The organism is Lentzea sp. CA-135723 (assembly GCF_050936595.1).
GTDB lineage: Bacteria > Actinomycetota > Actinomycetes > Mycobacteriales > Pseudonocardiaceae > Lentzea.
Genome location: NZ_JBNJMK010000001.1, coordinates 7480304 through 7643483, shown reverse-complemented (window position 1 = coordinate 7643483; position 163180 = coordinate 7480304). Strand labels below are relative to the sequence as shown.

Annotated in this window: 168 protein-coding genes, 2 pseudogenes and 1 riboswitch (1 of these 171 only partly in view); of the genes and pseudogenes, 59 read left to right on the top strand and 111 right to left on the bottom strand. The window is 69.7% G+C overall.

The window, feature by feature from the left end; all coding sequences use genetic code 11:
* A pseudogene (locus tag ACQEU1_RS35915) lies at positions 1 to 301 on the top strand (hypothetical protein); the annotation flags it as partial.
* 4 nt (positions 302 to 305) lie between these two features.
* Here ACQEU1_RS35915 and hisI read toward each other — a convergent pair.
* The 3 genes from hisI to hisF are packed head-to-tail and all read right to left on the bottom strand — an operon-like array spanning position 306 to position 1767.
* Entirely contained in the window at positions 306 to 656 is a 351-nt protein-coding gene (hisI, locus tag ACQEU1_RS35910) for a phosphoribosyl-AMP cyclohydrolase (RefSeq protein ID WP_433211231.1), read from the bottom strand.
* A complete protein-coding gene (locus ACQEU1_RS35905; protein ID WP_382439887.1) occupies positions 653 to 1012 on the bottom strand; it encodes a hypothetical protein in 360 nt (119 codons plus the stop codon). The genes hisI and ACQEU1_RS35905 overlap by 4 nt, the downstream gene beginning before the upstream one ends.
* Positions 1009 to 1767 carry an imidazole glycerol phosphate synthase subunit HisF gene (gene hisF, locus ACQEU1_RS35900; protein WP_189158666.1) on the bottom strand — a complete coding sequence of 253 codons (759 nt, stop codon included), beginning with the start codon at positions 1765 to 1767 and terminating at the stop codon, positions 1009 to 1011. Before hisF ends, ACQEU1_RS35905 begins: the two co-directional genes overlap by 4 nt.
* Before the next feature lie 58 nt (positions 1768 to 1825).
* Here hisF and ACQEU1_RS35895 point away from each other — a divergent pair, with 58 nt between their 5' ends.
* Both ACQEU1_RS35895 and ACQEU1_RS35890 read left to right on the top strand, forming a co-directional pair.
* Positions 1826 to 2215, top strand: a complete 390-nt coding sequence (locus ACQEU1_RS35895) for a PPOX class F420-dependent oxidoreductase (protein ID WP_433211226.1) — start codon at positions 1826 to 1828, stop codon at positions 2213 to 2215.
* Between the two features lie 257 nt (positions 2216 to 2472).
* Positions 2473 to 3174, top strand: coding sequence for a Clp protease N-terminal domain-containing protein (locus ACQEU1_RS35890; protein ID WP_433211223.1), 702 nt, complete (start codon positions 2473 to 2475; stop codon positions 3172 to 3174).
* Here ACQEU1_RS35890 and priA read toward each other — a convergent pair.
* The 5 genes from priA to ACQEU1_RS35865 all read right to left on the bottom strand — a co-directional run bounded on the left by priA (position 3140) and on the right by ACQEU1_RS35865 (position 7261).
* A complete protein-coding gene (gene priA / locus ACQEU1_RS35885; protein ID WP_433211220.1) occupies positions 3140 to 3871 on the bottom strand; it encodes a bifunctional 1-(5-phosphoribosyl)-5-((5-phosphoribosylamino)methylideneamino)imidazole-4-carboxamide isomerase/phosphoribosylanthranilate isomerase PriA in 732 nt (243 codons plus the stop codon). The genes ACQEU1_RS35890 and priA overlap by 35 nt on opposite strands.
* A 33-nt stretch (positions 3872 to 3904) precedes the next feature.
* The gene (gene hisH / locus ACQEU1_RS35880; protein ID WP_433211217.1) at positions 3905 to 4540 is read right to left on the bottom strand and encodes an imidazole glycerol phosphate synthase subunit HisH; all 636 of its coding nucleotides are present in this window, start codon (positions 4538 to 4540) and stop codon (positions 3905 to 3907) included.
* Between the two features lie 10 nt (positions 4541 to 4550).
* Complete coding sequence (locus ACQEU1_RS35875) at positions 4551 to 5363, bottom strand: hypothetical protein (RefSeq protein ID WP_433211214.1); 813 nt, start codon at positions 5361 to 5363, stop codon at positions 4551 to 4553.
* Between the two features lie 342 nt (positions 5364 to 5705).
* The gene (locus ACQEU1_RS35870; protein WP_433211211.1) at positions 5706 to 6599 is read right to left on the bottom strand and encodes a transketolase family protein; all 894 of its coding nucleotides are present in this window, start codon (positions 6597 to 6599) and stop codon (positions 5706 to 5708) included.
* The gene (locus ACQEU1_RS35865) at positions 6599 to 7261 is read right to left on the bottom strand and encodes a thiamine pyrophosphate-dependent enzyme (RefSeq protein WP_433211208.1); all 663 of its coding nucleotides are present in this window, start codon (positions 7259 to 7261) and stop codon (positions 6599 to 6601) included. The genes ACQEU1_RS35870 and ACQEU1_RS35865 overlap by 1 nt, the downstream gene beginning before the upstream one ends.
* A 74-nt stretch (positions 7262 to 7335) precedes the next feature.
* Between ACQEU1_RS35865 and soxR the strand changes: the two genes are divergently transcribed.
* From soxR to ACQEU1_RS35850, 3 genes and pseudogenes are all read left to right on the top strand, one after another.
* Positions 7336 to 7782: a redox-sensitive transcriptional activator SoxR gene (soxR, locus tag ACQEU1_RS35860; protein WP_433212005.1), complete on the top strand. Its 447-nt coding sequence runs from the start codon at positions 7336 to 7338 to the stop codon at positions 7780 to 7782.
* Between the two features lie 35 nt (positions 7783 to 7817).
* Complete coding sequence (locus tag ACQEU1_RS35855; protein ID WP_433211205.1) at positions 7818 to 8342, top strand: RNA 2'-phosphotransferase; 525 nt, start codon at positions 7818 to 7820, stop codon at positions 8340 to 8342.
* 26 nt (positions 8343 to 8368) lie between these two features.
* Positions 8369 to 8574, top strand: a pseudogene (locus tag ACQEU1_RS35850) (hypothetical protein); the annotation flags it as partial.
* Between the two features lie 41 nt (positions 8575 to 8615).
* Here ACQEU1_RS35850 and ACQEU1_RS35845 read toward each other — a convergent pair.
* The 4 genes from ACQEU1_RS35845 to hisD are packed head-to-tail and all read right to left on the bottom strand — an operon-like array spanning position 8616 to position 11786.
* Positions 8616 to 8771, bottom strand: coding sequence for a hypothetical protein (locus tag ACQEU1_RS35845; RefSeq protein WP_433211202.1), 156 nt, complete (start codon positions 8769 to 8771; stop codon positions 8616 to 8618).
* Positions 8771 to 9370 (bottom strand): imidazoleglycerol-phosphate dehydratase HisB, encoded by a 600-nt coding sequence (gene hisB / locus ACQEU1_RS35840; protein ID WP_382439875.1) that lies wholly within the window; start codon positions 9368 to 9370, stop codon positions 8771 to 8773. Before hisB ends, ACQEU1_RS35845 begins: the two co-directional genes overlap by 1 nt.
* A complete protein-coding gene (locus ACQEU1_RS35835) occupies positions 9367 to 10473 on the bottom strand; it encodes a histidinol-phosphate transaminase (RefSeq protein WP_433211198.1) in 1107 nt (368 codons plus the stop codon). Before ACQEU1_RS35835 ends, hisB begins: the two co-directional genes overlap by 4 nt.
* A complete protein-coding gene (gene hisD / locus ACQEU1_RS35830; protein ID WP_433211195.1) occupies positions 10470 to 11786 on the bottom strand; it encodes a histidinol dehydrogenase in 1317 nt (438 codons plus the stop codon). The genes ACQEU1_RS35835 and hisD overlap by 4 nt, the downstream gene beginning before the upstream one ends.
* A gap of 132 nt (positions 11787 to 11918) precedes the next feature.
* On the opposite strand from hisD, the gene ACQEU1_RS35825 reads away from it, so the two are divergent.
* A complete protein-coding gene (locus tag ACQEU1_RS35825) occupies positions 11919 to 13214 on the top strand; it encodes a M14 family metallopeptidase (RefSeq protein ID WP_433211192.1) in 1296 nt (431 codons plus the stop codon).
* Here ACQEU1_RS35825 and ACQEU1_RS35820 read toward each other — a convergent pair.
* Positions 13198 to 14331 carry an aminotransferase class V-fold PLP-dependent enzyme gene (locus tag ACQEU1_RS35820; RefSeq protein WP_433211189.1) on the bottom strand — a complete coding sequence of 378 codons (1134 nt, stop codon included), beginning with the start codon at positions 14329 to 14331 and terminating at the stop codon, positions 13198 to 13200. The two genes, ACQEU1_RS35825 and ACQEU1_RS35820, sit on opposite strands and share 17 nt — an antisense overlap.
* 27 nt (positions 14332 to 14358) lie before the next feature.
* Here ACQEU1_RS35820 and ACQEU1_RS35815 point away from each other — a divergent pair, with 27 nt between their 5' ends.
* Positions 14359 to 14847: a hypothetical protein gene (locus tag ACQEU1_RS35815; RefSeq protein ID WP_433211186.1), complete on the top strand. Its 489-nt coding sequence runs from the start codon at positions 14359 to 14361 to the stop codon at positions 14845 to 14847.
* 10 nt (positions 14848 to 14857) lie between these two features.
* Complete coding sequence (locus ACQEU1_RS35810; RefSeq protein ID WP_433211183.1) at positions 14858 to 15349, top strand: hypothetical protein; 492 nt, start codon at positions 14858 to 14860, stop codon at positions 15347 to 15349.
* Here the strand turns inward: ACQEU1_RS35810 and ACQEU1_RS35805 are convergent.
* Positions 15342 to 16841 carry an ABC transporter substrate-binding protein gene (locus ACQEU1_RS35805; RefSeq protein WP_433211180.1) on the bottom strand — a complete coding sequence of 500 codons (1500 nt, stop codon included), beginning with the start codon at positions 16839 to 16841 and terminating at the stop codon, positions 15342 to 15344. The two genes, ACQEU1_RS35810 and ACQEU1_RS35805, sit on opposite strands and share 8 nt — an antisense overlap.
* A 42-nt stretch (positions 16842 to 16883) precedes the next feature.
* Between ACQEU1_RS35805 and ACQEU1_RS35800 the strand changes: the two genes are divergently transcribed.
* Entirely contained in the window at positions 16884 to 17663 is a 780-nt protein-coding gene (locus tag ACQEU1_RS35800) for a carbon-nitrogen hydrolase family protein (protein WP_433211177.1), read from the top strand.
* 44 nt (positions 17664 to 17707) lie between these two features.
* On the opposite strand, the gene nadC is transcribed toward ACQEU1_RS35800, so the two are convergent.
* Genes nadC through nadA form a run of 3 tightly spaced genes read right to left on the bottom strand, consistent with a single transcriptional unit; the run spans position 17708 to position 21173 of the window.
* Positions 17708 to 18544, bottom strand: a complete 837-nt coding sequence (gene nadC, locus ACQEU1_RS35795; protein ID WP_433211174.1) for a carboxylating nicotinate-nucleotide diphosphorylase — start codon at positions 18542 to 18544, stop codon at positions 17708 to 17710.
* Positions 18541 to 20154 (bottom strand): L-aspartate oxidase, encoded by a 1614-nt coding sequence (locus ACQEU1_RS35790; RefSeq protein WP_433211171.1) that lies wholly within the window; start codon positions 20152 to 20154, stop codon positions 18541 to 18543. The genes nadC and ACQEU1_RS35790 overlap by 4 nt, the downstream gene beginning before the upstream one ends.
* Positions 20154 to 21173 (bottom strand): quinolinate synthase NadA, encoded by a 1020-nt coding sequence (gene nadA / locus ACQEU1_RS35785; protein ID WP_433211168.1) that lies wholly within the window; start codon positions 21171 to 21173, stop codon positions 20154 to 20156. The genes ACQEU1_RS35790 and nadA overlap by 1 nt, the downstream gene beginning before the upstream one ends.
* A 100-nt stretch (positions 21174 to 21273) precedes the next feature.
* Between nadA and ACQEU1_RS35780 the strand changes: the two genes are divergently transcribed.
* The 4 genes from ACQEU1_RS35780 (at position 21274) to ACQEU1_RS35765 (ending at position 24929) form a co-directional block, all read left to right on the top strand.
* On the top strand, positions 21274 to 21942 hold the full coding sequence (locus ACQEU1_RS35780) for an NUDIX hydrolase (RefSeq protein WP_433212002.1): 669 nt from the start codon (positions 21274 to 21276) through the stop codon (positions 21940 to 21942).
* A 10-nt stretch (positions 21943 to 21952) separates the two neighbouring features.
* The gene (locus ACQEU1_RS35775; protein ID WP_433211165.1) at positions 21953 to 22633 is read left to right on the top strand and encodes an LON peptidase substrate-binding domain-containing protein; all 681 of its coding nucleotides are present in this window, start codon (positions 21953 to 21955) and stop codon (positions 22631 to 22633) included.
* Between the two features lie 332 nt (positions 22634 to 22965).
* A complete protein-coding gene (locus ACQEU1_RS35770; RefSeq protein WP_433211162.1) occupies positions 22966 to 24210 on the top strand; it encodes an MFS transporter in 1245 nt (414 codons plus the stop codon).
* Complete coding sequence (locus tag ACQEU1_RS35765) at positions 24207 to 24929, top strand: putative hydro-lyase (RefSeq protein ID WP_433211159.1); 723 nt, start codon at positions 24207 to 24209, stop codon at positions 24927 to 24929. The genes ACQEU1_RS35770 and ACQEU1_RS35765 overlap by 4 nt, the downstream gene beginning before the upstream one ends.
* 20 nt (positions 24930 to 24949) lie before the next feature.
* On the opposite strand, the gene ACQEU1_RS35760 is transcribed toward ACQEU1_RS35765, so the two are convergent.
* The 4 genes from ACQEU1_RS35760 to bioD all read right to left on the bottom strand — a co-directional run bounded on the left by ACQEU1_RS35760 (position 24950) and on the right by bioD (position 27551).
* Complete coding sequence (locus tag ACQEU1_RS35760) at positions 24950 to 25543, bottom strand: DUF2567 domain-containing protein (protein WP_433211156.1); 594 nt, start codon at positions 25541 to 25543, stop codon at positions 24950 to 24952.
* 13 nt (positions 25544 to 25556) lie between these two features.
* A complete protein-coding gene (locus ACQEU1_RS35755) occupies positions 25557 to 25745 on the bottom strand; it encodes a hypothetical protein (protein WP_433211153.1) in 189 nt (62 codons plus the stop codon).
* Entirely contained in the window at positions 25745 to 26761 is a 1017-nt protein-coding gene (bioB, locus tag ACQEU1_RS35750) for a biotin synthase BioB (RefSeq protein ID WP_433211150.1), read from the bottom strand. Before bioB ends, ACQEU1_RS35755 begins: the two co-directional genes overlap by 1 nt.
* Positions 26762 to 26831: 70 nt before the next feature.
* Positions 26832 to 27551: a dethiobiotin synthase gene (gene bioD / locus ACQEU1_RS35745; RefSeq protein WP_433211147.1), complete on the bottom strand. Its 720-nt coding sequence runs from the start codon at positions 27549 to 27551 to the stop codon at positions 26832 to 26834.
* A gap of 36 nt (positions 27552 to 27587) precedes the next feature.
* Here bioD and ACQEU1_RS35740 point away from each other — a divergent pair, with 36 nt between their 5' ends.
* Entirely contained in the window at positions 27588 to 27830 is a 243-nt protein-coding gene (locus ACQEU1_RS35740; protein ID WP_433211144.1) for a glutaredoxin family protein, read from the top strand.
* Here the strand turns inward: ACQEU1_RS35740 and ACQEU1_RS35735 are convergent.
* Together ACQEU1_RS35735 and ACQEU1_RS35730 are read right to left on the bottom strand one after the other, a co-directional pair.
* Complete coding sequence (locus ACQEU1_RS35735) at positions 27803 to 29005, bottom strand: adenosylmethionine--8-amino-7-oxononanoate transaminase (RefSeq protein WP_433211999.1); 1203 nt, start codon at positions 29003 to 29005, stop codon at positions 27803 to 27805. The genes ACQEU1_RS35740 and ACQEU1_RS35735 overlap by 28 nt on opposite strands.
* Before the next feature lie 64 nt (positions 29006 to 29069).
* Positions 29070 to 29636, bottom strand: a complete 567-nt coding sequence (locus ACQEU1_RS35730) for a TetR/AcrR family transcriptional regulator C-terminal domain-containing protein (RefSeq protein ID WP_433211141.1) — start codon at positions 29634 to 29636, stop codon at positions 29070 to 29072.
* Between the two features lie 70 nt (positions 29637 to 29706).
* Here ACQEU1_RS35730 and ACQEU1_RS35725 point away from each other — a divergent pair, with 70 nt between their 5' ends.
* Positions 29707 to 30987, top strand: a complete 1281-nt coding sequence (locus ACQEU1_RS35725; RefSeq protein ID WP_433211138.1) for an FAD-dependent monooxygenase — start codon at positions 29707 to 29709, stop codon at positions 30985 to 30987.
* Here the strand turns inward: ACQEU1_RS35725 and ACQEU1_RS35720 are convergent.
* The 4 genes from ACQEU1_RS35720 to ACQEU1_RS35705 are packed head-to-tail and all read right to left on the bottom strand — an operon-like array spanning position 30984 to position 34127.
* Positions 30984 to 32189 carry a cytochrome P450 family protein gene (locus tag ACQEU1_RS35720; RefSeq protein ID WP_433211135.1) on the bottom strand — a complete coding sequence of 402 codons (1206 nt, stop codon included), beginning with the start codon at positions 32187 to 32189 and terminating at the stop codon, positions 30984 to 30986. The genes ACQEU1_RS35725 and ACQEU1_RS35720 overlap by 4 nt on opposite strands.
* A gap of 36 nt (positions 32190 to 32225) precedes the next feature.
* Positions 32226 to 32630, bottom strand: a complete 405-nt coding sequence (locus ACQEU1_RS35715) for a VOC family protein (protein WP_433211132.1) — start codon at positions 32628 to 32630, stop codon at positions 32226 to 32228.
* A 1-nt stretch (position 32631) separates the two neighbouring features.
* The gene (locus ACQEU1_RS35710) at positions 32632 to 33285 is read right to left on the bottom strand and encodes an SDR family oxidoreductase (protein WP_433211129.1); all 654 of its coding nucleotides are present in this window, start codon (positions 33283 to 33285) and stop codon (positions 32632 to 32634) included.
* Positions 33282 to 34127 carry a DUF427 domain-containing protein gene (locus tag ACQEU1_RS35705; RefSeq protein ID WP_433211126.1) on the bottom strand — a complete coding sequence of 282 codons (846 nt, stop codon included), beginning with the start codon at positions 34125 to 34127 and terminating at the stop codon, positions 33282 to 33284. Before ACQEU1_RS35705 ends, ACQEU1_RS35710 begins: the two co-directional genes overlap by 4 nt.
* A gap of 84 nt (positions 34128 to 34211) precedes the next feature.
* Between ACQEU1_RS35705 and ACQEU1_RS35700 the strand changes: the two genes are divergently transcribed.
* Positions 34212 to 34700: a CGNR zinc finger domain-containing protein gene (locus ACQEU1_RS35700; protein ID WP_433211123.1), complete on the top strand. Its 489-nt coding sequence runs from the start codon at positions 34212 to 34214 to the stop codon at positions 34698 to 34700.
* The gene (locus ACQEU1_RS35695; protein ID WP_433211120.1) at positions 34700 to 36334 is read left to right on the top strand and encodes an MOSC domain-containing protein; all 1635 of its coding nucleotides are present in this window, start codon (positions 34700 to 34702) and stop codon (positions 36332 to 36334) included. The genes ACQEU1_RS35700 and ACQEU1_RS35695 overlap by 1 nt, the downstream gene beginning before the upstream one ends.
* On the opposite strand, the gene dnaE is transcribed toward ACQEU1_RS35695, so the two are convergent.
* Positions 36331 to 39843, bottom strand: coding sequence for a DNA polymerase III subunit alpha (gene dnaE / locus ACQEU1_RS35690; protein WP_433211996.1), 3513 nt, complete (start codon positions 39841 to 39843; stop codon positions 36331 to 36333). The two genes, ACQEU1_RS35695 and dnaE, sit on opposite strands and share 4 nt — an antisense overlap.
* 255 nt (positions 39844 to 40098) lie before the next feature.
* Here dnaE and ACQEU1_RS35685 point away from each other — a divergent pair, with 255 nt between their 5' ends.
* Complete coding sequence (locus ACQEU1_RS35685; RefSeq protein ID WP_433211117.1) at positions 40099 to 40941, top strand: AsnC family protein; 843 nt, start codon at positions 40099 to 40101, stop codon at positions 40939 to 40941.
* On the opposite strand, the gene ACQEU1_RS35680 is transcribed toward ACQEU1_RS35685, so the two are convergent.
* The gene (locus tag ACQEU1_RS35680) at positions 40938 to 41702 is read right to left on the bottom strand and encodes an inositol monophosphatase family protein (RefSeq protein WP_433211114.1); all 765 of its coding nucleotides are present in this window, start codon (positions 41700 to 41702) and stop codon (positions 40938 to 40940) included. The two genes, ACQEU1_RS35685 and ACQEU1_RS35680, sit on opposite strands and share 4 nt — an antisense overlap.
* Positions 41703 to 41723: 21 nt before the next feature.
* Here ACQEU1_RS35680 and ACQEU1_RS35675 point away from each other — a divergent pair, with 21 nt between their 5' ends.
* Positions 41724 to 42620 carry a LysR family transcriptional regulator gene (locus ACQEU1_RS35675; RefSeq protein ID WP_433211111.1) on the top strand — a complete coding sequence of 299 codons (897 nt, stop codon included), beginning with the start codon at positions 41724 to 41726 and terminating at the stop codon, positions 42618 to 42620.
* On the opposite strand, the gene ACQEU1_RS35670 is transcribed toward ACQEU1_RS35675, so the two are convergent.
* From ACQEU1_RS35670 to ACQEU1_RS35650, 5 genes are all read right to left on the bottom strand, one after another.
* Complete coding sequence (locus ACQEU1_RS35670; RefSeq protein WP_433211108.1) at positions 42609 to 43199, bottom strand: NAD(P)-dependent oxidoreductase; 591 nt, start codon at positions 43197 to 43199, stop codon at positions 42609 to 42611. The two genes, ACQEU1_RS35675 and ACQEU1_RS35670, sit on opposite strands and share 12 nt — an antisense overlap.
* A gap of 73 nt (positions 43200 to 43272) precedes the next feature.
* A complete protein-coding gene (locus ACQEU1_RS35665) occupies positions 43273 to 44157 on the bottom strand; it encodes an RluA family pseudouridine synthase (RefSeq protein WP_433211993.1) in 885 nt (294 codons plus the stop codon).
* A 97-nt stretch (positions 44158 to 44254) separates the two neighbouring features.
* On the bottom strand, positions 44255 to 44998 hold the full coding sequence (lspA, locus tag ACQEU1_RS35660) for a signal peptidase II (protein ID WP_433211105.1): 744 nt from the start codon (positions 44996 to 44998) through the stop codon (positions 44255 to 44257).
* 23 nt (positions 44999 to 45021) lie between these two features.
* Entirely contained in the window at positions 45022 to 46353 is a 1332-nt protein-coding gene (locus ACQEU1_RS35655) for an aminotransferase class V-fold PLP-dependent enzyme (protein ID WP_433211102.1), read from the bottom strand.
* 35 nt (positions 46354 to 46388) lie between these two features.
* A riboswitch (SAM riboswitch) is annotated at positions 46389 to 46503 on the bottom strand.
* Positions 46504 to 46576: 73 nt separating this feature from the next.
* The gene (locus tag ACQEU1_RS35650; RefSeq protein ID WP_433211099.1) at positions 46577 to 48064 is read right to left on the bottom strand and encodes a potassium/proton antiporter; all 1488 of its coding nucleotides are present in this window, start codon (positions 48062 to 48064) and stop codon (positions 46577 to 46579) included.
* A 130-nt stretch (positions 48065 to 48194) separates the two neighbouring features.
* Here ACQEU1_RS35650 and ACQEU1_RS35645 point away from each other — a divergent pair, with 130 nt between their 5' ends.
* Positions 48195 to 49127: a M28 family metallopeptidase gene (locus ACQEU1_RS35645; protein ID WP_433211096.1), complete on the top strand. Its 933-nt coding sequence runs from the start codon at positions 48195 to 48197 to the stop codon at positions 49125 to 49127.
* Here the strand turns inward: ACQEU1_RS35645 and ACQEU1_RS35640 are convergent, their stop codons facing one another.
* Positions 49128 to 49664 (bottom strand): TetR/AcrR family transcriptional regulator, encoded by a 537-nt coding sequence (locus tag ACQEU1_RS35640; protein WP_433211093.1) that lies wholly within the window; start codon positions 49662 to 49664, stop codon positions 49128 to 49130.
* Between the two features lie 60 nt (positions 49665 to 49724).
* Between ACQEU1_RS35640 and ACQEU1_RS35635 the strand changes: the two genes are divergently transcribed.
* Positions 49725 to 50204, top strand: coding sequence for an SRPBCC family protein (locus tag ACQEU1_RS35635; RefSeq protein WP_433211090.1), 480 nt, complete (start codon positions 49725 to 49727; stop codon positions 50202 to 50204).
* Here ACQEU1_RS35635 and ACQEU1_RS35630 read toward each other — a convergent pair.
* Both ACQEU1_RS35630 and ileS read right to left on the bottom strand, forming a co-directional pair.
* Entirely contained in the window at positions 50168 to 51073 is a 906-nt protein-coding gene (locus ACQEU1_RS35630) for a hypothetical protein (protein ID WP_433211087.1), read from the bottom strand. The two genes, ACQEU1_RS35635 and ACQEU1_RS35630, sit on opposite strands and share 37 nt — an antisense overlap.
* A 120-nt stretch (positions 51074 to 51193) precedes the next feature.
* On the bottom strand, positions 51194 to 54298 hold the full coding sequence (ileS, locus tag ACQEU1_RS35625) for an isoleucine--tRNA ligase (RefSeq protein ID WP_433211084.1): 3105 nt from the start codon (positions 54296 to 54298) through the stop codon (positions 51194 to 51196).
* Positions 54299 to 54542: 244 nt separating this feature from the next.
* Here ileS and ACQEU1_RS35620 point away from each other — a divergent pair, with 244 nt between their 5' ends.
* From ACQEU1_RS35620 to ACQEU1_RS35605, 4 genes are all read left to right on the top strand, one after another.
* Positions 54543 to 54887 (top strand): DoxX family protein, encoded by a 345-nt coding sequence (locus tag ACQEU1_RS35620; protein WP_433211081.1) that lies wholly within the window; start codon positions 54543 to 54545, stop codon positions 54885 to 54887.
* Positions 54884 to 56020: a BTAD domain-containing putative transcriptional regulator gene (locus tag ACQEU1_RS35615; protein ID WP_433211078.1), complete on the top strand. Its 1137-nt coding sequence runs from the start codon at positions 54884 to 54886 to the stop codon at positions 56018 to 56020. Before ACQEU1_RS35620 ends, ACQEU1_RS35615 begins: the two co-directional genes overlap by 4 nt.
* Before the next feature lie 77 nt (positions 56021 to 56097).
* The gene (locus ACQEU1_RS35610; protein ID WP_433211075.1) at positions 56098 to 56562 is read left to right on the top strand and encodes a hypothetical protein; all 465 of its coding nucleotides are present in this window, start codon (positions 56098 to 56100) and stop codon (positions 56560 to 56562) included.
* Positions 56562 to 57023: a hypothetical protein gene (locus ACQEU1_RS35605; RefSeq protein WP_433211072.1), complete on the top strand. Its 462-nt coding sequence runs from the start codon at positions 56562 to 56564 to the stop codon at positions 57021 to 57023. Before ACQEU1_RS35610 ends, ACQEU1_RS35605 begins: the two co-directional genes overlap by 1 nt.
* 57 nt (positions 57024 to 57080) lie before the next feature.
* Here ACQEU1_RS35605 and ACQEU1_RS35600 read toward each other — a convergent pair whose 3' ends face one another.
* From ACQEU1_RS35600 to ftsZ, 7 genes are all read right to left on the bottom strand, one after another.
* Entirely contained in the window at positions 57081 to 57569 is a 489-nt protein-coding gene (locus tag ACQEU1_RS35600; RefSeq protein WP_433211069.1) for a hypothetical protein, read from the bottom strand.
* Between the two features lie 15 nt (positions 57570 to 57584).
* A complete protein-coding gene (gene wag31 / locus ACQEU1_RS35595; RefSeq protein ID WP_433211066.1) occupies positions 57585 to 58400 on the bottom strand; it encodes a DivIVA-like cell division protein Wag31 in 816 nt (271 codons plus the stop codon).
* Between the two features lie 48 nt (positions 58401 to 58448).
* Complete coding sequence (locus tag ACQEU1_RS35590; RefSeq protein WP_382440120.1) at positions 58449 to 58724, bottom strand: YggT family protein; 276 nt, start codon at positions 58722 to 58724, stop codon at positions 58449 to 58451.
* Between the two features lie 18 nt (positions 58725 to 58742).
* On the bottom strand, positions 58743 to 59396 hold the full coding sequence (locus tag ACQEU1_RS35585) for a cell division protein SepF (RefSeq protein WP_433211063.1): 654 nt from the start codon (positions 59394 to 59396) through the stop codon (positions 58743 to 58745).
* Between the two features lie 67 nt (positions 59397 to 59463).
* Positions 59464 to 60162: a YggS family pyridoxal phosphate-dependent enzyme gene (locus ACQEU1_RS35580; protein WP_433211060.1), complete on the bottom strand. Its 699-nt coding sequence runs from the start codon at positions 60160 to 60162 to the stop codon at positions 59464 to 59466.
* Entirely contained in the window at positions 60159 to 60863 is a 705-nt protein-coding gene (gene pgeF, locus ACQEU1_RS35575) for a peptidoglycan editing factor PgeF (protein ID WP_433211057.1), read from the bottom strand. Before pgeF ends, ACQEU1_RS35580 begins: the two co-directional genes overlap by 4 nt.
* A gap of 797 nt (positions 60864 to 61660) precedes the next feature.
* Positions 61661 to 62977, bottom strand: a complete 1317-nt coding sequence (ftsZ, locus tag ACQEU1_RS35570) for a cell division protein FtsZ (RefSeq protein WP_433211054.1) — start codon at positions 62975 to 62977, stop codon at positions 61661 to 61663.
* A 323-nt stretch (positions 62978 to 63300) separates the two neighbouring features.
* Here ftsZ and ACQEU1_RS35565 point away from each other — a divergent pair, with 323 nt between their 5' ends.
* Entirely contained in the window at positions 63301 to 64191 is an 891-nt protein-coding gene (locus ACQEU1_RS35565; RefSeq protein ID WP_433211051.1) for an RICIN domain-containing protein, read from the top strand.
* Positions 64192 to 64310: 119 nt separating this feature from the next.
* Here ACQEU1_RS35565 and crtI read toward each other — a convergent pair whose 3' ends face one another.
* On the bottom strand, positions 64311 to 65732 hold the full coding sequence (gene crtI / locus ACQEU1_RS35560) for a phytoene desaturase family protein (protein ID WP_433211048.1): 1422 nt from the start codon (positions 65730 to 65732) through the stop codon (positions 64311 to 64313).
* 94 nt (positions 65733 to 65826) lie between these two features.
* On the opposite strand from crtI, the gene ACQEU1_RS35555 reads away from it, so the two are divergent.
* The gene (locus tag ACQEU1_RS35555; RefSeq protein WP_319977335.1) at positions 65827 to 65952 is read left to right on the top strand and encodes a hypothetical protein; all 126 of its coding nucleotides are present in this window, start codon (positions 65827 to 65829) and stop codon (positions 65950 to 65952) included.
* A 269-nt stretch (positions 65953 to 66221) separates the two neighbouring features.
* Here ACQEU1_RS35555 and ACQEU1_RS35550 read toward each other — a convergent pair whose 3' ends face one another.
* The 10 genes from ACQEU1_RS35550 to ACQEU1_RS35505 form a co-directional block, all read right to left on the bottom strand.
* On the bottom strand, positions 66222 to 66971 hold the full coding sequence (locus tag ACQEU1_RS35550; RefSeq protein ID WP_433211045.1) for a cell division protein FtsQ/DivIB: 750 nt from the start codon (positions 66969 to 66971) through the stop codon (positions 66222 to 66224).
* On the bottom strand, positions 66968 to 68290 hold the full coding sequence (murC, locus tag ACQEU1_RS35545) for a UDP-N-acetylmuramate--L-alanine ligase (RefSeq protein WP_433211989.1): 1323 nt from the start codon (positions 68288 to 68290) through the stop codon (positions 66968 to 66970). Before murC ends, ACQEU1_RS35550 begins: the two co-directional genes overlap by 4 nt.
* 41 nt (positions 68291 to 68331) lie before the next feature.
* Positions 68332 to 69435 (bottom strand): undecaprenyldiphospho-muramoylpentapeptide beta-N-acetylglucosaminyltransferase, encoded by a 1104-nt coding sequence (murG, locus tag ACQEU1_RS35540; protein ID WP_433211042.1) that lies wholly within the window; start codon positions 69433 to 69435, stop codon positions 68332 to 68334.
* Positions 69436 to 69462: 27 nt separating this feature from the next.
* Positions 69463 to 70926, bottom strand: coding sequence for a putative lipid II flippase FtsW (ftsW, locus tag ACQEU1_RS35535; RefSeq protein WP_433211039.1), 1464 nt, complete (start codon positions 70924 to 70926; stop codon positions 69463 to 69465).
* Between the two features lie 67 nt (positions 70927 to 70993).
* A complete protein-coding gene (murD, locus tag ACQEU1_RS35530; RefSeq protein ID WP_433211036.1) occupies positions 70994 to 72367 on the bottom strand; it encodes a UDP-N-acetylmuramoyl-L-alanine--D-glutamate ligase in 1374 nt (457 codons plus the stop codon).
* Between the two features lie 4 nt (positions 72368 to 72371).
* Positions 72372 to 73457, bottom strand: coding sequence for a phospho-N-acetylmuramoyl-pentapeptide-transferase (mraY, locus tag ACQEU1_RS35525; protein ID WP_382444667.1), 1086 nt, complete (start codon positions 73455 to 73457; stop codon positions 72372 to 72374).
* Positions 73454 to 74914, bottom strand: coding sequence for a UDP-N-acetylmuramoyl-tripeptide--D-alanyl-D-alanine ligase (locus tag ACQEU1_RS35520; protein ID WP_433211032.1), 1461 nt, complete (start codon positions 74912 to 74914; stop codon positions 73454 to 73456). Before ACQEU1_RS35520 ends, mraY begins: the two co-directional genes overlap by 4 nt.
* On the bottom strand, positions 74911 to 76518 hold the full coding sequence (locus ACQEU1_RS35515) for a UDP-N-acetylmuramoyl-L-alanyl-D-glutamate--2,6-diaminopimelate ligase (RefSeq protein WP_433211030.1): 1608 nt from the start codon (positions 76516 to 76518) through the stop codon (positions 74911 to 74913). Before ACQEU1_RS35515 ends, ACQEU1_RS35520 begins: the two co-directional genes overlap by 4 nt.
* 47 nt (positions 76519 to 76565) lie before the next feature.
* A complete protein-coding gene (locus ACQEU1_RS35510) occupies positions 76566 to 76721 on the bottom strand; it encodes a hypothetical protein (protein WP_433211027.1) in 156 nt (51 codons plus the stop codon).
* Positions 76715 to 77062 carry a transposase gene (locus ACQEU1_RS35505; RefSeq protein WP_433211024.1) on the bottom strand — a complete coding sequence of 116 codons (348 nt, stop codon included), beginning with the start codon at positions 77060 to 77062 and terminating at the stop codon, positions 76715 to 76717. The genes ACQEU1_RS35510 and ACQEU1_RS35505 overlap by 7 nt, the downstream gene beginning before the upstream one ends.
* Positions 77063 to 77579: 517 nt before the next feature.
* Between ACQEU1_RS35505 and ACQEU1_RS35500 the strand changes: the two genes are divergently transcribed.
* The gene (locus tag ACQEU1_RS35500; protein ID WP_433211021.1) at positions 77580 to 78380 is read left to right on the top strand and encodes a universal stress protein; all 801 of its coding nucleotides are present in this window, start codon (positions 77580 to 77582) and stop codon (positions 78378 to 78380) included.
* Here ACQEU1_RS35500 and ACQEU1_RS35495 read toward each other — a convergent pair.
* The 5 genes from ACQEU1_RS35495 to mraZ all read right to left on the bottom strand — a co-directional run bounded on the left by ACQEU1_RS35495 (position 78377) and on the right by mraZ (position 83785).
* Positions 78377 to 79429, bottom strand: a complete 1053-nt coding sequence (locus ACQEU1_RS35495; protein WP_433211018.1) for a putative glycoside hydrolase — start codon at positions 79427 to 79429, stop codon at positions 78377 to 78379. The genes ACQEU1_RS35500 and ACQEU1_RS35495 overlap by 4 nt on opposite strands.
* Positions 79430 to 79706: 277 nt before the next feature.
* The gene (locus ACQEU1_RS35490) at positions 79707 to 81617 is read right to left on the bottom strand and encodes a peptidoglycan D,D-transpeptidase FtsI family protein (RefSeq protein ID WP_433211015.1); all 1911 of its coding nucleotides are present in this window, start codon (positions 81615 to 81617) and stop codon (positions 79707 to 79709) included.
* Position 81618: 1 nt separating this feature from the next.
* Positions 81619 to 82236: a hypothetical protein gene (locus ACQEU1_RS35485; protein ID WP_433211012.1), complete on the bottom strand. Its 618-nt coding sequence runs from the start codon at positions 82234 to 82236 to the stop codon at positions 81619 to 81621.
* Positions 82233 to 83186, bottom strand: a complete 954-nt coding sequence (gene rsmH, locus ACQEU1_RS35480; protein ID WP_433211009.1) for a 16S rRNA (cytosine(1402)-N(4))-methyltransferase RsmH — start codon at positions 83184 to 83186, stop codon at positions 82233 to 82235. The genes ACQEU1_RS35485 and rsmH overlap by 4 nt, the downstream gene beginning before the upstream one ends.
* 167 nt (positions 83187 to 83353) lie before the next feature.
* Positions 83354 to 83785 (bottom strand): division/cell wall cluster transcriptional repressor MraZ, encoded by a 432-nt coding sequence (gene mraZ, locus ACQEU1_RS35475; RefSeq protein WP_394616373.1) that lies wholly within the window; start codon positions 83783 to 83785, stop codon positions 83354 to 83356.
* A 405-nt stretch (positions 83786 to 84190) separates the two neighbouring features.
* Here mraZ and ACQEU1_RS35470 point away from each other — a divergent pair, with 405 nt between their 5' ends.
* The 3 genes from ACQEU1_RS35470 to ACQEU1_RS35460 are packed head-to-tail and all read left to right on the top strand — an operon-like array spanning position 84191 to position 89014.
* Positions 84191 to 85243: an AAA family ATPase gene (locus tag ACQEU1_RS35470; RefSeq protein ID WP_433211006.1), complete on the top strand. Its 1053-nt coding sequence runs from the start codon at positions 84191 to 84193 to the stop codon at positions 85241 to 85243.
* A 2-nt stretch (positions 85244 to 85245) separates the two neighbouring features.
* Positions 85246 to 86511 carry a DUF58 domain-containing protein gene (locus tag ACQEU1_RS35465; protein ID WP_433211003.1) on the top strand — a complete coding sequence of 422 codons (1266 nt, stop codon included), beginning with the start codon at positions 85246 to 85248 and terminating at the stop codon, positions 86509 to 86511.
* 1 nt (position 86512) lies between these two features.
* A complete protein-coding gene (locus ACQEU1_RS35460; protein ID WP_433211001.1) occupies positions 86513 to 89014 on the top strand; it encodes a transglutaminase TgpA family protein in 2502 nt (833 codons plus the stop codon).
* A 67-nt stretch (positions 89015 to 89081) separates the two neighbouring features.
* On the opposite strand, the gene ACQEU1_RS35455 is transcribed toward ACQEU1_RS35460, so the two are convergent.
* Positions 89082 to 89477 (bottom strand): DUF3040 domain-containing protein, encoded by a 396-nt coding sequence (locus ACQEU1_RS35455; protein WP_329789677.1) that lies wholly within the window; start codon positions 89475 to 89477, stop codon positions 89082 to 89084.
* 283 nt (positions 89478 to 89760) lie between these two features.
* Here ACQEU1_RS35455 and ACQEU1_RS35450 point away from each other — a divergent pair, with 283 nt between their 5' ends.
* Complete coding sequence (locus ACQEU1_RS35450) at positions 89761 to 90267, top strand: hypothetical protein (protein WP_433210998.1); 507 nt, start codon at positions 89761 to 89763, stop codon at positions 90265 to 90267.
* Positions 90267 to 91805 (top strand): alkaline phosphatase D family protein, encoded by a 1539-nt coding sequence (locus ACQEU1_RS35445; protein ID WP_433210996.1) that lies wholly within the window; start codon positions 90267 to 90269, stop codon positions 91803 to 91805. The genes ACQEU1_RS35450 and ACQEU1_RS35445 overlap by 1 nt, the downstream gene beginning before the upstream one ends.
* Before the next feature lie 169 nt (positions 91806 to 91974).
* On the opposite strand, the gene ACQEU1_RS35440 is transcribed toward ACQEU1_RS35445, so the two are convergent.
* Positions 91975 to 95130 (bottom strand): S8 family serine peptidase, encoded by a 3156-nt coding sequence (locus tag ACQEU1_RS35440; protein WP_433210994.1) that lies wholly within the window; start codon positions 95128 to 95130, stop codon positions 91975 to 91977.
* Positions 95131 to 95396: 266 nt separating this feature from the next.
* Between ACQEU1_RS35440 and ACQEU1_RS35435 the strand changes: the two genes are divergently transcribed.
* Complete coding sequence (locus ACQEU1_RS35435) at positions 95397 to 96902, top strand: M48 family metalloprotease (RefSeq protein WP_433210992.1); 1506 nt, start codon at positions 95397 to 95399, stop codon at positions 96900 to 96902.
* A 32-nt stretch (positions 96903 to 96934) separates the two neighbouring features.
* Complete coding sequence (locus ACQEU1_RS35430; RefSeq protein WP_433210990.1) at positions 96935 to 98032, top strand: DUF4034 domain-containing protein; 1098 nt, start codon at positions 96935 to 96937, stop codon at positions 98030 to 98032.
* Between the two features lie 547 nt (positions 98033 to 98579).
* Here the strand turns inward: ACQEU1_RS35430 and ACQEU1_RS35425 are convergent.
* The 3 genes from ACQEU1_RS35425 to ACQEU1_RS35415 all read right to left on the bottom strand — a co-directional run bounded on the left by ACQEU1_RS35425 (position 98580) and on the right by ACQEU1_RS35415 (position 101732).
* The gene (locus tag ACQEU1_RS35425) at positions 98580 to 99239 is read right to left on the bottom strand and encodes a hypothetical protein (protein WP_433210988.1); all 660 of its coding nucleotides are present in this window, start codon (positions 99237 to 99239) and stop codon (positions 98580 to 98582) included.
* Between the two features lie 85 nt (positions 99240 to 99324).
* Positions 99325 to 100599, bottom strand: a complete 1275-nt coding sequence (locus ACQEU1_RS35420; RefSeq protein ID WP_433210986.1) for a DNA polymerase IV — start codon at positions 100597 to 100599, stop codon at positions 99325 to 99327.
* Between the two features lie 35 nt (positions 100600 to 100634).
* Positions 100635 to 101732, bottom strand: a complete 1098-nt coding sequence (locus tag ACQEU1_RS35415) for an amidohydrolase family protein (protein ID WP_433210984.1) — start codon at positions 101730 to 101732, stop codon at positions 100635 to 100637.
* 12 nt (positions 101733 to 101744) lie between these two features.
* Between ACQEU1_RS35415 and ACQEU1_RS35410 the strand changes: the two genes are divergently transcribed.
* Positions 101745 to 103055, top strand: coding sequence for a glutamine synthetase (locus tag ACQEU1_RS35410; RefSeq protein ID WP_433210982.1), 1311 nt, complete (start codon positions 101745 to 101747; stop codon positions 103053 to 103055).
* On the opposite strand, the gene ACQEU1_RS35405 is transcribed toward ACQEU1_RS35410, so the two are convergent.
* From ACQEU1_RS35405 to ACQEU1_RS35380, 6 genes are all read right to left on the bottom strand, one after another.
* Positions 103036 to 103653, bottom strand: coding sequence for a sigma-70 family RNA polymerase sigma factor (locus ACQEU1_RS35405; protein WP_433211986.1), 618 nt, complete (start codon positions 103651 to 103653; stop codon positions 103036 to 103038). The two genes, ACQEU1_RS35410 and ACQEU1_RS35405, sit on opposite strands and share 20 nt — an antisense overlap.
* 107 nt (positions 103654 to 103760) lie before the next feature.
* Positions 103761 to 104438: an RNA polymerase sigma factor gene (locus tag ACQEU1_RS35400; protein WP_433210980.1), complete on the bottom strand. Its 678-nt coding sequence runs from the start codon at positions 104436 to 104438 to the stop codon at positions 103761 to 103763.
* 104 nt (positions 104439 to 104542) lie between these two features.
* Positions 104543 to 105109 (bottom strand): sigma-70 family RNA polymerase sigma factor, encoded by a 567-nt coding sequence (locus tag ACQEU1_RS35395; protein ID WP_433210978.1) that lies wholly within the window; start codon positions 105107 to 105109, stop codon positions 104543 to 104545.
* 85 nt (positions 105110 to 105194) lie between these two features.
* Positions 105195 to 105911, bottom strand: a complete 717-nt coding sequence (locus ACQEU1_RS35390) for a methyltransferase domain-containing protein (RefSeq protein WP_433210976.1) — start codon at positions 105909 to 105911, stop codon at positions 105195 to 105197.
* A complete protein-coding gene (locus tag ACQEU1_RS35385) occupies positions 105908 to 106477 on the bottom strand; it encodes a sigma-70 family RNA polymerase sigma factor (RefSeq protein WP_433210974.1) in 570 nt (189 codons plus the stop codon). The genes ACQEU1_RS35390 and ACQEU1_RS35385 overlap by 4 nt, the downstream gene beginning before the upstream one ends.
* A 100-nt stretch (positions 106478 to 106577) precedes the next feature.
* Positions 106578 to 107297 carry a class I SAM-dependent methyltransferase gene (locus tag ACQEU1_RS35380; RefSeq protein WP_433210972.1) on the bottom strand — a complete coding sequence of 240 codons (720 nt, stop codon included), beginning with the start codon at positions 107295 to 107297 and terminating at the stop codon, positions 106578 to 106580.
* 33 nt (positions 107298 to 107330) lie between these two features.
* On the opposite strand from ACQEU1_RS35380, the gene ACQEU1_RS35375 reads away from it, so the two are divergent.
* From ACQEU1_RS35375 to ACQEU1_RS35350, 6 genes are read left to right on the top strand one after another with little or no spacing between them, the layout of a single operon-like run.
* Entirely contained in the window at positions 107331 to 108176 is an 846-nt protein-coding gene (locus ACQEU1_RS35375) for a ParA family protein (RefSeq protein WP_285638866.1), read from the top strand.
* A complete protein-coding gene (locus tag ACQEU1_RS35370) occupies positions 108169 to 108930 on the top strand; it encodes a DNA-formamidopyrimidine glycosylase family protein (protein WP_433210970.1) in 762 nt (253 codons plus the stop codon). The genes ACQEU1_RS35375 and ACQEU1_RS35370 overlap by 8 nt, the downstream gene beginning before the upstream one ends.
* Positions 108931 to 108962: 32 nt before the next feature.
* Complete coding sequence (locus tag ACQEU1_RS35365) at positions 108963 to 110201, top strand: cytochrome P450 family protein (RefSeq protein WP_433210968.1); 1239 nt, start codon at positions 108963 to 108965, stop codon at positions 110199 to 110201.
* Positions 110202 to 110243: 42 nt separating this feature from the next.
* Complete coding sequence (locus tag ACQEU1_RS35360; RefSeq protein ID WP_433210966.1) at positions 110244 to 110795, top strand: RNA polymerase sigma factor; 552 nt, start codon at positions 110244 to 110246, stop codon at positions 110793 to 110795.
* Positions 110795 to 111313: a hypothetical protein gene (locus ACQEU1_RS35355; protein ID WP_433210964.1), complete on the top strand. Its 519-nt coding sequence runs from the start codon at positions 110795 to 110797 to the stop codon at positions 111311 to 111313. The genes ACQEU1_RS35360 and ACQEU1_RS35355 overlap by 1 nt, the downstream gene beginning before the upstream one ends.
* 42 nt (positions 111314 to 111355) lie before the next feature.
* Positions 111356 to 112333: a quinone-dependent dihydroorotate dehydrogenase gene (locus ACQEU1_RS35350; RefSeq protein ID WP_433210962.1), complete on the top strand. Its 978-nt coding sequence runs from the start codon at positions 111356 to 111358 to the stop codon at positions 112331 to 112333.
* Here the strand turns inward: ACQEU1_RS35350 and ACQEU1_RS35345 are convergent.
* The 8 genes from ACQEU1_RS35345 to rimO form a co-directional block, all read right to left on the bottom strand.
* Positions 112314 to 113528, bottom strand: a complete 1215-nt coding sequence (locus ACQEU1_RS35345; protein ID WP_433210960.1) for a glycosyltransferase — start codon at positions 113526 to 113528, stop codon at positions 112314 to 112316. The genes ACQEU1_RS35350 and ACQEU1_RS35345 overlap by 20 nt on opposite strands.
* 172 nt (positions 113529 to 113700) lie before the next feature.
* Entirely contained in the window at positions 113701 to 114885 is a 1185-nt protein-coding gene (locus ACQEU1_RS35340; RefSeq protein ID WP_433210958.1) for a uracil-xanthine permease family protein, read from the bottom strand.
* Positions 114886 to 115121: 236 nt separating this feature from the next.
* Entirely contained in the window at positions 115122 to 115943 is an 822-nt protein-coding gene (gene pspM / locus ACQEU1_RS35335) for a phage shock envelope stress response protein PspM (protein ID WP_433210956.1), read from the bottom strand.
* A 34-nt stretch (positions 115944 to 115977) separates the two neighbouring features.
* Positions 115978 to 116829: a PspA/IM30 family protein gene (locus ACQEU1_RS35330; RefSeq protein WP_285638857.1), complete on the bottom strand. Its 852-nt coding sequence runs from the start codon at positions 116827 to 116829 to the stop codon at positions 115978 to 115980.
* 358 nt (positions 116830 to 117187) lie between these two features.
* Complete coding sequence (locus ACQEU1_RS35325) at positions 117188 to 117598, bottom strand: helix-turn-helix domain-containing protein (RefSeq protein ID WP_433210954.1); 411 nt, start codon at positions 117596 to 117598, stop codon at positions 117188 to 117190.
* A gap of 105 nt (positions 117599 to 117703) precedes the next feature.
* Positions 117704 to 118177: a CinA family protein gene (locus ACQEU1_RS35320; RefSeq protein ID WP_433210952.1), complete on the bottom strand. Its 474-nt coding sequence runs from the start codon at positions 118175 to 118177 to the stop codon at positions 117704 to 117706.
* Positions 118174 to 118752: a CDP-diacylglycerol--glycerol-3-phosphate 3-phosphatidyltransferase gene (gene pgsA / locus ACQEU1_RS35315; RefSeq protein WP_433210950.1), complete on the bottom strand. Its 579-nt coding sequence runs from the start codon at positions 118750 to 118752 to the stop codon at positions 118174 to 118176. Before pgsA ends, ACQEU1_RS35320 begins: the two co-directional genes overlap by 4 nt.
* A complete protein-coding gene (gene rimO / locus ACQEU1_RS35310) occupies positions 118749 to 120152 on the bottom strand; it encodes a 30S ribosomal protein S12 methylthiotransferase RimO (RefSeq protein ID WP_433210948.1) in 1404 nt (467 codons plus the stop codon). Before rimO ends, pgsA begins: the two co-directional genes overlap by 4 nt.
* Before the next feature lie 130 nt (positions 120153 to 120282).
* On the opposite strand from rimO, the gene ACQEU1_RS35305 reads away from it, so the two are divergent.
* From ACQEU1_RS35305 to ACQEU1_RS35270, 8 genes are all read left to right on the top strand, one after another.
* Positions 120283 to 120603: a hypothetical protein gene (locus ACQEU1_RS35305; RefSeq protein WP_433210946.1), complete on the top strand. Its 321-nt coding sequence runs from the start codon at positions 120283 to 120285 to the stop codon at positions 120601 to 120603.
* 5 nt (positions 120604 to 120608) lie between these two features.
* Complete coding sequence (locus ACQEU1_RS35300; protein ID WP_382444625.1) at positions 120609 to 121109, top strand: amino-acid N-acetyltransferase; 501 nt, start codon at positions 120609 to 120611, stop codon at positions 121107 to 121109.
* A gap of 62 nt (positions 121110 to 121171) precedes the next feature.
* On the top strand, positions 121172 to 122023 hold the full coding sequence (locus tag ACQEU1_RS35295) for a MerR family transcriptional regulator (protein WP_394616345.1): 852 nt from the start codon (positions 121172 to 121174) through the stop codon (positions 122021 to 122023).
* Complete coding sequence (locus ACQEU1_RS35290; RefSeq protein ID WP_433210944.1) at positions 122007 to 122798, top strand: hypothetical protein; 792 nt, start codon at positions 122007 to 122009, stop codon at positions 122796 to 122798. Before ACQEU1_RS35295 ends, ACQEU1_RS35290 begins: the two co-directional genes overlap by 17 nt.
* 82 nt (positions 122799 to 122880) lie before the next feature.
* Positions 122881 to 123303, top strand: coding sequence for a hypothetical protein (locus ACQEU1_RS35285; RefSeq protein WP_433210942.1), 423 nt, complete (start codon positions 122881 to 122883; stop codon positions 123301 to 123303).
* The gene (locus ACQEU1_RS35280) at positions 123300 to 124454 is read left to right on the top strand and encodes a YcaO-like family protein (protein ID WP_433210940.1); all 1155 of its coding nucleotides are present in this window, start codon (positions 123300 to 123302) and stop codon (positions 124452 to 124454) included. The genes ACQEU1_RS35285 and ACQEU1_RS35280 overlap by 4 nt, the downstream gene beginning before the upstream one ends.
* 4 nt (positions 124455 to 124458) lie before the next feature.
* Complete coding sequence (locus ACQEU1_RS35275) at positions 124459 to 125112, top strand: nitroreductase family protein (protein WP_433210938.1); 654 nt, start codon at positions 124459 to 124461, stop codon at positions 125110 to 125112.
* An 82-nt stretch (positions 125113 to 125194) separates the two neighbouring features.
* On the top strand, positions 125195 to 125662 hold the full coding sequence (locus tag ACQEU1_RS35270) for a phospholipase (RefSeq protein WP_433210936.1): 468 nt from the start codon (positions 125195 to 125197) through the stop codon (positions 125660 to 125662).
* Positions 125663 to 125683: 21 nt separating this feature from the next.
* Here ACQEU1_RS35270 and ACQEU1_RS35265 read toward each other — a convergent pair whose 3' ends face one another.
* Complete coding sequence (locus ACQEU1_RS35265) at positions 125684 to 128059, bottom strand: DNA translocase FtsK 4TM domain-containing protein (RefSeq protein WP_433210934.1); 2376 nt, start codon at positions 128057 to 128059, stop codon at positions 125684 to 125686.
* 118 nt (positions 128060 to 128177) lie between these two features.
* On the opposite strand from ACQEU1_RS35265, the gene ACQEU1_RS35260 reads away from it, so the two are divergent.
* Positions 128178 to 128951: a lysophospholipid acyltransferase family protein gene (locus tag ACQEU1_RS35260; RefSeq protein WP_433210932.1), complete on the top strand. Its 774-nt coding sequence runs from the start codon at positions 128178 to 128180 to the stop codon at positions 128949 to 128951.
* Here ACQEU1_RS35260 and ACQEU1_RS35255 read toward each other — a convergent pair.
* Positions 128848 to 129528, bottom strand: coding sequence for a hypothetical protein (locus ACQEU1_RS35255; RefSeq protein ID WP_433210930.1), 681 nt, complete (start codon positions 129526 to 129528; stop codon positions 128848 to 128850). The two genes, ACQEU1_RS35260 and ACQEU1_RS35255, sit on opposite strands and share 104 nt — an antisense overlap.
* Before the next feature lie 48 nt (positions 129529 to 129576).
* Entirely contained in the window at positions 129577 to 132348 is a 2772-nt protein-coding gene (locus ACQEU1_RS35250; protein ID WP_433210928.1) for a BTAD domain-containing putative transcriptional regulator, read from the bottom strand.
* 138 nt (positions 132349 to 132486) lie between these two features.
* On the opposite strand from ACQEU1_RS35250, the gene ACQEU1_RS35245 reads away from it, so the two are divergent.
* Positions 132487 to 133101 (top strand): class I SAM-dependent DNA methyltransferase, encoded by a 615-nt coding sequence (locus tag ACQEU1_RS35245; RefSeq protein WP_433210926.1) that lies wholly within the window; start codon positions 132487 to 132489, stop codon positions 133099 to 133101.
* Here the strand turns inward: ACQEU1_RS35245 and ACQEU1_RS35240 are convergent.
* Positions 133098 to 133514, bottom strand: coding sequence for a MarR family winged helix-turn-helix transcriptional regulator (locus tag ACQEU1_RS35240; RefSeq protein ID WP_433210924.1), 417 nt, complete (start codon positions 133512 to 133514; stop codon positions 133098 to 133100). The genes ACQEU1_RS35245 and ACQEU1_RS35240 overlap by 4 nt on opposite strands.
* Before the next feature lie 58 nt (positions 133515 to 133572).
* Here ACQEU1_RS35240 and ACQEU1_RS35235 point away from each other — a divergent pair, with 58 nt between their 5' ends.
* Positions 133573 to 134250 carry an SDR family NAD(P)-dependent oxidoreductase gene (locus ACQEU1_RS35235; RefSeq protein ID WP_433210922.1) on the top strand — a complete coding sequence of 226 codons (678 nt, stop codon included), beginning with the start codon at positions 133573 to 133575 and terminating at the stop codon, positions 134248 to 134250.
* Here the strand turns inward: ACQEU1_RS35235 and ACQEU1_RS35230 are convergent.
* From ACQEU1_RS35230 to thyX, 9 genes are all read right to left on the bottom strand, one after another.
* Positions 134247 to 134492: a hypothetical protein gene (locus ACQEU1_RS35230; protein WP_433210920.1), complete on the bottom strand. Its 246-nt coding sequence runs from the start codon at positions 134490 to 134492 to the stop codon at positions 134247 to 134249. The genes ACQEU1_RS35235 and ACQEU1_RS35230 overlap by 4 nt on opposite strands.
* 30 nt (positions 134493 to 134522) lie before the next feature.
* The gene (gene atpB / locus ACQEU1_RS35225) at positions 134523 to 135326 is read right to left on the bottom strand and encodes a F0F1 ATP synthase subunit A (protein WP_433210918.1); all 804 of its coding nucleotides are present in this window, start codon (positions 135324 to 135326) and stop codon (positions 134523 to 134525) included.
* 100 nt (positions 135327 to 135426) lie between these two features.
* The gene (locus ACQEU1_RS35220) at positions 135427 to 137106 is read right to left on the bottom strand and encodes a ribonuclease J (protein ID WP_433210916.1); all 1680 of its coding nucleotides are present in this window, start codon (positions 137104 to 137106) and stop codon (positions 135427 to 135429) included.
* Complete coding sequence (gene dapA, locus ACQEU1_RS35215) at positions 137103 to 137999, bottom strand: 4-hydroxy-tetrahydrodipicolinate synthase (protein WP_433210914.1); 897 nt, start codon at positions 137997 to 137999, stop codon at positions 137103 to 137105. Before dapA ends, ACQEU1_RS35220 begins: the two co-directional genes overlap by 4 nt.
* A gap of 19 nt (positions 138000 to 138018) precedes the next feature.
* Positions 138019 to 138630 (bottom strand): TIGR03085 family metal-binding protein, encoded by a 612-nt coding sequence (locus tag ACQEU1_RS35210; RefSeq protein ID WP_433210912.1) that lies wholly within the window; start codon positions 138628 to 138630, stop codon positions 138019 to 138021.
* A gap of 28 nt (positions 138631 to 138658) precedes the next feature.
* Positions 138659 to 139063 carry a hypothetical protein gene (locus ACQEU1_RS35205; RefSeq protein WP_433210910.1) on the bottom strand — a complete coding sequence of 135 codons (405 nt, stop codon included), beginning with the start codon at positions 139061 to 139063 and terminating at the stop codon, positions 138659 to 138661.
* 3 nt (positions 139064 to 139066) lie between these two features.
* Positions 139067 to 140512, bottom strand: coding sequence for a protein kinase domain-containing protein (locus ACQEU1_RS35200; protein WP_433210908.1), 1446 nt, complete (start codon positions 140510 to 140512; stop codon positions 139067 to 139069).
* A gap of 70 nt (positions 140513 to 140582) precedes the next feature.
* Positions 140583 to 140984 (bottom strand): ACT domain-containing protein, encoded by a 402-nt coding sequence (locus ACQEU1_RS35195; RefSeq protein ID WP_433210906.1) that lies wholly within the window; start codon positions 140982 to 140984, stop codon positions 140583 to 140585.
* Positions 140985 to 140988: 4 nt separating this feature from the next.
* Entirely contained in the window at positions 140989 to 141693 is a 705-nt protein-coding gene (thyX, locus tag ACQEU1_RS35190) for an FAD-dependent thymidylate synthase (RefSeq protein WP_433210904.1), read from the bottom strand.
* 68 nt (positions 141694 to 141761) lie between these two features.
* Here thyX and ACQEU1_RS35185 point away from each other — a divergent pair, with 68 nt between their 5' ends.
* Both ACQEU1_RS35185 and ACQEU1_RS35180 read left to right on the top strand, forming a co-directional pair.
* Positions 141762 to 142277, top strand: a complete 516-nt coding sequence (locus ACQEU1_RS35185) for a toxin-antitoxin system HicB family antitoxin (RefSeq protein WP_433210902.1) — start codon at positions 141762 to 141764, stop codon at positions 142275 to 142277.
* A 5-nt stretch (positions 142278 to 142282) separates the two neighbouring features.
* Positions 142283 to 143188, top strand: coding sequence for a DUF4097 family beta strand repeat-containing protein (locus tag ACQEU1_RS35180; RefSeq protein WP_433210900.1), 906 nt, complete (start codon positions 142283 to 142285; stop codon positions 143186 to 143188).
* A gap of 28 nt (positions 143189 to 143216) precedes the next feature.
* Here ACQEU1_RS35180 and ACQEU1_RS35175 read toward each other — a convergent pair whose 3' ends face one another.
* The 3 genes from ACQEU1_RS35175 to ACQEU1_RS35165 all read right to left on the bottom strand — a co-directional run bounded on the left by ACQEU1_RS35175 (position 143217) and on the right by ACQEU1_RS35165 (position 145327).
* On the bottom strand, positions 143217 to 143510 hold the full coding sequence (locus ACQEU1_RS35175) for a hypothetical protein (RefSeq protein ID WP_433210898.1): 294 nt from the start codon (positions 143508 to 143510) through the stop codon (positions 143217 to 143219).
* Positions 143511 to 143729: 219 nt separating this feature from the next.
* Complete coding sequence (locus ACQEU1_RS35170; protein ID WP_433210896.1) at positions 143730 to 144338, bottom strand: TetR family transcriptional regulator; 609 nt, start codon at positions 144336 to 144338, stop codon at positions 143730 to 143732.
* Between the two features lie 5 nt (positions 144339 to 144343).
* The gene (locus ACQEU1_RS35165) at positions 144344 to 145327 is read right to left on the bottom strand and encodes an aldo/keto reductase (protein ID WP_433210894.1); all 984 of its coding nucleotides are present in this window, start codon (positions 145325 to 145327) and stop codon (positions 144344 to 144346) included.
* Between the two features lie 128 nt (positions 145328 to 145455).
* On the opposite strand from ACQEU1_RS35165, the gene ACQEU1_RS35160 reads away from it, so the two are divergent.
* The gene (locus tag ACQEU1_RS35160) at positions 145456 to 145998 is read left to right on the top strand and encodes a winged helix-turn-helix domain-containing protein (protein ID WP_285638825.1); all 543 of its coding nucleotides are present in this window, start codon (positions 145456 to 145458) and stop codon (positions 145996 to 145998) included.
* Complete coding sequence (locus tag ACQEU1_RS35155; RefSeq protein WP_433210892.1) at positions 145995 to 146870, top strand: SRPBCC family protein; 876 nt, start codon at positions 145995 to 145997, stop codon at positions 146868 to 146870. The genes ACQEU1_RS35160 and ACQEU1_RS35155 overlap by 4 nt, the downstream gene beginning before the upstream one ends.
* Positions 146871 to 146918: 48 nt before the next feature.
* Here the strand turns inward: ACQEU1_RS35155 and ACQEU1_RS35150 are convergent, their stop codons facing one another.
* Positions 146919 to 147416, bottom strand: a complete 498-nt coding sequence (locus tag ACQEU1_RS35150; protein WP_433211983.1) for a hypothetical protein — start codon at positions 147414 to 147416, stop codon at positions 146919 to 146921.
* 30 nt (positions 147417 to 147446) lie between these two features.
* On the bottom strand, positions 147447 to 147989 hold the full coding sequence (locus tag ACQEU1_RS35145; RefSeq protein ID WP_433210890.1) for an N-acetyltransferase family protein: 543 nt from the start codon (positions 147987 to 147989) through the stop codon (positions 147447 to 147449).
* Between the two features lie 69 nt (positions 147990 to 148058).
* Between ACQEU1_RS35145 and ACQEU1_RS35140 the strand changes: the two genes are divergently transcribed.
* Positions 148059 to 149264: a winged helix-turn-helix domain-containing protein gene (locus ACQEU1_RS35140; RefSeq protein ID WP_433210888.1), complete on the top strand. Its 1206-nt coding sequence runs from the start codon at positions 148059 to 148061 to the stop codon at positions 149262 to 149264.
* 161 nt (positions 149265 to 149425) lie between these two features.
* Here the strand turns inward: ACQEU1_RS35140 and ACQEU1_RS35135 are convergent, their stop codons facing one another.
* From ACQEU1_RS35135 to ACQEU1_RS35070, 14 genes are all read right to left on the bottom strand, one after another.
* Positions 149426 to 149863 carry a tetratricopeptide repeat protein gene (locus ACQEU1_RS35135; RefSeq protein WP_433210886.1) on the bottom strand — a complete coding sequence of 146 codons (438 nt, stop codon included), beginning with the start codon at positions 149861 to 149863 and terminating at the stop codon, positions 149426 to 149428.
* A complete protein-coding gene (dapB, locus tag ACQEU1_RS35130) occupies positions 149860 to 150597 on the bottom strand; it encodes a 4-hydroxy-tetrahydrodipicolinate reductase (RefSeq protein WP_433210884.1) in 738 nt (245 codons plus the stop codon). The genes ACQEU1_RS35135 and dapB overlap by 4 nt, the downstream gene beginning before the upstream one ends.
* Complete coding sequence (locus ACQEU1_RS35125; protein ID WP_433211980.1) at positions 150594 to 151928, bottom strand: M16 family metallopeptidase; 1335 nt, start codon at positions 151926 to 151928, stop codon at positions 150594 to 150596. The genes dapB and ACQEU1_RS35125 overlap by 4 nt, the downstream gene beginning before the upstream one ends.
* A 65-nt stretch (positions 151929 to 151993) precedes the next feature.
* The gene (locus tag ACQEU1_RS35120; RefSeq protein WP_433210882.1) at positions 151994 to 154234 is read right to left on the bottom strand and encodes a polyribonucleotide nucleotidyltransferase; all 2241 of its coding nucleotides are present in this window, start codon (positions 154232 to 154234) and stop codon (positions 151994 to 151996) included.
* A 230-nt stretch (positions 154235 to 154464) separates the two neighbouring features.
* On the bottom strand, positions 154465 to 154734 hold the full coding sequence (gene rpsO, locus ACQEU1_RS35115; protein WP_045318466.1) for a 30S ribosomal protein S15: 270 nt from the start codon (positions 154732 to 154734) through the stop codon (positions 154465 to 154467).
* Positions 154735 to 155024: 290 nt separating this feature from the next.
* A complete protein-coding gene (locus ACQEU1_RS35110) occupies positions 155025 to 155510 on the bottom strand; it encodes a helix-turn-helix domain-containing protein (protein ID WP_433211977.1) in 486 nt (161 codons plus the stop codon).
* Positions 155511 to 155594: 84 nt separating this feature from the next.
* Positions 155595 to 156527, bottom strand: a complete 933-nt coding sequence (locus ACQEU1_RS35105) for a bifunctional riboflavin kinase/FAD synthetase (protein ID WP_433210880.1) — start codon at positions 156525 to 156527, stop codon at positions 155595 to 155597.
* Between the two features lie 107 nt (positions 156528 to 156634).
* Positions 156635 to 157522: a tRNA pseudouridine(55) synthase TruB gene (truB, locus tag ACQEU1_RS35100; protein ID WP_433210878.1), complete on the bottom strand. Its 888-nt coding sequence runs from the start codon at positions 157520 to 157522 to the stop codon at positions 156635 to 156637.
* An 11-nt stretch (positions 157523 to 157533) separates the two neighbouring features.
* On the bottom strand, positions 157534 to 158859 hold the full coding sequence (locus ACQEU1_RS35095; protein WP_433210876.1) for an MFS transporter: 1326 nt from the start codon (positions 158857 to 158859) through the stop codon (positions 157534 to 157536).
* Positions 158860 to 158998: 139 nt separating this feature from the next.
* Entirely contained in the window at positions 158999 to 160300 is a 1302-nt protein-coding gene (locus ACQEU1_RS35090; RefSeq protein WP_433210874.1) for an MATE family efflux transporter, read from the bottom strand.
* Between the two features lie 50 nt (positions 160301 to 160350).
* Positions 160351 to 161484, bottom strand: coding sequence for an ROK family protein (locus tag ACQEU1_RS35085; protein WP_433210872.1), 1134 nt, complete (start codon positions 161482 to 161484; stop codon positions 160351 to 160353).
* The gene (locus ACQEU1_RS35080) at positions 161481 to 162467 is read right to left on the bottom strand and encodes a DHH family phosphoesterase (RefSeq protein WP_433210870.1); all 987 of its coding nucleotides are present in this window, start codon (positions 162465 to 162467) and stop codon (positions 161481 to 161483) included. Before ACQEU1_RS35080 ends, ACQEU1_RS35085 begins: the two co-directional genes overlap by 4 nt.
* Before the next feature lie 204 nt (positions 162468 to 162671).
* Entirely contained in the window at positions 162672 to 163121 is a 450-nt protein-coding gene (rbfA, locus tag ACQEU1_RS35075; protein ID WP_433210868.1) for a 30S ribosome-binding factor RbfA, read from the bottom strand.
* Between the two features lie 13 nt (positions 163122 to 163134).
* Positions 163135 to 163180 carry the 3' end of a DUF503 domain-containing protein gene (locus tag ACQEU1_RS35070; protein WP_433210866.1) on the bottom strand. It continues 251 nt past the right edge of the window, so the window shows 46 of its 297 coding nt (coding positions 252-297); its start codon lies beyond the right edge, outside the window; the stop codon is at positions 163135 to 163137.

The following is a 163180-nucleotide window of genomic DNA, read 5'->3' as shown; positions in this document are numbered from 1 at the left end:
CCGTCTGGGACGCGACCGGCGGCGGCACGCTCGCCGCGCTGATCTCGCAGCGTCACCGCACGAGGAGGTCGCGAACGCGCTGGTCGCCTCGTTCATCACCGCGATCGGCAGGAACCTGCTGACCGAGATCGGCGCCGAGCAGCGCGAACTGCGGGCCACCCTGTGCGCGACGCAGATGGTCGGCCTCGGCATGGTCCGGTACGTCGTGCACTTCGAGCCGCTGGCCTCGACCGACCTGGAGACCGTGGTCAAGGCCATCGCCCCGAACATGCAGCGCTACCTGACGGGCGACCTGGACTAGGCCGTCACGCGTCGGCGAGCAGCACCGTGGCGTCGAAGCAGGTGCGGTCGCCCGTGTGGCAGGCCGCGCCCTGCTGGTCGACGGTCAGCAGCAGCGTGTCGCCGTCGCAGTCGAGCCGCACCTCGTGCACGTACTGGGTGTGGCCGGACGTCTCGCCCTTCACCCACAGCTGCTGGCGGCTGCGCGAGTAGTAGGTGGCGCGGCGGGTGGTGAGGGTGCGGTGCAGTGCCTCGTCGTCCATCCACGCCACCATGAGCACCTCACCGGTGCCGCGCTGCTGGGCCACCGCGCACACGAGGCCGTCCGGGGTGCGCTTGAGGCGTTGCGCGACGGCGGGGTCGAGCGAGCTGCTCAACGGGGACCTCCCAGGTGTTCGCGAGCGGGTCCGGTGTTGAGCAGGACCACTCCGTAGATGTGCACTGCGGACAGCACGCCGGACGCGACGCGGGCCCACGCCGGTCCGTCGGCCAGCACGATGACGAGGTGCAGCAGCGCGACCAGGATGAAGACGATCATCGCCGGGTAGTGCATGAACCTCAGCCGCAGCAGCAGGGCCGCGGCGATCGGGAGTTCGACGATCGCGATGAACGACGGCAGCTTCAGCACGTCGGGGTCGCCGGTCGCGCGCCACAGGATCAGGCCGACCACGAAGAACACCAGCGCGCCGCCGAGCGCGACCGCCGAGGCGACCCGCACCTCGACGGGTCTCATCGCACCACGACGCCCGCCTGGCGCAGGCCGTCCTTGACCTCGCTGATGCGGAGCTGGCCGAAGTGGAAGACGCTGGCGGCGAGCACGGCGTCCGCGCCCGCGGCGACGGCCGGCGGGAAGTGGTCGACCGCGCCCGCGCCACCGCTCGCGATCAGCGGGACGTCCACCTCGCGGCGCACCAGCTCGAGCAGCTCGATGTCGAAGCCCGCCTTGGTGCCGTCGGCGTCCATGGAGTTCAGCAGGATCTCGCCGACGCCCAGCTCCTGGCCCTTCGCGGCCCACGCGATGGCGTCGATGCCGGTGCCGGTGCGACCGCCGTGGGTGGTGACCTCGAAGCCGGTGCCGCCGGGCACGCGCCGCGCGTCGACGGACAGCACGATGCACTGCGCGCCGTACCGCTCCGAGCACTCCTTGAGGAGCTCGGGGCGCGCGATGGCGGCGGTGTTGAGGCTGACCTTGTCCGCGCCCGCGCGGAGCAGCTTGTTCACGTCCTCGGGGCTGCGCACGCCGCCGCCGACCGTGAGGGGGATGAACACCTGCTCGGCGGTGCGGCGGACCACGTCGAACGTCGTCTCGCGGTCGCCGCTGCTGGCCGTCACGTCGAGGAACGTCAGCTCGTCCGCGCCCTCGGCGTCGTAGGCCCTGGCGAGCTCGACCGGGTCGCCCGCGTCGACGAGGTTGGTGAAGTTGACGCCCTTCACCACCCGGCCGCGGTCGACGTCGAGACAGGGGATGACACGGACCGCGACTGACATGCGGGAAAGCCTACCGGGGAGCCCTGAAAGGCCGCGCCGAGGACTACGCTGCGGCGCCATGATCAGCGACTTGGGCGCGGGCAAGTACCTGCTGCTGACGACGTTCCGCAAGGACGGCACCGCGGTGCCGACGCCGGTCTGGGTCGTCGGCGGTGAGAACGACGACGTGATCTACGCCTGGAGCGCGCGGGACACCGGCAAGGTCAAGCGCATCCGGCGCAGCGGCGACGTGGAGATCGGGCCGTGCGACGTCCGCGGCAACCCCCAGGGCCCGTCGGTCCCGGCGCACGCGGTGCTGCTGGACGACGACGCCAGCGACGACGTGCGGTCGCGCATCTCGAAGAAGTACGGGCTGTTTGGCTGGGTCACGGTCTTCGGCAGCAAGGTGCGGCGCGGGCGGACCGGCTCCGTCGGCATCCGCATCACCGCGACCCCCGATCAAGCTTGAGTTGAGTCGTCAACACCGGGTCAACGTTGAGTCGACTGTCCACATTGACTCAACGTTGACTTCGTCAAATCAACGTTGACGCGCGCCGTCAACATGGACACGGCGAACGCTTGCGCGCGGAAGACAACGTTGTCATTTGTCAATGTTGACCAGGGTCGTCAACGTTGATCAGGGGTTGTCCATGTTGACTCAACGTTGATCGCGATGCGTCAACCCGAGGTTGACCGGCGAATCAATGTCAACCTAGAGTTGACGGCGTGATCCAGTTGACCGACCTCATCGTCACCGTCGCCCAGGAGGCCGACGACGCTCTCGTGCGCCTCGCGAAGGCCGTCGAGATGAGCGGTCAGCTCAGCGAGCTGGGCGACCACCTCATCGGCCACTTCGTGGACGAGGCGCGGCGCGGCGGGGCGAGCTGGGCCGAGATCGGGGAGAGCCTCGGCGTCACGAAGCAGGCGGCGCAGAAGCGGTTCGTGCCCAAGGAGTCACCGGACCTGGGCAAGCCGACGATGGAGCGCTACACGCAGCGGTCGCGGCGGGTCGTCGCGCTCGCGCGGCACCACGCCCGGTTCAGCGAGCGGATCGGCACCGAGCACCTGTTGCTCGGGTTGCTCGACGAGTCGGCGGGGCTCGCGGCCAAGACGATCGCGAAGCTGGAGTCAGGCGACGGCAGCACGCGCATCGCGACGCTCAACCGGCTCGACGCCGAGGCCAAGCAACGGCCGGAGAAGCAGCCGTACACGACGCACTGCAAGAAGGCGCTCGAACTGGCCGTGCGCGAGGCGTTGCGGATGGGGCACATGTTCATCGGCACCGAGCACATCCTGCTCGGCGTGCTGCTGGAGGCCGACGGGACCGCGGCCGACGTGCTTCACAACACCGGTGTGACGCACGCGGCCGCGGCCGCTCACATCGAGTCCGTGGTCAACGGACCGCAGCGAGTGCTTCCGGGAGCGTGAACGCGCCGGCGTAGAGGGCCTTGCCGATGATGGAGCCCTCGACGCCGTCGCGGGACAGCGCGGACAGGGCCACCAGGTCGTCCACGGTGGACACGCCGCCGGACGCGATGACCGGGGCGTCGGTGCGGGCGCAGACCTCGCGCAGCAGGTCGAGGTTCGGGCCGGTGAGCGTGCCGTCCTTCGACACGTCGGTGACGACGTAGCGGGTGCAGCCGTCGCGGTCGAGCCGGTCGAGGACCTCCCAGAGGTCGCCGCCGTCCGACGTCCAGCCGCGGCCCTTCACGCGGTGGCCCTGCTCGGTGATGCGGACGTCGAGGCCCACGGCGATCTGCTCGCCGTACGCGGCCAACGCCTTCGCGCACCACTCCGGGTCCTCGAGCGCGGCGGTGCCGAGGTTCACGCGCGCGCAACCGGTGGCGAGGGCGGCTTCGAGCGAGGCGTCGTCGCGGATGCCGCCGGACAGCTCCACCTTCACGTCGAGCTCGCCGACGACGCGCGCGATCAGGTCGCGGTTCGAGCCGCGCCCGAACGCCGCGTCGAGGTCGACGAGATGGATCCACTCCGCCCCGTCGCGCTGCCACTGCAGGGCCGCGTCGAGCGGCTCGCCGTAGTTCGTCTCGGTACCGGCTTCGCCCTGCACGAGCCGGACGGCACGACCGTCGGCCACGTCAACAGCGGGGAGGAGTGTGAACGTCACGCGGTCAGCCTAGCGGCAGCTCGCGGACCGGCATCACGACAAGGTGGTCAGCCAGTTCTCCAGCAGGTGCGCCCCGGCGTCGCCGGACTTCTCCGGGTGGAACTGGGTCGCCCACAGCGGCCCGTTCTCCACGGCCGCCACGAACTCGTCGCCCGAGTGGTCCGCCCACGTCACGAGCGGCGCCTTGAGGTGGTCGGCCGGCTCCAGCTCCCAGCGGCGCACGCCGTAGGAGTGCACGAAGTAGAACCGCGTGTCCTTGTCCAGCCCGGCGAACAGCTGCGACCCCTCGGGCGCGCGCACGGTGTTCCAGCCCATGTGCGGCACGATCGGCGCTTCGAGCCGCTCGACGGTGCCGGGCCACTCGCCGCAGCCCTCAGTGAGCACGCCGTGCTCGATGCCGCGGTCGAACAGGATCTGCATGCCCACGCAGATGCCGAGCACCGGGCGGCCGCCGGCGAGGCGCGCGCCGATGATCCTGGCGCCGTGCACCGAGTTGAGGCCTTCCATGCACGCCGCGTACGCGCCGACGCCGGGGACGACGAGACCGTCCGCCTCACGGGCGGCGCGGGGGTCGGACGTCACCTCGACATGGGCGCCGACCCGCTGGAGCGCGCGCTCGGCCGAGCGCAGGTTGCCGGAGCCATAGTCAAGTACGACGACACGTGCCACGCCGTTCAGGTTAGTCGGTCGGAACCGCGCCCTGGGTCACCGGGATGACCGGCAGCACCGTGTTGATCGGTTTCGTCCGCACGAGCCGCCGCCGGAGCATCACCAGCAACCCGACGAGCAACGCCAGCAGCAACGCGCCGATCAGGTAGTAGACGACGGCCGGGATGTTCAGCACGACCGTCACCAGCGCCGTCAGCACCATCAGCGGGAAGATCAGGGCCAGCGGCCACAGCTGCGCGCGCGGCGGTTCGAGCGTCATCAGCACGGCGTCCGCCCTGCCCTGCTCGGTGAGCTCCGCCACCTGCGCGACCTCCAGCAGCCCGGCGGCGCGGAAGAAGTCGGGGATCGCGGCGCGGCCGTTCTCGAAGTCGCGGATGCGTTCGAGCGTGCCCTTGCGACTCGCGGACGGGTGCAGCGCGGTGAGCTTGTCGATGGCGTCGAGCTGCCACTTCTCCTTCTCGCGCAGGTCGACCATGCCCGCGGTCATGCGGTCGAACGCCCTGCCGACCGGCCCGGACTGCTTGGCCTGCGCCGACAGCCGGAGCACGGCTTCGCGCGATCCCCACATCGAGGCGCGGCCGAGCGACGTCGTGAACATGTAGAGCAACGCGGCGTCGTCGTTCCACACGGCCAGCGCGGCGCCACCGCCGATCTTGCGCACCCGGTTCGTCATGTACGCGGCCTCGTTGAGCTTCGTGGCCGGAGGGGGCAAGAGCACCGTGCCGGACTGCACCGGGACGAGCGCCGCGGGCCCCACGTTGCCGCTGTGCATGGCCTTCTGCAGCTCGGCGGCGTTCAACGGGGTCCAGATCAGCATTCTCACGACCAACATCATTCCTGGTCCGCCTCGCGCGCCCGTGCGGACATGCCCGGAACATCACGCACCGGGAACGCATCCGTGCAATGAACACGACTCCAGCACGCACGAAGCAACCGTGATCCGTACCGGGATCTTCAGCGCCACCAGCGAAGAAGACGAGAAAGCCCGACCCCGCCGGGGAACGGCCGCCGATTCCGTCCACATGAGACCGACCCGGCGGCTCGACGATGCGCAGGAGGTGGATCGGGCACGATCAGGACCTTTCCTGATCGTGCCCCCACCTCACGGCCGGACGGCGCGAGAAGGCGCTCCGGTCCAGTCATCCCCCATGGCGAACACGTTCCTTCACCCCCTGAAGAAACTCCGCACAGCACTCCCCAGCCCCACCACGTCAAGATCATGAGCAGCGTCATGGTCTTCGGCCGTGCCGTAGTTGCGGAGCTCTGCGTGTCGTTTGACGCCTATACAACGCACACGGTGCGGAATTCGTTGCAACGAATCTGAAACCAGATGCGAGGAAGTTCCTTCGAGGTACGGCTCCACCACCATCACGTCGGCGTGGTCGGTCTCCTGCACGGCCTTGAGCAGTCCGTCTGAGTCGAACGGACGGACCGTCGCCGCGTAGAGCACGGTGACATCGGCCTTCTCGCACTCGACGGCCGCGAACACGCGGTCGAGCATCGGGCCCACGGCGAGGACGACGCCGCGCTTGCCGTGCTTCAAGGTTGTGAATCCTTCGCCCACGGGATAGGGCTGCGTGTTCTCCCGCAGCGAAAGCCTCAGGTAGACCCGGTTCTCGTCCTTCAAGGCCTGGCGCAGCAACGGGACCACCTCGTCCGGGTGGCCCGGCACGTGCACGGTCCAGCCCGGCAACGTGTCGAACAACGCGACGTCGGCGGGCGACTGGTGGGTGCGGCCCCACGCCGGGTCGTCATAGGACGCTCCGATGCTCACGAACACCGCGCCGACGTCCTGATGTCCGATGTCGAGCTTGATCTGCTCGTACGGGCGTTCGACCAGGAACGGCGCGTAGCTGTGCACGACCGGCCGCAGTCCCGCCAGGGCCAGTCCGCTCGCCACTCCGACCATGGTCTGCTCGCGGATTCCCACGTCCACGACGCGTTCGTTCTCCTGCGGGAACTCGTTGCTGGAGATCACCGCGGTCACCACGGCGATGCGCGGGTCGGCGGCGATCTCGTCGTTGACCGTCTTCACGAAGGCCTGGCGCATGGTGGCCATCAGTAGCCCCTCTCCACTTTGGCGACGACCGAGTACGGGCGGTCGTGCGGCGCGGTCAGTGCGGCGAAGATCGCCTCGTGGTCGCGGCCGTCGACCTCGGCCGTCTGCCAGCCCTCGACGGCGAACCTGCTGGCGATGCCACCGGGCCACCCGTACATCGCGGACTGGTTGTCGATCACGATCGTGGTGAGGTTCGCGACCCCGCGCCGCGCTGCCACCGCGATGGCCTCGTGGTTGCTGCCCTCGTCCAGCTCACCGTCGCCGACCAGCACGAACGTGCGGCCGCGGCTGCCCGCGACCCGCTGGCCGATGGCCGTGCCGACGGCGATCGGCAGGCCGTGACCGAGCGAGCCGCTGCTGATCTCCGCGCCGCGCACCAGCACCCGGTCGGGGTGCTGGCCGAGCGGGCTGTCCCACGAGGTCCAGTCGTCCAAAATGGACTCGTCGATGAACCCCTTCTCGGCGAGCACGGCGTAGTACGCCATCGGGCCGTGGCCCTTGGAGAGCAGGAACCGGTCGCGGTCGGGGTCGTCCACCGTCGCGGGCGTGACGTTGAGGACCTTGTCGTAGAGGACCCAGAGCACGTCGATGGTGGAGGCCGCGGCCCACTCGTGCTTCTCGTCCCCGGTCATCCTCGCGAAGAGCTCTGGTATCCGTTGCATGGCACCAACTCTTCAACCTCGACCATGCTGGAGGTCAAGACCGTTACCATGATCTGGTGAGCAAGCTGCCGGAAATGCTGACCATCGGCCAGGTCGCCGAACGCAGCGGCGTCCCGCACACCGCGCTGCGCTTCTACGAGGACAGGGGCCTGATCGCCTCGGTGCGCACCGCGGGCAACCAGCGCCGCTACCTGCGCTCGGTGCTGCGCCGGCTCGCGTTCATCCGCACCGCCCAGCGCGTCGGCCTCACGCTGGAGGACGTCCGCGACGCCCTCGCGCAGCTCCCGGACAACCGCACGCCGACGAAGTCCGACTGGGAACGCCTCTCGCGCTCGTGGAAGTCGGAGCTCGACGCGCGCATCGACGCGCTCTACCGGCTGCGCGACCGGCTCAGCGGGTGCATCGGCTGCGGCTGCCTGTCGCTGCGCAGCTGCGCGCTGCAGAACATCGACGACGAGCAGGCGTCGCACGGCCCCGGCGCGCCCAAGCTCAAGCCCGTGCTCGAGGGCGGCACCGACTAAAACCGCTGGACTCGCTGTGGTTTCCTGGTGACCAAATGGAAGACGAACGAATGATCCGCCTCTCCAAGCGGATGTCCAAGGCGCTGCGGCACCAGCCGGAGCGCGTCGGTCTCACCCTCGACGCGGCAGGCTGGGTGTCCGTGGCCGACCTCCTGAGCGCCCTCGGCATCTCCGAGGAGGACATGCTCGAGGTCGTCGAACGCAACGACAAGAAGCGCTTCGTCGTCGACGGCGACCGCATCCGGGCCAACCAGGGCCACAGCGTCGAGGTCGACCTCGGACTGCCCGCGGCGGTCCCGCCCGGCGACCTGTTCCACGGCACGGTCGCGCAGTACCTCGACGACATCATGCGTGACGGGCTGCGGCCGATGTCCCGCCACGACGTGCACCTCTCACCGGACCGCGAGACCGCCCGCCGGGTCGGCGCACGGCGCGGACGGCCGTTGATCCTCGTCGTCGACGCCCAGGCGATGCACGCGGACGGCCACGAGTTCCGGCTCAGCGCCAACGGCGTGTGGCTCACGCAGCACGTCCCGGCCCGCTATCTCCGGACCACGTGAAGCACATCGTCGAAGCCGGCGACGTCAGGCTCGGAGTTCCGGCGTCGGCGGCGCACGCGGTCCCGGTCCGCTGCCGGATCAACCGCCTGTCCCGCATCGACCGGATCCCCGGCGAACCGCCGCGGCCACCGGCACGTCCCGCGCCGGCTGGGCGGGCCGTTGCTCGGCCACGCCCATCTGGTTCGCCGAACGAGGCGTCACCGTCGAGAGAGTGATGTCCGACAACGGGTCCCTGCTACCGCACCCGCCTGACCAACCTCCCGGACATCACACCTAGAGCAGCCAGAGGACGGCGCCGCCTACGGCCACGACGGTCAGCACCAGCAGGACGACCGCCAGGACCTTGGCGGTCTTCCAGGTGGTGTAGACGCCACCGGCCAGGAAGCCCGCGAGGGCCAGCAGGCCGATGACGACGACTTCCTTCGGCATCAGAGCACGCCCTTGGTCGACGGGATGCCGCCGACGCGCGGGTCCGGCTCCACGGCCGCGCGCAGGGCGCGGGCGATGGCCTTGTACTCGGCCTCCGCGATGTGGTGCGGGTCGCGGCCGTACTCGACCCGCACGTGCAGGGCGATCTGGGCGTGGAAGGCGAGCGACTCGAAGACGTGCCGGTTGAGCACGAACGGGTAGTTGCCGCCGATGACGAAGCTGTTGAACTGCTCCGGCTCGCCCTTGTGCACGGTGTACGGGCGGCCCGAGACGTCCACCGCGGCGTGCGCGAGGGTCTCGTCCATCGGGATCCAGCAGTCGCCGAAGCGGCGGATGCCCTTCTTGTCGCCCAGCGCCTCGCGCAGGGCCTGGCCGAGGACGATCGCGATGTCCTCCACCGAGTGGTGGGCGTCGATCTCCACGTCGCCGGTGGCCCTGACGATCAGGTCGAAGCAGCCGTGCACGCCGAACGCCGTGAGCATGTGGTCGTAGAACGGCACGCCCGTGCTGATCTCGACCTTGCCGGTGCCGTCGAGGTCGATCTCGACGTAGACCGACGACTCCTTGGTGGTGCGCTCCACCTTGCCCACACGGCTCACCGGCTGACCTCCTTGCTGGCCGCGAGGAACGCGTCGTTCTCCTCGGGCGTTCCGACGGTCACCCGCAGGTGACCAGTGATTCCGACGTCCCTGATGAGCACGCCGTGGTCCAAATAGGACTTCCAGGTCTCGCGTGCGTTCTCGAACCAGCCGAACAGCACGAAGTTCGCGTCCGACGGCACGACCTGGAAGCCCAGGTCCGTCAGCGCCGCCGACACCCTGTCGCGCTCGGCGGCGAGCTTCGCCACCGAGCCCAGGGTCTCCGCGGCGTGCCGCAGGGAGGCGCGCGCGGCCGCCTGCGTCAGCGCCGAGAGGTGGTACGGCAGGCGCACCAGCTGGAGCGCGTCCACCACGGCCGGGGCCGCCGCCAGGTAGCCGAGACGGCCACCGGCGAACGCGAAGGCCTTCGACATGGTGCGCGAGACGATCAGCCGCGAGCCGAACTCGTCCAGCAGCCTGATCGCGCTCTCCTGCGGGGAGAACTCCGCGTACGCCTCGTCCACCACGATCATCCCGGTCGTGGAGGCGATCAGCAGGCGCAGGTCGTCGAGCGGGATCGACTGGCCCGTCGGGTTGTTCGGCGACGTCACGAAGACGACGTCCGGCTTCGTCTCCGCGATCAGCGCCGCGGCCTTCTCCACGTCCAGCGAGAAGTCGGCCCGGCGCGGGGTCGGCGACCACTCGGTGCGCGTGCCCGCCGCGATGATCGGGTGCATCGAGTACGACGGTTCGAAGCCCAGCGCCACCCGGCCGGGTCCGCCGAACGCCTGCAGGATCTGCTGGAGGATCTCGTTGGACCCGTTGGCCGCCCACACGTTCTCGGACGTGAGCGGCACCGACGTGGCCTCGGTCAGGTACGCGGCCAGGTCGTCGCGCAACGCCACCGCGTCGCGGTCCGGGTACCGGTGCAGCTCGCCCGCGATCTCGGCCACCGCGGCGACGACGTCGGCGGCGAGCGCGTCCGTCGGCGCGTACGGGTTCTCGTTGGTGTTCAGGCGGTACGGGACGTCGAGCTGCGGCGCACCGTAGGGCGTGCGGCCGCGCAGGTCTTCGCGCAGGGGCAGGTCCGACAGCTCCACCCGTGCGCCGATCACTGGCTTCATCGAGAGAACCTCGCTGTGACAGCCTGCCCGTGCGCGGGCAGGTCTTCCGCGTTGGCCAGCGCGACGACCTTGTCCGCGACCTCCCGCAGTGCTTCCTCGGAGTAGTCGATCACGTGGATGCCGCGCAGGAACGTCTGCACGGACAGCCCGGACGAGTGCCGCGCGCAGCCGGCGGTCGGCAGCACGTGGTTCGAGCCGGCGCAGTAGTCGCCGAGCGACACCGGCGAGTGCGCGCCGACGAAGATCGCGCCCGCGGACCGGATCCGCGCCGCCACCTCGCGCGCGTCCCGCGTCTGGATCTCCAGGTGCTCGGCGGCGTACGCGTCGACCACCCGGACACCTTCGTCCACAGTGGACACCAGCACGGTGCCGGACTGCTTGCCGCCCAACGCCGTGCGGACGCGTTCGCTGTGCTTGGTCGCGCCGACCTGCCGCTCCAGCTCGGTGTCCACGGCGTCCGCCAGCTCGACGGAGTCCGTCACCAGCACCGACGCCGCCAGCGGGTCGTGCTCGGCCTGGCTGATCAGGTCGGCGGCCACGTGCACGGGGTCGGCCGACGAGTCGGCCAGGATCGCGATCTCCGTCGGCCCGGCCTCGGAGTCGATGCCGATCAGCCCGCGCAGCAGGCGCTTCGCCGCCGTCACGTAGATGTTGCCGGGACCGGTGACCACGTCGACCGGGGCCAGTTCGGCCCCGTCGGTGTCCACGCCGCCGTGCGCCAGCAGCGCCACGGCCTGGGCGCCGCCCACCGCCCACACCTCGTCGACGCCGAGCAGCGCGGCCGCGGCGAGGATCGTCGGGTGCGGCAGGCCACCGAACTCGGCCTGCGGCGGCGAGCACACCACCAGCGACTCGACGCCGGCGATCTGGGCCGGCACCACGTTCATGACGACCGTCGACGGGTACACGGCCAGGCCGCCGGGCGCGTAGAGGCCGACGCGGGCGACCGGCACCCACCGCTCGGTGACGGTGCCGCCGGGCACCACCTGGGTCGTCGTGTCGACGCGCTTCTGGTCGGCGTGCACCTTGCGGGTGCGCGTGATGACCTCTTCCAGCGCCTCGCGGACCGCCGGGTCCAAGGAGGACAAAGCGGACGAGATCTCCGAAGCGGGCACACGGACAGAAGCAGGACGAACACCGTCGAACTTCTCGGTGTACTCCAACGCCGCCTCGACACCGCGCTCGGCGATGGCGTCCACCAACGGCCGCACGTGATGCAGAACCGCGTCCACGTCCACCTCGGCGCGCGGCACGACGGCGCGCAACTGAGCAGGGGTCGTGGTGCGACCTCGCAGGTCGATGCGGTTCAGCATGGCTCACAGCCTAGTTCCTGCGGAAATCTGTCAACGGTCAGCCCGCTATCGGCGCTACTCAGCCTGTGACGCCCCGGCCACGCTCGGTCGAGCACATCTCCGTCGCAAACCCCTGCTGATGATGGAGGACCCATGTTCACCAAGCGCCGCGGCAAGATCGCCGCGATGCTCGCCATATGCCTGCCCGTGCTGGTCGCGGGCATGGCGACGCCCAGCACGGCCGACTCCGGCCGCTACCTGCTGGAGATCACCGCCAACACGTCCGCCGAGCGCACGCAGATCGCGCAGTCCGGCGTCGACGTGCTCGGTGCGGTGAAGCTCACCACCGTCTCGGTCGTCGCGGACAAGGCGCAGTACCGGGCCCTGCAGGCCACCGGGCTGCCGATCAGGTACGTCGGCGACTTCGAGAAGGAGCTCAAGGCGCTCGGCAAGGTCGACTTCGCCGACCCGCAGCCCGGCCAGATCGGCACGCAGGACTTCCCGTCCGGCTACACGGGCTACCACAACTTCGCGGAGATGACCGCGGAGCTCCAGCAGACCGTGCGCGACCACCCGACGCTCGCGAGCCTGCGCAGCATCGGCAAGAGCGCGCAGAACCGGGACATCTGGGCCCTCAAGGTCAGCGACAACGTCGCGACCGACGAGGCGGAGCCCGAGGTGATCTTCACGTGCAACCAGCACGCGCGTGAGCACATCACCGTCGAGCAGTGCCTGCAGATCATCAAGCGCTACACCGACAACTACTCCACGCCGGCCATCAAGAACCTGGTGGACAGCCGCGAGGTGTGGTTCGTGCCGATGGTCAACCCGGACGGCGTCGAGTACGACATCGCCACGGGCTCCTTCCGCGGCTGGCGCAAGAACCGCCAGGGCAACGGCACCGACCTCAACCGCAACTGGGGCTACAAGTGGGGCTGCTGCGGCGGTTCCAGCGGCAGCACGACGTCGGACACCTACCGCGGCCCGTCGGCGTTCTCCGCGCCGGAGACCACCGCCGTCAAGAACTTCGTGGACTCCCGCGTCGTCGGCGGTGTCCAGCAGATCAAGACGAACATCGACTTCCACTCGTTCTCGGAGCTCGTGCTGTGGCCCTTCGGCTACACCACCGCGAACACCGCGCCCGGCCTGGACGCGACCGAGGAACGCGCGTTCCGCACGCTCGGCCAGCAGATGGCCGCCACCAACGGCTACACACCGGAGCAGGCGAGCGACCTCTACATCACCGACGGCAGCATCGACGACTGGATGTGGGGCCAGCACAAGATCTGGTCCTACACCTTCGAGATGTACCCGAGCAGCGGCGGCCTCAACGGCTTCTACCCGCGCGACACGGTCATCGCGGCGCAGACGAGCCGCAACGACCGCGCCGTCGACATGTTCGTCGGCTACTCGGACTGCGTGAAGCGCGTCATCAACGTGTCCTGCTGACGACCTGCTCGATGATCTCGAGCGCCCGGTCGACCTCGGCGTGACTGACGAAGTAGTGCGGGGAGGCCCGCACTACTTCGGTCAGGCCGCGCCGGGTCATGTCGAGCAACGTCGACCCGGCCGACGACACAGTCACGGCGACGGAGGCCTGCCACAGCCGGTCCTTCACCTCCATCGCCGGCACACGCTCCGACGTGAAGGTGACGATGCCCGACTGCCGCTCACCGAGATCGCGCACGGTGATGCCGGGAATGGCGGCGAGCCCCTCGCGCAAGCGCTTGGCGCGGTCGGCGACCTCGGCCTCGATCACGTCGAGCCCCATCTCCAGGGCATAACGCGCGGCCGCGATCAGGCCGAGCCGGTCGGCGATGCCGCACTCCCACAGTTCGAAAACGCGGGCATCCGAGCGCAGCGCGTACTCCTGAGGACCCGTCCACGAGCCGCTGTGCAGGTCCACCAGGCGTGGGTGGAGCCGCTCCCGCACCTCGTCGCGCACGACGAGGGCGCCGGTACCGCGCGGGCCTCGCAGCCACTTGCGGCCGGTGCAGGCCAGCATGTCGTAGTCGAGCCCGCGCAGGTCCAGTTGACCGGTCGACTGGCAGGCGTCGAGCAACACCAGCGCACCGACCTCACGAGCCGCTGCCGTGATGTCGTTGACCGGGTTGATCAGGCCGCCGTTCGTCGGCACGTGCACGAGCGAGATCAGCTTGACTCGGTTGTCAAGGTCCAGGGCGCCGAGGTCGACCTGCCCGTGAACGTCGGACGGGATGACCTCGACGACCGCCCCGGCCTCCGCCGCACGGCGCAGGATCGGGATCGCGTTGCCAGCGTATTCGGCCTCGGTGACGAGAATTCGGTCTCCGGCCGCCAGGGGCACCGCGTCGAAGGCCGCCAACCATGATCGAGTCGCACTGTCCGTGAACGCGACCTCGGACGGCTGACACCCGAACAGGTCAGCGAGAACGCCGTACCCCGCCTCCAGGTCGTCCCGCCGTTCCGCCGCGGCACGGTAGCCACCGATCTCGGTCTCCCGCCTGAGGTGGCCGATCACCTCGTCCACGACCGGCGCGGGAGGGATCGAGGAACCTGCGCTGTCCAAGAAGATCAGATCGCTCACTCACCCCACTGTGCCACCATCGAGTGCATGGGGGATCGCACGTTCGGGTACAGCGCTCAGACAAGACCTTTCCTGTGGGTCTTCCTCGTGGTGACACCGCTGGAGATCCTGCTCGTGGAGTTCATCGTGCCGTGGTTCTGGCTGCGCGCCGTGCTCCTCGCGTTCGGCGTGCTGAGCGCGTTGCTGCTCGGCTGGCAGCTCTGGATGCTCTACAAGTTCAAGCACGAGGTCGACGACGAACACCTGTGGCTGCGGTACGCGCGCGAGTTCGAGTACCGGATTCCGTTGAGCGCCATCGAAAGCGTCACGCAGGGCACCACGAGCCGGACGCTCGGCAGGACCCGGTCCGTTGTGGACGGCACGCTGGTGCTGGAGATCTCCAACTCCACCAACGTCTCGCTGCGCCTGAACGCCCCGCAGGAGGTCGACCTGGGCCGCCGGGGTGCGCACGACGTCACGAAGATCGAGTTCTGGACCGACGACCCCGACGGCATGGCGCGCGCGCTGCGAAAATAGGCTCACGGCCATGGTGGAGATCCCCTACGGCAAGCGCATGAAGCCGCGGTACGTGCGGTTCCTGATCATCACGGCGGTCGGGATCGCGCTCGTCGCGTTCGGACTCGACATCCCGTGGCTGCTCATCACCCTGAGCATCCTGGGCGTGCTGAACGCCGTCGTGTGTGTGGGCGCTCTCTACGTGCTGACGAAGCAGCCGCACACCGTCTCGGACGACGAGCTGCGGCTGCGCCAGCTGGGGTTCTTCGACTGGCGGCTGCCCACGTCGGACCTCGGCCAGGCCCAGCTCGCCGAGCGCACCCACAAGGGTCAGCGCAGCGTCGAGGTGATCGGCGACGCGCTCGTCATCCAGTCGCTGACCAGGACGAACGTCACCGTGCCGTTCCGCGAGACGCAACTCGTGGACCTCGGCAAGACCGGCGTGCAGCGGGTCGCGCGGGTCGAGTTCTGGGCGGACGACCCGGAACGCGCCGTCCGCGAGATCAACGCCAGGACTACTTAGGGTCCCACTTCTCCAGGTTCCACCACGGGCCCCAGGCGAGCGCGCCGTAGGAGTTCGGGTCGACCACGGGCTGGTAGCCGTTCCACGAGTCGCGCAGCACGTACGCGTGCTCGGGGAACACCAGCACGGCCATCGACGGCGCCGCGACGAACGCCTGCTGGAAGAGCTTGTACGCCACGGCCCGCTGCGCCGGGTCGATCAGCCGGCGGCCGTTCTCCAGCGCGGCGTCGGCGGCCGGGCTGCCCTGGCCGCGCAGGTCGTAGAGCATCAGGTCGGGGTCGAACGGCGAGCCCTCGCCGTACAGCAGCGCGTCCTGGGCCATCCGCGGCCGGATCGCCTCCCACGACAGCCCGGCGAGCTGCACGTCCACGCCCACGGCCCTGGCGTCGGCGGCGAACGCCGTCGCGAGGTCGGCGCGCAGGTCGTCGCCCAGCGGGTACATCAGCGTGAACCGGGCCGCGACGCCCTCGCGCACGCGGATGCCGTCCGCGCCGGGCACCCAGCCGCCGACGTCGAGCTGGCGGGTGGCCTCGGTCTTGTCGAAGGTGAACTTCGCGGTGGGGTCGAACTCCTCCGCCAGCGCGTCCGGCACCGGCGTGTACGCGATGGTGCCCTTGCCCTCGAGCAGGCTGTCGATCATGGCCTGCCGGTTCGCGGCGAAGTTGAGCGCGAGGCGGACGGCGGCGTTGCCGGTCACCGGGTTGCCCGCGGGCAGCCGCACGGCCCGGTAGTCGGCGCTGCGGTGGTACTGGACCTGCAGGCCCGACCTGCCGGTGAACTGCGCGGCGATCTTGGGCGGCAGCACCGTGCCGTCGAACTCGCCGTCCTGCATGCGGCGGGCGCGCTGGTTGTCGTCGGTGACGAACACGACTGTCACCTTCTTGACCTTCGGCGCGCCACCGAAGTAGCCGTCGTTGGACTCCAGCAGCAGCCGGTCGCCCTTCTTCCACTCGCTGACCTTGTACGGCCCGGTGCCGATCGGCTGCCCCTCCGGCGTCGCCTGCTCGCTGGGCAGGATGCCGAGCACGAGCAGGTGCGGGAACGCGGCGTGCACCTGCGTCAGCGTGAAGCGAACAGTCGACGGGTCGACCTGCTCCACGCTCTTCAGGGTGCTGAACCGCTCCTTGACCGTCGTCTGCAACGCCGCGGTGTACGTGGCCACGACGTCCTCGGCGCCGAACGTGCTGCCGTCGGTGAACTTGACGTCGCCGCGCAGCTTGACCGTCCAGCTCAGCCCGTCCGCCGCCGGTTCGGGCAGGTCGGCCGCGAGCTGCGGGGTGAGCGAGCCGTCCTGGCGGTGCTCGACCAGGCCGTCGTAGATCTTGGACACGCCCTGCGCGCCGTACCCGAGCAGCGGGTTCAGCGTGGTGGGCTCGTCGCGGTCGGCCAGCACGATCGACGTGCCGTTCGTCCCACCGTCCGGGCGGGGTGCGGCGGTCTCGGTGCAGCCCGCGACGGCCAGCAACACGACTAGGAGCAGTGGGGAACGCACAGTGTTAGACCTTATCTGGCCAGGACCCTACAGTTGATCCCCATGCGGATCGCCGTGAGTCAGATCAGCTCGACCACCGATCCCCGTTCCAACCTGGAGCTGGTGCGGGACGCGGTGCGGCGGGCCGAGGGCGCACGGGTCGTGGTGCTGCCCGAGGCGACGATGTGCCGGTTCGGCGTGCCTCTCGGGCCGGTCGCCGAGCCGTTGGACGGGCCCTGGGCGTCCGCGGTGCACGAGATCGCCGTTGCCCACGACGTGGTGGTGGTCGCCGGGATGTTCACGCCTTCCGGTGACCGGGTGACGAACACGCTGCTGGTGACCGGGCCGGATCTGCACGTCGGGTACGACAAGATCCACCTGTTCGACGCGTTCGGGTTCCAGGAGTCGCGCACGGTCGCGCCGGGTTCCTCGCCGGTCGTCTTCGAGGTCGACGGGGTCACGCTGGGTGTGGCCACCTGTTACGACGTCCGCTTCCCCGAGCTCTTCCGGGCGTTGGCGGACAAGGGTGCTTCGGCGGTGCTGATGGGTGCGTCGTGGGGTGCCGGGCCCGGTAAGAAGGAGCAGTGGGAGCTGCTGGTGCGAGCGCGCGCGTTGGACTGCACGTCGTTCGTCGTCGCGTGCGGGCAGGCTTATCCGGGGGATCTCGGGTCTTCGGCGCCCACCGGGATCGGGTACTCGACCGTCGCCGATCCGTTCGGGAACGTCGTGGTGCAGCTGTCGGAGCAGGTGTCCGACACGGTGGTGGACCTGGACTTCGACGTGGTGGCTCAGGCTCGTGAGGTGTTGCCGGTGCTCGCGAACCGGCGCTTGACCTCCAGTTAGGTCGAGGCTCACTGGCGGTCAACACATTCGCGAAACGGCCGCCGCTAGCGCAGGTCCATGCCGAGGTCGAGCGACGGGCTGGAGTGCGTGAGGCCGCCCACCGCGAGGTAGTCCACGCCCGTTTCGGCGTACGCGCGGGCCACGTCCAGGGTGAGGCCGCCGGACGCCTCCAGCTTCACGCCGTCCGGGCGACGGGCGACGGCCCGGGCGCACTGCTCTGGCGTGAAGTTGTCCAGCAGCACCAGTTCCGCGCCCTCGGCCAGCGCCTCGTCGAGCTGTTCCAGGCTGTCGACCTCGACCTCCATCAGCAGGTCGGGGGCGTGGGCACGGGCGGCGCGGATCGCGGCGCCGACCGAGCCCGCCGCGGCGACGTGGTTGTCCTTGATGAGGATCGCGTCGCCGAGGCCCATGCGGTGGTTGACGCCGCCGCCCGCGCGCACCGCGTACTTCTGCAGCAGGCGCAGGCCCGGCAACGTCTTGCGGGAGTCGCGGACGGCCGCGCCGGTGCCCTCGATCGCGCTGACCCAGCGGGCGGTCTGGGTGGCGATGCCGGAGAGGTGGCAGATCAGGTTGAGCGCCGTGCGTTCGACGGTGAGCAGGCCTCGGGTCGGGCCCGTCAGCACCAGGGCGGGTTCGCCCGGCACGGCCTTGTCGCCGTCCTGCGCCTCCGAGAGGATCTCGATCTCGGGCAGGTAGCGCTGGAACGCCGTGCGCGCAACGGAAACGCCGCACAGGACGCCGGCCGCGCGCGGGGTGATCTCGGCGGTCGCCACCGCCTTCTCCGGCACGGTCGCGAGCGTGGTGGCGTCCAGGCCGTAGCGGAGGTCCTCTTCCAGGGCCAGCTGGATGACCCGGTTCGCGTCGTCCCAGTCGATGGTCATGCGACACCTTCTGCGAGCACGGGATCGGCCAGCACGGGCTGGCCGGTCGGGGTGAGCCGGACGAGCTGGCTGCGTTGCCACGCCTGCGAACGCTCCGTGTAGTCCGTGCGGACGTGGCAGCCGCGTGACTCGGTGCGTTGCTGCGCGGCGGCGATCAGGGCGCGGGCGGCCGTGGTCAGCGCGGCGTCCTCGACCAGTTCGCGGGACTCCAGCTGCTTGTCCACTGTGGACACGTCGAGCACCGAGCCGACGACGGCCAGGCCCTCGGCGTCACGGCCGATGGCGGCGTAGCGGGACATGACGCGCTGCAGCATGTCCCGGTCCGCGACCGGGGCCGTCGGGAGGACGGGGTCGACGGTGCGGGCCGGTGCGATCAGGCCGATCGCGAGGTCCGCGGCGACGGTCTCCGCGGCACGGGTGCCGCAGACCAGGCCTTCCAGCAGGCTGTTGGAGGCCAGGCGGTTCGCGCCGTGCAGGCCCGTGCGGGCGACCTCGCCGACCGCGTAGAGGCCCGTGACGCCGGTGCGGCCGTCGACGGTGGACACCACGCCACCGCAGGCGAAGTGCGCCGCCGGGGCGACCGGGATCGGGTCCTTCGCCGGGTTGACGCCGACCGAGACGCACGCCGAGTAGACGGTCGGGAAGCGGGTCGCCATGTCGTGCAACGCCGTCGCGTCCAGGAAGACGTGGTCGTCGACGCCGCCGGGCTCCAACGCCATGTGGCGGGTGATCGCCGCCGCCACGACGTCGCGCGGGGCTAGATCTTCGAGCGGGTGCACGCCCTTCATCACGCGCGCACCGGTCGCGTCGACCAGCACGGCGCCCTCGCCGCGCACGGCCTCCGTGACGAGCGGGCACCGGCCGCGCGCGCCCCGGCCCGTGTAGAGCACGGTCGGGTGGAACTGGATGAACTCGACGTCCGCGGCCAGCGCGCCGGCGCGCAGGGCCAGCGCGAGGCCGTCTCCCGTTGCCACGGAAGGGTTCGACGTCGCCTGGTACATCTGGCCGAGGCCGCCGGTCGCGAGCAGCACGGCCGGCGCGGTGAGCACGCCGGGCACGCCGTTGCCGTCCAGCACCAGAAGTCCGGCCACGGCACCGAGCGGCGTCTTGACCGCGTCGACCGCGACGTGGTTCTCCAGCAGGGGAACCCGTCCGTCCACAGTGGCCTTGAGCAACGCGCGTTCGACCTCGGCGCCCGTCGCGTCGCCGCCGGCGTGCACGACGCGGAACGCGCTGTGGCCGCCCTCGCGGGTGCGTTCGAGCAGGCCGTCCGGCCTGGCGTCGAACACCGCGCCGCGTTCGCGCAGCTTCGCGACGGCCGCGGGGCCGTCGGTGATGATCGCCGCCACCGCCGTGTCGTCGCAGAGACCCGCGCCCGCCGTCAGCGTGTCCTCGATGTGCTTGCCGACCGAGTCGCCGGGGTCGTGCTGGTCCTCCATGACGACCGCGACGCCGCCCTGGGCCCAGCGCGTGTTGCCGTCGTCGCCCGCGGCCTTCGTGACGACCAGGACCCGGAGTCCCAGCTCACGAGCCCGCAGCGCGGCGGTGAGACCCGCCACGCCGGTGCCGACCACGATCAGGTCGGCTCGCGCCTCCCAGCGCGCGGCCATCACTCACCGCCGCCGGGCTGGCCGATCTCGATCATGCGCTGCACGGCACCCTGGGCGCGCTTGGCCGTCTCCAGGTCCACGTGGACCTCGTCCAGGCCGTCCCGCACGCACCGCAGCAGCGCGGCCGGCGTGATCATCTTCATGTAGGTGCACGACGCGCGGTCGTTCACGGCGCGGAAGTCGATCTCCGGGGCGGCCTTGCGCAGCTGGTGCAGCATGCCGACCTCGGTCGCGACGAGGACCTTCGTGGCCTTGGTGCTGCGGGCCGCGCTGATCATGTCGCCGGTCGAGAGGATCTTGACCTTCTCCGCGGGGACGATGCCCTCGCCGCTCAGGTAGAGCGCGGAGGTGGCGCAGCCGCACTCCGGGTGGATGAACAGGTCGGCCTCGGGGTTCGCGGCGGCGCGTTCGGCCAGCTCAGGGCCGTTGATGCCGGCGTGGACGTGGCACTCGCCCGCCCAGATGTGCAGGTTCTCGCGACCGGTCTCGCGCTTGACGTGCGCGCCCAGGAACTGGTCGGGGCAGAACAGCACCTCGCGGTCGGCCGGGATCGACGCGACGACGTCCACGGCGTTGGAGGACGTGCAACAGATGTCCGTCTCGGCCTTCACCTCGGCCGTGGTGTTCACGTACGACACGACGACGGCGCCGGGGTGCTGCGCCTTCCACTCGCGCAGCTGCGCGCCGGTGATCGAGTCGGCAAGCGAGCAGCCCGCGCGCTCGTCCGGGATCAGCACGGTCTTCTGGGGCGCGAGGATCTTCGCGGTCTCGGCCATGAAGTGCACGCCGCAGAAGATGATCGTCTGCGCGTCGGACTGCGCGGCGATGCGGCTGAGCGCGAGGGAGTCGCCGGTGTGGTGCGCGATGTCCTGGATCTCGGGCAGCTGGTAGTTGTGCGCCAGGATGACGGCGTCGCGTTCCTCCGCGAGGCGCAACACCTCGTCCCGCCACGCCGCGTTCGGCTCGACTCCGCCGTACACGCCTGACGCGGTTCGCTCCACGGTTGCGGTAGCGACCATCACTGCCTCCTCGATCCGGGGTTTTCGCCTAGTGGTCGAAAACGTGGCCGATAGTATCAGCCGAGTGGCCGGTGTGGGACATGAAGTTCTGGCAGCTGTGCTGCGGGTGAGAGGTGCGTCACTCCAGGTCATGCTGTGGGAGCGCGCTCGGGAACCACACGCTCACCGCTGGTCGTTGCCGGGCGGCGGGCTGCGGGTGGACGAGGACGTCGAGTCCTCGATCCGTCGTCAGCTGGCGGAAAAAGTCGACGTGCGACAGTTGTCACACGTCGAGCAGCTGGCTGTTTTCAGCGCCCCCGACCGCGTGCCGGGACCCCGGGTCGTGGCGACCGCCTTCCTGGGACTGGTCCCTTCGGACGTCGATCCGGAGGTCCCTTCGGACACGGTCTGGCACTGCACTGAGAAACTGCCCGCGATGGCGTTCGACCACGCGTCGATCGTGCATCGAGCGAGGCACCGGCTCGGCTCGAAGCTGTCGTACACGAACCTCGGTTTCGCGCTGGCGCCGCCCGAGTTCACGATCTCGCTGCTGCGCGACCACTACTCGGCCGCGCTGGGCTACCGGGTGTCCGCGACGAACCTGCAACGGGTGCTGTCACGACGGTTGCTGCTGGAACCCACGGGTGGTACCGCTCCCCCCGGCCCGTCCGGCGGCCGGCCCGCCGCCCTGTTCCGGTTCAGCGCCAAGGGAATCAAAGTCACCGATCCGTTCGCCGTGCTGAGGCCGCCGGGATCCGGCCGTCCAGCAGGCGGAGGTGGCACCACGTAACGTTGCACGCGTGGCAGAGACGCTTCCGTTGTTCCCCCTGGGCACCGTGCTGCTGCCCGGCGCGTCCTTGCCGTTGCACATCTTCGAACCGCGCTACCGCCAGCTCGTCGTGGACCTGATGACGGGCTCGCTGTTCGGGCGCACGTTCGGCGTGGTGTGCATCAAGGAGGGCTGGGAGGTGGGCGCCGACAACGTGCGCTCGCTGAAGGACATCGGCTGCTCAGCCGACCTGCTCGACGCCCGGCCGTTGCCGGAGGGCCGGTTCGACATCGTGACGCGCGGGGTGCGCCGGTTCCGCCTGCTGGACGTCGACACGACGACCGCGCCGTACCTGCTGGCGCACGTCGACTACCTGGACGACGCCGCCGTGCCCGAGGCGGCACTGGAGGTCGTGCCGCTGCTGGAGCGCGGGGCTCGGGCGGCGCACGAGCGGTACTGCGGGGCGGCCTGGCACCAGGAGGACTGGTCGGCCCCCGGTGACGACGTCTCGCTCGGGGCGTTGTCCTACCTGCTGGCGGCGGACTGCCTGCTGCCCGTTGAGGATCGGCAGCGGTTGCTGGAGGAGCGGTCGCCTGCCCGGCGGTTGCGGCTGGTGCGGAAGATGCTGCACCGGGAGACCGGGATTTTGAGCGCCTTGAAGGCGGTTCCGGTGCCGCTGACGGAGTTCGGGCACGTTCCCAGCCCCAACTAGGCCGTTCGAAGGCTTCGAACCGACCAAAGCCGCCTGGCGTGCCAGGCGGCTTTGACGTACTCGACTCAGGTCGTTGGCCCGGCTCGAGCAGGCACTCCGTCCGCCGAGGTGGCGTCGATGAGCCCACTCGCCGTCCGCCGAACGCCGCGCTCGCACGGTCTGCCGAGCCACGCCGCCAGCCCGTTGAGCCGCACCCGCCGACGCCGAGAAGCCCATCCCCGCAGGCCGATTGTCGGATCGTTGGATTGTGGCCTTGTGGGATTGTTGAACAATCCTTACTCTGAGGTCCACATCACACTCGACCACTCCTCCACCACGCTGCGAGGTGTCCCATGAGCACGTCCACGACCGAGGACACAGGCCGTTTCGCCTGGTTCCGCAGTCTCGGCCAGAAGGGCAGGCGCGCGTTCGTCGGCGCCTTCGGCGGTTACGGGCTGGACTCGTACGACTACTGGGTCCTGCCGCTGAGCCTGGTCGCGATCACCGGCTACTTCGGCCTCACCAAGGCAGAGGCCGGTCTGCTGGGCACCAGCACGCTGCTCATGAGCGCCATCGGTGGCGCGGTGGCGGGCATCATGGCGGACCGGTTCGGCCGTTCCAAGACGCTGGTCATCACGGTGGCGGCGTACGCGTTCTTCACGGTGCTGTGCGGCTTTGCGACCAACTACGAGACGTTGCTGGTGTTCCGGGCGTTGCAGGGGCTCGGGTTCGGTGGCGAGTGGGCGGCCGGGGCGATCCTCGTGGCCGAGTACTGCAAGCCGAAGTACCGCGGACGGACCGTGGCGTTCATCCAGAGCGCCTGGGCCGTGGGCTGGGGGCTGGCGGTCGTGGTCAACACGATCGTCGCGTCGGTGGCCGATCCGGCCATCAGCTGGCGGATCATGTTCTGGACCGGTGCGCTGCCGGCGATCCTCATCTTCTACGTGCGCCGCAACGTCGACGACGCGCCGGAGACCAAGGCCCAGCCCAAGGAGCGCGGGACGTTCCCGAAGATCTTCCAGGGGCCGATCCTCAAGACCACCCTGTTCGCGGCGCTGCTCGCCACCGGTGTGCAGGGCGGGTACTACACGCTCGCCACGTGGTTGCCGGCGTTCCTGCAGACCGGGCGCGGGCTCACCATCATCGGCACGGGCGGGTACCTCGCGTTCCTCATCACCGGTGCGTTCATCGGGTACGTGTGCGGTGGCTATCTGACGGACTACCTGGGGCGCAAGAAGACCTTCACGGTGTTCGCCATCGCCAGCGCGCTGCTGATCGTGGCCTACACGCAGATTCCCAACGGCGCCAACACGTTGGTCATGTTCCTCGGCTTCCCGCTCGGGTTCTGCATGAGCGCCATCTTCAGCGGGTTCGGGAGCTACCTGTCCGAGCTGTACCCGACTCGGCTGCGGGGCACGGGTCAGGGCTTCACGTACAACTTCGGGCGCGCGTTCGGCGCGGTGTTCCCCGGTCTGGTCGGGTTCATGGCCGACCGGCTCGGCATCGGCGGTGCGATGCTGTTCGGGGCGGCCGCGTACGGGATCGCCGTCGTCGCCCTCATCTGGTTGCCGGAGACCGTCAACAAGGAGCTCGAATGACGACCGCGGGACAGGCGCCGGGGCAGGCGCAGGCCAACCTGATCGCGATTCCCCGGGACTGGGCCTACGACTTCCTCCTCTTCACCCACCGCAACCCCAAGCCGTGCCCGGTGCTCGACGTGCTGGACGCGGGTGAGACGGTCAGCGCGCTCAAGCAGGACGCCGACGTCCGCACGCACGCGCCGCGCTACCGGATCTGGGAGAACGGTGAGCTCAAAGCGGAACCCGAGGACGCCACGCCGTTCTGGCGCGACGACCTGGTGACGTTCCTGATCGGCTGCAGCTTCACCTTCGAGACGGCGCTGACCAACGCGGGCGTCCCGCTGCGGCACGTCGACCAGAAGCGCAACGTGTCGATGTTCGTCACGGACATCCAGTGCCGGCCGGCGGGACGGCTGCACGGCCCGATGGTCGTGTCGATGCGCTGGATCCCGGAGTCGCTCGTCGACATCGCGCACAAGGTCACCGCGCTCATGCCGTCGGTGCACGGGGCTCCAGTCGGCGCGGGAGACCCGAGGATGCTCGGCATCGACGACGTCCACACGCCCGACTTCGGCGACGCTGTGGAACCGGAACCTGGTGACGTGCCGGTGTTCTGGGCCTGCGGGGTCACTCCGCAGGCGGTGCTGATGAAGTCGAAACCGCCGTTCGCGATCACGCACGCACCCGGCCAGATGTTCGTCACCGACATGCCCGACTTCGCCTACCGCGTCGGTTAGGCCTGCACGAGGACGGCGCCTCAGCCGAGGCGTCGTCCCAGGTCGTCCAGCCCGTTCCAGGCCGCGCAGCAGCCGTACGCCAGCGCGGCTCCGAGCGGCCACGCCAGAATCCCCCACCACGTCTCCAAAGACGGCGCGATGAGCAACGTGTCGTTCGCCTTGATCGTCGCCGGCATCGGGTACGCGCCCGCGGCGAGCGAGCCGCCCAGGAACTGCGTGAACCACCCGGCGCCGAACGACCCGAGCGTCATCCCCAGCATCGCCACGGGACCGCGCCGCTGCCGCAGCAGCCACGTCGCGATCCCGGTGATCACGCCGGCACCGAGGCCGATCATCACGAACACCATCAGCGCGTCGAGCCGGTGGTAGCTCTCCAGCCCGATCGGGTAGAACTTGCCGTCCTGCGCCGAGACGATCTTGAGCTGCGCCGGCGCCAGCCACGACCACAGGTACGCGGCGGGCAGCCCGAACGCGAACGTCGTCAGCGCCACCACGACGCCCGGCAGCAGGTCCCGCTTCACCACCACCTTCGGCCGTGGCCGGGGGTAGTAGTGGTAGACGTACGGCGGCTCCGGCACGGGTTCGATGCGCACCGGCGCTGCTTTCTCGTCCATTCGCGAGAGATTACTACCGAGCCGAAGCGGTCTCTCCATGACGGCTGCACCGCGCGGTCCAGCCGTCGGGCGTCACCTGAACGACCATGCGGCGCGCGCACTCGGCGCAGTACCGCGGCGGGTCGATCATGGTCAGCCGCTGACGGCAGAACGCGTGGTCGCCGTCAGCTTCCTCTTTGCCGCAAAAAGAGCAGTAGGTCATCACAGGGTCTGGCTCAGCGCCTTGATGGGCATCGACAGCTCCGTGAGCATGTCGAGGTCCTGCTGCGCCGGACGGCCGAGGTTCGTCAGGTAGTTGCCGACGATGATCGCGTTGATGCCGCCGAGCATGCCCTGCTTCGCGCCCAGGTCGCCGAACGTCAGCTCACGGCCGCCCGCGAACCGCAGGATCGTGCGCGGCAGGGCGAGCCGGAACGCGCCGACCGTGCGCAGCGCCTCGGCGCCCTCCACGACCGGGTAGTTCTCGTACGGCGTGCCGGGGTTCGGGATGAGGAAGTTGAGCGGCACCTCGTCCGGCTCCAGCTCGGCGAGCTGCACGGCGAACTCCGCGCGCTGCGCCAGCGTCTCCCCCATGCCGATGATGCCGCCGCAGCAGACCTCCATGCCGGCGTCGCGGATCATCCGCAGCGTGTCCCAGCGCTCCTCCCAGGAGTGCGTGGTCACGACCTCGGGGAAGTGCGAGCGGGCCGTCTCGAGGTTGTGGTTGTAGCGGTGCACGCCCATCGCCACCAGCTCGTCGACCTGCTCCTGCGTGAGCATGCCGAGCGAGCAGGCGATCTGGATGTCGTTGCCGTCCTCGCGGATCGCCTTGATGCTGTCGCGGACCTGCGACAGCAGCCGCTTGTCCGGGCCGCGCACGGCCGCCACGATGCAGAACTCGGTCGCGCCGGTGTCGCGGGTCTGCCGCGCCGCGCGGACCAGGCCCGGGATGTCGAGCCACGCCGACCGCACGGGCGACGGGAACTGGCCGGACTGCGAGCAGAAGTGGCAGTCCTCGGGGCAACCGCCGGTCTTGAGCGAGACGATGCCCTCGACCTCGACCTCGGGGCCGCACCAGCGTTCACGGACCTGGTGCGCCAGCGCGAGCAGCTCGGGGATCCGGTCCTCAGGTAGTTCGAGGACCTTGAGGACCTGCTCCTCCGACAGTCCGACACCTCGTTCGAGCACCTGCTCACGAGCCTCGTCGAGCACGTCGATCTGTTCCGGAGCTGCGGTCACGGTCTCTCCTCCTCCTGTGGCCTGGCGTGCACTATGCCGCACTGAATCCTTCATCGTGGAGCGACGTAGGTCACTGGACCGCGAACTGAGCCGCGAACGTGTCCGGGTCGAACGCCCCGCCGAACCACGGTGAGAACGATCTCCTGGCAACGGCTAGGAAATCCACAGAACCGAGCTTCGTCACACCCTGGGGCAGCGCGCCGAGCAACGGGGCACCCGCCGCCTCTGGCAGGTCGGCCAGGTTGGTGAGGGAGGCGAGGTCGGGGTGCAGCGGCCAGCTGCCGACCACCACGCCGATGGCTTCGAGCCCACGTCGTTGCAGCGCCTCGGCCGTCAGGGCGGTCGTGTTCAACGTGCCGAGGCCCGCCTGGGCCACGATCAGGACGGGCGCGTTCACCGCCCACGCGATGTCGGCCAGGGTCGAGCCGCTCTCGTCGAACCGCACCAGCAGCCCGCCCGCGCCTTCGACCAGCACCAGGTCGTGGGTCTCGTCGAGCTCCGTCACGACTGCGGCGACGTCCTTGGGGTGCACGGTGGCCATGCCCGCGCGTCTGGCCGCGGTGGCCGGGGCCAGCGGGTCGGGGTATCTCGCCAGCTCACGGGTCGTCACGTCGCCCGCGAGCCGCGCCACCTCCGCGACATCGCCGGGCTCGCCGGGCAGCAGGCCGGTCTGCGCGGGCTTCAGCACCGCGACCCGTCTGCCCTCTGCCCTGGCCAAGGCCGCGATGCCCGCGGTCACGGCGGTCTTGCCGACCTCGGTCCCGGTTCCGGTGATCACCAGCACGCTCACAGGGCCCCACCCTAGAACCTCACCTACGGTGATCACATGACCGACGAACCGATCGTGATGTACGGCGCCGAATGGTGTGGCGACTGCCGCCGGGCCAAGGCCTGGCTGACCCGCAACGACGTGCCGTTCACCTACGTCGACGTCGAGCACGACGACGCCGCGCGCGACAAGGCGATCGAGATCTCCGGTCGCAAGCAGATCCCCGTCGTGGTGCTGCCGAACGGCGAGTTCCTGGTCGAGCCGACCGACACTCAGCTGGCCGCCGCGATCACGCCCTGACAGATCGTCGCGATGTCGTCGTCCGTGCTGATGAACGGCGGCATCGTGTAGATCAGGTCGCGGAACGGCCGCAGCCACACCCCCGCGTCCACGGCGGCCTTGGTCGCCCGTGCCATGTCCACGGGCTCATGCAACTGCACGACACCGATAGCGCCCAGCACGCGCACGTCCTTCACCGACGGCAACGCGCGTGCGGGCGCGAGTCCGGCCGAAAGCCCGGCGGAGATGCGGGCGACCTCGCGCTTCCAGTCCCGCGACAGCAGCAGGTCGATCGACGCCAGCGACACGGCGGACGCCAGCGGGTTGCCCATGAACGTCGGCCCGTGCGCGAGCACCGGAACCTCGCCCTTGCTGATCCCGTCCGCGACCCGCGACGTGCACAGGGTCGCGGCCATCGTCATGTACCCGCCGGTCAGCGACTTGCCGAGGCACATCACGTCCGGGCTGACGTTCGCGTGGTCCGCGGCGAACAGCTCGCCGGTGCGCCCGAAGCCCGTGGCGATCTCGTCGAACACCAGCAGCACGTCGTGTGTGTACGCGAGCTCACGCAACACGTGCAGGTAGCGCGGGTCGTGGAACCTCATGCCCCCGGCGCCCTGCACGACCGGCTCCACGATGATCGCGGCGAGCTCCCCGGCGTGTTCCTCGATCAGGTCCGCGAGGTGCTGGACGTACGCGGTGTCCATCTCGGCCGGCGGTTCGTCCGCGAACACCTGCTGCGGCAGGATTCCGCGCCACAACGAGTGCATCCCGCCGTCGGGGTCGCACACCGACATGGGCGTGAACGTGTCGCCGTGGTACCCGCCGCGCCACGTCAGCAGCCGGCGCTTCTCCGGCCGGTTCCGCGACCGCCAGTACTGCAGGCACATCTTCACGGCGACCTCGACCGACACCGAGCCCGAGTCGCACAGGAACACGTGCTGGAGCTCCGAAGGAGTGATCTCCACGAGCTTCTCGCAGAGCCTGATCGCGGGTTCATGCGTGAGCCCGCCGAACATCACGTGGCTCATCCGGCCGAGCTGCGAGGTGACGGCCGCGTCGAGCACCGGGTGGCGGTAGCCGTGGATGGCCGCCCACCACGACGACATGCCGTCGACCAGCTCGCGGCCGTCCGCGAGACTGAGCCGGACACCGGAGGCCTCCGCGACGAGCAGCGGTTCCTGGGTGCCCGGCATCGGGCCGTACGGGTGCCAGACGTGCGCCTGGTCGAGCTTCAGCAGGTCGTCCACGCGCCCGACATTAGGCGACGGCGGTGCGGGAGGTCAGACCGTCCAGGATGAGGGCGAGGCCGGCCTCGAACGCCTCCCCGTGATCGAGGACGGGGACGTCCGCCGGCAGGTCCGCGGCGCCGCCCGCGCCGGCCTGTTCCTCCAGCACGCAGCCGACCGTGAACCTGCTGGACGCGAGCATCGCCATCCGCGCGTCCGGTTCCGGCACGCCGGACTCGACGAGGAACCGCATCTTGTGCCGGAGCCGGTCGAGGTCCGCGACGGGCGTGCTGCCCGCGTGCAGCCTGGCGCCGTCGCGCCGCGCCAGCAGGGTGTTCCGGAAGCTCCGGGCGTTGTCCAGGAACCAGGCGCGCCAGTCGTCACCGGGAGCCGGCAACGGCTCGGTGGCGTGGGGCGTCATCGCCTCGGCGGCCATGGCGGCGAGCAGGTCGGCCTTGGTCCGGAAGTGCCAGTAGAGCGAGGGCTGCTCGACGCCCAGCCGTGCCGCCAGCCGTCTCGTGCTGACGGCGTCCAGCCCGACCTCGTCCAGCAGGTCGAGCGCCTCGGCGACGACAGCCTGGCGGTTCACCTTGGTCACCTTGACAACCTATCACTGATAGGCAACTCTCGAGAGGAACCATTCACTGATAGATTTTGGGGTGAGGGGCATGGCTGCAGGCTCGGGAACGCGGTCTCTCAAGGTGCTCGTGGCCGGGGGCGGGATCGCGGGAGAGGCGCTGGCCTTCTGGCTCGGCAGGGGCGGTCACGAGGTGACCGTCGTCGAACGCTTCCCGGCGCTGCGGGCGACCGGGGCACAGGTCGACCTGCGGGGGCAGGGCATCGAGGCGGTCGAGCGGATGGGGCTGCTCGGCGCCGTGCGCGAGGCACTGGTGGACGAGAAGGGCGTGGCGTTCCTCGACCCTGACGGCGAGGTCAAAGCGACGATCATGGCCAACACCTCCGGCCGCGGCCGGCAGTCGCTGACGTCCGAGTACGAGATCATGCGCGGCGACCTGGTGCGCATCCTCCACGACGCGGCGAAGGACGACGCCGAGCACGTGTTCGGGCTGAGCGTGGACGGCTTCGAGCAGGACGGGCACCGCGTCCTCGCGCACTTCTCCGACGGGTCGAGCGGCGAGTACGACCTCCTGGTCGGCGCGGACGGCCAGGGCTCACGGCTGCGCAGGGCGATCCTGCCGGACGACGCCGATCCGTACTGGCGGGTCGGCATTCACATGGCCTACTGGTTCGTCCCCCGCATCGCCTCCGACGGCGACGTCCGGGACACGTGCATGCTGCCGGGCGGCCGGCAGATCATGCGCCGCAGCCACAACCCGTCCGAGACGCAGGTGTACTTCGTGCTGCGGGAGGAGTCCGAGGAGGCGTCCGCGATCCACCGGCAGCCCGTCGAACGGCAGCAGGAGTTCTGGTCGGGCAGGTTCCGCGACGCCGGATGGCAGACCGGCCGCTTCGTCGCGGGCATGGCGGCGAGCCCCTTCTTCCACTCCCAGGAGGTCGTCCAGGTGCGTGCCGGCACGTGGTCCGCCGGACGTGTCGTGCTGGCCGGCGACGCCGCGCACTGCGCCTCTCCCTACAGCGGCATGGGTGTCTCCGCCGGACTGGTCGGTGCCCACGTCCTGGCCGGTGAGATCAACCGGCTTCCGCACGACCTCCCCGCCGCCCTGGCGAACTACGAGGCCGTGCTGAGGCCGTTCACCGACGAGATCCAGGGCGGGGTGAAACCGCGCCTGCTGCGCCTGGCCCTGCCCAGGAGCCGGCGGGCGATCGACGCCTTCCAGGCCGCCGCCTCGCTGGCCTGCTCCTTGCGCCTGCCCGAACTTCTGACGCGTCTGTCCACAAAGGATCGCGGCGGCGACTGGAGGCTTCCGCCGAACCCCGGCCAGGCGACGTCGAGCGCGCCTGGCCAGGAGTCGGGGACGCGCCACTAGGCGAGGCGCACCGGCAACGTGTGCAGGCCGCGGATCAGCGTGCTGTCCCGCCACCCCAGCGTCTCCGGCTCGGCGGCGAGCGTCAGGTTCGGGAACCGGGCCAGCAGCTGCGTGAGCGCCACGTCGAACTCCAGGCGGGCCAGCGGCGCGCCGAGGCAGAAGTGGATGCCGTGGCCGAACGCCACGTGGCCCTGCGCGGACCTCGTCACGTCGAGCTGGTCGGCGTTCTCGTAGCGCTGCGGGTCGCGGTTCGCGGCGACGAGCGACACCATCAGGATCTCGTCGGCGGGCACGGTGACGCCGCCGAGCTCGACGGACTCCTTGGTGTAGCGGAAGGTCGCGACGTTGACCGGTCCTTCCAGCCGCAGGAACTCCTCGGTGCTCGCCGGGATCAGCTCCGGGCGGTCCTTGAGGATCTGCAGCTGCTCCGGGTTCTTCAGCAACGCGAGCACGGCGTTGCCGATGAGGTTCACCGTCGTCTCGTGGCCAGCCACGAGCAGCAGGAACGCCATCGAGATCAGCTCTTCGGTGTTCAGCCGGTCGCCGGAGTCGTCGGCGTGCACGAGGGCGGAGAAGAACGTGTCGTTCGGCTCGGCCTCGGCGATGGCCGTGACGTGCTGGAACAGGAAGCCGGCCATGGCGCCCGCCGCGGCCTGGACCTGTTCGGGCGTGCCGAAGGACAGCAGCTGGTTGGACCACTCGCGGAAGTCGTCGCGGTTGTCGATCGGGATCCCGAGCAGCTCACAGATCACCGTGATGGGCAGCGGGAACGCGAACACCTCCAGCAGGTCGACCTCGTCGCCGTCGTTCAGCCTGGCGATCAGCTCGGCCGAGATCTCCTCCACGCGCGGCCGCATCAGCTCGACGCGGCGGGCGGTGAAGGCCTTGGTCACGAGCTTGCGCAGGCGGGTGTGGTGGGGCGGGTCCAGGTTGAGCATGTGTACGGCGAGCGTGGGCTCGACCTCGCGGCGCACGTGCGTCTGCGTGGAGTGCTTGGCCATCAGGTGGCCACCGGTCTGGATGTCCTTGCTGATCCTGGGATCGGTGAGGGCGGTCTTCGCCTCGTCGTAGCGGGTGACGAGCCAGGCCTTGAGTCCGTGCGGCAGGATGACTTCCCGCACCGGTCCCTCGGCGCGCAACAGGTCGTGCACCTCGTGCGGGTTCTGGACGTAGTCGGCGGGCAACCGGGTGAGTGTCGTCACCTCACCCAGTTAACCCCGTTTACTCGACCCTCGCCACTATTTCTCGAGCGGTCCTCGTTCCTGCACCGTCCACAGGTTGCCGTCGAGGTCGGTGAAGTCGAAGAAGCTCGCGTAGTTGCGCCGCGCGGGATCTCGGCCCGGTGCGAAACCGCCCTGCCAGTCGGGCATGCCCGCCTTGTGCCGCAACGGTCCTACCCGCACGCCCCGACCTGCGAGATCCCGGTGCGCGGCCTCGATGTCGCTGACGACGAGGTAGTTCCCGACACCCGTGCCGAACTGGATGGAACACCCCGAACCGGGCGGCGTGAGTTGCACGACGCGGAATTGGTCGTTCGGCCGATAGTCGACGTCCAACTCGAATCCGGCCATTTTCGTGTAGAAGGTGATCGCCTTGTCCACGTCGCCGACGGGGATGGTCACGACCTCGATCCGGTAGTCCACGTCAGACCAGCGCCTCTCCACCGTCGACGCTCAGCGAGACGCCGGTCAGGAACGTGTTCGTGAGCGCGAAGTGCACGGCGTCGGCGATCTCCTCGGCTCGTCCGACGCGACCGGCGGGGCTGGTGGCCTCGCGCGCCGCGAACAGCACCGCCTTCTGCTCTCCGAGGCCGTCGTAGGCGCCGGTGTCGATCGTGCCGGGCGAGATCGCGTTCACGCGGATCGGCGCGAGCTCGACCGCGAGGCTCCGGGTGATGGCGTCCACGGCCGCGTTGGTGGCGCCGACCGCGAGCATGCCGGGCATGACCTTGCGGGCGGAGGCGCCCGAGAAGAACACGAACGAGCCGGTGGCGGGCATCCGCGGGGCGAAGTGCCTGGCCAGCAGGATCGGGCCGATGACCTTCACGTCGAACGACGCCCGCACGGCGTCCCGGCCGAGGTCCGCGACGGTGCCGCGGGCCCTGGCCGACGCGGTCGACACGACGTGGTCGACGGCGCCGATCCGTTCGGCGAGCGCCGCGATGCTGCTCTCGTCGGTCAGGTCGACGTGCTCGTCCTGGTTGCGTCCGGCCAGGACCACCGTGCCGCCGGCCTCCCGCACCTTCGCGGCCACCGCTCCGGCGATGCCGCTGTCGCGTCCGATGACCAGTACCTTCATCGCTGTCCCTCGATCTCTTCCGGGGTGAGGCCGCGGTCGATGCCGTGCGGCACAACGGTCTGCCCTGGTTCCAGGGCCAGCTTGCGGTCGTCGAGCCACACGTCGACGACGTCGGGTTCGAACGAGACCCAGTTCGAGACGGGCGCGACCTCGGCCCACGCGTCCGGGTACGACCAGGCGGCGCGCTTGCGGTCACCGATGTCGTAGTAGCTCGCCAAACCCTTGTAGGGGCAGAAGGTCTCGCCTTCGACGTGCTCCAGCGCATCCGCGTCGACGTCCTCGCGGGGCACGTACCAGCGCGTGGCGAAGCCCGACTCGTACAGCGCCAGCGGCCTCTTCGTGTCCGCGACGACCCGGTCGCCGTCCCGCACGACGAGGTGTCGCGAGGTCCGCCGGATGTCGATGCGGTGGTACGGGTCGGCCGCGTGCCCGACGATCCGTTCGTCCTCCTCGTAGAACGCTTCCATTGCGCGCCAGGCGAAAGCGACCCGGTCTCGCAGGATCTCCGCGTGGGCGGGCAGGTCGGCGTGCTGCCACGCCGCGTGCTTCGCCGTCCCCACCGCGAACCACTTGGTGGCGCCGAGGTCGCGGTGGTTCGTCGTGCGCGCCTCTTCTTCGAGGCCCGTCACGTCGTCGCGCGGGAAGTACGCGACCGGATAACGACCGGGTTCGTGCAGCAGCACGACGTCCTCGCTGTCCGCGACCCACTCCCCGCCGTGCCGCACGCGCATCCGTCGACGCAGCGGCTCGGCCCACAACAACCGTTCCGGCAACGGTTCCGGCGTGAGGAACCGCCCCACGGCCTTCGCACCCAACGGCCCCTGCTGCCACGACAGGCCCATGACCATCTCCTAACCCTTTAAGTGATGGTTGATAGTTAGGCAGGTGGTCCTATAACCTGTCAAGGGTCACTTTGGAGGTTAGAGATGGACGAGGCGCTGCTGCTCGACCTGCTGAACACCACGCCGGTCCTCGACGACGGGCAGCACGACCTGCTCGCGGAGGACGGTCCGGGGTGGCTGACGTCGCACGACCAGCCCGCTTCGAAGGACGAGCTGCGAGCTTTGACGGCGGCGCGCGACGCGTTGCAGGCGGTGGTGCGAGGTACCGAGGAAGCCGCCGTGCTGGCGCCGTTCGTCGAGGACGTGCGGCAACGCGCCGGCGTCGACTCGTCCGGCGTGGTGTGGCACCTCGACCTGCCGGAAGGCCGGACCGCCGCCGCACGCGCGGTGCTCGCCTGGGACGCGGTGCGCGTGTCGAGTCCCGGACGGCTGCGGCCGTGCGCGAACCCCGACTGCCGTCTCTTCCTGATCGACCACAGCAAGCCGAACTCGGCCCGCTGGTGCTCGATGGCGGTGTGCGGCAACAGGATGAAGGCCCGGCGCCACTACCAGCGCACGCGAGGAGAACGCTGATGGCCCGCCTGCTGTCGTTGAACGTCGGTCTGCCCAAGGACGTCTCCTGGCACGGCCGGACCGTCCACACCGGAATCTTCAAGCAGCCGGTCGACGGCCCGCTGATGGTCCGCAGGCTCAACGTCGACAGCGACGGCCAGGGCGACCTCGGCGGGCACGGCGGCGAGAACCGCGCAGTTCTCGTCTACCAACGGGAGTCCTACGAGCACTGGCGCACCGAGCTCGGGCGTTCGTTCGAGTACGGCCAGTTCGGCGAGAACTTCACGGTCGAGGGTCTGGCCGACACCGAGGTGCACGTCGGCGACAGGTTCCGCATCGGCGGGGCCGAGTTCGAGGTCACGCAGCCGCGCGTCACCTGCTACCGCGTCGGGATGCGGCTGGACGAGCCGCGCATGCCGTCGCTGATGGTCGCGCACGGCCGCCCCGGCTTCTACCTGCGGGTGATCACCGAGGGCGAGGTGCGGGCGGGCGACGAGATCGTGCGCACGCGGGTCGGGCGGCACGCCATGAGCGTGGCCGCGATCGACGCGTTGCTGTACCTGCCCGGCAAGGACCGCGAGAGCCTGCTCAAGGCCGTCGACATCCCCGCGCTCAGCCCCGGCTGGCAGGGCTCGTTCCGCGACCTGCTGACGCCGCCCGAGCCGGAACCCGTTGGCTGGGCAGGATTCCGTCCGTTGCGGGTGGCGGCGGTCGTGCCGGAGAGTCCGTCCATCACGTCGTTCCACCTGACGGGCGACGACCTGCCGCGCGCCTTGCCCGGCCAGTACCTGACGGTCCGGGTGCCGGGCGGGGTGCGGAGTTACTCGTTGTCATCGGACTCGTACCGGATCAGCGTCAAACGCGACGGTGTGGTCAGCAGTTGGTTGCACGACAACGTGAAGGCCGGCGACACGCTGGAAGTGGCCGCGCCGCGCGGAGAGTTCGTGCTGGAGCCCGGCGACGAACCGGTGGTGCTGCTGTCGGCGGGCGTCGGGGTGACGCCGGTGCTGGCGATGCTGCACGCGCTCAAGGGAACGGACCGCGAGGTGTGGTGGGTGCACACGACTCGAGCGGCTGACCACGCCTTCGCCGGCGAGGCCGCGAGTTTGGTGGCGGGGCTGGCCCGTGGCCGCGAACACGTGCACTACACGGATGGCGGCGGGCAGGGGGCAAGCCGCCGCATGGCGCGCGACACCCTCTCCTCCCTCAGCCTTCCCACCGCCGCCAGCGCCTACCTCTGCGGCCCCGAAGCCTTCATGGCCGACATGACGGAAGCGTTGCTGGGATTGGGCTTCGACCCTGGCCGCGTCCACACCGAACTCTTCGGCGCGCGCACGGCCATCAACCCCGGCCTGACCGACGCCACCACCGTTGCGCCGCACCAACCGTCCCGCGCGGGCACCGGTCCGAAGATCACGTTCGCCCGCAGCGGCCTCACCGCCGCGGTCCGCGGTGACGAGTCGATCCTCGACCTCGCCGAGGCCTGCGACGTTCCCACCCGCTGGTCGTGCCGCACCGGCGTCTGCCACACGTGCGTGACCCCGGTGCTGTCCGGCACGGTCGAGCACGACCCGGAGCCGTTGGAACCACCGGCCCCCGGCCACGCGCTGATCTGCTGCGCGCGACCGGAGACCGATCTGGTCCTCGACCTCTAGCGGTGGATCGTCACGCCGCGGATCGTCTTGAGGTCACCGAAGAGCGACGGCGTCGTGCTGACCCGGAAGTTGTCCACGACCAGCATCTCCTTCGACTTGTCGCGCTTCTGCACCTCGAGGTGCACGGCGACCTGCCCCTCGTGCGACTTGAACACCATCTTGAGTTCCTCGATCAACTCCGGCGTCAGCGTCTTGGTGTGCAGGCCGAGGACGAGGGGCGGGTCGGCGCCGGGGTTCGCCTCGGCGTCGCTGATGTCGAGCGGCACGACGCCGTCACCGAAGATCGCCATCTTGTCCTCGCGCCAGTTCACCCGGCCCTTGACGCAGACGGCGGAGTCGAGCTCGAGGTCGTCGCGCAGCACCTCGTACGACTTCGGGAAGAACAGCACCTCGATGGACGCGTCGAGGTCCTCGATGACCGTGATCGCCCACGGCAGGCCGTTCTTGTTCACCCGGCGCTCGATCGACGAGATCATGCCCGAGACGATCAGCTCGCCTTCCTTGGGCGGGTCGTCGAGCACGACGGCGATCGGGCGCGGCGCGAACTTGCGCAGGATCCGTTCGGCACCGTCGAGCGGGTGCGAGGAGACGTAGAGGCCCAGCATCTCCTTCTCGAGGCTGAGCATCTGCTTGCGCGGGTACTCCTCGGCACCGAACTTCAGGTGCGCCAACGGGGACGTGCTGTCGTCCTGGTCGTCCGCGCTGTCGCCGCCGAAGAGGTCGAACTGGCCTTCGGCCTCCTTGCGCTTGATCGGCACGACCGCGTCGACCGCGTCCTCGTGCACCTGGATCAGCGACAGCCGCGGGTGGCCGAACGAGTCGAACGCGCCCGCCTTGATCAGCGACTCGATCACGCGCTTGTTGCAGGCGACGAGCTCGGACTTGTCCATGAAGTCCGTGAAGGACGTGTAGGCGCCCTTCTCCCTGCGGGAATTGATGATCGACTCGACGACGTTCGCGCCGACGTTGCGGATCGCGCCCATGCCGAAGCGGATGTCCGTGCCGACCGCACCGAAGCGCAGCGCCGACTCGTTGACGTCCGGCGGGAGGACCTTGATGCCCAGGCGGCGGCACTCGGCGAGGTAGACCGCGGACTTGTCCTTGTTGTCACCGACCGACGTGAGCAGCGCGGCCATGTACTCGGCGCGGAAGTTCGCCTTGAGGTACGCGGTCCAGTACGAGATCAGGCCGTACGCGGCGGCGTGCGACTTGTTGAACGCGTAGCCGGCGAACGGGAGGATCGTGTCCCACAGCGCCTGGATCGCCTCGTCGGAGAAGCCGCGCGGGTCGTTGCGCATGCCCTGCTGGAAGCCCTCGAACTCCTTGGCCAGGACCTCGGCCTTCTTCTTGCCCATCGCCTTGCGGAGCACGTCCGCTCGACCCATGGAGTACCCGGCGACCTCCTGGGCGATGAACATGATCTGCTCTTGGTAGACGATCAGGCCGTGCGTCTCGCCGAGGATCTCCTTGAGCGGCTCGGCGAGCTGCGGGTGGATCGGCTTGACCTCCTGGCGGCCGTTCTTGCGGTCCGCGTAGTCGTTGTGCGCGTTCACACCCATCGGGCCCGGGCGGTACAGCGCGCCGACCGCGACGATGTCCTCGAACGTCGTCGGCTGCATGCGGCGCAGCAGGTCGCGCATCGGGCCACCGTCCAGCTGGAACACACCCAGCGTGTCACCGCGGCCGAGCAGCGCGTACGTCTCGGGGTCGTCCATCGGGAGCTTGTCGAAGTCCGGGACGGCGTCCTTGCCGCGGTTCGCCTCGATGTTGTCGACGGCGTCGCCCATGACCGTGAGGTTGCGCAGCCCGAGGAAGTCCATCTTGAGCAGGCCGATGTTCTCGCACGACGGGTAGTCCCAGCCGGTGATGAACGAGCCGTCGTCGCGGTACCAGAGCGGGATGGAGTCGGTGAGCGGGTCCTTCGACATGATGACCGCGCACGCGTGCACACCGGCGTTGCGGATCAGGCCTTCGAGGCCGAGCGCGGTGTCGAAGATCTCCTTCACCTGCACGTCGGTCTCGAGCAGCGACCGGACCTCGGCGGCCTCGCCGTAGCGCGGGTGGCTCTTGTTGACGATGCCGTTGAGCGGGATGTCCTTCGCCATGATCGGCGGCGGCAGCGCCTTGGAGATCTTGTCGGCGATCGCGAAGCCCGGCTGACCGTGGTGCACGCGCGCCGAGTCCTTCAGCGCGGCCTTGGTCTTGATGGTGCCGAACGTGATCACCTGGGCGACCTTGTCGGCGCCGTACTTCTCGCTCGCGTACCGGATCATCTCGCCTCGACGGCGGTCGTCGAAGTCGATGTCGATGTCGGGCATGGCGGTGCGCTCGGGGTTCAGGAACCGCTCGAACAGCAGGCCGTGCGGGATCGGGTCGATGTTCGTGATGCCCATCGCCCACGACACGGCGGCGCCTGCGGCGGAACCACGGCCGGGGCCGACCCGGATGCCGACGCTGCGGGCGTAGTTGATGAGGTCGGCGACGATGAGGAAGTACGCCGGGAAGCCCTTGTCGATGATGACCTGGGCCTCGTAGTCACAGCGCTTAATGTACTCCTCCGGCACCGACGAGTCGCGGAACCGCCACTCCAGGCCGCGCTTGATCTCCTTGCGGAACCAGGAAGCCTGGTCCTCGCCCTCGGGGACCTCGAAGTTCGGGATCCGGTCCTTGATGCTCCAGATGTCGTCGTAGGACTCGACCATCTCCGCGACGAGCAGCGTGTTGTCGCACGCCTCCGGCAGGTCCTTCCAGATCTGCCGCATGTCCTCGGCCGACTTCAGGTAGTAACCGTCGCCGTCGAACTTGAACCTGTTCGGGTCCGTGAGCATCTTGCCGGACTGCACGCAGAGCAACGCTGAGTGCGTGTCCGCCTGGTCCTTGGTGACGTAGTGGCTGTCGTTGGTCGCGAGCGGCGGGATGCCGAGCTTGCGGCTGATCTCCAGCAGGCCGTCGCGGACCCTGGTCTCGATCTCCAGGCCGTGGTCCATCAGCTCCAGGAAGAAGTTCTCCTTGCCGAAGATCTCCTGGTAGTCGGCAGCGGCCTTGAACGCCTCGTCGACCTGCCCGAGCCGCAGCCGGGTCTGCACCTCGCCGGACGGGCAGCCGGTCGTCGCGATGATGCCGCTCGCGTGCTCCGCGACGAGCTCGCGGTCCATCCGGGGCTTGTAGTAGTAGCCCGTCTTGCTCGCCTCGGTGTGCAGCCGGAAGAGGTTGCGCAGGCCGTCGGCGTTGCGCGCCCACATCGTCATGTGGGTGTAGGCGCCGGCACCGGAGATGTCGTCGCCGCGCTGGCCGGGGTCGCCCCAGGCGACCGGCTTCTTGTGCAGGCGGTTGTGCGGGGCGAGGTAGGCCTCGATGCCGATGATCGGCTTGATGCCGGTCTTCATCGCCGTTTGGTAGAACTCGTCGGACCCGTACATGTTGCCGTGGTCGCTCATGCCGACCGCCGTCATGCCGAGCCGGCCCGCCTCCTCGAACAGCGGGGCGACCTTGGCCGCGCCGTCGAGCATCGAGTACTCGGTGTGCACGTGCAGGTGCACAAACGAGTCCGCCACGGGCAACCCCCTTGTGTAGCAAGCGTTTTGGCGCGAACAAGGGACTGTCACGTCCTAGCGCCAGACAACCCTACAGCCTGAAAGGACCGCTCATGTCCGCGCCACGCTCTAGGGGCCGAACGACCAGGTGACGCCGCCGGAGTTGTCGCCTTGATCTCGATCCGGCGGGCGGTGGCGCGAGGATCATGAGCGGCGGGTAGCGTTCTTCGGGTGGTGGCCCCCGATCCCGTAGACGCTCGCCTGCTCGCCGTTCTCGCCGAGTCCGGCCGCGCCGCCGTGCACGAGATCGCCCAGCGCCTGGGCATGGACCCGCGCGAGGCCGCCATGCGCCTGATCACGCTCTCGGGCAGCGGCCTGCCGTTGCTGGTGGGCGTGGAGTGCGACCCGAACGGCCTGCGCAGGGCGTTGGCGAACGCCGCCGCGTACGGCAACTACATGGGTCCGCCGCCGTCCGGCCCGTACGCCGTGCACCAGAGCGGGCCGCACCCCGTGCAGCAGCAGCCGTACGGTCCGCAGGGCCCGATCAGCCAGCCGTTCCCCGCGCAGCAGCCGCCGCCCCAGGCCACGTGGGGCCCGCCCCAGTCCGCGGGCTGGGTGCGCGCGGACCAGCCGCAGCCCAAGCCCGTCGTGTCGCGGACCGGCAAGATCGGCTCGGCGCTGGAGGCGGACAGCCTCGAGGGCGCCCGCCTGTCGATCCAGCTGGTCGAGGTCGTCGACCCGGCCGACTTCCTGTTCACCGCCGCCGGCTACAAGCTGGCCGAGGGCGAACGGGCCGTGGTCGTGCACACCGAGGTGACCAACACCTCGCAGGTCGCGTACACGTCGCTGCCGGACATGTACCTGGTGCTCGTGACGAAGACCGGCGAGACCGTGACGAAGGCGCCCGTGTCGCTGTCGTCGCGGCCCGCGCACAAGCTCGGCGTGCAGCCCGGTGAGACCGCCGGCGGGCACAGCGTGTTCGTGCTGCCGGAGACGACCGAGATCATCCAGGTCCGGTGGAGCGTGCGGCCCGAGGTCGACCTCAACACGCTCGTGTGGACCGTCGAGGACTAGGCCAGCACTTCCAGCGCCTGCGCGTGCACGCCGGGTGCGGCCGCCAGGTACTCACGCGTGGTCAGGTCCCACGGCTTGCCGTCGAGGTCCGTGACCGCGCCGCCTGCCTCCTGCACCAACAACACACCTGAGGCGTGCGCGCGCACGTTGTCGTACTGCCAGTGCGCGTCCATGCGTCCGGCCGCGACCTGGGCCAGTTGGTGCGTGACGGGGACCGAGATGCGCACGTAGAGGGCGTGCTTCGCCATCGCGGCGTACGAGGCGCCCACCCGGTCGGCCATCTCCGGGCCCTGGCCCGGCTGGGCCTGGCCGGTGCCGACCAGGGCACCGTTCAGCTCCGTCTTGTCCGACACGCTGATGCGGACGCCGTTGAGGAACGCGCCGCCGCCCTCGGTGGCGGTGAACATCTCGTCGAACAGCGGGAAGTAGAGGACGGCGAGCACCGGGCGGCCGTCGCGGACGAGGCTGACGCCGATGTTCCAGTCGGTCATGCCGTGGACGGCGTTCATGTTGCCGCCGACCGGGTCGATCAGCCACCACTCGCCGGCAGGCAGCGGGCCGGAGCCGTGTTCGTCGTCGAGCCAGCGGGCTTCGGGGTTGATCTCGGCGAGGGCGGGCCTGAGGAGGTCGGCGACGGCGGCGTCGTTGGCTTCGACGGCGGCGATGATCTCGGCGAGGGAGCTGGTGCGGGACTCGGTCGAGTAGCGCTTCAGCATGCGGGCGCCGGCGGCGCGAACGGCGGCGACAGTTGCGGTGATCATGGCTTCCTCCAAGATTGCGGTATGCAAGCGGATCTGAACCTGCTGGTCGTGCTGGACGCCCTGCTCGAGGAGGGCAGCGTGATGGGGGCGGCGGAACGGCTGCACCTGTCGTCGCCCGCGGTCAGCCGGACGCTCGGGCGGATCCGGAAGGTCACCGGCGACGACATCCTCGTGCGGACGGGCCACACGATGACGCCCACGCCGTACGCCCTCGGGATCGCCGAGGAGGTGCGCCGGCTCGTGCGGGAGGCCAACGCCGTGCTGGCTCCCAGCCGTGAGCTGGACATCTCGAAGTTGGAGCGGACGTTCACGGTGCGGTGTCACGACGCCCTCGCCTCCTCGGTGGTGCCCGCGCTGGTCGGGCGGATCGCCGCAGCGGCCCCCGGGGTGCGGTTGCGGGTGCTGGCCGAGCAGTCCGGCGACACCGACGACCTGCGGCACGGCCGGGTGGATCTCGAACTCGGGGGTGGTGCGCCGGAACTGCCGGAGTTCCGGTCGGAGACGCTCGGGACCGATCCGCTCGCCGTGGTGATGCGGCGTGGGCATCCGGGTGCCGAACTGGATCTGCGCGCGTATGCGGCCTATCCGCATGTGCTGGTGTCACGGCGTGGTCGGTTCAGCGCGCCGATCGACGAGGTGCTGGAGCGGGAAGGGTTGCGGCGCAAGGTGATCGCGACGGTGGCGACGGTGCACTCGGCGTTGCAGATCGCGGCGGCCGGTGACGCGCTGGTCACCACCACGACGATCCTGTGCAGGCCGTTGATCGAGGCGTTCGGGCTGGTCACGCGGCCGTTGCCGGTCGCGTCACCGGAGGCGCCGATCAACTGCAACTGGCACCAGCGCTACGACTCCGATCTTGCCCACGCGTGGTTGCGCGAGCAGGTCAGGGAGACGCTCGGAGAGGTGCTAGCCCGCTAGCGGCAGAGCGACGGCGCCGGGAAAGCGCGGGTGCTCGGCCTCGTCCAGCATCGCGGCGGCCACGGTCTCGCGGCTGATCTTCGCGCCCAGGTCGAACGGCGGCGCCTCGTCCAGGCCGACCACCCGGCCGGGACCCGCGGGCTCGTCGGTCAGGACACCCGCGTGGAAGACGGTGCCACCGGCGGTGAGGACGGCGTAGTCGGCCGCCACCTTGTCCGGGATGCGGTCGCCGAAGAACTTCCACAGCACCGCGGCGCCCTCCCCCGCCGCCTCGGCCGAGGCACCCGTGCCGTACGCGCCGAGCCAGATGATCCGGCTCGGCCCCGCGGCGACGACGGCCTGGGCGCCGGCGAGCAGCACGCCGGGGGTGTCGGCGCCGAGGCCGGACAGGACCACCGAGTCGGGATCGATGGTCAGCGGACCGCTCACGTCGCCCGCGACCTTCCAGAGGTTCGGGTGGTCGAGGGCGATGCGCGAGATGTCCCTGGCGATCGCGGTGACGGTGTGGCCGCGGTCGAGGGCCTGGCGGGTGAGGGCGGAACCGGTGCGGCCCGAGGCCGCGAGGATGGTCAGGTGCATGGCTCAAACGCTATTGAGCACACCGATTAACATCAAGTGCAATGTCATCAACCGGTGATTTACCCAGACGCAATCAGCCTTCGTCGCGCAGCTTCTCCAGCGCCGTCGCGAGGTCTTCCGGGTAGGCGGACGTGAACGTGACCCACTCGCCGGTGCCGGGGTGGTGGAACCCGAGCTGGTGCGCGTGCAGCCACTGCCGCGTCACGCCCAGGCGCTTGGCCAGCGTCGGGTCGGCGCCGTACGTCAGGTCGCCCACGCACGGGTGGTGCAGCGCGGAGAAGTGCACGCGGATCTGGTGCGTGCGGCCGGTTTCCAGGTGCACCTCGACGAGAGAGGCGGCGCGGAACGCCTCCATCACCTCGTAGTGCGTGATGGACGGCTTGCCGGAGTTCATCACCGCGAACTTGTAGTCGTGCTTCGGGTGACGGTCGATCGGCGCGTCGATGGTGCCCTTGATCGGGTCCGGGTGGCCCTGCACGATCGCGTGGTAGACCTTGTCGACGGTCCGCTCTTTGAAGGCGTGCTTCAAAGCTGAGTAAGCGGATTCGGACTTCGCGACCACCATCACGCCGGTCGTGCCGACGTCGAGCCGGTGCACGACGCCCTGGCGTTCGGCGGCACCGGACGTGGCCACGCGGTGACCGGCGGCGGCGAGCCCGCCCACGACGGTCGGGCCGGTCCAGCCGGGCGACGGGTGCACGGCGACGCCGACGGGCTTGTCGACGACGATGATGTCCTCGTCCTCGTGGATGATCTCCAGGCCCTCGACGGGGATCGCCTGGACGGTGATCGGCTGCGGCGGCGCGGGCAGCGTGATCTCCAGCATCGCCCCGGCGGTCAGCCGGTCGGACTTGCCCACGACCCGGCCGTCGACCAGCACGTCGTCGGCGTCGGCGATGGCCGCGACGGCGGTGCGGGACAGGCCGAGCAGTTTCGCGAGGCCGGCGTCGACGCGCATGCCGTCCAGACCGTCGGGAATCGGCAGCGTTCGGTATCCGCTCACGCGCGGGGCCTCGACTTTCACTTGCTCTGGGACGCCTCGCGGCGCCGGGTTGCTACTTCGTTTCCTGGAGGTCGTCCTGCGCCGGCACCGGTTCGGCGACGGGCGGCTCGGGATCGTCCTTGTGCACGGTGCCGTCGTAGTCGTGGCGCAGCAACGCGAGCACGATGATCGTCGCGCCACCGCCCACGATCGCCATGTCCGCGACGTTGAACACCGGCCACACCCGGCCGTACGGGTCGAACAGCGACAGGAAGTCCACGACGTGGCCGCGCATCGGGCCGGGCTCGCGGAAGAGCCGGTCGGCGAGGTTGCCGACGGCACCGCCGAGCACCAGGCCGAGGCCGACGGCCCAGCCCTGGGAGCGGAGGTTGCGCGAGATCCAGTAGATGAACCCGGCGACGCCCATGGCGATCAGCGCGAGCACCCACGTCATGCCCTCGCCCATGCCGAACGCGGCACCGGGGTTGCGCACGAACGTCAGGTAGAGCACGCCGCCGAACAGCTGGATCGGGTCGGCGTCCTCCAGGAACGCCACGGACACGACCTTCGTGAGCACGTCCAGGGCCAGCACGACGGCCGCCAGGGCCGCGAGGAGCTTCGTCTTCAGCTCGGGCAGCGAACCCGTGAACGAGAAACCCTCGTCCTCGTCGTCCTCCGCCTTCGCCGGAGACGGCTTGGGCCCCTCCTCGGCGTCAGGCGCCTCGATCACCGGAGTCGCGACCGTCTCGGGCTCGCTGACCTGCTCTTCGGCAGGCTTGTCAGCGGCCTTCTCCTCGGCCTTGGACTCGTCACTCACCAGGTCATTGTCCACTACAGGGACTACGCGAGGAACGGCGGCAGGGTTCGGCCGTCGTCCTCGGGCACCCAGCGGCCGTCCTGCTGGGTGTAGCTCCACCTCGGGCCTTCGGTGACCAGCACGCGCAACGCGGCCACCAGCCGGTCGACGTGCTCGGCCGTGGTGCCGAGGCCGATCGACGCCCGCACGGCGCGTTCCTCGTGCGAGCCGACCTGCTTGACCAGGCGGCCCACGATCACGTGCGCGCAGAACGCTCCGTCCCGCACGCCGATGCCGTACTCGGCGGACAGCGCGGCGGCGAGGAAGCCCGCGTCGAAGCCGGAGACCGTGAAGCTCACGACCCCGACCTTGTCCGCGTCGCCGAGGATCTTCAGCTCGCGGAAGCCGGGGATCGTGCGCAGGCCCTCGCGCAGGCGGGCGAGCAGCTCCTGCTCGTGCGCGACGGTCTGCTCCCAGTGCCGCGACAGGATCTCGCAGGCCGCGGCCAGGGCGTGCACGCCGACGACGTTCGGGCTGCCGGCCTCGTGCCGCTCGGGCACCGCGGACCAGGCCACGCCGAGGCGGTCGCCGTGGTCGGTCACCTTGGACGTGGCGCCGCCGCCGACCAGGTACGGCTGGGCCTGCTGGAGCCAGTCCGCGCGGCCGACCAGCACACCGGCGCCGAACGGGGCGTAGATCTTGTGGCCGGAGAACGCGATGTAGTCGACGTCCAGCTCACGCACGTCGATCGGGCGGTGCGGGGCGAGCTGGGCCGCGTCGAGCGCGATGCGCGCGCCGTGGCGGCGGGCGACCTTCGCGAGCTCGGCGACCGGCCACAGCTCCCCCGTGACGTTGGACGCCCCGGTGACGATCACGAGCCTCGGGCCGACCGGGGCGGCGGCAAGAGCCCGGTCCAGCGCGACAACTGCGGCGCCGGACGAAGACGGTGCAGGAACGCGCTGGACGTGCGGACCCCTCCAGGGGAGCAGCGCGGCGTGGTGCTCGCTGTCGAACAGGACGACGGCGGTGTTGCGGGGAACGCTGCGCGCCAACAGGTTCAGCGAGTCCGTGGTGTTGCGGGTGAACACGACGGCGTCGGACGAACGCGCCCCGACGAACCGGCGGATGCGGTCGCGGGCCTGCTCGTACACGCGGGTCGAGACCTGCGAGGCGAACCCGGCGCCGCGGTGCACGCTGGCGTACCAGGGCAGCAGCTCGTCGACGGCGTCGCGCACCTCCTGCAGACAGGGCGCCGAAGCCGCGTGGTCGAGGTTGGCGTAGGTGACGCGCTCTCCGGTGACCAGCGGAACGCGCAGGTCAGCGCCGACGACAGCCGGAACCGCAGTGGTGGTGCTGGGGGTGATCGCGAGCGTCATCGAGCTGCCTCCGAGGCCAGGGGCCTTCGTGTGGAGGCCCGCGCTTGACCGGCGCCCTGCGCGCCGGACCAGGTCCTCACCAAGGGCACCCCACCGCGGTTGGAGGGTTGCCGGCCAGCAAGCTTGGGCTTGACGCTGGCTCTCATGACCTGCCGACGACGTTAGCGGAGGGTGACCGCCGCGTCGACACCCCGATCACATCGTGAGAAGCCTCGGAGACCGACTAGTCGCCGGTCTCGCCCTTCCACCTGGCGTAGCGGCCGGCCCGGTCGACGGCACGTATGCGCCGCTCAGCGGCGTCGCGCGTCTCCTCGGTGGTGACGATGAGCAACTGGTCGTCGGTCTGCAGCCTGGTCGTCGGCTGTGGCGTGAAACTCTTCCCCGAGCGCACCACGAGGCTGACCGTGGCGCCGCTCGGCAGCCGCAGCTCGGACATGTAGACGCCGTGCAGCTTCGAGCCGCGCTGGATGTGCACCTGGAGCAGCTCCGCGCCGAGCTCGTCGAGCGGGGACGAGTCGACCTGGACCTCCAGCGCCTCCCCCGCCTTCACCAGGCCGAGCCGTCGCGCGAGGAACGGCAGCGTCGTGCCCTGCACGATCGTCAGCACGATGACCAGCAGGAACACCACGTCGACCAGTTGCCGCGCGCCTTCCACGCCCTGGATCAACGGGATCAGCGCGAACACGATCGGCACGGCACCTCTGAGCCCCGACCAGGAGAGGAACGCCTGTTCCCGCCACGGCACCTTGAACGGCAACGAGGCCAGCACCACCGACAGCGGCCGCGCCACGAACGTCAGCACCACGCCCGCGACCAGCGCGGGGAACAGCACGTCGAGCAGCCGTTGCGGGGAGGCGTAGAGGCCGAGGAGCACGAAGAGGCCGATCTGGGCGAGCCAGCCGAGGCCTTCGGCGAACGAGAGGGTGTCGGCGCGGTGCGGCAGGCGGGCGTTGCCGAGGACCAGCGCGGCGACGTACGTGGCGAGGAAGCCGGAGGCGTGCACGAGGTCGCCCGCCGTGTAGGCCAGCACGCACACCGCCACCGTGGCGAGCGGGTACAGACCGGTGGACGGCAGCGCCGCGCGTCTCAGCCCCGCGCCGCCGAGGAACCCGAGTGCGACGCCGATCACCGCGCCCGCGCCCAGTTCGTAGAGCACCAGCAGCGGAGCGGTCCAGGAGATCTGGTCCGACGAGGCCAGCAGCACGACGGCGATGTAGACGGGCGCGTCGTTGAGACCGGACTCCAGCTCGAGCGCGCCAGTCAGCCGTGCCCCAACGCCTAACGAGCGCAGCACGCTGAAGACGGCGGCCGCGTCCGTGGACGACAGCACAGCGCCCCACAGCAACGCCATCCGCCAGTCGAGGCCCAGCAGGAAGTGCAGCGCCGTCCCGGTCACCGCGACGCTGACCGCGACGGCCACTGTGGACAGTGCGACGCCGAGCCACAGCGACGACCTGACGGCGTTCCACCGGGTCGTGATGCCGCCCTCGGTCAGGATCAGCACGAGGGCCGCGATGCCGAGCGACTGGGTGAGGTCGGCGTCGTCGAACTTGATGCCCGCGACGGACTCGCCGAGCAGCACGCCGATGCCGAGGTAGAGCAGGAGCGAGGGCAGCCCGAGCCGCGTCGACACGCGCACCGCGATCACCGAGATCAGCAGCACGGCGGCGCCGATGCCCAGAACGACCGTGACGTCACCCACCTGGACCATTCTGGTTGATCACCCTCGATTCCGACGAACCGGACGCGTTAACAACTCCCACCGTTCGCCCCTAGCGAGTCCATGCGCGGCGGAGCATGTTGATCAGTGGCTCAATCCCTACCCTGCACGGAGTTGAACCATGAGGATCCTGATCGCGCTGGCGGCCGCCTTGATGGTGACCGGAACCACGGCGGCGCAGGCGGCGGCGCCCGCGGCACTGGCGGCGCCCAACATCAACGTCGCGAACGTACAAGCTCACCTGAACCAGTTCCAGTCCATCGCCAACTCCAACGGCGGCAACCGCGCACACGGACGACCGGGGTACCTGGCCTCGATCAACTGGGTGAAGAGCAAGCTCGACGCGGCCGGCTACACCACGCGCGTCCAGTCGTTCACCTCGAACGGCGCGACGGGCTACAACCTGATCGCCGACTACCCCGGCGGTGACGCGAACAACGTCGTGATGGTCGGCGGCCACCTCGACAGCGTCTCGGCGGGCCCCGGCATCAACGACAACGGCACCGGCTCGGCGTCGATCCTGGAGATCGCGCTCCAGGTGAAGGCCACCGGTTTCCAGCCGACCAAGCACCTGCGGTTCGGCTGGTGGGGCGCGGAGGAGCTAGGCCTCGTCGGCTCGACGTACTACGTGAACTCCCTGTCGTCGACCGAGAAGTCGAAGATCAAGGCGTACCTGAACTTCGACATGACGGGCTCGCCCAACCCCGGCTACTTCGTCTACAGCTCCTCCGGCCAGCCCACTGGTTCGGCGGCGCTGACGCAGCGGCTGCAGGCGGGCTTCACGGCGCTGGGCGTCCAGACCGAGCTGACGAACGTCGGCGGCCGCTCCGACCACGCGGCGTTCGCCCGCGCGGGCATCCCGACCGGCGGCACCTTCACCGGCGCCGAGGGCATCAAGACCTCGGCGCAGGCCTCGAAGTGGGGCGGCACGGCGGGCCAGGCCTTCGACCGCTGCTACCACCGCTCCTGCGACACCACGGCGAACGTCAACGCCACGGCGCTCGACCGCAACGCGGACGTGATCGCCTCGACGTTGTGGGCCACCGCGGCCTGATCACTTCGCGATGAGCACCTGCACGGCCTCGTCGAGCACCGGTTCGACGAGGCCGGGCAGGGTCTGCTGCATCTGCGCCTGGCCCAGGTAGAGGCTGAACGCGATCAACGCGCGCTTCCTCGCCTGGGCCTTCCTGAACCCCAGCTGCCGGAACAGCTCGGTCAGGTACGTCAGCCGCTTCTCCGTGACGCGCTGGAGCACCGGTGCGATCACCTCGTGCTGGGCGGCGGCCTGCAACGCCATCTCGACCGACCCCTTGCGGCCGCGGTCGAGCACCGTGGCGAAGAGCGTGCGGAGCTTGTCCTCCGGCGTCCGCTCGGACTCCACGAGCTCGATGACCTTCTCGGTGTGCTCCCGCTCCCACCGCTCGACCGTCGCCTGCAGCAACGCCTCGCGGTTCGGGAAGTGGTGGTAGACGCTGCCTTTCGTGGCCCCGGCTCTGGCCGCGAGCGGCTCGATCGCCACGGCGTTCAGCCCGCCCTCGGCCAACGCTCTCAGCGCTATCTCAGTCCAGTCGTCACGATTCCGCCGCACCACGCTTCCATACGCTACCGTACGTTTGTCGAACATACGGCAGCGTATGGAAGGGGACTTCTCATGGTCAGGAACGTCCACACCCGCGATCTCGGCGTGCCCGCGGGCCCGTTCGTCGACCGGATCCAGGAGCTCTGGCCGCCCGCGTGGGGCAGGCAGGAGTTCGACCGGCCGCTGGGTGTCGGCGCGGACGGCGGGCACGGCCCGATCCGGTACCGCTGCACGGCCTTCGTCCCCGGCGAGTCGATCACCTTCGAGTTCACCCGGCTCACCGGGTCGCACACGCTCTCGGCGTCGGGCGACGTCATCCGGCACGAGCTGGTCGGCGACTTCGGGCTCGTGCCGTGGCTGCGCTGGGTGCTGGTGGTCCGGTGGCTGCACGACGCGTGCATCGAGGACCTGTTCGACGGGTTCGAACGCGCGGCCGGACACGAACCCGCCGCACCGGCCCGGTGGTCCCCGTGGGTCCGGCTGGTGCGGCGGGTGGTCGGCGTGGCGATGAAGCGTCAGGAGCAGCGCAGCTTCACAGGACCGTCGAAGTAGCGGCCCCCGAACACGTCACCGCTCTCGGTGAGCACGTCCGGGAACACGTCGGAGGGCAACGGGTCGACCCGGCCGTTCCCGCGCAACACCAACGACTCACCCCGCATCAGCAGGTCGCCCGCGTCGTTGGCGGCCACGGCGGCACCACCACCGGGCAAGGTGCGGACGATCTCGCCGTTCAGGTCCCACTCGACCGCGACCTGGGAACCGCTCAGCACCGACGTCCCGTAGACGCGGCCGTCGTGGACCAGACTCGGTGACGCCTCGTCGTGTCCCTCCAACGGCTGGAGTTCGGTCCGCCCACCCTGCGGACCCCACACGTAACCGCTGTCCTGCTCCCCGTCGACCTGTCCGATGACGTTGCCCGCGTCGTCGATCCCGGTCGCCCACCACTTGCGGCCGTCGTCGGTGCCTTCGAGCACCCGCGGCGAGGTGGACCCGGCAGGCCACACCACCAGCGCGTCGCCCGATCTGCCGACGACGTCACCGCCGGCGTTCATCGCGCGTGCCGCCGGACGCGGCCCGCCGGGCAGCGGCTCGAGCTTCTCCCCGCCTCGCCACAACCCGCTCTCACCGCTGCTGAGCAACACACCGTCCCCGGTGATGTCGTAAACGCCCCGCACCTCCGGGAACACCACCGTCGCCGGTACCTCCTGGTGCCAGACGACAGCCGTCGCACTCCAGTTGGTCGACGTCATCCAGTCGCCCTCACCGATGAGAAGGCCGCCCGGCCGCACCCCGGCGGGAAAAGTCACGTCCGTCCTGATCCACTCGCACCCCGTGTCCGCCTGTGCGGCGACGGGTGCGACCAACGCACTCGACATCAGCACCGCGACGCCTGCCGCCAGGCGCCATCCCCCAGAAACCACGTGCCACCCCATCTCGAAGAGATCGACCGTTCGCCTGGAGGTGCCCGCCTCGGCACGAGGTGTTGCATGCAAAAAGGCGGCGCGGTGGGAAACCCACCACGCCGCCCCGTAGCGCCGTACTTACGCCTTGGCGACCGCGACCTTGACCTTGACGCCGTCACCGACCGAGCCCTCGGCGGTGCCCTCGCCGAACACCACCGACGACGTCAGCGTCTCCGACTGCACGAACGGCAGGTGCGGCTCCACCGCGGAACGCACCTCGTCCGGCAGGTCCAGCGTCAGCGTGATCCGGTCGGACACGTCGAGCTGAGCGTCCTTGCGGGCCTGCTGCACCACGCGCACCAGGTCGCGCGCGAGCCCCTCGGCCTCCAGCTCCGGCGTCACGACCGTGTCGAGCACGACGACACCGGCACCACCCGGCAGCGCGGCCGTGGCGGCGGGATCCGTTGCCACCAGGCGCTGTTCGTACTCGCCCTCGAACAGCTCGACGCCGGCGGCCACCACTCGACCGTCCACTTCGGACCAGTCGCCGGCCTTGACGGCCTTGATGACCTTCTGCACGTTCGGGCCGAGCCTCGGCCCGGCCGCGCGCGCGTTCACGACCAGCTGGAACTGCCCGTAGGTGTCGACGTCGGTGGACAGCGACACCTCCTTGACGTTGACCTCGTCGCGCACGATCTCGGCGAAGTCCTCCAGCGAGCCCGCCACCGGCGAGGCGACCGTGAGGCGTGCCAGCGGCAGGCGCACGCGCAGCTTGTTGCCCTTGCGCAGCGACAACGCCGTCGAGCACACGTCGCGGACCTCGTCCATCGCCGCCACCAGCGCGTCGTCCGCCGGCACGTCCGACACCGACGGGAAGTCCGTCAGGTGCACGGAACGGCCGCCGGTCAGCCCGCGCCACACGACCTCGGTCGTGTACGGCAGCAACGGCGCCGCCACGCGCGTGACGACCTCCAGCACGGTGTGCAGGGTGTCGATCGCGTCCTGCTCGCCGTCCCAGAACCGCTGCCGCGACCGGCGCACGTACCAGTTCGTCAGCACCTCCAGGTACTCGCGCACCAGCTGGCACGCACCGGAGATGTCGTAGACGTCCATGGCGGCCTGGACGTCGCGGACCAGGTCGTGCGTCTTCGCCAGCGCGTACCGGTCGAGCACGTTCTTCGAGTCGACGCGCCACGTGCCCTCCTTCCCTGCGGCGTTGGAGTACAACGCCAGGAAGTACCAGGAGTTCCACAGCGGCAGGACGGCCTGGCGCACCGCGTCGCGGATGCCGCGCTCGGTCACGACCAGGTCGCCACCGCGCAGGATCGGCGACGCCATGAGGAACCAGCGCATGGCGTCCGAGCCGTCGCGGTCGAAGACCTCGTTGACGTCCGGGTAGTTCTTCAGCGACTTGGACATCTTCTGGCCGTCGTCACCGAGCACGATCCCGTGCGCCACGCAGTCGCGGAACGCGGGCCGGTCGAACAACGCCGTCGCGAGCACGTGCAGCGTGTAGAACCAGCCACGCGTCTGCCCGTTGTACTCGACGATGAAGTTCCCGGGGTAGTGCTCCTCGAACCACTGGGCGTTCTCGAACGGGTAGTGCACCTGCGCGAACGACATCGAGCCCGACTCGAACCAGCAGTCGAGCACGTCCGGGATCCGGCGCATGGTCGACCGGCCGGACGGGTCGTCCGGGTTCGGCCGGGTCAGCTCGTCGATGAACGGCCGGTGCAGGTTGTCCGGGCGCACGCCGAAGTCGCGTTCCAGCTCGTCCAGCGACCCGTACACGTCCGTGCGGGGGAACTCGGGGTTGTCCGAGGTCCACACGGGCAGCGGCGAGCCCCAGTACCGGTTGCGCGAGATGTTCCAGTCGCGCGCGTTCTCGAGCCACTTGCCGAACTGGCCGTCCTTGATGTGGCCCGGCACCCAGTTGATCTGCTGGTTGAGCTCGACCATCCGGTCCTTGAACTGCGTGACCGCGACGAACCACGCCGACAGCGCGCGCTGGATCAGCGGGTTCTGGCAGCGCCAGCAGTGCGGGTACGGGTGGTCGTAGGTCTCGTGGCGCAGCAGCAGGCCCGCGTCCTTGAGGTCGCGGATGATCAGCTTGTTCGCCTCGAAGACGTGCACGCCCTGGTACGGCGCGACCTCCGCGGTGAACTTGCCGTCCGGTCCGACCGGCACGACGACCTCGATGCCCGCCGCGTCCGTCACGACCTTGTCGTCCTCACCGAACGCCGGTGCGATGTGGACGATGCCCGTGCCGTCGTCGGTGGTGACGTAGTCGGCCGTCAGGACCTGGTGCGCGTTCTCGCGGCCTGCGAAGAAGTCGAACGGCGGCAGGTACTTCTTGCCGACCAGGTCCGAGCCCTTGTAGCGGGCGACGACCTCGGGTTCCTCGCCCAGCTCACGCGCGTACGCCGCGACGCGGGCCTCGGCCAGCAGGTACTTGTCGCCGTCCGAACCCACGACCGTCACGTAGTCGACGTCCGGGTGCACGGCCGCGGCCAGGTTGCTCGGCAGCGTCCACGGCGTGGTCGTCCAGACCAGGGCATTCTCGCCGGACTCGAGGCGCAGCGCCACCGTGACGGCGGGGTCCTGCCGGTCGCGGTAGGCGTCGTCCATCTTGGTCTCGGTGTTGGACAACGGCGTCTGGCAGCGCCAGCAGTACCAGAGCACCCGGAAGCCCTCGTAGATCAAGCCCTTGTCCCACAAGGCCTTGAACGCCCACATGACGCTTTCCATGTAGTCGAGGTCGAGCGTCTTGTAGTCGTTGTCGAAGTCGACCCAGCGAGCCTGGCGCGTCACGTAGTCGCGCCACTGGTCCGTGTACTGCAACACGGACGTGCGGCACGCCTCGTTGAACTTCTCGATGCCGAGCTCGTCGATCTCGTGCTTCTGCGTGATGCCGAGCTGCTTCTCCGCCTCGTACTCGGCGGGCATGCCGTGCGTGTCCCAGCCGAACCGGCGCTCGACGTGCTTGCCGCGCATCGTCTGGTAGCGCGGCACCACGTCCTTGACGTAGCCGGTCAGCAGGTGCCCGTAGTGCGGCAGGCCGTTCGCGAACGGCGGGCCGTCGTAGAAGACGAACTCGTTCTCGCCGTGCTCACCGGCCGGGTTGCGGTCGATGCTCGCCTGGAAGGTCTCGTCGTCCTTCCAGTACCCGAGCACGCCCTGCTCAAGGTTCGGAAAGGACGGCTGTGCCGGGACCTCGTGCGCACCGGCCCTGGGGTAGGCCATCTCCACTGCTCCTCGCGTCACGCTGGACACGCGAGGACGACACGCCGATGTGGCTCGGCCTGCCGCGGTACCACCCCGCTTGCCCGCCCTGAAGGGCGAGCCTCTCGTTCTTCGGCTGTGACGGGCCGGTCCCGTCCGGTTCTACTGAGGCTTGCGCCCGTTCTTCCGGAGGCTCCCCGGTGATGGCCGGATCGGTGCCTGTGAGTTACAGGGTAACCGCAGGCGCAAACCGTATGCTCGCCCGATGACGTTGACCATCGCGTTGTCGATCTTGCTGGCCGTGCTGTTCGTGGCGACGGGCGCGGGCAAGCTGTTCGGCGCGAAGGCGTCACTCGAGGCCCGCGACCACTTCCGGATGAACCCGGCCCTGTGGCGCACCATCGGCGCGCTGGAGTGGGCGGGCGCGGCCGGCCTGGTGGTCGGGCTGGTCAGCTGGGAGTGGGTGGCGCACGCGGCCACGGTCGGGCTCGGGCTGCTGATGGTCGGCGCCACCGTGACGCGCCTGCGGTACGACTCGAAGCCCAAGGGCATCGTGGTGGACCTGGTGCTGCTGGCGTTGCTGATCACGTTGCTGTTCCTGGACCGGTGAAGTTCTCCCTCCTCGGCGCACCTGAGGTCCGTTCCGGCGCTGACCTCGTCGACGTGGGGCACGCACGGCAGCTGAGCGTGCTGGCCGTGCTGCTGGTGGACGTCAACCAGGTCGTAGGCGTCGACAAGCTGCTGGCGCGGGTGTGGGGTGACGCGCCGCCGCGGCAGGCGAAGGCCGCGCTCTACAGCTACGTGTCGAGGTTGCGGGCAGCGCTGGCCGGCGTGCCGATCGTGCGCCGCTCCGGTGGTTACGTGCTGGAGGCCGATCCCGCGTCCATCGATCTGCACCGGTTCCGCTCTCTCGTGGCACTCGGACGGCCAGACGAGGCCCTCTCACTCGTGCGCGGCGAACCGTTCTCGGGCCTGCACGGCGCGTGGTTCGACTCGTTGCGCGAGGCGTTGGCAGGCGAGATAACGGCGGCCGAACTCGACCACACCGACGCACGCCTGGCGTCGGGCGAAAACTCCACCCTCATCGCCGACCTCACCGCCCGCACGTCCCTTCGCCCACTGGACGAACGCCTCGCGGGGCAACTGATGCGCGCCCTGATCGGCGCCGGCCAACGCACCGATGCGCTCGCCTACTACTCAAGGCTGCGCAATCGGTTGGCGGACGAACTGGGCCTGGACCCCGGTCCGGCGTTGCGCGACCTGCACGCCTCCCTGCGTCCTCAGTGGAATCCGCGCCAACTCCCCGCCGCCCCATCGGACTTCACCGGCAGGACGGCCGAGCTCGCAGCCCTCGACCTGGACGGACCGATCGTGACGATCACCGGACCGCCTGGGTCCGGCAAGACGCGGCTGGCACTGCACTGGGCACACGCGCACGTCTCCGGCTACCCGGACGGCCAGCTGTTCGTGGACCTGGCCGACTCCGACCCGGCCGACGTCGTGCGGGAGTTCATCACGGCGTTGGGCACCGACAACATCCCACCGGAGCCACACGCGCAGACAGCGCTCTACCGCACGTTGCTCGCCGACCGCCAAATGCTGATCGTGCTCGACAACGCCGCCAACACCGCGCAGGTCGTGCCACTACTACCGGGCACCCCACGCTGCCGAGTCGTCGTCACGAGCCGTGAGCGCCTCCCAGGCCTCGTGACGGCCCACGGCGCCCGCCCGATCGTGCTCTGAGTAGAAGCACGCATGGCCTGAGCGTCCCGATCTCCGCGAGACTGGCCCCACAGAGACCATCTCTTCTGGGGGATCAGATGCGTGTCGTTGCTTTGACCTGCGCACTTCTCGTTCTGGGGGCGGGTGTCGCCTCCGCCGGCGAGCCGTCGAGGTTCGTGTTCGACGCAGAGGCGGGCGCCTTCCCGGTCACCGCCACCAGCGGCGACTGGTCGGCGCCACAGGCGGAGTTCATCGTCAGCCGGCGGCCGTGGGACGACAACAACCTGCACATCGACGTCGAGCGGGCAGGGACCTACCACGTGGTCGAACTCTTCCGCCACGACGGCAACCCGATCACCACGGGCACCTACACCGACCAGAAAGCCCTGATCATCAGCGCGGGCCTCGGCTGCTACGACAACGCGGCCGACTTCACGATCGACCGCCTCGACGTCAACGAGCAGGGCATCGTCCTGGCCCTCGACGGTTCCGTAGAACACCGCTGCGGCGATCGCCCTGACAACGCGTTCCGCGCGAAGTTCCACTACGTGCGGGGTGCCTGATGCGCGCCGCCCTGCTCGCCGCGGCCCTGTTGGTCGCCACCGCCGCACCGGCCACCGCGGCCGACACCGACTACCTGATCTGGGACTCCGACCCCGGCGCGTGGCCCACCCAGGGCCGTTCGGGCTCGTGGACGCCACCCGCGCTCATGGGAGTCCACGAGTTCCCGGCGCCGGACAACTCGATCCGGATCTACGGCGAGTCCGCCAACGGGTGGGACTTCATCGAGATCAGGCTGTTCCGCCACGACGGTGAGCGCATCGGCGAAGGACACTTCGAGGACCAGCGGGTCCTGGTCGTGAACAAGGGCTTCGGGTGGTACGACGACGCGGGCGACTTCGACGTCACGCACATCGCCTACGACGCCGGGGGCCGGATCTCGGAGTTCGACGGCAACGTCGAGCACCACTACCTGGACCAGCCGAACAGCACGTTCCGGGCGAAGCTCAGCTACCGGCGCTGACGCGCGCGGCGTGAGCCGGAACAGCCGTTCGTCTGCGGTGTGATCGAACCGCGTCTCTCACGACGCGGTACGGCTCCTGCGCACCAGCACCGCATCAGGGGTGCACAAGGCGCAAGGCGTGAACTGCAACTGCCGTGCCTCCTGCACCGGGAGGCCCAGCGTGGGCCTCCCGGCAAGCCAGGAACACGAGCTCAGGTGGTACCGGGGCCGCTCGTCCAGCACCCGGACCTCGTCCACCAGATCGGCCACGACGAGCAGGTCCGCCGCGTCGGTGTCCTCTTCCGGTGGTTCCTCGTCAGCGGGCGGCGTGTCGGCTTCTGCCGCTACGACTACCCGTTGATCATCAGCTACAGCCTGTTGATCTACACTCTGCGCGTCGGCTGCGGGGTCCCCCGGTCGCCTCCGCCACCAGTCCCAAGCGAGGACCAGGGCGGCGAGCACGCTCGCGCCCACGGACGACCACGCCCAGATCGTGTCGGACGTGGTCAGCGCAGGAACGAGCAGCCCGAGGGCAGCCAGCACCAGAAGTAGAACTACGAAGAGCACCTAGCGAACAGTAGTTCAGCCCGCTTCGGCGCGTGCGCCGAAGGAGTAGCCCTGGGAGCGGCCCTCGGACGGAGCGGCCGGGCCGCGGTCCTGGAGGTCGCGCAGGGACGACTCGAGCATCGTCTTCAGTCGCGTGCGGTACTCGCGCTCGAACGTCTGCAGCTTGTCGATCTGCTTCTCGAGCGTGTTCTTCTCCTGGGTGATGTTGCCCATCACCTCAGCGTGCTTGCGCTGCGCGTCACGGTCCAGCGCGGTGGCCTTCTCACGGGCCTGCCGCTCCAGCGTCTCCGAACGCGTCCGCGCGTCGTTGAGCATGGTCTCGGCACGCGTGCGCGCCTCGTTGACCATCGTGTCGGCCTTGGCGCGAGCCTCGGACAACAGCTGCTCGGACTTCGTGCGGGCCTCGGACAGCATGCCGTCGGCTTCGGCCTTGGCCTCGCCGGTCAGCCGGTCCGCCATCTCCTGGGCGAGACCCAGGACCTTCGCGGCCTGCACGTGGTGGTCTCCGCCACCACCGGGGGACGTCTGCTCCATGACCGACGGCGGCGGGACCGGCGCCAGGCGGCGCGGCTCCTCGACCGGCATGCGGGTCGTCATCGGGGCGGACGAAGCCTTCGCACGCGCGTCGTCGAGGTCGGCGCGCGACGTCTCGAGCTGCTGGTCGAGCTGCTCGACCTGCTGACGGAGGTCGTTGTTCTCCTCGATCAAGCGGGCCAGCTCGCCCTCAACCAGGTCGAGGAACGCGTCCACCTCGTCCTCGTTGTAGCCCCGCTTGCCAATCGGCGGCTTGCTGAACGCGACGTTGTGCACGTCAGCGGGGGTCAACGGCATCGGATCACCTCTCGCACTCCTGGGCTGCGGTCATCCCACGGTTCCCCGTCACCTGGGATCTGCGAATCGCATCAGAATGATAACGACTAGCCACAGCACAATAATCGATAGGTCCAGCCCGACGCCCCCGATCCGCACAGTCGGGATCACCCGACGGAGCGCACGGACCGGTGGGTCGGTGACCGTGTATACGGTTTCGAGCGTCACGGCTACGCCGCCCGCCGGGCGCCAATCCCTCGCGAACGTCCTCACCATCTCGACCACGACACGCGCGGTCAGGAACAGGGAGAACGCGAACAGGACGTAGAAGATGACGAGCAGGATGGGGGCCACGGGTCAACTCTAACCGTGGTTCCCGAACCCGCCCTCGGCCAGCTTCCTGCGGTCCTCCGCCGTGACGTCAACGTTCGGCGGTGAGAGAAGGAACACCCTGCTTGTGATCTTGTCCATGGAGCCGCGCAGAGCGAACGCGAGTCCGGCCGAGAAGTCGACGAGACGCTTCGCGTCCGCGTCGTCCATGTCGGTCAGGTTCAGGATCACCGGGGTGCCGTCGCGGTAGTGCTCCCCGATCGTGCGCGCCTCGCTGTAGTTGCGGGGATGAAGCGTCGTGATGCGCGCCAACGGGTTGCCTGCCGGTTCGGCGACCGGACGCAGCCTGCTCACGGGCTCGCGCTGCGGCTCGACCGCGAGTGCGCCGTGCACGGGTGCATCGGCGCTCCAGCGACGCGTGCTCGAGGGGCTGCCCCCGCGCCGCGACTCCGGCTCGTAGTCGTCCGACTCGTCGATGTCGGCCCGGTACCCGGAGCCCTGGAGCTCCGACCGGCCCGGTGTGAACACGCGATTGCGTCGCGGGTACGGGTCGTAGTCGTCTGCCTCGGCCGCGTACTCGGACCGGTAGTCGCCGTAGCGACCGCGGTCGTCGTCGTAGCCGGGGTCGTCTGCGTACTCGGCGGGGACCATCCCGAAGTAGGCCTTCAGCTTGTGCAAAGCGCTCATTCCAGCCCCTCCTCGGCGGTTCCCCACTCTTAGGGACGGTGCGGACGGTCCCGAGGTTCCCGACAACCTAAGGCGAGGTTAGTCGCCGGCCGCCGAGCAACGCCGTTCCGACACGCACACAGGTCGATCCGTGCGAGATGGCATCTTCCAGGTCACCACTCATTCCCGCTGACACCTGAGTGGCAGTGGGATGATCATCACGTAGGCCTGATACCACCGATGCCAACGCCTGAAACGCCTGCGATGGCTTCATCGTCAAAGGCGCGACAGTCATCGCACCTCGGAGAATAAGATCACCCGAACGAGTGATCACGCCAGCGAGTTCGCCGACGTCCGCGATCGCCACACCCCCGCGTGACACGTCCCCGTCGATGCTGACCTGCAACAACACGTCGAGAGTCCGGCCTTTCGCGTGCGCCGCCCTGGCCAGTGCCTCGGCCAGCCGGACGCTGTCCACGGAGTCGACCTGACCGGCCCACTCGACGACGGACCTGGCCTTGTTCCGCTGCAGCCGCCCGACCATGTGCCAGCGAGCCTCTTCGAGGTGTCTCAACTGGCCGACCTTCTCGCCGGCCTCCTGGTCGCGGTTCTCCGCGAAGTTCCTGAGGCCGAGCTCGTAAAGGATCTCCACGTCGCTCGCGGGCCAGGTTTTCGTCACCGCGAGCAACATCACCTCGGCACGCGGCCTTCCCGCGCTTTCGCACGCCTTCGCGATGCGTTCCTCGACCTCTTCGAGGTTGGCCTTCAGCTCGTCGCGCCGGTTCACGGCTCCACCCAGACCACCGAAGCGAGCCGCCCGGTAGGCGCCTGCCGCCGATGGCTGAACAGGTCCTTCTCCTCGAACGTGCACCGCGGGTCGACGCCGATCTTCCCGACCCCCGCGCTGGCGAGCTGGTTCCACAACCCGGCCCGAAGATCCAGCGCGGGCGTCCCCTTCCTGCTCTTGGACGCGCTCCCGGGCAGGTGCTTCTCGACGTCCCGCTGCATCTCCGCGGGCACCTCGTAGCACTCACCGCACACCGCGGGCCCGAGCAGCACCTCGATCCGATCAAGGTCCGCGCCGAGCGCCATCATCGCCTTGAGCGCCTCGACGACCACCCCGACCCGAGCCCCGACCCGCCCGGCGTGCACGGCCCCGACCACGCCGGCCTCCTGGTCGCCGAGCAACACCGGCACGCAGTCGGCGGTCAGCACGACGAGCCCGAGACCAGCCTGTTTCGTCACAACGGCATCAGTGGCCTCAAGCGGCTCGGCCTGCGGCCCGTCCACGGTGGCGACGGTCCGGCCGTGCACCTGCTCCATCCAGACCAACCGGTCGGGCGTCAACCCGATCCCCTCGGCGAGTCTGCCCCGGTTGGCCTCGACGGCTGCCTCGTCGTCCCCGACGTGGTCGCCGAGGTTGAACGAGTCGAAGGGCGCCTTGGACACGCCACCGGCGCGGGTGGTGACAACACGACGAATGCGCACGCCTACACCCTAGTTCGCACGCCACCCAACCCCGTGCGGGACCACGAGCAGGCTCGCGCAGGGGTCCCCTCGGGTCCGGGATCCCCCGCGACCCAACGTACCGAGGGGGTCTGACAGTTCTGGGGTCGGCAGCGCTGGGCTCAGCTACGGCAGCGGGCGGGCCGGGCCCTGAACCAACCGCGATGCCGAAGGCGAGCCACCACAAGCCGCGAAGCCGAAGGCGAGCCCGACAGAGCGCGCACACCGAGCACGCCCGACCGCAGCCGCGATGCCGAAGGCGAGCCGTCTTTCCCAAGCGCGCCGGGTGGGGTGGCTTCGTCACGAGTCGTGCCACAGCACTTGCTGCATCAGAGGAGGGGTGTCAAACCGCCACGCTCTTCGGCGGTTTGACACCCCTCCTCTGATGTGGCCCGCTCCTGGCTCGACTCGTGACGAAGCCACCCCACCAACGCAACCAACCTACGAAACAGGCAGCCGCCGTGAGCAACAGGCGTGCCATCTACCCGCGAACGGCGCTGGCCCCGGCTTTTGATCAGATTGGCGGGGTCCGGGGCAGCGCCCCGCGCACGAAACAGGAACCCGCCCGCACAACCGCACCCACCCCACGGACGCACAAACCGCCGGCCGCCAACGCAACAGGGGGACGACCCACCCAACCGACGCGCACCCCAACAACCCACCCACCCTCACAGGCAAGCTCACGCAGGGGTCCCCTCAAAAGGAAGACCCCCTGAGCCCAAACGCTACTCAGGGGGTCCGACAAGATCAGAACAGCGACGTCACCAGTCAGGCAAACGTCACCGGCGCATGAACGGCGGCACGTCCACCTCGTCGTCCGGGTCATCGGTAACCGGCACCGGCCGAGACGGCAACGACCCGTTGGGCGACAGCGACCGGGGCACCGACGGCACGTACCCGTTCCCCTGAGCCGGCGAGGGCTGCGGCGGCACGGTGGTGGGCGGCTGCTGCACCGGAGCCTGCTGGACCGGAGCGGGCTGCACCGGGGCGGGCTGCACCGGCGGGGCCTGGACCACCGGCGGCGGTGGCGGCGCGGCGACCGGCTGCTGCACGTGCGCGACCGGCGCCGCCGTGGCGGAGGCGATCGGCCCGGAAGCCGTCCGGGGCGGCGAGGACAGCGCCGTCGGTTCCAGCTTCTTGTGCGTCGGTCCGCCGCCGTCGAAGCCCGCGGCGATGACGGTCACGCGCACCTCGTCGCCGAGGGAGTCGTCGATGACCGTACCGAAGATGATGTTCGCGTCCGGGTGCGCGGCCTCCTGGACCAGCGACGCCGACTCGTTGATCTCGAAAAGTCCGAGGTCGGAGCCACCGGCGATGGAGAGCAGGACGCCGTGGGCGCCTTCCATCGACGCTTCCAGCAGCGGCGAGTTGATGGCCTTCTGGGCCGCCTGGACCGCCCGGCCCTCACCTCTGGCCGAGCCGATGCCCATCAACGCAGAGCCCGCGCCGGACATGACCGACTTGACGTCGGCGAAGTCCAGGTTGATCAGACCGGGGGTCGTGATCAGGTCGGTGATGCCCTGGACACCGGAGAGGAGCACCTCGTCCGCCGAGCGGAAGGCATCCATCAGGCTCACGCCGATGTCGCCGAGCTGCAGCAGCCGGTCGTTCGGGATGACGATGAGCGTGTCGCACTCGTTGCGCAGCGCCTGGATGCCGTCCTCGGCCTGCTTGGCGCGGCGCTTGCCCTCGAAGGAGAACGGGCGCGTCACCACACCGATGGTCAGCGCGCCGAGCTTGCGGGCGATCGAGGCCACGACGGGCGCGCCGCCGGTACCTGTGCCGCCGCCTTCACCGGCCGTCACGAAGACCATGTCGGCCCCCTTGAGGACCTCCTCGATCTCTTCGCGGTGGTCCTCCGCGGCCTTGTGCCCGACCTCGGGGTTCGCGCCGGCGCCGAGGCCGCGGGTCAACTCACGGCCGATGTCGAGCTTGACGTCGGCATCAGACATCAGCAAGGCCTGCGCGTCGGTGTTCACCGCGATGAACTCGACGCCCTTGAGCCCGACCTCGATCATGCGGTTGACGGCGTTGACGCCGCCACCACCGATGCCGACGACCTTGATCACCGCGAGGTAGTTGTGCGGGGGCGTCATCGGATCCGCCTTCCTGATCGTGGTCCGTGCTGTGGTGCTGGGTGGGGATGCACCCGGATTGAAACTCTCAACCTCTCGTCGAGGTCCAGAGTTATGTCAACCCCATATGTTCCTGCTGGACGGTAAGCACCGGCGGTGCGTCGGTCCAGCAGCCACGCCGTAGGGTCCCAACACTGTGCGCTACTACTCCCCGGTCGTGCCGTCAAGTAGCGCGCACGGCCCTGAGGACGACGCCCCACAAGCCTAGTCGGACCTCGATTCGGAGATCGTCTCGCCCGCCCTAACCGCGATTTTCTGTTAGGGGTGCCCGCTAGCGTCGAGGCATGGGGATGAAATCGCTGGGCATCGCGCTGGTCGCGATGGCCCTGGGGGCGGTGACGGTCGCACCCGCGGGTGCGGCGCAAGACGGCAACAAGATCATCGAGATCAGGAGCGTCCTGTACGGCGAGTGCCTGGGGGCCACCGGGCCCGGGCCGGGCAGCACGACGATCCTGCCGTGCGACGGCTCCGCGGCGCAGCAGTGGGAGCTCGTGCCGGTGGGCGGCGGGAGGAACCTGGTCCGCAACATCGCGATCAGGGACTGCCTGAGCGAGCGGTACGGCTTCTCCTACTGCGACGACGAGGACCCGGCGGGATTCGCCGCGGTCCAGCCGGACGCGTCCGGTGCCACCCGCGTCGCGTTCGGCGACAACGGGGCGTTCCTGAGGGCGCTGACCTGGTCGAGCGGCGAACGGGACGTGCTGATCGTCACCTGGGGCGAGCCCGCCGAGCAGCGGTGGGAGTTGCGCACGGTCGGAACCCGGCAGCCGCTGCCCGACACCGCCGGTCAGGTCGTGCGGATCCGCTCGGCAGAAGAGAGGTCGGGCTGCCTCGCGCTGGCGGGCACCAAGCTGGTGCCGACACCGTGCGCGGACACGCCGGCGCAGAAGTTCCAGCGGATCGAGGTCAATGGAGGCAGGACCGCCTTCCGCAGCATCGCCAACAGCAAGTGCGTCTCGCTGCGGGATCGTGAGGCCATCGAGCCGGAGGTGACGGCGGAGTGCGCCGCCGGCGAGGCGGGACAGCACTGGTCGATCGAGCCGACCAGGCTCGGGTCGGCCAGGCTGCGCAACGCGCTGAACCCGGACGAGTTCGTGACGCCGGGCGCCGGCTGGGTGTTCATGACCACGCACTTCGGCAACACCTGGCAGCAGTGGGAGCTGGTGCCGGCCTAGCGGCCTGACTCGGGAGGTGGCCGGAGCTCACCGGCCACCTCGCGGGTTGCCGGTCGGCGGCACCGGGCGTCGCGCCCGCACCGGCGACGCCGCACGTCACCCGGCCGCGCGCCCGAGCGTCAGCGGGAGCGCATCGCGTCAACCCGCCTCGCGGCGAGCCGCCCCGAGATCAGCACCGGCGGCACCCCGACGCCTGGCGTCGTGCCCGCGCCGGCGAGGGCCACGTTCTCGGCGCCCCGCACCACGTTGCGCGGCCGGAACGGGCCGGTCTGCGCGAAGGTGTGCGCCAGGCCGAACGGCGTGCCCGCCGCGTTGCCCCAGTCGGGTGGCGTCACGAGCACCTCGTCACGCACCGCCGCGCCGAAGCCGTCGAGGCCTCGTGCCTCCAGCGTGCGCACCAGCTCGTCGCGGTACCGGGGGCCGACGCGCCGCCAGTCGACGGGCCCCACCCCCAGGTTGGGCGTTGGTGCCAGCACGTAGTGCAGGCCGTTCTGGGCGTGCGTGACGAGCAGGGAGGGGTCGGCCATCAACCGTCCCTTGTGGACGATCTCGTCGAACGTCCCCCGCCACGCCCGCCCGAACAGGATGTTGTGGTGCCCGAGGTCCCACGTGCGGTCCGTCGCCGCGTGCAGCACGACGGCGGACGGCGACCACCGCCGTGGCAGCAAGCGCAGCGGCGACTTGCCCAGCAAGCGGTAGGCGTCCGGCAACTCACACGCGAGTACGACGGCGTCACACGCGATGCGCTCTTCACCGGCGTGCACAGCCACCACGCGCGCGCCGCTCCATTCCAGCCGTGTGACCGTTGCGTCGTAACGGAACGACGCGCCGTGCTTCGTCGCAGCAGCAGCCAACGCCCGCGGCACCGCGTGCATCCCGCCGCGTGGGTAGTACACGCCGGCGATGGTGTCCATGTACGCGATGACCGCGTACGCCGCGAGGGCCTGCTGCGGTGGCACACCGGCGTACAAGGCCTGGAACGAGAAGAGCCGGATCAGCCGTTCGTCCCGTAGGAACCGCCGCAGCTGCGACTCCAGCCGCCCGAACCCGCCCAACGCAGCGAGCCGCAACAGTTCTGGGCGCACCAGGTCGAACGGCGAGTCGAAGTTGGCCCCGATGAAGTGCTCGCGCTGCACCGAGTACAGGTCACCCAGCCACCGCCGCAGCTCCCGGTAGCCGACGGCTTCCCTTGCGCCGCAGACGGTCCGGACCTCGTCCTCCATGGCGACGGCATCAGTGTGCACCGAGATCCGCGACCCGTCGGCGAACCGCGCGCGGTAGGCGGGAACGACCGGATCGAGCGTCAGCCAGTCCGAAAGCCGTTCTCCCACAGCGTCGAACGCCTCGTCGAGGTACTCCGGCATCGTCAGCACCGTGGGCCCGTTGTCGGCGACGAACCCGCCGACCTCCACGGTCCCGGCACGCCCGCCGGGAACGGAGGCCTCCTCCAGAACGGTCACCCGGCGACCGGTGCCCTGCAGGTGCAACGCGGCGGACAACCCGGCGAGACCGGCGCCCACCACCACGACGTGGCCCGGCATGAATACTTCCTTCGGGTGACAACGATCAATACGGCTAATACCGGGAGTGGCACTCCGATGAGCACGGTAGTCGTTCATCACCAGGAGGCACGTCTTGGCACCCGCACCCGCGTCCGTGCGTTCGCTCGTCATCGAGGCGATCGTGTTGGAACTCGTCACGAGCAGGCTGGGAAGCCTCGTCGTACGAGCAGCGATGGCGCGTCTGAAGCCGAACGGCTAGGCGAACCCCGAGGAGATTCCCGTGTGCTCCCAACCGATCCCCAGGTCCCCGCACCGCAGAACCCGCCGCTACCCGACGCCGTCCCGCCCGCCGGCACCGCGCCGCTAGCCGCACGAACCGAAGGACCGCAGCCGACCCGACGTCACCGGCAGAGGTGAACGCCGGGACAAAGCCACAGCCGTGACGCGCGATCGGTTCCGCACCGATCGCGGCGTCATCTGGAAGTCGCAGCAGGAAGCCGAAAGCCAGGGCTTCCACCTGACGCTCGGCTAGGACACCGTCGCGAGGTCCGGCGACGACACGTCGAACACCAGGCCCTGCCGCGTCAGCAGCACGAGCAGCACGGCCGCCTTGCGCGGCGTGTTCTCGGCGCTGCCCCACTTCACCACTCGGTCGCCGGTCAGCGTCAGCTTCACGTCGGCACCGGTCGTCGCCGCCACGGACACCACGTCGGGCCGCAGCTTCTCCGGCAGTTCGTTCACCACGCCGACGACGGCGCGGGTGGCGGGATCCGACGACGACGGCAGCGTGAGCACCAGTTCGGGCACGCCGGGGGCCGCCGCCGGGACGACCGCGTAGTCCTTGCCGGTCGAGTCGACGAGGTGGAAGCCGTCGGGCAGCTTCACCGAGCCGACCGGGACGCGTTCGGTGACCAGCAGCCGGACGGTGCCGGGGAGCTGGCGTTCCACCTCCACTGCGGCGACGCGCGGGATGCCGGCTACGCGGTCGTGGATCTCCTGCAGGTCCAGCCGGATCAGGGGCGAGCCCGGCTCGATGTCGGCGACCGCGCGGACCTCGTCCTCGGTGAGGGCCACGTTGCCGCGGACGTCCACCTGGGCCACGCCGAGCAGCGGCGTGAAGAAGACGCAGTAGGCCAGTGCCGCCACGGACAGCACTGTCAGGAGCGCCACCAGGCGGCGGCGCAGGATGACCCTGCGCCGCGCCCGGTACTCGGCGCTCTTCGGTCTCCGGTTCGCGGGGCGAACTCGCGTGGACCTGCCGCGAACCGGTGCGCTCATGACAGCGCGCTGACGATCTCGGGGCCGAGCATCGTCACGTCGCCCGCGCCCATGGTCACCACGAGGTCGCCGTCGCGGACCAGCGACGCCACCAGGGCGGGCACGCGGTCGAACGACGGCTCGTAGTGCACCGAGGCCGTGACCTGGTCGGCGATCAACGCGCCGGTCACGCCCGGTTCCGGTTCCTCGCGGGCGCCGTAGACGTCCAGCACCACGACCTCGTCCGCGAGCGACAGCGCGGCGGCGAACTCCGTGGAGAACGTGCGGGTGCGCGAGTAGAGGTGTGGCTGGAAGACCACGACCACGCGGCCCGCGCCGGCCACCGGACGGGCGGCACGCAGCTGCGCGTCGACCTCCGTCGGGTGGTGCGCGTAGTCGTCGTAGACCGACACCCCACCACCACGGCCCTTGAACTCGAACCGCCGCCGCACGCCACCGAACGCGGCGAGCCCCTCCAGCAGCCCGGTCTGGTCGGCGCCGATCTCCAGGCCCGCCAGCAGCGCGGCGATCGCGTTCAACGCCATGTGCTCACCCGGCACGGCGACGCGGACCTCGACCGGCACGCCGTCGATCTCGACCGACGCGAGGCCGCCCGACTCGAACGGCTTGTAGTCGACGAGCTTCGCGTCCGCACCGGCCCGGCCGTACTCGCGCACGCGGATGCCGCGCGCACGGGCCTCGGCGATCAGGCGGGCCGCACCCGGATCGTCCACACAGGACACCAGGACGCCACCGGGCGTGATGCGCTCCAGGAAGGAGTCGAACACGGCCGTGTAGGCCTCCACGGTGCCGTGGTGGTCGAGGTGGTCGGCCTCCACGTTCGTCACGACGGCGACGGACGGCGAGAAGAACAGGAACGAGCCGTCCGACTCGTCCGCCTCCGCCACGAACACGCCGCCGGTGCCCTGGTGGGCGTTGGCGCCGGACTCGTTCAGGTCACCACCGATGGCGAACGACGGGTCAACGCGGCAGTGCTGCAACGCGACCGTCAACATCGAGGTGGTCGACGTCTTGCCGTGCGTACCGGCGACGCACACGACGCGATGGTCTTCCATCAGCGCGGCAAGCGCCTCGGCCCGGCGCAGCACGGTGATGCCGCGCTCGCGGGCCGCCGCGTACTCCGGGTTCGAGTCCTTGATCGCGGTCGACACCACGACCTCGGTCGGGCCGCCGACGAGCTGGTCCAGGTTCGAGGCGTCGTGGCCGACGGCGATCCGCGCGCCCTGCGCCCGCAGCGCCAGCACGGTCCGCGAGTCCTTGGCGTCGGAACCGGACACCTGCACGCCGCGCGCCAGCAGGATGCGGGCGATGCCGCTCATGCCGGCACCGCCGATGCCGACGAGGTGAACGCGTTCGAGACTCACTTCTTGATCACATCCAGAACGGTGCGGGCCAGGACCTCGTCCGCCTCACGCCGGCCGGTGCCGAGCGTCGCGCGGGACATGTGCGCGAGCCGCTCGCGGTCCGCCATCAGCGGCACGACCAGCGACGCGACCTTCTGCGGCGTGAGCTCCTCGTCGGGCACGAGGATGCCGCCGCCCGCCGAGACGACCGGGCCGGCGTTCAGCGCCTGCTCGCCGTTGCCGATCGGCAGCGGCACGAACACCGCGGGCAGGCCGACCGCCGACACCTCGGCGACGGTCATCGCGCCCGAACGGCACAGCACGGCGTCCGCGGCGGCGTACGCGAGGTCCATCCGCTCCAGGTACGGCACCGGCACGTACGGCGGGCGACCAGGAACCTGTTGCACGGCAACGGTGTTCTTCGGCCCGTACGCGTGCAGCACGCCGACGCCCGCGCGGGCGAACTCGGCGGCGACCGGCGCGACGGCCTCGTTGATCGACCGCGCGCCCTGCGAACCGCCGAACACGAGCAGCGTCGGGGCGTGCGGGTCGAGGCCGAAGAACTGGCGGGCCTCGGCGCGCAGCGCGGCGCGGTTCAGGGACGTGATCGACTGGCGCAGCGGGATGCCGATGATCTGCGCGTCGGTCAGGCCGGAGTCCGGCACGGCCGCCGCGACGTGCTCGGCGAACTTCGCGCCGACCTTGTTCGCGAGACCGGCCTTGGCATTCGCCTCGTGCACGACGATCGGCACGCGGCCCCGTGCGGCCAGGTACGCGGGCAGCGCCACGTAGCCGCCGAACCCGACGACGACGTCCGCACCCACGCGCTCCAGCACCTCCCGCGTCTGCTTCACGGCGCCGCGCACGTTCAGCGGCAGCTTCAGCAGGTCGAGGGTGGGCTTGCGCGGCATCGGCACCGGCGGGATCAGCTCCAGCGGGTAGCCCCGCGCGGGCACGATCTTGTTCTCCAGGCCGCGCTCGGTGCCGAGCGCGACGACACGCGCGTCCGGTCGCAGCCGCATGACCGCGTCGGCCAGCGCCAGTGCCGGCTCGATGTGACCCGCGGTGCCACCACCTGCGACCACGACGCACGGACCACTGGGGGCAGGGTGCCCGGTCAAGACTTCTCCCGAATGTGAGTTGATCGATCAGTTGTGTCGCCCGCGACCGCGGGTCGACCGGCCTTGCTCTGAACGGCCCTGTGTCCGCCGCGATTCGCGGCGACGGTACTCCGAAGGCGGAGCGGAGCGTCCAGCCATACGACGTTCGTCGACCACCGGGAGTTGCGCGGTGCGCCTTCCCGGTGCGCGCGGAGGAGTGGACGGACGGGACGGCTTGCGCTTCGCCGGCAGCCGGTACGCCTCGGGCGCCGGCAGCTTGAGCAGGCCACCGACCCGGCCAGGACCGAGCGAGCGCAGCGCGACAACGGCCTCCGGCTCGTGCCGCGCGCAGTTCGCCAGGATGCCGAACACGACCATCGTCGTGACGACCGAGGTACCGCCGGAGGAGATCAGCGGCAGCGTCAGACCGGTGACGGGGAGCAGCCGCACGACGTACCCGATGTTGATCGCGGCCTGCGCGACCAGCCACACCGTCAGCGTCGCGGCGACGATCCGGATCCACGGGTCGGTGTTGCGCGACGCCACCCGCAGCCCGACCCAGGCGAGGCCGCCGAACAACGCCAGCACCAGCGCGCACCCGACGAACCCGAGCTCCTCGCCGATCACCGCGAAGATGAAGTCCGACTCGACGTTGGGCAGGTACCGCCACTGCGAGCTGCCCTGCGCGAGCCCCTTGCCGAACAGGCCGCCCTCGGCGAGCGCGTACATCGCCTGTCGCGCCTGCAGTCCGGCGCCCTGCGGGTCCGCGTCGGGGTTGAGGAACGTCGTCACGCGCTGCAGCCGGTACGCGGCACCGATCGCGAGCACGACGGCACCCGCCACCGCGCCACCGGCGATCACGCCGAACAACCGCATCGGCGCGCCCACGAACCACAGCAGGCTGACCAGCACCACGCCGAGCGTGATCGTGCCGCCGAGGTCGGGCTGGAGCATGACCAGCGCGAACACCAGCATCGCGACCGGCACGACCGGCACCAGCAGGTGGCGGTACTGCGACAGCAACGCCCGCTTGGTGACCAGGACGTGCGCGCCCCACAACGCCAGCGCGAGCTTCACGGCCTCGATCGGCTGGAACGAGACGGGCCCGAGCGTGAACCACGACCGCGCGCCACCGCGCACGTCGCCGAGCGGCGTCAGCACCAGCGCCAGCAGCACCACGCCGATGCCCATCGCGGCCGTCGAGAAGTGCCGGAGCTTGCGCAACGGGAACCGCAGCATCACCCAGAACAGCACGGCGCCGATGCAGACGTAGATCAGCTGCTTCTGGAACACGCTGTACGCGGACACGCCCGACGCGACCTGTCCGGGCGCCGACGCCGACAGCACCATCACCAGGCCGAGCACGGTGAGCATGCCGAAGATCGCCAGCAGGAGGTGGAAGTCGGCGAGCGGGCGGCTCAGCCACGACGTCAGGCCACCGCGCAACGAGGCGACGCGGCCTGCGGGGCGAACCTTCCGCTTGCTCTTCGGCTTGTCGGCGACGACGGTCACCAGATCATCGTCTCCTGTGTCAAGCGCTCGAACGGGGATTCCTGGGGCGTGTCGCCCCCTTTGCACCCTACCGACCGCCCGTGAGGGCCCTCACTGCGTCCGTGAACGCCTGACCGCGGTGTGCGTAGTCGGTGAACATGTCCATCGACGCCGCCGCCGGAGCCAGCAGGACCGTGTCGCCGGACTGCGCGAACTCCTGTGCGGCCCGCACGGTCGTCAGCATCGGATCTTCGTCGTCAGCAAGATCGAGTGACCGCACCGGGACGTCCGGCGCGTGCTTCGCGAGAGCCTCCGCGATCACCGCGCGGTCCTGGCCGATCAGCACGGCGGCGCGCAGCCGGTGGGCCTCCGTCCGGACCATGTCCTCGACGGACGCGCCCTTCAGCAGCCCGCCGGCGATCCAGACGACGCTGTCGAACGCCCGCAGCGACGCCACCGCGGCGTGCGGATTGGTCGCCTTCGAGTCGTTGACGTACTTCACGTCCGCCGCGTCCACGGTCACGAGCACCGCCCGGTGCGCGGCCGGTTCGAACGCCTCCAGGCCTTCCCGCACCGCCTCGGAGGGAACGCCGTACGCGCGCGCCAGCGCCGTGGCGGCCAGTGCGTCCGCGATCCCGGGAGGACCGGCCGGACGGATCTTCGCGACCTCGATCAGCGGCTCGTCGTCGGCGAACGCGCGGTCGACCAGCCAGCCGTCGCGGACGCCGAGCTGTCCGGGTTCGGGCTCCTCCAGCGTGAAGCCGACGCGGTCGCGGGCGGGCGCGGCTTCGAGGAGGTCGACCACGCGGTCGTCCTCGAGCCAGCCGATCGCCACGTCACCGGTGAGGACCCCGGCCTTGGCCTGCGCGTAAGCGTCCATGCCGCCGTGCCAGTCGAGGTGGTCCTCGGCGAGGTTGAGCAGCGCACCCGCCTGCGGACGCACCGAGGGCGCCCAGTGCAGCTGGAAGCTCGACAGCTCGACGGCGAGCACGCGACGGCCCGCGAGCAGCGCGTCGACGACCGGCAGGCCGACGTTCCCGCAGGCCACGGCGTCGGCGCCGGCGGCGTGCAGGATCGACTCCAGCATGCCGACGGTCGTCGTCTTGCCGTTGGTGCCCGTCACCGCGAGCCACACCGGCGGATCGGCCAGCTCGGTGCCCATCCGCCACGCCAGCTCGACGTCGCCGATGACCTCGATGCCCGCGGAGGCGGCGGCCGCGAGCAGCGGGCTCGACGGCTGCCAGCCGGGGCTCGTGACGACGAGGGAGATGCCGGCCGGGGGTTCCACCAGGCCGGGCACCAGTTCCACGCCTTCGAGCAGCGTCTCCAACGCGCCGAGGCGTTCCGGTGACGAGTCCGTCACCACGACCTCGGCGCCCGCCGCGAGCAACGCCTCCGCGGCGGACCGGCCGGTCACTCCAGCACCGGCGACCAGCACTTTCGAACCAGCCAGCTTGGTCATAACCCTAGAAACCGCCCGTCAGCCACTCGCTGTAGAACACGCCGAGCCCGAACATGCAGCAGATACCGGCCATCAACCAGAACCGGATGATGACCGTGGTCTCCGCCCAGCCTGCGAGCTCGAAGTGGTGGTGGAACGGGGCCATGCGGAACAGGCGCCGTCGTGAGGTGCGGAAGACCGCGACCTGCAACGCCACCGACAGGGCCTCGACCACGAACAGACCACCGATGACGATCATCAGCAGCTCGGTGCGGGTAGCGATCGCGAGACCGGCGACGAGACCGCCGAGCGCGAGCGACCCGGTGTCACCCATGAAGATCTTGGCCGGAGCGGCGTTCCACCAGAGGAAGCCGATGCAGCCCGCCATCGCCGCGGCGGCGATCACGGCGAGGTCCAGCGGGTCGCGGACGTCGTAACACCCGGCCACGGCGTAGCTGGAGCAGTTGTAGCGGAACTGCCAGAACGAGATGACGACGTACGTGCCGAACACCATCGCCGACGAGCCACCGGCGAGGCCGTCGAGGCCGTCGGTCAGGTTCACCGCGTTCGACCACGCGGCGACCATGCCGTAGCAGAAGACGATGAACCCGATGACGCCGAACGAGACCACCGGGATGTCGCGCACGAACGACAGGTTGACCGACGCGGGCGTCAGGCCTTCCTTGTTCGGGAACTGGAGCACGAGGACCGCGAACGTGATGGTCGCGATGAACTGGCCGACCAGCTTCGCCGTCTTGTTCAGGCCGAGGTTGCGGGCCTTGCGGATCTTGATGAAGTCGTCGAGGAAGCCGACCAGGCCCAGCGACGTCGTCAGCATCAGCACGAGCAGGCCGGACGCCGTCGGGGTCTGCCCGGACGCCGAGGCCGACATCGAGTTCACGAGGTGGGTGCCGAGGTAGCCGGCCCACATCGCGACCAGGATGGCGAGACCACCCATGGTCGGCGTGCCGCGCTTGGTCTTGTGGTGCTGCGGACCGTCTTCGCGGATCTCCTGGCCGAAGCCCTGCCGGGAGAAGACCTTGATCAGGTAAGGCGTCAGCAGGATCGACACCGCGAGGGCGATCGCAGCCGCGATCAGGATGCTCTTCACTTGGTTCCTGCCTCCAGCAGGGCCTCGGCGATGCGCCACAGGCGGTAGGCGTTGGATGCCTTGACCAGCACTACGTCACCGGGCCGGACTTCCCCAGAGAGCAACGCGATGGCCGCGTCCGCGTCCGGCACCAGGACGGATTCGTCTCCCCAAGATCCTTCCAGGTGGGCACCCTGGTGCATCGCGCGGGCCGGGTCACCGACCACGACCAGCTTGCTGATGTCCAGGCGCACCACCAGGCGGCCGATCTCGTCGTGCTCGCGCACCGCGTCGTCGCCCAGTTCCGCCATCGGGCCGAGGACGGCCCAGCTGCGGCGGGCGGGCGTCGTGGCGCGCGCGATCGAGGCGAGCGACTTCAACGCCGCGCGCACCGAGTCGGGGTTCGCGTTGTACGCGTCGTCGATCACCGTCACGCCGTCCGCGCGTTCGGTGATCACCATGCGGTGCGCGGAGACCCGTTCCGCGGCGCCCAGCCTTTGCGCGACCTCGTCCGGCGTGGCGCCGAGCTCGAGGGCGATCGCGGCGGCGACCAGGGCGTTGCCGACCTGGTGCTCGCCGTTCAGGGTGAGCCGGACGCGGGCCTCTCCGTGCGCGGTCTTCAGCGTGAAGCTCGCGCGGGCCTGCTCGTCCAGCTCGATGTCGACGGCGCGCACGTCCGCGTTCGGGCTCTCGCCGACCAGCACGACCTTGGCCTTCGTGCGGCTCGCCATGCCCGCGACCAGCGGGTCGTCGGCGTTCAGGATCGCGACGCCGTCCTCCGGCAGGGACTCGACCAGCTCGCCCTTGCCCTGCGCGATGCCCTCGCGCGAGCCGAACTCGCTGAGGTGCGCGGTGCCGACGTTGAGCACGGCGCCGAACTTCGGCGGCGCGATCTCGCAGAGGTTCGCGATGTGGCCTATGCCGCGCGCGGACAGTTCCAGCACGAGGAACTTCGTGTCCTCGGTGGCCCTCAGCGCGGTCCACGGGTGGCCGAGCTCGTTGTTGAACGAACCCGGCGGCGCGATGGTCTCGCCGACCGGGCTCAGCACCTGGGCGATGAGGTCCTTCGTGGACGTCTTGCCCGCCGAGCCGGTGATGCCGACGACCGTGAGGTCCTTCAGCCGGTCCGTGACGTGCCGGGCGAGCTTGGCCAGCGCTTCGAGCACCGCCGCGCCCTCGCCGGTGGTGTCGCCCGCGAGCACGTACGCGTTGGCGTGCCTGGTCTGCACCGGCGGCGCGATCACCGACGGCGCGTCGACCTCGCGGCCCGCCAGCACCCCGGCGGCACCGGAGGCCACGGCCTGGGCGGCGAAGTCGTGGCCGTCCACGCGTTCCCCCGGCAGCGCCAGGAACAGGCCCCCCTCGGTGACCTTGCGGGTGTCGAACTCGATGGTGCCGGTGACCACCGGACTGCCATCGGTCGCGTGCAACCGTCCGCCGACGATCTCCGCGATCTCGGCGAGCGTGAGTGCGATCAACGGTGCGCCTCTCTGATCGCGGCGGTCAGCGTCTCGACGTCCGAGAACGGATGGATCACGCCGGCGATCTCTTGTCCCGTCTCGTGTCCCTTGCCCGCCACGACCACGACGTCACCCGGATGTGCGAGCTCGACGGCCTTGCGGATCGCGAGCCTCCGGTCGCCGATCTCCAGCACCTCGCCCCGGTTCGCGGTGGCGAGCGCGCCTTCGAGCATGGCGGCCCGAATAGAGGACGCGTCTTCGCTCCTCGGGTTGTCATCGGTGATGATCAACACCTCGGCCCGTTGCGCGGCGGCCTCCCCCATCAGCGGGCGCTTGGCGCGGTCCCGGTCACCACCGCAGCCGAGCACGATGATCACCCGGCCGTCCGTCTTGGCCCTGACCGCGTCCAGCGCGAGCGCGACGGCGGCGGGCTTGTGCGAGTAGTCGACGACGGCGGTGAAGTCCTGGCCCTCGTCGACGCGCTGCATGCGGCCGGGCACCTGGACGTTCTTCAGGCCCTCGGCGATGGCGTCGGCCGGGATGCCTTCGAGGTGCAGGCAGGCGATGGCCAGCAGGGCGTTCGTGATGTTGAAGCTGCCCGCGAGCGGCAGGTGGACGCGGAGGTCGCCGTCCGGGCCGTGCGCGGTGAAGGTCTGCTCGCCGGTCGCGCTGACCTCGACGTCGCTCGCGGTCCAGTCGGCGTCCGTGGTCCTCGCGACCGTGACGGTGCCGGGTTTGACCAGGCGCGGGCCCCACTCGCCGTCGACGCAGACGACCTCCCGGCGCGCGCGGCCGTCGAACAGCTGCGCCTTGACCTGGAAGTACTCCTCCATGTCGGCGTGGAAGTCGAGGTGGTCCTGGCTGAGGTTCGTGAACGCGCCGATCTCGAACTCGGTGGCGGCGACGCGGCCCATGTGCAGCGCGTGGCTCGACACCTCCATAGCCACGTCGGTGACGCCGCGCTCGGCCATCACCGCGAACAACGCCTGCAGGTCCGGCGCCTCGGGCGTGGTGTGGGAGCTGCCGAGCTGCTCGGAGCCGATGCGGGTGCCGACCGTGCCGATCAGGCCGGTGTGCTTCCCGGCGGCGCGCAGCACCGACTCGATCATGTACGTGGTGGTGGTCTTGCCGGACGTGCCGGTGACCCCCCACAGCTTGATCTTCTGCGACGGCTGCCCGTAGACGTGCGCGGCGAGCAGACCGACGACCTCGCGCGGACGCGGGTGGATCAGCACGGGCACGTCCTTGAGGGCGTCGCGCGCGGCGCCGGCCTCGTCGGTCAGCACCGCGACGGCACCGTTGGCGATCGCCTGGTCGGCGAAGTCGGCACCGTGGACGTGCGCGCCCGGCAGCGCGGCGTAGAGGTCTCCGGCGACCACGTGCTGAGCACGCAGAGTTACCCCTGTCACCTGGACGTCGGCATGCGCCGGCCTGGTCAGGTGCACGTCGGCGACCGCGGCGAGAGCAGCCACGGAAGCAGGGCGGATGGCAGTGGGGCGGGGCGGGGCGGTCGCGACCTTGCCCTCGAGCTTGGCAGGCACGGGCGAGAGGCTACCGGCCTGCGCGGAGTGGCCGAGCGGCGCGTTGGCGAACGGGTGATGTTGGCGTCCTCCCGAGGCCATGACCACGGGATTCGATCAACGCTGACGTTGACCGGTGCGGTACCGCCTCACGACGCCCCGCTGGTTCCTGCTTCACAGACCGGGTCGCCCCCAGGTCTCCAGGTGGTGCACCGATAGACCGCTTGGCTCTCGTGGCTTTTCGGATCCACTGCGCGGCACGCTGAGCGGCGTTGCGACGTGTAGGCCGCGGGAACTTTCAGCACACGGCTTCCCGTGTACCGGGCCGCAGCACGCACGGCCAACTCGAACTGGTGCCAGCCCTTGTCATGTCGCGGATCCTGAGGTCTTCGAGCACGACCAGGCTGTGGTCGGTGGCGAGGCGATGAGCGATCTGACGAACGAAGTCCCGCCGGCGGTTCTTCTCGCGCCCCTTGATCCGGCTCATCATCGCGGTGGTCTTCCTGCGGTTGGCCGAGCCGCGCTCCTGCCGGGCGAGGCGCCGTTGCAGTCTGATGTAACGACGCTGCTCCTCATCAGTGCGGAAGCGCCGGTCGTGCATCGTCCCGTCCGAACACGCAACCGCTACCGGAAAGAAGGCGACCACCCGGACTTCGTACGCCCGTCGACCCGCCGCGTGCCGTGCGCACGGCACGCTCGATCAAGGTCCAGCAGCGCCTGCTGCAGTACGTGTGACGGTGCGCTCTTCAGCCAAGCGTGTTCCTGCTTGGCATCGGCCAACTCGGCAGCTTGTTGCTGGTAGCTGATCCAACTGCGACGCCGACCGTACTCACGGCGCTGTTCCAGGCCCGTGTTCCACACCGCCCGGCACACGTCCCCGATCAAGTCGGCGAACTACGCCTGCTCGCGAGTGAACGCGAGCCGGTACTTCCGGCCGGTCAGCATTCCGCGATCCCGCACCTCCGATTCATTTTCCATTGCCCACCAATGCAATTGCGACCGGGGTGGGGCCACACGACGGCTCTGCGCCGTTCGGGTGGCCTCGTCCGCTGGTCTGCGTGAGCGAGCCCGTCCGGCCGAACAAGTTCCTGCCCGCCTTGGGACTTCCGGCCCTGTGGGCACTGGTGCGGCTGCGGTGAGGTAGAGCGCGGCAGGAGGCGGCGATGAGAACTCGCACGGCGGTGGAACCCAGGAGATTCTCCTTCTGGGCACCGGATTTCAGCAGGTCCGTGACGGTCGGGGTGGACACGTCCGAATTCGCGTACCACGCGTTCGAGTGGGCCGCGCGGCACGCGTGGTCGCTCCGGACGGACCTCCAGGTGTACCTCGCGGATCCCGGTGACACGACGGTCCAGAAGGTCCTGGAACGGCTGCCGATGCTCACCGCCCACTTCCGCCCCAGTGGCGACGACCCGGTGGCCGCACTGGTGGGGGCGTCGGACTCGAGCGCGACCTTGGTCCTGGGGTGCAAGGGAGAACAGCACCGCGGCCTGGGTCTGGGGTCCCTCGTCCTCCCGGTGTTGCGCCGCGCGCGGTGCGGGGTCGTGGTGGTGCGCGGACGTCCTGAGGCGATCCGCGGCGAACACGGCTGGGTCACCGCTGCCGTCGGCGGGTGCGAGGACCCGGTCGTGCTGCGGCGCGCGGTCGAGCTCTGCCGCACCCGCCGAGCGCGGCTGCGGTTGCTGCACATCCATCTCCCGGCGCAGCACGACTCGTCGGCGCCGCGGGACGAGGCCGCGCTGCGCCGGGCCGTGTTGTTCCTGCGGACCACGGCTCCCGAGCTGACGCCCGAGGTGCGGGTGGAGGCACGGCACCCGCACGAGTCCATGGCGTCGCTGGACTCCGACCTCGTCGTGGTGGGTCGCGGCGGACAGCACGACGGGGTCGGGCTGGTCACGCGGGCCGCGCTGCACCACGCGTCGTGCCCGGTGCTGGTGGCGCGCGCGGAGCCCACCAAGGACTAGCAGGCCTTGCGCAGCACCGTTCCGGTCGTGCCGGGCAGTGCGACGAACGTGACCGGGGCGTTGTGCTCGTTGAGCTGCGTGGCGGCGAGGCGGACGGTGATCGGCGCGCTGCCGGTCCGGTTGGCGTTGACGATCACCGTGCCGCACTCGAAGTCGCGCTGGTGCACGTTCCTCGCGACCTCGAAGTGCTCTCCGAGCGGGTCGCCGAGGTCCCAGTCGTACTCGGTGCGCCACAGCGACGGATTGTCGTAGCGGTCCGTGTGCTGGATCTCGGAGATCGCCGCGTGCTCGCCCTTGGCCAGCAGGTACGAGGCGAAGGCGTAGCGGAACGGCTGCTCGGCGCCGCTGTGGTGCGGCTGGACCCAGGTGATCTTGCCCTTGGCCTCGTTGGCGGTGATCTGCTCGACCTGCCGGCTCCAGCCCTGCTCGTACTCGCTGAGCAGGTCGGAGTCGCCGAAGGTCAGCCACCACTCGTCGAAGCCGCCGTCGAGGTGCTCGACGTAGCTGTCCCAAGCGCCCTCGTGCAGGCGGGCGTTCGACATGTTCGCGACGGTCAGCAGGCCCGCGTCCACGAACTTCTGCCGAGTGTTGGCGAGCATCGAGCGGTAGGCGTCCCGCATCGAGGAGTCGGTCGGGTACTTCGCGGGGCACACGCCGTCGTGGTAGGTGTCGCAGGCGAACAGGGCGTTGTCCATGAAGACGCCGTCGAACGCGCCGGACGACGACTTCACGACGTTGTCGGCCCACGCGTTCTGGTACTCGGCGTTGCCGACGTCCATCTGCCAGTGGCCCTCGTAGCCGTCGTACTCGAATCGATCACCCGAGGCGTCGGTCAGGAACCACGACGGGTCGGCCGCGCAGTAGCCGACGCCGGTGGGGAGGTCGGCGTCGTCGACGCCGTTCTCGCAGGCGTAAGCACGCGTGGAGGAAAGATCTTTGTAGACGAAGGTCCGGATCTCCGGGTTGGCCGCCTTGAACTTCGCCGCAAGATCTTTCTCCCAGGCGTTCAGAACGACGTAAGAACGTCGCTGCGCCTCTTCGTAGATCATTTTTTCACTGGTCGGCGTGCTGTTCATGTGGAGCCAAAAAGATTCGGCGGTCCACTCGTCCTCATCAGCCTGAGCTGCGGGGATGATCGTCACCGCCAGGACACCCGCCAAGATCGCGGCACTGCAAGAACGCACGGCAAACCCCATCTCGCCTTGCTGACTCCGGTTTCGGAGCATTAGACGTGATGAAATGCGTCTTATTACGACAGAAAATTAACGGATAACTCTGGGCTGTCCTGTTGTCATGCCTGGGCGTGGCCCAGGTCACGCCCGGGACTCACATCTGCAGCTGCACGAACGGCGTCTGCTCGACCGACATCGGCACCTGGAACCGCTGCGTCAGGAACGTCGCGATGTCGTGGAACAGCGGCGCCGCCGACGAGCTGAACTGGGTGCCGGTGGGCGCGTCGAGCATGATCCCCACGACGTAGCGAGGGTTGTCCGCCGGCAGGATGCCCGCGAAGGTGATCCAGTACTGAGACTGCGAGTAGCACTTGCAGTTCTGGTCGATCTGCTGCGCCGTGCCGGTCTTGCCGGCGACCTGGTAGCCGGGCAGCGCGGCCTGCTTGCCGGTGCCGTTCTGGTTCGCGTCGCGCGGGTCGGACTGGGTGACCGAGCGGAACATGCTCCTGACGGTCTTCGCGGTCTCCGCCGACACCACCCGGACGCCGTCGGGCCGTTGCTTCTCCGACCGCGCGCCCTCCTCGCCGATCTCGGCGCGGACCAGCCGCGGCGGGATGCGCACGCCGTCGTTCGCGATGGCCTGGTACATGCCGGTCATCTGCAGCAACGTCATCGAGAGGCCCTGGCCGATCGGCAGGTTGCCGAACGTCGAGCCGGACCACTGGTTGAGCGGCGGGACCTGGCCCGCCTCCTCGGCGGGCACGCCGGACTGGGTGCGGCGGCCGAGACCGAACTTCTGCAGCATCTCGGCGTAGCGCTCCTGGCCGACCTCCTGGGCGGCGAGCAGCGTGCCGACGTTCGACGACTTCGCGAACACGCCGGTGAACGACATCGGCACGGTCGGGTGGTTCCAGGCGTCGCGGATGGTCCGGTCGGCGACCTTGATCGACCCCGGCACCTGGAGCACGTCGTCCGGCTTGAACAGGCCGTACTCGACGGCGGCGGCGGCCGTGACGATCTTGTTCACCGAGCCGGGCTCGAAGCTGTAGGCGACGGCGGTGTTGCGCTTCTGGTCCTCGGTGGCCTTGCCGAAGTCCGTCGGGTCGTACGTCTTGTCGTTGGCCATCGCGACGATCTCGCCGGTGCGGCTGTCCAGCACGACGGCGGAGGCGTTCTTCGCGCCCGACTTCTTCGCGTAGTCGCTGACCATCCTCTGGACGGCGTACTGGGTGTCGATGTCGATCGTGAGTTCCAGGCTCTTGCCCGGCTGCGGCTTCACGAGCTCGCGTTCGGTGTTGGGGATGACGAGCGTGTCGTCGCCCGACATCGTGTCGACCACGCGGCGGCCCGTGCGGCCGGCGAGCACGTTGTCCTGCGCGTTCTCCAGCCCGAGGATGCCCTGGACGGTCGGCGGCTTCTCGTCCTGGCGCCAGTTGGCCGCGCCGATGATGTTCGACGCCAGGTCGCCGTTCGGGTAGATGCGCTTGGAGCGGTACTCCGAGCCGATGTCCGACGGGAACTTCTCGACGATCTTCGCGGCCTTGGCCGGTTCGGCCTCGCTGACCAGCACCTCGTAGGTGACGTCCTGGACGAGCTGCTGGAAGATCGACTCCTCGTCGGTCTTCTCCCCGTTGACCTCGGAGCCGAGCGTCGACGACATGAACTTCGCGATCTCGCGCGCGTGGTCCTCGTAGGTCCCGGGGTACTTCTTCGCGTCCTTCGCGTGCGCCTCGTCCCACGTCTTGCGGGCGCGCTGCGGCAGCACGTAGAGCGCGCGGACCTCGATCGAGAACGCGAGCTGGTTGCCGTTGCGGTCGAGGATCGAACCGCGTTCGGCGGGGATGTCGATGGGCGTCGTGCGCTGCTTCTGCGCCTGCTGCGACAGCTCCGCCGCCTGCAGACCCTGCACCTGCACGAGCTTGACGCCCGCGATCAGCAGCGCGCCGATCAGCAGGATGCGGCCGACGGCGATGCGCACCCTGCTGTTGCCGCCCAGCCGCGTGGCCGGCTTGGAGCCGCGCACGGACAACGGGCGGCGCGGTCCCCTGGTCTGCGGACCCGGCATCTCAGCCGCCCGCCGGAGGTGTCTGACCGGCAGGCGGCGTCTGGCCCGCGGGAGGCGTCTGACCTGCGGGAGGCGTCTGGCCGGCCGGCGGCGCCGGGCTCTCCGAGGACGGCGGGGGTGGCGGTGCCGGCTTGGTAGCCGGGCTCGGCTTGCCGAACTCCTCGATCGAGCCGTCCGGGTTCTGCCGCAGCCTGGCCGGGTTCACCGGCTCCACGAGGCCCATCTCGCCCGCGCGGCGGGCCAGGTCGGTCGGCGACTCCAGCAGCGCGACCTCGCGGCGCAGCTGCTCCATCTGCAACGTCAGCCGCTCCGCCTCCGCCCGCGCCTCCTGGAGGCGGTAGGTGTCGGCGGCGGCCTGGGTGGAGAAGTACATGATCCCGGCGACGCCCGCGCCGAGCACGAGCATCACGAGCACGACGAACGGCGCCTTGGACGCGACCTTCTGCTGCGGCGCGGCCGTGCCACCCCGCAGGTTCTGGGCGCGCTGGGCCCGGCGGGCGTAGGCGCGCTCCGCTCCTGCCGAGCGCCGGCGAGCCTTGTCCTTCTGCTCGGCCTTGTCCTTCGACGCCTTGGACGGGTCGCGCGGCGACGGCCCGCCGACGCGTGCGGGTGCCGTCATCTCGGTTCTCCGATCCGCTCCGCCGCGCGCAGGCGCACCGGCGCCGCACGAGGGTTGTCCTCGATCTCCTGCTCGTTCGCGAGCTCGGCGCCCTTGGTGAGCAGCCTGACCTCGGGTCCGTGGCCCGGCAGCTCGACCGGCAGCCCCGGCGGCGTCTTCGACTTCGCCAGCTCCGCGAACGCCTGCTTCACCATCCGGTCCTCGAGGGACTGGTAGGACTCCACGACGATCCGGCCGCCGACGCCGAGCACGCCCAGTGCGGCGGGCAACGCCAGCCGCAGCGACTCCAGCTCGCCGTTGACCTCGATCCGCAACGCCTGGAACGTCCGCTTGGCCGGGTGCCCGCCGGTGCGCCGCGAGGCCGCGGGCACGACGGCGTAGAGCAGCTCGACCAGGCGTCCGGAGTTCGTGAACGGCTCCTTGTCGCGCTCCCGCAGCACCGCCGAGGCGATCTTGCCCGCGAACCGCTCCTCGCCGTAGGTCGAGAGGATCCGGGCGAGGTCGCCGTGCGAGTACGTGTTGAGCACGTCCGCCGCCGTCATGCCGGTGCCCTTGGACATCCGCATGTCGAGCGGGGCGTCCTTGGAGTACGCGAACCCGCGTTCCTCCTCGTCGAGCTGCAACGACGACACGCCGAGGTCCATCAGCACACCGTCCACACGCGAGTAGCCGAGGTCCTCGACGGCCTCGTCGATGTGGTCGTAGGTGACGTTGACGAGCTTGACCCGGTCGCCGTGGCGGGCGAGCCGCTTCCCGGCCATCTCGATGGCCTGCGGGTCGCGGTCGAGCCCGATGAGCGTGAGGTCGGGGTGCGCGCTCAACAGCGCGTCGGAGTGGCCGCCCATGCCGAGCGTCGTGTCGACGACGACGGCGGGCTTGCCTTCGAGCGCTGGAGCGAAGAGTTCCAGGACGCGGTCCAGCAGCACCGGAACGTGCCGCGGCTGATCCATGTCCCTCTACTCCCCGTAATGCGCGTTTCGGGTGACGTCAGGTCCCCGCCCGCCCGTAGAACCTGGCGCCGGGGAAGGTGCGCCAGGGCCGATAGTCGAGCGGACCGAGGCCTCACGGCACCCGAATCGCGTGTGGAACATCCGGCCTGTTGCTCGGCTGACCGCTATCAGAAGACGCCCGGAATGACCTCCTCGCGAGCGGTGGCGTAGCCGTCCTCGTGCTCGTCGAGATAGGTCTGCCAGGCCTGCGCGTCCCAGATCTCCAACCTGGTGAACGCGCCGACGACCACGCACTCCTTGGTCAGCCCGGCATACCGGCGCAGTTCCGGTGCGATCAGGACGCGGCCCTGACCGTCCGGACGCTGCTCGTCCGTGCCCGCGAACAGATAACGCTGGTAGGCGCGTACGGCGTCGTTCGTGAACGGCGCCTCGGCGACCTTCCTCGCCATCTGCTCGAACTCAGCCCGGGGGAACACGTACAGGCAGTGGTCCTGGCCCTTGGTGACCATGAGACCTCCCGCCAGTTCGTCCCGGAACTTCGCAGGCAGTGTCAGCCGACCTTTGTCGTCCAGGCGCGGGTAGTGAGTGCCGAGGAACACGGCAGACACCTCCCTTGCCGGGCGACGAGACCGGCAGTGGAGCCCCCGTCTGCCCCACCGGCCGCCACAGTACCCCACTTTTCACCACAGTCAACGTTGAAACAGGTGTTTACGCAGCATGCGAAAACTCGTTTGTGCTGGTAGAAGCTGTGGGGCGGGGTGGGGGGACGGTGGGGGAACTCGTGCGGCACCACCGTGGCGGGTGAGGGTTCAGCCGCGATTAAGCACTCGAACGGCCTAGAAAATTCCGGGAAAACGCCGTGTGACGACAAGACGGTGGGGGAAGGTGGAAACTAGTGGCGCGAACCCGATTGAGCCCGCAGGTGTAGGGCACTTAGCCGTGGTTTGACACACTGCGTGAAACGCTCACACGTCCGTGTTCCGGACACGGCTGCTGGAGGTTTAGTGACGCCGGGAAGCCCAAGCGCGAACAGTCACGCGCCGGTCGATCAGGTTCTGGGTGAGTTGCACGGCGCCGTCCAGCGGATCGCCGCCAACGTGGAGCGGGTGCTCGTCGGCAAACCCGACGTGGTCCGCCTCGCCCTGGTGACGCTGCTCGCCGAGGGGCACCTGCTGGTCGAGGACGTGCCGGGTGTCGGCAAGACCTCGCTGGCGAAAGCGCTTGCCCGCTCGATCGACTGCACGGTGAGCCGCGTGCAGTTCACGCCCGACCTGCTGCCGAGCGACATCACCGGCTCGTCGATCTACAACCGGCAGGAGAACGACTTCGAGTTCCGGCCGGGACCGATCTTCGCGAACATCGTCGTCGGCGACGAGATCAACCGCGCCTCCCCCAAGACGCAGTCCGCGCTGCTGGAGTGCATGGAGGAGCACCAGGTCACGGTCGACGGCAACACGTACCCCCTGGGGTCGCCGTTCATGGTGATCGCGACGCAGAACCCGATCGAGATGGAGGGCACCTACGCCCTTCCCGAGGCGCAGCGCGACAGGTTCACCGCGCGCGTGTCGGTCGGGTACCCGGACCCGCAGGCCGAGCTCGCGATGGTCGACGAGCACGCGGGCCACAACCCGCTCGACGACCTGCGGCCCGTGTCGGACGCCGCGCAGATCCTGCGGCTGATCGAGGCCGTGCGCCGGGTGCACCTGTCGCCGGAGGTCCGCCGGTACGCGGTCGAGCTGGTCTCGGCGACGCGCCGCCTGCCGGAGCTCCGCCTCGGCGCCTCGCCGCGGTCGACGCTGCACCTCGTGCGGGCCGCCCGTGCGCAGGCCGCGCTGGCCGGTCGTGACTTCGTGGTGCCGGACGACATCCACGCGGTGTCGATCCCGGTGCTGGCCCACCGGCTGGTGCTGACGGCGGAGGCGCAGGCCGCCCGCCGCAACCCCGCCGAGCTGATCAGGGCGCTCCTGCAGCGCGTGCCGGTGCCCACGGCGGCGCTGGACCCGAGTGCGGCGTTCGTCCGCAGCATGAACAACAACAACGCAGGGACGCCACGCTAACGATGCGCACCGCACTCTCCGGTCTGACCACGCGCGGAAGATGCTTGCTGGCCGCGGGGTTCGCCGCCGGAGTGTGCGCCGCCGTGCTGAACGAGCGCGACCTGCTGAGGGTCGCGGCCTTCGTGATCGCGCTGCCGCTGCTGGCCGCGTGGCTCGCGACGAGGGCTCGGGTGGGGCTGCACGCCGCCCGGTACCTCGCGCCGAGCCGGGTGCCGGTCGGCGCCGCGTCGGAGGTGAAGCTCGACCTGCGCAGCACCGGCAGGCTGCCCACGGGCGGGCTGATGCTGGAGGACACCGTCCCGTACGCCCTGGGCGCGCGGCCGCGGTTCCTCGTCGAACGGCTGCCGCGCAACACGCCGACGTCGCTGCGCTACCCGCTCAAGCCGGTGATGCGCGGGATCCAGCAGGTCGGGCCGTTGATGGCGCGGATCACCGACCCGTTCGGCCTCGCTGAGTTCGACCGCGAGCTCGCCGGCCGGTCCCGCCTGGTCGTGGTGCCCAGGGTGGTGCGGCTGTCGGGGTTGCCCGGCGGGTCCGGCATGGGCGCGGGCGACGACGGCTCGGTGCGGCTGCGGGCCGGCCAGGGCGAGGACGACGCGGTCGTGCGGCCGTACCGGCAGGGCGACGACCTGCGGAAGGTGCACTGGCGGTCGACCGCCCGGCGCGACGAGCTGATGGTGCGCGTCGAGGAACGCCCGTGGCGCGGCGGCACGACGGTGCTGATCGACCACCGGGTGCACGCGCACCGCGGTAGCGGGCCGACGGCGTCGCTGGAGTGGGCGATCTCGTTCTCCGCGTCGATCTGCCTGCACCTGCACCACTTCGGGCACCAGGTCCGCCTGGTCTCCGAGGACGGGCGGGTGCTCGCGGGCGGGTCGTCCGACGGCGGGCACAGCGACCACGTGGTGCTGGACTCGCTCGCGGCGTTGCAGGGTTCGCACCGCCGTGAGCTGAGCGGCGGCACCGACCCCGGCGCGGGCCAGGAGGTCATCGCGGTGCTGGGCGCGCTGTCGCCGGCGTCGGCGGAGGAGCTGATCCGGTACCGGCCGCGCGGCACCCGCAGTCTCGCGGTGCTGCTGGACGTGAACGCGTGGGCGGGCGGGACCGACCAGGCCGCCCCCGAACCGGAGGACGCCCGGCGGTTGCTGGCGGGCGCGGGCTGGGGCGTGGCGGTCGCGAAGCCGTCCGCGTCGATGCAGCAGGTGTGGCAGGAGTTGTGCGCCTCGGCAGGGACCCGGGGCCCGTCGTTCCGCTCGGAGGTGGGCTGAGATGGGGAGCCGTTCCGCTCCTGCCAGAAGCGCCGAACCGGAGTGGTTCACCTCGGCGACGCCGTGGATCGCCGCGCTGGCCGTGCTGTGCGCGTCGACCGCGTTGTCCGGTGTGATCGAGGGCGACCTGTGGCTCGTCCGGATCGCCGTGATGATCGTCGCGATCACCGTCACCGGCGCGTTCCTGCGCGCGACCAGGCTGCCGGCGCCGCTGGTGGCCCTGGCCCAGGTCTTCGTGCTGTTGTGCCTGCTCACCGCGTTGCACACGCGGTCGGGCATCTTCCTGTTCATCCCCGGCCCTGACTCGCTGGGCGAGCTCGGCGACGTGCTCGCGGAGTCGGTGGCGCAGGTGCAGACCGGGGTGCCCCCGGTGCACGCGTCGCCCGCGATCCAGGCGCTCGTGGTGCTCGCGATCGGCCTCGTGGCGATCCTCGTCGACACGCTCGCGGTGGCCGCGGCGGCTCCGGCTGCGTCCGGGCTGGTGCTGCTGTGCGTGTTCGCGGTGCCCGCTTCGCTCGCCGACGAGATGCTGCCCTTCTGGACGTTCGTGCTGGGCGCGGCGGCGTTCGCGATGCTGCTCGCGGTCGACGGCCAGCACCGGCACGTGGCGTGGCGGGGCCGTCTCGGGTCGGGCTCGGCCAGCGGATCCGGTTCGTCGGCGACGTCGGTGGCGGCGATCGCGATGGTGATCGCGCTGGTGGTCGGGTTCGCGTTCACGTTCGTCGGCACGGTCGGGCGGCTGCCCGGCAACGGCTCGCTGGGCGGGGGCCGTGGCGGCATCGGCCTGAGCGAGATGACGTCGTTGCGCGGCATGCTGAACCGCGGCCAGTCGGCCGAGGTGTTCATCGTCCGCGGCATGCCCAAGGAGGAGCCCGTCTACATGCGGGCGTCCACGCTCGCGCAGTACGTGCCGAACAAGGGCTGGGAACGCGGTACGCCTCCCGGCGGCGGGCCCGCGCGGGGTGAGCTGCCACCGCAGGCAGGCGACCGGGGCGAGGGCAACTCCGTCACGATCAAGATCGAGCCGCGCAGCTGGCGGAGCTACTGGCTGCCGACCTACGGCAAGGTCCGCTCGATCCAGACGCCGGACGACCAGTACCAGTTCGACCCCAAGAAGGGGGTCATCTACACCCAGCAGGAACGCGAGCCGGAGCCGTACGAGATCAACACGGTGCTCGCGACGCCGGCGAAGGGCGCGTTGCAGCTCGCCCCGACCCAGGCGAACGCGGTCGACCGCGAGTACTACTCGTTCAACGGCGTCGAGCAGGAGGTCCAGGACCTCGCGAAGAAGATCGTCGAGGGCGCGACCAACGACTTCGACAAGGCCGCGAAGCTCACCGACTTCTTCCACGGCCCCGAGTTCAAGTACGACCTCAAGACGCAGGGCGACGTCAACCGGGACGCGCTGACCGACTTCGTGACGAAGAGCAAGGTCGGCTACTGCGAGCAGTACGCGTCCGCGATGGCCGTGATGGCGCGCGTGGTGGGGCTGCCGTCGCGGGTGGCGATCGGCTTCACCGCGGGCGTGCTGTCGCCGGACCAGTCGTACCGGACGATCAGCACCGAGGACGCGCACGCGTGGGTCGAGATCTTCTTCCCGAACAACGGCTGGATGACGTTCGACCCGACGCCGGTCGACGACGGCCGCGGCATCGTGCCGCCGTACCTGCGCAACGAGGCGCAGGGGCAGGAGGACGTGCCGACCGCGAACACCGCTACCGAGACGACGGCGCCGACCGTGAGCGGCTCGGCGCAGGCCTCGACCTCGCCCGACGGTGAGGACGGCACGGCCGCCATCGGTGACGCGACCGTGCAGGACACGTCGAGGGACTGGGTCCCGTGGGCGGTGGGTGCCGTCGTCGCGCTCGCGTTGCTCCTGCAGCTCTTCCGGCAGCTGAGCAAGAGGGCAGGCCCGGCCCGTCCCGGCGGGGACGGTCCCGCGCCGCCGACAGGTCTCGCCGCGGCGCTGCGGCGGTGGAGCGGGCCGCTGTCGATCGTGCTGTGGGCGGTCGCGCTGCTGCTCGCGGTGGCGTGGGTGTCGTACTGGCTGACGGCGTTGGTGCTGGTGTTGCTGCTCGTCGCGACTCCTGGGGCCATCCGCGCGGTGCGCCGGCGTGACCGGCTCCGGCAGGTCACCGGGCTCGGTCCGGCGGCTGCCTCGGCGGCGTGGGGCGAGCTCATCGCCGAGTCGATCGACCGCGGCGCGCCCGTTCCGGCCGCCGAGACGATCCGGATCGCGGCCCGCAGGCTCGCGCGCGAGCACAACCTCGACGACGCGGGCAAGGAAGGTCTGCGCACGGTCATCGGGGCGATCGAGCGGTCCTGGTACAGCCCGAACCCGGCGGCCGACCCGGCGTTGCCCTCCGCGCTGGAGGCGGTGCGGCAGTCGTTGCGGCAGAACGCGCCGCTGTCGTGGAAGGCGAAGCTGTTCCCGAAGTCGGTGCTGAAGCCGGCGCCCGCGCCGGTGGCCGACGTGCCGGAGCGCGAGCCGGTCGGGGTCTGAGTTCTTCCGGACGAGCAACGGGCCCGCTCCCCTGTGGGGGACGGGCCCGTTGCTCGTGGATCAGTGGTTACTGCTCTTCGTCGAACCGACGACGGAAGCGCTCTTCCATCCGTTCGGAGAACGAGCTGCGGCTGCGCGCGGGCTTGCCGTCCTCCTGCGTGCCCTCGGCGACCTGGTCACCGCGACGCAACGTCGTCAGGGTGATCAGCGCACCGAAGAACATGAGCAGGAAGCCGAAGACGCTCACCACGGGGATGCTGGCGATCGAGAGCTGCGGGAGCATCACGCCGGTGATGAGCGCGGCCACGCCGACCACGAACAACACGATGCCTTGTACGCGGCGTCGCTTGGACGGCCGCCGCAACTTGGCGCCCCGTACGGTAGATGCGAACTTCGGGTCCTCGGCGTAGAGCGCGCGCTCGATCTGGTCGAGCAGTCGCTGCTCGTGCTCGGAGAGTGGCATCGTTCCTCCTCCGGCACAGCGGTCGCGGGCGCCGGGTGTTCTCGGTCTGCGCCGAACCCGGCGGACGACCCACCCCTGGGGACGTCACCTTCCAGGATACGATCCGCGCGCCCCGGCGACTACCCAGTCGGCCTTCTCATACGGTCTGTTCTGTCACCATCATCCTCCTGGGGCAGTGGTGAGGCCTTCGTGAGGCTTGCTCAACCCCCTTGTGGCCTTCCGTTCACGCCTGATTCGACTTCCTGATCCGCCCTGGACGGCCCCGCTTGCTCGGATCAGTCCCATGACCGAACTCATCGTCAACGGCGCCGCCGAGCAGGGCCTGACCGGCTGGCTCGTCGTCGCGGGGGCCCCGATCGTGCTGCGGTACGACACGGGCCAGGGGTATCCGGGGCCCGGTGATCCCGGTCCGGCGCAGCGCGGGTCGTCGTTCTTCGGCGGCGGCGACACGCCACTGAGCACGTTGCGACAGAGCGTGACATTGCCGCGCCGCGCGTCTCGGTTCGCGGTGTCGGCGTGGCTCGGCGGCTACGCGGCGCAGCAGGACGGCGCCCGGCTGTCCGTCGAGTTCCTCGACGCGGGCGGCACCCCGCGCGGGCTCGTCGTGCTCGGCCCGGTCACGGCGGAGGAGCGCTCCGGCCGCACGGGCCTGCTGGAGCGGACGTTCCGGGGCACCGTGCCGCCCGGCAGCAAGAAGGCGGTCGTCACCCTGCAGATGACCCGATCCGGTGGCGGCACGTCGAACGACGGCTACGCGGACAACATCTCGTTCACCGTGGAGGCCCGCTGATGCTGAACCGACGTGATCTCCTGCGCGCCGCTGCCGCCGCCGGAGCCCTCGGCACCGTGTGGCCGCTGGCCGAGGGCCTCTCCCCTGCCGAGGCCCACGCGGCCGCACTGGACCTGGGCGCCACGTGGGACCCGGCGCCGTTCACGCTCGGCGTCGGCTCCGGGGACCCGTTGCCGGACAGCGTGATCCTGTGGACGCGCCTGGCACCCGAACCGCTGGCGTTCGAGCAGCCGCTGCCCGAGATCGTCGAGGTCGAGTGGTCCGTGGCGCTGGACCGCACGATGCGCACGAAGGTCGCCTGCGGCACGGTCGCGGCCTCGAACCTGTTGGGGCACAGCGTGCACGTGCCGGTGTCCGGCCTGCGTCCCGGCCGCACCTACTACTACCAGTTCTCGGCGCTGGGCAAGCGTTCCCGCGTCGGGCGCACGCGCACGGCCCCGGTCGGCGCGGTGTCCCGCGTCCGTTTCGCGACGGCGAACTGCCAGGCGTTCCACGACGGCTTCTACGCGGCCCACCGCGGCATCGCGGCGGAGAACGTCGACTTCGTCGTGCACCTGGGCGACTACATCTACGAGCACGGCCAGGTCGGCGGCCAGCACGTGCGCGACCACGAGGGCCCCGCCGTGCTGTCCCTCGCGGACTACCGCCGCCGCCACGCCCTCTACAAGGGCGACGCGTCCCTGCGCGACGCCCACGCGGCCCACCCCTGGTTCCTGACGTGGGACGACCACGAGGTCGTCAACGACTACAGCGGTACCGAGGGCTCCGCGCCGTTCGTGAAGCGCCGCGCCGCCGCCTACCAGGCCTGGTACGAACACCTGCCGATCCGCTCCGGCAGCGCCCTGGAACCGCAGATCTACCGCCGCCGCGAGTGGGGCTCCCTGGTCGACCTGACCGTGCTGGACCTGCGCCAGTACCGGTCCGCGCAGAACCTGGCGGACGGCACGATCCTGGGCGCCGAGCAGAAGAAGTGGTTGCTGGACGGCGTCTCGGGCGCCCGCGAGGCGTGGCAGGTGTGGATCAACTCGATCATGCTCTCGCAACTGGCCCGCACCGGCGGCGGCTACTACTTCACTGACCAGTGGGACGGCTTCCTCGCCGAACGCCGCGAGGTGCTGGGTCACGTGGCGTCGTCCGGCCTGAAGGACCTCGTGGTGCTCACCGGCGACTGGCACTCGGCGTTCGTCGACGACATCCGCCCGGACTTCGACGACCTCTCATCGCCGGTGATCGGCACCGAGTTCACCGCGCACTCGGTCACGTCCGGCGCGTACTCGCCGGAGTGGAACGCGGTGAACGGGCCCGTGATGGGGGCGGCGAACCCGCACCTGAAGTACTTCGAGGGCAACAGGTACGGCTACGACGTGTACGAGGTGACGCCCAGGCGGTTCACCACGCACATGAGGGTGATCGGGGACCGGCGGGACGCGGCGTCGCCGGTGACGACGCTGACCTCGTTCCACGTCGACCGCGGGAAGGCCGGCAGCTACGAGGACCCGGCTACTTCGGGATCTCCGGCGCAGTACCGGCGGGCCTGAAAGTGTCAGACCCGCTGAGTAAGCTCGAAATCGGGGGTTCCCAGGCCCTGCTTGGCAGAGGGCGGGCCCCCCGAATCCGATGCTACTCAGCGGGTCTGACAGTTCTGGGTCAGTCAGGCGGGTCTGACAGTTCTGGGTCAGTCAGGCGGGTCTCGCCAGGCCGCGCAGATCAGCTTGCGATCTTGTAGGCCCGGATGATGGTCGACTCACCCGTGTTGCCTGCCGCGTCCGTGGTCTTGGCACGCAGCGAGGCGAACTTGGCGTTCTTCGGGTGGTGCAGGAGCAGCCTGTCGCCGACGACCTGCGCCTGCTTCCAGGTGGCGCCGTCGTCATAGGAGACCTCGACGGTGAGGCGCCTGACCTTCGGCGTGTTCGCCGCCTGCTCGACCTTGAGCGGGACGATCTGGACGCGGCCGTGCGCGGTGTCCTCGTCGTCGAGCTTCGGCAGGTAGCGGACGACGGTGAGCGGCAGGGTCGTGATGTCGTTGGTGTGCTTGGACTTGAAGGTCCAGGCGCCGCTCACCCTGGTGGACAGCTCGGCGTCGCGGCTGTGCTCGATCTCCGCGCGGTAGGTGCCCTCCTCGGCCGGCACGTCGAAGAGGGCGGTCGGGGTGTTCTGCTCACCCACCTTGGAACCGTTGCGCGACAACGTGGTCTTGGCCGTGCCGCCGTTGACCCTGCCCGCGCCGCCGTTGTTGTCGGTGAAGAGCGGGACGAAGACGGCGATCTGGTCCTCCAGCCTCGCGAGGCCGAAGCGGGGCGCTTCCGGGACCGACGGGCCGAGGATCGCGGCGCCGAAGGCCTGCTCGTACTTCTTGCCTCCCCGGTAGGAACGGCTGGGCGTCTCGGTCGAGTACTCGTTGTTGTTGTCCGGGCCGACCCGGTCGTAGATCCAGCTCCACTTGCCGGTGGCGGTCGTGACGAGGTCGACCGCGTGGCCGCCCTCGGGGACCGGGGTGAACCAGGCGAAGCCACCGCTGCCGTCGACCGGGTGCGGCATGACGGCGACGCCGTGCTGCCGGCCCTCCCCCGCCGGGCGGAAGCCCGTCCTCACCTCGGCGAGGTCGCTCGCCCCGGCGGTGCGTTCGAAGCCGGTCGGCAGGCTCTTCTCGGTGTACATCATGCGGTAGCTGACCGGCGTCCGGTCGTCGCGCGGCGTGCCCTTGGCCTGCTCGGCGATGGTCGCCGAGAAGCCCTGCGGTGACGGTCCGATCTGGGCCGTGTACGCCTGGCCCGCGAGACCGTCGAAGAACGCCCAGCCGTGACCGAACGGCCTGCCCGCGACCTGGGCGCTGTAGCCGATCGTGCCGATCATGCCCTGGGACGCCGCGTCCGGGGTCTTCAACGCGACCGGCTTGGCCAGGCGCGTGTCGATCGTGATCGACCCCTTGCCGCTCACCACGAACTTCGGCCGCACCACAAAGGCGACCTTGAAGTCCGTGCTGATCACGGAGGTGTCCACGAGGTACTCGCCCTTGGGCAGGCGGACGTTCCTGCCCGACCCCGGATAGCTCCTGCCGGTCTGGGAGTTGACGAACACGGTGCTCTGGTCCTCGGCCGGGTTGCCGTCGGCGCCGAGCACCGCGACCGCGATGTCGTAGCTCTCGACCTCGCGGTTGACGCTCACCAGCGTGCGCAGGCCGTTCGACGCGACGACCGCGCCGCTGTAGGCACCGTCCGCCGCGGTGACCCTGGTGTCAGCCGTGATCGTGGCCTTGGCCTCGCCACCGGCGGGGACCGTGATCTTCGCCGGGGACACCGCGAACAGACCCGCCGGAGCGGGCTTGCCGTCCGGTCCCTTGACGTCCGCGCTCAGGTCGAGCGTGACCGGCTCGGCGCCGGGATTGCGGTAGGTGACCTCGCGGACGACCTTCTCGTCGTCCTCGTGCGGCCACTGCTGCACCCCGAAGTTGATGTTCGCCGGCTCGGCGACCACCTGCTGCGCCAGCATCTTCGGCACGTCGACCCGGCCCGCGCCCTGGTCGAACGCCGTCAACGACGGGTTCGCCCTGGCGGACGCCATGATCGTCGCCTTGAGCCGCGCACCGGACCAGTCCGGGTGCTGCTGCTTGAGCAGCGCAACGACACCCGCGACGTGCGGCGTCGCCATCGACGTGCCGTCCATCGCGACGTGCCCCTGCGTACCGGCCTCGGCCGCCACGATGCCGATACCCGGCGCCGTCACGTCCGGCTTCACCGCGCCGTCCGCGGCCGGGCCACGGCTGGAGAACGACGCGATGGCGTCGTTGCGGTCCACCGCGCCCACGGTCAGCGCGGACTCGGCACTGCCGGGCGACCCGATCGTCTCCGGACGCCCGGAGTTGCCCGCCGCGACGACGAACAGCACGCCGTGCTCCCGGGAGATCCGGTTGAGCGCCTCCTCGATCGGGTCGATCTCGGGGGTGTCCCCGCCGCCCAGGCTCATGTTGACGACCTGCGCGCCCTGGTCCGCCGCCCACTGCATGCCCGCGAGGATCGCCGAGTCGGGGCAACCGCCGGGCTGGCAGACCTTGCCGTCGAGGATCTCCGCGTCCGGCGCGACACCGCGGTACTTCTCGCCCTTGCTGGCGATCGTCGACGCGACGTGCGTGCCGTGCCCGACCTCGTCGGTGTTGTCCGGCGAGTCCGTGAAGTTCTTCTCGGCGACCTGCTTGCCCTGCAGGTCCGGGTGCTTCTCGTCGACGCCCGTGTCGAGCACCGCGACCTTCACGCCCTTGCCCGTGACACCTGCCTGCCACGCCTCGGGCGCACCGATCTGCCTGGTGCTGCGGTCGAGCGACACCTCGCGAACGCCGTCGAGCCACACCTTCTCCACCGCGCCACCGCGCAGCGACTCCCAGGCGCTGCCCGACTTCGCGGCCGTGCCCGTCACCAGCCCGGCCACCTGCTCCGCCGACGCCAGCGCCGTGACACCCGATCGCGCGCCCGCCGCCGGCCGCACGATCAGAGGAACGGTGCCGCGCCGCGCGTCGTCGTAGCCGAAGTCGGCCATCGCCGTCACGTCGAACAACCGCGGGTCGAGCTTTCCGTTGTCCACCAACGCGATCGCGTCCGCGGGCACCACGTGCTGGTGCCCGTCACGCGTGAAGGTGCGCACCGGGATCCTGCCCCTGCCCGGCCCCGGCACGACCCGCACGACGCGGTCGCCCGCCAGTTCCACGCGGTCGCCGGTGATCAGCGTGACCCTGCGATCCCCTTGCCCCTGCTGGGACTCCTGCGCGTGCGCGACCGCCGTCGTCCCCGCGGCCGTTCCCGCGGTGACGAGCCCTGCCGACAGCGCGAGCGCGGTGATCCCCCTGCGGGCACCTCGCTGTCCTGCTCTCACTGGTACCTCCAGTGCTCGATGAGGTGTTGCACCAGTGACCGTAGGGACACCGAGCGTCACCCACCTCCGCCTGAAGGCCGGAGCCGCGCACGGGGATGTCATCCCGCAGCGGTACGAGGTCTGGCCGATCGGCTGGTTGACACCTCCTCGTTCGTTTGGACTCATCCGCCATTTCGGGATTGAGTCGTGACCCTGCTTTCATGCACACTTCGTGCTGCCGTCATCTGGGGGCGGCACCGGGGGCTTGGGGGAAGGTCGCTCTACTCATGCGTGTTTCGTTTCGTGCTGCCATCTCGGTGGCGCTGCTCGTCGGTTTCTACGTCCTCGCCTTCGGGTTGATCGCGGGCCTGCTGGCCCTGGAGACGTACGCCCTGATCGAAAGGCCGTTCGTCGGCCTGAAGTTCGCGTTCCTCGTCGTGCCCGTCGTGTACGCGATCGGCAAGGGCCTGCTCTCGCTCGACCGCCGCGTCCGCGCCGAGGTCCCCGGCCTCCTCGTCACGCCCGAGGAGCAGCCCGACCTCTGGAACCTGGTGCGCCGCCTGGCATCCGAGGCCGGCACCCGCCCGCCGGACGAGATCAGGATTCTCGCCGCGGTGAACGCCGGCGTCTCCGAGGACACCCGCTTCCTGGGCCTGCGCGTGCTGAAGCGCCGCATGTTCATCGGTGCGCCGCTGCTCACCTCCTTGACCGAGAAGCAACTCATCTCCGTGCTCGCCCACGAGCTCGGGCACTACGCCAACAAGGACACGCGCCTGGCCGGTGTGGTGGTCTCCGGCCGTGACGCGATGCTGCGCGCCGGTTCCCACATGAACACCGAGAAGTGGTTCCAGCGCATGATCGCGAAGCTGTTCCGCGGCTACGCCAAGCTGTACCTCCGCGTCTCGCAGGCCATCAGCCGGCGCCAGGAGTTCGCCGCCGACCGCTTCTCCGCCACCCTCGCGGGCTCGTCCGCCGCCGCGTCCGCACTGCGCGAACTGCCGGTGATCGACGCCGCGTGGGACCTCTTCACCGAACGCCACCTGACCGTCGCGTGGGAGCTCGGCTACCTGCCCACAACGTTCTTCGACGGCTTCGCCCGCCTGCGCGCCGCCCCCGAGCTCCACGAGGAGCTGGAGGAGATCCGCCAGAACCCGCACGACCCCGACCGCGGCCCGTACGACTCGCACCCGCCGTTGAAGGACCGCATCGACGCCATCGAGACCATGGCCCTGGAACCGGAGTCGGGCTGGGGCGACCGCCCGGCGCTGGACCTGCTCGCCGACCCGATGCCGTTGCTCGACGCCGCCGTGCTCGACACGCTCGTCGCCGACGCCACGACGAAGGAACGCGTCGACTGGGCCACGCTCGGCCACATCGGCGCACGCGCCCGAGTCGTCCGCGGCACCCAGCGCCTGCTGGAGAAGACCGCCGAGCTGACCGGCAAGCAGCCGTCACTCACGACCGTGCTCGACGCCCTGGACGCGGGCCACCTCGCCGACCTCGGCACTCACGTGCCGGGCGACCGCGAGGCAGGAGCCCGCGCCCGCCGCGAGATGGCGCGCGGCGAGGTGCTGCCGGAGCTGTCCGCGTTGGTGGCACTGGCCTTCTCCGACGCGGGCCTCGCCCGCTGGGAACTCGACTGGCTGGGACGAACCACGTTCGTCACCTCCTCTCACGACTTCGACATGGCCGAACACCTGGACGCCGCGGTCTCCGACCACGGCAGCACCGCAGGCCTGCGCACCGCTCTGGTGAACGCGGGTGTCGCCCCCGACTACCGACCCGCGCGCTGACGCTCGCTCTTCGTTTCTGGAGAAACCCTGTGGTGCTCTCACTTCTCTTCAAGCCCAAGGAACTCGTCCGCGTGATCCGCCTCATCCGCGAGGCGAAGCGCCGCGGCGTGGACGTCGACGACCTCCCCACCGACGTCGTGGCCTCCTTCGTGCTGCCCAAGACCCACCCCGAGCGCTACGGCCTGGTCCCCGACGACGAGGTGACCACCACCTCCCCCATCGCCGACCTCGCCCTCGCCGCCGTGAAGGACGACGTCCGAGCCGGCAACTGGGAGAACGCCGCCGACCTGGTCGCCGCCACCGACGGCGACTGGGACCGCCGCGACCGGGTCGTCCGGGCCCTGGCCGACCTCGCCGCCAAGGACGACGCCTGGATGCGGGCCTGGATCGAGGCCCGCCCCGGCGACCCGCACTGGATCGTCGTGCACTCCCGCTCACTCGTGGCGCTGGCGTGGGAGATCCGCGGCAGCGCCAGCGCCTCCGAGACCACCCGCGAACAGTTCGACGGCTTCCACCGCGTCCTGTTCGAGGCGCGCGAGGCAGCCACCATCGCCGCCTCGGTCCTGCCCGACGACCCCACGCCGTGGAGCACGTTGCTGACGCTCGGCCGCGGCCTGCAGGTGGACAACGACGAGTTCCGCGCGATCTGGGCCGAACTCGTCGCGCGCGACCCGTTGCACCACTCGGCGCACACCCAGGCCCTGCAGTACTGGTGCCGCAAGTGGTTCGGATCGGACGTCCTGGCGCTGGAGTTCGCCTTGGAGGCAGCGGCCAAGGCGCCGAAGTTCCTCGGGCTGCCTCTGCAGGCCGCGTACGAGGCCGACAACTCCTCGTCGAACATGTGGAAGGACCCTTCGGTCGTGCGGTCCCTTGACGCGTTGCTGGACCGGCTGGCGGATGAGGGAGCGGACACGCACGCGCTGCGGAACGACCGGGGGTATGCGATCTTTGGGCTGATGCAGTCGGGGCGGTTCGAGGAGGCCGTGGGGCAGTTCCGGGCTTTGGGGGCGCTGGCGGATGCCGGGCCGTGGAACTACTTCGAGGAGCCCCGGTTGTCGTTCTTGAGCGTTCGGGGGAAGGCCGTCGGGGAGATGGCCAAGGGGCGTGGGGTGAAGGCTCCGGTTCGGTAGGGCGGGCTGGGAGTTTGGGGCTGGTGGCGGCCGCCGGTTGAGGTTGGGGTCGGTGTTGGGGCTCGGGTTGTGGGCTGGGCTTGAGGGCTGGGTTGTGGGCTGGGTTGTGGGCTGGGCTTGAGGGTTGGGCTTGCGGGCTGGGCTTGGGTCGGGCGGGCGGCCCGGGGACGTGGGCTGGGCTTCAGGACCGGGCTTGAGGGTTGGGCTTGAGGGTTGGGCTTGGGGTCGGGCGTGCAGCCGGGGACGTGGGCTGGGCTTCAGGGCCGGGTTGCGGGCTGGGCTTGAAGTCGGGCGTGCGGCTGGGGCGTGGGCTGAGTCGGAGCTTGCGTCGCGAGTTGGGGCAGGGGTTGGGCTTGGGTCGCGGCCAAGCTCTGGTGCGAGGCTGGGTTGGGGGCGGCCGGCTTGGGCACGGGCGTGCGCGGGTAGAAAGGCGCTTGGCTTGTGGGTAAGCGGCGCGCGCTCGGGCGAGCGGGGGGTGAGCGGGCGTCTGGGTGGGTAGGTGGTGGCTGGCGCGGCATGCCGTTGTGGGCGTGCGGGCTGGCCTTGGTCAGCTGATTGGTTGTGGGGTTCTGGCTTGCGGGACTGCTGGTGGGCGGCGGGTCAGGGCGGACAGTTCCAGTTGGCGGGCCGGGGAGTCGCCCAGGAGTTTGCGGGCCAGGGTGGTGCCCTTGCGCGGGGCCAGGGCCAGTTCTGCTCTTAGGGCTTGGACGCCTACGTAGTGGGTCACCTCTTCGAGGATCGCCTTGGTGTCCGGGATTGAGCGGGTTCTGCGGATCGCGTCGACCGCCGCGCGTTCCAGCGGGGCTACGTGGAAACCCCTTCTGATGGCCGGTTTGGGCAGGCGGTCTGTTCGTTCCAGGCGCAGGCTGGCGTGGCCCCAGGCCCTCGAGTTGCGCGGGGCGAGGACGTGGATCGCGTCTGCCGTGGGGAGGATTGACCTCATGCCGTGCAGGTAGAGGGCGTCGTAGGCGGTCAGCATGGCTCCCTCGCCCGTGTAGAGGAGGGCTGCCTGGACCAGTTGTTCCCGGGACGGGCCCGCTCTGGAGAGCAGGACCATGTTCGGGAACAGGCGTTGCCAGGGGCCGCCTGGGCGGGAGCGTTGGTCGATCAGGGACGCGGACAGTCCTATGTGGAGCAGGGCTGCCACTGGGGCCACTCGGTGCAGGAAGAGGGTGCCCAGGGTTTCCAGGTCGATGGGGTGGCGCATGGGTTCAGCTTGCGGCAGGGGGCGGGGTGGGGATGCCGGTCAGGCTGAAGTTGTGGACAACTCGCGGGTTGTGGACAGGTTGCGATCATTCGGGCTTCGGTTCGAACTCCGCTGTCCTTTCTGGACTCTCGCGGAGCAGGGACGCCGGGCGCACAGCCAGCGAGCCGAAGCGGGAACGGGCCTGGTCAGCGGCTTGATCGGCTTCGCGCCAGCCTCGTTCTGGCGCGTCGAAGATCAGTTGCTGGGCCGAGTCGGCGTTGTCAAGACCCTCTATTCGGACGCCGATCAGGCGGATGGCTCCGGGTGGGGTCTGGGTGTCCAGGAGCTCCACGGCCACGCGGTAGACCTCCTGGGTCACGTCCGTGGCGACCGGGACGGTGCGGGAGCGGGTGATCGTGGTGAAGTCGGCGAAGCGGACCTTGATCGAGACCGTTCTACCCCGCAAACCCTTGGCGCGCAGGGAACCCGTCGAGCGTTCGGAGAGGCGGAGGAGTTCTCGGCGCAGCAGGGAGCGGTCGGTGATGTCGACCTCGAAGGTCTCCTCGGCGCCGATCGACTTCTCGCGGTGGACCGGGACCACCGCGCGGTCGTCCACGCCGGACGCCAGGGCGTAGAGGTGGTCGGCGAGGGCCGTGCCCACCTTGCGGCGCAGGCGCGGCAGCGGCGTGGCGGCCACGTCGGCCACCGTTTTCAGGCCCAGTTCCTCCAGGCGGGCAGCGGTTTTCGCGCCCACGCCCCACAGCGCCGATACCGGCAGCGGGTGCAGGAACTCCAGGGTCGAAGAAGAAGGCACCACCATCATGCCGTCGGGCTTGCACATGCCTGAGGCGAGCTTCGCCAGGAACTTCGTCGACGCCACGCCCACGGAGCAGGTGACGCCGTGGTCGGCGAACACGCGCGACCTGATCAGCTCACCGACGCCGCCCGGAGTCAGGCCGAGACGGCGAAGGGCACCGCCGACGTCGAGGAACGCCTCGTCCAGGGACAGCGGCTCCACCAGCGGGGTGATGTCGCGGAAGATCGCCATGACGCCCCGCGACACCTCCTGGTAGAGGTCGAACTGCGGCGGCAGGTAGACGGCGTGCGGTGCCAGGCGGCGGGCGTGGGCGGTGGGCATCGCGGAACGGACGCCGAACGTGCGGGCCAGGTAGTTCGCGGCGGACACCACGCCACGGCCGCCGAGGCCGCCGACCACCACCGGCACGTTCGCGAGTTCGGGACGTTCGCGGATCTCGACTGACGCGTAGAAGGCGTCCATGTCCACGTGCAGCATCCGGCAGCCCGTGTCGTCGGGCCACACACCGTCGCGCGCACGGAATCGATCGACCAGGCCGCGCGGCAGGCTCGCACTGCGACCCATGAACACCCTCCTCGAACGCCAGTTCGAAACGGATCCTACAGTTTGTACACGCGCGCTGCGTTCTCCGACGCGATGAGACGCGCGATCCGGTGAGCGTCTTCCTCGACAAACGCGTCCATGCGCAGTCCATCGGACAGGAAGTCGGACAACGCGCGCCGGAACAGCAACGCGCCGAGGTAGTACAACTCGGGCAGTGCGAACGCGTCGGAGGAGAAGAGGAACTTGCCGTACGGCACGATCTCCAACGCCTCCGCGAACACCCGTGACGCCTGATGCCCCAGCCCGTGCGTGGCCAGCCCCAGATCGCAGAACACGTGCGGGAACACCTGCGCGAGATACCCGGCCTGCCGATGGAACGGGTAGTTGTGCAACAACAACACCGGCACACCGAGAGACGCCGTCGCACGCAGGAACGGCGTCAGCAACGACGGATCGCACAGGTGCAGATCGATGTCCGAGTCGCCGTACCCGACGTGGAACTGCAACGGCAGCCCGGCGTCCAACGCCTCCCACGCCAGCCAGGCGATCACCACCGGATCCGCCAACCGCCCCGCCGTCCACGAAGAACAAGCCCGGAGGACGTCGGCATCGGAAGGCCGCTCACCCGGCAGCCCGAGCCCGATCCGGTAGGCCGCAACGGACTTCGCCCCCACGGCGTCACCAGAAGCCAGCTCCGCCCGAACCGCGGAAACGAAGTCAGAGGCCGACACGTCCGGGCGCAACGACTCGGCCAACGTCTCCAGCCGCACGATCGAGTGCGCCACTCCCCCGCCCAGCCCGGCCAACTCGGTGCCGGACAACAACAACTCGGGCCGGAACCCGCCGTCCACCAGGAACGTGTGGATCCCCGACGCCATCAGGAACGTCCGCGACACCTCGGCGGTGTGCAACGAGTTCCGCCGTTCGAGGTACGCGTCGGCGGAGGCGTGCCGGGGCAGGTCCAGCAACGGCGCGCACCACCGCCGCACCGCGAACCCCAGCGCCGAGTCGAAGACCGACCCGCCCAGCGGAGAGACCTCATCGGCCTCCAACAACAACGACTCGAACTCCGGCCGTGTGCTGTCCGCGCGCAACACACCATGACAGTGGTGGTCGATCAGCCCGAGTTCGGCGACGAACGGCAAGATGCCCATAACCTTAGGATCGTGGACTCTGCGGAGCGGGACCAGCGGTTCGAGCGGGCGACCGAGCTCTTCGACGGGCTCAACGCGCGGGACGTGAGCGTCGTGGCGCTCACCTGGGTCGACAACAGCGGCATCACCCGCACCAAGTCGGTTCCCCTGCGCAGGCTGGCCCACGCGGCCGCGCACGGCGTGGGCGCCTCACCGGTGTTCGACGTGTTCCTGTTCGACGACTGGATCATCCAGGGCCGGTTCGCGGGCGGCCCGGTCGGCGACCTCCGGCTGCACCCCGACCTCGAGCGCCTCACGCCCCTCGCGGGCCAGCCGGGCTGGGCGTGGGCCCCCGCCGACCGGCACTTCCAGAACGGCGTCGCGTACCCGATGGACCAGCGCCTGCAAGCGCGCAAGGCCGTGACCAGGCTCGCCGAGCACGGCCTCACCGCCCAGGCGGGCTTCGAGATCGAGTGGTGCGCCGGCAAGCAGGGCACCGACGACTGGGTCCCCGCGACCACCGGCGGCGCGTACGGCCACGCCCGCCAGGTCGAGCTGTCCGACTACTGCGTCGACCTCCTCAACGCCCTCGACCAGCAGAACGTCGAGGTCCTCCAGTTCCACCCGGAGTACGCCGCCGGCCAGTTCGAGATCTCCACGGCGCCGGAGGACCCGGTCGGCGCCGCGGACACCGCCGTCCTCGTCAAGGAGACGATCCGCGCCGTCACGATCCGGCACGGCATGCGCCCGTCGTTCTCCCCCAAGGTCATCAACGGCGGCGTCGGCAACGGCGGCCACATGCACGTCAGCCTCTGGCGCGACGGCACGAACCTCTTCGACGGCTTCCAGGACGAGGCGAGGCGGTTCAGCGCCGGCGTCCTCACCCACCTCCGCGCGCTGTGCGCGATCGGCTGCCCGTCGCTCGCGAGCTACCTCAGGCTCGTGCCGAACACGTGGGCCGCTCCGTTCGTGGCGTGGGGCGAGGAGAACCGCGAGACGGCGCTGCGCCTGATCAAGGACAACCTCGAGATCAAGTGCTTCGACCTCACCGCGAACCCGTACCTGGTCGTCGCGGGCGTGCTCGCCGCGGGCCTCGACGGCATCGCCACCGAGGCCGAGCTACCCGAGGGCCTCAACGTCGACCCGGCCCTGCTCGGCACCGTCCAGCGCCTGCCCACGTCGCTGAAAGAAGCCGTCGACGAGTTCGAGAAGGACTCCGTGCTCACCGAGGCGTTCGGCCAGGAGCTCGCCGGCACCATCGCGGACGTCCGGCGCGGCGAGATCGAGCGGTACAAGGACGCCAGCCCCCAGGGCATCGCCAACATCACTCGCTGGCGGCACTGAGCTCCTTGCGCAGCCGCGTGAGCGCCCGGTGCTGAGCCACCCGCACGGCACCGGGCGTGGAGCCGACCGCCTCGGCCGTCTCCTCCGCCGACAACCCCACCATCACCCGCAGCACCACGATCTCGCGCTGCTTCTCCGGCAGCACCTTCAACAGCGCAGCCATCTGGTCCGACAGCTCTCCCTGCATCGCCCGCTGCTCCGGCCCGGCTGCCGTGTCCATCGACTCCGGCAGCTCCGGCACGGCCTCCGCCCGGTTGCGCGAGAAGCTGCGGAACGAGTCCGCCACCTTGTGCGCCGCGATGCCGTAGACGAACGCGAGGAACGGCCGCCCCTGGTCCCGGTACGACGACAGCGACGTCAGCACGGCCAGACAGACGTCCTGCGCAACGTCATCGGCCGACGCGAACGTGCCAACGCGCGCGCGGCAGTAACGCAGGACCAACGGCCTGATGGTGCCCAACAGCCGTTCGACGGCGGCGCGATCACCGGCGACAGCACGCGCAACGTGCTCATCGGCCGACTGCGGGCGACCCGAGTAGTACGAGGGGGCCGGCGGGTCGACCGGCTCCTCGGGCGCGACGGTGGTCCGCTCGACCAACGCGTCGATCGTGCCCCGGGATGCGGAGACCGGCCCACCGACGGATGAGCCCTGCACGGCTTCCGCGGGCACCTTGCGGTGCAGGCCGGGTGAGAACTCCACGCTGATCACCGTTCCTCTTCTGGACGCCGGCGCACGGCAAGGCGCGCGCGCCGGATCCGTCCTTCGACCGCGCGCGGGGTGAGCCGCATCAGCTCACCGATCTCCGCATGCGAGTAGCCCTGGTCAGAAAGGAAGAGCAACCGACGGGTGTCCTCGCTCAGCGCGGCGAACGCGGCGTTCGCGATCTGCTGTTCGATGACGGCGTCCTCAGGGGTTCCCTCGGCCTGTACGTGTTCGAGGGAAGCAAGGGTGTCCACGAGCCGTACGTCCTGCCAGCCGTGCGCACGCGTCTGCCAACGCCGGTAGACGTTGGGAAACGCGAGCACGCACGCGTTGACGAAGTACTCGTTCAACGGCTGGCCGTGCTCAACGGACCATTCGCGCCCGAGCAGTCCCCGGTCGCGGAAGTAGACGAACCCCTCGTACACGGCGTCGCTCGCCAGTTCCTCGGCCTCCTGCGGCGCGATGTCCTGCTTCTGCAGGTACCGGCCGTTCCGCCCGGAGCGGGAGAAGATGGCACCGGACCGCACGAGTTTCGTAACGATCGTGAGGCCGTGCCCGAGAAGCTGACGGTGGAACTGGTCCCAGCGGGCACCGGTCAGCCCCGACTCGCGGAAGTGCTGAACCAGCACCCCGTCGATGCGCAGCCGGTCGGCGGCAAGCGCTGAGTCCGAACTTCCCATGCCCCCTGCGTCCCTATGTCGGCGTCTTCCTGCCCTCTAGGTATGTCGTTTGGGTGCGTTCTCCCCACGCAACCGCTACGACTCGTCACAAATGCAAACGAATGTCACCCGATCGGGACAGCTAACGACGCGATTTCCTTGCGAAGGCGACCGAGCGCACGGTGCTGCGCGACCCGCACGGCGCCCGGCGTCGACCCCACTGCGTCCGCGGTCTCCTCCGCGGACAGACCCACCACGACGCGCAGCACGAGGATCTCCCGCTGCTTGTCGGGCAGCACGTGCAGCAGCCGCCCGAGGGTCCCGTTCAGCTCACCCTGGAGGGCGAAGTCCTCCGGTCCGGCACCACGGACGGCGTAGTCGGGCACCTCGGGCACCGGCTCCGCACGGTTACGAGACAGCGCCCGGTGCGCGTCGGCGACCTTGTGCGCGGCGATGCCGTAGACGAACGCGAGGAACGGTCGTCCTTGCTCCCGATAGTTCGGGAGCGCCGTCAGCACCGCGAGGCAGACCTCCTGCGCGACGTCGTCCGCGGTTGTCGCGGAACGACCCACACGCGCGCGGCAGTACTTCACCACCAGCGGGCGCAGGTAGCGAAGTAGCTGGTCAGTGGCCCTGCGCTCGCCCCGCACAGCCGCACTGACAAGTTCCGCGGTTAACGCTGAACTCTCCATCCGAAGGTTCCCCTCGTCGACGTCCCGTGGAGGAGACGTGCGACGCGTCACTCCTTATGCGGAAAGTAGGGAGAACTTTCAAACGTCACCCGTTCAGAGCAACGAGAAGCGGTTGGTAATAGGCGTGGAGCGACCACTGCACGTAACCGAAACCCGCTCGTTCCGCCAATGCGGTGATTTCGTGACGAGTAATCGCCCAATACCGTGCCTTGCCAACAACGACCCGCCACGACTCGGATTCGTGCAGCCGGAACATCTCCAACTCGTACTGATCGCCGTCCCAATGCCAGAGCTGGAACCACACGACACGACCCGGCCCGACGGACGGAGAAGTCGACAACGGGCGGTCCGCGCGGATCGCGTCGTAGTCGCGCGTAGACAGGATGATCCGACCACCGGGCCTCAGCACGCGACGCATTTCACGCAGCGCCGCGAGCACATCACCGGCTGTCAGCAAATGGGGCAACGCGTTGTCGGCCGCCAGCACCACGTCGAAGGAGCCGTCCGCGAACGGCAACGCCCGCATGTCCGCAGCGAAAGCAGGCACCATGACGCCACGCGCAGACGCCTCCACAACGGCCCGAGAGGCCGCCATAGGGCTTAGATCTGCTCCCACGACCTCGTAGCCGCGCAACGCCAGACCGATCGCCTGTGTGCCGATGCCGCACGCACAGTCGAGGACGCGCGCGCCCGCCGGAACGAACTCCGCGAGCTGCGCCGCCTGCCGCGCCATCGACGCGTCCCAGTCCGGGAACATCAGGTCGTACGTCCCGGACAGGGCGTCGTAGAAGGCGCCGGTCAAATCAGCTCCTCGACCCCCACGGACGTGCGCAGCTTGGCCAGCGCGCGGTGCTGGGCGACCCGCACGGCGCCGGGCGTCGACCCGATGGCCTCGGCGGTCTCCTCCGCCGTCAGCCCGACCACGACGCGCAGCAGCAGGATCTCCCGCTGCTTGTCCGGCAGCAGGCGCAGCAGCCGGCCGAGCCGCACCGACAACGACCCGAGCAGCGCGTTCTCCTCGGGGTCGATCGTGAGCGACGGGCCGTCCGGCACCTCGGCCACGGGCTCGGAACGGTTGCGCGCCGAGACCCGGTGCGCGTCGGCGACCTTGTGCGCGGCGATGCCGTAGACGAACGCCAGGAACGGTCTGCCCTGTTCACGGTAGGTGGGCAGGGCCGTCAGCACGGCCAGGCACACCTCCTGCGCCACGTCGTCAGCCGACGCGTACGCACGTTCATTGCGGCCTACGCGCGCACGGCAGTACCGCGCCACGAGCGGTCGCACGGAGGCCAGCAGTCGTTCGACGGCAGGCCTGTCACCCGCGACGGCCTCGTTGACCAGTGAGGCCAGCAGGTCGGAACTTTCCATCTCGTCGGTCCCTACTTCGGCAGCGGAGGCCATTATCGTTCGCCGCCGCGTCGTTTGGGACCACTCATCAGGGTCATAAATGTCCCGAATGCACAGCGTTTCAGAGGGTCCGGCGAGCCAGCACGTGCAGCCTGGCGGCGACGTCCCGCAGCGGGGACCTGGTTGCGGCAGCCAGTTCCAGTTCCGCGAGAGCGTCGGCGGCACCCGGATTCGCGTCCAGCACGACACCGGGAACCAGGTCAGAAACTACCCCGTGACCTTGCAGGATTTCGACAGCCAGCCCGGCTTCGAGCACAAGTTTCTCCAGCCCGGCCACGTCGAACCGGCGCCGCAGCGGGTCGCGCGTGCCCGCGAGCTGACCCGCGTCGTCGTCCAGCAACCGCCGCGCGTCGACGATCCGGCCGGCGATCGCGCGGTGCAGGATCGCCGCGAAGCGGTTCGCGACCAGCACCGACACCGCTCCGCCGGGAGCCACCGCCGCGGCCAGCGACGCGAGTGCGGCCGGTGCGTCGTCGACGACCTCCAGCAGCCCGTGCGCCAGGACCAGATCGGCCTCACCAGCGGGAACGCCCAGCACGTCGGTGTCGCCCTGCACAGCGTTGATGGTCACGCCTGCCTCGCGCGCGCGAGTGTTCAGCGTCGCCAACGCGTTCGGGGACGGCTCCACGACCGTGACGACACATCCGGCAGCGGCCAGAGGCACGGCCCACACGCCGCTGCCACCACCGACGTCGAGCACACGCGGCGGTTCTCCACCCCTGCGCTCGCGTGCGGCGGCCAATTCCGCGTCGAGCAGCCTCTGTACGGCGTCCGGTCGCATGGCCAACAGCCTAGGAGACCCTAGAGTAGGTGTGTGCATACGGTGTCCGTGCTCAGCCTCAAGGGAGGCGTCGGCAAGACGACGGTGGTGCTCGGCCTGGCCTCTGCCGCCCTCCGCCGTGGTGTCCGCACGTTGGTGATCGATCTCGATCCGCAGTGCAACGCCACGTCGACGCTGGAGCCAGAGGAGTCCAAGGCCAGCATCTACGACGTTCTTCAGGACCCGTCCGAGGAGAACCTGGAACAGGCGATCCGCCCCAGCCGCTGGGGTGACGGCATCGACGTGCTGTCCGGGTCCGAGGACGCCGAGCTGCTGAACCACCCCGATCCGAACGAGTCGCGGCTGCACCGGCTGAAAGACGCGCTGCGCACGTTGCGGGACATGTACGACGAGTTCCCGTACCACCTGGTGCTGCTCGACTGCCCGCCGTCGCTGGGTCAGCTGACGCGCAGCGCGCTGGTGGCGGCCGATCGCGCGTTGCTGGTCACCGAGCCGACGATGTTCGCGGTGGCGGGCGTGCAGCGGGCGTTCGAGGCCGTGCAGAACGAGCGCGAGCAGAACAACGCCGACCTCCAGCCGTTGGGTGTCGTCGTGAACCGCGTGCGGCCGCGTTCGCACGAGCACCAGTTCCGCATCGACGAACTGAGGGACATCTTCGGCCCGTTGGTGATGCCCGTGGCGTTGCCGGACCGTCTGGCCGTGCAGCAGGCACAGGGCGCGTGCATGCCCATCCACGAGTGGGGCACGCCGGGCGCGCGTGAGGTCGCGCTCGCGTTCAACCTGCTGCTCGCCCGCATCCAGCGCATCTCGCGGAGCCGGCGCCGGGCCGTGCACCACGACTTCGACGACGACGAGATCCAAGAGGCGGTGGATGCCTGAGGGCGACACCGTCTTCCTGGCCGGCCACCGCATGCACGAGGCCCTGGCCGGGAAGACGCTGCGGCGCGGCGAGATCCGGCACCCCCGACTGGCCGCGCTCGACCTGGCAGGCCTCGATGTGCTGCGCGTGCGGACGTACGGCAAGCACATGTTCACCCACTTCTCCGACGGCAACAGCCTGCGCAGCCACTTCCGCATGGACGGCTCGTGGCACCTCTACCGTCCGGGCGAGCGCTGGCGCCGTCCCGCGCACCAGGCCCGCGCGGTGTTCGAGGTGGACGACCGGCAGGCGATCGGATTCGCGCTGCACGACCTGGAGTTCGTGCCGACCGCCGAAGAAGATCGATTGATCTCCCACCTCGGACCTGATCTTCTGGCACCTGAGTTCGACGCCGCTGAGGCCGTTCGGCGGTTGACCGCGGATCCTTCCCGGCCGATCGGTCTCGCATTGTTGGACCAGCGCGTGATGGCCGGCGTCGGCAATCTCTACAGAGCGGAAGTTTGTTTCCTGTTGCGCGTTCCGCCGACGGCGCCGGTGTCCGCCGTGGACCCGTCATGTGCGGTTGCGCTGTCCCGGAAGCTCTTGCAGGCCAACCAGTGGCGGCCGGAGCAGAGCACCACGGGAGACCTGCGCGTGCAGCACTACGTTTTCGAACGGACCGGCAAACCCTGTTTGCGTTGCCGCACAAGGGTCCGATCGGACGAGATCGAGGGCAGATTCGTGTACTTCTGCCCAAAATGCCAATCCGGTTGAACCGAGACGCGCTCCCGCCCGTGTCCCCCAATATGGCGGTAAATCTGGATGCGCTGCGCCCCGGCTTCACCGACGACCCCTACGCCGTGCTCAAGAGCCTGCGCGACGCGGGCCCCGTGCACAGGGTCGAGACCTTCGGCGTGCCGATGTGGCTCGTGACCCGCTATCCCGACGTGCGCGCCGCGTTGGACAACCCGCTGCTGTCCTCCCACGGCAGGGCGCTCGCCGAACCCCTGCGCGGCCATCCGCACTTCGCGTCGTGGTGGTTCGGCGACCTGTCGGACCACATGATGAACAGCGACGAGCCCGACCACAGCCGGCTGCGGCGCGCGGTGTCGAGCCAGCTCACGCCCCGGCGCATCGCCGCGCTGCGCCCCCGGATCGAGCAGGTGGCGACGCACCTCGCGGACGGGTTCGCGGACGGCCGGTGCGACCTGATCGCGGACTTCGCGGCCCCGCTGCCGATCACCGTGATCATGGAGCTGCTCGGCGTGCCGTCCGTCGACCAGGAGAACTTCCGCTACTGGGCCGACGTCGTCACGGGCCTCGCGGACGGCGACGCGGTGTCCGCGCGCGAGGAGACCTCGGGTTACCTGCGCGACCTCGTCACGCACAAGCGGACGTCCGGCGACGACGACCTGATCGGCGGCCTGGCGCGCGCGACCGGCGAGACGGCGCTGAGCGACGACGAACTGGCCTCGCTCGCGTTCCTGCTGCTCGTGGCGGGCTACACGACCGCCGTCGACCTGGTCGGCAACGGCGCGCTGGCGTTGCTGCGCAACCCGGAGCAGCTCGAACTGCTCCAGCGCTCCTCGTCGCTGCTGCCCGGCGCGATCGAGGAGTTCCTGCGGTTCGACGGCCCGACCTCGCACCTGCTGCGGTTCGCCACCCGGCCGCTGACCATCGGTGGCGTGCAGATCCCGGCGGGCGACGTCGTGCTGCTGTCGCTCGCGTCGGCCGAGCACGACCCGAACCGCTACCCGCGCGCCGACCAGCTCAACATCGAGCGGGCGGACCGGCAGCACCTGGCGTTCGGGCACGGCATCCACTTCTGCCTGGGCGCGCCGCTGGCCAGGCTGGAGGGCGAGGTGGCGTTCAAGACGCTGCTGTCGCGGTGCGCCGGGCTGGCGCTCGACACGTCCCAGCCGCTCGGGTGGCGGGTGTCGCTCGGGAGCCGCGGGCTGCGGGCGTTGCCGGTGACGTTCCTCGCCAAGCCGAAGATGCCGCTGGACGAGCAGGCGACGATCAAGGTGGCCAAGCCGACGATGTAACGGCGGTGCTCGAAGTCGGCAACCATTGGCGTGAGTCAGCCGATGACAGCACCACGACATCCACCACCAGCGTCGTCCACGCGTGCAGCGCGCGCGTTCGAGGAGCTTTACGAGGCCGAGTTCGACGTCGTCATGGCGTACTTCGCGCGACGTACGTCGGACCCGCAGACGGCCGCCGACCTGACCTCGGACACGTTCGTCGCCGCCATCACGTCGTTCGCGACGTTCGACCGTGCGAAAGGCACGGCGCGAGGCTGGGTTCTCGGCATCGCACGGCGGGTGTTCGCGCAGCACTGCGAGTCCGTCACACGGGGACGGCACGTAGTGGCGCGTATCCGGGGACGACGGGCGTTGGGCGGCGACGAGATCGCCGACCTGGTCGTGCGGATCGACGCGGAACGGGCCGGGCGTGAGCTGATCGCGGCCATGGCCTCGCTGGCCGCCACCGACCGCGAGGTGATCGAGCTCGTGGACCTGGTCGGGATGGCACCGAAGGACGCCGCGAAGGTGCTGGGCATGTCGTCCGGCGCGCTGCGGCTCAGGCTCTTCAGGGCGCGCGGCAAGGTGCGCGCTCTCGCAGACGGGGGACAGTGATGACGACGTTCAAGGACAAGCTGCTCAGCGACCTGATGCGCGAGCACGGTGAGACGGTCGAGGAGGCCCCCACACGGCCCGTGAGGTCCACACGGCCGTTGCTCGTGGCGGCTGGAGCGCTCGTGCTGGCCGGTGTGGCGACCGTGGCGATCGTCAACAACGACTCGCCCGCGTACGCCGTGACGAAGAACGCCGACGGCACGGTCACCGTGACCATCAAGGACATCAAAGGCGTGGACGGGGCCAACGCGAAGCTGCGCGAGTACGGGATCAACGCGAAGGCCGTGCCGATGTCGCGGGACTGCGCGGAGCTGGACGAGAGCAGGATGGACGCGCGCGACTACCGGCTGCCGGACCACGGCGAGGACGGGTCCCTGACGTTCCGGCCGGGCGACCTGCCCGACGGCTACAAGGTGCTGCTGGGCATCTCGAACCTGCCGGACCGCGGCAACGGGCTGGGCTTCACCGGACCGGTCAGGGACCCCGCGCCGAACTGCCTGCGAGAGGTCGGGAACTAGGCGGCACGCGCCCACCCTGAGCTGGCGTTATAGGGTGGGCGCGTGGTTTACAAGCAGGTGGTTCGCAGGGCGTTGTTCGGAATGCACGGCGGCGACGCGGAGCGGGTCCACGAGACCACGCTCGCCGCCATGGAGCGGCTGAGCCCGCTGGCGCGGTTCGCCCGCAACCAGAACAACCCGCGCACCGTCTTCGGCGTCCGCTTCCCGAACCCGGTCGGGCTCGCGGCAGGCCTCGACAAGGACGGGCGCGCGCTGCCGGCGTGGGCCGCGCTGGGGTTCGGGTTCGTCGAGGTCGGCACCGTCACGTGGCACGCGCAGCCGGGCAACCCGAAGCCGCGGCTGTTCCGCCTGCGCGAGGACGAGGCGATCATCAACCGGATGGGCTTCAACAACGCGGGTGCGCAAGCGCTTGCCGCGAAGCTCAACCGCACACCGCTCAAAGCGCCGCTCGGCATCAGCCTCGGCAAGTCCAAAGTCACGCCGGTCGAGGACGCCGTGCAGGACTACCTCGACTCGTTGACCGCGCTCAAGCACCACGGCGACTACTACGCGATCAACGTCAGCTCGCCGAACACGCCCGGTCTGCGCAGCCTCCAGGACAAGGGCGCGCTGACCGAGCTCGTCGCGGCGCTCACCAAGGCCACCGACAAGCCGATGCTGGTCAAGATCGCGCCCGACCTCACCGACGACGCCATCGCCGAGGTCATCCAGGTGTGCGTGGACAACGGCATCAAGGGCCTCATCGCCACGAACACCACGCTCAGCCGTGAGGGCCTTGTCAGCGCGCACAGGTCGGAGACCGGCGGCCTGAGCGGCAGGCCGCTGACCCAGCGCGCGAACGACGTGGTCCGGTTCATCACGAAGAACAGCGACCTGCCGGTGATCGGCGTCGGCGGCATCCGCACCGCCGACGACGCCAAGCGCATGATCGACGCCGGGGCGAGCTTGGTGCAGATCTACACCGGGTTCATCTACGAGGGCCCCGGCCTCGTGTCGCGGATCAACCGGGCACTGAGGTGAGCGTGCGCTCGACGTGTTCCCAGCGGCCGACCGGACGGTAGCCGCGCAGGACCGTGAACAACGAACGCAGCACCGCCACGAAGTCCACGAACACGATCACCATCAGCAGCGGGTAGGCCAACGGCGCCAAGGCCAGCAACGGAGCCTTGGCGCGCCATGGTTCCGTGAGGTCGCCGATGATGGTGAACAGCGCCACGCCCGTGTACACCGAACACAGCAGCAGAATGCCGGTGAACCAACCCGTCTGGAACGTCGCACTGATGACGACGTAGATGAACACGGGCTCGAACAGCACGAGCACCTCGCCCGCCGCCGTGTACGGCAGGTGCACCCACGTGAGCAGACGCGAACACGTACGGCCGAAGAAGAGCGAGCGGTGCTTGTAGAACGCCTGCAAGCGCCCGAACTTCCACCGGAACCGTTGCCGCAGCAGACCCTTCAACGACGGCACGGCCTGCGTGTACGCGATGGCGTCCGCCGCGAAGATGATGCGCCAGTCGTAGTTCCCGCGCATGGACAGGATCTTCATCGAGAAGTCGATGTCCTCGGTCATCGTGTCCGTGTCGAAGTAGCCGCACGCGCGCACGATCGACGTGCGGAACATCGACCCGACACCGCCGATGACGTACTCGCAGTTGAAGACCGTGTACCCCTGCTTGAGCCGGTGCACGACCGCGTACTCCAGCCGTTGCACCCAGCCCAGCGCGCCGCGGTGGTCGGCGATCTTCACGTTGGCCGCCGCGGCGAGCACCATGGGGTCGGCGAAGTGCGCGACCATCTTCGCGACGGCGGTGCGGGACAACGTCGAGTCGGCGTCCAGCACCATCACCAGGCCGTCGCCGACGAGGTGCATGCCGGCGTTGATCGCCGCCGCCTTGCCCGCGTTCTCCTGCGAGACAACGTGAACGCGCTCGCCGAAGCGTTGCAACGCCGCCACCGTGCCGTCCGTGGAACCGTCGTCCACCACGATCACGGACACGTCGTCGTACGAACTGTCCAAAACGGACTGCACCGCCCGTGCGACGCAGAGTTCCTCGTTGTACGCCGGGATCACGACCCACACCGTTGGCGTGTAAGGCAACGGGCGGGAGCGGAACAACGAGAGGTCGTAGAGATCAGCCGCCACCAGGACGACACACACGCGCACCACGCCGACCATCGCCAGCGGCACCATCAACCACGCGAGGGATGTCATCGGCGGTGACGCAGCAGCCGGATGCGTGTGGCGACCAGACTGCCCGCGATGATGGCGCAGGCGAAGAAGAGCACCACGTAGTACGCGGCGACCATGACCGAACTCCCTCCAGTGGACCGAGATCTGGATCGGTCCGAAGTGGAGTCACGAAAACCACACCAACGTGTGGTGGCTAGTTACGGCGTGCAGCCCTGAGCCAGCGCATCACCGGGTGCAGGATCACGACCAGGAGCGAGCCCCACACCATGCCGCCGAGCTCCAGGTCGCCGATCTCGATGGTCAGGTCGCCGACACCGGCCACCAGCGCCGCGCCGCCGACCATCGCGTTCACCGGGCTCGCCAGGTCGACGCCGCGGTCCATCCAGATCCGCACGCCGACCAGCACGATCAGGCCGTAGAGCACGAGCGTGCAGCCGCCCAGCACCCCCGGCGGGATGGTGCCGAACAGCGCGATGGCCTTCGGGGAGAACGCCAGGAGCACCGAGAACACGCCGGCGAACGCGAACGCCGCCGTCGTGTAGACGCGGGTCACGGCCATCACGCCGATGTTCTCGGAGTACGTTGTGGTGCCCGCGCCGCCGCCGAGGCCGGACAACGCGGTCGACAGGCCGTTGGCGATGATCGCGTCGCCCGCGCTGCCGTCGAGGTTGCGGCCGGTCAGCGCGGCGACGGCCTTCACGTGCCCGACGACCTCGGCCACCAGCACGATCACCACGGGCAGCATCAGCAGCACGACCGACGGCCGCAGCTCCGGCTGGTAGAGCCGCGGCAGGCCCACCCAGGCCGCGTCGCGCAGCTCGGCGATCCTGGCGGACGGCACGGCGCCGAACGCGAGGCCGCCCATCCAGACCGCCACGAAGCCGATCAGGACCGAGAACCGGAACACCAGGCCTCGGCCCAGCACGCCCGCCAGCAGGATCACCACGGTCGTCAGGCCGGCCAGCAACGGCTGTTCGCCGAAGTTCGAGGTGGCCTGCCGCGAGAGATTCAGGCCGATGAGGATCACGACGGCACCGGTGACGACCGGCGGCATGACCGACTCCAGCAGCCGCACGCCGAGCGCCTTGACCGCGATGCCGACGACGATCACCAGCAGGCCGGCGGCGACGACCCCGCCGAGCTGGGCGGCGATGCCCTGCTCGCGGGCGGCGATCAGGGGCGCGACGAAGGCGAACGACGAGCCGAGGTAGCTCGGGACGCGGTTCTTGGTGATCACCAGGAACAGCAGCGTGCCGAGGCCGGAGAACAGCAGCGTGGTGGCGACGGGGAGACCGGTGGCGGTGGGCACGATCACCGTGGCGCCGAACATGGCGACGAGGTGCTGCACTCCGAACCCGATGGTGAGCGGCCAGCTCACCCTCTCCTGGGGCGCGACGGTTTCACTGTCGGTGATCCGACCGTCCCCGTGCACGGTCCACAACGCCAACGCACTGCCTCCCGGCAATTCAGCCGGACTTCCCGCAGACCGGCCCCGAGATCCTGCCACGCCATGTAGCGGCTACGGCTAGATAACAGTCCGATAATCACACGATTGCAGCAAAGATCTCCATAGAGACTCGCCGAATAGCCGCACGTGACTACGGAGCGTTACATTCAGTACGCTGAATAGCCTGAGACGTCCCGCATCGCAGACGCCAGACCGGCCATGTGATCGGTCGCGTCGTCCAGCACCTCGGCCGGGTTCTGGAACTGCGTGCTCGCCGCCAGGGCCTTGCCGGCCTCGGCCACCAACGCACAGTAGCGGTCCACGCCGTCCGCGAGCTGGATCCGCAGCACCCGCACGCCCTCGACCAACGACGCCCGTTCCAGCGGCGGTGCGGTGTCCCGGGCGCGTTCGACGGCCTGCAGCTGCGCCGAGACCGCGCGGATCGCCGTGGACGCCTCCTGGGCCGTCTGACGGGCGTGCTGGACGGACTCGGTGGGCATCGACGTGAGCGCCGGCGAGTCGAGCTGCACGAGCAGCTGCGTCATCGCGTCCTCGGCGCTGTGGAGCTTCTCCATGGGCACCCGCGCGGACGAGATGTGCGCGGGCAGCGGCGGCCGGGGAGCGGGCGGCGGCGACAGCGCGAGGCGCTGCCGGGCGACGCCGATCTCCTTGAGCTTGAACCCGCTGCGCACGGCCAGCACGGCGGGCACCGCGGCGCCGATCGAGCCGGTGACGGCGGCCCACGTGCCGAGCACTCCGGTGAAGCCCAGCACCGCGAGGGTGCCGAGCATCGTGATCACGATCAGCCAGAACGTCAGCACGGCGTTGGTGCGCTTGCGCCTGCGTTCGAGCTTCGCGAGCGGGTCGTTCCACTTCTGCAGGCGGTAACGCGCCTGCTCGGCCAGCGGGTGGCCCTGGAGCGACGCACCCAACTCGTTGACGACCTTGCGGACGATCTCGTTGTTGGGACGGTTTCTCCAGGGCTCCATGATCACCTGCTGACTCCTCCTGCCCCGACGCCCGTCAGTTCTGGGCGGGCGGGACCTGCTGCTGCTGGGTCTTCTGCTCGGACTGGACGCGCTGCGCGATCTCGGCCTGGATCTGCGCGGCCGCGCTGTTGCCCGCGGTCACCTGCTGCGGCGTGCTGCTCTGGCCGCCGTGCATGGAGGCGCGGATCTGCTCGAGACGCGACGAACCGGCGAGCTGGGTGGTCGAGGCCTGCACCTCGAGCATCCGGCCCTGAACCGAGTTCTGGGCGAGCTCCGCCGACCCGAGCGCGGTCGAGTAGCGCTTCTCGATCTTGTCGCGAACCTCTTCGAGCGACGGCACGTTGCCGGGCGCCGCGAGCTCGCTCATCTGGTTCAGCGACGCGGAGACCTGCTCCTGCATCTTGGCCTGCTCGAGCTGGCTGAGGAGCTTGGTCCGCTCCGCCAGCTTCTGCTGCAACATCATCGAGTTGCGCTCGACCGCCTGCTTGGCCTGTGCGGCGGCCTGCAGCGACTGGTCGTGCAGCGTCTTCAGGTCCTCGATGCCCTGCTCAGCCGTGACGAGCTGGGTGGCGAAGCCCTGCGCGGCGTTCTCGAACTGGGCGGCCTTCTGCTCGTCGCCCTTCGCGCGCGCCTCGTCGGCGAGCACGAGCGCCTGACGTGCGGAGGCCTGCAGCTTCTCGACGTCGCCGAGCTGGCGGTTGAGCTTCATCTCCAGCTGCCGCTGGTTGCCGATGACGGCTGCCGCCTGCTGGGAGAGCGCCTGGTGCTGACGCTGCGCCTCCTCGATGGCCTGCTGGATCTGCACCTTCGGGTCAGCGTGCTCGTCGATCTTCGACGAGAACGACGCCATCAGGTACTTCCAGAACTTCACGAACGGACTGGCCATCTCCTACGCCTGCCTTCTCGGTGCCGGTGTTGGATCCATCGTCTCAATTGTGCGTCGGCGTATCCACCGACATGGGGAGATATCCGGGAACACCCTGACCCACCCCGGGACTTAGGTAGACACGCCGTGCGACGTGCCAATCCTGCCCGCACCCGCGCCCCGAGACGCGGTGACCCAGCGTGCTGATGCCAAGCCGTTGCCTGCCGTTCAGCCCGCTGCCGTCGTTGTCAGTTGAACGTACGAAGAGGCAATCTTGTTGCAGACCGTCACGTGGCGGGGGCCACAGACCTCTCCAGTTCACCCGAATGCAGGCGACCCCGCACGCCAGAGGGCATGCGGGGTCGTGGATGACATGGGGTTATGCCGCAGCGACGGCCTTGGGCTTCTCGCCGATCTTGCTCGTGAGCCGGTGACTGAGCATCGGCTGCAGGCGCAGATCGGACAGGTCGTCCGAGAGCGTGGACGGCAGCACGCGGCCGCCCTCCAGCTTGCGCCCGTCCGAACGTCCGTCCGGCACCGTGTCCGGCGTCTGCTGGACGGCGCCGATGTCGGAGGCGACGTGGTGCAGCAGTTCGGACAACGGAAGCTCTAACGCGTCACAGATGGCCGAGAGGAGCTCGCTGGACGCCTCTTTGCGGCCGCGCTCCACCTCGGACAGGTACCCCAGGCTCACGCGGGCGGTCCGAGAGACCTCGCGCAGCGTGCGGCGTTGGTTGGTGCGGGCATGGCGAAGTCGATCACCGATCGCCTCGCGTAGCAGCACGGTCATCGCGCGCCTCCTTCCGGCCGGCCGTGTCCCTACGTTACCGATCGACACCGACAACGGGCACTCACTTCCGAACACGTCCGCCAAGGGCGAACGAACGCGGAGTCATCATTTGTTCCCGGCGTCGGTCATCAGCAGGTAATCCGAGAGCAGGACCAGGGCTTTTTCCACGGAGTCCCGACGGACCGCTGCGCGATCACCACTGAGAGTGATTGTCCGCACTGTGGACACTCCAGGTCCGCTCAAGCCGATGTGGACCGTTCCCGGGGGCACACCGTCCTGCGGATCGGGTCCGGCGACCCCGGTGAGCCCGATTCCCCAGTCCGATTTGCACCTTTTCCTGGCGCCTTCGGCCAGTTGGACCGCCACGTCGGGATGCACGGCCCCGTGCTCGTCGAGCAGCTGCTGATCCACGCCCGCGAGCTCGTGCTTGAGCTCGGTGGCGTAGACGATCAACCCACCGCGGACCACGGCACTCGCCCCCGGTGTGTCGACGATCGTCGCGCACAGCAGACCCGCGGTCAGCGACTCGGCCGTGGCGACGGTCTGGTTCCTCGCTTTGAGCAGTTCGACGACGTTCATGCCACCGCCCTCCCCGCCCTCGCCTTCAACTTGAACGCGCGGATGACGTAGTCGATTCCCGTGACGACGGTCAGCACGAGCGCCACCGCCATGATCACCCACGCGATCAGCTGGAGCACGTCGTTCTGCGGGAGCACGAACAGCCCGATGGCGATGACCTGCGCCAACGTCTTGGCCTTGCCGCCGCGGCTCGCCGGGATGACGCCGTAGCGGATCACCCAGAACCGCAGCAGCGTCACGCCGATCTCGCGCACGGCGATGACGATCGTGATCCACCACGGCAGCACGTCGAGGATGCTCAGCCCCACCAGCGCCGAGCCGGTGAGCGCCTTGTCCGCGATCGGGTCTGCGATCTTGCCGAAGTCGGTGATGAGCCCGTGCTTGCGCGCGAGCGTGCCGTCGATGTGGTCGGTGAAGCTCGCGATCGCGAAGACGGCGAACGCGATCAGGCGCCACGTCGTGTCGAAGCCGCCCGCTTCGAACAGGGAGAACAGGAAGACCGGAACGAGTACCAGCCGCGCCATCGTGAGGATGTTCGCGACGTTGAGCAGCGGGACCTTCCGGGCTTCTGTCATGTCCCGATGACCTCGACGATCAGGTCGACGCCCTCGGAGTCGACGACCCGGCAGCGCACGAGGTCGCCGCGCCTGAGGTCCTCCGCGTCGAGCACGATGCACTCGCCGTCGACCTCGGGCGCCTGGTGCTCCGCGCGGCCGACGCAGTCGCTCTCGTCGTCCTCCTCGGTCTCGATCAGCACGACGACCTCGGTGCCGACCCGGTCCTCGGCGCGCTGGCTGGTCAGCTCCTCGACGAGGTTGCCGATCCGCTGCACCCGTTCCGCGATGACGTCCGCGTCGAGCTTGCCGTCGAGCTCCTCGGCCTCGGTGCCGTCCTCGTCGGAGTAGCCGAAGATGCCGACCGCGTCGAGCCGCGCCTCCGTGAGGAAGCGCTCCAGCTCCTGCAGGTCCTGCTCGGTCTCACCGGGGAAGCCGACGATGAAGTTGCTGCGGATGCCGGCCTCCGGCGCGTGCTCGCGGATCTGCCACACGAGCTTGAGGAAGCTGTCCGTGTCACCGAACCGGCGCATGCGGCGCAGCACGTTCTCGCTGGAGTGCTGGAACGACATGTCGAAGTAGTTCGCGACCTTGTCGGTCTTGGCGATGGCCGCCACGAGACTCGGCTTGGTCTCCGCGGGCTGGAGGTAGCTGACCCGGACGCGTTCGACGTTCGGGATGCTCGCCAGTCGCGGCAGCAGCTGCTCCAGGGCGCCCTGCTCGCGCGGCAGGTCCTTGCCGTAGCTCGTGGAGTTCTCGCTGACGAGGAAGAGCTCCTTGACGCCGTTCTCGGCGAGCCACATGGCCTCGGAGACGATCTCGTCGGGGTGCCGCGACACGAACGCGCCGCGGAAGCTCGGGATGGCGCAGAAGCTGCACCGCCGGTCGCAGCCACTCGCGATCTTCAGCGGCGCGACGGGCGCGTCGTCGAGGCGCTTGCGCTGGACCTTGGTCGGACCCCAGCCGTGGCCGGGCACCTGCACGTCCTGCGCGGCCTCCTGGCGCTTGACCGGCGTGATGGGCAGCAGCGTGCGGCGGTCCACCGGCACGTGCGACTCGACGGGCTTGCCGTGCAGCACGTCCTGCAGCCGCTCGGCCAGGTCGTTGTACTGGTCGAAGCCCAGGACCGCGGCCGCCTCGGGGAGGCTGTCCGCGAGCTCCTTGCCGTACCGCTCGGCCATGCACCCGACGGCTACGACCTTGGCGCCGGTGTCGGACGCGGCGAGCAGCGTGTCGACGGAGTCCTTCTTGGCCTGCTCGACGAAGCCGCACGTGTTGACGACGACGACGTCAGCGCCCTCGTCCACCAGCTCCCAGCCGCCCTCGCCGAGGCGTCCGGCGAGCTCTTCGGAGTCGACCTCGTTGCGGGCGCAGCCCAGGGTCAGCAGCGACACACGTCGCGGAGTGGTGGGAGAAGACACGACGCTCAGAGTAACCGGCCCAGGTCCCGCCGCCTGAATCGCGCTGCCGAGGCGAGCCTGGAGCGATGTCCAGGAACGGCACCCACATTCTGTCTACTTTTGATGTCCAGTGCTGCCGGACCCTGTGCCCGTGCTCATCGAGTTGCTGAAGCAGGGGTACGCGGTGCCGGCGCTGCTGGCCGTGTTCGCGCTGCTCACCCGGCACGTGTGGGCGGAGCTCGCCCGCGCGTTCCGCGACTGGGTGCGCTCCGGCCCCGCCCGGCGTCGCGCGGACCTGGAGCAGAAGGTGGTCGACCACGCCCTCAAGAGCGAGACCGAGGACGAGCGCGACCACTCGGTCGAACTGCTCCGCCTGCTGTTGAACGCTCCTGGTCACTCCCTGCCCGAGACGCCTCCGCCGGAAGACGCTCCGCCTGAGGAGAAGCCCTATGGGGACGCGGCCCATACTTGACGGTTGTGACCAGTGGGGTAGTCGTGCGGCGCGCCCGCACCAGCGACGTGCGCGCCATGAAGGCGTTGATCGACGGGTACGCGGGCAAGGTCCTGCTGGCCAAACCCCTGGTCACGCTCTACGAGGCGGTCCAGGAGTTCTGGGTGGCCGAGGAGGACGGCGAGCTGCTCGGGTGCGGCGCCCTGCACGTCATGTGGGAGGACCTGGCCGAGATCCGCAGTGTCGCGGTGTCGCAGCTGGCGCTGGGCAAGGGTGTGGGGCACCGGATCGTGGCCCAGCTCATCGCCACGGCCAAGGAGCTGCAGCTCGGCCGCATCTTCTGCCTCACGTTCGAGACCAAGTTCTTCAACAAGCACGGGTTCGTGGAGATCGAGGGCACGCCGGTGAGTCCCGAGGTCTACGAGGAGATCATGCGGTCGGTGGACGAGGGTGTGGCCGAGTTCCTCGACCTGAGCTACGTGAAGCCGAACACGCTCGGCAACAGCCGGATGCTCCTGGAGTTGTAACTCTTCGAGTAATTACTCGAAGAGTCTTGACTCAAAGAACCACCGGCGCCAGGATCAGCGACGTGTCCGAATCGCTGACCGTCGACGAGCTCGCTGCCCGGATCGGCCTGCCCAGCAGCACCATTCGCATGTACCAGACGAAGGGTGTGCTGCACGCGCCGAGACGGCAGGGACGCGTGGCGTACTACGACGCCTCGCACGTCGAGCGGTTGACGTTGGTGCAGCGGTTGCAGCAGCGGGGGTTCTCGTTGCCGGCGATCGCGGAACTGATCCAGGCGAGGGAAAAGGGCGAGTCGGTCGCCGCGGTGCTCGGCTTCAGCGAGGCCGAGGGTCCCGACGACTGGGTTCGGATCAAGGTGCGCGACATCAAGCACCTGATTCCGACCGGAGACGTCCAACCGCGACTCCTCCTCCGGGCTATGCGGTTGGGCTTGGTGCGGTGGAAGTACGGCTGGCCGCACACGCGTCGCTGGGCACTCGAAGCGGGCGGTCGGCTGGCCGGCCTCAGGGTGCCCAGCGACGACGTCATGGACAGCTTCACGCGCCTGCGCACGGCGACCGACGCGGTGGCGGCGGACTTCGTGCGGTTGTTCGAGCGGCAGTTCTGGCCCGAGCTGGCCAGAAAAGCAGGCGATGAGAACCAGCTCGAGAACGTGCGGGCGTTGCTCGTCGAGCTGACGTACACGGCGGAGACCGCGGTGGTGGGGACGCTGCGGGAGTCGATCCGGGACGCGGCGGAGGAGTTCGCGTCACGGCACGGGTTGCTGCCGAGTGACGACTACCAGCCCGCGTGGGCCGAGCAGCCGTTGCCGCCGATCGCCGAGAACCTCATGGATCCGGCCGGCGATCTGCCGAGCGAGCAGGAGATCGAACGCTTCCTGCAAAGGGGGGACGAGGATGAGCCTGGTCGCTGATCCCGCCTGGCACGCACAAGTACGAGACGAAGGCCTTGTCGTGTACGCGGGAGCCGATCTCGCGTACCTGATCCCGGACCTGCCCAGGGCGGTGGCCGTGGCGCTGGCCGGCCTGTTCGAGCCAGTGTTGAGGGGAGTGGCTCGAACGGTCGACGAAAGCCGGTTGGGGGAACCGGTTCGCCAGTACCTGGCCCAGCTGAGGACCCTGGGCGCTCTCCGCCCGGCCGGGTTGCCTCGAGACGACGCGCAGCCGATGGGGGTCGGCACGCGGTTCGTCGGAGAGGCACCCGCCGGGCTGGTAGAGCTGTTGCCGCACAACGAGAATCCGGACCTGCTGCTCGTGGTGCGGACGACCGGCACGCTGGTCGACCTGGTCGAGGTGGCGCGCGAGACGAAGGTTCCGCACCTGTTGCTGGACCTCGCGTACCACCACACCGCCGCCGTCGGGCCCTTCGTGGTGCCCGGTGCCGGTGCGTGCCTGGCGTGCCTCGCGGTGCGGGCGGGGCGGCGGTGGGGGGATCCGCCGCCTCCCCCGCATCCGGCGGCGATGACGCACGAGTTTCCGATCTCCCTCGCCCTGCAAGCGGTCCAGAACATCCGCAACGGCTCGCTCGCACTGCTCGACACGGTCGTCACCGTCCACCTCGACGAGTTCACGACGACCCGCGAGAGAGTGCTGCCCGCGGCCGGGTGCGAGGTCTGCCCGGCCGTCGAGGTCGGGCGCGTGTCACTTCCTTGGGGGAACCTTGAACGCGACGGCAGTCCGGTTACCTGACCAGTTCTCACCCGGTGCGGCCGCCGCCAACGCCGCGACGCCCACCTGTTGCTGCTGTTGTTGCTGCTGCGCGGTTTCCTCGGTGGGAGCCGCCGTGCACATCCCGGCCGCCCTGCACGAGGACACCAAAGAACTACCGCGGCCGCGCAGTCTGCTGGTGCTGCCCGCCGCGATCTTCCCGTTGCTCGTGGTCGTGCTGCCGTTCATCACGGCGGGCGTGGCCTTCGAACTCCACTGGGGCTGGTGGGTGGGGGCCGCGGCCGCCGCGCTGTCCTGGTCGGTGGCGGCGGGCTTCATCGCCCGGTCGCCCAAGCCGTGGAGCAGCCTCGGCAGGCTGATCGGCTGGATCGCGGTGTGGTGCCTGGAACCGTTCGCCGTGCTCTTCGTGCTCGGCCCGCTCGCCGCCGTCCACGAGATCGTGGCGGCGACGGTCGGCATGCTCTACCTGCTCGGCGCCCTGGCGTGCGGCTACTGCATCTACCGGCATTACAGGAGCAAGCCGTGAGGACCGTCGCGGAGGCCCTCGCGGAACGCGCCGTCGGCTGGCGCCAGGGCGTGGTGTCGCAACTCCAGCCCGTGCCGCACAGTCTGTCCGATGTGGACGTCGAGGGCTGGGCCGCGGTGCCCGAACCCTTCGCCACGGGCGGCACTTCCGGCGGTACGACCAAGACCGCCGCCGTCGCCGAGGCCCTCGAACGCCACGCGGCCGCACGCGCACAGCTCGAAACCGCGACCACCGGCGAGTGCTGGCCGTTGGAACACTTCAGCCTGCACACGGTCGAACAACGGGTGTCCCCGAACTACCGCTACCGCAAGGGATACGTCGACACGAGGTACACGACAGCATGGACGCTGCCGGGCAACACGCCGATCCGCGTACCGGCTGGCCTTGTAGCGCTGGACCCTGCCTACGGCCTCCCGGCGACGTCATCGGGCCTCGCCGCAGGCCCGTCCACGACCAGTGCGTTGCTTCGAGCGGTCCAGGAACTGGTCGAACGCGACGCGTTCACCACGACCTGGCTGCACTCCCTCGCCCCGCAGCGCTTCGAGGCCGGCCTGCCGCACGGCGTCCAGGCGTTCGACCTCACCCCGGCCTACAGCCCGCACCCGGTGGTGGCGGTCGCGGGTTCGCTCCCGATCGCCGGCAGGCCTCGGCCGACCCTGGGCCTGGCGTGCCGGGCCACCACGGCGGAAGCCGTGCGGAAGGCCTACGAGGAATGGGTGCAGGGCACGGTGTTCATCGAGGTCTGGCTTGCCCGCAACGGCACCGAACCCGTCACCGACGTCACCGACTTCGACAAGCACGCCGTCTACTACGCCACGAACCCGGAGCAATGGGACGCCCTGCCGTGGTTCCAGGGCTTCGAGACCGACCCACCGCAAGACGCGCGGTCCCAAGGTACGGCGGCGGAACTGACCGAACTGGTCCACGCACTCGAACGAGCGGACATCCGTCTCGCCTACCGCGAGCTCACCACGCCGGAGCTCTCGGCGGTGGGCCTGCACTGCGTCCGGGTGCTCTCCCCTGACCTCGCCCCGCTGCACTCCGACCACGCCTGGCCGCACGTCGCGGGCCGCACCGGCGAGCTGGGCTGGCGGTACCCGCACGCCTCACCAGGCACGTTCCCCAATCCCGCACCACATCCCCTGGGGTGAGCCCGTGTTCGACGACTTCTGGGCCGCGAGCCGCTTCTCCCCTCTGCACCAGCGCAGACTCGGCGACCAGCTCCGCGACTTCCGCCCACCGCCCCAGCTGATCGACCCGTTGGAGCTCCCCACGACCCCGGCGCCACTCCCGCGCCCGGCCGACCGGCTGCAGAAGCTGTTCCAGGCGCGCAGAAGCACCCGCGACTTTGCCCGGAAGTCCCTGACCGACAAGCAACTCGGCTCGGTTCTCGGCGCGTTGACCGACCACAGCTTCCCGTCGGCGGGCGGCCTCAACCCGTTGCGCTGCTACGCCTTCGTGCACGGCCGCGCGGTCCGCTACGACATCGGCCGGCACGCCCTCCAGGACATCGGTCCTGCCCCCGAGAACCTGCCCGAAATACTCGGAACCCCCGACACCCCACCGCTGACGATCGTCCTGGTGTTGACGGACAAGGACTCGTTCGAGAAGTACGGCGAACGCGCCGGCCGCTTCGGTCTGCTCGAAGCAGGTGCCGCGGCGCAGACCATCTGCCTCCGTTTGGCCGAACAGAAGCTGGGCGGCTATCTGCTCGGCGGAGTAGCGGACAACGAAATGCTGCACGCACTGGGACTTCCCCGTGAACTCCGCGTGGCCACGGCGATCGCGTGCGGCCATCCGAGCACCTGACGTTCATCAGATCGTGTCTACCGAGGACAGTCGATCACCCGCTACAACTGGCGAGACCCTGCTCACAACCGAGGAGCTCGCCATGTCGAAGACCCTGCGCTCGGCATTCGTGGGTGCCGCCGCCTCGATCGCCCTGATCTTCACGGGCACCCCGGCACAAGCCGTGGACATCGTCGCGGTCACCGACGACTACCTGTACTCGAAGTCCTTGAGCCAGTTCACAACACTGCGCGCGCAGCAGCCGTACGCGGGCCAGCTCGACTGGTCGTCCGACGGCTGTTCGTACTCGCCGGACAACCCCTTCGGCTTCAAGTTCCTGCCGACCTGCCACCGCCACGACTTCGGCTACCGCAACTACAAGCGCCAGGGCCGGTGGAACGAGACGAACCGCCTGCGCATCGACAACAACTTCAAGTCCGACATGTACAACCAGTGCGGCTCGAACTGGGCCTGCAAGCGCACCGCCGACCTCTACTACGCCGCGGTGCGCCAGTTCGGCGGCAGCGCCAGCTCCACCGCCACGAGCATCCAGAAGGCCGGCCTGAAGTAGGTCAGCGCGCGGAGGCGGGCCTCACTCGTCGTCGGCGGGCCCGCCACCGCGCATCAGGTAGACCACGCTCTCCAGCTCGTCCGGCTTGATCAGCACCTCGCGGGCCTTGGAGCCCTCGGACGGCCCGACCACGCCACGGGTCTCCAGCAGGTCCATCAGGCGGCCCGCCTTGGCGAACCCGACCCGCAGCTTGCGCTGCAGCATCGACGTGGACCCGAACTGGGACGTCACGATCAGCTCGGTCGCCTGCACCAGCAGCTCGAGGTCGTCGCCGATGTCGGCGTCGATCTCCTTCTTCTCGCCTGCCTTCTGCGCGGTGACGCCGTCGGTGTACTCGGGCTGCGCCTGGTTCTTGGTGAACTCGACGATCGACGAGATCTCCTCGTCGCCGACGAACGCTCCCTGGATGCGGACCGGCTTGCCCGCGCCCATCGGCAGGTAGAGCGCGTCGCCCATGCCGATCAGCTTCTCGGCGCCCGGCTGGTCCAGGATGACCCGCGAGTCGGTCAGCGACGACGTGGCGAACGCGAGGCGCGACGGCACGTTCGTCTTGATCAGGCCGGTGACGACGTCGACGGACGGGCGCTGGGTGGCGAGCACCAGGTGGATGCCGGCCGCACGGGCCTTCTGGGTGATGCGGACGATCGCGTCCTCGACGTCGCGGGGCGCGGTCATCATCAGGTCGGCGAGCTCGTCGACGATCGCCATGATGTACGGGTACGGCCGGTAGACGCGCTCGGAACCGGGCGGCGCGGTGATCTCGCCGGACTTCACCTTGCGGTTGAAGTCGTCGACGTGCCGCACCCGGTTCATCTGCATGTCCTGGTAGCGCTGCTCCATCTCCTCGACCAGCCACGCCAGCGCCGCCGCTGCCTTCTTCGGCTGCGTGATGATCGGCGTGATCAGGTGCGGGATCCCCTCGTACGGCGTCAGCTCCACCATCTTGGGGTCGATGAGGATCATGCGGACCTCATCGGGCGTGGCGCGGGCGAGCAGCGACACCAGCATCGAGTTGACGAACGACGACTTACCGGAACCCGTGGAGCCCGCCACCAGCAGGTGCGGCATCTTCGTCAGGTTCGCGGTGACCATGTGGCCCTCGATGTCCTTGCCGAGGCCGATCACCATCGGGTGCGTGTCCTTCAACGTCGAAGGCGACCGCAGCACGTCCCCGAGTCGCACCATCTCGCGGTCGCTGTTGGGCACCTCGATGCCGACCGCGGACTTGCCGGGGATCGGCGCCAGCAACCGGACGTTGTCGGTGGCCACGGCGTACGCGATGTTCTTGGTCAGCGCGGTGATCTTCTCGACCTTCACGCCGGGGCCGAGCTCGACCTCGTAGCGGGTCACCGTCGGGCCGCGGGTGAAGCCGGTGACCTGGGCGTCGATCGAGAACTGGTCCAGCACGCCGGTGATGGCCTCGATCATCTGGTCGTTGGCCTTGCTGCGGGACTTCGGCGCGTCGCCGTCCTTCAGGATGCCTGGCGGCGGCAGCTTGTAGTCGCCCTCGACCGCGCGCACGGCCATGTCCGGCGCGGGGGCGGCGGCCTTCTCCTTCTTCGCGACGGGCTTCGGCGCGGGTTCCGGTTCCGGCTCCTCCAGGGGCAGCTCGGGCGTCTCCTCGACCGGTTCCACGGCCTGGCGGCGCCGCGACGGGCGGCGCAGGCGAACCGGCTTCGGCTCCTCCTCCGGCTCCTCGTCCGCCACAGGTTCCTTGGCCGTACCGGGGTGCAGCAACGAGCGGATGCGTTCGGGCGCCTGGCGGATCGGCGTGTGCGTCACGACCAGCAGCCCGTACGCGAAGATCAGGAACAGCAACGGCCCCGCGACCCACGGCGTCAGGCCCTGCGCGAGGAACCCGCCGGCCAGGTAGCCCAGCGCGCCACCGGCGCTGCGGCGTTCGACCGGGTCCATCGGCAGGCCGCCGATGAGGTGGAACATGCCGAGCACGCCGATCATCATCAGCGACGAGCCGATGATCAACCGGGGCCGCGCGTCCGGCGTCGGGTCGGTGCGCATCAGCGTCACGCCGATGCCGAGCAGCACGACCGGCACGATCACCGCCGGGAACCCGACGGAGCTGCGCACGGCGACGTCGACCCACTGGCCGACCGGACCGCCCGCCTGCCACCACACGCCCGCGCCGGTGATCACGGCGAGCGCGATCAGCAACAGCCCGAGGCCGTCACGGCGGTGTTCGGGATCGAGGTCCTTGGTGCGGCTCACGGTCCGCACGAGGCTGCCGACGCCGCGGCCCAGCGCACCCCAGACGGCGCTGATGGCACCGCCGCTCTTGCGTGGAGCGGGTTTCCTGGACGCGGTGGATCGCGCCCGCGGCTTGGCTGGTGCTTTGCCGCGTGACGTGGTCTTTCTCGAAGTCCCTGTGCGCCCGGCCATGTGTATAAGGTAGTCCCTCGCGTCTCACCAGCCCCGTTTGCAACTGGGACGCGTGCGAAACCTCATGGTTCCCCGGATCCGGCACGGTGTCGTTCCGACACGCCGTACGCTGCCCCGCGTGTCCACACCGCTCTTCTGGCGCGTGCTCATGGTGGTCGACCGTGGCCTGATCGCGCTGACCGGCAAGCTCGAGGTCTCGGGAGACATCCCGCCGGAGCTGCTCGGCAAGCCGTTGTTGCTGGCCTCCAACCACATCGGCAACCTCGACCCGATGGTGCTCATCGCGGCGTGCCGCAAGATCGGCGTCAACCCGCGCTTCATGCTCGCGGGCGGCCTGCTCGACGCGCCGATCATGGGCCCGGCCCTCGCGGCGTGCGGTCACCTGCGCGTCGACCGGGCGTCGGCGAACGTCGGCGAGGCCATGCACCGGGCCGTGGAGGCGCTTCAAGCCGGCGGTGACCCGATCGCCGTCTACCCCGAGGGCAAGATCACCCTGGACCCCGGCATGTGGCCGGAGCGCGGCAAGACCGGCGTCGCCAGGATGGCGCTGGGCGGCTCGATCCCGGTGGTCCCGATCAGCCAGTGGGGCGCGCACGAGGCCGTGTACTGGGGGAACCTCAGCGTCGGCGGCTGGAAGGACCTCCTGCCTTACCTCACGTCGTGGCTGCGGGCGGTGCGCAGAAGGCCGACGTTCAAGGTCCACTTCGGCAAGCCCGTCGAGTTGTCCGACCTCAACGCCGAGACCATGGGCGACGCCCGCCGCGCGCACGAGCGGATCATGCGCGCGATCACCGAGGGCTTGGCGCCGTTGCGCCTGGACGAGCCGGACGTGCCGAAGTTCCACGACCCGACCCGCCCGACGACCGGTTCCTCCCCCTGGCGGCCCGCCTGATCGAGTAGGCGAGCACGGTCACCAGCATGGTCAACGGCATCGGGTTGCCCATCCAGAGCCCGAGACCGAAGTCGACCCCCGCGATCACGAGGCACGCGAGGAACGTCCCGGCGCTCGCCGTGGGCAACTTGACCTTCGGGTCCGCCCACGGCGTGCGCCCCCACGGCTTCGCCACGCTCAGCCACGCCTGGAACGAGATCGCGCTGATCATCAAGGCCGTCCCGACGGGCATCCAGGCGCTCGTGTGCCCGTCGATGGCCTGCGCCAGGTTGTCGCTCAGGATGAAGATGCCCACGTAGAGCTGGCTGACCGTGATCACGAACTTCGCGAGCACCCACCAGTGCCGGAAGTACCCCCACGGCGTCGTCGCGCTGAGCATGAACCCGCTGAACGCGCTGACGTTGGCCATGATCGCGAGCACCCCGTGGTCGAGGAACCGGGCCATCCTGAACGCGTTCACGTCGCCCGTCCTCATGCCGTAGAGCAGCAGGGCGAGCAACGCGACGGCCTGGCTGAGCCAGCCGACCGAGGTCACGACGTGCAACCACACCAACAGGGTCCGGGCGCGCTTCTGCATGACGTGTAGCTTGCCTACCTATCGCGGCGGGCACATCAGGGATCTCCCCTAGGCGAGGTCGTGCAGCCTCGCCCGCACCTCGGGCGTGCGCGGGTGGTCGTAGTCCTCGTAGATCGTCAGTGCTTCCAGCAGGTGCGTCCGCGCGACCTCCGGCTGGCCCGCGCTCGTCTCCCCCAGGCCGTGCAACGCCTCCGCGAGGCTCTTGCGGTCGCCGAGCACGCGCAGGAACGCGATGGCGTGCCGGAACGACTCGCGCGCCTGGCCCGCCTGCCCCAGCCCGAGCAACGCCCAGCCGATGCTGACCAGCGCCATCGCCTTGCCGTGCACCGCGTCGTGCGCGTCCATCAGGTCGTACGCCGTGCGCGCCGATGCCAGTGACGCCTCGAACTGGCCCGCCGAGCGCAGGATGTCGCTGTGGAACAGGCGCGTGCCCGCCTCGCCGAACCACGACCCGACCTCGGCGTGGCCTCGCAGCGCCTCCCCGAACCTGTCGACGGCGAGGTCGAACTGGCGCAGTCCGCCGTAGGCCATGCCCAGGCCCGTGAGGCTCCACGCGGCGCCGGCCGCGTCGCCGATCTCGTGCCGGATCGACAGGGCTCGGTCGAAGAGTTCCAGTGCGTCCGCGAAACGTTCGCCGCGGAACGCCGCCAACCCTTGGCCGTGCACCGCCCACGCGCGTGCGGCCTGGTTGCCGTCACGCGCGGCACTGCGTTCGGCGACGCGATAGGAGCGCATCCACTCGTCGAGTGCGCTGGAGACGATGAAGTAGTTCCACAGCGCCAGCGGGATCTGCCAGGCCGTGGACGAGTCGTGTTCCTCCGCCAGCCGCGTCACCGCCAGGAGGTTCGAGGATTCCGTTCTGCACCAGGTGAAAGCCTCGTCGTGCGAGGTGAAGTCCTGAGTGGACAGAGGCGGCAGCAGGAACGACGGGTGGTCCGGCGGCGCGATGATCGCCCCCGCGGCGTTCGCCGTGTCGAAGTACCAGCCCAGCAGGCGTTGCACGGCCTCGTCACGGCCGGTCGCCGACTCCTCGGTGGCGCTGAGCTCCGTGGCGTACAGGCGAAGCAGGTCGTGCAGGCGGTAACGGCCGCGCACGACCTCCTCCAGCATGTGACCGCCTGCCAGCACGTCCAGCAACGTCCGGGCGCGCGACACCGGCACGCCGGTCAGCGCCGCCACCGCGGCCAGGCTGATCTCGGCGCCGGGGTGCAGGCCGATCAGCCGGAACGTCCTCGCGGCGTCGGGTTTCAGCGCCAGGTACGACCACGAGAAAGCGGCGCGCACGGCCGTGTCCTCGTCATCGCCCGTGGCCAGCACGTTCAGCCTGTCGCGTTCATCGGCCAGGTCGCTCGCGAGGTCGGCGAGGGTCAGATGTGGCCTGGTGACAACGCGTTCGGCGGCGATCCGGACCGCGAGCGGGAGGTGCCCGCACAGTTCGACGAGCTTGGCGGCGGCCTCGGGTTCGGCGGCCACGCGGTCGGAGCCGACGGCGGAGGTCAGCAGTGCCAGGCCCTCGTCGCGGGTGAGCGTCGACAACGTCAGCGAGTGCGCGCCGTCGCGGGCGACGAGGCCGCCTAGGTGGTTGCGGGACGTCACCAGCACCATCGACGTGGACCGGCCCGGCAGCAACGGGCGGACCTGCTCGGCCAGCCGTGCGTTGTCGAGCAGCACCAGAACCCGTTTGCCCGCAAGGACACTGCGGTAGAGCGCGGACTTCGCGGGCAGGTCGTCCGGGATGCGTTCGGACGGCACACCGAGGCTTTGCAGCAGGTGGTGCAGGGCGGCGGCAGGCTGCACGGGCGGCGCGGACGAGTCGAACCCGCGCAGGTCGACGTGCAGCTGTCCGTCCGGGAAGCGCGCGGCGACCTGGTGCGCGAACCTGACGGCCAGCGCGGTCTTGCCCACGCCACCGGTCCCGGTGATCGCGACGAGCACGGGCGCGTGGTCGTGCGGGACGACCTCGGCGAGCTTCGCGAGCTCTTTCTCGCGGCCGGTGAAGTCGCGGATCTCGTGCGGCAGCTGGACGGGCACCAACGCGGGCGCGGTGGGTTCCGGCTGCGGGTCCGGTCTGCCGACGAGGAGTTGTTCGTGCACCTGGCGGAGCTCGGGGCCGGGCTCGATGCCGAGCTCGTCGATCAGCAACCGCCGCAGGTCCGCGTAGACCGCCAGGGCCTCCGCCTGTCTGCCGCCGCGGTACAGCGCGGACATCAGCAGGCCGTGCAGCCGTTCACGCAACGGATGCGCACTTACGAGCGTGGTGAGTTCCCCGGCCACTTCGGTCTCACGACCAACTGTGAGCATCAAGGCCGCACGTTGCTCCACGGCCGTGAGCCGGAGTTCGGCCAAGCGCGCGCGTTCCACGGCGGCGAACGGTCCCGGCACGCCGTCCAGAGCGATGCCCCGCCACAGCCCCAACGCCGCGTCGAACGCGGCGAGCGCCTGTTCCGGCTGGTCCCGCAGCCGTCCGGCCTCGTCCAGATGCGCGCGGAACACGGCGGCGTCCGAACAGCGGGAAGGGAGCCTCAGCAAGTATCCAGCGTCCGTGGAGAGCAGCACGGAGCTCGGCGCGCGCGACGCCCGGTCCGGTTCGAACAGCCTGCGCAGCCCGGCGACGTAGGTGTGGATGCCGTTGTCGGCGCTGGCCGGTGGGCCGTCGCCCCAGACGGCGTCGATGAGTTCGCTGCGGGACACGACGTGGTTCGCGCGCAGGGCGAGCACCGCGAGCACGGCTCTCTGCCGCGGCGGGCCGAGCGTCAGCTCCTGACCGTCCACCGCGGCCGCGAGCGCGCCCAGCAAGCTGACGCGCAACTCGTTCCGCACTCTTCGTCTCACTTCGTCGCTGTCCGCGTTCACCCAGCAACCTACCGTCAGTTTTCGTCCAGAAGCCATCCAGACGGCGTGCAGAGACCTTCTCCACACTTCACTCAGGTGGATTGGGCCGAAATGAGGGGCGGGGAAATGAACGCGGCCGAGGTCTTCGACACGCTCGGGCTGGAATACCAACGCGCTTGGTCGCACCAGCCCGCCCTGCACGGCACCCTCGCCTGGTTCGCCGCGACGCAGCCCTCCGGCTCGCGCGTGCTCGACATCGGCTGCGGCACGGGCGTTCCCGTAGCTCGCACCCTCGCCAAGGCGGGCATGAAGGTCACCGGCCTCGACGTCTCCCCCGTGATGGTGGACCTCGCGGCGGAGCAGGTGCCGGACGCGACGTTCCACAAGATCGACATCCGCGACTTCGAGTCGCCCGCGGGCTCGTGGGACGTTATCTGCGCGGTGTTCTCGCTCCTGCAGATGTCCCAGGCCGAGATCGTCCAGACCCTCGGCCGCATCTCGACCTGGCTGCGGCCGGGCGGCCACTTCTTCCTCGCCACCGTCGCGATCGACGTCGAGAAGGTGACCCTGCCCTGGATGGGGCAGGAGATCGAGGTGTCGTCGTTCTCAGAGGAGAACTACGAGGCGCAACTGGCCGAGGTCGGCCTGCGGGTCGTGCGCCGGAGCCGGCCGGTCTTCACGCCGTCGTACCCCGGCGCCACGCCGGAGGAGTCGCTGCACCTGGTGTGCCAGCGCCCCTAGGCGCCGAGTTCCTGGATCACTTCCCAGAAGGCGCCGTCCGGTGCCCGATCGAACAACGCCCTGCGCACCGCCCGTGCGTGCGCGGGGCGGGCTTCGGCCAGCGCGGCACGGCCTTCATCGGTCGCACTGACGACCATCCGCCTGCCCACGCCGTCCTCGCGCAGCACGAGACCTCGCTCCGCCATCCGCGACAGCTGACGGGACAGGCGGGCGCGCTTCCAGTCCAGCATCCTGCCGAGGTCGTGCTGCCGCATGCGCCCGTCGCCGTTCTCGATCACGCGCGACAGCACGGCGAAGTCGGCCGCGGACAGCCCGGACGCGCTCTGGATCTCCTGAGCGACCGCGGCGAGCACCGCGTCGTTCGCCCGCTTCCAGGCGATCCACCGCGCCATCTCGCCCTCGCTCAGCGTCATGCCTCTCACACTACCTCCGAGTTGCCATGTAAACACCTGCGGGCGCATGCTTGTTTACATGACAACTCAGGTACTCGTCACCGGCGGCAGCACCGGCATCGGGTTCGGCCTGGCGGCACGGCACCTCGCCGCGGGACACCGCGTCCTGATCACCGGACGCCGCGCGGACCGGCTCGACGCCGCAGCCGCCCTGCTGCCGGGCGTCGAGACGGTCGTCAACGACATCGCCACGCCTTCGGGGAGGTCGCTGCTGGCCGACCACGTCCGCGCCGTGATGCCGGACCTCGACGTGCTGGTCAACAACGCGGGCATCCAGCGACGCGTCGGCATCACCGAGGACCAGGCACCCTGGGACGAGGTGCAGCACGAGATCGACGTCCTGCTCGCCGCGCCGATCCACCTCGGACGGCTGCTCGTGCCGGTGCTGCTCGCCCACGGCCGGCCCAGCACGCTGATCAACGTGACGTCCGGCGGCGCGTTCGTGCCGCAGCCGTTCGCGCCGGTCTACAGCGCGTCCAAGGCGGCGCTGCACAGCTACACCGTGAACCTGCGCAAGGCGTTGGCGGACACGACGGTCCGGGTGGTGGAGCTGATCCCGCCCGCCGTGGCGACGGAACTCGCCGGGCCGGGCCAGTCGCACGGCGCCGGCCTCGACGAGTTCTGCGACACGGTCTTCCCGCAGCTGGACGGCTCCCGCCCGGAGGTCGGGTTCGGGCCGACGCTGCAACTGATCTAGCGCACGATCGCGCGCAGTTCCTCGGGCGGCGGGCCCTCGTGCACCTCGCCGTCGCGCACGATCCACGCCCGCGCGTCGCCGGCCTCGCCGGTCAGCAGGAAGAACCCGACCGGATGGTCACCGTCGTCGTCCACGAACTTCGCGATCTCGGCGACCTGCGCGCGCAACCAGTCCAACGCCTGCACACGTACGTCACCGCCGTACGTGACGTACAGCGTCCAGCTGAACGACCTCTCCGGCACCGACCACCCGGCCGAGCAGAGGTGCCCACGTCAGTGCTGCTCCGCCAGCGCGCGGCCGATGAAGTGCGCCGACAGCAACGCGAAGATGTACGCCTGCAGCACCTGCACCAGCGCCTCCAGGAAGAACAGCGCGATCGCCAGCGCGAACCCGACCACCGACACCGGCTTGAGGTAGATCGGCGCGTTGAACAGCAGGAACTCGCTGCCGAGCGTGAACACCAGGATCAGCAGGTGGCCCGCGAACATCGCCGCGAACACCCGGATCGCGAGGTTCACCGGGTCGAAGAAGAACTTGAGGATGACCTCGGTCGGGATCAGCAGGCCGTACAGCACGGGCTTCGGCACGCCCGGGATGACGAACTGGTTGCGCAGGTAGCCGCGCAGGCCGAACTTGCGGATCCCGACGTAGTGGTAGAGCGGGAAGATGATGATCAAAGCGATCGCGAACGGGAACCCGCTGTGCGTGAACGTCGGGAACTGCACGAGCGGAATCAGCCCGTAGACGTTGTTCACGAGCACGAACGAGAAGATGCTGACGATCAGCGGAACGTACGGCGCGAATTCCTTGGCGCCGATCTGTTCGCGCGCGATGGTGTTGCGGCCGAAGTCGTAGACCGATTCCGCGGCGAACTGCCAGCGGGACGGGACGATCTTCAGGTTCCTGGTCGTGACCAGGAAGAACGTCAGGATGATCACCACCGAGAGCACCAGCAGGACCTGCGGTTTCGTCACCTCGAGGGTGAACGGCAGGCCGAACGGCTCGTGCCAGCTGAAGATCGGTGGGAGAAGAATGTCTTCTTTGCCCGGTGGGGTGAAGACGTCATTACCGGCCATAGGGCGACCCCCTCGTCCATGGTCTGGGATCAAACCTTATCGGACGAGGGGGACGCAGATCACAGCGGGGTCACGCGAGAACCCTGTTTCACGCCAACGGTTACACCGGAATGACGGTCGGCACGATCATCGGACGGCGGCGGTACGTCTCCGCCACCCAGCGGCCCACGACGCGGCGCACGGCCTGCGCGACCCGGTGCGTGTCGGTGATGCCCTCGGCCTCGGTGCGCGCGAGCTCCATCTCCACCAGCGGCACGACGGCTTCGAGCGCCTTCGGGTCGTCGGAGAAGCCGCGGCCCGAGATCGTCGGCGCCACGACGGCTCGGCCGGTCGCGGTGTCGATGGCGACGGAGATCGAGATGAAGCCGCCCTCGCCCAGCACAAGGCGGTCGGACAGCGTCGACTCGCCGACGTCGCCCACGGACAGGCCGTCGACGTAGACGTGGCCGACGACGACTCGGCCGGAGACGGCCGCCTTGCCGTCGATCAGGTCCACGACGACGCCGTCCTCGGCGATGACGACGTGGTCCTCGGCGACACCGGTGGCGACGGCCAGCGCGGCATTGGCGCGCAGGTGGCGCCATTCGCCGTGCACCGGCATGACGTTGGACGGCCGCACGGCGTTGTACAGGAAGAGGAGCTCGCCGGCCGGGGAGTGGCCGGAGACGTGCACCTTGGCGTTGCCCTGGTGCACGACGGTGGCGCCCAGCTTGGCGAGGCCGTTGACGACGTTGAAGACCGCGTTCTCGTTGCCGGGGATCAGCGACGACGCGAGGATGACGGTGTCGCCCTCGCGGATCGAGATCTGGCGGTGCTCGCCGCGCGCCATCCGGGACAGCGCGGACAGCGGTTCGCCCTGCGAGCCGGTGGAGACGAAGATGACCTCGTTCTCCTCCATCCGCATCGCCACGTCGAGGTCGACGAACAGGCCGTCCGGCACGTTCAGGAAGCCCAGCTCGGCGGCGATGCCCATGTTGCGGACCATCGAACGGCCGACGAACGCGATCTTGCGCTTGTACTGCACGGCGACGTCGAGGACCTGCTGCACGCGGTGCACGTGCGAGGCGAAGCACGCGACGATCACGCGCTGGTCGGCCTTGCGGATCACGTTCTCGAGCACGGGACCGATCTCGCGCTCGGGCACGACGAAGCCGGGCACCTCGGCGTTGGTCGAGTCGACCAGGAACAGGTCGACGCCCTCGTCGCCGAGCCGCGAGAAGCCCGCGAGGTCGGTCAGCCGCCCGTCGAGGGGCAGCTGGTCGAGCTTGATGTCACCGGTGTGCAGGACGAGACCGGCGGACGTGCGGATCGCGACGGCCAGCGCGTCCGGGATCGAGTGGTTGACCGCGAAGTACTCCAGCTCGAACGGCCCGAACTCGGACTTCTGGCCCTCGCGCACCTCGACCAGGCGAGGGTTCTGCCGGTGCTCGCGGCACTTGGCGGCGAGCAGCGCCAGCGTGAAGCGCGAGCCCACGACCGGCACGTCGGGGCGCAGCTTGAGCAGGAACGGGACCGCGCCGATGTGGTCCTCGTGGCCGTGCGTGAGGACGATGGCATCGATGTCGTCGAGCCGGTCCTCGATGGCGCGGAAGTCGGGCAGGATCAGGTCCACACCGGGCTGATCGTCTTCGGGGAACAGAACTCCGCAGTCGACCACGAGCAGCCTGCCGGCGTGCTCGAAGACGGTCATGTTGCGGCCGACCTCGCCGATTCCGCCGAGAGCGACGACGCGGAGGCCGCCTTCCGGCAGTGCGGGTGGCAGTTCGGTCGATTGGGTCACGCGTTGACTCCCAGTTCGGCCGCGATGGCCTCGATGTCTTCGGCTGCGGCCGGCACCAGCGGCAGACGGGGATCACCCACGTCGAGTCCGCGCAGGCGCAGCGCAGCCTTCGTGTACGTCACGCCGGGAACCCGGCGGAAGGGTCGCAGCAACGGCAGCAGCGACTCGTGGATTTCCTTCGCCCGGGCCACGTTCCCGGCTTCAAAAGCTTCGAGGAGGTCCCGCAGGCGGTCGGCCGCGAGGTGGCCGATCACGCTCACGAACCCGACGGCGCCGACGGCGAGCCACGGCAGGTTCAGCGGATCGTCGCCCGAGTAGTAGGCGAGATCGGTCGAGGCGATCACCCGGCTGCCCGCGTGCAGGTCGCCCTTGGCGTCCTTCACGGCCACGATCCGCGGGTGCTCTGCCAGCCGCAGGAGGGTGTCGACCTCGATCGGCACGATCGCGCGCGGCGGGATGTCGTAGAGCATCACCGGCAGGCCGGAGGCGTCGGCGACGGCGGTGAAGTGCGCCAGCAGGCCTTCCTGCGGCGGCCGCGAGTAGTACGGCGTCACGACCAGCGCACCGTGCGCGCCGGCCCGTTCGGCCTGCTGCACGAGGTGGATGCTGTGCGCGGTGTCGTAGGTGCCGGCACCGGCCACCACGGTCGCGCGGTCGCCCACGGCCTCGACGACGGCCGTGATCAGCGCCGTCTTCTCGCGGTCGGTGGTCGTGGGGCTCTCGCCGGTGGTGCCGTTCACGACGAGCCCGTCGTTGCCCAGGTCCACCAGGTGTTTCGCCAGTTCCTGCGCCTTGGCGAGGTCGACCTCGCCACGAGAGTCGAACGGCGTGACCATGGCGGTGAGAACGCGGCCGAACGGGCGGCTCGGCGCTGCGTAGGGGCTTGCGGGCATGCGCAGAAACTACCCGAGTTCACACACTTCGGTTCAACGACCGCACCCGTTGCACCGCGTCGGCGTCACCGCTGTATTCCACGCGGGCCTCGTCACGCCCGAACGCCAGCATCACCAGCTCGGCCACCTCACCGGTGATCACCACGCCGTTCGCGCCCTGCTTGGCGACGACGTGCTCGCCATCGGGCCGCACGAGCGTCACACCGACGGGCGACGACTTGTACGTCATGCGCGCGGTGAACGGCAGCAGCTTCCACAGCGTGGCCTCGCGCCGGGCGTCGTACGGCCGTGGCTCCCAGTCCACCTGTGCGCGCCGCACGTCCTCGTGATGCACGAAGTACTCCGCGGTGTTCATCAGCTCGTCGAACGGCGAGATCCAGAACGGCGGCGTGCGCACGAGGTCGAGCAGCTCGCTCCACGCCTTGTGCGCGTAGTCCTCCTGGACCTTCTCGGTCCACTTCGCGAAGACGGGCAGCACGATGCCGGGCGCGGTGTCCGGGCGGCGTTCGCGGATCGCGAGGTGCGCGGCCAGGTCCTTGGCCGACCACGTGCCGCACAACGTCGGCGCGTCCGGACCGAGCTCGGTCATCAGGTCGACCAGGGCCTTGCGCTCATCGCGGGCGAGACTCACTCCCCCATTCCACCACAACCCGCCGAGGTCACGGCTTGTAGCAGTCCTTGAAGCCCGCGGGCTTGGACGTGTTGTCCGCGAGGAGCTTCTCGACCTGGTCGCGCCTCAGGTTCTCCGGGTAGCCGGGCCAGTCGGGCTCCTGCCCGTTGACGTGCAGCTCGTCGAGCCAGTAGCCGGACTGGCCGGAGGTCTTCGCGAACTCCAGCTCGCACCCCTTGACGTTGACCATCACCTCGATGGTCCTGTCCTTGGACTTGATCGTGCGCTTGCCGACCTTCTTGGACTTCGTCTCCGTCTCCGTGCTGGGCTCGCCGGGGTTGCTGAAACCAGCGGCCTTGAGCTCGGAGACGAACTTGTCCTCGTTGCTGGTGCACGCCGTGAGGGCGGCAGCCGTGCCAAGGACCAACAACGCGGAGATGATCCGTCGCTTCACTTGTCAGTTGTCCTTCTTCGCACTGATCGAGCCATCGAGTTTGCTGCCGTCCTTGGCACCGGCGAGACACCAGATCTTGCGCTCGGCGTTGCCGCTCTTGTCCTTGGTCCACGCGCTCTCGCTCGGGACCAGGGTGGTGAGCTTGAGCTTCGAACCGTCCTTGACCCACTGCGAGTTCAGCGTCATCTCACAGCGTGCCACCCCGAGGCTCTTCAGGGAGTCGGTTCCGGGATATGCGGCGTCGGGCAGGTTGGACGCGACGGGCAGCGTGTCGATCGCGTCGAACACCTCGAAGTCGTGCGGCTTGTCGCACTCCTCGCGGGTGTCGGAGTTGAGCAGCTTCGCCGGGGCGACCTCGCCGAGCCCGCAGGTGTTCTCGTACAGGCCGAACACCGGGATCTCGGCGCCCTCGCCGTACGTCAGCGCCGTGCTGCCGCTGCTGCCGCCAGGGGCGGTGAAAGCCTTGTGCGCGAAGATGCCGCCGGTGAACGCCGCCGCCGCGATGACGACCGCGGCGACCAACGCGATGATGCGGTTGCGCTTCTTCTTCGCCGGGTCCACGGCCGGTGCCTGCTGCTGGTACTGCTGCGTCTGCACGGGCGAGATGCCGGTGGGCGGCGTCGGCTGGTTGCCGATGCTGGAGAGCATCGCGCGGGCCTGCGGACCGGACAGCCTGGCGTTCGGGTCGGCGATCAGCAGGCCGGTGATCACGGCGCCGAGCACGCCCGTCGCACGGGTCAGCCGCGGGGTCTCGCTCATGATCGCGTGCAGCGTCGAGGCCGTGGAGGAGCGTTCGAACGGGCTCCAGCCCTCGACGGCGTAGCAGAGGGTCGCGCCCAGGGCCCACAGGTCGGACGCGGGACCGGCCTCGTGGCCGTGGATGCGTTCCGGCGCCATGTAGGCGGGCGAGCCGATGAGGCTGCCGCTCGTGGTGAGGCGCGGGTCGTCGACGGCCTGGGCGATGCCGAAGTCGGTGAGCTTGAGCTTGCCGTCCGGGCGGACCATCAGGTTGCCGGGCTTCACGTCGCGGTGCACGATCCCGGCCTGGTGCGCGGTCTCCAGCGCGGACAACGCCTGCAGGGCCATCGAGACGACCTGGTTCTGCGGCATCGGGCCGTGCACGCTGATCAACGTCGACAGCGTGGCCGCCTCGACCAGCTCCATGACGATGTACGTCGTGCCGTTCTCGTTGATCGCGTCGTAGACCGTGACGACGGCGGGGTCGTTGAGCTTGCCCGCCGTGCGCGCCTCACGCAGAGCGCGCTCTTCGAGCACACGGCGCTCCTCGTGCGCGATGCCGTCCGGCAGGTGCAGTTCCTTGATGGCGACGAAGCGCCCGATGTGCCGGTCCTGGGCGCGCCAGACGATGCCCATGCCGCCGCGGCCGAGCTCCGCCACCAGGGCGTACCGGCCGGCGATGACGCGCGGTTCGACTGCCTGTCCGTGCACGTGCGCTCCTGAAGCTGAGGAACCGGGGGCGTTGACGGTACTTGAGACCCGCCAACTGGAGGATCGGTTCCTAAGCTTCCGGCGCTACAACCAGTTCGTGACCTGCGGCACGCAACGCCACCACGGCACGTCCGAGGTCGGTCTGCTTCACCAGCAGGTGGTCCGTGTCGTAAGTGGACAGCGCGAACAGCGAGACGCCCGCCGCCGCCAGCTCACCCGCGAGAGCGGCCATGATGCCGGTGAGCGTGAACTCCAGCGGCCCGCGCACGGTGAGCAGCCGCCAGCCCTTCTCCGACGTCTCGCTCTCGAGCGCGAACGACGAGGGCGCGATGATCGACAGCTCGGCCGGGGTCCTGGTCACGGACACCAGGACGCCGGTGAGGTCGAGCAGCCCGCTGGGGACCGGTGCGTCCGGTGCCAGGCGCGTGACCGCGTATTCGCCGGGCCGGACGTCCACGATGAGCCGCTTCATGCGCTCAGCCTTCAACCACCAGCGGGCTGGAGGCAACTTCTGTGCCGTCCGGGAGTGTCGAGATCACGAAGTCGGCGAACGCGTTGGGCGCGGCCTTGGTCAGCTCGCGCAGGCACGCGACGGCGAGCTCGCGCAGTTCGACGTTGATGTGCTCGGTCGCGCGCATCGCGATGAAGTGCCGCCACGAGCGGTAGTTGCCCGTCACGACGATCTCGGTGCCCGTGGCGTTGGGCAGCACGGACCGTGCGATCTGCCGCGCGCGCCGGCCGTTCACGGTCTTCTCCAGGCTCTGCACGAGGTCCTCGTACGCCCGCAGGCTCGCCTCGGTCGCGGCGACGAACCGCGCGTGCAGTTCGGGGTCCTGCGCGATCAGGTCCGGTTCCACCACGTCGGTCGGGTCGGTGCGCTGGGAGAGCTGCGAGTACGAGAAGTGCCGGTGGCGGATCAGCTCGTGGGTGAGCGAGCGGGGCAGCTCGGTCAGGTAGAGCGACGCGCTGCCGTGCTCGAACGCGGCGAGGTGGCCGACGTCGAGCAGGTGGTGCAGGAACGTCGCGTTGGTGTTCGTCATCGGGTTCGAGCGGTCCCACGACTGGTAGCAGGCCCGGCCGGCGAACTCGACGAGCGCCGCGCCCCCGTCCGCGTCGGTCGTCCACGGCACGTCATCCGGTGGGATGAACTCGGTTTTCGCCACCAAGCGCACTCTCGGCATGGCGCCGACATTAGCCCTGACACCACGAGTTCCTTGCGCGATGTCCCGAGTGACGTCATAGTGGTGTCATGGATCTGTCGCCGTACATCGCGTCACTGCGCGAGGACCTGGCGACGGCCGCGTCGGCGGGGGACGAGAACACCCGTCGAACGGCCGCCGCGTTGTCCGCAGCGCTCGAGCCAGCCGCGCGACTGGCGATCATGAACGCACTGTCCGACCTGGCAGCGGAGGTCACCGCCTCCCTGGACGGCCAGGTCGTGGACGTTCGACTGGCAGGCAGGGACGTCCAGGTGGTCGTCACCGGGTCCGCCGAACCGGAGCCGGAGCCCGGCCCGCGTCACGAGGTGCCACCGTTTGGCGCCGGTGACGCCACGGGTGACATCAGCCGCATCACGCTGCGCATGATCAACGAGCTCAAGTCGAAGGCCGAGGCCGCCGCGGCCGCCCAGGGCGTGTCGCTGAACTCGTTCATCCAGCAGGCCGTGGGCGGCGCTGTGCACGGCAAGCAGAAGCACCAGCGGCACCAGGGGTGGAGCGGGAACACGGGGTCGGGCTCGCGGGTCCGCGGATGGGTGCAGGGGTGAGCGTGATGACCGAACCGACAGACACCGAGCCGTCCGGCGTGGTGCGTCAGCAGAGCTTCGAGTTCGCGGGCGTCGCCGAGATCGACATCTCGCTGCTCAGCGGCCGGGTGCAGGTGCAGCTCGTCGACGCGCCCGGCGTGCACGTCGAGGTGCGCCACGACCCGAACGCGGGCAACTCGTGGACCGAGGGCCTGTCGAGCGTGCTGAGCTGGGTCAGCGGCCAGTTCGGCACCGACAAGGCGGCTCCCCCGTCCGGCCCTGAAGAGGCCGTGCGCGACGCACGGGTCGAACTGCTGGGCAACCGTTTGCGCATCGAGTCGTCCAAGGCGCTGCCGTTGCGCGCCGTGCCGCTCTCGGTGGCGGTGACGGCACCCGTAGGGTCGCACGTGGCATCACGGACCGGCGCGGCGGACGTCATCGTGACGGGCGGCGCGGGCAGGCTGGACCTGAACACCGGCACGGGCAGCGTGTCCGCGGACCGCGCGACCGGCGAGGCCAAGGTGAACTCCGGCGCCGGGACCGTGCGCCTGGGCACGATGCTGTCGTCGCTGAAGGCCAAGACCGGCAGCGGTGACGTCGAGGTGTCGTCCGTCGGCGGCACGTCCACGCTGATCACCGGCACCGGTGACGTGTGGCTGGGCGCCGTGCAGGGCAACGTCCAGGTGCGCACCGGCAGCGGTGACCTGACCGTGGCCGACGCCGCGTCCGGGGAGCTGCAGCTCGGCACGGGCTCGGGCCACATCCGCGTCGGCATCAGGCAGGGCACGCTCGCGCGCATCGACCTGGTGTCCACGTCCGGCACCGCCCGCAGCGACTTCGACGTGTCGTCCGAACCGCTGGGCGACGCCGCTCTGTCCATCACGGGCCGCACCGGCAGCGGCAACGCGCTGGTGACCGCCGCCACGAACTGACCGGGGGGTCGGGTAAGGACGTCCCCGGTCAGGGCTCCTGGAACGGTTTGGAGCCACCGGGGACGTCATCCGGGAACAGCGGGCAGCGGATCTCCGCCGTCAGGAACTTCCTGATGAAGCTGGAGAAGTTGCCGTTGTAGGACCACTTCTCGCGCATGTCCGTGACCAGCACGGTCCACTCGTCCGGCTCGCCCTGCGTGTACCAGAGGCAGTGCTCGCCGTTGACGGTCATGCCCCAGGGCAGCAGGCCAGGACGGTCGGGGTGCACCCGCAGGCCGGGCGCCCGCCGCAGCGCCCGCAGCATCTTGGGCGCCGTTGCCATCCAGTTCATGAAACCGGCACGTGCCGTTGGGTGCAGGATGCGGACGTAACCGCCCACAATGAGAGGCGGATAGGCATCGGCGAGATGCACGAAGTCGCTGGGCAGCGCTGTGCCGGCCCGTGCGTTGACCGCGTCCCAGTCAACCGGGTCAGGACGCCTCTCGGGCGCTCCCAGCAGATCGATCCACTCGTCAGGCGGCACCGTTCACCTCCGTGACCCTCAAGCATCGCCTGTGGCACTAGGGATTCGGTTGTACCGCAGTCCATCGACGACCAGTGAGACCACAGCGTCGAACGCGTCCTGAATGTGAGGATTCCCCCACTCTTGGGCGTGGGCCGGGTGGTGGAACACCTGCGTCGCGTCCCACACCGCCTGCGCCGTCGTCTGGACGTCGTCCGTCACGAACTCACGGGTATCCACTCCGGCCTGGATGATGCGGGCGATCTGCCCCACCAGGTGACCCAGGTGGTAGTCGGGGATGATGCTGCTCTCGCTCACCAGCACCTTGTAGGTCGCGAACAGCTCGGGCTCGTCGGAGTGCGAGAGCCGCTTCTTGTCGAACAGGTGCTGGAGCCACGCCCGCAGGTTGTCGCCGGCGCTCGCCTCCGGGTCGAGGACCGACTCCATCTCCACGTGGATCGCGTCGAGCCAGCGCCGCGTCACGGCCTCCCGCAACGCGGCCTTCGTCGGGAAGTGGCGGTAGACGCTGCCGTGGCTGACCCCGAGGGCCTTGGCGACGTCGACGACGGTCGCCTTGGCCGGGCCGTACCTGCGCAGCACCTCTTCGGTCGCCACGAGGATCGCCTCGCCGGTCAACGCCTCCGCCACGTCTCTCACCTCTCGCTGTCCAGCATCGCCATCTGCTGGGCCGGGTACCGCGTGCCCGCGGCGGCCCCGACCGGAACGACGGCCTCGATCTCGTCCAGTTCCCGCTCGGTGAACGTCACGCCGACGGCACCGATCGCCTCCTCAAGCCTCGCACGCTTGGTCGTGCCGACCAGAGGCACCACGTCCTCGCCGCGTGCCGCGACCCAGGCGATGGCGAGCTGCGCGACCGTGACGTTCTTGGCCTCGGCGATCTCGCGGAGCTTCGCGACGAGGACCTCGTTGCTGCTGAGGTTGTCGCCCTGGAACCGGGGCGTGTGGCTGCGGTAGTCGCTGCCGTCGAGCGCGAGCGGCGTCGAGGAGATCAGGCCGCGCGACAGCACGCCGTACGCGGTGATGCTGATCCCGAGCTCCCTCGTGACCTGCAGGATCTCCCGCTCGACGCCCCGTTCCAGCAGGCCGTACTCGATCTGCAGGTCGGCGATCGGGTGCACGGCGTGCGCGCGGCGGATGGTGTCGGCGCCGACCTCGCTCAGGCCGATGTGGCGGACCCGGCCCTTGTCGATCTGCTCGGCGATGGCGCCGATGGTGTCCTCGATCGGCACGTTCGGGTCGAGCCGCGCCGGCCGGTAGATGTCGACGTGGTCGGTGCCGAGGCGCTGCAACGAGTACGCGAGCGAGTTGGCCACGGCGATCGGGCGCGTGTCGAAGCCGAGGAACGCGCCGTCGTGGTCGCGCATGCCGCCGAACTTGACGCTGAGCACCGCCTCGTCGCGCCGGCCCTTGATGGCCTCGGCGACGAGCATCTCGTTGTGGCCCTGGCCGTAGAAGTCGCCGGTGTCGAGCAGCGTGACACCCGCGTCGAGGGCGGCGCGGACGGTCGCGATGCTCTCGTCCCGGTCGGCCGGGCCGTAGGCGTTGGACATGCCCATGCAGCCCAGGCCGATGGCGGACGCGACCGGGCCGGTGGCTCCGAGCTGACGCTTCTGCATTTCGAACCCCTCCGTTGTCTTCGGTACCTCCACCATGCCCGTTGGACTGACAGATTTCAATATCTGTCAGTCCATTTTTGTTGGCGTGATTGACAAAAATGTTTTGAACGTTCAAAGTGATTTTTGCGATGAGAGACGTGATCTATCTGGACCGGATGGAGCAGGCCGAGACCCTGCTCAAGCCGCAGCGCGTGGAGGTGCTGCGGCAGCTCGCCGCGCCGCGCTCGTGCACCGAGGTCGCCCAGGTGCTCGACCAGACGCCGCAACGCGTGCACTACCACGTGAAACAGCTGGTCAAGGCCGGTTTGGCCACCCAGGTCTCCGAGCGCAGGGTGCGCGGCGTCCAGGAAGGCCTCTACCAGGCCGTGGCCCGGTCGTACTGGCTGTCGCCGCGCCTGGTCGGCCGGATCGGGTCGCGCGACGAACTGGCATTGGGGCATCTCGTGGACCTCGCCGAGCAGATCCAGGTCGACGTGGCGGCCCTCGACAGGTCGACCGAGCTGCCGTCCGTGGGCGTGTCCGGCGAGATCCGGGTGCCGCCGGAGGACCGCGCGCGGTTCCTCGCCGAGCTGCAGACGACCTTGCAGGACCTCTTCACCCGATACGGCGGCGCGGAGGGAGATGCCTTCCGCATCGCGCTCGCCTGCTACCCCAAGGGAGACGATCGATGAGCACCGGAACTGTCCGCGTCCGCACCTCCGCCTCGCCCGCCGCCGTGGTCACGGCCCTGACGACCGCGGACGACCTGCGCGTGTGGCTCGCCGAGCACGCCGACGTGGACCTCGACCAGGGCGTGTACGAGTTCTGGGGGCGCTACACGCCCGACGGCGAGCGCGGCCGGCAGAAGCTGCTGGAGGCCACCTCTTCCTCGGTGCGCTTCTCGTGGCTGCTGAAGGGCACCGAGTACACGATCGAGCTCGGCGTGGAGGAGCGCGACGGCGAGACGCTGATCGTGGCGTCGCAGTCGCCGTTCCCCGACTGGGGCGCCGCGATCGAGGACGAGGGCGGCGCGGGCGTCGTCCAGACGTTCTGGTCGCTGACGCTCGCGAACCTGGTCGAGCACGTCGAGGGCCGGCCGGTGTTCGCCCTGTGCGACTTCTCGACGCCGGAGCAGCGCATCGAGGTCGACATCGCGGCCACCCCCGCGGCGATCATCCACGCGCTGACCGACGAGGAGGTGTTCGCGCGGTACTTCGGGGCGCGGTGCTCGATCGAACCGCACGTCGGCGGCCGGTGGGCGATGGGCAGCTTCGAGGACGAGCCGAACCCGGCGAAGATCATCGCGCTGGACGAGAACCGCTTCGCGCTGGAGTTCCAGGACGGCATGGTCGCGGACTGGCAGCTGAAGGGCTCGGACGGGAAGACGCGGCTGACGTTCGTGCAGAGCGGCTTCGACGTGACCGACCCGCCGTACGGCTCGTGGCTCGGCTGGCTGTCCGGGTTCGCGGACATGCGCCGCATGCTGGAGCTGCCGTCGTGGCGTCCGATGTGGCACTCGTACGAGGCGCCCGGCCTGCCGGACGGGGTTCTCGTCCTCGAATGACCGGGTGTGGAACGGGCGGGTGAGGGCCGGATCCTCCGGCTCTCACCGCTAGATCCAGGCCATCACGATGGCCGGCGAGGCCGCGAGGAAGCTGAACCTCGCGAACCGCCCGACCATGCCGGTGGCCACGAACATCAGCGTGGACATGCCGGCGAGCCCCGCGAGCACGCTCGTCGCCATGAACGGCGGCACCCCGACCAGGGCGCTCACCCCGTGGGTGCCGGCCATCCAGTTCGGGTGCGCCCGGCACTTCACGTGGATCCACTCGCCCCACCGGTGCATGCGCGTGCCGGGCCCGAACCACCTGCTGAGCTTGGACGGCTTGTCGCTCTTCTTGCGGTGCAGGAACTTCGGCAGGTGGATGTCACCGCGCGCGGCGTAGAAGTACAGCAGCTTGCCCAGCACCTGGCCGACCGCGACCGAGAGGCCGACGATCCAGAACGATGTGTCCGGCCAGCGCGCACAGAGTCCCAGCACGAACATCTCGATGCTGATCAGGGGGACTATCGCTGAGCCGAGCGCGACCCCGAAGGTGAGGCCAACCAAGGCGAGCACCCGGCCGAGGCTACACACATCTCAGAGGTCGAGTCGGACCGCGAGGTCTCCGGACACCCGGATTTCGCGCAACGGACGCCCGCCTGCGTCCAACGTGCGCACCGTGCCGTCACCCGTCCAGCCCAGTCGTTCGTAGAAGTTCTTCGACGCCTTGTCGGCCTCGGGGATCCACGCGATCCCCCTCGTGGCACCCGTCTCGGCGAGTCGCCTCCCGGCCTCCGCGACGAGCCGCGTGCCGTGCCCCCGGCGGCCCCACCGGGGCTCCACGAGCACGCTGACGAGTGCCGTCGTCTCCGCGTCCTCGGGCAGCGAGCCGTCCGCTCTGGCCACCTCGTCGTCCGGTGCCTTGCTGGCCACGACGAACCCGACCGTCCACTCCCCCTCGGTCGCCTTGAGCACGGCTCCGCTGTGGACGGCGAGGGACCACGCCTCGTCGGCGTCGAGCGTGTCCAGCACGTCCTTCGGCAGCAACTCGGCGTACGCGAGCCGCCAAGTCTCCCGATGGATGCGGACGATCTCCTGAAGGTCAGCAGCGGTGGCGATCTGGACGCCGGCGTCGGCCATAAACGCAGCTTATCGACGCCCCTTCCCAGAATTGTCAGGGGTGCGTGCCACCATCGTCGGGTGCAGACGATGAGTGCGGACGTGGCCCGTCGAATCGCGCTGGGCGCCCAGGGCTTCACCGACCTGAGGCCGTCCGCGGCGACCCGCAGACACCTGCAGCGAGTCCTGTCCCGCGTGCAGCTGCTCCAGATCGACTCGGTCAACGTGGCCGTCCGCGCGCACTACATGCCGTTGTTCTCCCGCCTGGGCTCCTACGCTCCCACCCTGTTGGACGAGGCGGCGTGGACCCACTCGGCCCGCAAACCCCGCATGCTCGTGGAGACCTGGGCCCACGAGGCCTCCCTGGTCCCGGTAGCCGACTGGCCGTTGTTCCACTCGGGAGCCAAGAAACGAGGCTGGTGGCAGAACTACCAGACCCTGGTGGACCGCTCCCCCCAGCTGGTGGACGAGGTCCTCGCCGCCGTGAAGGAACTGGGCCCCATCGGCGCGGGCGCCCTGGAGAAGGCTCTCCTCGGCGACTCGGGCCGTTCCAAGGGCCCGTGGTGGGACTGGTCCGAGGTCAAGCGAGTCTGCGAGGTCCTCTTCGGCGTGGGCGTCCTGACGACGGGCACCCGCCGTTCCTTCGAACGCCTCTACGACCTGACCGAACGCGTCATCCCGGCCGAGGTCCTGGCCCAGCAGTGGACCCCGGAGTCCGGCGCCCGCGAACTGGTGCAGCGCTCAGCGGTGGCCCTCGGCGTGGCCACCGAACCAGACCTGCGCGACTACTACCGCCTGGACCCCCGCCACTCCCAGGCGGCGGTGGCGTCACTGGTCTCGGACGGCGTGCTGGAACCCGTCGCCGTCGAAGGCTGGAAGGCAGTCGGCTACCGCCACGCAGAGGCCAAGGCACCCCGCCGAGTAGTCGGCCGCGCGCTGCTGTGCCCGTTCGACCCGCTGATCTGGGAACGCGCCCGCACCGAACGCATCTTCGGCTTCCGCTACCGCATCGAGATCTACGTCCCCGAACCCAAGCGGGTGCACGGCTACTACGTGTTCCCGTTCCTGCTGGACGGCGAACTGGTGGGCCGCGTGGACATCAAGGCGGACCGCGCGGCGGGCGTGCTGCGCGTGCAGTCGGCCTGGGCCGAGCCGGGGGTGGACCGCCCCAGGGTGGCGGCGGAGCTGGCCGCGGAGCTGCAGCACATGGCGGAGTGGCTGGGGCTGGAGGAGGTCCTGGTGGTGCAGAAGGGAGACCTGGCCGCAGACCTGATCACGGCAGTCCTCGCAGGCTGACCGCCGCGGAAGCCAGGGACGCAACCCGCACCTGGCGAGCATGCTGAAACCGGCGGCCACCCTCGAACCTGAACCACGCGCCGTGCCACACCAACCCAGCCACCGCACCGGCACCAACCCGGCCAGCGAAGAAGCCCCGGACCACCGGCCCGGGGCTTCCGTCACGAATGCAGTTCGATCGCCTTCCGCATGGTCTCCCGCGCCCTCCCGCGGTCCCCCGCGATGTCGTACGCGTAGGCCAGCCGGAACCACACCCGCCAGTCCGAAGGCGACGCCTCGACCTCGGCCCGCCGCTCCTCGAACCACGAGTCGGCGGCGTCCCGATCCACCCGCCCGGACGGCCGGCGCGGCAGGTGCGAGACGTCGGGCAGCAGCCCGTCCGCCTCCAGCTCCCGCGCCATCTTCTCGGTCTCCCAACCGAACCGCAGGTTGGAGTACACGAGCCACACGCCGAGCAGCGGCAGGATCAGCACGCCGACGCCGAGCAGCACTCCTACGATCTCGCCGGTCTGCAGCAACGCCACGGCGCGGCCCGCCAGCAGGACGAAGTAGACCGCGAGTGCCGTGATCAGCACCGCTACGGTGATCCGGACCTTCACAGGTCGAGGTACTTGTCGAGGCCAACGGCCAAGCCCGGGCGCGCCACGATCTCCCGCACGCCCAGCACGACGCCGGGCATGAAAGAGGTGCGGTGCAACGAGTCCTGGCGCAACGTCAGGGTCTCGCTCTCCCCGCCGAACACGACCTCCTGGTGCGCGATCATGCCGGAGATGCGCAGCGAGTGGACGCGCACGCCGTCGACCAGAGCACCGCGGGCACCCGGTTCCTCGACGGTGGTGGCGTCGGGCATCGGGTCCATGCCGGCGCGCGCCGCGGCGATCAGGCGGGCCGTGTGGGCCGCGGTGCCGGACGGGGCGTCGGCCTTGCGCGGGTGGTGGAGCTCGATGATCTCGGCCGACTCGTAGTAGCGGGCCGCGATCTCCGAGAAGCGCATCAGCAACACCGCGCCGATGCCGAAGTTCGGCGCCACCAGCACACCGACCGACGGCTGCGACTCCAGCAGTGCCGAGACCTGGGAGAGCTTGGCCTCGTCGAAGCCGGAAGTGCCCACCACGCAATGGATTCCGGCGTTGACGCAGAACTCCAGGTTCCCCATCACCACGTCGGGGTGCGTGAAGTCGACGACGACCTGCGCGCCCGCGTCCGTCAACGCGGACAACGGGTCGTCGGCGTCGATCGCCGCCACGACCTCCATGTCCTTGGCCGCCTCGACGGCGCGGACCACCTCGGAACCCATGCGGCCCCGCGCGCCGAGAACTCCGACGCGAATCATGCAATCACCTCGTGTACCTGGTCCGGCAGATCGTCGGCGTGATCGTAAGGTCCCACCACCGCCGCGGCGACGGGGCGGCGCAGCAGATCACGTGCGAGCAGCGCCACTTCGTCGGCCGACACGGCGTCGATGCGCGCCAGCGTCGCCTCGACGCTCAGGTGGTCGCCGTAGTTCAGCTCGGACTTGCCGATGCGCGACATCCGGGAACTGGTGTCCTCCAGGCCCAGCACCAGCGCACCGCGCAGCTGTCCCTTGCCGCGCGCCACTTCCGCGTCGGAGAGCCCACCGCGGGCGACGTCCACGAGCACCTCGCGGATGACGCCCGCCGTCTCGCCCAGGCGGTCCGGCTGGCAGCCCGCGTAGACCGCGAACGTGCCCGTGTCGGCGTAGAGGCCCACGGACGAGTAGACCTGGTAGGCCAGGCCACGGCGTTCGCGCACCTCCTGGAACAGCCGCGAGCTCATGCCACCGCCGATGGCCGCGTTCAGCACGTTCAACGCGAACCGGCGTTCGTCGTGGCGGTCCAGGCCGCGCATGCCGAGCATCATGTGCGCCTGCTCGGTGTCGTCCGTGTGCAGCACGAGCTTCTGCGCGTCGGCGATGCGCGCACGACCCGCCCGCGGCACCACCGCGCTGCCCTCCCGCGACAGCCGGTCGCCGAGAGCCTTGCGCACCAGGCGCATCACGTGAGCGTGCTCGATGTTGCCCGCGGCGGAGAACACCATGCGCGGCATGGTGTAGCGCTTCTTGTAGAACGAGAACAGGTTGTCCCGCTCCATGTCCTGAATGGACTTCTCGGTGCCCAGGACGGGACGCCCCAACGCGTGCCCGCCGAACAACGCCTCGATGAACGCGTCGTGCAGCAGGTCCTCGGGGTCGTCGTCGCGCATCGCGATCTCTTCGAGCACGACACCGCGTTCGGTCTCGAAGTCACGCGGGCCGCAGATCGCCTCGAACACCACGTCCGCCACGAGGTCGACCGCCAGCGGCAGGTCCTCGTCGAGGACGTGCGCGTAGTAGCAGGTGTGCTCCTTCTCGGTGAACGCGTTCAGCTCGCCGCCGACCGCGTCGATCTCCTCCGCAATGGCCGCGGCCGACCGGCGCGCGGTTCCCTTGAACAGCAGGTGTTCCAGGTAGTGCGCGGCACCCGCGACCTCGGGCCGTTCGTCGCGGGACCCGACCTGCACCCACAGCCCGACCGACGCGGACCGCACGCTCGGGATGCGCTCGGTGATGACGCGCAGGCCCGACGGCAGCATGCTGCGCCGCACCTCGGACCCCTCGGACGCCTCCAGCACGCGCGTGCTGCCCGGCTTCTGGAGGTGCCCCAACGCGGGAGTACGCGGACGGCCGCGGGTGGATGCACCCGCGGCCGTCACGTTGTTGTCCGTCGCACTCACTGCGCGGGAGCCGCCTCGGCAGGCGCTTCCTCGGCAACGGGAGCGTCAGCCGGCTTCGCCGCGTCCTCTTCGGACACGACGACGAGGCTGATCTTGCCGCGCTGGTCGATGTCGGCGATCTCGACGCGGAGCTTGTCGCCGACCTTGACGACGTCCTCCACCTTCGCGATGCGCTTGCCGTTGCCCAGCTTCGAGATGTGGACGAGGCCGTCCTTGCCGGGCAGCAGCGAGACGAACGCGCCGAACGCGGCCGTCTTCACCACGGTGCCCAGGAAGCGCTCGCCGACCTTCGGCAGCTGCGGGTTCGCGATCGCGTTGATCATGCCGATCGCGGCCTCGGCCGAGGGGCCGTCCGCCGCACCGACGTAGATCGTGCCGTCGTCCTCGATGGAGATGTCGGCACCGGTCTGCTCGGTGATCGAGTTGATCATCTTGCCCTTCGGGCCGATGACCTCGCCGATCTTGTCGGTCGGGATCTTGACCGACGTCACGCGCGGAGCGAAGGCGCTCATCTCGTCCGGGTCGGAGATGGCCTCGGCCATGACCTCGAGGATCGTGTAGCGCGCGTCGCGGGCCTGGCCCAGCGCCTGCGCCAGCACCTCGGACGGGATGCCGTCGAGCTTCGTGTCGAGCTGCAGCGCCGTCACGAACTCCTTGGTGCCCGCGACCTTGAAGTCCATGTCGCCGAACGCGTCCTCGGCACCGAGGATGTCGGTCAGCGCCACGTAGCGGGTCTCACCGTCGACCTCGTCGGAGACGAGACCCATCGCGATGCCGGAGACCGGCGCCTTCAGCGGGACACCCGCGTTGAGCAGCGACAGGGTGGACGCGCAGACCGAGCCCATCGACGTGGAGCCGTTGGAGCTCAGCGCCTCGGACACCTGGCGGATCGCGTACGGGAACTCGTCCCGCTTCGGGAGCACCGGCATGAGAGCGCGCTCGGCCAGGGCGCCGTGGCCGATCTCGCGGCGCTTCGGCGAACCCACGCGGCCGGTCTCACCGGTCGAGTAGGGCGGGAAGTTGTAGTGGTGCAGGTAGCGCTTGTGCGTCTCGGGAGACAGCGAGTCGATCTGCTGCTCCATGCGCAGCATGTTCAGCGTGGTGACACCCAGGATCTGGGTCTCGCCGCGCTCGAACAGCGCCGAGCCGTGCGTCCTCGGGATGATGGCCACCTCGGCGCCGAGGTCGCGGATGTCCGTGAGGCCGCGGCCGTCGATGCGGACCTTGTCGCGCAGGATCCGCTGGCGCACGAGCTTCTTGGTCAGCGAGCGGAACGCCGCGCCGATCTCCTTCTCGCGGCCCTCGAACTGCTCGGCCAGCTTCTCCAGCGTGGCGGCCTTGACCTCGTCCAGCTTGGACTCGCGCTCGGCCTTGCCCGCGATGGTCAGCGCCTGCGCGAGCTCACCGGACGCGGACGCCTCGACGGCGTCGAACGCGTCGGCCTGGTAGGCCGGGTACGTCGGGTACTCGCCGGTCTCCTTCGCGGCGACCTGGGCGAGCTGCGCCTGGGCCTCGCAGAGGACCTTGATGAACGGCTTCGCGGCTTCGAGACCCGCGGCCACGACCTCCTCGGTGGGGGCGGTGGCGCCCTCGCCGATCAGGTCGATCACGTTCTCGGTGGCCTCGGCCTCGACCATCATGATCGCGACGTCACCCGAGTCGACCACGCGGCCCGCGACGACCATGTCGAACACGGCCTTCTCGAGCTGCTCGTGCGTCGGGAAGGCGACCCACTGGCCCTCGATCAGAGCGACGCGGACGCCACCGATCGGGCCGGAGAACGGCAGACCCGCGAGCTGCGTCGACGCGGACGCGGCGTTGATCGCCACGACGTCGTACAGGTCCTTCGGGTTCAGGCTCATCACGGTGATGACGACCTGGATCTCGTTGCGCAGACCGTCCACGAAGGACGGGCGCAGCGGACGGTCGATCAGGCGGCAGGTGAGGATGGCGTCCGTGCTCGGACGGCCCTCACGCCGGAAGAAGGAGCCGGGGATGCGGCCCGCGGCGTACATGCGCTCCTCGACGTCCACCGTGAGGGGGAAGAAGTCGAAGTGCTCCTTGGGGTGCTTCGACGCCGTCGTGGCGCTAAGAAGCATGGTCTCGTCGTCCAGGTACGCCACCACGCTGCCGGCGGCCTGACGCGCGAGGCGCCCGGTCTCGAAGCGGATGGAGCGCGAGCCGAACTTGCCGTTGTCGATAACGGCAGTCGCCTCGTGGACCTCGATGTCCGTCATTTACTTGTTGCTCCTCGTCTTTTGGACACCGCACACGCGTCTTGACGAGGCCGGTCTTCGATCGAAGTCTCCTGGGCCGTCTACCCAGGAGGCCACTACCGAGGACCGGCGAAAACTGCTTCGCGCGATGCGGGTCCTGTGTTTCGTTCCTCTTTGCAACCAGGGATCTGTATACACCCGGTTGTGCACCGAGGGGGAGTGACCGGCCGGTCACTCCCCCTCGGTGAAAATCACCTGCGCAGACCGAGGCGCTGGATCAGCGCGCGGTAGCGGTTGATGTCCACCTTGGTCAGGTAGTTCAGCAGACGGCGGCGACGGCCGACCATCAGCAGAAGACCACGGCGGGAGTGGTGGTCGTGCTTGTGCTGCTTCAGGTGCTCCGTGAGGTCGGCGATGCGCTTGCTCAGCAGGGCCACCTGGGCCTCGGTGGAGCCGGTGTCCGAGTCGTGCAGACCGTACTCGCCGAGGATGGACTTCTTCTGATCCGTGGACAGTGCCACTAGGTACTTCTCCTACTTGTTCAGGTCCGTGCGGCCCCACGCCCGCCGAATTGCTGGCCGGGGTAGCCGGTACTGGCCGCCACGGACCGCAGCCAGACCCAACTGCGAAGGCTATCAGGCACGACGCTCAGCGGCGCGCTGACGTGCGCAACCCCACCCGATCCACGGATGGCGGCCCACCGTCGGCGCTGCTCACGAGCACCATCAGGTGCACGGGAAGAATTGTGCTCAAGCCCCGGCACCCTTGCCAACTCATTTAACTCGCCGTGAACTCCCGGTGCCCGCGGGAGTCAGCGCGGCGGTCCCGCTGCCCGGATGGCGCGGCGGAAGAGCTCCGCGATCGCCGGGAAGTCCTCGGTGAGCAGATCGGCGGCCTGCTGGAGCTCCACCCGGTCGGCGACGCGGCGCAGCACCGGGTACGCGACGCTCTCGTCGCCGTTGACCGGCAGCGAGTCGCGCGACACCGTCGGCTTGGACTCGCGCACCTCGTCGAGCGCGCGTTGCAACGCGTCGGGCGCGCCCGTCGCCACGTCCGGCGTGAGGATCTTGCGCTCCAGCATGATCAGGCGGGCCAGCACGGCCGGGTTGCCGATCTTGGCGCGCCGGCCGCTCATCACCTGGCTGAGCATGGGTGCGCTGATCCCCAGCACGTCCGCGAGCTGCGCCTGGGACACGTTGAAGGCCACGACCAACCGGCGCACCCGGTCACCCAGAGGCTCCCCGTACCACTCCCGTTGCAGGGCGAGGTTGCGCTGAACGATCTTGTGGTCCTCCACCTTGGCCTCTCCAGTAGCCAGCACTCCGACCCGCATCCTGCCAGGCCGCGGACTCCCAGACGTCCGCTTCGCCCAATCTGACGGTCACGACTCGTGCAACAGTTCCCTCGTTCGGTCGACATCTCGGTGCATCTGCTCGAGCAGCGCCTCGACGGAGTCGTACTTCTCCATCTCGCGCAGCCGTTCGATGAAGTCGACGGACACCCGCTGCCCGTAGTAGTCCTCGTCCACGTCCAGCACGAACGCCTCGACGCGGCGTTCCTTGCCGGAGAACGTCGGGTTGGTGCCCACCGACACGGCGGCCTTGAGGGTCCTGCCCTTGGCGTCGGTGAACCAGCACGCGTAGATGCCGTCCGCCGGCACGGCCGCGAACTTCGGCGTGGACAGGTTCGCCGTCGGGAACCCGAGGTCCTTGCCCCGCCCGTCGCCCTTGACGACGATCCCCTCGAGCCGGTGCGGACGCCCCAGCGCCTCGGCCGCCGCCTTCACGTCACCCGCGTCGATGCACGCGCGGATGTACGTGGACGAGTACGTCACCTCTTCTGCGGACACCAGATCAGCCCCCTCGGTCACGAATCCGAACCGCTGCCCGAGCTGGCGCAGCAGGGCGACGTTACCCAACGCCTTGTGCCCGAAGGTGAAGTTCTCACCCACTACGACAGCCGCCGCGTGCAGCTTCTCGACCAGCACCTCGTGCACGAACTGGTCGGCGGGCATCCGGCTGGTCTCCAGGCTGAACGGCACCACCACGAAGTGGTCGACCCCGAGCGCCTCGACGAGCTCCGCCCGCCGCCGCAACGTGGTGAGCTGCGCGGGGTGACTGCCCGGCCGCACCACCTCGGACGGATGCGGGTCGAAGGTCATCAGCACGCTCGGCAGGCCGCGCTGCCCCGCGAGCCCGACGGCACGCCCGATCAGGGCCTGATGGCCTTTGTGGACACCGTCGAACACGCCGATGGTCACGACGCAGCGGCCCCAGCCGCCGGGAAGGTGATCTAGTCCGCGCCAGCGTTGCACGGTGATCAGCCTACGACCAGGGCGACGAGAACCGCCCGCGCACCTCGCCAGGCGGTCCGTCCGGGCAGAACCCGGGCACGAACCCGTGCGCGGGCTCCGGCGTGTCGTCAGCCGGCCGGGCTCAGCACCACCACGGGCTTGCAGGCGGTGCCCTCGTCCTTGGCCAGCGCGATCACGTGCCCGTCCGGCCCGAACACCCCGTACGTCCCGTCGATCCCGCCCGCCCGCAGCCGCTGCCCGTGCGACAACGCCGACGCCTCGGCCGGGTCGATCTCCCGGCGCGGGAAGGCGGTGGCCACGGCGGCGTCCAGGTCCAGCGACAGGCCCGGCGTCTCCTCCAGCTGCGCCAGGGTCTTCGCCACGCGCAGGTCGAACGGACCGACCCTGGTGCGCCGCAACGCGCCCAGGTGCCCGCCGACGCCCAGCGCGGCGCCGAGGTCACGGGCCAACGCGCGCACGTACGTGCCGGAGGAGCACTCGACCATCACGTCCAGCAGCACCTGCTTGTCCTCACGGCGGGAGAACAGCACGTCGAACCGATGGACGGTCACGGGCCGTGCGGGGATCTCGACCTCTTCGCCGGCGCGCACGCGGGCGTAGGCGCGCTTGCCGTCGATCTTCACGGCGGAGACGGACGACGGCACCTGCTGGATCGGGCCGGTCAGCTTCGCGATCTCGGCGGTGATCGCCTCGTCCGCCACCCCGGAAGCGTCCTCAGTGGACAGAACCTCGCCCTCGGCGTCGTCCGTGGTGGTGGACGCGCCGAGCACGATCGTCGCGAGGTAGGCCTTGCTGTCCAGGGCGAGGTGGCCGAGGAGCTTGGTGGCGCGCTCGATGCCGAGCACGAGCACACCGGTCGCCATCGGGTCGAGGGTGCCGGCGTGCCCGACCTTGCGGGTGCCGAGGATCCTGCGCACCCGCGCCACCACGTCGTGCGAGGTCATGCCGTCCGGCTTGTCGACGACGACCAGGCCCGGCGCAACAGAGGGTTTCACGGCGCAAAAGCTTAAGCGACGCGCAGAGCGTCCCAGCGACGACGCCGGATCTGCACCGGCACCATCTCGCCGCGCGCCTCCGCCTCGAACACCGCGGCACGGGCCCGGCGCCACCACACGAGCATCCGCCAGCCCCCGAACACGAGCACCAGCACGAGGAAGCTCAGCGCGACGCGGAACGCCGCGGCCGGCGCCAGCACGCCCTCCAGCAGGTCCAGCGCGACGCCGATGCCGAGCGCCGAGACCGTCACCGCGAGGAAGCCGCCGACGTTGACCAGGCCGCTCGCCGTGGACTGCCGGTGCGACGGGTTGTAGTCGCGGGCCAGCGCGAACGCCACGCCCGAGATCGGCCCGCCCACGGTCAGCACCAGGAACACCACCGCGATCACCGGCGTGGGCACGTGCCCGCCCGGCCACAGCAGCAGGACCGCCCAGCCGGCCAGCGCGAACCCGAGGAACCCGACCGAGATCGGCATGCGCCACTCCGGGTTGCGCGAGAACAGCCCGCCGATGATCGGGCTCGCCACGATCGCGCCGATCACGAGCAGGCCCAGCGTCGACGACGCCGCGTTCGGCGACATGCCCTGCGCCTGCACGAGGTACGGGTACCCCCACAGCAGGCCGATCACGGCGGGCGTCGACATCGTGCTGAAGTGCGCCCAGAAGCCGAGCCGGGTGCCGGGCACGCTCCACGCCTGCCGCACCTTCGGCCAGATCTTGCGCAACGGCACGGGTTCCGGCCGTGGCGCCGTGAAGCCCGTCGGCACGTCCCGCACCCGCAGGAACGCCACGGCGGAGTACGCGGCCGTGATACCGCCAGCGATGAGGAACGCCCAGGTCCACCCGATCGAGCCGAGCATGAGCGTCAGCGGCACCGTGGCGACGAGGTTGCCGACACCGCCGATCGCGGCCGTCACGGCGACGACGAGCGAGTACTGGCGCGGCGGGAAGTGCGTCGCGACGAGGCGGATCACGCTGATGAACGTCATCGCGTCACCCATGCCGAGCACGGCGCGCGCGGTGAGTCCCAGCGCGTAGGAGTCGGCGACGGCGAAGAGGAGCTGGCCGGTGCCCATGAGCAGCGCGGCGACGGTGAGGACGCGGCGCGGCCCGTAGCGGTCGACGAGCAGGCCGGTGGGGATCTGCATGAGGGCGTAGACACCGATCTGCAGCACGGTGAACACACCGAGCTGAGCGGGTCCGAGCCCGAAGCGTTCGCTCGCCTCCAGTCCGGCCACGCCGAGCGTGGTCCGGTGGAACAGGGCGGCGAAGTAGACGAAGACGGCGGTGGTCCAGATCAGCCACGACGTTCGGGTGGCGCGATCGACCGGCGGCAAGGCGGCACTCTCCCAGGTCAGAGGTGGGCAGACATTAGTTACATCGCCTAAACAACCTTCTTGGTAACGATTTCATGCCGTGAGGTCGGACACAGCGCCCGTTCGGGGCTCACCGCCGGTGTGCCTGCTCACACGCGAGCTAGCGGACCGCGCCCTCTACGGCCCACTCCCCCGACCGTGTGCGCCACACGACGGCTACGAGCCGCAGCACCATGAACGCGGAGAGTCCCGTCCAGATCCCGGCGAGCCCCCACCCGAACGCGTACGAGGCCCACACCAGCGGCAGGAACCCGATCACCGCCGAGCCGAGCGTCGCCGTGCGCATGAACTTCACGTCACCGGCGCCGAGCAGCACCCCGTCCAACGCGAACACCACGCCCGCGATCGGTTGCAGCGCAACGAAGAACCACCACGCGTTGGGGATCTCGGCGAGCACCCCGGCGTCCGTCGTGAACGCCCGCGGCAGCACGGTGATCAGCGCCGCGAACACGATCCCGAGCCCGATGCCGAACACCAGCCCGTACCGCGTGACCTGCCAGGCGAGCCTCTCGGCCTGCCGCCGCTTCGACGCCCCCAGAGCCGCACCCACCAACGACTGCGCCGCGATGGCCAACGAGTCGAGCACTAGTGCGAGGAACGTCCACAACTGCAACACGACCTGATGCGCGCCCAACGCCGCGACGGACGACCGTGCCGCCACGGACGCCGCACTGATGAAGCACGCCTGGAACGCAAGGCTGCGCAACACCAAGTCACGTCCCATGCCGAGCTGCGCGCGCATGGCCGTCCAATGCGGCTTCAACGACACCTTCTCAGCGAACAACGCCTTGAAGAACAACCCGGCGGAAAGCAGCTGCGCCACGACGTTCGCGATCGCCGAGCCCTCAAGTCCCCACCCAGCGCCGTAAACGAGCGCGGGACAGAGCACGGCGCTGATGCCGTTGCCTATCAAGATGTACTTCAAAGGTCGTTTGGTGTCCTGAACACCGCGCATCCACCCGTTGCCGGCCATCGTGACGAGGATGAACGGCGCACCGAACAACGCGATGCGCACCCACTCCACCGCCGCGTCCGCCACGGCGCCGTTGCCCGCGAGCAGCTCCGCCAGCGGCCGCGCGAAGATCTGCCCGAGCAGCACCACGAGCACACCGGCGGCCAACGCGAGCCACGTCGCCTGCACGCCCTCCTCGACGGCCTCCTGACGCCGTCCGGCACCGTGCAACCGGGCCGTGCGCGCCGTTGTGCCGTACGACAGGAACGTCAGCTGCGTGGACACCTGCGTGAGCAGCACACCGCCGAGCGCGAGCCCGGCGAGCGGCAACGCACCGAGGTGCCCCACGACCGCCGTGTCCACCAGCACGTACAACGGCTCGGCCGCCAGCACCCCCAGTGCGGGTACCGCCAGTCCGATCACCCGCCGAGCGGGAACGCGATCCTCCACCCGAAGAACCTAAGCTTTGCGAAGCTCTTCCGTCCGGTGACGGCGGCCACTCACGACCGTTGGGGCAACCCGAACACCTGCTCGCGCGCCACGGCGAGCGCCGAGTGCAACGCGCCCGAGCGCACCGGGTTCGCGGTGATCTGCGCGAGCGACACCGGCGTCCGCGGCACGACGAGCTTCAGCAGCTCCGCGGCCACCAGGTCGCACAACGTCTCGCCGCCCGCGTGCGCGACCTGCCCGGACAGCAGCACGAGCTCCGGGTCGAGCACGCACACGACGTTCGCGAGGCCCAGCGCTATCCGATGCGCCAGCACCGTCAGGAACTGCCTGCCCTCGGTGCCCGCGTTCAACGCGTGCGCGACGGCCTCCAGCCCGGAGGCCTCGTTGATGCCGTGCGCGGCGGCGAGTTCCACGATCGCCTCGCTGTCGACCTGGTCGCCGTACCGGCCACCGGGCACCTGCATCGAGTCGATCTCGCCCGCACCGCCCGTGACGCCGCGCAGCAGCGTGCCGTTGACCACGACCGCCGACCCGATCTCGTCGGCGGGCCAGAACAGCACGAAGTTGCGCACCCCGATCGCACGGCCGGAGCTCATCTCCTCCAGCGCGGCCAGGTTGATGTCGTTCTCGATCGACACCGACGTCCCGAGCAGCTCCCGCAACGTCGACGGCAGGTCGACGTCCACGAGCCCCGGCAGGTGCGGCGCGAACCCGAGGTGCCCGGTCGAGGGGTCCACCGCACCGGGCGTGCCGACGACGACGTGCGACAACGCGTCGAGGCTCAGCCCGGCCAGCGCCGCCGCCTTCTGCACCGTCTCCCGGAAGACCTGGAGCGTGTTCTCCTTGGGCATCGGCGAGCTGTGCTCGGCCAGCAACGACCCGGTGATGTCCGCGATGGCCACGTCGATCAGCTCGGGCGTCAACGCCACCGCCGCCACGTGCCCCACACCGCCGTTGACGGCCCACATCTGCGCCCGCGGCCCGCGCCCACCACCACGCAGCCCGGTGCGGACGACCATGCCGTCCTCTTCGAGCCGCGCCAGCAACTGGGCGGTCGCGGGCTTCGACAGCCCGATGACCTCCTCCAGCTCGGCCCGAGTCATCGCGCCGGTGCGCAACAACGTCTCGATGGCGGCCCGGTCGTTGATCTCCCGCAGCAGCCGCGGGCTTCCTGTCCGTGTCATGACCCCACCCGCTCCAACGCGCCCTTCAGCGCGGCAACGACCTGCTCCGCGGCCCCGTCGAAGGTGAACCCGGCCGCCAGCCGATGTCCACCACCTCCGAGCACCTGCGCCACCTCACGAACGTCGACCCGGCTCACGGCCCGCAGCGACACGGACCAGTACCCAGGCCGGAGCTCCTTCAACACGGCCGCGACCTCGGCCTCGGAGGCAGAGCGCACGACGTCGATCACGCTCTCCACCTCCTCGCTCCGCACCCCACGAGCGTCCTCAAGACCCACCACGGCGTGCGCCAGCCCCAACCCACCGGCAGCGGCCCGGTCGAGCTCGGCCTTGGCCAGCACCCGAGACAACATCCCGAGATACGCAAAGGGATGCGCGTCCATCAACGGCCGTGTGACGGCATAAGCGTCCACCCCGGTCTCAAGCAGACGCGCGGCCGTCTTGTGCGCCTCAGGCCCGGCCTTCCGAAAACCACCGGTGTCCGTGACGAGCCCCGCGTAAATGCACCGCGCGATCGGCTCGTCGACCTCGACACCCATCTCGTCCAGCAACTTGAGCGCGATCAGCGCCGTGGCCTCGGCGTGCTCATCAATGCAGTGCAACGTCCCGTACCGGGTGTTGGACACATGATGGTCCACAACGATCACCGGCCCACGACACCGCGCGACCCGGTCCTGCAACGGCCCGAGCCGCTGCAAACTGCCGGTGTCCATGACCACCAGCATCTCGGGCTCGAGCGGCACCTCGTCCCGGTGCACCAACAGCCCGTCGGTGTCCAACGCCTTCAGACTCTCCGGCACACCCTCGGGCTCACCGAAGGCGACCCGCACCACCACCCCGCGCCGCTGCAGCGCAAGACCCACCGCCAAAGCACTCCCGAGCGTGTCAGCGTCAGGGTTGATGTGACTAAGCAGGGTCACATCACGGGCGCCGGCCAGCAACCGCGCGGCCTCGGCAATGGTGGTGCTCAGGTCGTCTGCCACAGGGAGACGTTAGCCGCTAACGGTCCCGAAGTGCGGTACGGCACCCTCGGACAAGACAGTTTCCATCCGATTCCGGCGGCAACGAGGGCCGGCGGAGGCTGAGCGGGGCCCGCTCACAGACCCCACGAACGCGACCGACCCCCCCGACAAACCAAAGGGCGGACGCACACCGCGCCCGCCCCAGAAACAGTCCACAGAAGACCGTCAGTCCTCGTCCTCGTCCTCACGCGGCGCCTTGTAAGGATCGGCCTCCCCAGCAGGAGAAGCCCCGGCCGCGATCCGAGCCACCTCAGCGTCAGCAGCCTGAGCCTTGGCCAGCAGCTCGTCCATCTTCCGAGCCGCGTCCGGAACGGTGTCCGTCATGAACGTCAACGTCGGCGTGAACCGAACCCCGGTCTGCGCCCCCACCAGGGACCGCAGCACACCCTTGGCCTTCTCCAACGCCGCAGCCGCCCCGGCGAAGTCGGGCTCGGTGTCGAGCCGTTCACCCAGGACGGTGTAGTACACGGTCGCGTCGTGCAGGTCGCCGGTCACCTTGGTGTCGGTGATGGTGACGCGCGCCAGACGCGGGTCCTTGACCTCGTGCTCCAGAGCCGAAGCGACGATCTGCGAGATCCGCTTGGCGAGCTTGCGGGCACGTGCCGTGTCGGCCACGAGCCTCCCCTTCCTAGTCGTCCTCCGGCCCGACGAGACGCGTCCGGGCGGAGAGCAGT

Coding starts and splice junctions, on each gene's coding strand:
- ACQEU1_RS35905 (WP_382439887.1), bottom strand. CDS start 1,012: ATGAGACCCGTCGAGGTGCGGGTCGCCTCGGCGGTCGCGCTCGGCGGC.
- hisF (WP_189158666.1), bottom strand. CDS start 1,767: ATGTCAGTCGCGGTCCGTGTCATCCCCTGTCTCGACGTCGACCGCGGC.
- ACQEU1_RS35895 (WP_433211226.1), top strand. CDS start 1,826: ATGATCAGCGACTTGGGCGCGGGCAAGTACCTGCTGCTGACGACGTTC.
- ACQEU1_RS35870 (WP_433211211.1), bottom strand. CDS start 6,599: ATGGCCACCATGCGCCAGGCCTTCGTGAAGACGGTCAACGACGAGATC.
- ACQEU1_RS35865 (WP_433211208.1), bottom strand. CDS start 7,261: ATGCAACGGATACCAGAGCTCTTCGCGAGGATGACCGGGGACGAGAAG.
- soxR (WP_433212005.1), top strand. CDS start 7,336: ATGCTGACCATCGGCCAGGTCGCCGAACGCAGCGGCGTCCCGCACACC.
- ACQEU1_RS35855 (WP_433211205.1), top strand. CDS start 7,818: ATGGAAGACGAACGAATGATCCGCCTCTCCAAGCGGATGTCCAAGGCG.
- ACQEU1_RS35845 (WP_433211202.1), bottom strand. CDS start 8,771: ATGCCGAAGGAAGTCGTCGTCATCGGCCTGCTGGCCCTCGCGGGCTTC.
- ACQEU1_RS35835 (WP_433211198.1), bottom strand. CDS start 10,473: ATGAAGCCAGTGATCGGCGCACGGGTGGAGCTGTCGGACCTGCCCCTG.
- hisD (WP_433211195.1), bottom strand. CDS start 11,786: ATGCTGAACCGCATCGACCTGCGAGGTCGCACCACGACCCCTGCTCAG.
- ACQEU1_RS35825 (WP_433211192.1), top strand. CDS start 11,919: ATGTTCACCAAGCGCCGCGGCAAGATCGCCGCGATGCTCGCCATATGC.
- ACQEU1_RS35815 (WP_433211186.1), top strand. CDS start 14,359: ATGGGGGATCGCACGTTCGGGTACAGCGCTCAGACAAGACCTTTCCTG.
- ACQEU1_RS35810 (WP_433211183.1), top strand. CDS start 14,858: ATGGTGGAGATCCCCTACGGCAAGCGCATGAAGCCGCGGTACGTGCGG.
- ACQEU1_RS35800 (WP_433211177.1), top strand. CDS start 16,884: ATGCGGATCGCCGTGAGTCAGATCAGCTCGACCACCGATCCCCGTTCC.
- nadC (WP_433211174.1), bottom strand. CDS start 18,544: ATGACCATCGACTGGGACGACGCGAACCGGGTCATCCAGCTGGCCCTG.
- ACQEU1_RS35790 (WP_433211171.1), bottom strand. CDS start 20,154: ATGGCCGCGCGCTGGGAGGCGCGAGCCGACCTGATCGTGGTCGGCACC.
- nadA (WP_433211168.1), bottom strand. CDS start 21,173: ATGGTCGCTACCGCAACCGTGGAGCGAACCGCGTCAGGCGTGTACGGC.
- ACQEU1_RS35770 (WP_433211162.1), top strand. CDS start 22,966: ATGAGCACGTCCACGACCGAGGACACAGGCCGTTTCGCCTGGTTCCGC.
- ACQEU1_RS35765 (WP_433211159.1), top strand. CDS start 24,207: ATGACGACCGCGGGACAGGCGCCGGGGCAGGCGCAGGCCAACCTGATC.
- ACQEU1_RS35760 (WP_433211156.1), bottom strand. CDS start 25,543: ATGGACGAGAAAGCAGCGCCGGTGCGCATCGAACCCGTGCCGGAGCCG.
- ACQEU1_RS35755 (WP_433211153.1), bottom strand. CDS start 25,745: ATGACCTACTGCTCTTTTTGCGGCAAAGAGGAAGCTGACGGCGACCAC.
- ACQEU1_RS35740 (WP_433211144.1), top strand. CDS start 27,588: ATGACCGACGAACCGATCGTGATGTACGGCGCCGAATGGTGTGGCGAC.
- ACQEU1_RS35735 (WP_433211999.1), bottom strand. CDS start 29,005: ATGCCGGGCACCCAGGAACCGCTGCTCGTCGCGGAGGCCTCCGGTGTC.
- ACQEU1_RS35725 (WP_433211138.1), top strand. CDS start 29,707: ATGGCTGCAGGCTCGGGAACGCGGTCTCTCAAGGTGCTCGTGGCCGGG.
- ACQEU1_RS35710 (WP_433211129.1), bottom strand. CDS start 33,285: ATGAAGGTACTGGTCATCGGACGCGACAGCGGCATCGCCGGAGCGGTG.
- ACQEU1_RS35705 (WP_433211126.1), bottom strand. CDS start 34,127: ATGGGCCTGTCGTGGCAGCAGGGGCCGTTGGGTGCGAAGGCCGTGGGG.
- ACQEU1_RS35700 (WP_433211123.1), top strand. CDS start 34,212: ATGGACGAGGCGCTGCTGCTCGACCTGCTGAACACCACGCCGGTCCTC.
- ACQEU1_RS35695 (WP_433211120.1), top strand. CDS start 34,700: ATGGCCCGCCTGCTGTCGTTGAACGTCGGTCTGCCCAAGGACGTCTCC.
- dnaE (WP_433211996.1), bottom strand. CDS start 39,843: ATGCTCGACGGCGCGGCCAAGGTCGCCCCGCTGTTCGAGGAGGCGGGC.
- ACQEU1_RS35680 (WP_433211114.1), bottom strand. CDS start 41,702: ATGATCACCGCAACTGTCGCCGCCGTTCGCGCCGCCGGCGCCCGCATG.
- ACQEU1_RS35675 (WP_433211111.1), top strand. CDS start 41,724: ATGCAAGCGGATCTGAACCTGCTGGTCGTGCTGGACGCCCTGCTCGAG.
- ACQEU1_RS35670 (WP_433211108.1), bottom strand. CDS start 43,199: ATGCACCTGACCATCCTCGCGGCCTCGGGCCGCACCGGTTCCGCCCTC.
- ACQEU1_RS35665 (WP_433211993.1), bottom strand. CDS start 44,157: ATGCGCGTCGACGCCGGCCTCGCGAAACTGCTCGGCCTGTCCCGCACC.
- ACQEU1_RS35655 (WP_433211102.1), bottom strand. CDS start 46,353: ATGACGCTCGCGATCACCCCCAGCACCACCACTGCGGTTCCGGCTGTC.
- ACQEU1_RS35650 (WP_433211099.1), bottom strand. CDS start 48,064: ATGGTCCAGGTGGGTGACGTCACGGTCGTTCTGGGCATCGGCGCCGCC.
- ACQEU1_RS35645 (WP_433211096.1), top strand. CDS start 48,195: ATGAGGATCCTGATCGCGCTGGCGGCCGCCTTGATGGTGACCGGAACC.
- ACQEU1_RS35635 (WP_433211090.1), top strand. CDS start 49,725: ATGGTCAGGAACGTCCACACCCGCGATCTCGGCGTGCCCGCGGGCCCG.
- ileS (WP_433211084.1), bottom strand. CDS start 54,298: ATGGCCTACCCCAGGGCCGGTGCGCACGAGGTCCCGGCACAGCCGTCC.
- ACQEU1_RS35620 (WP_433211081.1), top strand. CDS start 54,543: ATGACGTTGACCATCGCGTTGTCGATCTTGCTGGCCGTGCTGTTCGTG.
- ACQEU1_RS35610 (WP_433211075.1), top strand. CDS start 56,098: ATGCGTGTCGTTGCTTTGACCTGCGCACTTCTCGTTCTGGGGGCGGGT.
- ACQEU1_RS35605 (WP_433211072.1), top strand. CDS start 56,562: ATGCGCGCCGCCCTGCTCGCCGCGGCCCTGTTGGTCGCCACCGCCGCA.
- wag31 (WP_433211066.1), bottom strand. CDS start 58,400: ATGCCGTTGACCCCCGCTGACGTGCACAACGTCGCGTTCAGCAAGCCG.
- ACQEU1_RS35585 (WP_433211063.1), bottom strand. CDS start 59,396: ATGAGCGCTTTGCACAAGCTGAAGGCCTACTTCGGGATGGTCCCCGCC.
- ftsZ (WP_433211054.1), bottom strand. CDS start 62,977: ATGACGCCCCCGCACAACTACCTCGCGGTGATCAAGGTCGTCGGCATC.
- ACQEU1_RS35565 (WP_433211051.1), top strand. CDS start 63,301: ATGGGGATGAAATCGCTGGGCATCGCGCTGGTCGCGATGGCCCTGGGG.
- crtI (WP_433211048.1), bottom strand. CDS start 65,732: ATGCCGGGCCACGTCGTGGTGGTGGGCGCCGGTCTCGCCGGGTTGTCC.
- ACQEU1_RS35550 (WP_433211045.1), bottom strand. CDS start 66,971: ATGAGCGCACCGGTTCGCGGCAGGTCCACGCGAGTTCGCCCCGCGAAC.
- murC (WP_433211989.1), bottom strand. CDS start 68,290: ATGAGCGGCATCGCCCGCATCCTGCTGGCGCGCGGCGTGCAGGTGTCC.
- murD (WP_433211036.1), bottom strand. CDS start 72,367: ATGACCAAGCTGGCTGGTTCGAAAGTGCTGGTCGCCGGTGCTGGAGTG.
- ACQEU1_RS35515 (WP_433211030.1), bottom strand. CDS start 76,518: ATGGCCTCGGGAGGACGCCAACATCACCCGTTCGCCAACGCGCCGCTC.
- ACQEU1_RS35500 (WP_433211021.1), top strand. CDS start 77,580: ATGAGAACTCGCACGGCGGTGGAACCCAGGAGATTCTCCTTCTGGGCA.
- ACQEU1_RS35495 (WP_433211018.1), bottom strand. CDS start 79,429: ATGATCTACGAAGAGGCGCAGCGACGTTCTTACGTCGTTCTGAACGCC.
- ACQEU1_RS35490 (WP_433211015.1), bottom strand. CDS start 81,617: ATGCCGGGTCCGCAGACCAGGGGACCGCGCCGCCCGTTGTCCGTGCGC.
- ACQEU1_RS35485 (WP_433211012.1), bottom strand. CDS start 82,236: ATGACGGCACCCGCACGCGTCGGCGGGCCGTCGCCGCGCGACCCGTCC.
- rsmH (WP_433211009.1), bottom strand. CDS start 83,186: ATGGATCAGCCGCGGCACGTTCCGGTGCTGCTGGACCGCGTCCTGGAA.
- ACQEU1_RS35465 (WP_433211003.1), top strand. CDS start 85,246: ATGCGCACCGCACTCTCCGGTCTGACCACGCGCGGAAGATGCTTGCTG.
- ACQEU1_RS35460 (WP_433211001.1), top strand. CDS start 86,513: ATGGGGAGCCGTTCCGCTCCTGCCAGAAGCGCCGAACCGGAGTGGTTC.
- ACQEU1_RS35455 (WP_329789677.1), bottom strand. CDS start 89,477: ATGCCACTCTCCGAGCACGAGCAGCGACTGCTCGACCAGATCGAGCGC.
- ACQEU1_RS35450 (WP_433210998.1), top strand. CDS start 89,761: ATGACCGAACTCATCGTCAACGGCGCCGCCGAGCAGGGCCTGACCGGC.
- ACQEU1_RS35445 (WP_433210996.1), top strand. CDS start 90,267: ATGCTGAACCGACGTGATCTCCTGCGCGCCGCTGCCGCCGCCGGAGCC.
- ACQEU1_RS35435 (WP_433210992.1), top strand. CDS start 95,397: ATGCGTGTTTCGTTTCGTGCTGCCATCTCGGTGGCGCTGCTCGTCGGT.
- ACQEU1_RS35425 (WP_433210988.1), bottom strand. CDS start 99,239: ATGCGCCACCCCATCGACCTGGAAACCCTGGGCACCCTCTTCCTGCAC.
- ACQEU1_RS35420 (WP_433210986.1), bottom strand. CDS start 100,599: ATGGGTCGCAGTGCGAGCCTGCCGCGCGGCCTGGTCGATCGATTCCGT.
- ACQEU1_RS35415 (WP_433210984.1), bottom strand. CDS start 101,732: ATGGGCATCTTGCCGTTCGTCGCCGAACTCGGGCTGATCGACCACCAC.
- ACQEU1_RS35400 (WP_433210980.1), bottom strand. CDS start 104,438: ATGGGAAGTTCGGACTCAGCGCTTGCCGCCGACCGGCTGCGCATCGAC.
- ACQEU1_RS35395 (WP_433210978.1), bottom strand. CDS start 105,109: ATGGAGAGTTCAGCGTTAACCGCGGAACTTGTCAGTGCGGCTGTGCGG.
- ACQEU1_RS35385 (WP_433210974.1), bottom strand. CDS start 106,477: ATGGAAAGTTCCGACCTGCTGGCCTCACTGGTCAACGAGGCCGTCGCG.
- ACQEU1_RS35380 (WP_433210972.1), bottom strand. CDS start 107,297: ATGCGACCGGACGCCGTACAGAGGCTGCTCGACGCGGAATTGGCCGCC.
- ACQEU1_RS35370 (WP_433210970.1), top strand. CDS start 108,169: ATGCCTGAGGGCGACACCGTCTTCCTGGCCGGCCACCGCATGCACGAG.
- ACQEU1_RS35365 (WP_433210968.1), top strand. CDS start 108,963: ATGGCGGTAAATCTGGATGCGCTGCGCCCCGGCTTCACCGACGACCCC.
- ACQEU1_RS35360 (WP_433210966.1), top strand. CDS start 110,244: ATGACAGCACCACGACATCCACCACCAGCGTCGTCCACGCGTGCAGCG.
- ACQEU1_RS35355 (WP_433210964.1), top strand. CDS start 110,795: ATGACGACGTTCAAGGACAAGCTGCTCAGCGACCTGATGCGCGAGCAC.
- ACQEU1_RS35345 (WP_433210960.1), bottom strand. CDS start 113,528: ATGACATCCCTCGCGTGGTTGATGGTGCCGCTGGCGATGGTCGGCGTG.
- pspM (WP_433210956.1), bottom strand. CDS start 115,943: ATGGAGCCCTGGAGAAACCGTCCCAACAACGAGATCGTCCGCAAGGTC.
- ACQEU1_RS35330 (WP_285638857.1), bottom strand. CDS start 116,829: ATGGCCAGTCCGTTCGTGAAGTTCTGGAAGTACCTGATGGCGTCGTTC.
- ACQEU1_RS35325 (WP_433210954.1), bottom strand. CDS start 117,598: ATGACCGTGCTGCTACGCGAGGCGATCGGTGATCGACTTCGCCATGCC.
- ACQEU1_RS35320 (WP_433210952.1), bottom strand. CDS start 118,177: ATGAACGTCGTCGAACTGCTCAAAGCGAGGAACCAGACCGTCGCCACG.
- pgsA (WP_433210950.1), bottom strand. CDS start 118,752: ATGACAGAAGCCCGGAAGGTCCCGCTGCTCAACGTCGCGAACATCCTC.
- ACQEU1_RS35290 (WP_433210944.1), top strand. CDS start 122,007: ATGAGCCTGGTCGCTGATCCCGCCTGGCACGCACAAGTACGAGACGAA.
- ACQEU1_RS35270 (WP_433210936.1), top strand. CDS start 125,195: ATGTCGAAGACCCTGCGCTCGGCATTCGTGGGTGCCGCCGCCTCGATC.
- ACQEU1_RS35265 (WP_433210934.1), bottom strand. CDS start 128,059: ATGGCCGGGCGCACAGGGACTTCGAGAAAGACCACGTCACGCGGCAAA.
- ACQEU1_RS35255 (WP_433210930.1), bottom strand. CDS start 129,528: ATGCAGAAGCGCGCCCGGACCCTGTTGGTGTGGTTGCACGTCGTGACC.
- ACQEU1_RS35245 (WP_433210926.1), top strand. CDS start 132,487: ATGAACGCGGCCGAGGTCTTCGACACGCTCGGGCTGGAATACCAACGC.
- ACQEU1_RS35240 (WP_433210924.1), bottom strand. CDS start 133,514: ATGACGCTGAGCGAGGGCGAGATGGCGCGGTGGATCGCCTGGAAGCGG.
- ACQEU1_RS35235 (WP_433210922.1), top strand. CDS start 133,573: ATGACAACTCAGGTACTCGTCACCGGCGGCAGCACCGGCATCGGGTTC.
- atpB (WP_433210918.1), bottom strand. CDS start 135,326: ATGGCCGGTAATGACGTCTTCACCCCACCGGGCAAAGAAGACATTCTT.
- dapA (WP_433210914.1), bottom strand. CDS start 137,999: ATGCCCGCAAGCCCCTACGCAGCGCCGAGCCGCCCGTTCGGCCGCGTT.
- ACQEU1_RS35195 (WP_433210906.1), bottom strand. CDS start 140,984: ATGAAGCGGCTCATCGTGGACGTCCGGCCCGGCGAATACGCGGTCACG.
- thyX (WP_433210904.1), bottom strand. CDS start 141,693: ATGCCGAGAGTGCGCTTGGTGGCGAAAACCGAGTTCATCCCACCGGAT.
- ACQEU1_RS35185 (WP_433210902.1), top strand. CDS start 141,762: ATGGATCTGTCGCCGTACATCGCGTCACTGCGCGAGGACCTGGCGACG.
- ACQEU1_RS35180 (WP_433210900.1), top strand. CDS start 142,283: ATGACCGAACCGACAGACACCGAGCCGTCCGGCGTGGTGCGTCAGCAG.
- ACQEU1_RS35175 (WP_433210898.1), bottom strand. CDS start 143,510: ATGGCAACGGCGCCCAAGATGCTGCGGGCGCTGCGGCGGGCGCCCGGC.
- ACQEU1_RS35165 (WP_433210894.1), bottom strand. CDS start 145,327: ATGCAGAAGCGTCAGCTCGGAGCCACCGGCCCGGTCGCGTCCGCCATC.
- ACQEU1_RS35160 (WP_285638825.1), top strand. CDS start 145,456: ATGAGAGACGTGATCTATCTGGACCGGATGGAGCAGGCCGAGACCCTG.
- ACQEU1_RS35155 (WP_433210892.1), top strand. CDS start 145,995: ATGAGCACCGGAACTGTCCGCGTCCGCACCTCCGCCTCGCCCGCCGCC.
- ACQEU1_RS35145 (WP_433210890.1), bottom strand. CDS start 147,989: ATGGCCGACGCCGGCGTCCAGATCGCCACCGCTGCTGACCTTCAGGAG.
- ACQEU1_RS35140 (WP_433210888.1), top strand. CDS start 148,059: ATGAGTGCGGACGTGGCCCGTCGAATCGCGCTGGGCGCCCAGGGCTTC.
- dapB (WP_433210884.1), bottom strand. CDS start 150,597: ATGATTCGCGTCGGAGTTCTCGGCGCGCGGGGCCGCATGGGTTCCGAG.
- ACQEU1_RS35120 (WP_433210882.1), bottom strand. CDS start 154,234: ATGACGGACATCGAGGTCCACGAGGCGACTGCCGTTATCGACAACGGC.
- ACQEU1_RS35085 (WP_433210872.1), bottom strand. CDS start 161,484: ATGACACGGACAGGAAGCCCGCGGCTGCTGCGGGAGATCAACGACCGG.